We start from the raw sequence: 228,654 nt of genomic DNA on the forward strand, positions 1-228,654 counted from the left end.
CCACCACGGTCGTTGTCCCGACGGTCACGGTTGAAGCCACCGCGGTCGTCACGACGCTCGAACGAACGACCACCACGGTCGTCCCGACGCTCGTAGTTGCCCCGCTCGTCACGGCGCTGACGCGGCTGCTCGTACGCGGGACGCTCGGCGGGCTGCTCGGCGACGGCGGCCTCGGCGCGGGCCTCCGCCTCCTGGGCCACGACGGCCTCGGCGGCCGCGGCGACCGCGGTCTCCGGGTCCTCACCGCGCTCGCGGGCGGCACGCGCGACGAGGCGGTCGGCCTCCTCGCGCAGCTCGGTCGCGCGGCGCTGGGCCCGCTCCAGCTCCTTGGTGAGCTGGGCGACCTCGCGCTCGGCCTGCTGAGCCGCGTTGGCCGCGGACTCGGACTGGACCTCGGTCATCGAGCGGGCGCCGGTGATCTCGGCGACCTCGGGCTCGAAGGCCGTACCGGAGTTGATGATGTGACGGCCGGCGTCGACGCCCGCGTCCTCCATGAGCCGGAAGATCTGCCGGCGCTGGTGCGGGAGGGAGAGGGAGACGACGGTGCCGGTGCGGCCGGCGCGAGCGGTACGGCCCGCGCGGTGCAGGTAGTCCTTGTGGTCGCCGGCCGGGTCCACGTTCAGGACCAGGTCGATGCCGTCGACGTGGATGCCGCGGGCGGCGACGTCGGTGGCGACGAGCGCGTTGACGTAGCCGTCCTTGAAGTCGGCCAGCGTGCGGGTGCGCGCGCCCTGGGTCATGCCGCCGTGCAGCGCGTCGGCCTTCACGCCCGCCTCGCGCAGCTGCTCGGCGATGCGGTCGGCGCCCAGCTGGGTGCGGACGAAGATGATGGTGCGGCCCTTGCGGGAGGCGATGGCCGCGGTGACCGGCGCCTTGTCCTTGGGCTTCACGATCAGGATGTGGTGGGACATCGTCGTGACGTTGCCCTGGGCGCTGTCGACCTCGTGCGTGACCGGGTTGCTCAGGTAGCGCTTGACCAGGGTGGAGATCTCGTTCTCCATCGTGGCCGAGAACAGCATCCGCTGGCCGCCGGCCGGGATCTGGTCGAGCAGCTCGGTGACCTCGGGCAGGAAGCCCAGGTCGGACATCTGGTCGGCCTCGTCGAGGACGGCGACCTCGACGTTCTCCAGGGAGCAGGCGCCGCGGTTGATGATGTCGCGCAGCCGGCCCGGGGTGGCGACGAGGATGTCGACGCCGCGCTCCAGGGCGTAGATCTGGTTGCCCATCGACGTACCGCCGCAGACGACCTTCATCTTGAGGCCGAGCACGTCGCCGTACGGCTGGAGGGCGTCCGCGACCTGCATCGCGAGCTCACGGGTCGGGGTGAGGATGACGGCGCGGGGCTTGTGCTTCTCGGTGCGGCCGCCGGAGAGGCGGGCCATCGTCGGCAGACCGAAGGAGAGGGTCTTGCCGGAGCCGGTGCGGCCACGGCCGAGGATGTCCTTGCCGGCCAGGGCGTCCGGGATGGTCGCGGCCTGGATCGGGAAGGGGGTGGTCACGCCGTTCTGGGCGAGCTTGCGCACCACGCCCTCGGGGAGACCGAGGTCCGCGAAGGTGACCTCGGGAGCGCCTTCGGTGCCCTCGTTCTCGGGCATGACGGCGTGATCAGTACTGGAAATGGACATGCGTAAGCGAAACCTTCCGGAGTCTCGTCGGCACGCGCCCGTCAACTCCGTGATTCGCAATACGACCGCCTCTATGCGGTCAGCCACGGCAAGGGAGAGAACGCGCCACACGGCGCTCTCTGCAATGGCGCCGGGCAATGGGATCAAACGATCTACCACCATACGCACCCCCCACCCCCCGAGGCAAACCAAAGGCTGCCGGTGTAGTGCAGGTCACGTAGGCGGCCGCCGCGTCACACCGGCGCACCCGCCGTGGGCGCCGGTTCGCGCTGGCTCAGCTGCGGTGCCGTCTCCGGCGGCGCGGACGACGACGGCTCCGCGGGCGGCGGCGACGGGGTGGGCGATGCGGGCGGCTCGCTCGACGCGGGCGGCTCCGGATCGGGCGTGTGCGTGGGGGGCGGGTCGTCGTGCGTCGCCGAGGGCGCCGGCCTGGCCGACTTCCCCGGCCGCGCCCCCGCGGAGGCGGACGCGCTCGCCGAGGCGGACGCCGACGGGGACGCCGACTCCTCGCCGTGCTTCCCCTTTTTCTTCCCGTGCTTGCCGTCCGCGGCCGCCCTGCCGAGTCCCACGGAACCACCGGAGCCCGCCGAGCCCCCGTCGGGCCCGGCACCGCCCCGCTCACCGGCGGAGTGCGACGGCTTGGCACCGCCGTCTCCGTCGTCCCCGCCCACGCTCATGCAGCCCGCTGCGGCGGCGACGGCCATGACCGTGGCGGCCAGACGGACGGGTACGTACAAGGGGCGCACGAGCAGCCACCTCCGAGGGCGGTCGTCAGAGAGTCAACCTGTCCAACTCCCGCCGCCCACAAGAGGACACGCGAACCGCTTATCCGTACCCGAGTGCGTGCAGCCGCGCGTCGTCGATCCCGAAGTGGTGGGCGATCTCGTGCACCACCGTCACCTCGGTCTCCGCGACCACCTCGTCCCGCGTCGCGCACATCCTGAGCGTCGGCCCCCGGTAGATCGTGATGCGGTCCGGCAGCACCCCCGCGTACCACTCGCCGCGGTCCGTCAGCGGAGTGCCCTCGTACAGGCCGAGCAGCTCGGGATCGTCCGCCGGCGGTTCGTCCTCGACGAACACCGCGACGTTGTCCATCAGCCGCGTCAACTCCGGCGGAATCCGGTCCAGCGCCTCGGCGACCAGTTCCTCGAACTCCTCGCGCGTCATCTCCAGCACATGCCCATTCTCCGGTACGACCCCGCCGTACGAGAGTGCGGAGCGCGCCCGCATATCCGCGCGCGGACTTGGGCATACGGGACCAATGGCCCGCGTCCCCGCCGCCGCCCGGAAGATCCTGTCCGCCGTAAGGAAGGCACCGCACGCCCTCACCCGGCACTACGCCGGTCGCCGCTCCCACCCGTCCGTCGAACTCGTCCATCCGGCTCATCCCTGGACCCGAGCCCTCGGTCTCGTCGCCGTGGTCCTTCTGGGTGCCTGGCTCGGCCTGCTGATCGTCGGCAACGTGCGGGTGCCGGTCGGGCCCATGAACACGACGATGACCCTGCGCCCCTCCCTGACCGGCGGCACGAAGATCAACGTGTCCCCGCTGGGCGCCCTCGAGCTGGACAGCCACCACGCGCCGGTCCGCCTGGACGTCAACGTCGACCAGCTCGACCCGGAACGCTCCCAGGCCCTCGTGGACCACCCCGAGCGACTCTCCGGCCTCCAGGACGAGGTCGCGTCGGACGTCGAGCACGGCACCCTCGATCTCGCGGTCCGCTCCTGCGTCGCCGTGGTCGCGGGCGCCACCGCCCTCGGCCTCGCCGTCTACCGGCGCCCGCGCCGCGCCCTCGCCGCCGGCGGCCTCGCCCTCACCCTCCTGGCGGCCTCCGGCGGCACCGCGTACGCCACCTGGAACCCCGAATCGGTCCTGGAGCCGAAGTTCTCGGGCCTGCTCTCCTCGGCCCCGTCCCTGGTCGGCAACGCGCGCAACATCGTCACCGAATTCGACGTCTACCAGAAGGAGTTGGCCCGCCTGGTCACCAACGTGACGAAGCTCTACGACGTCACGTCCACCCTCCCCGCCTACCAGCCGGACCCCACCACCATCCGGGTCCTGCACGTCTCCGACATCCATCTGAACCCGGCGAGCTGGAAGATCATCGCCTCGCTGGTGGAGCAGTACAAGGTCAATGTGATCGTCGACTCCGGCGACACCATGGATCACGGTACGGCGGCGGAGAACGGCTTCCTCGACCCGATCCCGGACCTCGGGGCGCCGTACGTCTGGGTCCGCGGCAACCACGACTCCCTGACCACCCAGCGCTACATGGAGGGCCTCAAGCGGGTCCACGTCCTCGACAACGGCAAGGCCGAGACCGTCGCCGGGCTGCGGTTCGCCGGCATGGGCGACCCCCAGTTCACCCCCGACCGCTCCACGAACCCGGGCGCCGACGAGTCCGAGGAGGCGGCGGGCGCCCGCCTGGCCGCGGCCCTGCGCGCACAGCGGGCCGCCGGGACCCCGGTCGACCTCGCGATCGCCCATGAGCCCTCGGCCGCCCGCGAGGTCGACGGCGAGGTGCCGATGATCCTGTCCGGCCACCTCCACCACCAGGAGATGGAGGTCCTGAAGAAGGGCACCCGGCTGCGCGTCGAGGGCTCCACGGGCGGCAGCGGCCTGCGGGCCGTCGAGGGCAAGTACCCCGACCCCATCGAGGCCTCGATCCTCTACCTGGACCGCGACACCCGCCGCCTCCAGGCCTGGGACGAGATCAGACTCGGCGGCCTGGGCCTCACGACGGCGGAGGTCAGCCGGCACCTCCCGCAGGACAACCAGCCGGGAGCGAAGCCGTCACCGACCACGTCGTCCACCGGTTCGCCGTCGGCCTCGCCCTCGGTCTCGCCCACGGGCAGCCCGTAAACCGTTTTGGCGATACCTCCCGGCATCCCATATGCTTCTCACGTCCCCGACGCGCTGAGAAGCGCCCAGGCGGGCCGATAGCCCTCATCGTCTAGCGGCCTAGGACGCCGCCCTTTCAAGGCGGTAGCACGGGTTCGAATCCCGTTGGGGGCACGCAAAACCGTGTGCGACACTGTTCGTGCACAACGCTTGGTCCTGTGGAGCAGTTTGGAGTGCTCGCCACCCTGTCAAGGTGGAGGCCGCGGGTTCAAATCCCGTCAGGACCGCTGAGGTTTCCCCGGAAGCCTCTCGGCTGGGTAGCTCAGTTGGTACGAGCGACCGCCTGAAAAGCGGTAGGTCGCCGGTTCGACCCCGGCCCCAGCCACAGCACAGACCCCGATCTCCGGATCGGGGTCTTGTTGTATCTGTCGTGGACAGGGGTGGGGACGATGAGTCAGGACGACGGTCTGGAGCTGGCCCGGGCGAGATACGGGCTGTTCGCGGTGCTGGCGAGCAATCTGGCGATCGCCGGGGTGGCGGTCGTCGGGGTCTGGCGACTGGACGGCGACAAGGCGGTGATCGTCGGCGTCCTCACCGCCGCGTTCACCGCGGTCAGCAGCATGACCACCGCCTACCTGGGCATCAAGGCGATCTCCAACACCGCGCGCTCCATCGCCCTCGGCGACGGCCGGGACCGCACCCCGGTGGCCGCGCCTCCGGTGGCCGCACCCCCCGTGACCGCACCCCCGGTGGCCGCGCCCCCGGCCGCGCGCACTCCCTGATCGCGGGGCTCCGCCGCCCCGGGACAAAACCGTTCGCCAGTAATTTCCCGGGGATGAGATCCTGGATCGCGTATGTCTACGCATCCTGCCCCCGCCCCCGGCGCCCCCACCTTCGGGGATCTCGCCGCCCGCCTGACCGAGCTGACCCTGCGTGACGCGCAACGGCTCGGGCGCAGGCTCGAAGGCGCGCGCCGGATCCGCAAGCCGGAGGCGCGCACCGCCGTGCTGGCCGAGATCGAGGCGGAGGTCGGCAAGGGCGAGGAGCGGATGGGCGCACGACGCGCCCGCGTGCCCTCGGTGTCGTATCCCGAGCAGCTCCCGGTCAGCCAGAAGAAGGACGAGATCGCGGCCGCCATCCGTGATCACCAGGTCGTGATCGTGGCCGGTGAGACCGGCTCCGGCAAGACGACCCAGATCCCGAAGATCTGCCTGGAGCTCGGCCGGGGCGTCAAGGGCATGATCGGACACACCCAGCCCCGCCGGATCGCCGCCCGCACGGTCGCCGAGCGGGTCGCCGAGGAGCTGGACACCCCGCTCGGCGAGGCCGTCGGCTGGAAGGTGCGGTTCACCGACCAGGTGAACCAGGACGCGACCTTCGTGAAGCTGATGACGGACGGCATCCTGCTCGCCGAGATCCAGACCGACCGCGAGCTGCGCGCCTACGACACGATCATCATCGACGAGGCCCACGAGCGGTCCCTCAACATCGACTTCCTGCTCGGCTACCTGGCCCAGCTGCTGCCGAAGCGCCCCGACCTCAAGGTCGTCATCACCTCCGCGACCATCGACCCCGAGCGCTTCTCCCGGCACTTCGGGGACGCCCCGATCGTCGAGGTCAGCGGCCGTACCTATCCCGTGGAGGTCCGCTACCGGCCCCTGCTGGAGGAGGACTCGGAGGACTCCGACCGCGACCAGATCACCGCGATCTGCGATGCGGTCGAGGAGCTCCAGGGCGAGGGCAAGGGCGACATCCTCGTCTTCCTCTCGGGCGAGCGGGAGATCCGGGACACCGCGGACGCGCTGGTGAAGAAGAACTACCGCTTCACAGAAGTGCTCCCCCTCTACGCCCGTCTCTCGCACGCCGAGCAGCACCGCGTGTTCCAACAGCACACCGGGCGCAGGATCGTTCTGGCGACCAACGTGGCCGAGACCTCCCTCACCGTCCCGGGCATCAAGTACGTCATCGACCCCGGCTTCGCCCGTATCTCCCGCTACAGCCACCGCACCAAGGTCCAGCGGCTGCCCATCGAAGCGATCTCGCAGGCCAGCGCCAACCAGCGCAAGGGCCGCTGCGGCCGTACCTCCGACGGCATCTGCATCCGCCTCTACAGCGAGGAGGACTTCGAGGCCCGCCCGGAGTTCACGGACGCGGAGATCCTGCGGACCAACCTCGCCTCCGTCATCCTCCAGATGACCGCGGCCGGCCTCGGCGACATCGAGAAGTTCCCCTTCATCGACCCGCCGGACCACCGCAACATCCGCGACGGCGTCCAACTCCTCCAGGAACTGGGCGCGTTGGACCCCTCCGAGAAGGACGTACGCAAGCGGCTGACCCAGACCGGCCGCAAGCTCGCCCAGCTGCCCGTCGACCCGCGCCTGGCGCGCATGGTCCTGGAGGCCGACAAGAACGGCTGTGTCCGCGAGGTCATGGTCATAGCCGCCGCGCTGTCCATCCAGGACCCGCGCGAGCGCCCGGCCGACAAGCAGACCCAGGCCGACCAGCAGCACGCCCGCTTCAAGGACGAGACCAGCGACTTCCTGGCGTACCTGAACCTGTGGCGGTACGTCCGCGAGCAGCAGAAGGAGCGGGGCTCGTCGTCCTTCCGCCGGATGTGCAAGCAGGAGTACCTGAACTTCCTGCGCATCCGCGAATGGCAGGACATCTACACCCAACTGCGCACGGTCGCCAAGCAGATGGGCATCCACCTCAACGAGGAGGACGCGGCCGACCAGTCCGTCCATGTCTCCCTCCTCGCCGGCCTTCTCTCCCACATCGGGATGAAGGACGTGAAGGACGGCAACAAGAACGAGTACCTGGGCGCCCGCAACGCCAAGTTCGCGATCTTCCCCGGCTCGTCCCTCTTCAAGAAGCAGCCGCGGTTCGTCATGTCGGCGGAGCTGGTGGAGACCTCGCGCCTGTGGGCCCGGGTCAACGCGAAGATCGAGCCCGAGTGGGTCGAGCCGCTCGCCGAGCACCTGCTCAAGCGGACGTACTCCGAACCGCACTGGGAGAAGGACCAGGCCGCGGTGATGGCGTACGAGAAGGTCACGCTGTACGGCGTGCCGATCGTCGCCCAGCGGAAGGTGAACTACGGCCGGATCGACCCGGAGTCGTCCCGCGAGCTTTTCATCCGCAACGCCCTGGTCGAGGGTGACTGGCGCACGCACCACAAGTTCTTCGCCGACAACCGCAAGCTGCTGAGCGAGGTCGAGGAGCTCGAACACCGGGCCCGGCGCCGGGACATCGTGGTCGACGACGACACCCTCTTCGACTTCTACGACCAGCGGGTGCCCGAACACGTCGTCTCCGGCGCCCACTTCGACTCCTGGTGGAAGCGCAAGCGGCACGAGGAACCCGAATTCCTCGACTTCGAGCGGGAGATGCTCATCCGGGAGTCGGCGGAGGCGGTCACCAAGGCCGACTATCCCGACTCGTGGCGGCAGGGCCCGCTGAAGTTCCGGGTGACGTACCAGTTCGAGCCGGGCGCGGACGCGGACGGTGTGACGGTCCACATCCCGCTCCAGGTCCTCAACCAGGTCAAGGACGAGGGCTTCGACTGGCAGATCCCGGGCCTGCGGGAGGAGTTGGTGACGGAGCTGATCCGTTCCCTCCCCAAGCCGATCCGCCGCAACTACGTGCCGGCGCCGAACTTCGCCAAACGGTTCCTGGACACGGCGGTGCCGTTGCAGGAGCCCCTCACGGTCACCATGGCCCGCGAGCTGAAGCGCATGGTCGGCGTGCCCTTCGACGCGGAGGACTTCGACCAGTCCCGGATCCCCGACCACCTCCGCATCACCTTCCGGATCGTGGACGAGCGGCGGCGGAAACTGGCGGAGGCCAAGGACCTGGAGGCACTGCGGCTCCAGCTGAGGCCGAAGGCGCGCCAGGCGCTCTCCCAGGCGGCCGCCGCGACCGCGTCCCGCGAGGGCGGCGAGTCCCTGGAGCGCAAGGGCCTGACGGACTGGACGATCGGCTCCCTCACCCGGGTCTTCGAGACCCGTCGGGCGGGCCAGCCGGTGAAGGCGTACCCGGCGCTGGTGGACGACGGCGACACCGTCTCCGTACGCCTCTTCGACACCGAGGCCGAGCAGGCCGAGGCGATGTGGAAGGGCACCCGGCGGCTCATCGTGCGCAACATCCCGGTGAACCCGGCGAAGTTCGCGTCCGAGAAGCTGACGAACCCCCAGAAGCTGGCCCTGTCGGCGAACCCGCACGGCTCCATCCAGGCCCTGTTCGACGACTGCGCGACCGCGGCGGCGGACAAGCTGATCGGGGACTTCGGGGGGCCTGCGTGGGACGAGGAGTCGTACCGGAAGCTGTACGACAAGGTGCGTTCGGAGATCGTCGACACCACGGTCCGCACGGTCGGCCAGGTGCAGCAGGTGCTCGCCGCCTGGCAGGCCTGTGAGCGCCGTCTGAAGGCCGTACGGAGCCCGGCGCTGCTGGCGAACCTGGCGGACGTGCGGAAGCAGTTGGACGCCCTCGTGAAGCCCGGCTTCGTCACGGAGACGGGGTTGCGGCGCCTGCCCGACCTCATGCGCTACCTGGTGGCGGCGGACCGGCGGCTCCAGCAGATGCCGGCGAACGCCCAGCGGGACACGACCCGTATGGAGAAGGTCCACGAGATGCAGGACGAGTACGCCTGGCTCCTGGAGCAGCTCCCGCAGGGGCGGCCCGTGCCGCAGCAGGTCCTGGACGTCCGCTGGATGATCGAGGAGCTCCGGGTCAGCTATTTCGCCCACGCGTTGGGCACGGCGTACCCGATCTCGGACAAGCGGATCGTGAAGACGATCGACACGCTGGCTCCGTGACGACACCTTCACACAGGGTGAGTTCGACCAGGACGTCCCTGCTCCTGTACAGTCCTTCTCGCAGCGCAACGCACCAGTAAGCGCCGCGAAACCTGGTCCTGTGGAGCAGTTTGGAGTGCTCGCCACCCTGTCAAGGTGGAGGCCGCGGGTTCAAATCCCGTCAGGACCGCAGTAGGAAGTGAGGCCCGCATCCCGGCAACGGGAGGCGGGCCTTCTTCGTCATGTACGCGGGCCCAGGCATCCCAGCCCGTCCGGCGTTTGAGGACGAGGCCCCTTCAGGGCCGAAACGGGGGGCTGGGGGCGGCAGCCCCCAGGGCGGTCACGGCAGCGCCGGGTGAGGCAGGACGGGCGTTCAGCGATGCCACGGCGCCCCCGCGGAGCCCCACGCCATCTTGACGGCGCCTCAAAGCCCCGGTACCCAGAAACCAGGCCCCCGTTCCCGACGGAGCCCGGAGGTGGCATATGGCGGCATCGGTCAGGCACGAGACGCGGGCCCTGCTCCGCGCACACCTGTCGGCCGCGTCGTCGTATCGGCATCTGACCCGGCACTGCCCGATCTGCCACCGCCTCCTGCGCCTGGCGATGGATTCCGCGCCCCGAGCGACCGACCCCCCGGAGGAACCGGTGGAGCAGCCGACGGAGGACGGGACCGCGTCGCCCCTCTAGCGCACAAGTCCCAAGGGCAACAAGGACTCTGGCATGTGACGGGAGTCACCGCATGAGTTTTCAAAACGGTGGAACTTACCCCTCCCCTACAACAGGTCAATTTAATATGTGCAATTGCACTACTGATCCGACCTGTCCCAGGGCCCGCTCCGCAGGAGATCCGACACCCCTCCCCAGACTCCGACAAGCCCACTCACAGCGGCTCCGCCCCACCCCTGCGCACGCACAAAAAAGATCGCGCTGGACTCGGCGGAGTCCAGCGCGATCGACGACGGGGTTGAGAATGGGCCCTGTTGGGGCAGGACCCGCGTCGCTTGGAGCCAGGGTTCGGACGCCGCGACCAGTTGGGGGACCAGCCGGTTTGTCCGGTTATTGAGTTGTTCAGGCCTCGCTGCGCTGCTGCGGAATACCCGCGAGCAGAGCGCGGACCTCAGCCTCGCGGTAACGGCGGTGTCCGCCGAGCGTACGGATCGACGTGAGCTTGCCGGCCTTCGCCCACCGCGTGACCGTCTTCGGGTCCACGCGGAACATCGTGGCGACCTCAGCCGGGGTCAGCAGCGGCTCGGCATCAGGGGTGCGAGCGGTCATGAGCGGCCTCCTCGGGAGAACCGAACCTTCTCGGTTCTTTCCTCTAAATTCTGCACCTTGACCCGCGTTGCCCGAAATGGCGGATGCGGGTCGAGTCGGTTATAGGACGAACGGCTTGTCCTCGGCACTACAACTACACCATCCGTCCAGCCTCGTCGGCCAAACCGATGGAATTGCCCCCCAGGTGTTCATCGGCGACGGAAGCCGATGGACCATGCCATAGCGGACAGTCACGCCTCTGTGACGATCAGTCACAGAGGCGCTCAGGAGTCACCAGACCCCCCAAAGCGGAACCTCCCCCGGGCCCCTTGTCCTATTTTGGCATGAGGAGGGGTAAGAGACGCAAGAGCCGGATACGTGCGGTCCGTCACGCTTGCCCCTAGTTGATGGGACATCAGCGAAACCTCGTGACACCTTGAGCGAGGACGAAACCCCAAAAAGGGCGTCACGTCAAACGTCAGTTCGCCGAGCGCCGGTCCCTGACCGCCCGCCAGCGCTCCACGAGCCGCCCGTAGGCCTCGCCCGCGGCCACCCCGTCACCGAGCCTCAGCGCCTCGATGCCCTCGGCCACGTCGGCCGCCGAGTGGTCGTCCTCCAGCTCGCCCGGCGGCAGGACGTGCACCAGCCCGCCGTAGTCCAGCTCGACCAGCGAGCGCGGGTGGAACTCCTCCAGCCAGCGCCCCACGTCGATCAGGCCGTCGATGAGCGGCCCCTCGTCGACGCCGTCCTTCAGGGCCCGCAGCGCCCGCGCCACCCGCCGCCGGGCCTGCACCATGGGCGTGCGGTAGCGCAGCATCGGCGGGACCTCCCCGGACCCCTTGTCGAAACGCCGCTCCTCGTCGCCCACCAGCACGAACCAGTGCAGCGGCACCTGCCAGGTCGCCGTACGGATCCAGGGCCTGGCGTCCGGGTTCCGGGCCAGCCAGCGCTCGTAGTCCTGGGACGTCTGCCGGCGTACGACCTCGGGCAGCACGGCGTCCAGGACCGGGCCCGGCAGCTCCTCGCCGAGCTCCTCCATCGCCAGCCAGCCGCGCAGCCGGGTGCGCCAGGGGCACACGCACACCACGCCGTCCACATCCAGCACGAACGCGTCGCTGCTCTCGTGCACCGGTACCGGGACCGGCGGGGTGGGCAGCAGGTCGGCCAGCGAGCGACGCAGTTCGTCCTGGTACGACGGGCGCTCCCGGCGGCGGGCGTAGCGGGCCCAGTGGGTGCGCTCCGGTTCGGGGAAGGCGGCCAGCGGTTCGTACACGCGCAGATAGGTCGCGTACGGGACGATCACCGAGGACACCTTGGGCACGCCTGCTCTCTCCCCCGCCGCCTGCCGGGAAAACCTGCGAAACCCGCACACAAACGCGCGGGAAAACTATGCAAATCGTCGCACGCCCGCACGTCACGGGAAGGTGATCCTGAGCACTGCACGGTCTCGGGGCGTCACACGCTCTAATCTCGTGCTCACAGGCCCCCGCCACCCGTACGGGAAGCCTGCACCGATCGCCGCGACTTACCCAGGAGTCACCACAGTGACCGACGTAAACGGCGCCGCTGCCGATGTGCTGCACACCCTGTTCCACTCGGACCAGGGCGGCCACGAGCAGGTCGTGCTCTGCCAGGACCGCAGGAGCGGCCTCAAGGCCGTCATCGCCCTCCACTCCACCGCGCTGGGCCCCGCACTCGGCGGGACCCGCTTCTACCCGTACGCCACCGAGGCGGAGGCCGTCGCCGACGCCCTGAACCTCGCGCGCGGGATGTCGTACAAGAACGCCATGGCCGGACTCGACCACGGCGGTGGCAAGGCCGTGATCATCGGGGACCCGGAGCGCGACAAGAGCGAGGAACTGCTCCTCGCCTACGGCCGCTTCGTCGCCTCCCTCGGCGGCCGGTACGTCACCGCCTGCGACGTCGGCACCTACGTCGCCGACATGGACGTCGTCGCGCGGGAGTGCCGCTGGACGACCGGCCGCTCCCCCGAGAACGGCGGCGCCGGCGACTCCTCCGTCCTGACCGCCTTCGGCGTCTACCAGGGCATGCGGGCCAGCGCCGCGCACCTGTGGGGCGACCCGTCCCTGCGCGGGCGCAAGGTCGGCGTCGCGGGCGTCGGCAAGGTCGGGCACCACCTGGTCGCGCACCTGCGCGACGAGGGCGCCGAGGTCGTGATCACGGACGTCCGCGAGGAGGCCGTGGGGCGGGTCCTCGCCGCCCACCCGACGGGTGTGACGGCCGTCGCCGACACCGCGACCCTGATCCGCGCCGAGGGCCTCGACATCTACGCCCCCTGCGCGCTCGGCGGTGCCCTGAACGACGCCACCGTGCCGGCGCTGACCGCACGGATCGTCTGCGGCGCCGCCAACAACCAGCTCGAGCACCCGGGCGTCGAGAAGGACCTCGCGGACCGCGGGATCCTCTACGCGCCGGACTACGTCGTGAACGCCGGCGGGGTCATCCAGGTCGCCGACGAACTGCACGGGTTCGACTTCGAGCGGTGCAAGGCCAAGGCGGCGAAGATCTACGACACCACGCTCGCCATCTTCGCACGTGCGAAGGAAGACGGGATTCCGCCGGCCGCCGCGGCCGACCGGATCGCCGAGCAGCGGATGCACGAGGCGGCCCTGACGCGTTCCTGAACGCGGTCATGAACGGGGCCCGCTGACGTTTGACCGGTACCCGTCGGCGCACACTTAGAGAGAACTCTCACGTTCGTCGGCGGGTCGGCCGCGAAGAAGTGGTTAAAATCGCGGTTGACCAGCGGGGACGGGGCTCCCCGCGGGTGCCGGTGCCGGGCCCGTGCTGCGGGCGACGTACCGTATGGGCGTGGGCTCAGGTACCGTGGAAGCCCTACGGACCGGACTCTCTGTGGAGAGTCCGTTCCAGATCATGAACGCGTGTCAAGACTCTGGGGCCACCGAGCCCCGTATCCGAGGGGGTCGAGCCATGGGGCGCGGCCGGGCAAAGGCCAAGCAGACGAAGGTCGCCCGCCAGCTGAAGTACAGCAGCGGCGGGACTGATCTGTCGCGTCTGGCCAATGAGCTGGGCGCTTCGACTTCGAGCCAGCCGCCGAATGGCGAGCCGTTCGAGGACGACGACGACGAAGACGACCCGTACGCCCAGTACGCGGATCTCTACAACGACGACGAGGACGAGGACGACGAGTCCGGTCCGTCGTCCCAACACCGCCGCGGCGCTTGACGCTCTAGCTGTGCTTGACCCGGTCCGAGTGGTCCACACCACCGGACCGGGTTTTGCGCTGCCTGTCAGGCGCTGTAGTCGCCCACCAGCTCGGCGCCGGTCTCCTTGTCGTCCCGGTCGGTGATCTCGCCCGCGATCCAGGACTCGACCCCGCGGTCGGCCAGGGTCGCCAGCGCCACGTCCGCCGACTCCTCGGGGACGATCGCGATCATGCCGACGCCCATGTTCAGGGTCTTCTCCAGCTCCAGGCGCTCGACCTGACCCGTCCTGCCGACGAGGTCGAAGATCGGGTCCGGGGTCCAGGTGGTGCGGTCGACGATCGCGTGCAGGTCGTCGGGGATCACACGGGCCAGGTTGGCGGCCAGGCCGCCTCCGGTGACGTGCGAGAAGGCATGCACCTCGGCCGTGCTGATCAGGGCCAGGCAGTCCAGCGAGTAGATCTTGGTCGGCTCCAGGAGCTCTTCGCCGAGGGTGCGGCCCAGCTCGTCGATCCGGGCGTCCAGGGAGAGCCCCGCCTCGTTCAGGAGCACATGCCGGACAAGCGAGTACCCGTTCGAGTGAAGACCCGAGGCGGCCATGGCGATCACCGCGTCACCCTTACGGATGCGATCCGCGCCCAGCAGCCGGTCGGCCTCCACGACGCCCGTACCGGCGCCCGCGACGTCGAAGTCGTCCGGGCCCAGCAGACCGGGGTGTTCGGCCGTCTCGCCGCCCACCAGGGCGCAGCCGGCGAGCACACAGCCCTCGGCGATGCCCTTGACGATCGCGGCGACCCGCTCGGGGTGGACCTTGCCGACACAGATGTAGTCGGTCATGAACAGCGGCTCGGCCCCGCACACCACGATGTCGTCCATGACCATCGCGACCAGGTCGTGGCCGATGGTGTCGTAGACGCCCAACTGGCGCGCGATGTCGACCTTGGTGCCCACCCCGTCGGTGGCGGAGGCGAGCAGGGGGCGCTCGTAGCGCTTGAGGGCGGAGGCGTCGAAGAGTCCGGCGAAACCGCCGAGGCCGCCGAGGACCTCGGGGCGCTGGGTCTTCTTCACCCACTCCTTCATGAGTTCTACGGCGCGGTCGCCCGCCTCGATGTCGACGCCCGCGGCTGCGTAGCTGGCACCAGTTGTCTCAGACATGGGTGGTGAGAACCTTCGTGTCGTACTGCAGGTGGGACGGGCCGGCTACGGGCGACGGATCGCGTCGGCGGCGGCCGTGGCGGCGGGCCCGGCGGCCAGCTCTGTCTCCAGGAGCTGCTTGCCGAGCAGCTCGGGGTCCGGGAGCTCCATCGGGTACTCGCCGTCGAAGCAGGCGCGGCAGAGGTTCGGCTTGGCGATGGTGGTCGCCTCGATCATGCCGTCGATGGAGATGTAGGCCAGCGAGTCGGCGCCCAGGCTGGTGCCGATCTCGTCGATCGTCATGCCGTTGGCGATGAGCTCCGCGCGGGTAGCGAAGTCGATGCCGAAGAAGCAGGGCCACTTCACGGGCGGCGAGGAGATCCGGATGTGGACCTCGGCGGCGCCCGCCTCGCGGAGCATGCGGACCAGGGCGCGCTGGGTGTTGCCGCGCACGATCGAGTCGTCGACGACGACCAGCCGCTTGCCCTTGATGACTTCCTTGAGCGGGTTCAGCTTCAGGCGGATGCCGAGCTGGCGAATGGTCTGCGAGGGCTGGATGAACGTACGGCCGACATAGGCGTTCTTCACCAGACCGGCACCGAAGGGGATGCCGGACGCCTCCGCGTAGCCGATCGCGGCCGGGGTGCCCGACTCCGGGGTCGCTATGACCAGATCGGCGTCGACCGGCGCTTCCTTGGCGAGCTTGCGGCCCATCTCCACGCGGGAGAGGTAGACGTTCCGGCCGGCGATGTCGGTGTCGGGGCGCGCCAGATAGACGTACTCGAAGACACAGCCCTTGGGCTTCGCTTCCGCGAATCGGGAGGTGCGCAGACCGTTCTCGTCGATGGCGACGAACTCGCCCGGCTCGATCTCGCGGACGTAGCTGGCACCGCAGATGTCGAGGGCCGCGGACTCGGAGGCGACGACCCAGCCGCGCTCCAGGCGGCCGAGGACCAGCGGGCGGATGCCCTGCGGGTCGCGGGCCGCGTAGAGGGTGTGCTCGTCCATGAAGACGAGCGAGAACGCGCCCCGCACCTTCGGGAGGACGGAGTGGGCCGCCTCCTCGATGGTCAGCGGCTTGCCGTCCTCGTCCTCCTGCGCTGCGAGCAGGGCCGTCAGGAGGTCGGTGTCGTTGGTGGCCGCGACGCGCGGGGTGCGGCCGCCCTCCTTCTTCGGGAGGTCGGCGACCATCTCGGCGAGCTGCGCCGTGTTGACCAGGTTGCCGTTGTGGCCGAGCGCGATCGAACCGTGCGCGGTGGCGCGGAACGTCGGCTGGGCGTTCTCCCACACGGAGGCGCCGGTGGTCGAGTAGCGGGCGTGACCGACCGCGATGTGACCCTGGAGCGAACCGAGCGAGGTCTCGTCGAAGACCTGGGAGACAAGGCCCATGTCCTTGAAGACGAGGATCTGGGAGCCGTTGCTGACCGCGATACCCGCGGATTCCTGGCCCCGATGCTGGAGGGCGTAGAGCCCGAAGTAAGTGAGCTTGGCGACCTCTTCACCGGGAGCCCAGACTCCGAAGACGCCGCAGGCGTCCTGGGGGCCCTTCTCACCGGGGAGCAGATCATGATTGAGTCGACCGTCACCACGTGGCACGGCTCCGAGTGTAGGCGAGATCGACCACTGGTCCGAATTCGTGGAGAGTGGGCTTTCTTACTCCGCTCGGGCCGTAACGCTCCCGCCGGACGGGTTCGTGATCTTCAGAGAATCCCGTTCCTGCTGGTAGGACACCTTGCCGGAGAGGATTCCGGCGAGTTCCCGCTCGGTCTTCATCACCGGGCCCGCACACATCATGCGTGTGGTCGCCAGGGGCCCGAAGTCGATGGTGCCGTCCTTGACGACGGCTGTGCCGCGGAAGGTGTTGCAGCCGAGACTGCCGGTGACGGTGTTGTTCGCGGTGAGGGTGAGATGTGCCCGCGGGCCGATCGCCCAGCGGGTGCCTTTGAGCGGCGGGGCCGTCTTCTCCCGGAAGGTGATGCTGTCGCCGTCGGCGCGGGTCAGGGTGAGGGTCCTGGTGCCGTCGCGTTCGGAGATCCTGGCCTTGTGGGTGCCCTCGAAGACGCTGGTGAACCGGGTCTCGAAATCCCCGATCGGGTCGGGGCAGCCGATCAGCGTCTGGACCAGGTCGGTGATCCGCACGGTGTCGCCGTCGATCTCGGCGTCGGCACCGATGCTGTTGCAGCCGACCGAGCCGCCGGAATCGCCGCCCCCGACGTCCGGGTCGCTGGTGCCGGACTCGAAGGTGATGTGGGCGTCCTCGGCGTTCTTCGGCAGCACGTACTCCTTGCCGTTGACGGTCACCTTCTGCGGCAGCCACTCGACGTCCGTGAGGGCACCGGCCCCGGTGACCTTCGCGCCGTCGGTGACCGAGTCGCTCCCGGTGCCGGCTTCCGAGCCGCAGGCGGCCAGCAGCGTGGTGCCCGCGGCGGCCAGGGCGGCGCATTTCACACGTGTCGTCCGCTTCATGCACCTTGGACGCACGGGACCCGTGAAGGGTTCACTCCATCAACGGAAGCAGCCCGCCCAGATCCGCCCGCTCCCCGCTCGCACTGACCTTGGCCTCGCCGAGCGCGTCCGTCCAGGTCAGTCGACCGGTGGCGAGCCGGAGCCAGGTCAGCGGGTCGGTCTCGACGACGTTCGGCGGGATGCCGCGGGTGTGCCTGGGCCCCTCGACGCACTGCACCACGGCGTACGGCGGCACCCGCACCTCGGTCGACCCGCCGGGCGCCTTCACGGCGAGGGCGTCGGCGAGGAGCCGGGTGCAGGCGGCCAGGGCCTGACGGTCGTACGGGATGTCCAGGCCGGGGACGGCGGCGTTCAGGTCGTCGGTGTGGACGACGAGTTCGACGGTCCGGGTGACCAGGTAGTCGGCCAGGGGCATCGCGCCGGCGTTCGTCTCCAGGAGGCGCGTACCGGGGTGTGCGTCCAGCAGCTCGGCCAGGGTCCGCTCGATCTCGCCGAGGTAGGCGTCGAGGTCCGGGTGCCGCTCGGCGAGGTCCCGGGTGAACTCGGCGATGGCCGCGGAGCTCGCGGCGGTGGCGAAGGGCCAGTCCAGGACCGTGGCGTCCTGCCGGGCCGGGGCGGGCCGGTCCAGGCTCCGGTGGACGGCCGTGACCGCCATCCCGATGTGCGCGACCAGCTCGCGTACGGTCCACTCCCCCAGCCGCGTGGGCAGCGCCAACTGCTCCGGGGTCAGCGCGCGTACGGCCTCTCGTACGTTTCCGAACTGGGCCTGCACGGCCTTGCGGATCTTGACGGGGTCGTACGTACGGGCGCGCTTCCTGGCCGTGGGCATGACGGTGAGCCTAGTCCCGCGTCCCCGTGACGAAGGCCCCGCCCGTCAGGACGACGGGCGGGGCCTTCACGGTCGTACGACTGCCGGCTACTTGAGCAGCGCCGGGATCGTCTCCTCGTGAGCCGTCCGCAGTTCCTCCAGCGACAACTCGAACTCGCCCTGGAGCTCGACCGAGTCGCCGTCCACGACACCGATGCGGGTGACGGGCAGGCCCCGGGCGCCGCACATGTCGTTGAAGCGGAGCTCCTCGGAGCGCGGGACCGCCACCACGGCACGGCCCGCCGACTCGGAGAACAGGAACGTGAACGCGTCGAGCCCGTCCGGTACGACCAGACGCGCGCCCTTGCCGCCGAGCAGCGCCGACTCCACGACCGCCTGGATCAGGCCGCCGTCGGAGAGGTCGTGCGCGGAGTCGATCATGCCGTCGCGGGAGGCGGAGATCAGGATCTCGGCCAGCAGGCGCTCGCGCTCCAGGTCGACCTTGGGCGGCAGGCCGCCGAGGTGGTCGTGGACGACCTGGGACCAGGCCGAGCCGCCGAACTCCTCGCGGGTGTCACCGAGGAGGTACAGCAGCTGGCCCTCCTCCTGGAAGGCGACCGGGGTGCGGCGGGCCACGTCGTCGATGACGCCGAGCACGGCCACGACCGGGGTCGGGTGGATGGCCGCCTCGCCCGTCTGGTTGTAGAGCGAGACGTTGCCGCCGGTCACCGGGGTGCCGAGCTGCTGGCAGGCGTCGGCGAGACCGCGGATGGCCTCCGCGAACTGCCACATGACGGCCGGGTCCTCGGGCGAGCCGAAGTTCAGGCAGTCCGACACCGCGAGCGGCTTGGCACCCGTGGTGGCGACATTGCGGTACGCCTCCGAGAGGGCCAGCTGGGCGCCCGCGTACGGGTCCAGCTTGGCGTACCGGCCGTTGCCGTCGGTCGCGATGGCGACGCCGAGGCCGGTCTCCTCGTCGATGCGGATCATGCCGGAGTCCTCGGGCTGGGCGAGGACCGTGTTGCCCTGCACGAAGTGGTCGTACTGCGAGGTGATCCACTTCTTGGAGGCCTGGTTGGGAGAGCTGACCAGCTGGAGGACCTGCTGCCTGAGCTCTTCCGAAGTCCCGGGCCGGGGCAGCTTGTTGGCGTCGTCGGCCTGGAGCTCGTCCTGCCAGGACGGGCGCGCGTAGGGGCGCTCGTAGACCGGGCCGTCGTGCGCGACCGTGCGCGGGTCGACGTCGACGATCTTGCCGCCGTGCCAGTAGATCTCCAGGCGGTCGCCGTCGGTGACCTCACCGATGACGGTGGCGATGACGTCCCACTTGTCGCAGATCTCCAGGAACCGGTCGACCTTCTCCGGCTCCACGACCGCGCACATGCGTTCCTGCGACTCGCTCATGAGGATTTCCTCGGGCGAGAGCGTCGAGTCGCGCAGCGGTACGTCGTCAAGGGTGACGCGCATGCCGCCGGAGCCGTTGGAGGCGAGCTCGGAGGTGGCGCAGGACAGACCGGCCGCGCCGAGGTCCTGGATGCCGACGACCAGCTTCTCCTTGAAGGCCTCCAGGGTGCACTCGATGAGGAGCTTCTCCTGGAAGGGGTCGCCGACCTGGACGGCCGGACGCTTCGACGGCTTGGCGTCGTCGAAGGTCTCGGAGGCGAGGATCGAGGCGCCGCCGATGCCGTCGCCGCCCGTGCGAGCCCCGTAGAGGATGACCTTGTTGCCCGCGCCGGACGCCTTCGCGAGGTGGATGTCCTCGTGCCGCATGACACCGATGGCACCGGCGTTGACCAGCGGGTTGCCCTGGTAGCAGGCGTCGAAGACGACCTCGCCGCCGATGTTCGGCAGGCCCAGGCAGTTGCCGTAGCCGCCGATGCCGGCGACGACACCCGGCAGCACGCGCTTGGTGTCGGGGTGGTCAGCGGCGCCGAAACGCAGCGGGTCCACGACGGCTACCGGCCTGGCACCCATCGCGATGATGTCGCGCACGATGCCGCCCACTCCGGTGGCCGCACCCTGGTAGGGCTCGACATAGGAGGGGTGGTTGTGCGACTCGACCTTGAAGGTGACCGCGTAGCCCTGGCCGACGTCCACGACGCCGGCGTTCTCACCGATGCCGACGAGAAGCGCGTCCGACTGGGGCGCCTTCTCGCCGAACTGGCGCAGGTGCACCTTCGACGACTTGTACGAGCAGTGCTCGGACCACATGACCGAGTACATGGCGAGCTCGGCACCGGTGGGCCGGCGGCCGAGGATCTCCACGACCCGCTCGTACTCGTCCTTCTTCAGGCCCAGTTCGGCCCAGGGCAGCTCGACGTCGGGGGTCGCGGCCGCGTGCTCGACCGTGTCCAGAGGCGTCCGGCTCATGCGTTGACCAGCTTCTTGAGGATCGAGGTGAAGAAGGGGAGACCGTCGGTGCGGCCCGTCCCGATCAGCGGCTCGGTGGCGTGCTCGGGGTGCGGCATGAGGCCTACGACGTTGCCGGCCTCGTTGGTGATGCCGGCGATGTCACGGAGCGAGCCGTTGGGGTTGAAGTCGACGTAGCGGAACGCGACCCGGCCCTCCGCCTCCAGCTTGTCCAGCGTGTACTCGTCGGCGACGTACCGGCCGTCCATGTTCTTCAGCGGGATGTGGATCTCCTGGCCGGACTCGTAGTCGACGGTCCAGGCGGTGTCCGCGTTCTCCACCCGCAGCTTCTGGTCGCGGCAGATGAAGTGGAGGTGGTCGTTGCCGAGCATCCCGCCGGGAAGCAGGTGGGCCTCGGTGAGGATCTGGAAGCCGTTGCAGATGCCGAGGACCGGGAGACCCGCCTTGGCCTGCTCGATGACCGTCTCCATCACGGGCGAGAAGCGGGAGATGGCGCCGGCCCGCAGATAGTCGCCGTAGGAGAAACCACCGGGGAGCACGACCGCGTCGACCTGGTGGAGGTCCTTGTCCTTGTGCCACAGGGCGACCGGTTCGGCACCCGCGAGGCGGATCGCGCGCTGGGTGTCCCGGTCGTCGAGGCTGCCGGGGAAAGTGACGACGCCAATACGAGCGGTCACTTCACGGCCTCCGCGACTTCCTCGATCTTCACGGTGAAGTCCTCGATCACGGTGTTGGCGAGGAAGGATTCCGCAAGATCGTGGATGCGGGCCAGCGCGGCCTCGTCGACCGGACCCTCAACTTCCAGTTCGAATCGCTTTCCCTGACGTACGTCGGAGATGCCTTCGAAACCCAGTCGCGGCAGTGCGCGCTGGACCGCCTGGCCCTGGGGGTCGAGGATCTCCGGCTTGAGCATGACGTCGACTACGACGCGTGCCACTGGCACTCCCGGTGGTGTGGTGCTGAGCAGGTTCCTTCAGACTACCCGCACAAAATTTCTACGCGCGTTGAGTTGTAGGAATCTACGTGACGGCCATCACGGGCAGCCGGCCGCTCGGGTGTTCGCGAAAATTTCAGGGAAAGATCTCAGATCGACACCCGATACCTATTGCGCTCGGACACGCGGAAGGATTTAGTCGAGCTTCACAATGCATTGTCTGGCACGGTACAAATGAATTGTTGACGTGCCGTACGAAGGGACCGATATTCGTGGCGCAGAAGGTCGTGGTCACTCTCTTTGACGACATCGACGGCTCGGAAGCGGCGGAAACGATCGCCTTCGGACTCGACGGCAAGTCGTACGAGATCGACCTGAATCAAGCCAATGCCAAGAAACTGCGTACGGCCCTCGAGCCCTACGTGGAGGCCGGCCGCAAGCGGTCGAGGTCGGGCAAGGCGTACAAGCAGACCGAGGTCGCCCCCGATCCGGCGGCGGTCCGGGCCTGGGCCCAGGCCAACAAGATGGACGTCCCCGCGCGCGGACGTATCCCCAAGAAGGTCTACGAGGCGTTCGCCGAGGCGCAGTAGCTCCCGGTCGACGCCGGGTCACCCGCCCCTCGGGACAACCGACTTGCGTTGCACCCCACCCGGTCAGCTAGAGTCTGGAGCACGCCGAGGGGCGAGGCCGAAAGGCCCAGCTCACGGAGTACATGCGGGTGTAGTTCAGTAGTAGAACATCCTCCTTCCAGGAGGAAGGCGCAGTGTGCAATTCCTGTCACCCGCTCTGCACCACCGGTCCTGCTCCCTTGTGGATCAGGTAGGATGGTGCTCGCGCCGATCGGTGAGAGCCGGTCGGAGGCAATGCGAACGTAGCTCAGTTGGTAGAGCGCAACCTTGCCAAGGTTGAGGTCGCGAGTTCGAACCTCGTCGTTCGCTCTTGAGTGAAGACCCCGGTCCCCTGGACCGGGGTTTTTTCTTGCCCACTGCACCCTCTGACATTTGTCACACGGAGTGGTGACAGCGCGCACTGCTGTCGCCCCCCGTCCGCCGGGACGCTGGGTTCATGAACACCGACGAACACGTGATTGAGGTCACCGACCTGCGGCGTGTGTACGGGGGCGGGTTCGAGGCCGTGCGCGGAATCAGTTTCTCCGTGGCACGGGGAGAGATCTTCGCCCTGCTCGGCACCAACGGCGCCGGCAAGACGTCCACGGTCGAGCTCCTGGAAGGGCTCGCCCGGCCGACCGAGGGGCGCATCCGCGTCCTCGGCCACGATCCGTACACCGAGCGGGCCGTCGTACGCCCGCGTACCGGCGTGATGCTCCAGGAGGGCGGCTTCCCCTCCGAGCTGACCGTCGGCGAGACCGCGCGGATGTGGGCGGGCTGCGTGAGCGGGGCCCGGCCGCCGCTGGAGGCCCTGGAACTGGTCGGGCTCGACCGGCGGGCCGGCGTACGCGTCAAGCAGCTGTCCGGAGGGGAGCGGCGACGCCTCGACCTGGCGCTCGCACTGCTCGGCGACCCCGAGGTGCTGTTCCTCGACGAGCCGACGACCGGGCTCGACGCCGAAGGGCGCCGGGACACCTGGCAGTTGGTGCGGGACCTGCGGGAGCGCGGCACGACCGTGCTGCTCACCACGCACTACCTGGAGGAGGCCGAGGGTCTCGCCGACCGGCTGGCGATCCTGCACGAGGGGCAAGTCGCGGCCGAGGGGACACCGGACGAGGTGACCGCCGCACAGCCGTCGCGGATCTCGTTCGAACTGCCGGAGGGCTGGTTCGTGGGGGACCTGCCGCCGCTCGGGGGCCTCGGCGTGTCCGGGCACGAGGTCGACGGACGGGTCGTACGGCTGCGGACGCACGAACTCCAGCGGGCCGCCACCGGGCTGCTGACCTGGGCCGAACGGGCCGGGGTCGAGCTGCGGCGGCTCGATGTGCGGTCGGCGTCGCTGGAGGAGGCGTTCCTGGGGATCGCGGCGCGTGAGGGGGTGGCGGCATGAGCACGGATCGCAGTATGGGCGCGGATCGCGGCACGGGCACGGATCGCAGCGTGGGCGCGGATCGCCGCACAAGCCCGGATCGGGGCGCAGGCACCGATCGCGGCATGAGGGCCCCCGTCGCGCGAGGCGGGCGCCGCGTGAGCGCCGTCCTCACTACTCCCGCCGAGCGGCTCGGCGCCCTCGCCCGCGCCGAGTTCACGCTGCTCGGGCGCAGCAGGGCCACGCTCCTGACGGCCGTGCTGGTGCCGCTCGCACTGCCGTTCACGCTGCGGTCCGTGGTGGACGGCATGGACGTCCAGAAGGAGGGCCTGAGCGTCGGGCTGGTGCTGCTGCCGGCCGCGATCGGCTTCTCCCTGCTGTTCGGGGTCTACACCGCCCTCGTCGGGATCTACACCGCCCGCCGCGAGGAGCTGGTGCTCAAGCGGCTGCGCACCGGGGAGCCGCGGGACGTCGAGATCCTGTGCGGGACCGCGCTGCCGATCGGCGCGACCGCGGTGGTGCAGTCCCTGGTGGTCGCGGCGGGAAGCGCGGTGCTGCTCGACCTGCCCGCGCCGCGGGCACCCCAGTTCGCCGTCCTGGGACTGCTGCTGGGCCTGGTGATGTGCGCGGCCCTCGCGGCCGTGACGGCGACGGTGACCCGGACCGTGGAGAGCGCGCAGGTCACCACCCTGCCGTTCGTCCTGGTCTCGATGACCGTCTCGGGCGTCACCGTCCCCCTGGAGATGCTGCCCGACCGGCTCGCGTCGGTGTGCGAGCTGCTGCCGCTCTCCCCCGTGATCACCCTGATCCGCGGTGGCTGGTCGGGCACGCTCTCGGTGTACGAGGCCTTCGGCGCCCTCGGGACGGCACTGGCCTGGACCGTGCTCGCGGTGTTTGCTGTGGGACGGTGGTTCCGGTGGGAACCGAGGCGCTGAGGTACGGGGTGAGCATGCGCAAGGCGGGGGGCTGGTGGCGGCGGAAGAGCACGCCGGCCAAGGTCGAGACGTACACGCGGTGGTCGTTCCACTTCTTCGCGCTGGCCGAGGTCGCCTCGGTCGGGCTGCCGCTGTTCGGTGCGATGCCGGGCTGGCTGACCGCCCTCATGCTGGTGATGGTGGTCGGACACGCGGGGACCTGTGCCGTGACCGCGTCCCGGGCACTGGACTGGACGCGCGGCCGCCGCGAGCAGCCCGTCCACATGCTGTGGATACTCGGCACGCTCACCTTCGCGGTCGCCGTGACGGCCGTAGCGATCACCGAACACGGACCAGGCGGGAAGGACGTCGACACCGCGGCGGGCGGGATCTTCGCGGTCGTGCTGATCTTCGGTGCGGGAGTGACCGCGCTCGGGGTGCGGGCCCGGAAACGGGTCCTCGCCATCGTCTCGGGGTTCGCGGCGGGCGCGGGGGTCATCGCCTTCCCGCTCGGGATGCCCGCGCCGGCGACCCTCGCGGCGATGGTGGGCGTACTGCTCGGCTCCGGGTTCCTCGCCTTCACCTCCATCTTCTCGGTGTGGCTGCTCACCGCCGTCTACGAACTCGACGAAGCCCGCGAGACCCGTGCCCGGCTCGCCGTCGCCGAGGAACGGCTGCGGTTCGGGCGGGACCTGCACGACGTGATGGGGCGCAACCTCGCCGTCATCGCACTGAAGAGCGAGCTGGCCGTGCAGCTCGCCCGGCGCGGACGGGAGGAGGCCGTGGACCAGATGACCGAGGTGCAGCGGATCGCCCAGGAGACCCAGCGCGAGGTGCGGGATGTCGTACGGGGCTACCGGGAGGCCGACCTGGGCGCCGAACTGGCGGGAGCGCGAGGGGTGTTGACCGCGGCGGGGATCGACTGCGAGATCACCGGGGAACCGGCCGGGCTGCCCGCCGAGGTGCAGTCGGCGCTCGGCTGGGTGGTGCGGGAGGCCACCACCAACGTCCTGCGGCACGGGGACGCCAAGCGGTGCGAGGTGGTCGTACGGAAGGAAGAGGGGCGCGTGGTGCTGACCGTGGAGAACGACGGGGCGCTGACGGCGTCGGGCAGCGGCGGGTCCGGGCTCGCCGGCCTGCGGGAGCGGCTCGCCGCGGTGGCCGGGACGCTGGAGGCGGGACCGGTAGGCAAGGGCGTGTTCCGGCTGGTGGCGCGGGTGCCGGTGGCGGCGGCCGTCGTCGGCCGCGGGGTGGTTGGCAGCGGCGGCATGGTCAGCGACGGGGTGGTCGCGTGACCGTGCGTCTGCTGCTCGCCGACGACGAGCATCTGATCCGGGGCGCGCTCGCCGCGCTGCTGTCCCTGGAGGACGACCTGGCGGTCGTCGCGGAGGCGGCCACCGGTCCCGAGGCGCTGGCGATGGCCCGGGCGCACGGGCCCGACGTCGCCGTGCTCGACTTGCAGATGCCCGGGGCGGACGGTGTGAAGGTCGCCACATCGCTGCGCTCCGAGCTGCCGTCGTGCAAGGTGCTGATCGTCACCAGTCACGGGCGGCCCGGACATCTCAAGCGGGCTCTCGCGGCGGGTGTGCGCGGGTTCGTCCCCAAGACCGTCAGCGCGCAGCAACTCGCCGAGATCATCCGCACGGTGCACGCCGGAAACCGTTACGTCGACCCGGAGTTGGCCGCCGACGCGATCTCCGCCGGGGACTCGCCGCTGACCGCGCGGGAGGCCGAGGTGCTGGAGCTCGCCGCCGACGGGGCGCCCGTCGCGGAGATCGCCGAACGGGCCGCGCTGTCGCAGGGCACCGTACGGAACTACCTGTCGTCGGCCGTGTCCAAGCTCGGGGCCGAGAACCGTCATGCGGCCGTGCGGCTCGCACGCGAGCGAGGTTGGGTATAGTGGTTCCCGCGCCACGGCGCATGCGAACGTAGCTCAGTTGGTAGAGCGCAACCTTGCCAAGGTTGAGGTCGCGAGTTCGAACCTCGTCGTTCGCTCTGTATCGGCAAAGGCCCCCGGTTCTCACCGGGGGCCTTTCGCATTACGACCAGCTCGTGCCCGTCAGTCGCTCGAACGCCTCGATGTACTTGGCGCGGGTGCGGTCCACGACCTCCTGCGGCAGTGCCGGCGGAGGCTGCTCGCTCTTCCTGTCCCAGCCGGACTCCGGCGAGGTCAGCCAGTCGCGCACGAACTGCTTGTCGTACGACGGCTGCGCGTGCCCCGGCTCCCACTGGTCGGCCGGCCAGAAGCGGGAGGAGTCCGGGGTGAGGACCTCGTCCGCGATGACGAGGGTGTCCCCGTCGAAGCCGAACTCGAACTTGGTGTCCGCGAGGATGATCCCCCGGTCCCGGGCGATGTCCCGGCCCCGGCTGTAGACGGCGAGGGTCGCCTGGCGCAGCTGGGCCGCGGTGTCCGCGCCGACCTGGCGGGCGACCTCCTCGTAGGAGACGTTCTCGTCGTGCTCGCCGACGGCGGCCTTGGTGGCCGGGGTGAAGATCGGGGCGGGCAGCTCGCTGCCGTCGGTGAGGCCTTCGGGGAGGGCGAGACCGCAGACCGTACGGGAGTCGTTGTACTCGACGAGCCCGGAGCCGGTGAGATAGCCGCGGGCGACGGCCTCCACGGGGACCATCCGGAGCGACTTGCAGACCAGGGTGCGGCCGGCCCATTCGGCGGGGGCGCCTTCCGGCACGTCCGTGCTGAGGACGTGGTTCGGCAGCAGGTCGGCGATCTGGTCGAACCACCAGAGGGACAGCTGGGTGAGGACGCGGCCCTTGTCGGGGATCTCCGTCGGCAGCACCCAGTCGAAGGCGGACATGCGGTCACTGGCGACCATCACGAGGTCGCCCGCCTCGTTCTGGTACAGCTCGCGCACCTTGCCGGTGTGGAGGTGCACCAGGCCCGGAACCTCGAGCGGCTCGGGCTTTTCTACGAATCCGGACACGGTTCCTCCCCGTGGGTATGTCCAACGGGTCGATTGTCCCGTATGAGGCGCTGACCTTGGACCGGGGGTCAGGGCTCGGTCCTGTACGTGAGCTCAGTCACGCTTGCAGATGCGGTCCAGGAGGTTGGCGGTGGCGCGCTGGACCCGGGGGTCGACATGGCCCGGGCGGTCCAGCGCCGGGGACCAGGCGAAGGTGCCGGCGGCGAAGACCAGGGCGCCGGAGGGAGCGCGGTAGAGGGACGTCTCCTGGTGGCGCAGGGCGCCCTCGCTGTCGGCGTACGGCGAGTGGGCGAGCAGGATGCGGTCGTCGTGCTCGGGGAGCGGGGTGCGCGGGAAGTAGCGGTCGGCCTCGCCCGCGACCAGGCCGGCGATCTCGTCGCCCTCGTGGGCGCCGGTGGCGTCCCACAGCCAGTGGCCGGCGTTGCGGACGATCAGGGGGTGCGGCTCGGGCACCCGTCCCGCGTACTGGATACCGACCAACTGCTGCTCGGGGCGGTCGACTTCACGCCAGAGCACCGGCCTGCCCGGGCCCTTGCGTTTGCGGCAGGTGAGCAGGCGGTCGGGGACGCCCGAGGGCGAGGGGCCCAACTCGACCTGCCAGTACATGGTGTTGGCGGACAGGAAGACGAGGGAGGTGCCGCTGTCCCGGGCCCGCTCGACCGTGCGGCGCATGGCCGTCGACCAGTACTCGTCGTGGCCGGGGAAGACCAGGCCCCGGTAGCGGGTGAGGTCGAGGTGTCCCGCGTGCAGGTCGCGGGCGTCGGCGTAGGCGAGGTCGTAGCCGTAGCGCTCGGCGAAGCGGATGAAGTCGTAGGCGTGGCCGACATGCAGGGGCAGGCCCGCGCCCGCGTAGGGCCGGTCGAAGGAGACCGTGGTCGCGGCGTCGGCCTCGCCGAGGAGCCGGCCGTTCTCGTCCCAGGCGTGGTAGAGGCTGGCGCCGGTGCGGCCGTCCTCCGGGTAGAGGTTGTACGCCTGCCACGTCACGTCGGGCAGCAGGAGCAGCAGGTCCGCCGGGTGGTTGTCGCGGACCGTGAAGGGGATGTGGGAGCGGTAGCCGTCGGCGGTGGTGAGGACCGCCACATACGCCCCGATGCTCCAGTACGACGGGATCTGGAGGCGCCAGCTGAGCCACCAGTGGTGGCAGGAGACCGTCCGGTCCGCGGCCAGCGGCGGGGGCTGGACGATGCCGGAGAGCCGGGGGCTGGTGGTGATCTTCGCCGCGCCGTCACCGCCGTAGTGGCCGATGCGGTAGATGTCGACGGCGAACTCCTGGGGCGGGTCGACGGTGATGTGGAAGTCGACGGCCTCGCCGGGGGCGACCGCGCCGGTGGAGGTGAAGCCCTTGATCTGGCGGCGGACGTCGTCCGCGGAACGGGGGGCGCCGCCGGTGGGGGCGGTGCGGGGGGAGGGGACTCGGGCGCCCTTCCTGGGGGTGTGGGCCGGGTCCGACTCGACGTACCAGGGGACCACCTGGCCGGTGTCGTCGAAGTAGGTCTCGGTGCCGCGGAGCCAGGGGACGGGGCCCTGGCCGAAAGGATCCGTCACGGCGTGCGCGAGTGCTCCTGACTCCCAACGGCGGATGTGCTCCGGTCCTGGGCCCATGGTGGCTCCCCCTCCCTGTGCCCCCGTTGATCGTCTTGGCCGGTGCTTGTGCCTGTGCCTTGGTCGTGTGGTGTGGTGCTGGTGCTGTGCCGGTGCTTTGTGCGTCTGTCCTATGGCGTGTGCCCATGCCATGTGCGCGATCGGTCCCAGCACATCACATACCGCACGCGGACTATCACTATTCGTTGCGAATTGACCGAAAGTGGAAGCAGGGTTTCCGGATCGGTCAGACGAGGCGGACCGGCTTCTCGGGGCGTATCCCCGACCTGACCAGCCAGGCGCGCAGGGGTGCGGGGTCGCCGTCCTCGACGAGGCTGAGGACGCGGGGGGTGAGGTCCGCCGCGCGTTCGCCGTTGATGAGGAGGGACGGGCCGTCGAGCCAGTCCAGGCCGGGGGTGGCGCCCGCGGTGTCGATCGCGGCGCAGCAGACCATCGCGGTGACGTGGTCGGTGAGGAGTTCCCGGGCCGTGCGGGGTGGCTGGAGGGGGAAGAGGGGCAGCGCGGTGTCGTCCCAGGGGGTGGTCTCGGGGGTGCCGCTTGGCCGCGAGGTGGTGGCTTCCTCACGGGCGAGCTCGGCGGTGAGTGCGGCGGCGAGCGTCTCGGCTTCGCCTTCGGCCGTTGCGTGCCTGCCCGTACCCGTCGTGAGGCTTTCGTCGTCGGGTGCGGGTGGACCCTGCGGGGCGGTTTCGCCGTCGGCTGCGGGTGGCCCCTGCGGGGCGGTTTCGCCGTCGGTGGCTGCGGGGGTGTTCGAGGGGGCTGCGTAGGTGTTTGAGGGTGCTGCGGCAGGCGGGGAGGTATCGGGGGCCGGGTCCGCCGGTCGGGCCGGGGGTGGTTCCGGGACCGTGTGGGGGGAGGCCGAGAGGTGGGTCAGGACCCGGGCGAGGGTGGGGGCGTGGGAGTCCGGCGCGGTGGCGCCCCGGGTGTGGGTCACGCCCTGGGCGTCCAGGACTCGGTGGAGGCGGGCCGCGTCCAGCCGCCACTTACGGTCCACGACCTCCTCCGGGTACTCCTGCCAGTCCACCGGGGCCCAGTCCGGACCGGTCTCCGCGGGGCCGCCGTGGAAGAGGCGGGCGGCAAGGAGGGAGGCGGCCTCGTCGATCGTGCCGGGCTCCTCCAGCAGGTCGCACGCCGGGCGCTCGCCCAGGCGGGAGGCGAACCCCTCGGCCAGGCGGTCACGCCGGGACAGCTCGGTGAGAGCGGCCACCACGCCCGCGTCCAGACGGGACGGCCAGCGCCCCATCCGCCAGGCGGGCAGCGCGACCCGGGTGAGAAGGCGGTCCCAGCCCGCGTACGCCAGACCCACCTGCTCCTGCGCGACGATCCTCAGTCCGTAGTCCACAGCCTGTGCACGCTCCGAGGCCGCCGCGGCGACCCCGCGCTCCATGAGGGCCGCGTGCTCCCGGCAGCCGCGCAGCATGAGGCGGGCCACCGAGGCGACGCCCGCGCACAGCACCCGGGTGAGCGGGCAGCGCCCGGGGGTGGAGCCGACGGCCACCGCTGCGTCCAGACCCCGTACGAAACGGCGGGCCGCCGCTATGTCCGGGTGCGCCGAGGGTCCCGTACCGGCGACGACGGGAGCGAGCACCGCGCGCAGCTCTCCGACGCGCATCCACCACAGGAACGGCGACCCGATGACCAGGACCGGCGCCGCCGGTACCCGCCGGTGGGAGCCGCCGGCGCCCGCGATCTCGTCGTCCCGGCCCTCCTGCGGGGGCGGGCCGTGGGCAGAGTGGGTGCGGTCCTCCAGCCAGCTGTCGCAGTCCGGGGTGAGCGCTATCGCGGAGGGTGCGGGGACGTCCAGCCGGTCGGCGAGGTCGCGGACCATGCGGTACAGGTCGGGCGCGGCCTCCTCGGCGATCGCGACCGTCGGGCTGACGGCCGGCCGGGCCCGGGCGACGACCAGGGCGACGACCCCGGCCGCGAGCAGCACGAGCACGCCGAGCACGCTCATGACCAGCCGGGCGACGTCCCAGACCCCGCCCACGAGATGCCCGGTGGAACCTCCGGCGAGCAGCACCACGGCGACCGCCGCGGGCAGCAGCGCCACGGCCAGCGCGCGGCTGCGGATGCGCAGCACGGCGAGAGCCCGGGAGCGCGCGGCCTGCGCGCCTGCCTCCACACCGATTCCGGTCACGACCGGACCTCACCCCCTCCCTGCGGTCCTGAATGCCCAGCTGTCCTGGCGTTGCTCACTCCCCCACTGTGGCAGCCGCCACTGACATCGCAATGCCGGTGGGCCAAGTGCCGGACCGCTTGCGCCGCACCCTAGTTGGGCCCCGCGCCCCCGTCAGCCGTATGGCGCCCCGGTCACTCGATGGAATGGCTTTGGGGAAAGGTGGATGACGTACAGCAAAGATCAGGCCCCGAATCCTTAGACGGATCCGGGGCCGATCGGGTTGTTCGGGGGCGGGCGGTTCGCCCCGATTTTCGAGGCCGTACGACTTGATGTTCGGGGCCGCGCAACTTGCTGTTCGGGGCTGTACGACTTATCGGGCTCGACTTCTCGGGCTCGACTTATCGGGCTTCGGAGGCCGCCTTCGCCGCGATGTCCGTCCGGTGCTGGGAACCGTCGAGGCCGATGCGGGTCACCGCGCGGTACGCGCGCTCGCGGGCCTCGGTGAGGTCCTTGCCCGACGCCGTGACCGACAGGACGCGGCCGCCGGCGCTGACGACGGCGTCGCCGTCCCGCTTGGTGCCGGCGTGCAGGACGTAGGCGTGCGGGGCGTCCTGGGCAGCCACCTCGTCGAGGCCGGTGATCGGGTCACCGGTGCGCGGGGTGCCGGGGTAGTTGTGCGAGGCGATGACCACGGTGACCGCGGCGTCCTCGCTCCAGCGCAACGGGGGCAGGTCCTCGAGGTTGCCGCTCGCGGCAGCGAGCAGGACACCGGCCAGCGGGGTCTTGAGACGGGCCAGCACGACCTGGGTCTCGGGGTCGCCGAAGCGGGCGTTGAACTCGATCACCCTGACGCCCCGGGAGGTGATCGCGAGACCGGCGTAGAGCAGGCCCGAGAAGGGGGTGCCGCGGCGCCGCATCTCGTCGACGGTCGGCTGGAGAACGGTCTGGAGGACCTCGTCGACCAGCTTGGGGTCGGCCCAGGGCAGCGGGGAGTACGCGCCCATGCCGCCGGTGTTCGGGCCTTCGTCGCCGTCGAGCGCGCGCTTGAAGTCCTGGGCGGGCTGGAGGGGCAGAACGGTGTCGCCGTCCGTGATGGCGAACAGGGAGACCTCGGGGCCGTCGAGGAACTCCTCGATGACGACCCGCTCGCAGGCGGCCGCGTGCGCCTTGGCCTCGTCGAGGTCACTGGTCACGACCACGCCCTTGCCCGCGGCGAGACCGTCGTCCTTGACGACGTACGGGGCACCGAAGGCGTCGAGGGCCTCGGCGACCTCCTCGGGGGTCGTGCAGACGTAGGAGCGGGCGGTGGGGACTTCGGCCGCGGCCATGACGTCCTTGGCGAAGGCCTTGGAGCCCTCGAGCTGCGCGGCCTCCCCGGACGGGCCGAAGACCGGGATGCCCGCGTCGCGCACGGCGTCGGCGACGCCCGCGACGAGCGGGGCCTCCGGGCCTACGACGACGAGGTCGACGCCGAGTCGCTGCGCGAGCGCGGTCACGGCGGCACCGTCGAGGGCGTCGACCGGGTGCAGCTCGGCGACCTCGGCGATGCCGGCGTTGCCGGGGGCGCAGTGCAGAGCGCTGACGTCGGGGTCGAGGGACAGGGAGCGGCACAGGGCGTGTTCGCGGGCGCCGGTACCGATGACGAGGACCTTCACGGGGGTCAGCCTAACGGGGTTTTTGTGGGGGGTTCCTAAGGGGTGAGGACTCGGGACTCGTAGGTTCGTCCAAGGAGGGGGGTGCTGTCCGGGGCTGTGTTGTGCCGGGGGTGGGGGTGAACTGGCTTGGGGTGTCTCTGAGTTCGGCCGGGCCTGGCGCGGGGTTGCTGAGGGCTGACGAGGCCTGGTGTGGGGTTTGCCGAGGTCCGACGAGACCTGGTGCGGGGTTTGCCGAGGCTGAGGCCTGACGAGGTCTACCGGGGCTGCCGACTCCGCGCCCTGCGTCGATCGGGCGCGGCTGTTGCCTCTACTCGTTGGTGAATTCCTCGACGACCGTCGCTCCGAGTTCGCGCACGATCAGGTCGTAGCCGGACAGGGCCGACTCGTTGAGGTCGGGGTCGTCGTCCTCCGGGATGTCGTCCTCGATGGAGACAGGTGGGGGTTCCGGGGCGGAGGGGCGGGGCGCGGGGGCCGGGGTCGGAGTGGGGGGTGGGGTGGGCCGGGCCGTGGACGTGGGTGACGGCGAGGTCTGGGGGGCGGGGGCGGCGTAGCCTCCCGGGCTGCTGGGGCCCTGGGCGGTGCCGGAGTTGTATCCGCCGGGGGCGCTGGGGGTTCCTGTGGGGCCGGGGTTTGCGCCTCCGCCGTAGCTGCTGGGGCTGCCGTAGCTGCCGGGGCTGCTGAAGCCGCCGGATGCCGGGCCGGCGGCTCCGCCGCCCGACGGGTCGACCAGCGCCTCGACCTTCCACTGGACGCCGAACTGCTCGGTGAGGGCCTGGCGCAGCACCTCTTCGCTGCCGCTGCTCGCGAAGTTGTCACGGGCGCCGGCGTTGACGAAACCGAGCTGGAGGGTGGTGCCGTCGAAACCGGTGACCTGGGCGTTCTGGCTGAGCAGGATCCAGGTGAAACGGCGGCGGTTCTTGACCGCTTCGAGGATGTTGGGCCAGAGCTGGCGGGGGTCGAGTCCTCCGGCTGGAGGCGCGTAGGCGGTGGAGGCGGGAGCCGCGGGGGCGGGCTGAGCCGGTGCCGCCGGGGTGGCCGCGGGGCGCTGCACAGCGGGCGCCTGGGCCTGACCGGTGCCGGCCTGAGCGGCGGTGGGCCAGCCTCCGGGACGTCGGCCACCACCGGCGGGGGCGGCGGTGGGCCAGGCGCCGAGGGCTGGGGCGGAGGTGGATGTGGGCGGCTGCTGGTGGGGGTCGCCCTGGGTGGGCGGGCTGGGCTGGTTGGGCTGCGGGGCTTGGGGGGCGAGGCCTTGATCCGCGGGAGAGCTCTGCGCCGGGGCGGTGGGCGCCCCCGAGGGCGTGCCGGTGGCCGTGGGCTGAACGGTGGGCGAGCCGGTGGCTGCGGGCGGCGCCGAGTCGACCGTAGCGCCGGGGTGTCCGCCAGTGGTGCCCGCTCCGGCGGGGAGGCCGCCGGGGGCTCCCGAAGCCGCCCCCGTCGCCCCCGCGGCCCGCACCGCGGCGCGGGCCGCGGCCGGGCCTCCGCCGGGCGGGACAGGAGCCGTCGGAGCACCGGCGGGACCGTGGGCACTGTGGGCACCGGGAGCCGCTCCCCCATGTGCTTCGGGTCCCGGCACGTACCCCGCTGCCATTCCCACTCCCGCTCCCGGGCCCATGCCCATGCCCATCGCGGGGGTGCCGGCGCCGGTGGAGAAGTTCACGCCGCGCTCGATGCGGTCGAGGCGGGCCATCACGGAGCGCTCGTCGCCGTAGGCGGCGGGGAGCAGCACGCGCGCGCAGATGAGCTCGAGCTGGAGGCGGGGCGAGGTGGCGCCGCGCATCTCGGTCAGACCCTCGTTGACGAGGTCGGCGGCGCGGCTGAGCTCGGCGGCGCCGAAGATGCCGGCCTGGGCCTGCATCCGCTCGATGACGTCGGCGGGGGCGTCGATGAGCCCCTTTTCGGCGGCGTCGGGAACGGCGGCGAGGATGACGAGGTCCCGCAGCCGCTCCAGCAGGTCGGCGACGAACCGGCGCGGGTCGTTGCCTCCCTCGATGACACGGTCGACGACCTCGAAGGCGGCGGCGCCGTCCCCGGTGGCGAAGGCTTCGACGACGGAGTCGAGGAGGGAGCCGTCGGTGTAGCCGAGGAGGGAGGTGGCCATGGCATACGTCACACCCTCCTCACGCGCACCGGCGAGGAGCTGGTCCATGACGGACATGGAGTCACGCACGGACCCCTGACCGGCGCGCACGACGAGCGGCAGGACACCGTCCTCGACGGGGATGTTCTCCTTGCCGCACACCTCACCGAGGTACTCGCGCAGGGTGCCGGGCGGCACGAGCCGGAAGGGGTAGTGATGGGTCCGCGAACGGATCGTGCCGATGACCTTCTCGGGCTCGGTGGTGGCGAAGATGAACTTGAGGTGCTCCGGGGGCTCCTCGACGACCTTGAGCAGCGCGTTGAAACCGGCCGACGTGACCATGTGGGCCTCGTCGATGATGTAGATCTTGTAGCGGCTGCTGGCGGGCCCGAAGAAGGCCTTCTCGCGCAGCTCACGGGCGTCGTCCACGCCACCGTGGGACGCGGCGTCGATCTCGATGACGTCGATGGAACCCGGGCCGTTCCTGGCCAGGTCCTGACAGGACTGGCACTCGCCGCACGGGGTCGGCGTGGGGCCCTGCTCGCAGTTCAGGCAGCGGGCCAGGATGCGCGCACTGGTCGTCTTGCCACACCCGCGCGGACCGCTGAACAGGTACGCGTGATTGACCCGGTTGTTCCGCAGCGCCTGCTGCAACGGGTCGGTGACATGCTCCTGCCCGATGACCTCGGCGAACGACTCCGGGCGATAACGGCGGTACAGCGCGAGAGACGACACGCATACGAGGTTATAGGCGCCCACTGACAACGAGACCCTCGCGAGCCCTCCGCCGGGACCCACCCCGCTCGGCCCGCACCCGGGCCCGGCCCAGGAAACGCAGACGCCCCCCACGCACCCGCCAGAGCCAACCTACCCTTGCTGCCTTCCGGCCCTGGGGGAGTTCAGTCAGATAGCGCCGCGTGAGGGGCTGCCCAAACAGTACCCGATGGCGGGGGGTGGGAACGAGTTCGCGAGCACTCCTCAACGTCTTGTATTGTTTGCCGCGGAGGATTCGCCTAGAGGCCTAGGGCGCACGCTTGGAAAGCGTGTTGGGGGCAACCCCTCACGAGTTCGAATCTCGTATCCTCCGCCAGTGCCTCACCGGGCACGATGTCGAAGGGCCCCACCGCAAGGTGGGGCCCTTCGTCGTTGTCCTCAGCCCTCGTTGTCCTGGTTTTTGTCCACAGCGGGTGTTCCGGGGGCTCCCCAGATGGCTTCGGCGATCTTCCGGGCGACGTCCTTGAGCATGGCGTCCGGCACATGCAGGTACCTCGCCCGCATGCTCGCGGACGTACCCGGCTCCCACCCCATGATCTGATCGATGACCCGGGCCGGGACACCGAGCAGCATGAGCACGGTGGCGGCCGTGTGCCGGGCATCGTGCAGCCGGCCGGTCCGGACCCCCGCGTCTTCCAGCAGGCGCTTCCAGTCGTGATAGTCCGTGTTCGGGCTCAGCGGGCCACCGAGCGGCTTGGTGAACACGTAATCCGACTCGGTCCACAGGTCGCCGGCCGCCTTGCGCTCGCGCGCTTGCGTCTCGCGGTGCGCACGGAGCATGGCGACCAGCGGGCCTGGCAGGGGCACGGCACGGCGGCCGGCGCGCGACTTGGTGTTCTTGGTCTCACGCCGTGCCTGCACCTTGGACGGGCAGTACCCAGCCTTCCGGCCGCACGGCGAGGCTTCCGGGCACCCGTGCTCATATCGGGGGCGCAAACGGTTCCGGCGCAGTTTCAGGTACTCGTTGTCCAGGTCAACGTCAGACCATCGCAGTCCGAGTGTTTCGCCCTGTCGCAGTCCGAGCGCAAGCGCGAGCATCCAGCGGGCGCTGTTCCGGCGCTTGTTGGCTTCGAGCAACAGGCACTGGACCTCTTCAACGGAGTAGGGCTCAACCTCGGATTCGTCCTCTTCCATACGTGGCGGCTTGGCCAGTGCAGCGGCATTCTTCGCCGCGTAGCCACGCCGGACCGCCTCCCCCAGCGCGGTGCGGGCGGTGCGGTGGGCCTGGTGAGCCGTACCCGCCTTGCGTTCCCCGTTCGCCTGCATGCGGCGGTACAGGCTCTCCAGGTGCTCGGGCTGCAAGCGGTCAAGCCGGTGCTTGCCGATACCGGGCACGAGGTGGACGCGGACGGCGACCTCGTAGCCGTCGTAGGTGTTCTCGCTGACGGTCGGCTTGGCGATGTTCTCAACCCAGTGCTGAAGCCACTTCTCAACCGTCCACGCCTTGCCCGGCTGTTGAGCCGAACCCGTGTCGCGCTGCTTCTCCAGCTTCTTGACCTCTGCAACCAGGTCATCGCGCGTCTTTCGGGTGATGTGACGGCGGTAGGGCTCCCCGTTGTCCTTGTAGCCCATCGGCACGCGGGCGTGCCAACGACCGTCCGCCCCGAAGTAGATCGCGGATTCGCCGTTGGCACGGCGGGTGCCCTTCTTCTCTGCCACAGGCAGGCTCCTGTTTCTGGTGTCGGGATGGGGGCCGGGGCGGCGGGTTGTCCTGTCCGGGAGCACCGCCGCCCCGGATTTCGTCAGGAGGCGCGTTGGGTTGCCCGGAGACGGGCGACGTACGCGGCCGGGGCGTCAGCGGGGACGCGGCGGAGGCGCCCGACGGGTACGGACTCCAGCTCTCCGGAGCGGATCAGCGCGTAGCACGTGGTTCGGCCGATGCGGAGTCGGCGGGCAGCCTCTTCGACCTTGAGGAGTACGAGGGTCGGGTCGTCGTCGGTGGGGGTGGCGAGGGTGTCGTGTTCGTCCAAGGCTCACTCCGGTGGGGATGAGTGCGTGGGTAGGTGCCGCCACAGAAACCACGAAATACACAGAAACCCGGGACCACGGGGCTGACCTGCACTGATGCGGGGCGGTGGCCGCTGCCACAGAAATCGACGAAGGTTCCACAGAAATAAGGGGGCCGGTCGGGCGGGGCGGGTCGGGCTTATTTCTGTGGCTTCTCTGCGAGATTCTGTGGCGGAGTGCCGCGAGCCCCCCGATCGGTCTGTCTGTGCAGGTCAGGCGGCTTGCGGCGGGTATTTCTGTGATTCTGTGGTTTCTGTGGGCGGTTTCAGGTGGTGGGGTCGGTCAGCCGGGGGTGGACCCAGTAGCGGGGCGAGGGCGGTCGTCCGCGTCCGCCGGTACGGACGACGGGTTGGGCTCGCACGTATCCGTGGTCTTCCAGCAGGTTCAGCGTCGGATCCAGGTCCGCGGCGGTGGGGCACTCCGAGCGAGAGAGCTTGACCATCAGGTCGCGCTTGCTGAACTCGGCCCACCGGTGCGTGCGCAGTGTCTCGAGGACGCTGTGAGCGCGAGCGGTGGCGTTGTCGGCTCCCATGACGTCGAACGCGGCGAGGGCATGGGCGGTGTAGTACTCCCCCAGTTCGATCGCCGCGTGCATGGTGTCGGCGGTGACGGGGTGGGCGTAACCGCCTCCGCCCTGGCCGGCGAGGTGCAGCAGCGCGGCCATGCGGGCGGTCGCCCCGGCAAGTTTTCCGGCCCAGTTGGAGATGTGGCCCAGCGTGCCGCCGCGTGCCTTGAGCTTTGGTTCGATGCGCTTCTGATAAGCGATCAGGGCCGCGTCCGCCTGGGGAGAGAGTTGGATGACAGCCGGGTCGGTCCACTCCGCCAACGACAGCGTCAAGTCGATGACCTTGGCGGTGTAGGCGGCGGCCGTCTCTTCCGGGACGGGGTCGGTGATGATCTCGCGGTCACCGACCGTGGACACCGGCAGGGAGTACAGGAAGCGGGCCAGCAGTCCGCGTCCCTCGAACCCCTTCACCTTGCCGATGTCCCTCAGTACGTCCGGCTGCACGGCCAGGCCGATGGTCAGGGCGGGGGCGTCGATGTACTCGCGGCGGGTCTGCCGGTTGACCCTCAGCCGGTCCCCGGCATGTCCCTTGAGGAAGACCTCCATGTTCGGGGCCCCGGAGTACCGTCCGGCGATGATGTCGAAGATGCCGCCCTCAGCGCTCATCACCGACAGCCGGCCGCCCTGTTCGGACATGAGTGAGGTGACCGTCTCGGGTGTCGAGTCGTCCGCCAACAGGACCGGTTCGGCCGGCACGGTGAGCGTGTCGGCGGTCTGCGCGAGGCCCACGGCGGTTCGCACCATGTCGTCGCGCTTGTCACCGTCGGCGGACGCGGCCTTGGCGGCGGCCTTGTCGGCCGCTTCCTTGGCCAACCTCGCGGTCAGTTCCGCTTCCACGATCACGGGCTTCATTGCGGTCTTGAGCTGCTTCTCCGCCTCATAGAGCGGGTTGGTCAGCAGCGCGAACACGGCGGACTTGCGGTTCGCGGGCGGAAGCGCCACCACGGTGTAGAGGTTCGTCGGTTCCCGCCAGTTGCCGCGCACGTGGACCACGGACCGGCCGCCGGCCGCCGTGGCGAGCACGGCCAGGGCGATCGATCCGGCGAGGTCCACCGGGGTCTGCGTCTCCTGCGCCACGGCCGTCACGAACTCCCCCAGCCAGGCGGGGAGGACGTGGGCGGGGAACGGGGGACGCTCGCGGCGGCCGGTGAGGGGAATGGGGTCCTCCCACACATCCGGTGCCGTGTCGTCCTCACCGGGCGGGTCTTGCAGGGTGGGCAGTCCGGCCCACAGGTCGGGGCTGTCCACAGGCTGTGGAGTCATGAGGCGGCCCTCCCTTCGGCGGTGGTGGTGTGGGGGCAGATGCCGACGATGACGCGGGCGGTCAGCCTGATGACGGCGGCACGGCCCCGGGCGCGTTCGTGCTCCCCGCAGGCACAGAGCCAGTCCGCGACGGGAATGCCCTCCAACTGGATCTGGAGTCCCGGGGTGATGCCGGTGGCGGTGACCGTGTGCGGGTCAGAGCCAACGGCAGAAAGGACGCCCTTGCGGGCGGCGCCCTTCGGTTCGCCCACGGTTGGCCGTGGCAGACCCTGTGCGGCGCCCTGAGGGTCGTTCGCGGGGTTTCGGGATGGTTTGTTCATGCCGCCCGCTCCACAGCCGTCTCAAGGCCGTTGGCGACCGCGCGGCGCGCGTACCCCTCGGGGACGCCGACGGAGACGGCGGCGGTGACGATCTCCTCGCCGATCGCGGCGAGGCCGCACGGCCCGGGGCAGTCGGTGTGTTGGGCGGCGAGGAACCGGGCGACGCCGAACGCCTGTGATCCGGCGCCGGATTCGGTGCGGGCGCGTACGAGGGCGAGGCCGCGTTCCAGTCCGGTGCGGACGTAGCGCTCGGTGTGGCGGCACCCGGTGGCCACCGACCGGTTCCACGGGGCGCGGGTGGGGAGAGAAGAGGCCACCCCGCGCGGGGCGGGGGTGGTGTCTTCCTTCACCACCAGGGCGCGCACGGCCGCCGGGAGAACGGCCATGCGGCCGGTTCCGGGACCGAGCCAACGGGCGTACTGAGCAAGGGACTTGACGTCGACACCCGGCCGGACCGCGTTCGCCGACGGCATGGCGCCCAGGTAGAGCCAGTGTTCGCCGCGCGTGGTCGGCACGATCCGCGTGGCGGGCAGGGTCGCGTGGGCCCAGTCGACGGCCCCCGCGTTGTCCAGGTCGACGACCGTCAGCCCGGCCCCGCCGGGGTGGTAGGCGATCGCCACCGCCTCGCGCCACGCCGGCGCCCACGCGGGCGAGGTGAGGACGTGCGGGTCGGTGGTCGCGGCGGCCCACGCGTGACACGGCGCCGGGCACCGGCAGGGACCGGCCGCCTTCATGTGGGGCCGTCCGCCGCACGCATTGTCCTTGCAGGTGCGGCAGTTGCCGAACGGGACCTTGCCTGCCCGCAGGGGCAGGACCGGGACGCCAGCTGTCGCGAGGGTGAGCGCGGCATTCAGGGAGTTGGGTGTGGTGTTCACGCAGCCACCCCCAGCGCGGGCGCTCCCAGGTGAGCGAGGGCGGCGCGGCCGATGAACTCGGTGTAGGCGGGCGGGATGGCCTCGGTCAGTTCCTCGCGGACGTCGGTCCACGTGATGCCCATGGCTGTCTGGAGTTCGGGGACGGTGGGCTTGCCGCCGCCGTTGCCGTACGCGGCGACATAGGGGCCGTCGTAGAAGCGGCCGTGTCGGTAGCCACGTACCCGGCCCCGGTGCGGGACGTGCGCCGGCCGATCGGTGGTCCAGCCGCCCAACTCGAAGTTGCGGTGCCGGATCACCCCGAGACCGAACATCTCGCCGCACAGCGTCAAGTCCTTACGGATCTTCGCGCGGCCGTTGGGCTGTTCCATCACGTACGGCAGTCCGGTCGCGTCCAAGAGGTCGCGGGTTGGCGCCACGAGGTCGACGTGGGTCCGGCCCCAGCCTTGCGAGGCGTTGGTGCCCACGGTCAGCGCGCATCCGTGCTGGCACGGCGGGGAGGCGTGGATGAACGCGTACCGGCGGATCTCGCCGGAAGCGATCAGGAGCGCGAGGTAGGTGAGCGCGTCGCCCCGGTGGTACGGGAAGGGGTAGTTGGGGCGGTCGGCGATGTCGCAGCCGTCCACCGCGAACCCGGCCCGGTGGTAGCCGACGGCGGCACCGCCGGCGCACGAGAAGAGATCCAGCAGACGCGGCCGGGACTCTCGCCCCGACCGGGTGACAAGGGCCATGCGGCCCTCGCCGAATGCGCGCGGTTGGGTCATGCTGTAGGTCTCCTGATTCTGTTTCGTCGGGATGGGAGACCGAGGGCGGCGTGTTGTCCTTGTCCGGGAGCCGCCGCCCTCGGGCAGAGCTAGAAGGGCGGTTCGTTGCTGTAGCCGCCGGGCCCCCACGGGTCAGGAGCGGCCTTGCGGCGGCGCAGCCACCGGGGCCGGTGCGGCAGGGGAAGCAGGAACCAGCGCTGGTTCTCGTTCCAGCACCCGCAGGGCTCCCACTCGGAGCCGGCGTACTCGCCGGTGTGGTCGCCGTAGTCGTACTCGAACCCGCCCTCGCCGCCGCAGTCACGGCAGTTCGGGCGCGGGGTGTCGGTCAGGACCAGGACCCGGCGAGGCCAGTGGGCGACCTGAATGCGCAGTCGGATCACGGGGGTTGCTCTCCCTCGGTCAGCGGCGGTGGTCGTTGCGGGTGCGCGCGAAGATGCCGCGCGTGTGGGTGGTGGTGTGCTCCTGATGGACCGGCCCGGTGTAGTGGTGGTGGTGCTCGTCCGGGGCGGCCTCGCCGATCCGCCGGAACAGGCGGGCGAGGGCGAGCACGGGAACGGCGACGGCGGCAGGCGCGGCGCAGATCATCCCGATGACCGTCGGGTCGGCCTCCCGGGAGGCGACCAGTACCCCGATCGCGATCAGGCCGGGCGGGACGGTGGCCAGTCCGGCGGTGAGCATGAGGCGGGAGGCGTCCACGGCCCGCTGGGACATCGGCGGCACCCCCGGCTGTGCGACCGGCGGCATGTCGCCGTGCGCGGGCAGCGGGTTCGTGTCCCGGTAGGAGGTGGGGATGACGGGGGCGGGACGGTAGGCGTCGGCGATGATGCGCGCGGCCTCGGTGGCGGCCTGGTCGTCCGTGAGCGGGACGCCGGTCCGGTCCGGGACGGGGCTGGACTCGTGCACGGGAGCCTCTTTCAGTTGCCGAGGGCGGACAGGGCGTCGGCGGTCGCCTTGACGACGCTGACGATGGGGTCGTATGCGCCGGTCCCGGCGGTGAAGAACCCGAACAGAAACAGCACGATCGCGGCGCCGCCGCCGGCGGACTTGGTCTTGACGGCAAGGGCGGACGCGGCGCCGAACAGCAGCACGGCGGAGATGTCGAAGATCACGGGGTGCCTTCCGGGCGGGCGGTCAGGGGGTGTCGGTGCCGGCGCGGTAGATGCGGGCCCAGCGGTTGTAGAGCCAGCGGCCGACGCGGATGCGCTTGCCGGTGGCCTTGCAGCGGCGGCAGTCCTTGCCGCGCTTGGGCCGTCCCTTGCGGTCGGTCTTCAGCGCGTGGCCCATGCCGTGGCACTTGCGGCAGTTGCCGAACGGCGAGGCCGCACACAGACAGCTGTAACCGAGCGTGACTATGAGCAGGCATGCGATAGCAGCGAGGATGGGGGTCATCGGGGGCCCTCCGGGCGGGTTTTCGCGGGTTTCCGCAGGTGGGGTGCTATCCGCTAGATCGCAGATGGGGTGCGGTTTGAGGTGCTAGCGGGGGTGCTACCGGTAGCAGGTGCCCCTGCTACCGGTAGCACCGTGTCGGGGCTATGCGGCGCCCGGCTTTTCGTTACGCTCCGCAATCGCCTTGAGGAGGTCGGCGCGGACGATGCCGCGCCGGGTGGTGCGGGCGCCGTCCTCGGTCGTGCCGGCCACGTCGCGGGTCTTGATGCCGTGCGGCTTGAGCGCGGAGGTGACGTTCTCGCCCTTCCACCCGCCGTAGACGTCGGGGCGCAGTTCGGCCAGGCGGGCGGCGATCCGCTCGTTCCACACCCGCTCCTCCGCCTCCGGCACCACCGCGACGACGTCGGCGAGCAGGTCATAGGCCGGGCCGGTGACCGCCTCCGGGGCCTCCCCGAGGGCGTAGCCGGACAGGAGTCCGGCCTTCTCGCGCACGGTGCGGGCGCGGGCGGCGACGCGTTCGGCCATCGGCGCGTCCAGGAACGTGCTGGAGACGATCCGGGCGTCCGAGCCCTCACCCACGAAGTAGTGCAGGCCCTTGTCACCCCAGGCGAACATGGTCGCCCGCACCCCGCGCTTGTAGGAGGACGTACCGAGGACCATGTCGTTCTCGGTCTGGCCCATGACCTTCAGGCAGAACCGGGTGCTGGCATTCGCAGAGATGCCGGTGGGCAGCGACTTGGCGTCGGGCCGCTGGGTGGCCAGCAGCAGCACGATCCCGGTGGCGGGGCCGCGCTTGACCAGGTCGGTGGCGATCTCCTCGAACTCCTTGCCGTGCTCGGCGTGCTCGAACAGCACCTGGCACTCATCCACCCCGATCACGATCGGGTGCAACCCCAGCGACCGCTTGTCCGCAAGAGCGCTGGTCACCTTGGACTCGGGGCAGATGTCCCTAGGCAGCGAGCGGATCACCTTGGTACGGCGCCGCAACTCCTCACGCAGAGCGCGGAAGTCGTTCAGCACGTACAGGATCGTCTCGATTTCCTCGCCGACGCCGTGCCGGTGGGAGACCGCCTCGCCGACCGTGTCGAGGTCGCCGGTGCCCTTCATGTCGTAGGTGTGCAGCTCTGCCCGCGGATCCAGTGCCGCGATCAGCATGAGCAGGCGGAGGAGGAAGGTTTTGCCCATGCGGGGGATTGCGCCGATGACGCCGGCGATGAACATGAGCGTGACGTCAACCCAGCGTCCGCGCTGGTCAGTGCCGTACGGGATGGCCTTGAACAGGTCCACCGTTCCGGACTTGAGCAGCGGCCATGCGGGCTTGGGAGCGGCCTTGAGAGTCTGGTCGCCCACCCACAGCACGAGGTGTCCGGGGTGTTCCTCGGACTCGGCTTCCGGCCAGACGCAGCCCAGCGGCCGGCGCAGACCGGACGCGAGGCGTTCGCGCTTTTCGATGACGTCGGTGACGGTCACGCCGTAGGGCAGGTTGCCTTCCGCGCGCCAGCCGGGGCCGTCGCGGGTGATCGGGGCGGTGAACTCGAACCCGTCCCGCCCCTTGGCCTGCGCCTGGTTGATCGCGGGAATGCCGATCGCCCCCAGCGCCCGCAGCACAATGTCCGAGGTGAGCTTGGACGCCTTGGGCACCTCAACCGCCCGGTGAATGACCGGCTGGTCGGCCTTACGGCCGTTCACGCCCAGCGCCAGCACCAGGGCGCCCACCGACAGGGCCTGCAACCAGTCGGGCGCCATGACATAAATCGCCAGCGCCAGACCCAGGCCGATGAACATGCCCAACACCGTGACCAGGGTGCGCAGTCGGACCCGGCCGTCGCGCTGCCGGGACAGCTTCAAGTACTCGGCAGCGTCCTCGCGCCGTACGGCGGCGAGGCGGACGGGTTCGCCCTCGCGGTCGGCCATCCAGCGCATGGTGCCGCCCACGAACCGGGCCAGCCCGGACGGGGCTTGCATGGTCAGCCGGGCGGCATACACCGGGGTGCGCAGGGCGTGGTACCCGGCGGTGTGGGCGTAGTGGCGGGCCACCCACGCGGTCGCGGTCTTGAGTTCGGCGACCGAGCGCAGCCACAGCGGGACCACGTCGCGGCGTTTGGCAGCGGCCAGTCGACCGAGGTAGCCGGGACCGGCCGCTTTCACGGCCGGGTCGTCGACCAACCGTCGGGCGGTCGGGTCGGCCGACTCGGGGTCGGGGGTGGTCGACTCGCGTGCGGCGCGGGCCTTGTCGAGGTCGACCACGTCCGCCCCCTCGCTGGGGGTGGTGTCGGAGGCCATTTCGGCTTCCAGTCGGTTGAAGAGTTCGTTGTCGTCGTCGGGGTGCTTCACTGAGATTCCTTCCACTTTCGGGTGTGAGGGAGAGCGGGCCCGGCCGACGCTGTAGGAGGTGGGCGGCCGGGCCCGTGAGAAGAGAGTCAGCCCAGACAGGGCCATGCAGGGCACGCAAAGTGCGTGCCCTGTGTGATTCAGGCAGCGCGCTGTTCCTCGGGAAAGGCGCAGGTCACGCAGGCTCCGAGGGTGGGCGGGATGACGTATCCGGCATCCGCGCCGCACTCGGGGCAGCGGCGGCGGGCGCGCATCATCGCTTCGTGCGCACGCCACCGGCCCGGCGTCATCGGACGCACCGGCCGGGCGAGATCGATGCGGTACAGGTACGCGGTCAGCGCCTCCCGACGGCGACGCGGCCTCAGGACCTGAGCCGCGATCTCCTGACCGCCGGGCCGCAGTCCACGGATGCGGAGTTGGCGGCGGGTGGCCATGCCGTCGGGCGCGTAGCGCCACGGGTAGGTGGGGATTCCGAAGCGCTCGCCGTCCGGGTCGAAGCAGTCGGCCAGCGTCAGCCGCTTCACGGGCCGGTGGCCACGGCAACACGCTCGGACAGGAGCGTGTCCCGCAGCATCCGGGCGTTGGCCGGCGAGGTGTGCACCTCGCGGCGGATGCCCTCCGCCGTGATCCTGCTGTCCGGCCAGGTGGCCGTGACCGTGCGGGCCTCAGCCAGCAACTCATCCGCCGTGCGCTTGTGCCGGACCGGCCGCGCCGCCTGAGGTACCCGACCGGTGGCCCGACGGGGTCGACTCGATGCCGCCGGGACCGACCGCACGACCGGCGCCGCAGGCGGCGCAATCGGGGCCGGGGCGGGGGCGACCGGTTTGAGCGGGAGAGTCGACTTGCCCAGGTCGACCGCGACCGGATCGGGGACCGGAAGTCGGGTCAGTACGACCGACGGCGCCGGGGTCGATTCCCGCAGGTCAGCCATAGACCGATTCCTCATGGTATCGGTAGATTCCTCCGCATTCGCATCCACGTCGGGAAGCGGGGCGAGAGCGGGGGCAGTCCCGCCGAACATCGAGCCGAGCGCGGCATCCGCACCGGCCGTGATCCGGTCGCGCTGGACGTCCAACAGCCTCGATCCGAGCCCCGCGTCCCCGACTCCGACCTTGCGGGCCAGACGCCACGACTTACGCTCCGAGAACTTCCTGACCCAAGCGGTCGGGTGCTGCGCGGCGCGGGCGCGGTGGTAGGCGAGGGCTTGGACGATGTCGGCGGTGCGCCGCTCATGCTCCGCGTCGCGGCCGTCGGTGTGCACGACGATCCGGCGGGCGAGGAACGCCATGCCCTCAGCCGACACTGACATGCCTATCGGGGTCAGGGCGTAGATCACGGTCCGGCCGGCATCCGGCGCGGCCATGGCGCCCATGACGGCGGCGGCGGCCGGAAGCGCCCACAGCCCCGCCCGGACGATGCGCGGGGAGGACTGGCCCAGCATGGTCAGTCCCAGCAGGACCAGGGCGAGCACGGCCGTGGCACCCTCACCGGCGGCGAGCGCCCCCAGCGCGGTGCCCTTGCCGTAGGCGTGCCCGATGTTGCTGTACGTGCCGATCCCGCCGAACACGCCGGTGGCGAGCATGGGCACGAACGCGGCGGTCAGGACACCGATCTGCGTGTTCGTCAGCGATGTGCGGGCGTTCATCACGCCACCTCCTTGCCGGTGGTGCCCGGCCGGCCGTAGCGGCGGCCGTGAACGGTGGGCAGCGCGGGAGTCCTCTCGAAGTACGGGGCGATGCTGGCTCCCCCGCCCTCGCGCTTGGCCCGGTACATGTGCTCATCCGCCTGCCGCAGCAACGCGGACAGGTCGGCGGTGCCGCGCCAGTAGCGGGCGGCCCCGACCGAGACGAACACGTCGATGTCCCGGCCCTCGAACGGCACCGGCCGCTCAAGGCTGCCAATCAGTTCCAGCACCTTGGCGCTCACGTTGCCGGTGACGGTGTCGGCCTCGCCGCACACGTCGACAACGGCGGCGAACTCATCCCCGCCCAGCCGTCCGGCCACGCCGTGGTGCCCGGCCGCCCACACTCCCAGCCGCATGCCGGTCGCGCGGATCACCGCATCCCCGGCCGCGTGGCCGTGGGTGTCGTTGATCTCCTTGAACCAGTTCAGGTCCAGTACGAGCACGGCGCGCTGCTGTCCCTTGGACAGGCTCTGTGCGGCGCGGGCCTCGAACGCGTCCCGCGTCCACAGACCGGTCAGCGGGTCGCGGCGGGCGGCTTCGATCCGACGCGCGAGCCGCAACGCGTGGACCGACCATCCGGCCGCCAGCGGCAGACCGGCAGCGGCGGCGAACATCAGCCCGCTCATGCCGCTTCCCCCGTCCCCGACCGGTGGCCGCGAACCGAGCGCAGGAACGGCACGGTGCGGGTCAGCGCGTCGGCGTACAGGGCGTCCCAACCGGCGATCTCGTCACCGGCCGCCGCCTCCGCCCGCAGGTCGGCGAGGACGTCGCGGGCCGCGTCCTCGCGGGCCGTGCGGTCGTCGTCCGTCTCGAACTCCAGCGGGCCCCGGAACAGTTCGACGTCGATGCCGAGCGCTAGTTCCGCGAACTCCAGGTCGCCATACGCCTCTTGGCCGGCGACGTAAGTGCGCATACGCATGATGGGGTCTCTCCTTGAAGCGTCGGGAAGGGCGCGGGGCGGTCGGTTGTCCTGTCCGGGAGCGACCGCCCCGCGAAGAACGGGGGTCAGACGGTGGCGATGATGAGCGCGGCGACCAGAAGCCACAGGTGGTGGAAGGACTGGTCAAGCGCGTAGGCGCCGGTGCCGATGTGCGGGTTGTCGTCGCGGCCGGCGCGCGGGGCACCGAGTCGGTAGAACTCGCCCTTGCCGGTCACGCGGGCCAGCCACGCGAGCGTGGTGCGTCGGTCGGCCCACCAGTGCGTGACCGCGTCGACCGCGAGGCCGACGACGACACCGGGTACCGACAGGGGCAACCCCAACAGCGCGGCGGCCGGGATGAGCACGGCGAGCTTGGTGAGCGTGAGGGTGGCGACGTGCCGGGCGTCCGCGAGACGGCCGACCCAGCCCGGGCGGCCCTTGTGCGCAGACTGGTGTGAGGTCTGCACCCAGTGATCCCCCACGCTGTGGGCGACGTACAGGACGATGAACACGGCGGCGAAGACGGCAGGCATCGGGCGACTCCTAGTCAGAGGTGGCAGGGCCGGGCGATGGTTCAGCCGTTGCGGACGCGGCCGGAGACGGTGTTGGCGGACACGCTCAGGTGCCGGGCACCGGCCAGGCGGACGTCACCGGAGACGCTGTGGGCGCTGACGTGCCCGGACGCGCCGTTGGTGGCCCGCACCTCGATGTCCCCGGAGGTGGTGCCCAGGGTGGCGGCCTGTCCGTCGTACAGATCGATGTCGATGTCACCGGAGACGGACTGTGCGGTGATCTGCTCGGTGACGCGGCCGGCGTGGATGTCGCCGGAGGTGGTGTTGGCCCGCAGCTCGCGCACCCCGTCGGCGTCCAGGTCGCCGGAGACGGAGCGGAACTCGATCCGGTCGACGTAGCCGAACACTTCGGCGTCGGCGGACTGCGAGACGACCGCGAGGGAGGAGTGCGGGGGCAGGCATACCGTGGCTTCGATCGGGCTCACGGTCTGCATGCTGTTCATGCCGCCGGAGACAACGCGGCCGTTGACGATGGTCACGCCGGTCACCGAGCCGTAGACCGTGCTGACGTTCTGCACGATGCGGTTGCCGCGGTGGCTCTGCACCATCACGTTGCCGGGCATCTCCGGCACCTCGATGCCGAACGCCTGCCCGTTCTGTGTGGCGCGGGCGCGGCTCACGGCGTCGGCCGCCGGGCCGGTGGGGTCGTCGGTGCGAAGGACCACGCGGGCGGTGGTCAGGCTGTCGAGCACCTGGACTCGGACGCTGCCGACCGGCAGCGACAGGCCCAGCACGATGGGGCCGGAGGTCTCGGAGACGAAAACGCGCTCGGTCATGGGCTACTGCTCCTGACTGCGTCGGGAAAGGAAGACCGAGCACGGCGAGTTGTCCTTGTCCGGGAGCCGCCGCGCTCGGTAAGCAGGCCAACGCCGCACGAAGCGACGGGCCAAGTGCCCCGGGCCCGATCCGATCGGGCGCCCTCACGGCGTGATGCCGGGGCGGTGACGATGTCTCCTTCGGGGGTGCCGCGCCCGTATCAGGTAGCTCGGCATGACCCCGTTGTAGGCGTATGGAGACGTGACCTTTCGGTCTAAGCCCTCCCGAATGACCAGGGTCGGGTGCGCCCTCGGCCCGCTCTGTCCCGGGCCCCTTGAGACCGCGTCCGGTGGACATGGCCCCCATTGGTCGTGCTGCGGTGCCACACACCCGCAATGCGTGGTGTGTATTACCTACCACTCACGTTGGCAGAAGGATTCCGCGCCGTCAACCCGTGGCTTTCGACTCGGAACCGCCGGCCTGCCCCGTGCGGTGGTGATTCAACTGTCGCCATCCGGGGCCCAGTTCGGGAGCGAGTACTTGGGGGTGCACTCGTGCACTCCTAGGTGCGAACCCTCTGCACCCCGGGCCTGACCTGCGTAGAGTGACGATGAGTCAAGCTGCTACTACGGCCGCACTCTGGGGGTCCCATGGCAGACCGGAACGCCAGGCTGGCCGCGCTCATGCAGGAAGGCGACTTCTCGCACAAGTCCCTTGCTCGCGCGGTGGTCGCCGCGGCCGCTCGGTCAGGTGAAGACATCACCTGCGATCACACGTACGTCGCGCGATGGCTCAAGGGGGCGATCCCGCGCGGCAACATGCCGCAGTTCCTCGCGGATGCCGTCGGGCAGAAGGTGGGGCGCCGGCTCACCCTGGACGACATCGGCATGGGTGACGCGGCCGTGTCCTCAGTACAGCCTGACCTGGGACTTGAGTTCGCAGACAGACCCGATACAACGGCCAAGACCGTCAGGGACCTCTGGCGGGCCGACCTCGCTGAGGCTGAGGTTCTGGTCAGAGCGCAGCCGGATTCAGCCGCCTGGAACACGGCTTCCCTACGTTGGATCGTCGCCCCGCCGGACGGGGAGCTGACGCGCGCGGGTAACCGTGCGATCGGCACGGTAGACGTTGAAATGATCCGTTCCACCGCTGACGCCTTCAGCATGCTCGATGGCAAGTTCGGCGGTGGTCACGCCCGACGCGCGCTGATCCAGTACCTGCACACCGACGTCCGGCCGATGCTGGACGGGAAGTACTCCGACTCTGTGGGCAAACAGCTCTACTCGGCCGTGGCGGAAGCGCTTTTGCTTGCCGGGTGGATGTCGTACGACAGCGGCCTTCACGGCATCGCTCAGCGGTACTTCATCCAGGCACTGCGCATGACGCAAGCAGCAGGAGACCGGCTCCTTGGCGGCAGCATCCTTTCCGCGATGAGCCACCAGGCCACGTTCCTCGGGCGCTATCAGGACGCGGCCACCCTTGCTAGGGCGGCCTACACAGGACCGGCCAGCGTGCTGGGCCCTACGATGTCCGCGCAGTTCCGCGCCATGGAGGCGCGAGCCCTGGCCCGTCTCGGCGACGAACGAGGGTGCGACCTCGCTTTGGTGGAGGCAGAACGCAAGCTCAGCCAACGGACCCCGGACAGCGATCCGCCGTACATCGCCTATTTCGATGAAATAGAACTTGCAGCCGAGATCGGCCACTGTTTCCGCGATCTGGGTCGGTCCGCAGAAGCGGCAGAACGTGGCGCGGGGTCAATCTTCGGTGACGGCCTGAACAATCGAAGCGATTTTTTCGCCACGATGGTGCAGGCCGAAGCTTTTATCAATCAAGGTGAAGTCGGGCGCGGCTGTGAAATCGCCAAGACTGCGCTGCAACTCGGCGAGGGGCTGAAGTCAGCGCGCTGCGTTCAATACGTTCGAGAATTTCGCGAACGCGTTGGACCAATGATGCGGGGCGCTGTAGAATTCCGCACCTTCGTGGAAGAAGCACGCACCTTCCGCCTGTGGCAGCAATGCACCTTGACGTCCTAGAAGGGCGCCCAGTCTCGGCGTGATCCTCCCGACCGGAGAGTCGCCACCCGCTTCTCGACTTCCTCCGCTGCACGCGGATTGGCGCCGGCATTCTGCGAGAGCCACGTAACCATTAGCAGTTCACGGATGCTCCTGAGAACGGTATACCCGGACCATTCCCGCACGTCGAAACCGTACCCGGCAACGAAATCGGCATACTCGGATTCTGTGTGCCAACCGAAGCTGTCGTAGTACATGGCAGTCTGCATGAGGTCCCACTCTCGGGGGCCCGTGACGAACCCGTCCAGATCAATGACCTTCGGACGGCCGTCCGCGTCACGCAGGACGTTGCCGACATTGAAGTCACCGTGCAGATGTCCTACCGGAAGCGCGAACTGGAGACGGCCGTAGTCAGCCGTCAAATCGTCGGCCATGGATCGGAGGAACGCGCGCGTTGCATCCGGGATGGCGGCATGATTCAAGCGCTGTGCAACCTTGTCAAAAGGCTGGAGAGGCGGGAGCAAAAAAGGCGGCGGCTCCAATTTGTGGAGCCAACGCAGCAGTGCACCCATTTCCCCCGTACTCGCGTACGTGTCGCCGTCGGAGAGACCCTCCCAGAACGTCACCGGGTGCCCCTGAACGACGACCGGCTGTTCGGCAGCCGTGACGAGTCGCGCCGCCGGGTATCCCTCGGTCGCGAGCCATTCCGCTACGGCCACTTCCCTCCGTACGGAGGGCAGCCTGTCAGGGCTGCGGCCAACCCGGGAGACGATACGGCCGCCGTCTATACGGAACACCGCATGGTCCCCGAACCGCAGCATCTCGATGCCATCCGGGTCCACGCGCGCGACCTCGCACGCCTTGCGCAGGATGGCGCCCGCGGCGTCAGCGTCGAACTCAGTTCGTTTGGTCGTCGTCATGCCGTCTGTGTCCCCCGACCGACAGGCAACGCACGTACTTGCCGACCTCGCGCGGCGCCTTTGCCGATGAGCCCTTGCCCCTCCATCTGTGCGAGGGCGGATCGGACGGCCGTCCGCGAGGCTCCGAACCGGTCGCACAGTTCCTTCTCTGTGGGGAAGCGGTCACCGACGTTGACCCCGTCGGCCCTCAACAGGTCGGTCACCTTCTCGACCAACGGCCGGCGGTCGCCACTGCCCGCGACGTACCAACCGGCTCCCTGGACTGACTCGATGACCCCTTCGGCCTTGAGCACGGCAAGCGCCCTCTCGATGGTGCTGCGGCTCACGTTGTACGCACTCATAAGTTCGGCCTGTGAGGGCAGAGCCTGAGTGATCTCACTTGCCTCGATCTTTCGGCGCAGTGAGTCAGAGACCTGCAAGTACGTACCTCGCGGACTGGCCTGCGGCACGTGGCCTCCCCTTCGCAACTTCACTGGGCGTCTGCCCTTCACCTCTACCCCAGCTTCCCATGGTGGGACCATCCTCAGCCCTCTGGGTCGAGAACCTCAGTGCTGGTTGGCCTTACGAATCGAATTAGCGAGGTTCACTACACGTTCCTTCAGGTCCAGCACATCCCAAATCTCCTGCGACCCACGCACCGCAACGCGAGCAATCTCGACCTTGTCCGGAGTTACGACACCAGGCTCACCTTCTTTCTTGCGCTTAACGCCAGAAAAAACGTCACCATATTTCCCCCGCGGTTTGACGGGGCTTGCGGATGAATGAACCTCCTTGGCCGCCGACTCGAAAATTTCCGCTGGCACATAATTCTCAATTTCTCGTCCGGCAGTAACCCATGCGAAGCCACCACTGGAAGAGAACTCATCCAGAATCCTCACCTTGGTCGCCCTCAGAGAATCTTTATCGGACTTCAGATCGGAATCGATCACGATCGCCATATTCCTATTAATCTTCAGCAAAAGAATAAAATCCTCCACGGCGCTCTGAGGGGCAAGCCACTCTGCGCCACTTAGGTGGGATAGCAGCTTTCCGCCATAAAACATGACACTGTAATGGATGCCTTCAACGAGTGAAGGAGCGAAAAGGCGGATCCAGTGGTTCAAGTAGATCCGATCCGAAGGCCCTTCAACCCAAATTACGTAATTAGATTGCAGGATGTCGGATGCTCGATATCCTAGGCTCTGGGAGATTCGCGCCCTGTTGTGCTCCGTGACCGCAGTGCGAATCTCCGTTCCACGTTCATATGTGTGAGAAATATCGACTACCATCACTTGAGGATTGTCCATCAGGCTTGTCGAATGGGTGCTCAACAGATAGCGATTATCCGTCTCATCCATCAAATATCGAGCGAGCTTACGAAGCAGAATGGGATGGAGATGGACCTCAGGTTCCTCGATACAGACAAGGGCGCCCGAATACCAGGTAGCCGCTGCTGCGAGCATAACCACCTGCGAGACTCCGGCCCCTAGACTCTCAATGGGGAGAACTCGACCTCCTACGCTTACATGCACTGTGGTGCTGTTGTAGGGAATAGCGATCTGGGCATCCCCTTCCTCAAGTACGGTTTGAAGAAACGTATTGATTCTTTGAAATTTCTTCGAGTCTTCGCGATATCGTTCCGCCGACGGAGAGTGGAGAGCGTGCAGAAAGCCCGGGAGACCTCGCCCATCCAGGCGAGCCAAATTGGGCTCCGGAGATCCACCCGAAACAATCTCCCTAAAGGCCGGAATGACAATTACTTTTGGATAAACCAAAGGTCCGACGAGTCGATACATGATATTCAGGATATTTCCCTCGATCCCTCCAGCACTACCCGTCAACGAGCCAGCAGCAGAGGCGATTTCCCGTTCCATTCCTTGCAATTCCTCAATGACCTGCTGGAGTGCACCACTACTAAGGACAGGCGTTCCACTTTGGGTATCACGCTTGAACCGAAACCAAAATGCCTTATCTTCGGCACTATAAACCCCAGGGTGACTAACGATAGCTCGCAAAGCATTCTTGGAACGCTGCTCGATGTGCGGAACCTGCTGAAATACCTCTTCCAGAAGGCTGGTGGGTTCATCGCTTTGCATCGCAACCCCGAATCCGAAAGGCGGGATTGCACTCCCCTCGGGGAGGATTGGAACATCCAGGGGATCCAAATCCGCGATCGATGTTCCACCCCCAGACAATGGAGAAAGGAATTTTTCGGCAAACCTGAAGATGTTGCTCTTTCCGCTATTGTTCGGACCAGCAACAACCGTCATCTTGCCGAGAGGGAATAGCCGCTGCGGGTCTGAGTAGAAGCTTCGGAATCCAGCGATCTCAAAGCCTGAAATCTCACTCATTCTTAAGCCTCCGATGGAGAAGCGACGAATCTGCCTATCTATATAGCCATTGTGGTACATGTGCATGCCTGAGGTCAGGAGGATCGAGAACTTCAGTTGGAGCTGCTGGGCGGCGGAGACCCCAAAACGGGCGATCGCCAGATGGAGCCGCCCGCTATCCGGTGTGATGGAACACGGCCTACTCATCTTGGAGGACGCGCAATGCCCATGTCTCACGCAGAGATCTTGATACCAGCGGAAAGTGCCGGGGGGTCTTGGAATCTCAAGTGGCAGCTCAAGTGCCCCGCATGCGGTAACGACGCAGTTGACCGAGCCGACGAGACCGGCGACCACGAGGCAGTGACCGTGCAGCCCGACAGAGACGACTACGAGAGCCCGCTAGGGACGCGTGGCGGGTACGTTCGCATCGACCTCACGTGCAGCGATGGACATGGATTCGCATTTGTCATGGGCAACCACAAGGGGGCAGAGTTCGTCGGCGTCATCCCCCGAGTCTGAGCCGCTCGTTGTCCTGGTCTTTGTCCAGTGCGCCCAAGACCGCCCCCGTTCAGTGACGTACACACACTCCCTCTGACCTGCCCCTTGAACTCCTATGAACGAACCGGGACAGCCGCGCGGATAGTTGGAAAGCGTGTTGGGGGCAACCCCTCACGAGTTCGAATCTCGTATCCTCCGCCAGTGCCTCACCGGGCACGATGTCGAAGGGCCCCACCGTTCGCGGTGGGGCCCTTCGACGTGTCTGGTTGCAGTTGCTGTGATCGGGCCCGAGTGGACCTCGGCGAACAGGTGCCAGCAGTCACGCGCAGACCGTCTCGCAGTGCTCGGCAGCCCACCTCGATGTCAGTGGCCGTCGTTACCGTTGGGACTACGGAGCATTTCTGGCACGACAGAGCAGGTGAGGGGACGGTGATGAGCATTCTGCGGGCAGCGTGGGTGCCGGATGACGATCCCGAGCGGGACTGGGAGGTCGGCGCGGAGCTCGCCGTGCGTTGGGTGGAGCGCGAGGCTGCCGAGCAGGGTGCGACCGCGGTGCTCGTGCTCAATGCCTTCGGCGCGGAGCAGTCGATCCCGACACTGCGCCAATTTGCCGAGCGACACCTTGTCGCAACCCCGCGATCAGGCAGGCAGCGTGTGGGGAGCGGTGTCGGCCCTGTCCTGGCCTACGTACCGGATGCGAAGACTATGGACTTCGCCACTGGACTGGCACGGGGCTCTTCGCTTGTGGCGGTAGAAGGCGCCAATCTGTTCCCTCTGCGCGGATGGGCCGCGCAGGTTCAGGCCATCGATCTCACCCGCCCGGAGGACGAGGTCGAGGAGGTGGACGAGCGGCTCACGTCGGCGCTGGAGAGCCTGAAGTTCTACGGCAACAATGGCTACGGGCCGCCGTTCGACCGTCAGCAGGCAGCCCACGTACTCGACGACCTCCGGTCGGCTGGCCTGCTGGACCATGACGTGATCGTCGGTGCCATGGCCGCCAAAGGCATCAGCCCCGACGGGCTGAAGCGCCTTGGTCAGCTCATCAAAGCGGCTGGTGGCCGGTAACCGTCGTCCCGCCCATCAGGTCAACCGACCCCCATCAGCTCCTGGTGTCGACCGCCGAGGTCACGCCCCCTACTTGGCGTCGATCTCCGCGATCAGCGCCTCGATGCGGGACTTGATCTCGTCGCGGATTGGACGGACGGCCTCCACACCCTTGCCCGCCGGGTCCTCCAGGGCCCAGTCGAGGTACTTCTTGCCGGGGAAGATCGGGCAGGCGTCGCCGCAGCCCATGGTGATGACGTAGTCGGACGCCTGGACGGCCTCGGTGGTGAGGATCTTGGGCTTCTGGCCGGCGATGTCGACACCGACCTCCTTCATGGCCTCGACCGCGGCCGGGTTGACCTGGTCGCCCGGAATGGAGCCGGCGGATCGGACCTCGATCCGGTCGCCCGCGAGGTGGTTGAGGAATCCGGCGGCCATCTGCGAGCGCCCGGCGTTGTGGACGCAGACGAACAGGACGGAGGCGAGCGGGCTGGAGGACATCGGTTCTTCCTTCTCAAGTAGATCAAGAGGGTCGCGCGGGAGTCGGAGTGAAGCGCTCGGCAGCGAGGCCGGCGGATCGGGAGATCAGCCCATGCTGGTATCAGCCTGGAATGATGTGAAAGTATCAGCCCATGCTGACGTCAGTCGACACTGATCTGATGCGGGTTCTCTCCGACCCGCTCCGCCTCCAGATCGTCACCTTGCTGGCCAAGGAGACCCTCTGCACCACGCACCTGATCGAGGAGACGGGGGCCAAGCAGACCAACCTCTCCAACCATCTGAAGGTGCTGCGCGAGGCGGGGGTCGTGGAGACGGAGCCCTGCGGCCGGTTCACCTACTACCGGCTCAAGCCCGACGTCATCGCCTCGCTCGCCAGTCAGTTCACCGATCTCGCGGAGACCGCGCGCACCACCGCCGAGAACAACGTCAAGCGGTCCTGCCCCTGATCACCCCCGCCTGCCGGCATCCCGCACCGAGGAGTCCACTTGACCGCCACCGAGGCCACCGAGCACGACGGAGCCGGGCAGCCCTCCATAGCCCCAGCCGCTGGGCCTCAGCCTGCCCCAGGAGCCACCCCTCCCCAGGCGCCTCCGCTGCTCGCCAAGGCCGCCGCCGAACTGATCGGCACCGCGGCGCTCGTCGCGGTCGTGGTCGGCTCCGGCATCCAGGCCACCGAGCTGACGAAGGACGTCGGCCTCCAGCTCCTGGCCAACTCCACGGCCACCGTCTTCGGCCTCGGCATCCTGATCCTTCTACTCGGCCCGGTCTCCGGCGCGCACTTCAATCCCGCTGTCACGCTCGCCGAGTGGTGGACCGCTCGCCGAGGCGGCGCCGGCGTCACCGTGCGGGACGCGGCCGTCTACGTCCCCGCACAGATCGTCGGTGCGATTCTGGGGGCCATCCTGGCCGACGGGATGTTCGGCGAGCCGCTGGTCAAGTGGTCGACCCACGACCGGTCGGCTGGGCACCTGTTGCTCGGCGAGGTCGTCGCGACGGCCGGGCTGATCCTGCTGATCTTCGGCCTGGCCCGCACGGACCGCCTCCGTTTCGCCCCGGTGGCTGTGGCTTCGTACATCGGCGCCGCGTACTGGTTCACCTCGTCGACGTCCTTCGCGAACCCGGCGGTGACCATCGGCCGCGCCTTCACCGACACCTTCGCGGGCATCGCGCCGGGGTCGGTGGCGGGGTTCATCGGCATGCAGCTCGTCGGCGCGGTGGTCGGGCTGGCGCTGGTGGCCCTCATCTTCATGCCCGGGCGGGAGAATGCCGAGTGACACGTACCGTCAGAAAACGGCGGGCACTGGTGGCCGTGCGGTGCGTCTAATAGGGGACGTAACTGGCGCATACGTCCGGCGCTGCCCCTGCCGTCCGGCGTGGAGCACGGCCCGGGCGCCGAGGCGGCGGTTCACACCGCCGCCTCCACCTGGGGGCTGTCCGACTTCGTGTTCCAGTCCGCCTACGCCAGTAAGGGCTCCGGGCGGCGCGAGCTCGGCGACCGGCTGCTGCTGGCAGGCGGACGCGGTGCGGTGATCCAGGTCAAGGCACGCACGATCCAGCCCAAGGACACGGACAGCGAGGTGGCCTGGATACGGAAGGTGGCGACCAAGGCCGTACGCCAGGCCAAGGGCACCGTGCGCCAGTTGCGCATGCTGCCCGCCGACATGACCAACGGCCGCGATCGCACGCTGTCTGTCGACGGCAATGCCTACGAGTGGATCGGGGTGTTCCTGCTGGACCACGAGCAAGTACCCGAGGGCACGATCTGCTCGCTGGAGCCGATCGGTATCCCCACGATCGCCCTGACACGGCGGGACTGGGACTTCCTCTTCGACCAGCTGCGCTCCACCACCGCTGTCCTCGACTACCTCTTCCGCGCCGCCGTCGAGCCTCCCGTAGCCCTGGGAGACGAGCCCGTGCGGTACTACGAGTTCGCCGCGGCCGACGCCGAGGCACCCCCCGGCCCCCTCAACCCAGATGTCGCCGCACTCGGCGGTACCCACTTCTCCACCCCGCTGCTCCCGCACGCCCCGGTGGGATCGGACCACGCCCACCGGGTGATGCGCCTCATCATGGAGGACGTCGCCACCAGCGCCATCCGCTCGCAGGTCAGAGAAGCCAACCGGCAGCTCCTCCTCTCCGACCTGGACAAGCTGCCGGTCGGAGCGCGCGCTGAGTGGGGGCAACTGCTGCTGGACATGCTGGCCGACGTGCGCGGGATGCCTGACCACGAATCCAGGTGGCGCTGGCGCCGTTCCATCGATCCTTCCGGCACCCGCCAGCTCATCTTCGGATGCGCCACGCGCTTCGGTCCCGAGGTGGAAGCCGCCTTCCAGTCGTACGTACTGCTGCGCCACCACCAGTTGCACCAGCAGACCGGCCTGGCCGAACAGAGCTCCACCCTCGGCGTGCTGCTCACCCCGCGCACCGACGGCCGCCGACCGTGGGACACCACCCTGCTGCGCACCGAGGGCGACAACGGCCTGAGCTCCGAGGAGGTGGAGCGGTACACCCAGCTCTGGAACCCTCAGCCCGCCGAAGCCGCCTGAACGCGGTCGTGGGCGTTCAGCGGGTGGAGGGACTGCGGCACTCGATGAGCCTGGCCATGCGCTCATCGAGCCGACCCCGACGGTGGGTTCCCTCGACTGCCGGTCGCCTTCAGGCTGCGGCCGGCGCGATCGTCAGCAACTTGCCCATCGAGGCCAGCACCGAGGGCTCGACCCGGTAGTACACCCAGGTCCCGCGCCGCTCGGAGGTGAGCAGGCCGGCCTCCTTGAGCTTCTTCAGATGGTGGGAGACGGTCGGCTGGGAGACGCCGACGTCGGAGATGTCGCACACGCACGCCTCGCCACCCTCGTGTGAGGCGACCGCCGTGAACAGCCGCAGCCGCACCGGGTCACCGAGCGCCTTGAACATCCGCGCGGCCGTCTCGGCCTCCTCCGCGGAGAACGGCCGCTCGGTGAGCGACGGGCAGCACGGCGCCACTGCGTCGGACTCGGGCTCAATCAGCGGCAGCACCTTGGTGTTCGACATGCATCTATGTTGACACATGTCGAATCAGGAAGCCGAAGGGCTGCGGATTCGATGAATGTCTATGTTGACGCTTATCGATACAGGTGCCATGCTGGCGGCGCAGGACATCGACAAACGTCGAAGCAAAGGGGAACCTCGTGAACGCGCCCACCACCGACCAGCTGCCCGTCGTAGTCATCGGTGCCGGTCCCATCGGCCTGGCTGCCGCTGCCCACCTGGTCGAGCGTGGCCTCGACCCGCTGATCCTGGAAGCCGGCCTGTCCGCCGGCGCAGCGGTCCGCGGCTGGGCGCACGTCCGCCTGTTCTCCCCGTGGGCCGAGGTCACCGACCCGGCCACCGAGAAGCTCCTCGCCCCTACCGGCTGGGTGCGCCCTGACGGCACCACCTACCCCACCGGCGGCGACTGGGCCGAGCAGTACCTCCAGCCACTTGCCGACGTCCTCGGCGACAAGGTCCGATACGGCACCACGGTCACTGGCGTCGCCCGCGCGGGACGGGACCGGATCGTCGACGCCGAACGTGACGAGCAGCCCTTCACCGTGCACATCGAGCTCGCCGACGGACGCGAGGAACGGATCAGCGCCCGCGCCGTCATCGACGCCTCCGGCACCTGGTCGCTCCCCAGCCCGATCGGCGCCGACGGCCTGCCCGCCCTGGGCGAGAAGTCGGCGGCCGACCGTATCTCCTACCGCGTCCCCGACCTCAAGGACCCGGCCGTCCGCGCCCGTTACGCGGGCAAGCGCACCGCCGTCATCGGCTCCGGTGCCTCCGCCTTCACCGCCCTCGCCTACCTCGCCGACCTGGCCAAGGAAGAGCCGGGCACGCAGGCGGCATGGGTTCTGCGCCGCGGGATCGGGGCGAGCACCTTCGGCGGCGGCGAGGCTGACCAGCTCCCCGCCCGCGGCGCCCTGGGTCTGCGTGCCAAGGCCGCCGTCGAGGACGGACACGCCAGCGCGGTCACCGGCTTCCGTACACAGGCTGTGGAGCGCGACGGCGACCGGCTCGTCCTGGTCGCCGAGGACAGCCGCCGTCTGGACCCGGTCGACGAGGTGATCGTGCTGACCGGCTTCCGCCCCGACCTGTCCTTCCTCTCCGAGGTCAGGCTCGGCCTCGACGAACGCCTCCAGGCGCCGGCCGCGCTCGCTCCGCTCATCGACCCCAACGTCCACTCCTGCGGCACCGTCTACCCGCACGGCGTGGGCGAGCTGTCCCATCCGGAGCAGGACGTCTACCTGGTCGGCATGAAGTCATACGGCCGCGCTCCGACGTTCCTGGCGATAACCGGCTACGAGCAGGTCCGTTCCATCACCGCCGCCCTCGCGGGCGATCAGGAGGCCGCCGAGCGTGTCGAACTGACCCTGCCCGAGACCGGTGTGTGCGGTGGCGCGGGTCTGTACGACGACCCCGACGCCTCCCAGGGCGGCGACGGCGGCGGTTGCTGCGCCGCCCCGGCCACTCTTCAGATCGGCGTCGGCGCCCCCGCAGCCACGTCCGGCGGCTGCTGATCCCCGCGCCCACACAAGGAGGTTCACGATGTCCCGCGTACAACTCGCGCTCCGCGTCCCCGACCTGAACGCCTCCATCGCCTTCTACAGCAAGCTGTTCGGCACCGAGCCCGCCAAACTCCGCGACGGCTACGCCAACTTCGCCGTAGCCGAGCCCCCGCTCAAGCTCGTCCTGATCGAAGGCGCGACGGAAGAGACAACCCGCCTGGACCACCTCGGAGTTGAGGTCGAATCGACGGAAGCCGTCCACGTCGCCACCAGCCGCCTGAGCGAGGCGGGCCTGGCCACCACCGAGGAGAACGACACCACCTGTTGCTACGCCCTCCAGGACAAGGTCTGGGTCCACGGTCCAGGCCAGGAACCCTGGGAGGTGTACGTCGTCAAAGCCGACGCCGACACCCTCGCCAAGCAATCGGGCAGTACCTGTTGCGCCGACATGGCCGCCGACGAAACCAAGGACACCGTCCCCGCAGGCGGCAGCTGCTGCTGATCCGCCGATGACCAATGTTCACACCAGCGGGGCCGCGACCGGCGCGGGGGACCGGTCGCGGCCTCGCGCCACCCTGCCCGCCCTGTGCGCCACCCAGATCACCAGGTCGGTGACCGCCACCACCGCAGCCTTCTCCGGGGCCCTGCTGGTCCCCGCCGCCATCGGCATCGCCGTAGGCCGCATCCTCGACCGCCGAGGCCCACGCGCCGTGATGACCACCGGCTCCGTTCTGGGCGTCGCCGCGCTGCTCGTCGTCGCGTACTCGCCCAGCCTCGGGGCCTTCATTTTCAGCACCGGACCGGTGACATGGATGTACCGGGCCCGCATCCGGCCCGCGTAGGTCTTGGCGCTGGCTGGCGGGCCGGGTGTTCGGTACGTGATCCGGCTGGTACGCGCACCCGCTCTGACCTGCACCGCGAGGGGCGCTCTCCTCGGTGACAACCGGCTCCGCCCAGGTTGCGACCGCGAGAACAAGCGCACGGACCCTGTCGAGATCATCGCGCGGGTGGGTGGCGTGACGCCCTGCTCGGATCGCGAGCTGGCATGGGCCGTATTGCGGGACGGTTCGTCCGGGTGGTTGCGCGGCAGGAACGGCCGTCTCCATGACGCTCGCCACACCGCCGCGACCGTCCTCCTACCCCATGATCGAGTCGATCACGACGTCCGGGACGCCGTCCTGAACGCTACGACACCCTACTGTGGCGGATCCGCGGACAGACCTCTTTACGCAGGGGCCGTCCAGGAAGCTACGGAGAATAATGTTGGTCCAGAATTTCTGGTGCCGGCCTGTACGGTGTGGGGGGCGTATATGACGGCTTCGGCACGGCCATATGAACCGCAGTAGCTGCGATTGCAGCAAGTGCGCCAAGAATTAGTGCCGCAACCGGATTTCTTGCTTTTTGCGCCGAATCATGCAACGCCCAAACAATACCGCCACCGAAAATGATCAGGATGGCCAGGATCAAAAAAGCTTCCATGAAGACCCCCGTGCTCCGACTTATACCCTGCCAGTACCCGCGGTCGGAGATGGGGGGATTGTTCCACCGAGCAGCCCGAGCGTCAAATGGATCTAATAGACGTGGCGTAGACAGGTCCTGGCCAGGTCTTGAATGAGCCAGCTGATCTGATCCCAACAGTCACTGTATTTCACTCTTCCCATCTTGCGAGGCACGCCGCTTTCGCTACATCAATTCCCTCGCGAGGCATCGCTGCCAACCCGGTCCTCCAGGTGCCCGCGAAGTCACGTCAGCTGTGATGGGCACCGGGCTGTCCCATGAGCTGATTCGATCCTTGCCGAGCGGTGACGAGATCCGGCTCTCGGTCCGCCGGATTCGTGCATGGAAATCAGCGAGAATGGTTCTGCACCGTCTCAGTGATCCACTTGTGCAGGACACCTTGCCCGACATCACTGTAGCTTCCGCTTGTTGCGCAGTCTTGACTTTTCATGACGCCTACTTGGTACAGCTGGCCGTCGATGGTGACCATGAGAGGGCCGCCGCTGTCGCCGCCACACGGGCCGCCGCTCACAGGAATCAGCGGCCAGTTGTCCCGGTCGTACTGCACCGGGTATATCGAAACGCCCTTGAATTGCAGATGACTCGGCCATCCGGTGCTGTTCTTTCCCCATCCGGCGATCACGCCGTCGTCATACTTGGTGAAGGGTCCACCTTGGTGGCCGTCCCACCGCCAACTCTGTTCCGGCCACGCCAGCCGGATAGGCTGGACCCCGTAGACAGGGTTCTCCAGTTTCAGCAGTGCCACATCATTGTGGGCTCCCACATAGCCCGGATACTCGAAGATTTCCCCGCCTCGGTAGACCTGCCCACCGCCGCGTACACTGGCGCCGAGGCGGATCGTGAAGTTGCGGGCATCGTTTTCGCCGCCGACACAGTGCGCAGCACTGAGTACCCACTGCTGAGAAATCAGCGTGCCCGTACAGAAGCCACCGAGGGAATGCGAGATCTGGGCGACATACCCCATCGATGTGTCGGTGACGTCGTTGCCGCCCGTGATGGAGTGCGCGGATTGCGGAGCCACTACTGCAGTTCCAGCTGCAAGTAACCCAGCAGCGACGTACATGTGAAGCCTCTTGCCGCTCCCGTAATGCCTGCGCGACATGGCATCACCCCTTCTCGGCATACCGCCCCGTGCTTATGTCCAGCCGCTGCTTCTGTCCAGCCGCCCGTGTCCGACCGGCTCCGGATCCGGATCGCGGCGAGAGGGGGCTGACGGGAGGCCGCCCCCGAGGCCGGCGGTCACCGGGGCATGTCGTGGTCGAGGAGTGAGTGCGGGCAGCCGCCTCGTTTGCAGTTGCCCAGGGCACCGCCGGGCAGGAAGTCGGGGCACGGGCAGGACAGGCAGGGCTTGGTGTCGTCGGAATCGGTGTCCCAGCCGTGGGCTCTCAGACGTGCTCGTGCGGTTTCCCGGATGCCGCGCAGTTCGTCGTCGAATCTGCGGAAGTCGGCCTCGTTGTCCTCGAAGGCCTTCTTCTGGCTCACTGTCAGATCCTGCTGCTGCATGGTGCACTCCTGAGGTGAGGGTCAGGTCCGATCAACCCGGGGTCTCCCGCCCCTACGCCGCTCACCGGCGCCCACTGCCCCAAAGGCCGCCCTACACCCACGATGACCCCGCGAACGCCCGTCTGCATGTCGAACGACCCGGTGCCCGCCCGCCCCCCAGCCCCCCAGCCCCTGCACGCGGCCTGGGGCACAACCTCAATGCACCGACAACCCCCCATCCACAAAGATCGACTGCCCCGTCACATACCCCGCCGCCCCGCTCGCCAGGAACACCGCCGCGCCTGCGAAGTCCTCCGGGAGGCCGTTGCGGCCTGTCATGGTGCGGGTGGCCAGGTGGGTCACTTGTTTCGGGTCGGCTGCCAGGCGGGCGTTCAGGGGGGTCAGGACGAAGCCGGGGACCAGGGTGTTGCAGGTGACTCCGTGGGGGGACCAGGCCTCGGCCTGGGAGCGGGACAGGGATTCCAGGGCGCCCTTGGAGACGCCGTACGCGCCGCTCTGGACGAAGGCGCGGTGGGCCTGCTGGGAGGTGATGTGGATCATGCGGCCGAAGCCGCGCTCCGCCATGCCGGGGCCGAAGCGTTGGCCCAGGAGGTAGGGGGCCTCCAGGTTGACGGCCATCGTGGTGTCCCACACCTCGTCCGTGAGCTCGTTCATCGGTGGACGCAGGTTCACCCCCGCCGAGTTGACCAGGATGTCCGGCTCGCCGAACACGGCCGCGGCCGCCTCCGCCGCCGTACGCACCCCGTCCCTCGTGCTCAAGTCGCCGCTCACCCACGCCGATCGGCAGCCCGCCGCGTCCAGTTCGGCCACCACCGCTGCCAGTTCGGGTTCTCTGCGGGCCATGATCACCACGCTCGCCCCCGCCCGCGCCAACGCCCCCGCGATCGCCCTGCCGATGCCCGAGCTTCCGCCGGTCACCAGGGCCACGCGGCCGTCCAGCGAGAACAGTTGGGAGAGGTACGCCTGGGAAGTCATGGCCGCACCCTAAGTCGGTACCCGAGGTCCATGACCAACATCCTTGTCGGCACGTGCTCCTGGACCGACCCCGCGCTCGTCCGCAGTGGCTGGTACCCGCCGGGGTGGCGGGACGCGGAGAAGCGGTTGCGGTTCTACGCCGGGCGGTTTCCCGTCGTCGAGGTGGACGGCACCTTCTACGCCCTGCCCAGTGAACGCAACAGCCGGCTCTGGGTGGAGCGGACGCCCGCCGAGTTCGTGTTCGACGTGAAGGCCTACGCCGTGCTCACCGGGCACCCCGCCCGGCAGGCCGCGCTCGCCGACGTCCCGCCGGGCGAGGTGTGGGCACGGTTCGCCGCCGGGATCGAGCCGTTGCGGGAGGCCGGGCGGCTCGGCGGGGTGCTGTTCCAGTTCCCGCCGTGGTTCCGGCCGGGGGCGCGGGCCGAGCGGTTCCTGGAGGAGACCGCCGAACGGACCGCCGGGTGGCCCGTCCAGGTCGAGTTCCGGCATCCGTCCTGGTGGCAGGAGCGGCAGCAGGACCTCACCTGCGCGCTGCTGGCCAAGTACGGCTTCGCCGCCGTCGCCGTCGACATGCGCCAGGGACTGCCCGCCTCCCTGCCGCCCGTCACCCCCGTCACCTCCGACCGGCCGGCCGTCGTCCGCTTCCACGGGCGCAGCTCCTCCTGGGGCCGCGGCAGCAAGGAGGAGCGTTTCCGCTACGACTACTCGCGCGCCGAACTCGCCGAGTGGGTACCGCGGGTGCGCGCACTGGCCGAGCGGGTGGACCAGGTGCACGTCCTGTTCAACAACTGCTGCGCGACAGCCGCCGTACACGCCGCCGAGACCATGGACGACCTGCTCAGCCCACGATCCGCACCGTCTTCGTCACACTGATCTGGTCGATGTCGGACACCCTGACCGTGGCCTTCATCTGCCAGTCGCCGGCCAGCGGCAGGGTGAGGTCGTTCGTGCCCCAGTAGCCGCCCTTGTCCTTGAGCCCGGCGTCGATCGGGCCGATCTGCTTGGCCGGCAGCGTGAAGGACAACCGGAGTTCAGGGACCGTGGCGAGGCCGCCGTCGACCGCGTAGACGAGGGCCTGCACGGAGTTCTGGCCGGTGCGGCCCGGGTCGAGGGTGATCTGCACCTTCCCCGAGGCGCCGGCCACGGTGAACGGGATGTTGGTCACGGATGCGGTGGGCAGTCCGCCCGTGGCCGGACCGGCCTCGGCCGCCTCGGCCTGCGCCCGGCCGGGCAGGGTGCCGCTCAGCACGGTGCTCAGCACCAGCACCACGACACCGACGGTCACTTCGGCGAGGACGGAACGGCGCAGACCGTGCCGGTATGCCGCGTCGGCCCGCGCGTCACGGTGGGGGGTGGTGGGCATCGGCTCGACCACCACCGGCTCGGCGACCGCGGGCGCTTCGCCGTCGGCGTCCGGGGCGGCGGGCGCCGCGCCCTCGAGGTCCGCGACAGCCGACGCGCCCGTACCGGCCGAGGCCGTCGGGACACCCGCCACTGCTCCGACCCGCTCCCGCACGCTCTCCTCGACGGCCGACTTCTCCTGCGCGCCCGTGGTCGTCAGTCGTCCGGTCCACCGCCGTGACAGCCGCGCCGCCGTCAGCAGCAGGGCCACCGCGATCAGTTTGAGGACCAGGAGATGGCCGTACGTCGTGCCGGTGATCTCCTTCCAGGAGCCCAGGCCGCGCCAGGACTGGTAGACGCCCGTGACGACGAGGACGGTCACGCAGCCGAAGGCCAGCCGGGAGAAGCGGGCGACCACGGCGGGCGGGAGCTGGGCGGAGGTCCGGTGCAGGAGCGAGAGGAGGGCCGCGAGGCCGCCCAGCCAGACCGCCATCGACAGCACATGCAGCACCGCGGAGGTCATCGCCACCGGCACCTGGATCCCGGCCGAGGCGTGCTCCGCGGCGGCCCAGGTCAGCGCGAGGCCCACGGCGAGCACGGCCCCGGCCGCCTGCCACGGGCGGGACAGCCTCGACTCGCCGAGCCGCAGCAGTCGTACGACGAAGAAGTACGCGACCAGCAGCAGTGCCAGGCGGACCAGGAGGGCCTCGCCGGGGCGGGTGCTGAGCGTGCGTTCGAAGGCCTTCAGGGAGAACGCGGACGCCGGGCCCGTTCCCGCCTCGTAGGGGGCGCGCAGCACCAGCAGGAACAGGGTCGAGCCGAGCAGGGTGCCCCAGCCCGCCCACAGCAGCCTGCCCAGGCGGGCCGGCTCGGGGGGACGGCAGGCGGCGAGGAAGACCGCGGTGCCGATGAGCAGGGCCGCGGCGAGGTAGGCCAGGTAACGGCCCATGTTGAAGAGGCTCTCGGTGGCCGGGTTCTCGGTCGGGCCGGTGTCCACGAGCACGGTGGCCGGGGAGGGCTTGCCGACCGAGAAGGTGAAGGCGCCGGAGACCGGGTGACTGTCGGCCGAGACCACCCGCCAGGCCACCGTGTAGGTGCCCTGGGCGAGTTTGGGCGGCAGGGTGACGCTCGCCGTGTCCGAGCCGCCCGCCCCGTGCTCGGCCTCGCCGGTCGCGAGGCGTTTGCCCTCGGGGGTCAGGACCCGGAAGGAGTCGTCGAGCAGACCGACGGACTCGGTGAAGGTCAGGGTGATGGAGCGGGGGGCGGACTTGAGGACGGTCCCGTCCTCGGGGTCGGTGGCACGCAGGGCCGCGTGAGCCGACGCCGTTCCGCCCCCGAGGAGGAGCAGGACCAGCGCGGTGCCCAGCAGCACCAGCCCCTGAAGTCCTCGCCTTCGCCGGCCTGTGCTGCTGCGCGTACGCTCACACCTCACGTCACTACTCCGTACCTGGGCTCACGGTCTTCCCGATAGGTACGGACGCGGAGGCCGCGGCGCTCACCGGCGGCGCCGTGCGGCTCACCACACCATCCCCGCCGTCACCTTGTCGGCCCCACCAGCACCCCACCGTCCGTCACCACGCCGGCCCCACCGACACCCCGCCGTCCACCACCAGGTCGTGCCCGGTGATCCAGGACGCCAGCGGTGAGGCCAGGAACACGCACGCGTCGGCCACGTCCTCGGCGCGTCCGAGCCGGCCCAGGGGCGCCTGTCGCGTCCAGCGCTCCACGCCCTCCGGCCAGTCCCGCGCCAGTCCCTCGCGGTCGATCAGGCCGGGCGAGACGGTGTTGACGCGGATGCCGTGCGAGCCGTACTCGAGGGCCGCGGACCGTGCGTGCATCACGACCGCGGCCTTGGAGGCGGAGTAGTGGGCGTGTTCCGGCGCGGGACGGCTCGCCTCGATCGACGCGATGTGGGTCACCGACCCGCCCGGCCCCATGACCTCCGCCGCGGCCTGCGTGCACGCGAAGACGCTGGTGAGGTTGGTGTCCACGACCTCCCGCCACTGCGCCGCCGTCATCCCGGGCAGCGGCCGCGTCGGCTGCACACCCGCGTTGTTGACCAGGGCGGTCAGAGACCCGCCCCCCGCCGCGGCCGCTCCCGCCTCGGCCGCTCCCTCGGCGGCCGCCCACTCCGCCGCCACCCGCACCAGCCGCCGGCACTCCGCCTCGTCCCGCAGGTCCGCCTCCAGTACGACGGCCCGGGCGCCCATGTCCTCGATCCTGGACGCCACTTCACGGGCCGCCGCCACCGCCGTACGGCAATGGAGCGCGACCGCGGCGCCCTGCTCGGCGAAGCGCAGCGCGATGCCGCGTCCGATGCCGCCGCTCGCGCCCGTGACCAGGGCGACCTGGCCCTCCAGGAGTCTCATGGACGGCACAGTCCCGTGATCCGGGCGGCCTCGGCGGGATAACGCACCGTCAGCTCGGCCGCGTCGCCGTGCTCGTAGTCCTGGTAGGTGAAACCCGGGGCCATGGTGCAGCCGAAGAAGGTCCACGCGCCGCGGGTCCTGGCGCCCATCCAGGTGCCCGCGGGCACGGTCAGCTGGGGGCGCTGGCCGGTCCGTATGTCGGGGCCCAGGACGGGGGTCGTCGTGGTGCCGTCCGGGGCGAGGAGCAGGAGGTCCAGGGGGTCGCCGAGGTAGTGGTGCCAGATCTCGTCGCTGGGCAGGCGGTGCAGGGCGGAGTAGTCGTCCGCGGTCAGGAGCGCGACGATCGCGGTGCCGTGCGGTCGTCCGTCGGCGCGCTCCGGTCCCGCCCAGGTCTGCCGGAACAGTCCGCCCTCACGGGGGATCGGTTCCAGGCCGTAGTGGGCGACGAGGTCGTCAGGCGTCACCCGGGAAGGCTACCTCCCTTGCCAGGAAGGCCAGTTGGGCGTGCTTCTCGGGCAGGTGGACGTCGGGGAGGTCGATCTCCGGGAGGACGACCGCCTCGCCCGCCACGAATCCCTGCTTCAGGAAACGGGCGACGGCCTTCTCGTTGCGCACGTCCGGATCGACGACGACCCGCCGCCGGTCGAGGCCGAGCAGCACGTACGAGGCCACGGCGCTCAGCAGCGCCGACGACCACCCCGAGGCGGGGGCCCCGGCGGCCGCGGGCGCGAGCAGCAGGTGGACGCCGATGTCTCCGGGTCGGACCTCGTAGCAGTCGCCCACCCGGTCGGCCTCCGGCTCGTAGGTCTGGAGGAGCCCGACCGGTTCGCCGTCCTTCTGGAGGAGGTAGGCGTGGTGGGTGTCGAGGGTCTCCATGTGGGCGTAGATCTCGGCCACTTGCTCCTCGGTGAGGCCGTTCATGCCCCAGAACGCGGCCCGTTCCTCGCGCACCCAGGCGTGCACGGTGGGGGCGTCGGCGTGCGGGTCGAGACGCAGGACGCGGACGGTGCCGAAGCCGGGGACCGTCTGGGTGTGGACCGCTTCACGGGCGGGGGCGGGGGCCGCTGCGCGGGTCGGGGCGGAGGCCGCTGCGCGGGTCGGGGCGTCGGACATCGGTTTCCTCAGTCTTCCTTCGTCAGGTGCTGCCAGTCGGTGACGACCGGGACGAGATCTCCCTCGATCCACAAGGGGAGTTGGTCGCGGTGATGGGGTGAGCCGGGGACGCCGGAGGCGCCCAGCGGAACCACCCAGAGGCTGTCCTCGCGGCGGGCCAGGTCCCAGACGTAACGGGCGGCCGGGCCGCGCGCGGCGAGGTCGGTGAGCCCGGGGACCGCCGAGGTGCACAGGACGCAGTCGTGGTCCCCGGAGAGGGCGGGGGCGACCGGGTCCGGGTCCGGCAGTGCCCGCCAGGGGGCGAGGCGGTGGGTGTCGCCCCAGGTGCCCCGCGGCGGCGCGGCGGCCACCTCCTCCAGGGCCCCGCGCACGGTGCCGTCCCGGTCGACGCCGTACAACTCCGCTGCGCGCAGGAGGTGTTCGAGGGCGAAGGCGATCCGGGGGAGGAGGCCGAGCCAGGGGAGGAGGACGTCGGGGTAGGCGGGCGGGGCGGTGAGGGCGGCGAAGGCGGGGTGGGCCGCCAGTCGTCGTACGACCGCGCTGCGGACGGCGGCGTAGAGGGCGGCCTCATGGCTGTCCGCGGCCATACGGCGGTCCCACCGGAGGATCGTGTCCCTCAACGTCACGGCTTCGGGGCTCAGCCCTTCCAGCTGCTCCATGCGGTCCAACAGGGGCTGCGCGGAGGCGAGATGGGTGTCCGTGTGGATCGCCGGCATGTCGGCGGGGGACCAGCGGTCCTTCTCCGCCAGCAGGGCCGTGATGCGGTGTACGCGGTGCGGTGGGGCGAACTCGACGCCGAGGGGGGCGGCGGGGCCGCGCTGGTTGGCCATCACCGCGATGCCGTCGGTGAGTCCGGCGCGAGGGGTCTCGTGCCAGCCCCGCCATTCGTGGCCGGGCTCCCAGGCGTGCACGGGCCGCAGACGGTTGGCGTCCGCGCGCACCGGGACCCGGCCCGCGACCCGGTGCAGCAGCCCGCCCTCGGTGTCGGCGGCCTGCACCACGTTCACCGGCTCGACCCAGTGGTCGAAGGCACGGTCCACGTCGGCGGTGCGGCGCGCACGGAGAAGGGGGAGGAGCGCGCTGAAGCCGAGGTCCTCGGTGACCCGGGGCGGATGCCGGAGCGACAGGGCCACCGGAGGGTCGGGGAGGACGGGAGGGTCGGGGAAGGCCAGCGGGTCAGGGAGGACCGCCGGATCCGGTACGGCCAGCGGGTCGGGGTCGACCGCGGCGGCTTCGGCAGCGAAGGCGGCGACGGCGCCGACGGTGGTGGCACCGGTGACCGGAGGATCCGGGAGAGCCGGAGGATCCGGGAGGACCAGAGGGTCGGGGAGGACCGGAGGGTCGGGGAGGACCGGAGTATCCGGAAGAACCGACGGATCCGGGAAGGCCGAGTGGCCTGAGAAGGCCGACTGGTCCGAGAAGGCCGACTGGTCTGCGAAGGCCGGCGAATCCGGGAGGGTCGACGGGTTCGAGAAGGCCCGAACCCCCTCCACCACTCCCCCGTCCAGCCCCTCCGGGCCGCCCGCGATCACCGGGCCCCGGTCGGTCTCGATGACCTCGATCTCCACGGGGGCCTCGCCCGCCACCTCCACGGTCTCGGTGTGCCGGGAGGCCCGGTGCCAGACGCCGTCCGGGCCGAGGGCCTCGATGCCCGCGCCCGTGCGGCGCAGGCGTTCGCGGTAGAGGTCCTGGTAGTCGGCCATCGCGTTGGTGATGGACCAGGCGACCGGGCCGGCGTGCCCGAAGTGGGCGATGCCGGGGACGCCGGGCACGGCCAGGCCGAGGACGTCGAACTCGGGGCAGGACAGCCGGATCTGCTGGTAGACGCCGGGGTCCTCGATGTAGCGGTGCGGGTCGCCCGCGAGGACGGCGTGACCGGTGACGGTACGACTGCCCGCGACCAGCCACCCGTTGCTGCCGGCGGTGCCGGGGCCGTCGGTGGCGAAGAGGCCGACCGCGTCCGGGCCAAGGTGCCGGATCGCCTCGTCCCGCCAGAGCTTGGCGGGGAAACCCGCGAACAGGATGTGCGTGCCGAGCCAGACGCCGAGCGGGGTCCAGGGCTCCCAGCGCCCGGGGGCGAGGCCGGCCCGCGCGAACTCGGGGGCCTCGGTGCCCGGCAGTTCCTCGTTGACGCCGTCGACGTACGCCCGTACCCAGTCGGCGGTCTCCGGGTCCCGTCTCTCCAGCGCGGCGAAGCAGCGTCTCGCCGTGTCGGCCAGGCGGGCCCGTCGCGCGAGGGTGTCCCAGGACAGGGCCCCGGCGCCGAGGAAGGCGGCGGAGGTGCCCTGCGCGCGGTGCCGTTCGACCTCCAGCTGCCAGGCACGGTCGCGGGCGGTGACCCGGCCCTGGGCGCGGGCGAGTTCCCGCGCACTGTCCGCGCGGAGGTGGGGGATCCCCCAGGCGTCGCGGAAGATCTCGATGCTCACCCTCACACCCGGCTCTCTTTAAGTTAGGCTTACCTAAGTTTCCCGATGTGGGGATCGTACGCGAAGGGTGAGAAGACCATGGGGCAGGGGCACGGCTGGGAGGGGGCGGTCCTGCGGCTGCTGCGCGCGAAGGACTTCGAGTTCACCGTGACCGGCTCGGAGGACGTCACCGACGCCTACCGGCGGGTGCACCTCACCGACGGCGGGATGCTCGCCGCCACCGGCGTCCACCCGACGATGTGGGTACGGCTGTGGTTCTCCGCCGCGGGCAAACCGCACCAGCGCGCCTTCACCCTGGTCGACCCGGACCCCGAGGCCGGCACCTTCAGCCTGGAGTTCGCCCTGCACGAGGGCGTGGCCAGCGACTGGGCCCGCACGGCGAAGCCCGGCGACACCATCGAGGCCACGGTCCACGGCACCGGGTTCGACCGTCCCGACCCCGAGCCCTCCCACGTCTTCGCCTTCGGCGACCCGGCCTCGCTGCCCGCCCTCAACTCCCTCCTCGGCGCTCTGGACTCCTCCCCCGCGACGGTCTGGTTCGAGGGCGGCGACGAGGGCCTCCCCTTCCGCACCGACCCCGCACGCCACGAGGTCCGCCGGGTGCCGCGCCTCGACTCCGGCGCCCACCTGGTCTCCCGGGCCCGCGCGGACCTGCCCGGCCTGCTGCGGACCCACCCGGACGCGTACGTCTGGATCGCCTGCGACACGGCGACGACCAGAACCCTGTCGTCGTACGTCCGCAAGGAACTGGGCGTGTCGAAGGAGCGGGTGGAGGCGCTGGGGTACTGGAGGCCCTGACAGGGGAGCCGTGCCGGGGGTACGCCCTCACGTGGAGGGATGACCCGGGCGGGGGCATGATCGGGGGCATGGACGTCACCCTTCACCTCGCCCAGGACGCCGAGGCCGACGAGCTCCTCGGCCGCTCCCCGCTCGCCGCGCTGGTCGGGATGCTGCTGGACCAGCAGGTTCCGATGGAGTGGGCGTTCAAGGGGCCCCGCACCATCGCGGACCGGCTCGGCGCGAACGACCTCGACGCGCACGAGATCGCCGCCCAGGACCCGGAGGCCTTCGCCGCGCTGCTCTCCGAGAAGCCGGCCGTGCACCGCTACCCCGGCTCGATGGCCAAGCGGATCCAGCAGCTGTGCCAGTACCTCGTCGAGCACTACGACGGTGAGGCCGAGCTGGTCTGGAAGGGCGTCCAGGACGGGCGCGAGCTGCTGCGCCGCCTCCAGGAGCTGCCGGGGTTCGGGAAGCAGAAGGCACAGATCTTCCTGGCCCTGCTGGGCAAGCAGCTCGGCGTCCGGCCCGAGGGGTGGCGGGAGGCGGCCGGCACGTACGGCGAACCGAAGTCCTTCCGGTCCGTCGCCGACATCACGGGCCCCGAGTCGCTGACGAAGGTCCGGGCGCACAAGCAGGAGATGAAGGCGGCGGCGAAGGCGGCGAAGAAGGCCTGACCGGGCGGCCGTCCCCGGACACGCGCGCGGCCACCCGCCCAACCCGTCTCCGCCGCACCCGTCTCCGCCGCGCACACCCCGTCAGGGCACCAGCTGACGTCCTCCCCCCTTGGTACGACCGGGTGAACCCCGTCGCCGAAGTGATGAACCGGGCGCGTCGGAGGGGGAGACGACTTGGGTGAGCACCGTACGACGCCCTCAGCACCGGTTCGGCCTGCTGCGTGCGCTCGTGCTGCTCCTCGTGCTGCTCGTGCCGGGCGCCCCCGCGCAGACGCACGCGGCCCATGTGGTGGCCGGTGAGACCGCCGAGTACGACGTCCTGGACACGGCCCTGCGGCCACCGCCCCGCACCGCCCACCGCACGGCAGCCGCCGTACCCCTGCGACCGGCCCCGCGCCCCCGAACGGCACCCGCCGTCTCGGAGGGCCGTCGGTGCCCGGCGCCCCCGAGGCCGCCGTACGCGCTGCCCGCCCTGCGTTCCGTGGTCCTGCGCTGCTGACAGAGCCCGCTTCCCCCGAGCCGGTTCAGCACTCACGCAAGGAACACAGCCATGCCCACCGACCCGTACGCGGTCCTGCGCGCCCTGTTGCGCGCGGAAGCCGCACGCAGCGCGCCGAAGGCGCAGCACCAGGACCGTAAGCCGCCGGTGAAGGAACCGAAGCGCGGCTGACCCACCGAGGACCGGCGGAGGCGGGGCCGTTCGGCTACCGCCTCCGCCGGGCCGTCCCGAAGAGCGAGCGGGTGATCTCCCGCCCGATCTGCGTGCCCAGCGACCGCGCGAGGGACTTGAACACCCCGCTGCCGACGACCTGTTCGACGACGGAGGGGTCGTCCTCGGGCTTCCCGGCCGGTGCGCCCTTCGGCTTCCTGGCCGGTGCCTTCACCTCGTCGGCCACCTCGTCGGCCATCTCGTCCGGGCCCTTGGCACCCCGCGAACTCAGCTTCTCGTAGGCCGACTCCCTGTCCACAGCCTGTGCGTAACGGCCGTACAGCGGCGAGGACCTGACCGCGGAGTCGAGGGTGCCGGGTTCGACCGGTCCCATCAGGGACTCCGGGGCGCGCAGCCGGGTCGCCGCGACGGGTGTGGGGGCGCCCTTCTCGCTGAGGACCGTGACGACGGCCTCGCCGGTCCCCAGCCCGGTGAGGAGTTCCTCCAGGCCGTACGCCGACTCGGGGAAGGTCTTCACGGTCGCCTTGAGCGCCTTCTGGTCGTCGGGGGTGAAGGCGCGGAGCGCGTGCTGGATCCGGTTGCCGAGCTGGCCGAGGACATCGGCCGGTACGTCCTTCGGGGTCTGCGTGACGAAGAAGACGCCGACCCCTTTCGAGCGAATCAGCCGGACGGTCTGCGTGATGGAGTCGAGGAACGCCTTCGAGGCCCCGTTGAAGAGCAGATGCGCCTCGTCGAAGAAGAAGACGAGCTTGGGCTTGTCGGCGTCCCCGACCTCGGGCAGGTCGTGGAAGAGGTCGGCGAGCAGCCACATCAGGAAGGTCGAGAACAGCTGCGGCCGGTCCTGTACGGCGGCCAGCTCCAGGACGGACACCATGCCCCGTCCGTCGCTCGCCGTCCGCAGCAGCTCGGCGGTGTCGAACTCGGGCTCCCCGAAGAAGTCGGCCATGCCCTGCGCCTCGAAGGCGGTGAGCGACCGCAGGATGACCCCGGCCGTGGCGGTGGACAGGCCGCCGATATTCTTCAGCTCGGCCTTGCCCTCGTCGGAGGTCAGGAAGGCGACGACGGCCCTGAGGTCCTTCAGGTCGAGGAGTTCGAGCCCCTTCTGGTCGGCGTAGTGGAAGATCAGGCCGAGGGACTGCTCCTGGGTCTGGTTGAGCTGGAGCACCTTGGACAGCAGCACCGGCCCGAAGCTGGTGACGGTGGCCCGCACGGGGATGCCGTGCCCGATGCCGCCGAGGGCGTAGAACTCGGCGGGAAACCCGGTGGCGGCCCACTCCTGATGCACCTCCGCCGCCCTGGCCTGCACCTTCTCGTTCCGCGTCCCGGGCGCCGAAATGCCCGACACATCCCCCTTGATGTCGGCGAGGAAGACCGGCACGCCCTGCGCGGAGAGCTGCTCGGCGACGAGCTGGAGCGTCTTGGTCTTGCCGGTGCCGGTGGCCCCGGCGACGAGACCGTGCCGGTTGAGCATCGGCAGGGGGATCCTGACCTGCGCGTCCGGCAGACAGACGCCGTCCCACAGCAGCGCGCCCAGATCGAGGGCGGGCCCGCCGAACGCATAGCCGGAGGCGATCTCCAGGGCCGGCTGCGGAAGGGCGGCGGAAGCGGCTCTTGCCTCCGGCATGGAACGGTCGGCAGTTCCCGCCGGGCCCCCCGTGACACCCCCGGGCGCGGTCTTTCGCTCGCTCATACCTGACCTCTGTTCCCGCTTTGCCCAGTTTTCTGGCATTTTTTCAAGCGTCGCACTCGCCCGCCATGGCTGCGCCCGGAAGGTCTTGACCGGTAGGCTTTCCGTGTGATCTTCAAGCGCATCGGAAACGGCCGGCCGTACCCCGACCACGGCCGGGAAAGCACCCGGCAGTGGGCGGACGTCGCACCGCGCCCGGTCCGCCTCGATCAGCTCGTGACGACCAAGGGCCAGCTCGACCTGGAGACCCTGCTCGCCGAGGACTCGACGTTCTACGGCGACCTGTTCGCGCACGTCGTGAAGTGGCAGGGCGACCTCTACCTCGAGGACGGCCTCCACCGCGCGGTGCGGGCGGCGCTCCAGCAGCGACAGGTGCTGCACGCGCGTGTGCTCGAGCTGGACTGAGTGACCGCGCTGTAAAGGTTTGGCCCTTTCGGGTTCTCCTGCGCCGCGGTCAATGATCATCTAGTAGGAATCACCGCCCGAGCGCACTACGCTGCGCCCATGAGCATGCTGACGCCCCCCGGCATGGGCGGTAAGTACCGGATCACGGGAGACAAGTACCCCCGGATGCGTCGGCCCCGGCGGCGCGGCAGGCTCGTGTTCGGCGTGGTGGCCTCCGTCGCCGCGCTGAGCCTGGTCGGCTGGGGCACGCTCCAGCTCATCGACGTCTTCACGGGCGGCGACAAGGCGTCCGCGGCGGGGCCCAAGGCCGACTGCGCGAGCAAGGTCAGCCCCTCGCCCTCCGCACCCACGGCGACGCTGCCCAAGCCGGGCCAGATCACCGTCAACGTCTTCAACGCCACCAAGCGGGGTGGCCTTGCCAAGAAGACGGCGGACGAGCTGAAGAAGCGGGGCTTCCGGATCGGCGACGTGGGCAACGCGACGGCCGCCTACGACAAGAAGGTCAAGGGCACGGGGCTGCTGCTCGGTCCGGCGTCGGCGCTGAAGACGTCCTTGCCGGTACTCGGCACGCAGGTCGCTGCGGCGGAGACGCGGACGGATACGCGTAAGGGGACGGAGGTCGACCTGATCATCGGCTCGGCGTTCAAGACCCTGAACAGCAAGGCGGCGGCGGACAAGGCGTTGGCTGCGCTGGCACATCCAGAGCCGACGGCAACGTCCTCGAAGAAGAGCTGCTGAGGGCGCCTGCGGGGGTACCGGGTGCGGTTGTCAGGCGGCCGCGGCCGGGTGGGGGCTGGTCGCGCAGTTCCCCGCGCCCCTGGGTGGGTGCAGTGGACGTGCGCCACGACGCACTGTTGGCCGCGTACGGCGTGAAGGGGACGGGGTGGGGGGTGTCCGCCCGCAGCGGCCGGCGTCCGGAACCGGGCCCCTGCTCGAGAGACCGAGCCGCCGGACCGAGGACGGATACCCCCCACCCCGGCACCGACCCACCCACCGGACGGAACGCGCTACACACGCCCCCACCGGACAGAAACGGGCCGCCGCAGGCATTCAGGGGCGCGGGGAACTGCGCAAAACGCCCGCCCCCACCCCGCCGCACCCGACCGACGACCAGACCGCTACTCCGCCGCCCCGTACAGCCGATCCCCCGCATCCCCCAGCCCCGGCACGATGTACCCCTGCTCGTTCAGATGGTCGTCGACCGCCGCCGTCACGACCGTCACCGGCGTCCCCGCCAGCTCGCGTTCCATGATCTCCACGCCCTCCGGCGCGGCCAGCAGCACCACCGCGGTCACATCGTCCGCACCCCGCTTGATCAGCTCACGGATCGCCGCCACCAGCGTGCCGCCCGTGGCCAGCATCGGGTCGAGGACATAGACCTGCCGGCCCGAGAGGTCCTCCGGCATCCGCGCCGCGTACGTCGTGGCCTGGAGCGTCTCCTCGTTGCGGATCATGCCGAGGAAACCGACCTCCGCGGTCGGCAGCAGCCGGACCATGCCGTCCAGCATGCCGAGCCCGGCCCGCAGGATCGGCACCACCAGCGGTCGCGGATACGACAGCTTCACACCGGTCGTCGCGGCGACCGGCGTCTTGATGTCGACCGCCTCGGTGCGCACGTCACGCGTGGCCTCGTAGGCGAGCAGGGTGACCAGCTCGTCGGCGAGACGGCGGAAGGTCGCGGAGTCGGTGCGCTGGTCGCGCAGGGTGGTGAGCTTGTGGGCGACCAGGGGGTGGTCGACGACGTGGAGGCGCATGTCCACAACAGTAACCGGCACCACCGCCGCACTCGCGCTGGCGTCAAACCCCCCGTCCGAGGGAAGGTGGGAGGGACGGACAACAGGGTGGTGAGCCTATGCCTGACCTGCCGGAGCGCGAATCCGGACGGAAACCGTCACGACAGAAGCCGTCACGGCAGAAACCGCGACGGACGCGAAACGCGGGAACCTCCGCAGACCCCCGAAACGCGGGAGCTTCCGGGGAACCCCGAGACGCGCCCCCACCCGACGTCCAGGACATCCGCGGCACCCGAGAGCCCACCGGCGCCCAAGAGTCCACCGGCACCCAGGACCTCCCCGGCACCCAGATCCTCCGCACCCCCCGCAACCCCCACGAGACCGACGCCGAGCGCCGCCGCCGCCGCGCCCAGTTCCTGCGCGACCTCGCCGAGGCCCGCGAACTGCGCGACCGGGTCCAGCCACGCCGCGCGAAGGTCGCCCGACTGCGGCACGCGATGCGCATGCGGACCTTCCGCTGGTAAGAACCCGCACACGCCCAGGAACGCCGACGCAGGCTCCGGAACCCCGCCCTCGACGCCCTCCCGGTGCCCTGAACAGGTGCCCGTGCGAAGGCGCTTGGAAAACCCGCGTACGATCCCGCTCGTGGCGGCGACGAGTGCGCTGGTGAGTCCAACACCGACGTGCCGACGCGCGTGCGATCAAAACCACCGGACACAGGGTGCCGAAGACGTCCCCTGAACGCCTTGTTTCTGCCACGATTCCGAGTGGGTGGGGCTCGGAGCCCGAGCTCTCCCCGCCCGTAACCTCCGCCGGGGGGACCCCCAACCGGCACGCCTATGACCAGTGGGAGAGTCACGGTGTACTTCGCCGCACTGCTCGCGCGCACCGAAGACGGGTGGGAAGCGAGCGACACAGAGCTGGACGATGTGGAGACCCTGTCGGATCTGGCCGACCTCGCCCGGGAAGCCTCGGCCGAGGACGACACGGTGCTCGTCCTCATCGAGCAGGAGGACGCCTGGTTCGGCGTCGTCCGTATCGACGGTGAGGAAGACCCCCGTATCTACGTCTCGGACGCGGCAGCCGCCGCCCGCAGCTCGTACGGCGAGATCCTGCTCACCGACGAACTGCTCGGAAGGGAGCCCGGCGACGACGACCCCGACCTGGACGCCCTCGACCTCGACGGCACCGAGGACGGTGAGGACGACGAGGACGAGGGCGACGACACCACGAGCGGCGGCGGCTCCGCCGAGGCCGTGCCGCACGGTCCGGTCGGTGACCCCACGGTCCTCGACGACCTGGGCGTCAGCGAGAAGGAGCTGAAGTCCCTGTCGGAGGACGCGGTCACCGAGATCGCCGAGGCCCTGGGCGCCTCGGAGGTCCTGGAGACCGTCCGCTGACCGGAGCCACCGCGCCGGACCCGGTGCGCGACCGCTGGCGGGCGGCGATGCGGCTCGCCCTGGACGAGGCTCGCAAGGCGGGCCCGGACGTGCCGGTGGGTGCCGTCGTACTGTCCCCGGACGGTACGACGGTGCTCGCCGCCGGCCACAACGAACGCGAGGCGGGCGGTGATCCGACCGCGCACGCGGAGATCCTCGCGATCAGGCGGGCTGCGGCGGAGCTCGGCGAGTGGCGGCTGACCGGCTGCACGCTCGTCGTCACGCTGGAGCCCTGCACGATGTGCGCGGGCGCGATCGTGCAGTCCCGGGTGGACCGGGTGGTCTACGGCGCCCGGGACGAGAAGGCGGGCGCGGCCGGCTCCCTCTGGGACGTGGTCCGCGACCGGCGCCTCAACCACCGCCCCGAGGTCGTCGAGGGAGTCCTCGCCGACGAATGCGCCCGCCTCCTCACGGACTTCTTCCGGAACCGCTGACGGCACGACGCCGGGAACGCCACCGGGGCGCCGGATACCGATTTCAAACCACGCCCCGCCTTGCTGTAAGGTCTCCCTCGGTAGCGTGTCCGAGCGGCCGAAGGAGCTCGCCTCGAAAGCGAGTGTGGCGCAAGTCACCGAGGGTTCAAATCCCTCCGCTACCGCTTGAGAAGGGCCCCGTCGCAAGACGGGGCCCTTCATGCGTACTGATCACCCCGGTTACACTCGCGCCCCATAGGCAACAGCAGAAGCGGGGGAGGCCGCGATGGCGGTGAACGGTAAGAAGATCGCCGTCTATCTGGTCGTGGTCTTCGTCCTGTACGTGATCATCACGGACCCGGCCAAGGCCGCCGACTACGTGCAGATAGGGTTCGAGGGCATATCGGACGCCGCCAAGGCCGTGGGCGACTTCTTCACCTGGCTGGCCGACGGGGCGCACTGACGAAACCGAGGGAGCGCCCATGATCCGCCATCTCGTCCTGTTCAAGCTCAACGAGGGTGTCGAGCGCGACGATCCCCGGGTCGTGGCGGGCGAGGAGGCGTTCCGCGCCCTCGACGGCAAGATCCCCGAGATCCGCTTCTGGGAGCTGGGCTGGAACTTCAGCGACCGCCCCATCGCCTACGACTTCGCGATCAACTCCGGCTTCGAGGACGCGGCGGCGCTGCGGACCTACGCCGAGCACCCGGAGCACCAGGCGGGCGTGGCACTGTGGAAGGAGTTCGCGACCTGGGTGGTCGCGGACTACACCTACTGAGCCGGAGCCGAGCCCCAGCCGATCAAGAGCGTTCAGAAGCCTCCCGCCGGGAACGACGGGAGGCTTTTCCGCGTCCTGCGCCCCAACTCGCTCTTACCTTCCTCTCAACACGGCGTAACCCAACGTTATGCGGTGCTTGCACACAGTGCACATGTCTTGTGATGCTATGACCGCTTTTGACGGATGAGTTGACCAACGAAGAGGTGGCGTTGACCGTGTCGGCCAGTACCGCGCCTCCCCAGGAGGCGGCCCCTCCCCAGGAGGCGGCCCCCCGCAGCCGCGGCGCCGACACACGGGCGCTCACCCAGGTGCTCTTCGGCCAGTTGAAGGGGCTCCAGCCGGGCACGCCGGAGCACACCCGGGTGCGGGCGGCGCTCATCGAGGCCAACCTCCCGCTCGTGCGCTACGCGGCCGCCCGCTTCCGCTCCCGCAACGAGCCGATGGAGGACGTGATCCAGGTCGGCACCATCGGGCTGATCAACGCCATCGACCGCTTCGACCCGGAGCGGGGCGTGCAGTTCCCCACCTTCGCGATGCCGACCGTCGTAGGCGAGATCAAGCGGTACTTCCGCGACAACGTCCGCACGGTCCACGTCCCGCGCCGGCTGCACGAGCTGTGGGTGCAGGTCAACAGCGCCACCGAGGACCTGACGACCGCCTTCGGGCGCATCCCGACGACCGCCGAGATCGCCGAGCGGCTGCGCATCGGCGAGGACGAGGTGCTGTCCTGCATCGAGGCCGGCCGGTCGTACCACGCCACCTCCCTGGAGGCGGCCCAGGAGGGCGACGGGCTGCCGGGTCTGCTGGACCGGCTCGGCTACGAGGATCCGGCGCTGGACGGCGTGGAGCACCGCGACCTGGTCCGGCATCTGCTGGTGCAACTCCCCGAGCGCGAACAGAGAATCCTTCTGCTGCGCTACTACAGCAACCTCACCCAGTCGCAAATCAGCGCGGAACTCGGCGTCTCGCAGATGCACGTTTCGAGGCTACTCGCGCGTAGCTTTCAACGGCTGCGGTCCGCCAATCGCATCGACGCGTAGAGGATCGCCGCATAGAGGCGTGGGCGCACAGCCGTCGAAACACAGCCGCGGACACATAGCTGTGGGCGCATGGCGGATGCATAAGGGGCGCACGGTCGCACATCCCGTAACACCGCAGTTCGCAAGCACTGTCGAGGCGTAACCGGGGCGAGCGAATCGCTCACCGGCGCCGTTCCCGACCCTTCTGTGCCGAAAAACCGTCAGACCCCCTTTATCCAGGGCGGATTCGCGTCTCACGTGTCGACATGTCACTACAGCGTGTTGCCGACATGTGACATTCTGCCGGAAGCGCGTTTGCCGGGGCTTCGGCTCCGGTATTCAGGTGAAGGCTGACGTTCCTCGACGAAGCGTTCGCCGTACCGTCCCGCGACCCAAAGGGGGTGGCATGTCCGCAGACCAGGGCAGCTCGAAGGTGCTCACGCTCACGAAGAGCGAGGCTGCGCCCGCGCTCATCGACGTCCCGGCTGTCGAGGCCGCCCCGACCCCGGCCCTCCCGGCCGCGTCCGGAGCCATCGACACCCGCACCCTGTCCCGCTCCCTCTTCCTGCGGCTCGCCGCACTCGACGAGAACAGCCCCGAGCGCGCGTACGTCCGGGACACCCTCATCGAGCTCAACCTCCCGCTGGTGCGCTACGCGGCGGCCCGCTTCCGCTCGCGCAACGAGCCGATGGAGGACATCGTCCAGGTCGGCACCATCGGCCTGATCAAGGCGATCGACCGCTTCGACTGCGAACGGGGCGTGGAGTTCCCGACGTTCGCGATGCCGACGGTCGTGGGCGAGATCAAGCGGTTCTTCCGCGACACCTCGTGGTCGGTCCGCGTCCCGCGCCGCCTCCAGGAGCTGCGGCTGGCCCTCACCAAGGCCAGCGACGAGCTCTCCCAGAAGCTGGACCGCTCCCCGACGGTCGCCGAACTCGCCTCGGTGCTCGGCGTGTCCGAGGAGGACGTCGTCGACGGCCTCGCGGTGGGCAACGCCTATACCGCCTCCTCGCTGGACTCCCCCGCCCCGGAGGACGACGGCGGCGAGGGCTCCCTCGCGGACCGCCTCGGCTACGAGGACACCGCGCTGGAGGGCGTGGAGTACCGCGAATCCCTCAAGCCCCTGCTGGCGAAGCTGCCGCCCCGTGAGCGGCAGATCATCATGCTCCGCTTCTTCGCCAACATGACCCAGTCGCAGATCGGCGAGGAGGTCGGCATCTCGCAGATGCACGTCTCCCGGCTGCTCACCCGCACGCTGGCCCAGCTGCGCGAGGGTCTCATCTCCGACTGATCCGTCCCTGCGCGAGGGTTCCCATCCGACGGGGCGTCAGCCACCATGGCGCGATGCCTCGTTCACCCCGGACGACCTGGACACATGGCCGTCGGTGCGCCCTGCTCGGCGCGTCGGCGGCCGTCGTCTGTCTCGGCGCGGTCCTGGCCTCGTGCGGCGCGGGCGACGGCGAGGGTTACGTCGCCACGGGCGCGGCGGGTGGCCCCACACCTTCATCCGATACGGCCGTCGGGCCGACCGGCGATGTGACCCTGGTGCCGCTCCAGGCAACCCCGTCCGGTCCGGGCAGCAGCCCGGCGTCGGCGAACCCGGCCGCCCGGCACGGCACTTCGCCAGGATCGACGGCGGCCGGCACCCCGCGGACCGGTACGCCGACCGGCGTCGGCAGTTCCACGGCCGCACCCGCTGGGCCCACCGAGGGCGCCGGGGACGGCCGTAGCCCCTCGGCTTCCCCTTCCGCGGAGGGGAGCCCGAAACCCGCGGCCCTGGTCTGGTCGGAGCCGGTCCGGGAGGCCACCGACCGGCGCTGGTGCGAGGACGTCACCCTGGAGTTCCGCAACACCGGTGGCTCGCCGGTGACTTCGGGGACCGTCGTCTTCGGGACACACGTCATCGGCGCGCTCGGCATCGACTGGGCGACCGTGGAGTCCACGGTGGGACTCCCGGTGCCGATCGATGCCGGCGCGCGGCCGGCGGAGACCTGGACGGTGTGCGTCGACGCGTGGCGCGTGCCGCTGGGCATGCGGGTGGAGACGCGGGACGTCACCGTCCGGTGGGGTTAGTTCCTCTTACTTCAGCGCCAGCCAGGCCACCGCGGCCACGACCGCGACGGCGACGATCACGCCGATGATCAGACCCACGCGGGGTCCTGCGGAGGCGGCGGGCGCGGCCTGCTGCCGTCCGCCCTGGGGAGCCTCGTCGACGAAGGCACGGAACATCTGAGTGCTGCCGGCGGGGTCGTAGTTGCCCTGGGGGCCCTGGTTGTCAGCCATGCCCAGAGACCCTAGCGAATCCGGCGATGGGGCCCAAGTGCGGGGCCGACGGGGGCCTTAGGGGGTCTCACGTGCTGGTTTACGTTCGCAATACTTGCCTTTGCCAAGTTTTTATGCCGCACTCACGCCGTTTTATTTGCCTGTAGCAACCAAGCAAGCCTATGGTTGCCCAAAGCAACGAATACGGGAGGTGTGATGGCCGAGCAGGCGCGATACGAGGAGCTGATCCGCCAGTTCAGCGCCTTCGGAGCCGTGAAGCGGGAGATGGGGCGGATGATGCCGTCCGACTGCCCCGCCGGTTCCGCCGCCGTGCTGACCCTGCTCGGGCGCTACGGAGACATGCGCATGAGCAGGCTCTCCGAGCTGCTCGCCGTGGACATGTCCGTGACCAGCCGCCATGTGGCGCACGTCGTCGAGCGCGGCTGGATCGAGCGCTCCCCCGACCCGGCGGACCGGCGCTCGCGCATCCTCAGGCTGACCCCGGCCGGCCGGGCACTCCTGGACCAGCTGTCGCGGCGGACCTGCCTGATGCTCTCCGAGCGGCTCGGCGACTGGAGCGACGACGAAGTGGCCCAGCTGACGGCCCTGATGGCCCGGCTGCGAGCGAGCTTCGACGACACCCGCGCGCACGGCCCCGAACCCCGGCCGCCCGCACCCCCCGTACTCGAACAGACCACCCGTACACCCGCGATCACCACGTAAGAGAAGGAAGCCCATGGCAACGACCACACCAGCCGGTGTGCGGGCACACGCCAAGCACGGAGGAGGCTCCGGCGAGCACGGCCCCATGACGCACCGCCAGATCATGGAAGCCATCTCCGGCCTGCTGCTCGGCATGTTCGTGGCGATCCTGTCGTCCACGATCGTCACCAACGCGCTCCCGCACATCATCAGCGACCTCGGCGGCGGCCAGTCCGCCTACACCTGGGTCGTCACCGCCGCCCTGCTGTCGATGACCGCGGCCACCCCCCTGTGGGGCAAGCTCGCCGACCTGTACAGCAAGAAGGCCCTCGTCCAGATAGCGCTCGTCATCTACGTCCTGGGCTCGGCGGCCGCGGGTCTCTCCCAGAACTCCGGCATGCTGATCGCCTGCCGCGTCGTCCAGGGCATCGGCGTCGGCGGTCTGTCCGCCCTCGCGCAGATCGTCATGGCCGCGATGATCTCCCCGCGTGAGCGCGGCCGTTACTCCGGCTACCTCGGCGCGACCTTCGCCGTCGCCACCGTCGGCGGCCCGCTGCTCGGCGGTGTCATCACCGACACCTCGTGGCTGGGCTGGCGCTGGTGCTTCTACGTCGGCGTCCCCTTCGCCGTCGTCGCCCTGATCGTGCTCCAGAAGACCCTGCACCTGCCCGTGGTCAAGCGGGAGGTCAAGGTCGACTGGGGCGGCGCCACCGCCATCGCCGCCGCCGTCTCCCTGCTGCTGGTCTGGGTCACCTTCGCCGGTGACAAGTACGACTGGCTGTCCTGGCAGACGTACACGATGGTCGGCGGCTCGATCGTCCTCGGTCTGCTGTTCGTGCTGATCGAGTCCAAGGCGAGCGAACCGATCATTCCGCTGCGGCTGTTCAGGAACCGCACGATCACCCTGGCCTCGCTGGCCTCGCTGTTCGTCGGTGTCGCGATGTTCACCGGCACGGTCTTCTTCAGCCAGTACTTCCAGCTGGCCCGCGACAAGTCCCCGACGATGTCCGGCGTCATGACCATCCCGATGATCGGCGGACTGTTCATCTCCTCCACCGTGTCCGGGCAGTTCATCACCCGCACCGGCCGCTGGAAGGCATGGCTGGTCAGCGGTGGCGTCCTCGTGACGGCCGGGCTCGGCCTGCTGGGCACCATCCGGTACGACACGGCCTACTGGAAGATGTCGATCTTCATGGCCCTGCTGGGTCTCGGCATCGGCATGATGATGCAGAACCTGGTGCTCTGCACCCAGAACCAGGTCGACCCGTCCGACCTCGGCTCGGCCAGCTCCACGGTCACCTTCTTCCGGTCCCTCGGCGGAGCGGTCGGCGTCTCGGCGCTGGGCGCGGTCATGTCCCACCGGATCACCCACTACGTCTCGGACGGCGCCGCCGCTCTCGACCCGAAGTACCGGGCCGCCCTGGCCGGTTCCAGCTCCTCCACCGACAGCATCCCGGACCTGGCCAAGCTGCCCGCTCCGCTGCGCACGCTCATGGAGAGCTCCTACGGCCACGGCATCGCCGACGTGTTCCTGATCGCCGGCGCCCTCGCGGCCGTCGCGTTCCTGATCACCCTGTTCATCAAGGAGGTCCCGCTGCGGACGAAGGGCGCGCTGGCGCAGGCCGCCGCGGCGGAGGCTCCCGCTTCGGCGCCCTCCGAGGCTCCGGTGGAGACCGCCGGCGCCGGGCACACCCCGAGCTGGGCGGCCACCGAGTCCGTCACCTCGGATACCGGGACCGCCCCCGAGGGCACCCAGCGGCTGTCCGCCGTGGCCACCCTGGCCCGTGCGGAGGCCTCCGGTGAGGGCCCCGGCTCCATCCCGGTCCGCGGCTTCGTGCGCGGCAACGAGGGCGTCCCGGTCCCGCAGGCCGCGGTCACGCTGATCTCCCTTGCGGGACAGCAGCTGGGCCGCTCGGTCGCCCAGGCCGACGGGTCCTACGCGGTCGACGCGCCCGCCGTCGGGTCGTACGTCCTGATCGCCTCCGCGGACGGCTTCCAGCCGCAGGCGTCCACCGTCCTGGTGGGCGGCGAGCCGGTCGCCTACGACATCCTCCTCAGCGGCACCAGCGGGCTGAACGGGCTCGTGCGGGCCGCGCAGAGCGGGGAGCCGGTCAAGGACGCCATGGTGATCGTCACCGATGTGCGCGGCGACCTGCTGGCCACCGGGACCACCGGTGAGCAGGGCGAGTTCGCCTTCGGCGAGCTGGTCCCGGGTGCCGTGACCGTCGCGGTCAACGCCGCCGGGTTCCGGCCGCGCGCGCTGCCCGTCGAGGTCGGCGGCACCGGAGTCACCCGCATCGAGGTGGACCTGGACTCGGGCGCCCGCCTCCAGGGTGTCGTCCGGGCGCCGCAGGGCCCGCTGGCCGACGCCCGGGTCACCCTCGTGGACGCCGCCGGCAACGTGGTCGGCACCGCCACCACCGGGACGGACGGGGCGTACGCCTTCACCGACCTGGACGGCGGCGAGTACACGGTCATCGCCGCGGGCTACCCGCCGCAGGCCACGGCCCTGACGGTGAACGGCCCCGCGGTCGACGGACACGACATCGAACTCGCCCACCCCGGCGAGTAGTTCCACCCACTCCGGCCTGTGGCGGGGGACGCGCGCTCCGAGCGGAGGCGCGCGCCCGCCACGGGCCGGTCCGCTTCGAGGAGTTCTGAGACATGCCACTGACCGCGAGGATCCGAACCCGTGACGGATGGGCCGTGTCGCACGCGGTCGTCACGGTGACCGACATGACCGGCACGCAGGTGCTGCGCGCGGAGGCGGACGCGGAGGGGGCCGTACGGGACGGTACCCCGCTGGAGCCGGGGCCGTACACCGTCATCGTCACGGCCGTCGGGTACGCGCCCACCGCCGCCGGCGCGATCGTCACCGCGAGCGGCCGGGCCGAGGTCGGCACGGTCACGCTGGCCCGGGTCGGCGGCGCGGAACTGCCGCCGCCCGGTCCCTGGACCGTCGACCCGGCCCACTCCGGCGTGGGCGCGGTCGCCCAGCACCTGGGCATCTCCAGCGTCCACGGCCGCTTCACCGACTTCACCGCGGCGATCGAGGTCGCCCCGGACGACGTGACCAAGTCCCGGGTGGAGGCGGTCATCCGGGCGGCCTCCATCGACACCGGGAACGCGATGCGGGACGAACACCTGCGCTCGGCGGACTTCCTGGACGTGGCGCGGTACCCGGAAATCACCTACCGGTCGACGGGTCTCGTCGTGGCCGGGACGGACCGCTGGACCGTACGGGGCGAGCTGGCGATGCGCGGTGTCGTACGGCCGGTCGACCTGGACCTCGCCTACCTGGGCACGGGCGCGGACCCCTGGGGCGGGACACGGGCCGCCTTCAAGGCGACCACGCAGCTGCGGCGGGAGGACTTCGCCATGAACTACAACCAGGTCGTACAGGCGGGGATCGCGGCGATCGGCACCACGCTGAAGGTCGAGCTGGATGTGCAGGCGGTGCAGGGGGAGTCGGTGCCGGAGGGGTGAGGCGGGGTGGTGAGGCGGGGGCGACCGGGGGGCGTTGGGCGGGGGGGGTAGTCGGTCGGGGGTCGCTGGGCGGGGGTCGCTGGCTGCGGGTCGGAGGATCGCTGGTCGGGGTCGACGGCCGGGGGCGGCGGTCGGAGGGGCGCCGGCCGCGGGACGCCGGCAGGCGGATCGCCGGTCCGGGGTCAGGCCGCGGGACGCCGGTTGGCGGGTCGCCGGTCGGGGGCGACGGCCGCTGGTCGCCGGTCGGGGGCGTTGTCAGTGGTGGGTCGTACGGTTCGGGTATGGAGCAGAGCACGGGGGTGCAGGCGTACTACGCCGAGTCGGCGGAGCGGCTGGGCGAGGTCTACGAGAGCGTCTCGTTCGAGGACGTGCACGGGGCGCTGCTGGACCTGTTGCCGGAGGCGCCCGCGCGGGTGCTGGACGTCGGCGCGGGAACGGGGCGGGACGCGACGGCGCTGGCCGGGCGCGGGTACACGGTCGACGCGGTGGAGCCGGTGGCGGAGCTGCGCCGGGTGGCGGAGCGGCTGCACCCCGGCAGCGGGGTGACCTGGCGGACGGGCGCGCTGCCGGAGATACCGGGTGTGCGGGGGCCGTACGACGTCGTGCTGCTGTCCGCGGTGTGGATGCATCTGCCGCCGGAGGAACGGCCCGTCGCGATGCGGCGGCTGGCCGGGCTGCTCGCGCCCGGCGGGCTCCTGCTGATCACCCTGCGGCGCGGGCAGCCGCCCGTGAACAGGCGGATGTTCGACATCCCGCCCGAGGAGGTCGCCGAGCAGGGGACCCAGGCGGGGCTGAGGCTGCTGCGGACCGTGGCCGAGGGCGCCGACCGGCTCGGCCGTGACGCCGTGCGCTGGCACGCCGTGGCGCTCCAACTAGGCTGATCCCATGGCACCGAACATTGCGACCAACACGTCCGTCTCCCTGGACGAGCTGCTGGACTTCGTGCGGCCCCGGCACCGGGCGCTCCTGCTGACGCGGCGGGCGGACGGCTCGCCGCAGGCCTCGCCGCTGACCTGTGGGGTCGACGACTCGGGGCGGATCGTCGTGTCGACGTATCCCGAGCGGGCGAAGACGCGGAACGCGAAGCGGGATCCCCGGGTGAGCGTGGTCGTGCTGAGCGACGACTGGGACGGGCCGTGGGTGCAGGTCGACGGGACCGCGGAGGTCATCGACTCGCCGGAGTCCGTGGAGCCGTTGGTGGAGTACTTCCGGAACATCTCCGGGGAGCACCCGGACTGGGACGAGTACCGTTCGGCGATGGTGCGGCAGGGGAAGTCGATCATTCGGGTCACGCCGGAGCGGTGGGGGCCGGTTGCCACCGGCGGGTTCCCGGCGCGGTTGGCTTCGCCGGACGCGTGAGGGGTGGGGACTTCGGTTCGTCGGCGGCCGCCGGTCCGTCGGGGTTCTCGCGCAGTTCCCCGCGCCCCTAAGGGCGCTCCACCATGGCCTCGATGCCTTTGACCAGTAGGTCCAGGGCGAACGTGAAGTCCCTGTCTCTCATCTCCTCGACCGTGTCGCCGCCCCTCGCCGTCATGATCTCCTCGTTCTCCTTGAGGATCTCGGCGGCGTCGGGGGACCGGGTCGCCGAGGCCATCGCGTGGCGGAAGTAGGCGTCCTGGGTCATGCCGGCCTGGCCGGCGCGGGCGATGAAGTGGCCCTCGATGGTGCCGAAGCCGTAGACGAACTGGAAGACGGCCGAGATCGCGCCCGTGATGCCATGCGCGGGCAGGCCGGACTTGCGGACGACCCGGTGCACGATCCGGGACAGGGCAAGGGAGTTGGGGCCGATGTTGAGGAAGGTGCCGGCCAGCGGGGAGACCCAGGGGTGGCGGACCAGCAGGCCCCGGTACTCCCTCGCGATCGTGCGCAGCTGCTCCCGCCAGTCCTCGTCGGCCTCCGGGTCCGGCAGACCGAGACCGCCGAAGGCCGCGTCCAGGGCGAGTTCGAGCAGGTCGTCCTTGGTGTCGACGTACCAGTAGACGGACATCGCGGTCACGTTCAGCTCGGTGGCCAGCCGGCGCATGGAGAACTTCGCCAGGCCGTCCGTGTCGAGCAGCCGAACGGTGGCCTCGATGATCCGCTCCCGGTCCAGCCCCGAGGGCTGCCCCTTCCGGCGCGCCTTGCCTTCCAGCCAGACACTGGTCCGAGCCGAGGCATTGGGGCCTGCGTTAGCCATGGCGCACCTTCCCGAAACATCCGTTCACTGGCAAAGATGCCAGGTGCCTTCCAACTTAAGGGGCGCGGGGCTGTATCAATCCGCCGCTCCTCCGCATGGGCGCGACCAGCCCCCGCGGACCCGCGGCCGCCGACGCACCATCGCCCCCACCCCCTTAGGCGACTGTCTCCCTCTCCGCCCGCCGCAACAACACCCCCGCCACCACCCCACCGAGCAACACAGCCACCGCCCCCACCAGCTGGCTGCTCTCCAGGCCGGAGGCGAACGCCTCCGTGATCCGCGCCCTCTCCGAGCCCGACCCCGCCTCCGCCAACGCCCCCGGCAGGGACACCGCGGCCACCGAAATCCCCGCCGCGAACCGGGAGTTCAGCACCGCGCCCAGTACCGCGACGCCCAGCCCCTGCCCGAACTCCGCCACCGTGCCGTTGATCCCCGCGCCCACGCCGGCCTTTTCCGGCGGAATCGCGCTCATGATGGCGTGGGCCATCGCGGGGCTCGCGACCGCCGCCCCCGCACCGATCAGGACGAGCCCCAGCAGCGTGCCCGGGTACCCGTGGCCGGTGAGCGTGGCGATCGAGGCCAGGCCCGCCGCCATCACCGCCATGCCGAGCCCGATGGAGAGCGGGGTGCCGAGGCGGGCCGACCACTTCGCCGACAGGCCCGTGAAGTTGAGGGCCACGATCATCAGCGCGAGCGGTGCCGTGCGCAGGCCCGCCTCCAGGGGGCCGTAACCGAGCACGAACTGCATGTGCTGGGTGAGCAGGAAGAGCGAGCCGCCCATGCCGAAGGTGATCAGTACCGCGCCAGCCACCGCGCCGGTGAAGCGGCGGTCGCGGAAGAAGTGCATGTCGAGCATGGGGTGCGGGATCCGGTTCTCCCACCACGCGAACGCGGAGAGGACCACGACCGCCACGGCAGCCGGTGCCAGCACCCGGCCCGACGTCCAGCCGTGCTCGGGGCCGGAGATGATCGCGAACACCAGGGAGGCCATGCCGATCGTGGAGAGCAGGGCACCCAGCAGGTCGGGACGGTCGCCCCGCCCCGCGGACCCGGGGGTGGTCCCCCGGGAAGACACCGCCTTGGACTCGGGGACCAGGACAACCACCGCGACCAGCGCGAGCGCGGCGACCGGCAGGTTGATCAGGAAGATCGCGCCCCACCAGAAGTGGTTCAGCATGAAGCCGCCCAGAAGGGGGCCGGTCGCGAAGCCCAGGGAGTTCACCGCCGCCCAGATGCCGATCGCCCTCGGCTGCTCCTCGGGCGCGAAGATCTGCATCGCCACGGCGAGTGTGGTGGTCATCAGCAGTGCCCCGCCGACGCCCATCCCGGCCCGTGCCGCGATGAGTTGGGCGGTGGAGTCCGCGAGGCCCGCGGCCAGTGAGCCGAGACCGAACAGGACCAGGCCGGCGGCCAGCATCTTCTTGCGGCCGTAGCGGTCGGCGGCACTGCCGGCGGTGAGCAGGAGCCCCGACTGGACCAGCGAGTACGCGTTGATCATCCACTGGATGTCGGAGGTCGCGGCGCCCAGTTCACGGGTGAGCGAGGGGATCGCCACGTTCAGGATCGTGTTGTCGAGGAGCACGGTCAGCTGGGCGAGACAGATGACGCCGAGGATCAGCCAGCGCTGGGGGTGGCCCTGGGTGACGGGGACGGGGACGGGTGCAGTGGCGGGGGCGGTCATGTTGTACACCGTAGAACAATTCCTATACGGCGTACAACACACTTTCCCCCGTACGCCGAAGGGGGCGGCGACCGATGTCACCGCCCCCTCCTGGCAGAACCGTCAGCTGCTCGCCTTCTGGGTGAGGTCGTAGAAGGTGGCCGAACCGACCGTCACCTTCTTGAAGTTGGCCTCGACCCAGCTCGTGATCTGCGAGGACGTACCGCTGCTGCTGCGGCCCATGCCGCCGCCGGTGCCGCTGGAGATGAAGTAGTGGATCTTTCCTTCCTCCACGTACTGCTTGAACTGGGCCAGCGTCGGGGACGGGTCGGTGCCGTTGAAGCCGCCGATCGCCATCACGGACTCGTCGGAGGCCAGCTGGTAGCTCGCCGCGTTCTGGGCGCCGATCGCGGCCGCCGCCCAGGTGTAGTCGTCCGCGTCGGCCTGGAGCAGCTTCTTGGCCTCGGAGGAGACGGTCGCGCCGTTGAGCAGGCCGCCGGCGCCGCCGCCGCGCATGCCGCCCAGCTGGTTCCGGGTGGTGCCGTTGCCCTGTGGGGTGCCGTTCTGCCCCGGCATGCCGCCGCCCGGGAAGCCCTGACCCTGCTGGCTCTGGCCCTGGCCCTGCGTATTGCCGTTCGCATTCCCGTTCGCGTTCCCGTTTCCGTTCCCGTTCTGCTGGTTCTGGCCGCCGAAGCCGCCGAAGCCGCCCATGCCGCCACCGCCGCCGGGACCTCCGCCCCGGCCGCCGCCACCGAAGCCCATCGTGCTCGCACCCGCCGGTCCCGCCGTCGGGATGGAGCCGGTGTGCGCGGAGTTCACCGTGCTCAGGGTGTACGCCGTCGGACCGGCCAGCGCGGCCACGATGCCCAGGGCCGCAACCCCGAGCGCCAGTTGCCGGCCGAGTCGGGCCACGAAGATCAGGCCGAGCGCTGCGACCAGACCGCCGACCAGGACCAGCCACTTCAGCCAGGGAAGGTAGTCGGGGGTGCGGTTGAGGAGGACGTACCCCCAGGCCGCACCGGCCACCACCGCGGCCGCGAGAATGAGCGAGGCCCATGTCCCGGCGCGCCTCTCCCACAGGATTCCGGCGCCCATGCCGACCACGGCGGCGATGTAGGGGGCGAGGGCGATCGTGTAGTACTGGTGGAAGATGCCCGCCATGAAGCTGAAGACCACCAGGGTGATCAGCAGCGAGCCGCCCCAGACGAGGAAGGCACCGCGGGTGGCGGAGGTCCGCTTGAGCTTGCGGGTGGCCACCAGGCCCGCGACCAGCAGGATCAGTGCGGCCGGCAGCAGCCAGGAGATCTGGCTGCCGATCTCGGAGTTGAACATCCGGTTCCAGCCGGTCTCGCCCCACTGGCCGGTGCCGCCACCGCCACCCCCGCCGACGCTGCCGGTCTCCTCGCCGTTGAGGCGGCCGAGTCCGTTGTAGCCGAAGGTCAGTTCAAGGAACGAGTTGTTCTGGGAGCCGCCGATGTAGGGGCGCGAGGAGGCGGGCCACAGCTCGACGATCGCGACCCACCAGCCGCCGGAGACGACCAACGCGACCGTCGCGAGCGCCAGTTGTCCGATCCGCTTCTTCAGCCGGTGCGGGCCGACCGCCGCGTACACGAACGCCAGCGCCGGAAGGATCAGGAAGGCCTGCAAGGTCTTCGCGAGGAACGCGAACCCGATCGCGACCCCCGCCCACACCAGCCACCTCGTCCGGCCGTCCTCGACGGCCCGTACGACGAAGTAGCAGGCCAGCGCCATCAGCAGGGCCAGCATCGCGTCCGGGTTGTTGAACCGGAACATCAGCGCGGCGACGGGGGTGAGCGCGAGCACCGCGCCCGCGATCAGACCGGCCCCGGGACTGAACCGGCGCCTCACGGAGGCGTAGACGACGGCGACCGTGCCGACGCCCATGAGGACCTCGGGGCCGAGGATCGTCCAGGAGTTCAGACCGAAGATCCTGGCCGCGATCTCCATCGGCCACAGGAACGCCGAGGGCTTGTCGACGGTGATGGCGTTGCCCGCGTCCAGCGAGCCGAAGAACATCGCCTTCCAGCTCTTGGTGCCGGCCTGGACGGCCGCCGAGTAGAAGGAGTTGGCGTAGCCGGAGGCACTCAGGTTGTAGAAGTAGAGGGCGGCGGTGGCGAGCAGCAGGCCCCAGAACGCGGGGCGTGCCCAGCGGGGGTCCTCGGGGCGGCCGCGCCACAGTCTGCGGGCGAAGGGCTGTTGGGGTTCACCGGACTCGGGGGCCGGGGGAGCGACGTCCGGTACGTCCGTCACGGTCACCGCCGGGCCCCATCCGGAACCCTGCCGGGTCGAATGGTCGGTCTGCGTGGTCATCAGGAGTTCCTCGGGTCGGTATCGGTGTCGGTGTCGGTGTCGGTGGGGCGCAACGGCTGCGACGGGACGGTGGCGTCGTAGAGAGACTGCGGGTTGTACGTGGTCTGAGGGGTGTACGGCGTGGGCGGGCTGTACGGCGCGGTGGCGTAATGGTGCGCCGTCGGGCGCGTGGGCAGCGGGGCGTACGGCTGCCGCGTGCCGTAGGCCGGTGCGGCGGACGGCGTGTACGTGGTCACCACCGTGGACCGTGACGGGCTCTCGTCCCGCTCGGGGAACACCCAGGCCCGGAAGAGCAGGAACCGCAGCACGGTCGCCGCGAGGTTGGCGGCGATCAGCACCGCCAGCTCGGTGGAGTGCGCCGGGTCGCTGGTGGCCGCGCCGAGCGCGGCGAGGGAGCCGCTGGTCAGCGCGAGGCCGATACCGAAGACGACCAGCCCCTGCGCCTGGTGCCGGACGGCGCCGCCCCGCCCGCGCACCCCGAAGGTCAGCCGCCGGTTGGCGGCGGTGTTGGCGACCGCCGAGACCAGCAGGGCCAGCGCGTTGGCGATCTGGGAGCCGCAGAACTGCCGGAAGACGCTGTACAGCAGCAGGTAGAAGAGGGTGGACAGCCCGCCGACGACACAGAACCCGACGAGCTGGCGGGCCAGCCCCTTCGGCACGTCCTGGACGTCACGGTCGCGCGGGTCGTCGCCGAACGGGCGGGTGATCCGGTCCAGCGGCAGCGCGCCGGTGGCGAGCGCCTTGCCCACCCGCCACACGCCCTTGAGGTCCTCGGTCGCCGTCCTGACGATGTGCACGGTGGAGTCCGGGTCGTCGACCCAGTCGACGGGCACTTCGTGGATACGCAGGCCCGCGCGCTCGGCGATGACCAGCATCTCGGTGTCGAAGAACCAGCCGGTGTCCTCGACCAGCGGCAGCAGGACCTGGGCCACGTCCCGCCGGATGGCCTTGAAGCCGCACTGCGCGTCGGAGAAGCGGGCGTGCAGCGAGCCGCGCAGGATCAGGTTGTAGGCGCGGGAGATGAACTCGCGCTTGGGGCCGCGCACGACCCGGGAACTGCGGGCGAGCCGGGAGCCGATCGCCAGGTCGGAGTGGCCCGAGATCAGCGGGGCCACCAGCGGCAGCAGCGCGTTGAGGTCGGTGGACAGGTCGACGTCCATGTAGGCGAGGACGGGGGCGTCCGAGGCGGACCAGACGGTCCTGAGGGCCCGGCCGCGGCCCTTCTGCTCCAGCCGGAAGGCCCTGACCTCGGGGATCTCCGCCGCCAGCCGCTGCGACACCAGGGGAGTGGTGTCCGTCGACGCGTTGTCCGCGATGGTGATGCGGAACGCGTACGGGAACGTGCGCCTGAGGTGCTCGTGCAGTCTCCGCACACACGGCTGGAGGTCCTTCTCCTCGTTGTAGACGGGGATCACTACGTCCAGGACAGGCGTACCGGCGTCGCCGGCCGGGAGGTGCTCCCGCGCCGGCAGGGTGCCGGGAGAAGAGTCGGTTCGCATGCGAACGACTCTGGTCAAGCCCCCTGTTGCACCCATATGGCGGCGCTGTGCTGTGCCTGTGAGTGCGATTGCCAGTTCGTTTCGGGCGCCGGACGCGGGGTCGCGGGACCGACAGCGGGCAGGTGCAGGGTGAAGACCGTGCGCCCGGGCACGCTGTCGACGGTCACGGCACCGCCGTGCGCGGTCGCCACGGCCTGCACGATGGCGAGCCCGAGCCCGGTGGAGCCCGAGGCACGGGAGCGCGAGGAGTCACCGCGCGCGAACCGTTCGAAGACGTGCGGCAGCAGCTCGGGCGGGATGCCCTGGCCGTTGTCCTCGACCTCCACGCACATCCAGGGTCCGCGTCGCTGCACGCGTGCGGTGACGGTGGTCCCCTCCGGTGTGTGCTTGCGGGCGTTGCCGAGCAGGTTGATGAGGACCTGCTGGAGACGGGCCGCGTCGCCGGAGACCAGGGCGGGTTCGTCGGGCAGGTCCAGGCGCCAGTTGTGGTCCATGCCGGCCGCGCGGGCGTCGCTGATGGTGTCCACGACCAGCGGGATCAGGTCGGTCTGCTCGAACTGGAGCGGCCGTCCGGCGTCCAGGCGCGCGAGCAGCAGCAGGTCCTCCACGAGCAGGGTCATCCGGCCCGCCTCGGACTCGATGCGGCCGAGCGCGTGCCGGGTGTCGGGGCCGACCTGCTCCCTGCCGCGTCTGGTCAGCTCGGCGTAGCCGCGGATGGAGGCGAGCGGGGTCCTCAGCTCATGACTGGCGTCCGCGACGAACTGCCGTACCCGCATCTCGCTCTGCTGCCGGGCGTGCAGGGCGCCGTGGACGTGGTCCAGCATCCTGTTCAGCGCGGAGCCGACCTGGCCGACCTCGGTGTGCGGATCGCACTCCGACTCCGGCACCCGCTCGCTGAGGTTCACCTCGCCGGTGTGCAGCCGGAGTTCGGAGACCCGGGTGGCGGTGTTGGCGACCTTGCGCAGGGGGCGGGTGGCGAGCCCGACCAGCACGTATCCGGCGATGACGGCGGCACCGAGACCGGCGGCGGTGACGCTGACCTCGACGAGGATCAGCGTGTCGACGGTGGCGTCGATGTCCTTGGTGGAGACGGCGACGTAGTAGGCGGAGGTGTCGTTGGAGGAGTACCGGACGAGGTAGTCGCCGATGCCGGGGAGCTCGACCTTGTGCTGGCTGTTGTCCTTGGGGACCGCGCTGAGCACCTTGATCTGAGCGGCCGTGAGGTTCTCGGCGGTCATCCCGAAGTTCTGGTCCGAGCCGGACTTCACTCCGCGCTTGGCGTCGGTGATCGTGCCCTTCTCGACCTTGGCCGCGATGGTGCCGTCCGGCCCCGGGCCCGTGACGAACCTGGCGGGGGTGTTCTGCCGGTTCCCCTGACCGAGGGGGTCCTTCCCGTCCTTGTCGCCGTCGTCGAACTGCCCGGGCGGGAGGTGGCGCGGCGCCGCCCGTGACGCGGCCTCGTTCAGCTTGCCGCTCAGCTGGTCGTACAGATGGGACCGCAGCGCCAGCGTGGTCACGGTGCCGATCACCGCGCAGACCACGGCGATCAGCACCACGGAAGCGACGACGAGCCGCGTCCGCAGCGTGCGCGGCTTTCCTGCTCGCCCTGCCCGCTTCTGCGCCCGCGGCCGTCGTCGTCCGCTCATGAGGCGGCGGGCTTGATCAGATAACCGGCGCCGCGCCGGGTGTGGATCATCGGCTCCCGCCCCGCGTCGATCTTCCGGCGCAGATACGAGATGTACAGCTCGACGACGTTGGCCTGGCCGCCGAAGTCGTACGACCACACCCGGTCGAGGATCTGCGCCTTGCTGAGCACCCGCCGGGGGTTGCGCATCAGGAACCGCAGGAGTTCGAACTCGGTCGCGGTGAGGTGGATGTTGTCCCCGGCCCGCGAGACCTCGTGGCTGTCCTCGTCGAGGGTGAGGTCGCCGACGACCAGCACGGACTCGGACCGCCGGTCGGCCGCACCGGACCGCCGGATCAGCCCCCGCAGCCGGGCCACGACCTCTTCGAGGCTGAACGGCTTGGTGACGTAGTCGTCCCCACCCGCGGTGAGCCCGGCGATACGGTCCTCGACGGCGTCCTTGGCCGTCAGGAACAGCACGGGCACGTCCGGCAGCTCACGGCGCAGCCGGCCGAGCACGGCCAGGCCGTCCATGTCCGGCAGCATCATGTCGAGGACGACGGCGTCGGGCCGGAAGTCCCGCGCGGTCTGCACGGCACCCGTGCCGTCTCCCGCGCTGCGGATCTGCCAGCCCTCGTAGCGCAGGGCCATGGACAGCAGTTCGGTGATCGACAGCTCGTCGTCCACCACAAGCACTCGGACGGGGCTCCCGTCCGGCCTCAGCAGTTCGGTGCGCCCCTGGGGCGAGGTCGTGGTCATGGTGACCACGATGTCGGGGCCCCCTGAGAACACCCTTGCGGAAATCTGTGATTTCCCTGAGAAACGCACAGGCGCCTCTCAGGGAACCCCTGGGAATCCCTTGTTCCGCCGGTCAGAACAGCCCGTCCTGCATACCCTGCGCCTGCTTGAACTCCCTTAGGGGAACGGCGATTTCCTCACCCTCTGCCGGGACCAGGTCCCAGCCCGTCATCAGCCGGGTGTCCAGTACGACGACCCCCTTGCCCGCCGTCTCCAGATGCAGGTCGGGCCCCGCGGCCGCGAGGAGCCGGCCCCCCACCGACCCGCCGGCCACGAGCCCGCTCACCTCGCCCACAGCGGTGGGCAGACCCGCGAGACCGAAGATCTCGACATGGTCGACCGGTTCGTACGGCGCCCGCTCCAGGGACTCCGGCCAGCCGCCCAGTGTCCGGGCCCGCGCGTGCAACTCCGCGATCTCGGCGGCCCGTTCGGCGGCCGAGGCCGGCAGGGACGACCGTACGGCCCGCTTGTCGCCGTACGGAACACGGTCGGGCACCGCCAGCGCGGCCCGCAGCAGTTCCTCGGTGCGCCGGGCCGCCATGAGCGGGCCGGTGCCGAGCCAGCTGAAACAGACGGCTCCCTGTTCCAGCAGCCGCGCGGAGCCCCGTTCGTATGCCGTGATGCCGACCTTGACCATGCCGGGCCCGAACCACGCGAGGTATACCCGGTAGGGCCGTGGATCGTCCGCGAGGGTGTCGGCGGCCACCGAGTGCGCCCGGTCCAGCCGCGCGCACTCCTCGCACCGGGCCCCGGTGCTCCGCCCCGACACCGCGACCCGCGCCGCACACGCGTGCCCCCGCGCTCCCACGCATGTCCGCACACCCCCCTCCACGACCCCGAAGGCCACCCGCTTCCCCCAGGTCAGCGCACTGCGCCGCCCACCGTCCCACCGCAGCACGGGACCCTCGACCGACCATCGCAGCCCCGTGCACTTCCATGCCTGTGCCATCTCTGACGAGGGTAGGGGGGACCACTGACAACGGGGGGTGGGTGGGGGTGACGGGGGGTTCGGGGTGACGGGGGGGTCGGGGTGACGGGGGGGGTCAGCCGGAGGACTCCGCTGCGATCGGCTCCGCCGCGACCCTCGCTCCCGCTCCTGCCTCCATTCCGGCTCCGGCTTCCGCTCCCGCCGTCGCCCCCGCTCCCGCCTCCGCTCCGACCGCCGTAGCGCTCGGCCGCTCTCTCCTCCGCCCGGCGATCCGGCACCCGACACACTCTTCGTGCCCCTCCCGCGCGCCGGAGTCCCGGACCCGCATCTCCCACTCCTCGCGCGGCCGACGCCCCGGCGGCTTGCCCCAGCCGGACAGGTGCAGGGCCCAGGTGACCAGGACGCTCACCCCGACGACGGCGAGACCGCCGACGATCAGCACGCCGGAGACCAGGCACACACCCAGCCCCGCCACGGCCGTCCCCACCGTCGCGATGCCGAAGCCGGTCCAGCCCGCGACCGTATGCCCCTCGTCATACTGATGTGCGCTCACAGATCCTCTCCTCCTCGACCATTTCTCTCACGTCCTAAGAAATTTAACTCAGAAACCTCTCACGCGCTAAGAGAATCAGGATTCCGATGTCGGCCGAGCCCCACCCCGCCGAGCCCCGTCCCGCCGCCACCGCGGCCCAGGCGCTGGAGGCGATGGACTTCTTCATCGCCACCGCCCACCTCGGCCAGCAGGAGATGGCCCAACGGCTGGGTGTGAACGTCACCGACCTGCTGTCCTTCGCCTACGTCCTGAGGGCCGGCGAGGACCTCCTCACGGCGGGCGACATCGCCGAACAGGCCCACGTCACGACCGGCGCGGTCACCGGCATCCTCAACCGCCTCGAACGCGGCGGTTACGTCACCCGCGTCCCCGACCCCACCGACCGCCGCCGCGTCCGGGTCGCCGCACGCCCCGAGGCCGTGGCCAAGGTCGTCGCCCTCTACCAGCCGTACTACGACCGCCTCGACGCCGTCTTCGCCGAGTACTCCGCCGACGAAATCGCCGTACTCCACGACTGGTTCAGCCGTACGACGAACCTGGCGCTCGCGTACATCGAGGAGCTGCGGGCGAAGGACGCCGGGGGCGAGTAGCGGGGAACCGACCGGGAACTCGCAGGGATCGCGAGGGGTGTTGGGGGCTGAATCGCCCGGGGCGGCGGGGACCCCCCACCACCGGGGTGGAGCCAGCCCTACCTTCGATCGGGGAGGGCACTCCATCGATCCGGCGCTCGCGCGACGGCATCGTTGATCTCAGCCGATCCACCGGGGGTCGGCAGATCGCGAAGCCGGTGAAGCCGATGCGGCTGATGCGGCCGATGCAGCCGATGCGGCTGACGAAGCCGACGAAGCCGACGGACTCGCGACGAACCGGAGGGACCCCCACGATGGAGCCGCAGACGGCCGACAGCACAAAGTCCCCGTCCCTGTCCCCCTCTCCGGCGGCTCCCGGCCCCCTCGCTTCCTTCGTGCGCTTCGTCGTCTGCGGCGGCGGGGTCGGCGTGCTGTCCAGCTTCGCCGTACCGATGGTGGCCATGACGATGCCGTGGGCGGTCGCGAACGCGGTGATCACGGTGGTCTCCACGCTGCTGTGCACCGAGCTGCACGCCCTGTTCACCTTCGGCACGGGCCGCCGCGCGGGCCTGCGCAGGCACTTCCAGTCCTCCGGCTCGGCGGTCGCCGCGTACGCGATGACCAGCGCCGCGATGGTCCTCCTGCACACGGCTCAGTCGACCCCGACCCTGCTCACGGAGCAGACGGTCTACCTCACCGCCTCCGCGATGGCCGGCATCGGTCGCTTCCTGGTCCTGCGGCTGTATGTCTTCACCACCACCCGCAGCCCCCACCCGGAGATCCGCCCCACCGCCGCCCGGCGACCGCGGCTGTCCCGCCTCGCGGTGAGCACGGCCTGCTGAAACGCTGAAAGGGCGATGTCCGGGCCCTCAGCGCTCCAGCTCCAGATACCGCCGCAACGCCTCCACCCCGTCGGAAACGAACGCGAACTCCCCCCGCCCGACCGCCTCCAGCAGCTCGTCCTCCCCGAACCAGCCGTACCACGCGATCTCCTCCGGATCCGGCACGACCACCCCGTCCACGACGGCCTCATGCACGCCGAGCCAGTAGGGGCTGATCTCCCCCTCGCACAGGAACCGGAGAACAGGCCGCACGGACACCCCGAACACCCCCAGCTCCTCACCGAGTTCACGGGCAGCGGCCTGCTCGTACGACTCCCCGACCCCGGCGGCCCCGCCGATCAGCCAGTTGTACTGCCCAGGGAACCGGGACATCTCGTCCGACCGCCGATGGACGAGTATCCGACCGAGCGGATCACGGCAGACGGTGGTCGCGACCCGGTGCAGCCACCCCTTCTCGATGGCCTCCGCCCGGTCCACCACCCCGATGACGAGGTCGTTCTCATCCACCCGGTCCACCAGCTCGCCCATGGACTCAACGATCGCAGAGGGGTACGACAATGCCGTCGCGGAGCTTGGTCGGGAGGGAACCGAAGTGAGGCCGGGAGGGGTGGCAGCATCGGGCGGGTCCAGCTGTCCCCACCCCGGATCGGGCGGCGGGCCACATGTCGTCGCGCCGGAACCGGCGGCATCGTAGAAGCACCGCACCGGACCACACCGCACTCCTCCGGAAGGGACCTCCCATGAACCCCCTGATGTCCACCGCGTCTGCCGCCCCCACCGCATCCGCTCCCGAGGCCGCGTCCGAGAGCGAACTGACCCCGCTCCTCACCGCCTGGGACCTGGCCCACCCGTCCGCGGCCGACCCCGACTGGCGCCACCTGCTGGACGAGATCGCCCACCCGCACACCACGAAGGCGTTCCACGGCCTGGCGGCAACTGCCGTATGGGATCAGCGGGGTTGACGTCGACTCACTCGGAGTCGAGCTGGTGGTCGGCCCAGACGTAGGTCTCGGGCAGCAGCGCGGTGACGGGGACGGTCCGGATCCGGTCGCCCTCGCCGAGGATGACCCCGATGCCGGGGAAGTAGTCGAGCAGGGCCTGCCGGCACCGGCCGCACGGCGGGATGACCCCGCGGTCGCGGTCACCGACGGCAACGATGGTGTCCAGCTCGTAGACACCCTGCGCGGCCGCCGCCCCGATGAGGACCAGTTCGGCGCAGGGCCCTCCGGTGAAGTGATAGGCGTTCACCGCGGTGACGATCCGCCCGTCCGGAGCGCGCCCCGCGGCGGCCACGGTGTGGTTGTCGCCCCGGCAGCGCGTACGGGCGACTTCGGCGGCGGCCTGAACGAGTTCGTGATCGACGGAGTGGCTCATCGGATCAGCTCCCGGATCGCGACAACGAGGTTGAACAGGGCGGGCAGGAGAGTGCGAGCTGCTCCCCAGACGTCCCGGCCCCGGCGGGGGGCGTCACGACCACGTACGACACATCAACTCCCCCAGCAGGCCAGTCCCGTGGATCACCTCACAACCCCACGACCGTGTCAAACGAGTTGACCATCACCCGTGAGCACGAGCCGTGTCCAGGACCGCAGAAGCCCCGCCCACCTCCCCCCCTGTGACATCGCCCAGCTCACCCCCTCCGCCAGGCGGTGAGCAGTTCGTCGGGGCCGTAGGCCGCCTGGAGACCGGAACACCTGGTCCCGCTGCGAGAGACCGCCACGAGCGGAACCGGCTCGTCGGTCATCGCAGCCCGGTGTTTCTGCAGCGCTGCCAGGTCGTGGCTGTCGAACGCGGAGTTCTCCAACCACTTGACCGAGCCGAGGAAGAGCAGCTCTTTGGCCACCGGCTGCCGGTCGGCGCCCACCAAGTCGATTTCCACGTCATTGCTGCGGGTCCAGTACCCGCCGACCGCCGGGGCGGCGGGCAGGAGCTCGTCCGGCAACAGGCGGGCGAGGGATTCCCGGACCAGCGGCTCGATCGCGCGGCCCCGCCAGCTCGTCCACTGCTCCTTGATCCGACTCAGAGTGAGATCCCCGCGCATCCGCTCGATCTCCGCCATGTGCGGATCGAGAAACGCAAGCCAGAAGCGCAGGTAGGGGTCGGCCACCCGGTAACGACGTTCCTTCGACGGCCTGAGCGAGAGCGGCAGCTCTGCGGCCACGACCCTCTTCTCGGTCAGGACGTCCGTGGCTCGGGTGAGAGTGGTGTGGGCGATACCGCCCGCCGCGCGAGCGATGTTGGTGAAGGTTCGCTCCCCTGATCCGATGGCCCGCAGGACTTCCCTGCTCATCGCCTGCGGTGGGAACTCCGCCGCCAGTGACCGTTCGGCGGAGACCAGCAGCGCCGAGATGGGGTTGTCCAGCGAGTCGCGAAGGAATTCCCAGACATCCGCTCCGGCCCGCCACTCGGCACAGATCAGGGGGAGCCCTCCCGTGATCAGAGTGGCGTCGAACGCGGCTGCGGGGGAGACGCCGAGCATTTCGCCGATGTCGGCAGGGTTCAGAGGCCCTAGGACCATCTCCCGACCCCGCTGGTGAAAGGGCCGGTCGTAGCTGTTCAGCGCCTCCATCATCGACAGATCGGACCCGACCAGGAGGAGAAGCACCGGCTTGCGGCTGAGCAGCCGGTCCCATGCCCGCTGGAGCATGCCTTCGAAGGCGTCGATGCGGTCCATCAGATACGGGACCTCGTCGATGACGACGACGCTGGGAGTGTCGTCGGGCAGGATCTCCGCCAGCAGCCTGAACGCCGCGTTCCACTGCTGCGGGGTCTCCTCCGAGAACAGTTCGCGCTCCGGCAGGGTGGATCTGGCGACAGCGTCGAGCAGCTCCGTCAGCTCGTCCTCCGCCGTGCCGCCCGCCGCGGTGAAGAAGAGGTACGGCGTCCCGGTCCGCCGGATGAATTCCTCGACCAGGCTGGACTTGCCGACCCGCCTCCGTCCGCGCATGAGGATGCACTGACCGGGCCTCGCCGACCCGTCGGCGTCGCGAACCGCCTGCAAGGCGTTGCCGAGCACGGTCAGCTCGCGTTCCCGCCCGATGAAACGACGCATGGGGACTCCCGCCGACAATAGTATCTCTATCGATACTATCTCCAGCGCTAGCATACGACCCACCTCGGTATGCCGTCCGCTGTGGCAGAAACCTGGACGCAGTAAATGTTTGATCAAGGAACACCGAGGTCGTCGGAGTCGGTGTTAGCGTCCGGCTGCTCTGCGGTTCCCCTACCGCAGCAGCGGGGGTGGAAGGCCGCGTGCGTGGGGAGACGCATGCGGTCCTGGCAATCGCCGTGCGCGCAACCGAACGCAACCGAGTTCCCGGACGCTGCCCCCCGGCAAGAGTGCAGGCACTCGACACTGACGTACGGGCATGGCCCGGGAGGAAGACACCTGTGAATCGAACCGCGCACCGGCGCGGCCGGCTCGCGCTTCTGCTGGCCGGCGCGATCGTGGCAGCCCTTCCGGCGGCAGCGACAGCAGCGACAGCAGCGGCGGCCGACGAGACCCCGATCGACCCGGCACTGCCGGCGCCCGCACTGCCGTCCGGAGCGGACTGCGGCAGCGACGGCAGCCCGACCTGGCGGTCCGTGTCCAGTCCGCCTCCCGCGGGGATGACCCTCTCCATCGGCGTACCGCGGCCCACGGTCGACGGGGTGACGTACCAGGGGGTCGTCCACGCGTGGGACGTGGACGGTTCGCAGGCGGCCGACGGGTCCGTCGCCGGACTGCCCGGGCCTGCCCAGTCCGTGTACGTCCCGCTGCCCCTGGCGGACGGGCACACTTACGGCTGGCACGCGTCGACGTACGACGGGACGGCGTACTCGAACCCGACCGAGCCCTGCTACTTCAGGGTGGACGCGAGCGCGCCCCTCACCCCGGTCGTCACCAACCCGGACTTCCCCCCGGTGGGCAGCCCGGGAACGCCCACGAAGGCTGCCGGGCAGCCCACCACGTTCAGTTTCAGCTCTTCCGGCGATCCCCTGCCCAGCGGGTGCGCCGAGGCGGGGGCCCCGGACTGTCAGGCCAGCGGCCTGGACCACTTCGAGGTCGGCCTGGACCAGCAACCGGGCATCGGTGCCGCCCGGGTTCCCGCCGACGCGAGGGGCAACGGCAGTCTGACGACCGCCCTGCCCTGGGGCGTGCACACTCTCTACGTCGTCGGAGTCGACGTGGCAGGGAACCAGTCACAGGCGCCGGCCGCTTACACGTTCGGGGTGCCGTGGCAGCTCCCGCCCCCGAGCCGGCCCACCCTCGACCTCACCACACCGGAGACAGCCGGCCGGGGTGCCCAACTGACCGTCTCCGGGCAGTTGTCGGCGGCTCCGTACTCATCCGGTGAAGTCGTCCACGTACTCAGGAGCGACCTGGCGCATCCCACCGGTGTTGCGCTGCCCGACGCGCCGCTGTCCGCCGACGGCACCTTCCGCATCGCCGACGTCCCGCAGGTCGGGGGAGCCAATACGTACACCGTGACCTACCCGGGTGACCCCACCCACCAGTCCGTCAACGCGTCCGCGACCGTCCAGGTCTCCCGCAGCGCCACCGCGGTGTCCCTCACCACCAACGCTGCGTCGTACGCCTACGGAGCGACCGCGAAGATCACCGCCCACCTCGGCACGACCTACAACAGCCGCACCCTCGCGGTCTACGCCCAGCCCTATGGCGGCAAGAAGGCGCTGATCAAGACCGGCACGGTGGACAGCCACGGCAACCTGGCCACGACCTACGAACTCACCCGCAAAACCACCTTCACCGCAGCGTTCGCCGGTGACTACCGCTACACCCCGGCCACGGCCACCACGACCGCGTCGGCCCACGCCAAGGTGTCCGAGTCGCTCAGCGGCTACTACGGGAGCACCCACTACGGCGGCCTCCTCTACCGGGTCTACCACCACACCGCCAAGGCCAAGCTGAACGTCACGGTCACGCCCAACAAGGCCGGCCAGTGCGTGAAATTCCAGACCCAGCGGTACTACAGCCATGCCTGGCACACACAGAGCACCTCCTCCTGCCACCCGCTCAGCACCACGAGCACCAACTACGCGACGCTGAGCCTGACCAACGCGGTCAACAGCAAGTTCCGTATGCGGGCCGAATACATCCACAGCAGCAACGACACCGGCAACCTCAGCACATGGGGCGCATGGCAGTACTTCACCGTCAGGCAGTGACACACGAGGCGCCGGGGCCCTACCGCTGAGCCGGTGCCCGGCGCGTGGGAAAGCTGTACCAGCACGAAAACGCCCCTCGGGAGTGATCCTGAGGGGCCTTTGACCTGTGTGCACTCGGCAGGATTCGAACCGCGATGGGCGGCACCGGCACGTACGCCGACACCGACTGATCTCGACCCATTGCTGTACTTCACTGCTGTACGGCACGACAAAGCCCCCTCCGGGATGATCCCGAGGGGGCTTTGACTTGCTGTGCACTCGGCAGGATTCGAACCTGCAACCTTCTGATCCGTAGGCGGGTGCACCACCCCTTTTGACTCCCCGCCCAGTTGGATCCGGCCACGTTTCATGGCCCCTTGGTCGAGTGGCAAGTGTGCGACTGTACGCGCTTGTATGCCGCTGTTGATGTCACCTACTGATGTCAGCAGGGTCCCCGGGCCTGCCCTCTTACCTGCAAGCCCTAGCCAGGGTCGGGCTGGAGATCCGGCCGCACCGCCTAGTCCAGCACGCCCAGGGCCGCATCGGACTGACATTGCGGGCACGCCTTCACCCCTTCGGCGAGTGCCCGCCCGCCTGGTCCCGGCCGATGCTCCGACTGGGTCTGCCCACGCTCCAGCAGTCGCCGACGTGGACGTACTCCGGAGAACCATGCCGGTTGCAGGTAGGACAGCTCTTAGCCCGCTTCAACGGGCCTTTGCATCCCGAAGCAACTTGTAACCCGGACAGACCGACTACCCGCAACGATCCTGGCAGGCCTGGGCGGTTGCGCGCGGACCTTCTGGAGATGCGAAGGCGAGGGTCTCGGACCAATAATGGGATAAGCGATGCGCCGCCGCATGCGTACACATCGCCCATGAGCACTAGCGTGCAACCAGGCGTTGCACTCAACTCGTGACGCCACAGCGGTTTACATGGAGCGGTTGGCGACTTTACCCACGCTCCCATTCTGGCGAGGCATGCCGACAGGATCCCTTTGGCACTGAGGGTCGGCGACATCGCCGCGAATGAGGCCTAAATCAAGCGAGGGAACTATGGGCACGCATATCCGCCGAGCAATCACCGTCATTTCGGCTGTCATTCTCTCCGGAGGGGTGACCCTCCCGCAATCGGTCGGATTTGCCTCTACGGCCACAGAGCAGAAAAAGGCTGAATGCAGCATCCAGCCGTACGGCCTGATTGGTGAGACATGGAAAAAGATTTCTGGTCGAATTGGGTGCGCACTCAACGAAGAGCACAACGTTCCGAACCGAAACGGACGCATACAGGACTTCCAGTACGGACAGATCGCCTGGTCTCCCGACCAGGCACCAAACATGACGGTATGGACATACAAGATGAATAATCAATCCCATATTCAATGGAACACCAACACCGACTACAGCTATGACTTCTACATCATCCGGGTATACAAGGATGGTCAATTTATTAACCAAAAGGATATCTCCGGAAACCGTGAGGGCTGGTGGACTTATACCCATCAACAGCCTGGGTGGTATTCCTACATCGTAGAAGGCTGCGACCGGCGTACTTTTGGGTCGAAATGCAGGCACGGCTGGACGATACCCGTAGGTGAAAGAATCGAGGCAAAAGACATCCCCAGCAATCCCCCGCCGCTACCTCCGCCGCCTGCCCAGACTCAACCCAGGATTAGTGGCGTCACAACCACCGGAAACGGGGAAAGCACCGTCTTCCACATCAGGGGATCTGGTTTCGATCGGAATGCAAAGGAGGTGACAATCAGGGGTGCCAGGATTGACGCTGACGGAGTGCACGACTTCTACTGGACGACCAAGGTACGAAATGACGGCACCCTAGCCGTCGGGATTCCACTCCCTTGCGTCCCTGGAATTGAAATCAGTTTCGCAGCCACCGATGGGCGTGAAAATCGGCAGGATTGGACACACAAACTGTGGAGCAATAACGTTTCAGCCAAATGCCCATAGCCAGCAGGTAGCTGTGTGTGCGGTGGTCAACCGCAGCAGGCCCACCGGGATGGGGCTCCTGGGTGTCACACCGCCCGGTGGGGAAGGGCGGTGGCGCCCGGTCGGCGGCATTCGACGCCGGGACGACGCATAGGGTTTCCCGCCTCATGCCCGCAACTCGCCAGCGCGCCGCCGGGATCGGCCAGCCTGAGCGAAGACAGTGGCAGCCAGCGCCGTCGAGGCCGCGCGCTACATCACACGCCAGGCCGGGCAGCAACATCAGCCGGCAGGAGTCGGCTTGTGAACCCCTCGACGCACAACCGCTCGTAGGCGGCTACGACGGCGTCCGGCACGTCCTGCTCGATGGCCAGGCCCCACGCCGGGAAGACAAGCACTCGCTGCAGGGCGCCCACGATCATGTCGATCACCATTCGAGCGTCTCCGATGGAGTCGGCATACTCCTCCAAGCTCATCGACGTGGACGCGCACACCACTTCGACCTCAGGCCAGAGTTTCCGCATCATGGCGTACGAGCGCCGCTCCTCGTACGGCTTGCTCACGAGCAGGACGGACGAGACCTTGACGCCGGCCTCTGCCAACACCACTTTCGTGAACTCGATGTTCTCCCCCGTGTTTGAGGCACGTGGTTCCAGGATTACAGCCGAGTCAGGCACGCCGAGCTGCAACGCTCGCTCCCGGTAGTGGACAGCTTCACCGCGCGGCATGCGCGCCCGGGTCGTTGGGCTGGTGGCCCCTGTGAAGACGATGACCGGCGCCATGCCCTGGTGGTACAGCTCCGCTGTCACGTCAGCCACACCAAGGTCGTGACTGCCTAGTCCCACAGCCACCGAACACGGACGCGGCTCATGGTGCATAAAGTGGTAGTCCCACAGGAGTCGAGTATCCGCCCATGCCTGTGCCGAGATCATTCCTGTTCCTTCCTATCCTGTGCCGAGTCGGGAACCTTGAAGTCGTACTCCCACGCGAAGCGAGAAGCTGAGTGAACGCCACCGCAAACTCCACCACCGTGCCATCCGCGGTGTACGTGGTGCGGTGCAGCTCAACTACCGGCTCACCGACAGGGAGCTGTAAGAGCTGCATTTCGTCAGCCGTCGGGATGCGGGCGAACAGGGCCTCCCTCATGTGGTCGATCTCGTATCCGGCGTCGTAGAGCACCCGGTATCCACCGCCACGGCCGACAGGACCCGGTGTGGGGTCGACGATGCGCGTCCCCTCGACGTGCTCCGGCCTGTAGTAGCTGGTCAGGGTATGGGTCGGCTGCGTCCCTTCCTTCACAACTCGGGCGCGTGCATACACCTCGGAGCCGACTGGGACGCCAAGCCCCTCCGCCACGAGGCTGTTCGCCTGCACTCGGCTCACGGTCTGCGTCTGCTCGTTGCGCTTGTACGCACGCCCTGGTTGGCCACCATCGCGCCGGAACGGCTCAAGCCCTCAACACTCAACAGTCACGAGGGGCTGACCCGCCTGTACATCCGTCCCGCACTCGGCAGTAAGAAGCTCAACCGCCTGACGCCGGCGGACGTGCGCCGATTCCTGGCGGAGTTCAAGAACGCCTGCCTGTGCTGCCTCCGGGGAGCAGACAAGGCGCGCCCCGAGGGGAAGCGTTCCTGCTGCGCCATCGGCAAGTGCTGCGAGCGTCGTCCGTCGGCCCGCACCGTGCAGTACATCCACGCCGTACTCCGGTCTGCCCTACAGCAGGCGATGCGAGAGGAACTGATCGCCCGCAACGTCGCGCGGATCGTGGAGACACCCACCGTGACCCGCAAGGAGGTGCGCCCTCTGAAGGCCGCCGAAGCCCGCTTGCTGCTCAAGACCGCGCGGTCCCACCGCCTCTACGCCCTGTGGCTGCTGCTCGTATCGACTGGCCTGCGCCGTGGCGAGGCTCTCGCGCTCACCTGGTCGGACGTTGACCTCACGAACGGTCAGCTCCGTGTCCGCCGGAATGTGCAGCGCATCCGACGAGAGCTGATCTTCGGCACCCCCAAGACCCTGCGGTCAATCCGAACGGTCCCTCTGCCGAAGCACTGCGTCCGGGCCCTCACTCAACACCGCGCCCAACAGGAGCAGGAACGGAAGGTCGCGGGGAAGAAGTGGCAGCCGACCCCGGGACAGCCGGACGGGCTGATCTTCACGACGTCGTCCGGCCGCGTCACGGACCCCCGGAGCCTCAACCGCATGCTGACCATCCTGTGCAGGGACGCCCACGTGCATCGCGTCCGCGTGCACGACCTCTGGCACACCTGCGCCTCGCTCCTGCTCGCCCAAGGTGTCGACGCTCGCACGATCATGGAGACGCTGGGGCACAGCACGATCACGATGACGCTGGACACCTACGCGCACGTGATGGACACGACGCTGAGGGCCGCAGCCGATCAGATGGACGACGCCCTGAACATCGACGAGCCCGACGAGAATTCGGAGGGCGAGAAGGAGCCGGAGTCCGAAGGCTGAGCGCCCGATCCAACCGCGTTGATGTCAGCCGTTGATGTCAAAGGCCCCTTGGGATGATCCCAAGGGGCCTTTGACCTGTGTGCACTCGGCAGGATTCGAACCTGCAACCTTCTGATCCGTAGTCAGATGCTCTATCCGTTAAGCTACGAGTGCTTGTTCTGTTTTTTCGCCGCTCCCCGCCCTTTCGGGCCGCTCGCGGCGACAGGAAGAACATTACATGACTGCCGCTCGCATGTGAAATCCGTTTGCCGTACCCCTTGTGAGCTGCGGAAACACCCGTCTGGGGTAGGGACCACGACGAAGCCCCGGTCCACTGGACCGGGGCTTCGGTGATCTTGCGCGGAGGCGGAGGGATTTGAACCCTCGATGGGATGTAAGTCCCAAACCGCATTAGCAGTGCGGCGCCATAGACCGGACTAGGCGACGCCTCCCGCACAGCCGCCCGCGCGAGCGCGAGTGGTGCGTGCAGATGATGACACAGCCGAAGGTCGCGCCACCAATCGGCACCCACGGTACTAGGCGGGCGGCGCCCAGGGCAAAGTGCTTCCGCGCAACGTACGGCGCCGCCCGGCGTTAGTCAGGGCATGTCACACGTCAGTCAGCGCACCTCGCACGTCACCCCGTTCCGCCGGCTCGCCCGGCTGGGACCGCTCCCCCTCTTCCTCGCCGCCCTCGCCCCCGCAACCGCCTCGGCGGCCACCGGCGGCGACCACCTCGTCGTCACCGTCCGGGACGCGGGCGAAAAAAGCGCCACCTATGAAGTGAGCTGTCCCCCGGACCGGGACTCCCAGGGCGTCCGGCACAGCACCCACCCCGACCTCCCCGGCGCCTGCGCCGCCCTCGAGCGCAACACCCGGTGGGGGCGCGACACCTTCGCGCCCGTCCCCGAGGGCAGCGTCTGCACCATGCTCTACGGCGGCCCCGCGACCGCCCACGTCACGGGCACCTGGGCCGGGCGGCCCGTGGACGCGCGGTTCGACCGGAGCAACGGGTGCGAGACAGCGCGCTGGGACCGCTTCGTGCCGCTGCTCCCCGACATGGGCCCCCACTCCGACGCCTAGCCTCCGATACGGCTTCCGGTACGACTTCCAGTACGGCCTCCAATACAGCCTCCGAGACGGCCCCCCAAGATGCGGTCACACGTTCTACTTCACTTCGTCGTGCGACCTCCCTCTCATCCGGCTCCCCCGCACAACCGCTGCGCTTAGACTCCCTCGCGTGACACGTCGCGGGCCCCTTGGCAAGATGGCCCGAGCGGTCGGCAAGGTGCGGTAACAGGGAGGAAGCGTCTCGTGAGCAGCAGGCCATCCCGAGGCGCTGCTCGCCTCGCAGCCATACTCGACGCGCTTCCCGACGCGTTGGTGCTGGTCAACGCCAATGGGACCGTCGTCAACGCCAACACCATCGCCCTGGAGGCGTTCGAGGCGCCCGGGACGGCTCTGGTGGGGCGGGGGCTGCTCGACCTGCTCCCCGAGTTCGACTCGCGGCTCATCCCGGGCTCCATGCGCCGCCCCGACCACATGGACCCCCGCGGCCGCACCAAGCCGACCCGGATGGTCGCGCGCAGGACCGACGGCACCGAGTTCCCCGTCGAGGTCACCAGCGCCAACCTGGAGAACGGCCAGCAGGCCTACGACGGTTACGGCTACAGCGGCGACGAACTGCTCATGCTCGTCGTACGCGACCTGACCGGGACCGTCGACACCGAGGCCGAGCTGGCGCGGTCGCAGCGGCAGACCGAGATGATCCTGCGGGCCGCGGCCGAGGGAGTCGTCGGGACCGACACCGACGGGCGGATCGTCCTCGTCAACCCGGCCGCCGCCCAGATACTGGGTTACCGGGCCAGCGACCTCGGCGGCCGCGAGCTCCACGACCTCATCCTGCACTCCCGCGCCGACGGCACGCCGTTCTCGTACGAGGAGTCCCCGCTCGCCGACACCCTGCGCTCCGGGCGCAAGCACCGGGTGCGCGGACAGGTGCTGTGGTCCAAGAAGGGCGAGAAGGTCCCCGTCGACCTGACGACCGCGCCCGTGCGCGACGGCGACCAGCTCGTCGGCGCCGTGCTCACCTTCACCGACCGGCGGCCCTACGACGCCCTCGCCGACGAGAAGTCCGCCGCCGAGCGGGCCCACGCCGAGGAGCTGGACCGGCTCGAGGAGGAGCACGCCTCCGAGCTGACCGCCCTGCGCCAGAAGCACATCACCGAGCTGGAGGAGCTCCAGGAGCGGCACGACGAGGAGATCGCCGCCGGCGAGGAGCGGTACGCCGCCCTCGGGGAGCGCGAGAAGGACCGCTACGAGGCCCTCGCCGGCCGGCACGACCAGCTGCTGACCCTGCTCGGGCGCTCCCTGCGCGGGCCCCTCGACGAACTGCGCCGCGAACTGTCCGCGCTCGCCGCCGACGACGCCGGACAGCTGTGGCCCGAGGCCAACCAGGTCCTGCACCACCTCTCGGCCGGCTACTCCCGCATCACCCACCTCATCGACAACGTCCTCGGCTACCAGCGCCTCGACGCGGGCGCCGACGCCGTCGTCCGGACGAACGTCATGCTGGACGCCGTCGTCGCCGCCGGTGTGGACGGCGCGGTCGAGCTGATCGGGCCGGGGCGGGTCCAGTTCGCCGTCCACGCGCCGCCCATCGAGGCCGAGGTCGACGCCCAGCGCCTCGCGACCGCCCTCGCGCACCTCATCGCGGACGTCGCCGGGGTCGACGCGACCGGGAACGCTCCCGTGTCCGCGGGCGGTTACATGGACAACACGGTCGTCGTCGCGGCCGCGCTGCGCGGTGAGAGCGTGCGTATCGAGGTGCGCGGGCCGTACGCCGGGGGCGACCCGGTGCACGAGCCGATCGTGCGCGGGATCGTGCGCGCCCACGGCGGGGTGCTCCAGACGCACGAGGTGCCGGGCATGAGCGGCAGCGCGTACGTCCTCGAAGTGCCCATCGGCGGTGGGGCGGGGGCCGTCGCGGTGCCCGGCCCGGCCGCCCTGGAGGCCGCGCCCGCCCAGGCCACGCCCATGGAGGCCGGGTCCCCGGAGGTCGCTCCGGGAACCGATCCGGGGGAGAGCTCCCCCGCCGAGGGAGGCGGGCGGCGGCGGGCCCGGCGGGCCTCCACCGACTCCTTCCTCGACGGTGACGTCCCGGCCGACGTCGACGAGTCCTCCGCGCCCACCGGGCGGCGCAGGCGGCGTGCGGCGGCCGAACAGGAACAGGCGGCCCTGGCGCTGCCCGCACAGGCCTCCGGCGAGGACGCGGACGGCGGCTCCGGCGGTACCGGCCGGCGCCGCGGACGGCCCGCCGAGGGCGCCGACGGTGCTGACGCGGGCGACCCGGGCGACGCCGGGGTGTCCGAGGGTGCCGTGGTGATGGCCGCCGAGCATGCCGCGGGGTCCGCGGCGGTCGGGAGCGGTCTCGGCGGGACCGTGCCTCCGCAGGGCGTACCCGCTCCGGCCGGACGCCGGGCCCGACGCGACGGTGGCGAGCAGCACGCGCTGCCGGCGGCACTGCCCGCGGGCGGCTCCGCCGGGCCGGGTCAGCAGCCCCAGGGGCAGCTCCAGATCGCCGGGCAGCCCGCGCCGGGTGACGGCACTCCGCAGCAGGACGGGCGCCGTCGGCGTGCGCTCGCCGCCGCGTCGGAGCGAGCGGCCGCACAGGAGGCGGCCCCCCGCTCGGTGTTCGCCCTCCCGCCTGCCGACGCGGACCGCCCGGCCGGTGCCGACGTCAACGCCAACGCCGACACCAACGCCAACACTGGTGCGGCGGGACCGGTTCCGGCGCAGGGACAGCCGCTGGTGGCGGGTCAGCTTCCGGGTCAGGCTCAGGTGCTGGGGCAGGTCCCCGCTCAAGGAATGGTCCCCGGGCAGGTCCAGACTCCGGCGCAGGTTCCGCAGGCACCGGCTCCGGTCCCCGGCCCCGCCGACGGACACGGTGACGACGGTCGGCACGACGCCGTGCCGCACGACCAGGCCGACGACCACACGCCCCCGCAGCCGCACCCGACCACCGCGCCGACGGGCCGACGCCGACGGGCCGTCGCCCAGCCCCCCGAGCCGGCCGGCACGCCCGCACAGGGAATGCCCGCACAGGCAGCCGCGCCCGGTCAGGCCGTGCCCGCGGGTGTTCCTACGACCCCTGCCCAGCAGGTCCCCGCCGCGGTGCCGCCGGTGCAGTACCCGGGTGTACCCGTGCAGAACGCCACCGGACAGGCCGGTCTGGTCCCGCAGCCCGTCGCCGCCCCGGCCTCGCCCGTACAAGCAGCCTCTCCTCAAGCAGCCTCTCCGCAAGCAGTCTCTCCGCAGGCAGCTGCTCCACAGGCCGCTCCTGCACAGGCGGCCCCGGCCCAGCCCGTCCTCCCGCAGGGTGTCCCCGGGCAGCCTGGTCTCGCGCAGCCGGGTCAGCCGCAGCCGCTCCCCGGGCAGCCCCTCCCCGCGGAGGCGCCCCAGCAGCAGACCCCGGCGCAGGCCACGCCCGGCGCCCAGCCCTGGCTCGCCGCCCAGGACACGCCCGGCGCCGGCGTCGCCGTACCCCCGAACCAGCAGACCCCCCAGCCCGTACAGACGCCCGAGGCCGGGCCGGCCACTCCGCCGCCCGGCGTCGCGCTGCCCGCGGACGCGGCACAGGCACAGCAGGCTCAAGCACAAGCGCTGCAAGCCCAGGCACAGGCCCAGGCGCTGCAAGCACAGGCTCAGGCACAGGCCCGAGCGGCACAGGCACAGGCACAACCGCTGCCCGCCGCGGCGGCAGCCGCCGCGGCCGCCGCCGCCCCCGTGGACCCCAACTCCACCCAGGGCCGGGCGATCAGTGTGCGGACGCTCGGGCAGGGTGTGCCGTTCACCCGGCAGGCGGCGCAGGTGCAGCAGCAGGGGGCGGCCACGCCTCCGCCGCACCAGCCGGGCGCTTCGGGGCGGCGGCGCAAGCTCGGCACCCGGCCCGACCCCGCGGTCGCCACCGCCCCGGAGCAGGCGGCCCGTCCGCACCCGGCGGCCGAGCAGACCCCGGCGTCGGCACAGGCGGCACAGGCCGCCCAAGCCCCCCAGCCGCAGCCCTCGTTGGCCGGCCAGTCGAGGCTCGCGCACGCCACCGAGGCGGCCGGGCGGTCGTACGCCATAGGGGCGCCGGACGAGAACGCCGCCGAGGGGCCCGAGCCGCTGGACGGTCCCGGCGGGGCCGTCGAGATCCCCGACACTCCCCGGCCGCAGCCGATGGACGACGAACTGCCCCCGGAGCCGCTGGACAACCCGCGGCGGCTGCTGGTGTGGCCCGCTCCGGACGTGACGACCCAGCAGGCGCTCAGCGACCGTGGCTACCGGCCCGTCATCGTGCAGTCGCGCGAGGAGGTCGACGCGCAGATCGCGGCCTTCCCCGCCGCGCTGTTCGTGGACCCGCTGACCGGGCCGATCACCCGGACCGCGCTTCAGTCGCTCAGGCAGGCGGCGGTGGCGTCCGAGGTGCCGATCATGGTGACCGCCGGGCTCGGGCAGGCGTCACGGGAGGCGGCGTACGGCGCCGATCCCGCCGTTCTGCTGAAGGCGCTGGCGCCCCGGGACAGCGAGCAGCATCCGCCGCGGGTGCTGCTGATCGAGGAGCACGCGGAGATCGCGCTGGCGCTGACGGCGACGCTGGAGCGGCGCGGGATGCAGGTCGCTCGCGCGGCGAGTGACGCGGATGCCGTGACCCTGGCCGGTCAGCTCAGGCCGAACCTTGTCGTGATGGACCTCATGCAGGTGCACCGGCGGCGGGCCGGGATCGTGGACTGGCTGCGGGCGAACGGGCAGCTCAACAGGACACCGCTGGTCGTCTACACGGCGGCGGTGGATCAGGCGGATCTGCCACGGCTGGCTTCCGGGGAGACGGTGCTGTTCCTCGCCGAGCGGTCCACGAGTGCGGAGGTCCAGGCGCGGATCGTGGATCTGCTGGCCAGGATCGGGACGAACTAGGGTCCTGTCGTAGTCGAGCTGCGGCGCCGTCGTGGCTGGTCGCGCCCACGCGGCGGAGCCGCACGTCACCACGGGCCCGCGCCCCTGAAGCCCTCCACTTCACTTGGCCACCAGCCTGCGGGCCGCCTCCCGCACCGAAGCCCGCAGCCGCTCCCGGTCCCCGGCCTCCCCGCCCACCAGGATCCGCCTCATCTGCGGCACCACCGCCGTCCAGTTCGCCACCGCGATCAGCAGGAACAGCAGGTCGCGCGGGGGGATCGCGTCGGTGACGACTCCGCGGGCCTGGCCGTCCTCCAGGGTGGCGACCTTCGCGCGGTAGTGCTCCTGGCGTTCGGCCTCGTCGGGGAGTTCGGCCGTGGCGCCGTACTCCAGGCCCTCCCAGAACAGCAGGCGCAGGACCTCGGGGTGGGCCTCGTGGTAGTCCATGAGGCGGTCGATCCAGTTCTCGATGTCGTCCGGGTCGACCGGGACGGCGACGGCGAGGTCGAGCATGACCTTGCCGAGGACCTTGGTGAACAGCTCCGCCTTGTTGCCGAAGTAGGCGTAGATCAACTGCTTGTTGGCCTTGGCCTCGGTCGCGATGCGGTCGATGCGGGCGCCCGCGATGCCGTGCCGGGCGAACTCCGCGACCGCCGCCTCGAAGATCCGGGCCTTGGTCGCCTCGGGGTCCCTTGCTGCTGCCATGGGGTCAGGGTACGGGCGGGCGAGGGAAGTAACCAACTATTTGGTTGACAGGGAATCGAGGGGCCTCCCACACTGTTGCACTGTTCCAACCAACCAGTTAGTTGTTAGAGCGGACGCGAAGGAGTCCCCCGGTCATGCCGACAACGACCGTCACCACCGGACGGCCAGCCCAAGCCCCCGCCGAGCGGGCGGGCACGCTGCTCCTCGTCCTCATCGCCGTCTGCACCGCCGTCACGGCGGGCAACATCTACCTCGCGGCCCCGCTGCTCCCCCTCATCGCCCACGACTTCGGCTCGACCGCCTCCGCGGTGGCCTGGGTCGCGTCGGTCGCGCAGTTCGGCTACGCCTTCGGGCTGCTGGTCTTCGCCCCGCTCGGCGACAGCGTGAACCGGCGCCGGCTGGTCGCCGTCCTCTCCCTCGTCACCACCGCGGCCCTGACCGGCGCCGCCCTCGCGACCGGCACCACCGCCCTCGCGGCCGCCGTCCTGGTCGCCTCCGCGGCCACCGTCGTCCCGCAGCTGCTGGTCCCCCTGGTCGCCCAGCGCGCCCCCGTCGACCGCCGGGCCCGGCACGTGGCCGCCGTCATCGCCGGCCTGTTCACCGGGATCGTGGCGGCCCGGGTGCTCGGCGGGCTGATCGGGCAGGCGTTCGGCTGGCGGGTGGTGTTCGTGGGAGCGGCCGTGCTGACGGCCGTCCTCGGACTCGCCACGGCCTACGCCCTGCCCGCCGAACGGCCCCGCCGCTCCGGCCCGCTCTTCTCCGGCCTCACCACCCTGCCGTCCGTCGTCCGCCGTTCGCCCGACCTGTGGCGCGCGTGCGTACGGCAGGCGGGGATGTACGGCGCCTGGAGCGCCCTGTGGACCTCGCTGGCCCTGCTGCTGACCGGCCCGTCCTACGGCCTGTCGACCGCCACCGCCGGGCTGTTCGGTCTCTTCGGGCTGGCCGCGAGCGTGGTGGCGCCGCTGGCCGGCGGGTTCGTGGACCGCTTCGGCGCCGCGACGGTCGTACGGTCGGCGTATCTGCTGGCCGCGGTGTCCGTGCCGCTGTTCTGGCTCGGCGGGCACGCGCTGTGGGCGCTGTTCGTCGCGGCGGTGGCCGTCCACGCGGCCCTGGTCGCCTCCCACGTCGCCAACCAGACCCTCGCCCTGACCACCACCTCCACCCCGGCCACCGCCAACACGGCCTACGTCGTCGCCGGTTTCGCGGGCGGCGCGACGGCCTCCGCACTCGCGGGCTCGGCGTTCGGCTGGTGGGGTTGGGGCGGCGTGTGCGCGGTGGCGGGGGTGTGGCTGGGGCTGGGGTGGCTGACGACTTCGGTACGGCGGTGAGGGGACCGTACGGCGGTCAGGGCCCCCGGTTCTCGTCCGGGCGCCCTGACCGCCGTGTCGTGCAGCTCTCCGAGAGCTGCGCTCAGAGCTTGGTGACGTCCAGCTCGCCCTCCGCGTACTGCCTGCGCAGGACCTTCTTGTCGAACTTTCCGACGCTCGTCTTCGGCACCGCCGCGATGATCGACCAGCGCTCCGGGAGCTGCCACTTGGCGATCCTGCCCTCGGCGGCCAGGAAGGCGCGCAGGGACTCGAAGTCGGCGGTGGAGCCCTCCTTGAGGACGACCGTGGCCAGCGGGCGCTCGCCCCACTTGTCGTCGGGGACGGCGACCACCGCGGCCTCGGTGACGTCCGGGTGGGACATCAGCGCGTTCTCCAGGTCCACCGAGGAGATCCACTCGCCGCCGGACTTGATGACGTCCTTGGCGCGGTCGGTGAGGGTGAGGAAGCCGTCGGGGGAGATGGTGCCGACGTCACCGGTCTTCAGCCAGCCGTCCTCGCTGAACTTGTCGGCGGGGCGCAGGGGTTCGGCCTCGGGGCCGTTGTAGTAGGCGCCCGCGATCCAGGGGCCGCGGACCTCCAGCTCGCCGGCGGACTCGCCGTCCCACGGCAGGCGCTCGCCGCCGGGGCCGGTGAGGCGGGCCTCGACGGAGGCCGGGAAGCGGCCCTGAGTGAGGCGGTAGGCGAACTCCTCGGGGGTGCCGACGACATGGGCCGGCGGGCGGGCGATGGTGCCGAGCGGCGAGGTCTCCGTCATGCCCCAGGCGTGGCAGACCCGCATGCCCAGCGCGTCGAAGGCCTCCATCAGGGAGGGCGGACAGGCCGAGCCGCCGATGGTGACCTGGGTGAGGGAGGAGACGTCACGGGGCTTGGCGGTGAGCTCGGCGAGCAGGCCCTGCCAGATGGTGGGGACGGCCGCCGCGTGGGTCGGCTTCTCGCGCTCGATCATGTCGGCGAGGGGCGCGGGCTGGAGGAAGCGGTCCGGCATCAGCATGTTGACGCCGGTCATGAAGGTGGCGTGCGGCAGGCCCCAGGCGTTGACGTGGAACTGGGGCACGACGACGAGCGAGGTGTCCTGGTCGGTCAGGCCCATCGACTGGGCCATGTTGACCTGCATGGAGTGCAGGTAGATCGAACGGTGGCTGTAGACCACGCCCTTGGGGTCGCCCGTGGTGCCGGAGGTGTAGCACATGGCGGCGGCCTGGCGTTCGTCCAGCTCGGGCCAGTCGTAGGCGGTGGGCTTGCCCGCGATGAGGTCCTCGTACTCGTGCACGCGCGCGTGGGTGCCCTCGAGGGCGGTGCGGTCGCCGGGGCCCGCGACCACCACGTGCTCGACAGTCTTGAGATGCGGGAGCAGCGGGGCGAGCAGGGGGAGCAGCGAGCCGTTGGCGATGACGACCCGGTCGGCCGCGTGGCCCACGATCCACGCCAGCTGCTCGGCGGGGAGACGGAGGTTCAGGGTGTGCAGGACCGCGCCCATGGAGGGGATCGCGAAGTAGGCCTCGACATGCTCGGCGTTGTTCCACATGAGGGTCGCCACCCGCTCGTCGGCGGTGACGCCGAGGTCCTCGCGCAGGGCGTGCGCCAGCTGGGCGGCGCGGGCGCCGATCTCGGCGAAGGAGCGGCGGTGCGGCTCCGGCTCGCCGGTCCAGGTGGTCACCTGTGAGGTGCCGTGGATCGACGACCCGTGGGTCAGGATCCTGGAGATCAGCAGCGGTACGTCCTGCATGGTGCTCAGCACGGCGTCCTCCCGGGGCGACATTGCCTGCGCGGTCGTAAGGGTGTGCGCCGATTCTGCGCACATACCGCGCGGTATGTCACTAGAGCCGGGCGATCGATCACGTCACGTTGTGTTCACAACGGACGGTCCGCGCCCTCGGTTCCCGGGCCGGTTCTAGCGGGCGAGCACCAGCTCGGGGTCCTCGCGGAGCTTGCCCAGCGCGCGGGAGACCGCGGACTTCACCGTGCCGACGGAGACGCCGAGCACCTCGGCCGTCTGCACCTCGCTGAGGTCCTCGTAGTACCTGAGGACGACCATCGCGCGCTGCCGGGCGGGCAGCTTCATGATCGCCCGCCACATGGCGTCGTGCAGGGCCTGCTGCTCGGCGGGGTCGTCCTCGCCGGGCACGGGCTCGGGCTCGGGGATCTCGTCGGTCGCGAACTCGTCGACCTTGCGCTTGCGCCACTGCGAGGTCCGCGTGTTCAGCAGGGCCCGGCGCACATAGCCGTCGAGGGCCCGGTGGTCCTCGATGCGCTCCCAGGCGACATAGGTCTTGGTCAGGGCGGTCTGCAGCAGGTCCTCCGCGTCGCTCGGGTTCGCGGTCAGCGACCGGGCGGTACGCAGCAGCACCGGCTGGCGGGCCTTCACGTACGAGGCGAACGAGGGGTACGCGAGGGTCTGCGTCGCCGGGACGGCGGCCTTCGAAGCGCTGGTGCAGACGGGTGTGGTCATGGCTCCACGCTAGGTTCGGGACGCCTGTCCCTCATCGGCCACAGGTCCCGAAGACGACTCCGCCTCAGGTTGTAGAGGTGGGGCTGACTGCACCTCCTGTAGGTGGAGGGCGGGGGGCGGGGTACTGCGGGTTCACCCCTGGGGGGTCACCCGTCCGAGGTGAGCACGAGACCGGACGTCGGCACCCCGGTCCCCGCCGTCACCAGGACGCGTCCCGCCTGCGCCACCTGGTTCACCGCCGTCCCCCGCAGCTGGCGTACGCCTTCCGCGATGCCGTTCATCCCGTGGAGGTACGCCTCGCCGAGCTGGCCGCCGTGGGTGTTGAGCGGGACCCGGTCCTCGCGGACGAAGTCCGGCGCCTCCCCCTTCCCGCAGAAGCCGAACTCCTCCAACTGCATGAGCACGAACGGGGTGAAGTGGTCGTAGAGGATCGCCACGTCGACGTCCTGCGGGGTGAGGCCGGAGGTGCGCCAGAGGTGGCGGGCGACGACGTTCATCTCGGGCAGGCCGGTGAGGTCGTCGCGGTAGAAGCTGGTCATCTGTTCCTGGGCCCGGCCCGCGCCCTGGGCGGCCGCCGCGATCACGGCAGGCCGCTGCGTGAGGTCACGCGCGCGTGCGAGGGAGGTGACGACGACCGCCTGGCCGCCGTCGGTCTCCTGGCAGCAGTCGAGCAGTCGCAGCGGCTCGACGATCCAGCGGGAGGCCGCGTGGTCGGCGAGGGTGATGGGGCGGCCGTGGAACCAGGCCGCCGGGTTGGTGGCCGCGTACCGGCGGTCCGTCACGGCGACATGGCCGAAGGCCTCCGGGGTGAGGCCGTAGGTGTGCAGATAGCGCTGGGCCGCCATCGCCACCCAGGAGGCCGGGGTGAGCAGTCCGAAGGGGAGGGACCAGCCGAGGGCGACTCCCTCGGCGGAGGGTTCGCGGTGCTGGACCCCGGAGCCGAAGCGCCGGCCCGAGCGCTCGTTGAAGGCGCGGTAGCAGACGACCACCTCGGCCACGCCGGAGGCGATCGCCAGCGCCGCCTGCTGGACGGTCGCGCAGGCCGCGCCGCCGCCGTAGTGGACCCGGGAGAAGAAGGACAGCTCACCGATCCCGCAGGCCTGGGCGACGGTGATCTCCGGGCTGGTGTCCATCGTGAAGGTGACCATGCCGTCCACGTCGGCGGGGGTGAGCCCGGCGTCGTCGAGTGCCGCGCGGACCGCCTCTGCGGCCAGCCGCAGCTCGCTGCGGCCGGAGTCCTTGGAGAACTCGGTGGCGCCGATGCCGACGATCGCGGCCTGTCCGCCGAGCCGGTCCCGCGCGCGTGTGCTCATCCGGCGCTCCCCAGGGCGAGTATGACCGTGCCCGTCACGTGGTGGCCGAGGCCGTTGGCGCCCACGACACGGACGGTCGCGAGGTCGCCCTCCAGGGCTTCTACGGTCCCGGTCAACACCATCGTGTCCCCGGGGTAGTTGGGCGCGCCCAGTCTGATCGCCACCTTCCTGAGCACCGCGCGGGGGCCGAAGTGGTCGGTGAGGTAGCGGCCCACCAGGCCGTTCGTCGTCAGGATGTTCATGAAGACGTCCGGGGAGCCCTTCGCGCGGGCCGCCTCCGGGTCGTGGTGCACGTCCTGGTAGTCCCGGGAGGCGATGGCTCCGGCGACGATCAGGGTGCGGGTGATCGGGATCTCCAGCGGGGGCAGTTCGTCACCGGCCTTCATGCGTCCTCCTCGGCGGCCCTGAAGACGGGCAGCACCAACTCGTCGTCGTAGGAACGGAATGCGAGGCGCACCGGCATCCCAATCCGCACCTTGTCGTACGGCGTCCCGACCACGTTGCTGATCATCCTTACGCCCTCGGCGAGTTGGACGAGGACGACGGCGTACGGCCCCGCAGCGTCAGCGGCGTGATCGACGTCCGTGAACGCCGGGAAGGGCGGGTGGTGCATGACGACGTACGAGTACACCGTGCCCTCGCCGCTCGCCTCGACGGTGTCCCAGTCGGGGTGGCCGCAGTGGGCGCAGCCGGGGAGCCAGGGGAAGCGGAGGGTGGCGCAGGCGGTGCAGCGCTGGACGAGGAGCCGGTGCCGGGCGACGCCTTCCCAGAAGCCGGCGTTGTCGCGGTTGACGACGGGGCGGGGGCGCAGGGGGCGGGGGCGCTCGGAGGGGGATCGCTCCGGGCGAGGGCTCTCGGAGCGGGGCGGGGGCTGTTTCTGCCGTGCGGGGGCGTACTTGAGGATGCGGAAGCGGTGGGTGCCGACGAGGGTGTCGCCCACCCGGACGTCGGTGCGGGTGGTGACGAAGTGGCCGGTGCCCAGCTTGGTGGTCTTCCTGGCCGAGACCGACTCGATGACGGTGTCGAAGGTGATCTCGTCGCCTGGGCGCAGGGGGCGGAGGTACTCCTGCTCGCAGTCGGTGGCGACGACCGAGGTGCAGCCGGACTCGTCGAGGAGGGCGAGGAGTTCGTCGTACGCCCGCGCGCGGCCGGTGTGTCCGGTGAGACCGCCCATCGTCCAGGCCTGGAGCATGGTGGGCGGGGCGACGGCGTCGGGGCCGGCGTAGGCGGGGTGGGTGTCGCCCAGGGCCTCGCACCAGTGGCGGATCATCGGGACGTTGACGGGGTCCTTGCCGGTGGCGGCCACGGCGGCGGGGTGCCCTTCGTAGGACTTGAGCCGGGCCGTCAGGTCGTCGTCGTCCACGGGCGCACGCCTCCCTCGCTCACGGGTTTCTGACTGTCCGTCAGATGTGAGGGGTTGTCAAGGTCGTTGCCGCATGCGCGAACACGCCTGCGCGGCGGCGCCGAAGCACCGCCGCGCGGACGTGTCACCTCCCCGAAGAGTCCCCTTGTCCCGTTGATGCACCCCCTCGTTCCGATCCCCCCGGCGGGCCCCCCGGACCTCCCGCTCCCCCCTGCCGATCCCCCTGACCGTCCCCCTGGCCGATCTCCTCTTGCCACTCTCCCCCGGGAGCGGCCCGCCAGGGCTCGTCAGCCCTCGCGGATCACCGTCACCACCACAGCGGGGTGAAATGCACGGCCGTGTTGTTGTTCCCCTGGTTGACGGCCGTGAAGGCGGAGCCGGTGACCTGTGCGGTGTTGCTCTGGTTCGAGGCGCCCGAGCCGACGGCGTTCTGCTGCGTGGTGGACGCGTTGCCGTTGTTGTCGTGTCCGACACCGCTGCCCACGATGCTCGCGACCCCCGCGTTCGATCCGTCGTCCGCGAAGCCGCCGTTGTCCGCCGCGGCGACGCCGGTGAAGAGCGCGGCGGCGAGCGGGAGGGCGGAGACGGCGGCGATGACGCGGGCGGTACGGATGCTTGCCATGTGTGTTTCCTCCAGAACCCGGCCTGGTGCCGGTAGTACGTCAAGTAAGGCTGTTTCCGGGGCAGTTGGCCGACTTTCCCGGTGCTGTGCACGACGTCGCGAGATCAGAGTTGCCCAGCGGATCACCGGCGAACCAGAGCGGAAGGGGTTATTCCCCCTGAAGCGTGAGGACAAGTCGATAAACCCCTTTCGCTACTTCACCGGGCGATTCGGAGAGATCGGGGCACTCAATGATCAAGCGCCCCAAGAGGCAAAGCGTTCCGGCAGATTTCCAGCCAATCGCGCGGGCCCGGCGAGTCGCGCTCGCTCACCCTTCCTTTTTTCGAACACTCGTACGAACATGGAGGCATGGCCACCACAGACCGGCAGGCCACGACGCTGGCCCTCGCACACGCCCTGTCAGCCGCCGAGCGCGGGCTGGCCGTTATCCCCCTGTCCCGCACCAAGCTTCCGGCCCTGCGCTCCCCCCACCGCGACGACCCCTCGGCCGCGCCCTGCCACGGTGAGTGCGGGGCGTTCGGACACGGGGTGTACGACGCCTCCACCGACCCCGTCCGCATCCGCGAGCTCTTCGCCGCCGCGCCCTGGGCGACCGGCTACGGGATCGCGTGCGGCCTGCCGCCCCACCATCTGATCGGCATCGACCTGGACACCAAGTCGGGCACGGACTCCTCGGCGGCCCTGCGCGAGCTGGCCCTGCGCCATCTGTTCACGATCCCCGACACGGTCGTCGTCCTGACCCCGAGCGGCGGCCGCCACCTCTGGCTCACCGGCCCGCCCGACGCGGCCGTCCCCAACTCGGCGGGCCGACTGGCCCCGGGCATCGACATCAGGGGGGCGGGCGGCTACCTCGTCGGGCCCGGCTCCCGCACCGACCACGGCACCTACGGCACGGCACCGGGCACGGCCCATCTGGCCCCGGCGCCCTGCCCGCCCGCCCTGCTCCGGCTGCTGCTGCCCCCACCGCGCCCCACCCACCCCGCGACCCACCCCTCGGCGGGCGACCAGGGCCAGGGCCTGGTCCAGTTCGTCCTCGCGGCACACGAGGGCCAGCGCAACACCCGCCTGTTCTGGGCGGCCTGCCGCGCCTACGAGAACGGCATCGGCCCGGCCCTGGTCGCCCCCCTGGTCTCCGCCGCCCTCGACACGGGCCTCACAGAACGGGAGGCCAGAGCGACGATCGCTTCGGCGGCTCGGATGACGGGGCGGAGGGGGTGAGGGGGGGCGGGGGCTCGGGCTCCGGGGGGATCGGCCGCTCCGCGGGACCGGGGGCCCCGCGGGGGGCGGGCGGCTCCGCGGAACCGGCGGCTCCGTGGGACCGGGGGGGCTCCACGGGACGGCGGCTCCGCAGGACCGGGGGCCCCGCGGGGGGGGCGGGCGGCTCCGCGAGACCAGCGGCTCCGCAGGACCGGGCGCCCCGCCGGGGGGGGCGGGCGGCTCCGCGAGACCAGCGGCTCCGTGGGACCGGGGGGCTCCACGGGACGGCGGCTCCGCGAGACCGGGGGGGCTCGCGGGGCCCGGGGGACCGCAGGACCAGCGGCTCCACCGGGTCGGGGGCCCCACGGGACCAGCGGCTTCGCGGGACCGGCGGCCTCGCGGGGTCCGGGGGGCCGCGAGACCGGCGGCTCCGCGAGACCGGCGGCTCCGTGGGGCCGGGGGTTCGCGGGGCCGGGGGTTCGCGGGGCCCGGAGGACCGCAGGACCAGCGGCTCCACCGGGTCGGGGGCCCCACGGGACCAGCGGCTTCGCGGGACCGGCGGCCTCACGGGGCCCGGGGGACCGCAGGACCAGCGGCTCCACCGGGTCGGGGGCCCCACGGGACCAGCGGCTTCGCGGGACCGGCGGCCTCACGGGGGCCGGGGGGTCGCGGGACCGGCGGCCTCTCGGGGCCCGGGGGACCGCAGGACCAGCGGCTCCACCGGGTCGGGGGCCCCACGGGACCAGCGGCTTCGCGGGACCGGCGGCCTCACGGGGGCCGGGGGACCGCAGGACCAGCGGCTCCACCGGGTCGGGGGCCCCACGGGACCAGCGGCTTCGCGGGGTCAGGGGCCCCGGAGGGCCAGGGGCACCCGGTGTTCCCCGGCGCTCCGGGGCCGTGGGGGTGGGACCTCGGGGGTGCTCATGCCCTGAGGGGGAGCGAGGTGCCGTTCGCCGCCGCGCCGGCCCCCGCCCCGCGGGACGTACGCCGGCAGCCGAGCCCACCCGCACCACCAGAAGCCGACCGCACCGGTCCGCCCCGCCCCACCCCGGGAGTCACACCCCCGGCGCGGCGAGCCGCCGTCCGCTACCCCCCCTGCTACCCCACCCGCCTCCGCCCCGCCCGATGCTCCGTCAGCCAGCTCTCGGCGTACGCCACCGCCGGGGCCAGGTCGAACAGGCGGGAGTCGGCGGTGCCGACGCGGCCTCGGGTGACCGGGTGTTCGGGGAGGGACTCGTAGGCCTCGCCCAGGGCCGGGAAGTCCGAGGTGTCGAAGTCCACGTCGCGGTAGCGGTGCCAGCGCCTTCCCGAGCCGTCGTCGACCGCACAGCCGTACTCCCGGCTGCCCTGGCCCGGTACGCGGTACTCGGCCAGGTGGAAGGCCGTGCAGACGGAGTAGCCGACGCCCAGCAGCAGGACGCGCGCGTCCAGTTCCTCCAGCCGGGCGAGTGGGGACTCCTCGCCCAGGTGACAGTCCAGGGCGTGTCCGGCGGTGATCCGCGCCGCGGCCGGCCCCAGGGCGGCGAAGGAACTCTGCGGATGGTCGCTGCGCAGCGCTCCGGGCCGGGTGCGGACCTCCTCCGGCAGCACGCCCACCCCGTAGCTCGGCGTCCGGGCGGGATCGAACGCGGGCAGTGTCGCCCGCAGCCCGGCCCACTCCGTCGCCGGCACGGAACGGCCCCGGGTGAGGGGCCAGCGGGACGGGTCGGAGTTGTCGGGGGTCTGGGCGTAGACGACCAGGGTGCCGTCCGCCCCGAGCACGTCCAGGAGCGAGTCGACCACGCCCCGCGCCCCGCCCCGCACGGGTCCGACGGCCCGCAACGACGTGTGCACGAGCAGGGTGTCGCCGGGCCGGATGCCCAGCGCGCGCAACTGTGAGGCCAGTTCGGCCCCGAGAAGAGGGATGGTCTCGGTCAACTCGGTACTCCTTCGAGGACGTCCGCGTGCTCACGCCGCACGTCGGCACGGCTCAGCCCCACCGGCAGCGGCGCGGACCACAGCAGCCGCAGGTCGTGGCGGACCGCGGAGGCCAGCGGCCCGCCCCGTGGGCTCCCGCCCTCGATGAACTCGCGCAGCCCGATGTCCCCGCCCCTGGCCATGGTGTACGGCGGTACCGAGTGCCGGGACAGCACCAGCGCCCCGGGATCCGCCGCACCGGAGGCGCCGGCCGCGAACAGGTGCCGTACGGCGTGGAAGTGGCGTTCCTGGAGGCCGCCGACGTCGATCACCGTGGCGTGGGCCGGGACGGCGGTGCCCCGGCGCAGGGTGAGGGGGACGGCGGCGCGGTCGTGGACCAGGACGTGGGCGGCGGCGTAGCGCAGGGTCTGTTCGTCGGCGGTGGCGCCGCCCTTGCCGCCGAGCCGTTCGAGGACGCGGGCCCGCCGGGCCGGGGTCAGGGTGCGGACCAGGTCGTCCAGGGCGGCGACGACACCGGGCTCCGGGAGGGTGTCGTACAGCCCGAAACGGCCCGGCACCAGGGGCGACAGGAGCAGGTCGAGGCAGCGGGCCAGCAGGGTCGTCTCCTCGGCGACGGCGGCACCGGGCAGGCCGTTGACGCGGCAGCCGAGGGAGCCGGCCAGCACGATCTGGAGGTACGGGGCGGGCAGTCCGGCCCCGGTGAGCCGGGTCGCCATCCGGACGGCGGGCAGGACGTAGCTGAGCGCCCGCAGCGGGACCGTGGTGCTGGCGCCGTACACGATCCGCAGCACCAGCGGGGCCCGGACGGCCTCGCCCGCGGCCCGCAGCAGCGCGGCAGCGCCGTGCCGGGGCAGGCCCTGGACGTAGCCCGAGCGTCTGGCCTCGGCGCCGACGAGCGCGTTCAGCACCCGCGGGCGCAGTCGGTTGACCTCACCGGTCTCCTGCGCGTCGGCGCACGGCGGCAGGGTGTCCAGGAGCCGGCGGACGTCACCGTCGGTGAGGGGCCGCGGCTCCTTGCCGGGCCCCAGGACCGGCACCCCCCGCAGGACGGCCGTGAGCAGATTGGCCTGCTTCTTTCCCAGGGGTGGCACCCCTGCGAAGACGTTGCGCATCGCACCTGACAATTCGCCAAAAAACCCTGAATAGTTACGAGTTGATGGCCTGAATTGTGTCACGACAGGTCACCCGGATCGCCCGAAACGGGAAAGAACGACAAAAACGGATCAGGTCGGCGGCATCTCCAGGTCGAAGTCGATCCGCTTGCGGTCACGCATTGACCGGACCGTGGGATGGTCGGGCCCGAACTCCTCCTCGGCCGCACGCCGTGTGCTCCGCAGGTCCTGCTCGGCGTCGGCGTCACCCGTCAGGCTGCGGTCCAGGGCGACGTTGAACTCCGCGCAGAGCACCCGGGGATGGTAGTCGCGGTAGAGGTGGCGATAGGCGTCGCGCACCTCCTCGTCCTCCGCCAGCGCCGCCTCGTGGCGGCGCAGCACGGACAGCACGCCGGCCCGGTTGGCCCGGCACGCGACGGTGGCGGGATGCCTGGCGCCCAGCAGCCTGATGAGGAGCGGCAGTGTCTCGTCGGCGAGCGTCAGCGCCCGCTCGGTCTCCCCCTGGTTGCGCAGGATGGCCACCAGGTTGGTCGCCGCGGCCAGGCTGAAGGGGTGCTCCGCGCCCAGGCGCTCGCGGTAGCGCTCGTGGTTCCGCTCGCCGAGCCGCACCGCCTCCGCGCCCCGGCTCGGGTCCAGCTGGGACAGGGCCAGCAGGTCGCAGGCGAGGTTGGCGGTGCACGACATGGTGTCGGGGTGCCCCTCGCCGTAGCGCTGCCGGTAGACGTTGAGGGTGGAGCGCGTCTGGGCCTCCGCCTCGGCGTAGTGGCCGAGCCTGCGCTGGGTCACCGCCAGGGAGGTGTCGGTGCGCAGCACGTCGTTGGACTTCTCGCCCTGGAGGTTCACGAACCGCCGGCGGATCTCGAAGAGCAGGTCGAGGGAGCCCTGGTAGTCCCCCATCTCACGGCGGTCCAGGGCGACTCCGTTGGCGAGGATCCAGGTGACCCGGTGCTGGAGTCCGAGCGCCTGGCGGCACCTCTGGTAGGCCTCGGTGGCCCGTTCCAGCGCCTCGGCGGGCCGGCCGACCAGGTTGAGGGAGACGCCGAGGTTGTTCGCCGCGCGGAGGGTCTCCTCGTGGTCGGGGCCGAAGTGCGGGCTGTTCAGGTAGAGCTCGTGGGTGTTGCGGTCCTCGGCGTGCGCCTCCTGGTAACGGCCGAGGCCCCGCAGGTCGGCGGCGTAGTTGCGGGCGGTGACCAGGGTGTAGCCGTCGTCGGGGCCCAGTTGGTCGCGCTGGCGGCGCAGGGTGTCGGAGTCCAGTTCGTGGGCGTCCCGGTAACGGCCCAGGGAGCGCAGCGGGTTGGCCACCTGGGCGGCCAGCCGCAGCCGGAGGTGGTGGTCCGCGCCGAGGGACTCCGTCCAGACCTCGAGCGCCTTCTGGCCGAGCGCGGCGGCGGCGCGGTGGTCGCCGATCCGCCACTGGTTGCGGACCTGGCGGATGACCCACTCGCAGACCCGCGCGTCGGTGTTGTACAGCGCCTCCGAGGGCTCCAGATGGGGCAGCAGTTCCGCGAACCGCTCCCGGGCCGCGGCGCTGTCCTCCTGGAAGGCGGCCGAGGGCAGCGCTCCGGCCAGCACGAGCTGGGCCTGCCGCCGGGTCCGTGCCTGGCGCTCGGGGTTCTCCCCCAGCCACTCCCGCACGGCGGCCTGGACCAGCCGGTGGACCTGGATGGAGCCGCTCTGCTGGTCCACGGTGGCCAGCGCGTACCGGCCGAGGTCGCGGATCAGGTAGCCCATCACCATCGGGTCGAGCACCGACTCGTCGCCGGTCTCCTCGGCGAGGCGGTTGCGCATGGCGTCGCTGTAGAGCAGCGAGTGCGCGATGGGCTCGGGGGAGAGGTAGGCGCACAGCTCCAGCAGGCGGACCGCGGCGGGCCGTTCGTTGCCCAGCCGGTCGACGGTCAGCCGCCAGACCGCGAAGAGGGACTCCTGCTGGCTCTCGCCGGCGCCCGCGGAGCCGTTGAGCACCGAGCTGACCCGGCTGTTGACCTGTTCGAGGTAGGTGTCCAGGGGCATGGCCGTCTGCCGCAGCCAGGCAGCCGCGAGTTCCATCGCCATCGGGAAGTCGCCCAGGGTGTCGGCGATCCGGTCGGCGTCCGCCGCCGAGAGTCCGTCCACCCTGCGACGGAGCAGGGCGATGCTCTCGGACCTGTTGAAGGAGTCCACCTCGATGGCGGTCTCGGTCTCCTGGTGGGGAGAGCGCCGGGCGGTGAGAATGACGTGGCCCGGCCCCTCGGCTGGAAGGTACGGCTCCACCGTCGTGTCTCCCTCGTTCCTGTGCGGCGTTTCGCCGCCCGCGTCCTGGCTGTCGGTGACGTTGTCGAAGACCAACAGCCACCGGCCGTGACGGTCACTGCTCAGCTCCGTCATGGTCGCCTGGACGCGTTCGTCCACTGTGTCGCCCAGGACTCCCAGCTCAACGCCGAGTTCCGCCAGGAGCTGCGGGATCCGGTTGGGCTGTTCCGCCGGAATCCAGTGCACCAGGTCGTACTGGGATCCGTAACGGTGGACATATTCCTGCGCGATCTGAGTCTTACCGATTCCACCCAAACCGTACAGAAATGCTCGACTGACCGGCGTATCCACGCGGAGCGACTCGGCACTCAGCTTGGTCCGCAGCCGTTCCAGCTGGACGTCCCGGCCGGTGAAGGAGTTGTTGCGGCGCGGCACGTTGAAAATCCCGGGAACACGGCCCGGGAAGCCGGTTCCCCCGGTGACGACGGCGGTGGCCGACGCATCGATCTCCAGCATGGCGAAGACCTTGCCGAGAACCTGCTCGGCGGGAGCGTCCACCAGGGTGAATCCGGGCAGTCCGCGCAGCGCCGGCTCGGGCTGGTGCTCCCGGGTGCGCAGACCGATGATGCGGGGTCCCTCGCTCGCCGCCACCAGGGCCCGCACCTCGTCGGCGACCGGAGTCGTGGCGAAGTCCGGCGAAAGGAGGGCGACGACCACGTCGGCGCCTTCCTCGGCCCCACCGGGCAGGGATTCGGACGGGCTGCTGCCCCGCTGGGTCACCGTGACACCGGCCGCCTGGAGCTGGGCCGCGATCCACTCCGCCCAGGCCCCGTCACGCTTGGCGTAGTCGATCCGCACCCGCGGCACCAGGCGCCCCCCGGGCACCGGCACCCGCTGGAACCGCGAGAGCAGCTGCCTGCGCACCGGCTCCTCGACCGGCCGCAGGGCGGTGACCCGGCCGTCCGTGATGACCGAGGTGAGACGTTCGTAGGCACCCAGCAGGGAGGCGGGCTGACGGGGCGTGTCCGCGACGGTGGCGAGGACCTCCTCGTAGGCGAAGAAGGGCTTGTAGGGGATCTCCACCGCACCCCAGTAGCCGTCGGGGTCGGCCGCCCGCGGGGTGTTCTTCAGGAACTCCTGGAAGCGGTGGCGGGCGTGTCCCCGGCTGATCGCCAGCTTCTCCTGCTCGGCGTCCTCCACCCGCATGGGCACGGGGAGGATCTTCACGTGCGGGGCGATCCGCCGTACGTCCGCGGCCACGCTGGCGCTGCCGTCCACCGACTGGGTGTTCAGGGTGAAGCAGTTGACCAGGACGTCCGGCATCAGCACGGTGGTGATGCCGGAGGTGTCGCTCCAGCCCGTACGGCTGTCGATCAGGGCGTAGTCGTAGTTGTGCCGCATGTCGTCGCGCAGGGCCTGGAGGAAGGCGGCTCCGTCGCGCTGTTCGTAGAAGCCCTTCCAGTCGTAGGTGTTGATGGTCTCGGAGTACTCGGGGGTCCTGCGGCCGGGGGAGACGAACAGGACGTAGCCGCCGCTGTCGAAGCTCCAGTTCAGGGCGGAGGCGTAGCGCTCCACCCGGGCCTGCCGGCTGTAGTCGCCCCCGGCCGGCCTGGGCCTTGCCAGGTCGAACCCGCGGATCAGGTCGATGACGCCGGGCGTGGAGCGCAGCTCCGGGTCGCCGAGGAAGGGGGCGAAGTAGCGGTGCAGACCGGGGGCTTCCAGGTCCCAGTCCATGGCCAGGACGCGTTTGCCGTTGCTCGCCAGGATCCAGGCCACGTTCGCGAGGGCCATGGTGCGGCCGGTTCCGCCCTTGAACGAGTAGAACGTGACGATCGTGCCGGAGTCGTGGGTACCGGCGCCACCCGGGTCGAACGTCATGAGGAGTACCTTCCGAGCAGGGGAAACGTATGGAGCCCTTCGGCCGGCGGCGCCGGTGACCGCACGGCCTGCACCGACCTGAGGGCTTCGTTCTGGAGCCGGATGAGCACCTTGCGCAGGGACGAGGTGAAGCTCTCCGCGTCCGGCAGCCCCCAGCGTTCGTACTCGCTGTGGCGGGCGCGCAGCAGCGGGAGCGTGCGGTCCAGGAGTTCGTCGAGGGTGACCGTGAGTTCCGCCGACTCGGTGTCGTCGCGCGCCCTCGGTTCGAGCGCCGTCGTCGCCTCGGGGCTGCGCTCGTCGACGGCGGCCAGGAGGCTGCGCTTGTCCCCGCGCAGGGTCACCCAGGCGTCCACCAGCAGCACCACGAGCTGCTCGGGGTCCTGTTCCCGGCTGATCCGGTCGACGGTCTCCTCGTCCAGGGGCAGCACGGTCGCCGTGAAGTCGAGGGTGGTGGCGGTGTCCACCACCAGTGAGACCAGCGCCCCGTCCTCCCCGGGGGCGTAGGGGGACCAGTTCAGGGGGGTCTTGCCGTAGCTCTGGCGCGAGTGCCGTTCCTCGGGCAGTTCGTCCCGGGCGGGGGCCGCCACCACGAAGCTGACCGTCTGTCCGCTCGCGGGGGCGGGGGCGCCGACCGGCGTCTGGCTCCCGGACATGTCGAACCCGTGCACCTCCGGCAGCCGTTCCGTGGCCGCCACGACGCGGTCGGCGATCGCCTCCAGCACCTCCTCGTACGCGGCCCGGTAGCGCGCCCGCAGCCGCAGCAGGTGCAGCAGCCCGTCCTGCCGGTAGGCCTCCGACTCCACCCGGAGCGGCGGGTAGGGGACGACCTCGTCGAGCTCACCGGTCGGATCGGGTTCCCACATCACCGGTACGACGGCGTCGGCGCGGCGGCCGGTGCGGGACCAGTGCAGATTGAGCCGTCGCTGGAAGTAGGACCACTCGGCCAGGCAGTAGGACTGCGCGAAGTAGGGCGGGGAGTGCAGCACCACCAGGACGGTGGAACGGCCCAGCATGTCCGTCGAGATGTCCGACGAACGGGGCTCACCGCGCGCCCCCACACTGTCCGGTGGGCGTCCGGTGCGGCGCCCGACGACCGCACACAGGTCGTGGAAGAACGCCGCGACCCACTCCTCGTCGACGGTGCGCACGTGACTCAGGTAGAAGTGGCTCACGGTGACTCCAGTCGCTCGGCACGGCCCCGGGACGCGGACTGCCTCGGGCGGTGCCGGACGGAGGCCGGATGCGGGCTGCCGCCCTCCTCGGCATCAGCCCCACCACATCGGCTTGCTGTTCGAATGTGGGAGAAACACGAACACGGGCTTTGCGCGCACCATAAGCGGCGCTCGACACCTCGCCGACCACCTGCCGCGCCTCCGGTCCCGCCCATTCCCCCTCCTCCGCTCGGCCGACCACCCGGCTGATCCCGCCCGTCATGGCGGAACCGCTGCTTACGCACTGCGGGTCGACCGCGGGGGCGGCGGCCGCACCCGGGCGGTGCCCGACGCAGGGGCGTCCTGCGCCGCTGTCCGAACCACCCGGAAAGGTGTCAGCCGCCGAACGCCGGATTGACCGGTCGGGGGAACGGTTTGATCTGTCGAGGGAACGGTCTGACCTGTCGAGGGAACGGTCTGACCGGCCGGGGGAACGGGACGCCGGTCCACCCGGAAGCCGTACGCCTCGGCCTCCTCGGTCATGTGCTCGACGAAGCAGGCGCCCCAGGAGGTCAGGGCAGCCCTGTTCCGCCGCAGGACCCGCAGCGCCCCAGCCGCCTGGGTGCCGCACAGCCGCAGCCGCTGCTCGGCCAGCCGGGCCTGGGCGCCCCCCAGCGTGTGGGCGGCCCGCGACCAGAAGTCCAGCAGGCCGATGTGCGCGTGGGTGCCGGTGAGCACCCCTCCCAGCGGGCGGGGGTCGGGACGCCAGCCCACCCGGTGGAGCGTCCGGTCACGGGGGTCGGTGAGGTCGACCAGATCGGTCAGCGAGCCCAGAGCCAGGTGACCGGTCTCGTGCAGGACGGTCTCGGCCAGCAGCAGGGGGTCCCGCTGGGGAGCGGCCGCCAGCGCGCCGTACGCCTCCCGACTGGACGAGCTGCGTCCGCGTCCTCGGGGTCCGGGGCGCAGCGGCACCAGGGCCGACCACAGGAAGGCGCAGTCGACGGCCCGCTCCGGCATCAGCTCGCCCAGCAGCTCCCAGGTCCGCTCCACCGCCGACTGCCACGCGGCCAGCAGGGCCGGCGACTGCCGCGGCTGGACCGGGAAGCCGTACACGTCCCGGTACGGATCGGCGTCCTCCACCGTGATCGACAACCGGGAGGCGGCGGGCGCGGACGGCTGGACCACCAGGCGGCGGGGCGCGAACGGATGCTCCCGCTGGTCCTCACGTGGGTTCTCACGGGGGTTGCCACGGCTGTCCTCACGGCGGCTCTCCCGAAGGCTCACCGTCCGGTTCGCCCAGGCCACGGTCCAGCCGTCCAGCCGGACGCTGTTCGCTCCGCCGGACAGCCGGACCACACCCAGGGTCGGCAGCCACAGCGTCCCGTCCCGCACCGGAAGGGACAGCGCGGGCCGCAGACCGGCCCGCAGGGCGGCGGCGTGCCCGAACGTCCCGAGCCGGGCGAGGTCGACGGGCAGGTCGGCGCCCGGCCCGGTGCCATGCAGGGCGCGCAGGCACCGTCTGAGCCAGACGCCCGCGTGCGGGTGCAGCAGCACCTCTTCGAAGGCCCGCGGGTCAGCCGCGTACGCCCGCACGCACAGCTCCCAGCCGGCGGCCGCGTCCCGCGTCCACGCCTCGGGCACGGTCCGTCGGGCGGCGTCGGCCAGGCCCTTCAGAAGCAGCAGTCGCCGGCTGACCTGGCCCCGCCGGAGCACCGCCAGGGCGGGGGCGGCGGGACGGGACCGGGCCAGGGCCGCGAGGTCCTCCGCCGTCAGACGCAGCGCCACGGGTTCGCTCACGAGGCCTCCCCGAACCACTCCCTGACATCCGCCGCCACCCGGTCCCGGATGTGCGTGGTGAGCAGGCGGAGATCGGCGCAGAAGACACTGGGGTTGTGGAATCCGTTGCGCGGGTGGAAGCGGTGCGCCCGCAGGCCCCCGCCGCACAGCCGGACCACGGGACAGACGACACAGTCCGCGGCCAGGGGCTCCGGCCCCGCGCCCCGGGCCGCGACCACCTTCGGATGCCGGGCCACCGTGTCGAAGTCGTGGTCGCGCAGGTTCAGCCCGGTCGCGGCGGCCCCGTCGTAGGCCGCCTTGAGGCTGTCGGGCAGTTCCACGGAGAGGTCGCTCTCCACCACGATGTGATCGGAGACGGTGTGCTGCACGGGTGCCGAGGGGGCGAGTTGGGCGCCGAGCGCACGCTCCATGATCTGCTCGAACCGACGGATCCGGGTCTCCCGCACCGGCGCGGAGTACCAGCGCTCGAAGACGGCCAGCAGCCAGTCGGCGTACGGCGTCGCCGAACCGTCGCGGCCGGGGGGCGGGTGTTCCCAGGTGCTGTGCGGGAGCAGGAAGTCGATCATCGGGGGCCGGTGGGCGAGGAGTTGGCCGTAGACGGCGAGCGGGTCGCTGTGGGGGTCGACGGTGCAGAGCAGACCGCTGTACAGCGCTCTGTTCTCCGGTCGCCTCAACAGTTCCAGCCCCTTCAGAACGGCGGTGTAGCTGCTCCGGCCGTTCCTGGAACGCCGATGGCGGTCGTTCGCCGCGCGGTCGCCGTCGAGGCTGACCCCCACCGACACTCCGTACCGCCGGAACAGGTCCAGCCAGTCAGGATCGAGGAGTGTTCCATTGCTCTGTACGGAGATATCACAGCCAGCTACACCCTGTAACCGGTTTGTCAAGACCGACACGATGTACTCCATCCGCTCCTTTCCGGCGAGGAGCGGCTCACCTCCGTGCAGGACGACACGGACCTCCGGCAGGGCATGGGTCCGGGCGTGCTCCGCTATGCGCTCGGCGAGCGGGACCACCGACTCCTCGGGGAGCACCCGGGGTTTGCGTCGCCAGCTGGAGTCCTGGAGTTCGTAGACGTAGCAGTGGTCGCAGGCGAGGTTGCAGTGCTGGGCGACCTTGACCACCCACTCACGAAAAGGCCGCACCTTCCGCATGTGCCACCTCCTGCGGCCCGGAGTGCCTCCGTGCCGGGCGCGACGCAGGGGCAGGCGGCAAGGCCGATTCGAAGGAGGCCGCACTGCCGTTCGGGTCGCCGTGGCCGTACACGACCTGCCACAGGACCTGCCCGAATGGACCAGCGGGCAGGGGTGCGTCGAGGTCCCGCTCCAGTTGTCCGGCCAGGTCTGGCATCCCCAGATCCACATCGGTCGCTGGCTTGTCCACGAACCCCCCGTGCTCACTCGTACCGCCACACCCGGCGGTTGTTCCGGGCACGGTGGTGTGGATGTGGTCGTTGCGGGCGTGCGTCGACCCGCAACTCGGCCGGGAACGCATCGAGTTGCGGACGGAGTCATGCGGTTCTGCCTTCAGGGAAGCACATTGATCGCCCGGCGGCCAGGAACCCGGGACCGTGCTCCCCGGCCAGCGGCCGGTTCTCGCCATGATGCCCACCAAGGCCCCCTCGACAACGCGGTGTTGGCACCCGCACGACTCCAAGTCACCATGAGGCTTTCCCTCTTCATGGCGAGGTGACGCATGGCGGCATTCACACCTGGGCAAAACGTTCCGGGGCCGCGCGCGACGATAGGCAACGACGATCTTCCGCCGTTGTTCCGCTCCAACGACCAGTGGGCGCTGACCCGTCAGAGCGAGGCGTTCCGGGCCACGATGACCCAGCTGACCCTGCTCCTCGTGGCAACCGTCTTCGCCACCCTGGCCGACCACTTCGGCAGCCATGTCCTGACCGCCGTGTCCGCCCTGCTGTACGGCCTCACCGTGGTCACCGGGGTCGTCATCCAGCGCCGCCGGGCCCGCGCCCACTGGCAGGCACATCGCGACGCGGCGGAGACCGTCAAGTCGCTGGCCTGGCAGTACATGGTGCACGGCGGCCCCTTCCACTCGAAGGTGCGCGATCCCGACGGGCTGTTCAACCAGCAACTGGAGGAGCATTTACGGGGGTTACGGCGCATAGGGTGGAAGGAGCCGGCGCCCGAGCGGGTCCCGGGGACGAACTCCGGCCCTGTTCCCGCACCGTCCGGCCACACCCTGTGGGACCCGGCCAGCCGGCACGAGCCGGACGATCCGCGGCACCCCCAGATCACGCGCGCGATGCGGGCGGTACGCGAGAAGCCGTTCGCCGTCCGCAAGGACATCTACCTGCGCGACCGGGTCCTCGACCAGCTCAGCTGGTACGGCGGCCGAGCGGTGCAGGCGCGCCGGTCGGCCGCCCTCTGGTCCGCGCTGACCGCGCTGCTCACCCTGCTGGCCCTGGTCGCGGCCGTGTCCAGAAGCGCGGGCCTGGTCTCCGGCTGGGACCTGAGCGGCCTGCTCGCCGCCGCGGCCGCCACGGGCGTGGCCTGGCTGGAGACCCGCCGCCACCACCCGCTCTCCTTCGCCCACGCCCTGGTACGAGAGGGCCTGGAGACCCAACGCGCCGTCCTGGCCCAGAGCGTGGCCGAGGACCGCTGGCCCCAGGCGGTCACCGACACGGAACATCTGATGCTGCCGCAGCACACGGATTGGCTGGCGCGGTTCGGGGGGTGATGTGCCGGGGGGAATTTACGGGGGGTTATGTGCCGGGGGGAGTTCACGTGGGGTGATGTGCGGGGGTGTTCACGGGGACTGCGGATCACCCGGGTACGGCCGGTCGCCGGTCGCCGGTCGCCGCCCTGTCAGGGCCGCCCGGTGCCGCCCCGTCAGGGCCGCCGCGCTCCCGGTCTCCACAGCACCCGTACCGGTACGCCCACCCGGCTCGCGTACGCCACGATGTCGCCGGTGCCGCCCACGCCCCGGGCCGGCTCGCCGTCCCATACGGCCACCAGCCGGTCGGTGTGGTCGACGATCCAGCGGCCGGCCGCCTCGTACGCCTCCTCCTTGGTCCTTTCCACCGGCAGGTCGACGCGGTCGGCGCAGGCCAGCAGCAGCCGGCGGAAGGCGGACCGGACCTCAGGACCGCCCAGCTGGCCTTCGTAGTCGGTGCCGGTGCCGGGGATGACCGCCGTGAGCGGGATACCGCCGCGGAGCGCGAGCTCGGCGAAGAGCTGGTCGGCCCCGGCGGCGAGGGCACTGAACGCCTCGACGGGTCCGCTCGCGCCCTGGCGGGAGAACTCGTCGAGGATCCCCGCGCTGACGCACTCCAACACCGGCTCGGGGAGGTCCCGGTGCCCGGTGACTCCGATCCGAGTCGTACGCTCCACGCTCGCCGCCACCCTCGGTAGAACCGTCAGGGACGCCCTCCTCCCTACCCAGTACCACCACGGAAGCCACACTTCACGGTCGCTCCTGGGAGCAGTGAGGAGGCGCCCTCCCGACGGGGCGCCTCCCCCTTCACCCCGGACAACCTGCCGTCCCGCCGAGCCGGCCGATCCAGCCGATCATCCGGGGTCCACCGACGTCGTGCCCACGATCACTGCATCGGCTTCGGCTCGAGCGGCAACAGCGGCGAAGTGCCTACGCACCAGAGCCAGGGCGACCCACCCCGGCAGCAGCACGAGCACACCTGCGGCGGTCCACAGGCCGCCCGCCGGCGTGCCGAATGTCGTCAGGGAAGCACCGAGCATGGCCACGGAAGCCGCCGCCGACTCGGCCCGGAGCTGACGAGGGGAGCGCCTGCTGGCCGAAGGCTTGACGAGCTGACGCCCGAGGAAGACCTGCACGGCGTTCACCATGGCCAGAAGAGCAGCGACGGCACCGCAGACACCGAAAGCGAGAACGAGAGCGAAGGGCACGGCGAGAAACCAGCTCCGCGGGTCTTCGGGACCGCTGCGCGAGGGGGCCGGCCACCACGGGATCCATGCGGAAGGGGCGCCGCTCCGGAGAGCGGCACCCCTTCTTCCCTACAACTACTCAGCGGTGGGTGTGGGATTTGAACCCACGGTGACTCGCGCCACGACGGTTTTCAAGACCGTTCCCTTAGGCCGCTCGGGCAACCCACCCCGCGCCGCGGTGATCTCGGCGCGGGGACAAGAGTAACCGTTGGGCCGCGCCCGCGGGTCAGCTGTCGCCCGTGCGGGAGCCCAGGGTCAGGGAGACCGTGTGGGTCTTGCCGTCGCGCTCGTAGGTGATCTTGACCTGGTCGCCGGGCTTGTGGGTCCAGATCTCGCCGATCAGGGTGGGCCCGGAGTCGATGACCGAGTCGTCGAGCTTGGTGATGACGTCACCGGGCTTGAGGCCGGCCTTCGCCGCCGGACCGCCCGCCTCGACCGGGGCGGAGCCGCCCGCACCCTCGGTGGTGATCTTCGCGCCGCCCGAGGAGTCCTCCAGGGAGACGGACGCGCCGATCTTGGCGTACACCGGCTTGCCGGTCTGGATCAGCTGCTGGGCCACGTACTTGGCCTGGTTGATCGGGATGGCGAAACCGAGGCCGATCGAGCCGGACTGGCTGGTGCCGCCGAGGCCGCCGCTGCCGGTGGACTGGATCGCGGAGTTGATGCCGATCACATTGCCCTGCGCGTCGAGGAGGGGCCCGCCGGAGTTGCCCGGGTTGATCGACGCGTCGGTCTGGAGCGCGCTCATGTAGGACGCGTTCGAGCCGCTGCCGTCGCTGGACGCCACCGGGCGGTTCTTCGCGCTGATGATGCCGGTCGTGACCGTGTTCGACAGGCCGAAGGGGGCGCCGATCGCGATCGTGGAGTCGCCGACCGCCACCTGGTCGGAGTTGCCGAGGGTGAGCGGCCTGAGGTCGTTCGGCGCGTTCTTGAGCTTGATCACCGCCACGTCGTAGCCCTGCGCGTGACCGACCACCTCGGCGTCGTACTTCTTGCCGTCGGGGAAGGTCGCCGTGAGCTTGCCGCCGTCGACCGCGTCGGCCACCACGTGGTTGTTGGTGACGATGTGACCCTGCTTGTCGAAGACGAAGCCGGTTCCGGTGCCGCCCTCGCCGTTGGTGGACTCCGCCTCGATGGTGACCGTGCTCGGCAGAGCCCGCTGCGCCACACCCGCCACGGTGCCGGCGTCCCGCTTGACGCTGCCGCCGCTGTCCGAGGCGGAGACGGTCGTCGAGGAGCCGTTGTCGTTGTCCTTGGCCAGGGTGTAGCCGAGCCCGCCGCCGAGGCCTCCGGCGACCAGCGCGGCCACCAGGACCGCGGCGACGAGACCGCCGCGGCCGTTCTTCGGCTTCGGCGCCGGCTGCTGGTAGCCCGCGCCCCAGACACCCGTCGGACCGGCGCCGCCAGCACCGGCGCCACCGGGAGCGTCGTAGCCACCGGTCGCACCGGCGCCACCGGGAGCGTCGTACCCGCCCGCGCCACCGGCGCCTTCCGCGCCACCGCCGTACGGCGGGGTGCCGGGGACCTGCGGCGGCGGCCAGCCGCCTTCCGGAGCGGCCCCCGCACCCTGCTGCGGGGCACCGCCCTCCGCGGAGGCGTACGACGGGCCCGGCCCGGCGTGCACCAGTTCCGGTCCCTGCGCGCCGCCCGGGGTGGTCGGCGGCACCGGCGGAACCGGGGTGGTCGGAGCGCCCGCGTCGGAGGCCTGGGTCGCCGAAGCCGCGGGAGCGTCCACCGGCACGGGGGGTGCGGACGGGGCCGGGGGTACCGCGGTGCCCTCGTTCTCGGTGCTCACAGCTTCTCTCCTCGGTCCACGGCTGTCTTTTGTCGGTCGCACTCGGTCACGCTCGGCCAGTGCCGCTCGATGCCCGGCGTGCGTCAGCTGTGCATGTCCTTTTGTATGCCGTCAGCTTTTCCCACGGGCCGTCAGGGCACCATAAGCGGTGCCTGTGGGTCCGCGGCTGCTCTTTATATAGGCCATGTAAGACAAATGAGGCGCAATACATATGCCTCCGTTCGCACGCGTACCCCCGTGCGGTGGCACCATGACGCGGTGACCCACGCACGGCAGCAGCTGACTCAAGTCGTCGCCCACCGCGGAGCCTCGGAAGACGCTCCCGAGCACACCCTCGCCGCCTACCGGAAGGCGATCGAGGACGGCGCGGACGCCCTCGAATGCGATGTACGTCTCACCGCGGACGGACATCTCGTCTGTGTCCACGACCGACGGGTCAACCGTACGTCCAACGGCCGCGGAGCGGTCTCGGCGCTGGAGCTCGCCGAGCTCGCCACCCTGGACTTCGCCTCCCGCCGGACGCGGGAGTTCTGGCGCACCCGCGACGAGGAGCCGGACTGGGTCTACCGGCCCGAGGACCGGGAGGACACCTCCGTCCTGACCCTGGAGCGGCTGCTCGAACTCGTCGCCGATGCCGGCCGGCGCGTGGAGCTGGCCATCGAGACCAAGCACCCGACGCGCTGGGCCGGCCAGGTGGAGGAGCGACTGCTGGTGCTGCTGAAGCGGTTCGGCCTGGACGCGCCCGCCTCGGCCGCCGAGTCGCCGGTCAGGGTCATGAGCTTCTCGGCGCGTTCGCTGCACCGCGTGCGGGCCGCCTCGCCGACGCTGCCGACCGTCTATCTGCTCCAGTTCGTCTCGCCCCGGCTGCGGGACGGCCGGCTGCCCGCCGGGGTGCGCATCGCCGGGCCCTCGATCCGGATCGTGCGCAACCAGCCCGGTTACATCGAGCGCCTCAAGCGCGCGGGCCACCAGGTGCACGTGTGGACCGTCAACGAACCCGACGACGTGGACCTCTGCGTGGAGCTCGGCGTCGACGCCATCATCACCAACCGCCCGCGCGCGGTGCTCGACCGACTGGGCCGCTGACGTCGCCTCCGTCACAGGGTGTGCCCCGGCGCGTTCGGTACGTGTTCGATCGTTCCGAATGCGTCGGCGGAACGTGATTGGCCGGTTTCCGGTACAGGCCAATGGGGCATCCACACCGTGGCGTGGGGCGAAGGAGGTCTCGGGGGTGGCGTTGGTGGTGGCACAGGAGGTGCCCACGTCGTCGAGCATGGCCGTACCCCATGGCCCTGCGGGCGTGGGGAAAGCGAGACACCGGATGCGCGGGCAGCTGCGCAGTGGTGGCGTGGCGGAATCGGTCATCGACGACGCCGTTTTGATTCTTTCCGAGCTCTTGAGCAATGCGTGCAAGCACGGCCGGCCGCTGGGCGACGCCCTGGCCGGGGACGGTGACGTCCGTGCCGCCTGGCGGGTGGACGGCGCCGGCAGGCTCACGGTCGAGGTCACGGACGGCGGTGGGCCCACCCGCCCGGCTCCGGCGACGCCCTCGGTCACCGCACACGGCGGCCGTGGGCTGAACATCATCACCGCGCTGGCCGACGACTGGGGCGTCCGGGACGACGCCCGGGGCGAGGTCACGGTCTGGGTGATCGTCCACGCGGACGTGCACGATCCGGACGCGGGGCGCAGGCGCGACGACTTCGCCTCCCGGGTCACGGCCCCGTCGGTGTCCGCGATATCCGACCTGGGGTTCGTGGACGTGTTCGACGACATGGACTGAGCGTCCACCGGGTCCGCGCGGCAGGCCGCCGGGCGAGCACGGCCGTGTCGGGGCCGGTTGTCCACAGGGTCCCTTCGTCACCCCTTCAAACAGCTAGGCTCCCGCCGTACGAGACGAGCCGTAACCGGGAGACAGCCACGATGGCCAAGAAGCGACCCCAGACGAAGGCCAAGCGCCCGCAGATCACGGAGGGCGCCCGCGCCGTAGGCGCTGATGGTGAGATTCCGGTCGTCGGCGCCCGCGAACCCTGCCCCTGCGGCAGCGGCCGCCGCTACAAGGCCTGCCACGGCCGGGCCGCCGCGCAGGCCGCCACCGAGCTGGTGCACCGTCCGTTCGAGGGTCTCCCGGGTGAGGGCGACTGGGTGGCCCTGCGCGAGCTGGTCCCCGCCGCCACCGTCGAGCTGACCCTGAAGGACGGCCTCCCCGAGGGCGTCCCCTCGGTCACCCTCGCCACCGTGCTGCCGATGGCCTGGCCCGCCCTGCGCCGCGACGACGGCTCGGTCCTGCTGGGCCTCCAGAACGACACGGCCTCCGGCGACATCAGCCGCGACCTGGCCGACACCCTCCGGCGGGCACTGGAAGCGGCACCCGGCACTCCGGTGGAGGGCCGCCGCGCCCCGGCCGACGGTCCGCGGCTCCAGGAACTGCTCGACCCCGAAGGCGCCTTCGAGCCAGTTGTGCACGAGGGCTTCGAGTTCTGGGTCCCGGACGCGGAGAACGCCACGCCCGAGGTGACCGCCTCCCTGGAGCGCGCCAACGCCGCGGCCATCCCGACCGTCCGGCTGACCGGCGTGGATGCCGCCTACTGGTGCGAGACCCCGGACAAGAACCACCTGCGCTGGGTCATGCCGCACCCCGAGGAGCAGCTTCTGGACGCGCTGGCGCGGCTGCACGCGGCCGGCCGCGCGGGCCTCGGCGAGGGCACTCGGCTCGTCGGTTCCTTCCGTGCTCACGGCCTCACCGTCCCGGTCTGGGACCTGCCGAGCGGGGTCACCGCGGACGACGTGGAGAAGCCGGCGGCCGAGTTCGCCGAGCGGCTCGCGGGCGCCCTGGCCGTGGACGCTCCGCTGACCGCCGACGAGCGCCGGGCCCGCGGCGGCCTCACCAACCGCCAGGTCACGCTGAGTTGACACAACGGGTGCGGCTGACCGGTCGGTCAGCCGCACCCGTTGTCCGCGCGGAGCGGGTCCTCTTCACAACTCCCGCCGGAAGATGGCGAATCCGTGTCCGAATCAGCCACGGAGCGCCGCGGTCGAATTTGCGAACAGCCGATCTCTTGTTACCGTTCCAATAGCCCGGTTGCTGGTGCATCCCCCGTCGCCAGCAACCGGGTCTTTCTGTGTCCGGGCATCTTCACAGAACGACGTCGTGCGTCAACTGCCCGTGATGTCACCGGAGTTGCTGCCGACTCGCAGAAGCAACGGTCCGCTGCCCCGCCGGACGGCGAACTCCGCGACCGCCGTGTAGTCGCCCGGTGCCCCCTCGGTCCGTTCCCTGGGCGTCTCGCAGCTGTCCGGCTCGTCCCCTGCATCGACCACGCAGTGCATCTGCACCGTGCGCGCGCCGGGCCCCATGAGGCTGAGCACGGCGTCCAGGGCCGTGCCGGTCGCGTTGCGGTAGTAGGTCCGCGCCCAGGTCTCCTCGCCCTGCGTGAGCACACAGGTCTGCGCCTCGATGCCCTCGGGGGAGCTCAGTTCGGGACCGCAGCGGGCGGCGGTGGCCAGACCCAGGCCGAGCAGCAGCGGGGAGCGGTCCGCGCCGGCGAGCGGCGCCTTCTGGTCGTCGTCCGCGGAAGGCAGTCCGGCAGTCAGCCCCACATCGGAGGGCCGTGCACCAGAAGGGCGTGCGTCGGAGGGCCGTAGGTCACCAGGCCGTGCGGGAGAGTGCCGTACCGCGGAAGGCGGCGGCGACGAGCGCACGAGATCGCGTACGACCGTGCGACCCCCGTTGCCCACCTGCCCCGCGGAGGCCACGGCCAGCGGCAGCGCGACGGCGCCCAGCACGGCACCTGACAGGGCGAGCAGACGAAGGTTCATGGGCGGACGATAACGACCGGGCACGGGCAGTCCCCCGCGCCCGCGCCCGACATGCCTACAACTCGGGGGCGCTCACACCCGTACGAGTGAGGGCCTCGACCACCGCGTCCACCACGGCCTCGACATCGGGGACCCACGGGGAGGCCGAGCCGGGCAGCGGGGCACGCTCCCAGGTGATGTCGCCGTGACCGGTCTCCGACGGGGGCAGGGCGAGGTAGCCGCCCTCGCCGTGGAAGCGCAGGGAGCCGGGGACGTGGTCCTGGGCGTACAGCAGTTCGCCCAACTGTTCCAGGGAGTACGGCTTCACGAGGATCGCCCAGCGCAGCGGCGAGGCGATCACCGGGCCCAGGCGCATGCCCTGGGCGTCGAGCGCGGCCAGGGCGCGGGAGGCCGGGAGGGCCGGCAGGCTGACCGCGCAGGGCGCGTGGCCGCCGGTGGCCAGGATGATCGGCGCGGCCGGGCGGTTGGTCCACCACCAGCGCACCATGCGCTCGTCGGCGGTGGCCGCGAGGAGGCCGGGGTCGAAGGGGTGGGCGCCGGGGACCGTGCACTCCGGGTCGGGGCAGCCGCAGCGGGCCCGGCCCTGCGGGTCCGGTGCCACGCCCGGGAGTACGGGCCACTGCCATTCCTTCGCGAAGGTCAGGGCCGCGCTGAGCAATTCAGGCCTTCCGTCGCTGCGCTGGGACAGGAGCCTGCGTCGCCTTCCGAGGATCTCGCGCATGAGCGCTCGTTCCTTTCCGTTGCACCGCTGGCAACACCGAGGACCACATCACACCATGTGTCGATCACTTCACTGTGCGTACCTGTTGGCGCATCACACCCTTGTCCGAGACAAGGGGAACCCCATACTGCGTCGTCTATCAAAAGCATGGGCGTGGCGGGGGGTGGCGAAGTATGGCGTTTTGCCGTCGCGCGTATTTCTCTCCGCCTCCACCACGGGAGGATGGGGCTCGGTCGTCGGTGGCTAAGACGCCCGGGTCGGTCACCAGGTTCCGGGTGACCGTCCACCACCCCTGGTCCTTACCGAGTACGTACCCATCACGACCGCTGTGACGCTCTGTGGAGCAAGGCCAGTCGACCTCAATACACCGTAACCCGAGGCATTTTTCAGCCAACTTAACCCTTCGCCCCGCTCTCCACCAGTCACCCGTGGACACCAGGAATCCCAGCAGGACAATGCTGGACATCCCCTTACGAGTGCGTGTACATGTGGAGACACTGCTAGCGGCGCAGAATGACATGGGGGTTTGCGATGCTTTTGAGCAGTACGCACCGGTCGGAAAGCCGGACGCCATGAACGCCCCTCACCCGCCGAAAGTGGCTGGAATCGATTCAACGGTTCCCGCGCCCGCACACACTGTCGCGCCCGCGCCCGCCGCCCCGGCCGCCCCCTCGGGCGGCTCGCCGAACGCCCTCGGCGCCCTGCTCCAGGACCGTCTCGCCGGCTGGGTCTCCGACCTCACCACCCTCCACGAACTGACCGAACGCCTCGTGCGCACGGACACGCTGTCCGACGCGCTCCAGGAACTCCTGCGCGCCGGAGCCGCCCTCGTCGGCGCCCGCCGCGGACTCGTCGTCCTCGAACCCGACGACGGCCTGGGCCCCGACACCACCATCGGCCTCGGCCTCGCCCGCGCCGACCTCGGGCACATCGAGACGGTGCCGCGCAGCGCGATGTCGTACGGCAGGATCCTCGACGGGCTGCCGGGCGGCGACGGCGAGATCGCCCAGCCCGACCTGCTCGCCGAGGACGGCCTGGACCCGCGCCACCGCGAGGTCGCCGCCCGCCTCGGCTACGCCGCCAGCTACGCGCTCCCCCTCGCCACCGACGACGCCGGCCGCCTCGGCGCCGCCGTCTGGCTCTACGACGAGCCCGCCGAACCCGCGGAGCGCCAGCGCCACCTCGTCGGCCTGTACGTCCGCTACGCCACCGAGCACCTGGCCCGGCTCCTGGAGGTCGAGCGCACGCGCGCGTGCATGGCGACGATGGCGGAGGAGCTGCTGCCGTCCCGGCTCCCCCGTGTCTCCGGCGTCAGGCTCGCCGCCCGGCACCGCACCGGCCCGCGCGGCGGCGGCGACTGGTACGACGCGCTGCCGCTTCCGGACGCGGCCCTCGGGCTCGCGGTCGGTTCGGTGACCGGCTCGGGCGCGAGCGCGATCGCCGCGATGGGCCGCCTCAGGGCGTCGCTGCGGGCCTACGCGGTGATGGAGGGCGAGGACCCGGTCGCGGTCCTGTCCGACCTGGAGCTGCTGCTGCGGCTGACCGAGCCGGCCCGCTCGGCCACCGCCCTGTTCGCCTACTGCGAGCCCGGGCTGCGCAAGCTCACGCTGGCCGGCGCCGGGCACTGCCCGCCGCTGCTGATCGGCGAGCGGCGCACCGAGTTCGTGGAGACCTCGGTGTCCGCGCCGCTCGGGATGCTCGCCTGCTGGGAGGCACCGAGCGTGGAGCTGAGCGCCGAGCCGGGAGAGACGGTTCTGCTCTACACCGACGGGCTGCTGCACCGCACCGGCGACCCCACCGACCGCGCGTTCGCCAAGCTGCATGCGGCGGCGGCCGGGGTGCCGAAGGCGCTGCGCCGCGACCCGGAGGCCGTCGCCGACCACGTGCTGCGCACGGTGCTGCCGGACGGGCTGGACGAGGCGGACTCCGAGGAGGACGTCGTACTACTCGCGGCTCACTTCGAGTAGCTCCTGGTAACAGTCGCTACGGCCCTGGGCCCCCTTCCGTACGACCGTACGATGGAGGGGGTCCAGTGCCGTTTCGTAGGAGGATGACCGTGGCCGAAGAGCTCACCCCGGCGACCCCGGAAGATGAGTCCGAAGAGCCGATCAAGAAGCGGAAGAACGGCCTGTACCCGGGCGTCTCCGACGAGCTGGCCGAGAGCATGCGGACCGGCTGGGCCGACACCGAGCTGCACGACCTGGAGCCGATCGCGCAGGCCGCCGAGACCGCGGCCCGCCGCGCGGCGCTCTCCGCGCGCTTCCCCGGCGAGCGGCTGGTGATCCCCGCGGGCAACCTCAAGACCCGGTCCAACGACACGGAGTACCCCTTCCGGGCCTCCGTCGAATACGCCTACCTCACCGGCAACCAGACCGAGGACGGCGTGCTCGTGCTGGAGCCCGTCTCCGGCGGCCACAGGGCCACGCTCTACCTGCTGCCGCGCTCCGACCGCGAGAACGGTGAGTTCTGGCTCTCCGGACAGGGCGAGCTGTGGGTCGGACGCCGGCACTCGCTGACCGAGTCCGAGAAGCTGTACGGCATCCCCGTCTCCGACGTGCGCGAGCTGGCCGACGCCCTGCGCGAGGCGACCGGACCGGTCCGTGTCGTGCGCGGCTACGACGCCGGGATCGAGGCCGCGCTGACCGACAAGGTCACCGCCGAGCGGGACGAGGAGCTGCGGGTCTTCCTGTCCGAGGCGCGCCTGGTCAAGGACGACTTCGAGATCGGCGAGCTCCAGAAGGCGGTCGACTCGACGGTGCGCGGCTTCGAGGACGTGGTGAAGGTCCTCGACAAGGCCGAGGCCACCTCCGAGCGGTACATCGAGGGCACCTTCTTCCTCCGCGCGCGCGTGGAGGGCAACGACGTCGGCTACGGCACGATCGCCGCGGCGGGGCCGCACGCGTGCACGCTGCACTGGGTGCGCAACGACGGGGCCGTGCGGTCGGGTGAGCTGCTGCTCCTGGACGCGGGTGTCGAGACGCACACGTACTACACGGCCGACGTCACGCGGACGCTGCCGATCAACGGCCGCTTCAGCGAGATCCAGAAGAGGATCTACGACGCGGTGTACGACGCCCAGGAGGCCGGGATCGCGGCCGTGAAGCCGGGGGCCAAGTACCGGGACTTCCATGACGCGGCCCAGCGGGTGCTCGCGGAGCGGCTCGTGGAGTGGGGGCTGGTCGAAGGACCCGTCGAGCGGGTGCTGGAGCTGGGGCTTCAGCGGCGGTGGACGCTGCACGGGACCGGGCACATGCTGGGCATGGACGTCCACGACTGCGCTGCCGCGCGGGTGGAGTCGTATGTCGACGGGGTGCTCGAGGCGGGGATGGTGCTGACCGTCGAGCCCGGGCTGTACTTCCAGGCCGACGATCTGACGGTGCCCGAGGAGTACCGGGGGATCGGGGTGCGGATCGAGGACGACATCCTGGTGACGGACTCCGGTAACCGTAATTTGTCGTCCGGACTGCCTCGGCAGTCTGATGAGGTTGAGGCGTGGATGGCTCAGATCAAGGGTTGAGTTTCGGCTGCGGGTGCGTGGGGGCTGGTCGCGCAGTTCCCCGCGCCCCTAAGTAGGTCTCATGGACCTGCACCTGGAAGTGATCGCCGGTGAAGGGCGTCGGGTCGGGCTCGAACGGGCCCTGCGCGACGCCGTTCGCGAGGGGCGGCTTGCTCCCGGTGCCCGGCTGCCCGCCACCCGGCGGCTCGCCGAGGAACTGGGGGTCTCCCGGGGGACCGTGAAGGCGGCCTATGACCAGCTGATCGCCGAGGGGTTTCTCACCGCTCGGCAGGGGGCCGGTACCGAGGTCGCTTCTCTGCTGTCTCTGGACACCGTCCCCCTGAAGCCCGCTGCACGCGGGCGTACGCCGGTGCACGATCTGCGGCCCGGCGCACCCGACGTCGGGGCCTTTCCCGCCGACGCCTGGGTCAAGGCCGTGCGGCGGGCCGTCGCCGTCGCGCCCGTCTCCGCGTACGACTACGGCGATCCCCTGGGGCGGATCGAGCTGCGGACCGCCCTGTCGGAGTACCTGGGGCGGGCCCGCGGGGTCGTCGCTCCCCCCGAACGGATCCTGGTCACCTCCGGGGCCGTGCAGGGGCTCTCGCTGCTCACACGGGTGCTGGGGGGCGGGACCGTGGCGATGGAGGACCCCGGGCTGCCCTTCCACCGGGACGTCGTACGGCACGCGGGCGGGCGTGTGGTGCCGGTGCGGGTCGACGACCTGGGGGTCGACGTCGACGATCTCCGGGATCCCGCGGCCGTGGTCGTGACGCCCGCGCACCAGTACCCGACCGGCGTGACCCTGCACCCCTCGCGGCGGCGGGCCCTCACCGACTGGGCACGCGCGCGGGGGGCGTGGATCGTCGAGGACGACTACGACGGGGAGTTCCGGTACGACCGGCAGCCCGTGGGGGCGCTCCAGGGGATGGCGCCGGGGCAGGTCGTCTGTCTCGGGACGGTGTCCAAGACGCTCGGGCCCGGACTACGGCTCGGCTGGATGGTGCTGCCGCCGGACCTCGTCGGCCCGGTCGCCGACGCAAAGCTGCACAGCGACCACAGCACCGAGACCGTCGGGCAGCTGGCCCTCGCCGAGCTGATCCGCAGCCACGCCTACGACCGTCATGTGCGCGCCGGCCGGCTCCGGTACCGGCGGCGCAGGGATCTGCTCGTGGCCCGGCTGGGGGCGCGACGGGGGGTGCGGGGGATCGCGGCCGGGCTGCACGCGCTGGTGGAGGTCGAGGACGAGGCGGCGGTGCTGGAGCGCGCGGCGGCGGAGGGGCTCGCGGTGGGCGCGCTCGGGGAGCACTGGCACTCCCGGGGGCCGCGCGAGGGGGCGCGCGAGGGCCTGGTCGTGGGGTACGGGACGCCTCGGGAGGGGGCGTATCCGCGGGCGCTGGAGGCGCTGGCCCGGGTACTGGAATTGGGCCATTCCTGAGGGCCTTCATTGGGCCTGTCGAGCGGTCCACCGCGCTTCTAGTGTCGTAGCCATGAGGCACTCACTCGTACCGCCCGCGGGACCGCAGCGCGTGCTGGCCCTGGCCCAGCTGAGCAACTCCGTCGGTGACGGCGCCTACTACGTGACGTCGGCGCTCTACTTCACCCACGTCGTCGGGCTCGCCCCCGCGCGCGTGGGACTCGGGCTGACCGTCGGCTGGGCGGTCGGGTCGCTGGTGGGGGTGCCGCTCGGGCGGCTCGCGGACCGGCGCGGGGCACGCGGCACGGCCGTGCTGCTGGCGCTGGCCACGGGGCTGGCGGTGGCGTCCTTCCTGGTGGTGCGGGGCTTCGTGCCGTTCGTCCTGGCGGCCTGTGCCTACGCCTCCGCGCAGTCGGGGCTCGCCGCGGCCAGGCAGGCGCTGCTCGCCGGGCTGGTGTCCGCCGGGGAGCGGACCGGGCTGCTGGCCCACCTCCAGGCGACGCTGAACGCCGGTCTCGCCGTGGGCGCGGGCCTCGGCGGGCTGGCGCTGCACGCCGGGACACGGGCGGCCTACCTCGGGGTGTTCGCGGTCGACGCGGTGAGCTTCCTGGTGTGCGCGCTGCTGTTGCTGCGGCTGCCGGCGGTGGCGCCCCGGGTGCCCTCGGGGAAGCGGCACGGCGCCGGGGTGCTGCGCGACCGGCCGTACGCCGTGATCACGGTGCTCAACACCGTCCTGCTGCTGCGGATGCCCCTGCTGAGCCTCGGGATCCCGCTGTGGATCGCCGAGCGGACCGCGGCTCCCACCTGGGTGGTGTCCGCGCTGTTCGTGCTCAACACCGGGGCCGTGATGGCCTTCCAGGTGCGGATGGCCCGCGGGGTGTCGGGACTCGCGTCGGCGACCCGCGCGGTGCGCCGGTCGGGGTGGATCATGCTGGCCGCGTGCGCGGTGTTCGCGCTGTCGGCGGGGGCTTCGCCGTGGGTGGCCGTGGGTGCGCTGGTCGTGGGGGCCGTGCTCCAGGTGGTGGCGGAGATGGGTCAGTCGGCGGGGTCCTGGCAGCTCTCCTTCGACCTGGCTCCGGCCGAGCGGGTCGGCGAGTACCAGGGGTTCTTCGGGACCGGGGTGACCGTGGCGCGGACGCTCGGGCCGCTGGTCCTCACCACGCTGCTGGTGGAGTGGGGCACGCCCGGGTGGCTGCTGCTGGGAGCGGTGACGCTGGGGGCGTCGTACGCGATGGGGCCAGCGACCCGGCGGGCCGCCGGCCGGGCGGCGGCCGACGTCACGCAGCCCGCGCTCGTGCACTGACCCCTCGTGCACTGACCCCTCGTGCACCGACGGCTCCTGCACCGACAGCTCTCGCGCTGACCACCACCGGCAGGGCGTCCACGAACAGGGCCCCCGCGAGCAGCCCGGCGCTGCCGCGGGGGCTCCACGCGCGTGCGTGCAGGTCGGTGTCGAGGGCGAGCAGGGCCTCGCGGCCGGCGTCGGTCGTGGCGCCGCCCGCCTCCAGGACGCCCCGGGCACCCGCCTGGACGTGCCGCAGGCCCGCGGGGCCCGCCGTGTGGAGGAGTTCGGTGTCCTGGAGGGTGGACATCACGGTGAGCAGGGCGTCCAGGCGGGCCTCGGACTCAGCGGCGCCCGCGGTGCGGGCCGCGGCCAGCGCGTCCAACGCCCGCCGGACGTGCGGGAATCCGGCGCGGGCCTCCCCGCGGGCGCCCGCGGCGCCGTACTTCGCGGAGACGGAGGAGCCCCGGGAGGCCCGGCGCGGGGCCCGCTTGTCGGGGTGCGCGGCGATCTTCTTGGCGACCGCCGTCACCTGTGCCGAGCGGGCCGCCGGGTCGAGGGCGGCCGCGGCGACCAGCAGACCGAGGGTCCACAGAGCGCCGCGGTGGCCGCCGCCGGCCAGGTCCACGGAGTGCTCGGTGGACCGTCCGATCGCGCCCAGTTCCGCGCGGAGCCGGGGGGTGGGTTCGCCGGTGCGGCGGGCGGCCGCAGCCATCGCCGTGAGACCGGGCGCAAGCGCCCTGGCGGACCAGCGCAGCGCGGCGTGGTCTTTGCGGGTGCGACGGGCGCCGAGGTCACGCGGGTCGGGCAGGCCCGGCTTGGGAGCCAGGGCCAGCTGAACGGTCAGCGCGTCCACGGCGGCCAGCGCCAGGGCCTGGTCCTCGGGGCTGCTCATGTCCGTACCGTAGGAAGGGTGTCCGTCAGGGGCATGGGTGGGGGCTGTGCGGGGGCTGAGAGTGCCCGCTTTCCCTCGTCCGGGTGAAATGCATCCGGGCTTCACCGTTCCTCAAACGCCCGGACGGAGTAAAATCTTCGCAACAGGTTCCGGGGGAGGTTGGGCCGTTCGGGCCACCTCGCCTTCGCCACCGACACTCCCCTGGACGCATCACGGCCGCTCAGACCCCCCTATGGCGGTGCGGCCGAAGACAAGCGGTGACATGCGCAACTCACAACTCTCATACGGGGGAACGCAGTTGGGCTGGCGTGTGGTTTTATATCTGCCCTGCGACACCCGCTCGGGGGTCGTTCACCCAGAGCGTGTTAACGCGCGATGCGCCCCGGTTGTCCGTAATATCCGCCTTACGTGGACCGACCAGCGGGCACACGGAAGATCGAGGTTCGTCCATGAACACGCCCACCACCACGGCCGACGAGCCTGGAAAGCAGTCCACCGCCGGGGAGCGGATCCCCCTGGTGCGACTCGCCGCCCGTGCGGACGGCCTCACCTCCGGTGCCCTCACCCGTGTCGTCTCGCACGGCACCCCCGACCGCGGGCCCGCCAAGGTGTCGGTGGCAGCGTTCCAGTCGGCCGTCTGACCCCTGCCCCCTCGGGCAGGAAACGCGCCGTGCGCTGATGGACCCCTCGCCGCACCCCCTGAGCCAGTTCGTGCTGAAGATGCACAGCCGCTGCGATCTCGCCTGCGACCACTGCTACGTCTTCGAGCACGCGGACCAGAGCTGGCGAGGCAGGCCGGTGGTGATCTCGGACGACCTGCTGGACCTCACCGCCCGGCGCATCGCCGAACACGCCCGCACCCACCGGCTCGACACCGTTCACGTCGTCCTGCACGGCGGGGAGCCCCTCCTCGCCGGCCGGAACAGGCTCCGCCGGGCCGCGCAGAACTTATCCACCGCCCTGTCCGGTGTCTGCGCCCTCGATCTACGCATCCACACCAACGGCGTCACCCTCGACGAGCAGTTCTGCGAACTGTTCGCGGAGTACGACATCAAGGTCGGTGTCTCGCTCGACGGCGACCGCGCCGCCAACGACCTGCACCGCCGCTATCGCAACGGCCGCAGCAGCCACACCCGGGTGCTGCGCGCGATCGAACTGCTGAGCGGCCCCCGCTACCGGCACCTCTTCGCCGGCCTGCTCTGCACGGTCGACCTGCGCAACGACCCCGTCACCGTGTACGACGCCCTCGCCGAACTCGCCCCGCCCCGCATCGACTTCCTGCTTCCCCACGCCACCTGGGACGAGCCCCCGCCCCGCCCCGACGCCGGCACCTCGGGCGCGCCGTACGGCGACTGGCTGCTGCGGGTCCACGACCGCTGGACGGCCGCGGGCCGGCCCATGGGCGTGCGGGTCCTGGACTCCGTGCTGCGCACCCTGCGCGGGGCGAGCAGTCTCACCGAGTCCCTCGGACTGGCCCCGGTGGAACTCGCCGTCATCGAGACCGACGGCGCCCTGGAGCAGGCCGACTCGCTGAAGACCGCGTACGACGGAGCGCCCGGCACCGGTCTGCACGTGGCCGTCAACTCCCTGGACGAGATGGCCGCGCACCCCGGCATCACGGCCCGGCAGCAGGGGCTGGACGGGCTCTGCGAGACCTGCCGGGAATGCCCCGTGGTCCGCTCGTGCGGAGGCGGGCTGTACGCGCACCGCTACCGCTCCGAGGGCGGCACCGGAGGGTTCATGAACCCGTCCGTGTACTGCGCCGACCTGAAACAGCTCATCACCGGGATCCGCGACCGGGAAGACCGGAGGACACCGATGCCCCACCTCCCCCTGGACGACGTGCACCTGGCCGAGATCGCCGCAGGGTTCGGCGGCGCCGACGCGGTGGACCGGCTGGCCCGGCACGAACTCACCGTCAACCGCGAACTCCTCGGCGCCGTCTGGCACGAGAGCCCGCACGACGAGACCGGTACGGCCGCCTGGGAGACCCTCGCGGTCCTCGACGCCGAGGCCCCCGAGTCGGTGGACGCGGTCCTCGCCCACCCCTATCTGCGCCCCTGGGCCCAGCGCGTGCTCCGCGGTGACGGGGAGGCCGGGCCGATCGCGATGCGCGGGGTGGCGGAGCTCGCCGCGGCCGCGCTGCTGCGGTCCGGGCAGGCGGGCGGCGTGACCGTACCGGCCCACCTCGGGGTGCTGCGGCTGCCCACCCTGGGCGCCCTGGTCGTGGGCGAGGCGACGGAGGCCCGGGTCACCAGCGTCTCCGACGAGAGCTTCCACGTCCGGGTCGAAGGACGCGAGCACACCGTGGGCCCCAAGTCCGCCCCGGATCCCGCCTGGTGGGCCCGGCACCGCTTCGAACTGCCGGGCTGGGCCGTCGCCCTGGAGGACACCGACCCCTGGCGGGACGCCCACGGATACGCCGTGCGGGACCGGCTGTCCGCGGAGGAGGCCGGGAACTGGCACCGGGACCTCGCCGCCGCGTGGGAGTGGATCCGTCGTGAACTGCCCGCCTACGCACCCGGACTGGCGGCGGGCCTGAGTGTGGTCGCCCCGCTGCGGGAGTCCACCGCGGGCGCGGACATCAGCTCGGCGGCCCGGGACGCCTTCGGCGCGGTCGCCATCGCGCGCCCGGGATCGCCGGAGACCCTCGCGTGTCTGCTGGTCCACGAGTTCCAGCACGTCAAGCTGGGTGCCGTACTCGATGTCGCGGACCTCTACGACCCCACCTGCCACCGGCTGTTCTACGCCCCCTGGCGCCCCGATCCGCGCCCGCTGGAAGGGCTGCTCCAGGGGACGTACGCGCACATCGCCGTCGTCGACTACTGGCGTGCCCGCCGGCGGACCGCGCCGGGCGCCGAGGCGCGGGACGCCGAGGTCCGGTTCGCGCGGTGGCGGGAGCAGACCGCGGAGGCGGTGGACACACTGATCGGCTCCGGAGCCCTGACCGACCTGGGCATGCGCTTCGCCACCGCCATGGGGGAGACCGTCGCGAACCGGCTGGGCGAACCGGTGGCCGCCGACGCGCTGCTCCGTGCCCGGCGCACCGCGGCGGACCACAAGGTCCGTACCACCGGGCGGGATTGACGCAAATTCACATCCCCTTTCGCACAGTGGTGTTCGACGTACCGTTTCGCCGATGAGGTGTGGTTCCTACACTGAAGCTCGGTCGGACGGCGTATCGGGGGGTATTCGTGCGAGGGGACCCAGACGACCCCAGGAATGGGCGTCCGTATTTTTTTCTGAGTTACGCGCACACGCCGCGGAACGACTCCGAGATCGCCGGCCCCAACGCGTGGGTGAAAAAGCTCTACGACGGCCTGTGCGCGCACATCCTGGAGATGACGTCGTTACCGGTGGGTGCCAGGGCCGGATTCCTCGACCAGGGGATCGCGCTGGGCACCCGGTGGACGGACGAGCTGTCGGAGAACCTGGCCCGCTGCCAGGTGTTCGTGCCGCTGTACTCGCCCCGGTACTTCATCAGTGAACAGTGCGGCCGCGAGTGGTGGGCGTTCTCGCAGCGGGAGATCTACCGCCGCACCCTGCGCGGGGAGTCCCGGGAGAGCGCCATCGTCCCCGCGTTATGGGTTCCGGTGGAACTCGCCCAGCTTCCGCAGGTGGCCAAGGACCTCCAGTTCCAGCACGCGGACTTCGGGGAGGACTACGCGGCGGAGGGTTTCTACGGACTGACCAAGCTCAGCTACCTCAAGGACCAGTACGAACTCGCCGTCTACCGGCTCGCCCAGCGGATCGTGCGCGCCAGCCAGGCCATCGACCTCCAGGAAGGGCAGGTCTACCGGCAGTACGAGACCCTGCCCAGCGCCTTCGGGGACAGTGCCCACCCGCCCGAGTTCGACGTCACCGTGATCGCCCGGTCCCGGTCCGACCTGCCACCGGGCCGGGCGGCCGACTACTACGGGGACACCCCGCTCGAGTGGAACCCCTACCATCCGGTGTCCACCCGCTCCCTCGCGGAGCACGCCGCCGACCTCGTCCGGGCCATGAACTACCGGGTCACCGTCAGCGACTTCGAGAACGAGTCGGACCGCATCCTCACCGTCAGCCCGCCCACCACCCCCGCTCTGCTGCTGCTCGACCGATGGGCCCTGGACTCCCCGCGCGTGAAGGAGCTCATGGCCCAGCTCGCCGAGCGGCAGCGTCCCTGGATCAGCGTGATGATCCCCCAGCACCGGGACGACACCGTCCCCCCGGAACAGGACCGGCAGTTGCAGGAGCTCACCGACCGGGTGCTGGCCGCACGGCAGGTGGTCGGCTCGGGCCACCGCTCGCCCGGCGGCGCCATACGCACCCTGGAGGCCTTCCAGCTCGAACTCCAGAAGGCCGTACGACAGGCGGTCAACTACTACGAGGCCCATGCGAGGACCTATCCGCCGAAGGGGCCACCCATCGATCCCCCGCGGCTGCCCAGGCTGGGATCCCAGATCTGAGCGCGACGCCGGGCCCCGCCCGCGGCACCCGGCGCGTACGGCACGAGGGAAGTGCAAGGCCTACACAGCGGAGGGCTCCATGACCGAGAACCGCAAGGGTTCAGTGATCACCTTCTACTCGTACAAGGGCGGCACCGGCCGGACCATGGCGCTCGCCAACGTGGCCTGGATCCTGGCCGCCAACGGGTATCGCGTGCTCGCCGTCGACTGGGACCTCGAGGCGCCGGGTCTGCACAGGTTCTTCCACCCGTTCCTGAAGCCCTCGTTAATGCAGGCCACCCCAGGCCTGATCAACCTGATAGACGACTACCGGCGTGAGGCGCTGCGCGACCTGCCCGACCGCGAGCCGGACTGGCACCGCCACTACGCCCGGGTCCGCCCGCACGCCCTCTCCCTGGACTGGGCCTTCCCCGAGCCCGGCAGCCTGGACTTCCTGTCGGCGGGCATGCGGCACCGGGACTACCCGATCGTCGGCAACATGGACTGGGACAGCTTCTACAACAGCTACGGCGGCGGACAGTTCTTCGACGCGATGCGCGCGGACATGGAGCGCTACTACGACTTCACCCTGATCGACAGCCGCACCGGGCACAGCGACCTCGCCGACATCTGCACCGTGCAGATGCCCAGCACCCTGGTGGTCTGCTACACGCTCAGCGACCAGAGCATCGAGGGCGCCGCCGCCGTCGCCCAGCACATCGAGGAGCGGTACGGCGACAAGGGCATCCGCATCCTGCCGGTCGCCATGCGCATCGACGACGGCGAGAAGGACAAGGTCGACGCCGGCCGGGCCCTCGCCCGCGAGCGCTTCGACGGCCTGCCCAGCGGCATGGACGCCGACGAACTCACCGCCTACTGGGGCTCGGTGGAGATCCCCTACCGGCCCTACTACGCCTACGAGGAGATCCTCGCCCCGTTCGGTGACCCGCCCAAGGTCGCCAGCTCCATGCTGACCGCGTGCGAACGGCTGACCTCCGTGGTCACCGGGGGCCGGGTCACCTCCCTGCCCCCCCTGAACGAGATCAAGCGCAACCAGTACGTCGCGGCCTACACCCGGCGCCGCCCCCTGCCGCCCTCGAAGCTGCTGCTCCAGTACGTCTCCGAGGACCGCATGTGGGCGGACTGGCTGGAGGCGGTGCTGCGCGAGGCACGCTTCGAGGTGACCTCCCAGGACCTGCGGTCGATGACGACCCTGGAACTCGGCTCGGAGGCGGTCTCCGGCGGCTCGCAGCGGGCGCTCGCCGTGGTCTCCCCCGCCTTCCTCGGCTCCCGCACCGCCCGGGCCGCCTGGGAGGCCACCGTGCACTCCGGCGGCCCGCAGAAGCACCAGCCGATCGCGCTGCGCGTCGGGGACGTCCAGCAGATCCCGTACGCCAGCCGGGGCGGCACCATCGATCTGGCCCGGCTGGACGAGGAGACGGCGACGGCCGCCCTGCTGACCGGTCTGGGCCGGCCCAGCTCGCCGCAGCCCTCCGCCCGGCCGCACGGGGCCCGCTTCCCCAACAGCAGCACCAGCGTGTCCAACGTCCAGCCCCGCTACCCGTTCTTCACCGGCCGCTCCTCGATCCTGGAACAGGTGCGCCGGCAGTTCGTCACGAGCGCTCCCGGCGGCGGGCTGCCCCAGGTGCTGCACGGCCTCGGCGGCGTGGGCAAGACCCAGCTCGCCCGCGAGTACGCCAACCGCTTCAAGCCCGACTACGACCTGGTCTGGTGGGTCGACGCCGAACAGGCCGACCTGGTCGCGCCCAAGCTCGCCGACCTCGGACGGCGACTCGCCCCGGGCATCGGCGACGACGTGTCCGAGGCCGCCGTGGCCGCGCTCCAGGCGCTGCGGGCCGGCCACCCGTACAAGCGCTGGCTGCTGGTCTTCGACAACGTCGAGGACCTGGACGAGGTGCTGAACCGCTTCAGCGACCAGACCGGACCGATCCCCGACGACGTCTACGGGCACCTCCTGGTCACCACCCGCACCAAGCCGACCTCGACCCGGGTGCGGACCGTGGAGGTCGAGGTCTTCACCCGGGAGGAGAGCGTGGAGCACCTGACCGCGCGCGTCCCCGGGCTGCGCGAGGAGGACGCGGCCCTGGTGGCCGAGGCGGTCGGCGACCTGCCCCTGGCGATCGAGGTCGCGGCGGCCTGGCTGGCCACCACGGCCACCCCCGTCGGCGAGTACATAGAGCAGCTGCGCGACCAGAGCACCCAGGTCCTGTCGGTCCAGGCCGCCGTCAACGCCGTGGAGTACCCGTCGTCGGTGGGCGCCACCTGGAACATCTCCGTGGCGCGGCTGCGCCACGAGTCACCTGCGGCGGCCCGGCTCCTTGAACTGTGCAGCTTCCTGTCCGCTGAGCCGATCTCGATGGCCCTGGTCGGCAGCGACGCGATGATCAAGGCCCTGCTTCCGTACGACAAGGACCTGCGCGCCCGGTACATGCTCGGCAAGGTCACCCAGGCCCTGAACCGGTTCGCGCTGGCCAAGGTCGACGCCACCGACAACTCCATCCAGGTGCACCGGCTGGTGCAGGCCGCGGTGCGCGACAGCATGGACCCGCGGACGGCCGAGGACACCGTGCACGAGGTGCACCGCATCCTCGCCGCCATAAGGCCTTCCGAGGACGCGGTGGACGACCCGGCCAAGTGGCCCGAGTTCGAGGTGATCTGGCCGCACCTGGTCCCCTCCAACATCCGTGAGTGCGCCGAGGAGGAGCCCCGGCAGCTGATGGTGGACCGCATGCGCTACCTGTGGAAGCGCGGCGAACTCCATCTCGCCCGCACCCTGGGCACCCAGCTCAACGAGTTCTGGAGCACCGAGTTCGCGGACTCCAACGACGAGCAGATCCTCAACCTGCGGTTCGAGCTGGCCAACATCCTGCGCTCGCAGGGCGAGTACCAGGCCGCCCGGGAGATGGACGAGGACACCCTGGCCCGGCAGCGCCAGCTCCTCGACGACGGCCACCCCTCGCTGCTCATCACCTCCGGCAACGTGGCCGCCGACCTGCGGGCGCTCGGCCGTTTCAAGGAGGCACTGGAGCTGGACCAGCGGAACTACAACGGGTTCCGCGAGATCTTCGGCGAGGACCACTCGCGGACCCTGCGCTCCGCCAACAACCTCGCCATCGACCACCGGCTCACCGGGGACAGCGAGGCCGCCCGGCGGCTCGACGAGGACACCGTGCGCCGCCGTACCGCGATGGACGGACCGCTGCACCCGTACACCCTCACCACCCGCAGCCACTACGCCCGCGACCTGCGGGAACTCGGCGAGTACGACGAGTCGGTGGAGATCCTGCGGCAGGTGCGGGAGCTGTTCGGGCAGGTGCTGAACCCTTATGTGCCGGAGGTGCTGCGGGTCGACAAGAGCCTCGCGGTGTCGCTGCGCAAGGCCGGGCGGCACGCGGAGGCGCTGGAGCTGAGCGAGCAGACGTGGGAGACCCACACGCGCTACCGGGACCGGTACGGCCGCTCCATTCCCGAGGAACTGGCCTGCGGGCTCAATCTCGCCGCCGACTACCTCGCGACCGATCCGGAGCAGGGGGCCCAGCGGGCGGTACGGCAGGTCACCGAGGTGCTCGAGGGGTACCGGAACTCCTTCGGGCCGGGGCATCCGTTCACGATGTTCTGCATCAACAACCTGGCGACCTATCACCGGGCCCTCGGTGAGGCCGGCACCGCCGCGGAACTGGCGGAACAGGCCCACACCGCGCTCGCGCGGGCCCTCGGCAACGAGCACCCGGCCACCCTCAGCGCGGGGGCCAGCCTGGCCAACGCCCTGGCCGACCTCGGCCGTCTCGAGGAGGCCGAGCACTGGGAGCGGCTCGCCGTGACCGGGCTGCGCAAGCGACTCGGGCCCACCCACCCGGACACCCTCGCCGCCATGGCCAACCTCGCGATCACCCTGCGCGCCCTGGGCAACGACAAGGAGGCCGCCAAGCTGCACCAGGAGGTGGAGACGGAACTCGTCCAGCGCCTGGGCGAGATGCACCCGCTGAGCACGGCGACGGCGGAGTGGCGCCGCATCGACCGGGATCTGGAGCCGCAGCAGGTGTGAGCGGGGTGGGTGAGAAGGGGTCCGTGGCGGCCGCGGGCACGTCACGGCCGGCTCGGTCGGCTCCACCGGTGGGGTCAGTCGTCGTCGCGGGCCGCCCAGCCGATGATGCGGGTCATGACGCGGAGGGCTCCGAAGTGGGCCGCGTCGGGTTCGACCTCGACCAGCGCGCCGGGGATGTTGCGGCCGAGCCAGCGGGTGTGTTCGACCGGGGCGAAGATGTCCTCCGCGCCGTGCCACAGCACGACGGGCGCGGTGATGTCCGCGAGGTCGAAGCCCCAGCCCGTGCTGAACGCCATGACGTCGTCCACCCACCCGTCGGCGGAACTGCGCAGCCCCTCCGCGAAGTTGCGCTCCAGCATGGCCTGGATACCCGCGTCCGCGACGATCCGGCGGTCGGACTCCGGCAGCCCGCTGCGCATCTCGGCGACGATGGACGCGGGATCGGCGCGGATCGTCAGCGAGCGCAGGCCCAGCGCGGCGGTGAGCCGGTGCCGGCCCGCGTCCGCGTTGACGTACGCGTGCACGTTGGCCTCGGTCATGCCGTCGAACCAGTCGAGATCGGCGGCGTCCCGAGGGGCGAGCCCGACCAGCGCCCCGGTCCGTGCGGTGCGCTCCGGGATCAGTGCCGCGCAGGCCAGCGCGTGCGGGGCGCCCCCGGACCGGCCCACCACACCGAACCGCCCGATCCCGAGCGCGTCGGCGATCAGACGGACGTCCTCGGCGGCGGCGCTGACCGTACGGCCCACGCTGCGGTCCGAACCGCCGTAGCCGGGACGGTCGAACGTGATCAGCCGGACCCCCATGCGGTAGAGGACCGACGGCCTCGGGGCGGGGCCCAGCCGGCTCCCGGGGGTGCCGTGCAGCAGGAACACCGGACGCCCCTTGGGGTCCCCCCGCTCCTCGACCGACAGCCGCCGGCCGTCCCTCGCGCAAACCGTCCACGCCATCGGCAGTCCCCCCACGGCCCGGCGTTCCCCTGACTCCGGCGACCGAGCAGCCGGCCCCGGTCGGTGCGACCGGCACCGGCCAGTATGCAGACCGGAACCCCAGGAGTCATGACCTCGGATCACACCGCCATCAGCGGGGCGTCCTTCTTCCACTTCAGGATCTTGTCGAAGCTCACCACGGCCCCGCGGCGACCGGGCTTGTTGCCGATGTGGACATGGTCGGCGAGTTCCTGGATGAGACACAGGCCCCGGCCGTTCTCGGCCTCGCCGGAGACGGGACGCAGCGGCTGGACCGGCTGGGGGCGGGCGAATCCGGGCCCGGAGTCGGTGACTTCGATCCGGCACTTCTCGCCGTCGAGGTACGCGGTGACCCGGTACGCCGCCGAGGAGTCCTGCCGCCCGCCGTGCTCCACCGCGTTGGCGCAGGCCTCGCTGAGGGCGAGGGAGAGGTCGTAGGAGACGTCCGGGTCGACACCCGCGGTCTCCATGGTGCCGAGCAGCAGGCGCCGGGCGAGCGGCACGCTCGCAGCCTCGCGCCGCAGATGGAGTGACCACCAGATGCTCATGCTGCTGCCTCCTGGCCGCGGCTCGACATACCGTTACGTATTGCCGCGTGCGCCCGTGTGTAAGCGCATCGTGGACGTGATGCCGCCCATATGGGCGATGTGCGGGCAGCGATGGACGGTGTATGTGGGGCAGGAAGGACCAGAAGCGACCTTCCGGTCGTACGCCCCGTACGTCATCTTGTGGACCTGCCGTATGGCGCCGGTAAGGCCAGTGCGATGATGAGCCCGCCATGACTGCCCCCCACGCGCGTTCCGGAGACGGTCTCCGGGTTCTGCGGGCCGCGGTGTTCGCCGCGGTCTGCGTCGTGCTGGCCGCGGCCGGTCACTCACTCGCCTCCTGCGCCACCGTCCCGTGGTGGACGCTCGGCGCCGGGTTCGCCGGGGCGGTCGTGGTCGTGGCGCCCCTCGCCGGGCGGGAGCGGTCCCTGCCGGGCATCGCGACCCTGCTCGCGCTCGGACAGACCGTGCTGCACGTGCTGTTCGGGCTGGGGCAGCACGGGACGACCGCGATGGCGATGTCGTCGAAGACCGCGATGGCGATGTCGTCGATGCCGCGGACGTCCGACGCCGCCCTTGTCCAGCAGGCCGCGCGGCTGCTGTGCGGCACCACCGCGGCGGCGATCAGCCCGGCGCAGGCGCACCGGCTCCTTGTCGAGGCCCGGCTGTACCCGGCGACCGGGACCGGCGCGGGGGCCGGGGCCGGGGCCGTTACGGGGGCCGGTGGGGCGCACGCCATGACCGAGGCCTCCGGTTCCGCCGGCTCCTCCGCGCTGTCGCTGCTGCCGTCCCTGCCGATGCTCCTCGGCCACGTCCTCGCGGCCGTCGCCGCCGGCTGGCTGCTGCGGCGCGGGGACCTGGCGCTGCTCCGCCTCGCCGAGCTGTCCACGTACTCGGCGCGTTCGATGGCGGATGGGGCGCTCGTACGGTCCCTGCGCGCGGCGCTCACCCTGGTGCGCGCCCTGCGTGCCGGACTGCCGGGGGCGCCCGAGGCCGGACCGCGTGCGCCGCTGACGGCCTCGTTCACGCCGCCCCGACCGCGTGCCAGGGCACTCCAGCACACGGTGATCCGCCGGGGTCCGCCGACCGTGTCCGGGCTCGTTCTCGCCGCCTGACGCGACGCGACCACCACTCCACCTTCCGAGGGACGTGATCCCGGGGGACGTGAAGGAGGGGCCGCCGTCGTGCGGCATGCGCGTGCGCACACGCGTATCTCTCTTCACCGGAACCCCTTTCAACCGGAGTGCCCTTCATGAAGGCTTCTCGCCTCGCCGTCACCGGCGCCGTCGCCGCCACCGCCGTCGTCGTCCTCTCCTCACCCGCCTTCGCGCACGTCAGCGTGCAGGCGGAGGGGACCGCCGCCAAGGGCGGCTACGCGGTCGTGGACTTCAAGGTCCCCAACGAGCGGGACAACGCCTCCACCACCAAGCTCGAGGTGAACTTCCCGGCCGACCACCCCCTGGCCTCGGTCATGCCGGAGCCGATGCCGGGCTGGAAGATCGTCGTCACCAAGTCCAAGCTCGCCAAGCCCCTCGAGATGCACGGCAAGCAGATCACCGAGGCCGTCTCCAAGGTCACCTGGACCGCCACCGGCAAGGACAGCGGCATCCAGCCGGGCTACTTCGAGAAGTTCCCCGTCTCCGTCGGCGCCCTGCCCGAGGACGCCGACGAACTGGTCTTCAAGGCGATCCAGACGTACTCCAACAACGAGGTCGTGCGCTGGATCGAGGTCCAGGAGGAGGGCGCGGAGGAGCCCGAGACGCCGGCCCCCGTGCTCACCCTGTCCGCGGCCTCCGAGGACGGCCACCACGGCGCGGCGGCCGCCGAGGAGACGGACGCCAAGACCGAGAACGCCGCCGCGGCCGACGAGGTCGCCCCCGCCGACAGCAGCGACACCACCGCCCGGGTGCTCGGCGTGGTCGGCATCGTCGTCGGCGCCCTGGGCGTGGCCTACGGCGTGCTCGCCGGCCGTAGGCGCAGCGACGCCTGACCCTGTTCCGCGACCACGCGCCGGGGGTCGTAGCGGCCCCCGGCGCGGACCCGAAACCTTGAATCTGGGACCTTTCGATATGCGCAAGAAGATGTTCGCCGCGGCCGCGCTGATCGCCGCCGCCACCCTGACCCTCTCCGCCTGCGGCAGCGGCGACGACAGCTCCTCCCCGGTCTCCGTGGTCTCCGAGGACTCCGGTGCGAACAAGGCCGGCACCGTCCTGGACCAGCCGTTCGAGAAGCCGGACCTGGTCCTCACCGACACCAAGGGCCAGAAGTACGACCTGCGGACCGCGACCAAGGGCCGGCCCACCCTGGTCTACTTCGGCTACACCCACTGCCCCGACATCTGCCCGCTGACGATGAACAACATCGCCGTCGCGAAGAAGCAGCTGCCCAAGTCCGAGCAGGACAAGCTGTCGGTCGTCTTCGTCACCACGGACCCGGCCCGCGACACCCCCTCCGAGCTCGGCAAGTGGCTCAAGGGCATCGACCCCCAGTTCGTCGGCCTCACCGGCGACTTCGCCACCATCCAGGCGGGCGCGCGCACCCTCGGCATCTCCATCGAGCCGACCCACAAGGACAAGAAGACCGGCAAGACCGTCTCGGTGCACGGCACCCAGGTCGTCGCCTTCTCCCCGAAGACGAACGCGGGATACGTCCTCTACGGCGAGGACGCCACCGTCGACGACTACACCAAGGACCTGCCCAAGATCATCAAGGGGCAGAACCCGTGAGGCGTACGGCGATGTCGGCCACCGCCCTGGCCGGCGCCGGGGCCCTCGCCCTGGTCGGAGCGGTCGTCCTGGTCGGCTGCTCCGGCTCCGACGCCTCCGCGAAGAACCTCACCGTCTCCGGCGCCTACATCCCGCAGCCCGTCTCCGCGGACATGGCCGCCGGGTTCCTGACCATCTCCAACCCCGGCTCGTCCCAGGACGAGCTGACCTCGGTCACCAGTGACGACGGCGACATCACCATGCACGAGACCAACGGCGGCGCGATGGAGGAGGTCTCCCGCCTCACCGTCCCGGCCCACGGTCAACTCGTGTTCAAAAGCGGCGCCAACCATCTGATGTTCGACAAGCTGAAGCGCAAGCCCGAACAGGGCCAGACGATCACCGTCGAACTGCACTTCGCCCAGTCCGACCCCGTCGTCGTGAAGATGCCGGTGAAGTCGGCGACCTACGTCCCCAAGACCGGACACTGAGGGAGGGACCACCTTGACGCAGACCATCGCCCCCCGCGTCCGGACCCTGGTGCTGCTGCTCCTGGCCACGGCCGGCCTGCTGCTGACCACGGCCGGATCCGCCTCCGCGCACGCCGCACTCACCGGCAGCGACCCCCAGCAGGGGGTGGTGGTCGACAAGGCACCCGACCAGGTCTCCCTGACCTTCTCCGAGCAGGTCGCCCTGTCGAACGACTCGCTGCGGGTGCTCGACCCCAAGGGCAAGGCGGTCCAGCAGGGCAAGCCGTTCCAGGTCGAGGGCACCACATACGGCGTGAAGGTGCACAGCGGCCTGCCCGACGGCACCTACACCGTCACCTACCAGGTCGTCTCCGCCGACAGCCACCCTGTCGCCGGCGCCTTCACCTTCTCCGTCGGCGCCCCTTCCGTCACCTCGGTGTCGGTATCCGGGGAGACCGCGGGCGGCGGGGTCGTGGGCTGGCTGTACGGCTTCGGCCGGTACCTGTCGTACGCCGGCTTCATCGTGCTGGTCGGCGGCGCCGCCTTCGTGCTGGCCTGCTGGCAGCGCGGCGCCGGAGTACGGCCCATGCAGCGGTTCGTCGTCGGCGGCTGGCTCACCCTCACCTCGGCCACCCTGCTGCTGCTCCTGCTGCGCGGCTCCTACACGGGCTCCGGGAAGGTCGCGGACATCTTCGACCTCGACCTGCTCGGAAACGTCCTCCAGACCAAGTCGGGTGCGGCCCTCGTCTCCCGGCTGCTGCTGCTCGCGGCGGCGGCCCTGTTCATCTCCGTGCTCTTCGGCGCCTACGACAAGCGCGAGGACGAGGAGAAGCGGGACCTCACCTTCGGGCTCGCGATCGGCGGAACCGTCGTCGCGGCCGGACTCGCGGCCAGCTGGGCGATGGCCGAACACGCCTCGGTCGGCCTCCAGCCGGGCATCGCGATGCCCGTCGACGTCCTCCACCTGCTCGCCGTCGCCACCTGGCTCGGCGGACTGAGCGCACTGCTCGTCGCGCTCTACCGCTCGCAGACGCCGATCGAGTCGGCCGCCGTACGCCGCTTCTCCCAGGTCGCCTTCGGCAGCGTCGTCACACTGGTGGCGACCGGCGTCTACCAGTCCTGGCGGCAGCTCGGCTCCTGGTCGGCGTTCACCGGGACCCGGTACGGGCAGCTGCTGCTGGTCAAGATCGGGCTGGTGGTGGTGCTGGTCGGCATCGCGTACCTCTCACGGCGGTGGACGGCCCAGCTGGCCGACACCGTCGTACGGCAGGGCAAGCGGGCGCCTCAGAAGGAGCGGGTGTCCGCGAACGCCTCCGGCTCCGCCAAGTCCGCGAAGTCCGCCAAGGAGGCGGGCGGTGCGGAGGAGTCCGGCGCCGGCACGGCCGCCAACAAGGCCGGTGGCGGGAAGCAGGCCAGTGGCGCCAAGAAGGCCGGTGGCGCGAAGGGCGACGGCTCCCAGCGGGCCGCTCAGCTCGCCCGGCAGCAGGCCGCGATGGACACCGCCCGGCAGAAGCGGACGCGGGACGCCGATCCGCACCGGTTCGGACTGCGCCGGTCCGTGCTCGCCGAGGCGGGCGTCGCCGTCGTCCTGCTGGCCGTCACGACCGTGCTGACGCAGACCGAGCCCGGCCGCACCGAGGAGGAGGCCAAGGCGGCCAAGGCTGCTGCTTCGTCGTCCTCCTCCTCGTCCTCGGCTCAGGCCGGGTCCGGTGCGGTGACCCTGGACATGTCCTTCGACACCGGCGGCAGCGACGGCAAGGGGGTCGTGACGGTCGACGTCGACCCCGCGCGCGTGGGCGGCAACGAGATGCACGTCTACGTCCAGCGGCCCAACGGCCGTGCCTTCGACATCCCCGAGGTGAAGGTCGCCCTCACCCTGGAGGCCAAGAAGATCGGGCCGCTGGCCATCACCCCGGACCGCATCACCACCGGCCACTGGTCGGCGAGCAACGTCCAGATCCCCATGGCCGGCGACTGGAAGATCGCCGTCACCGTGCGGACCTCGGACATCGACCAGACGACCGTCTCCAAGAACGCGCAGATCGGCTGACCCGCACCATGGCTGAACAGTCCCTCCCCGTAGCCGACCAGGACGCCTCGGCGGAAGAGAAGCCCTCTTCGCGACCGGGCGTCTCACGGCGTGCCCTGCTCGGCACCGCCGGCGCCACCGGGCTGGTGCTCGGCGCGGCCGGCGGAGCCGCGGGCTACGCGGCCGCTCCCGCCGCGGCGACCCCGCTGAGCTCCGTGGGCAGCACCGAGGTGATGTTCCACGTGAAACATCAGCCCGGCATCACCGAGGGCCTCCAGGCGCGCGGCCACCTCGTGGCCTTCGACCTCACGCCGGGCGCGGGCCGCAAGGAGGCCGCGGCACTGCTGCGCCGCTGGTCGGAAACGGCTCGCAGGCTCATGGCCGGGGAGCCTTCCGGATCCGACGACACGGACGTCGCCCGGGACGCCGGGCCGTCCTCCCTGACGGTGACCTTCGGCTTCGGGCACAGCTTCTTCTCCCGGACCGGGCTGGAGAAGCAGCGCCCGGTCGCCCTCGACCCGCTTCCCGACTTCTCCTCCGACCAGCTCGACAAGGCCCGCAGCGACGGCGACCTGTGGGTGCAGATCGGCGCGAACGACGCTCTGGTCGCCTTCCACGCCCTGCGCGCGATCCAGAAGGACGCGGGCAGCGCGGCCAGGGTCCGCTGGCAGATGAACGGCTTCAACCGCACCCCGGGCGCCACGGACCGTCCCATGACGGCCCGCAACCTCATGGGCCAGCTGGACGGCACCCGCAACCCCAAACCGAGCGAGCCCGACTTCGACGAGCGGATCTTCGTCCCGTCCTCCGCCACGCCCGCGTGGATGGCCAACGGCTCCTACGCGGTCGTACGACGGATCCGGATGCTGCTCGACGACTGGGAGAAGCTGTCGCTCGGGGCCCAGGAGGCCGTCATCGGGCGCCGGAAGGCGAACGGGGCCGCCTTGTCCGGGGGCACCGAGACGACCCCGATGGACCTGGAGAAGACGGACGCCAAGGGCGATCTGGTGGTGCCGATCAATGCGCACGCCCGTATCACCCGGCCCGATCAGAACGGGGGCGCGGCCATCCTGCGCCGGCCGTTCTCCTTCCACGACGGCATCGGCGCGGACGGGGTGCCGGACGCCGGGCTCCTGTTCGTGTGCTGGCAGGCCGACCCGCTGCGCGGCTTCGTCCCGGTCCAGCGCAAGCTCGACCGTGGTGACGCGCTCTCCCAGTTCATCCGGCACGAGTCGAGCGGACTGTTCGCGGTGCCGGGCGGCGCGGCGCAGGAAGAGTACGTGGGGCAACGGCTCCTGGAGGGCTGAGGTCACGCGGGTTCACCCGGTCGTGAGACGGGCGGGCCCGGTTCCGCAAGGGCCATTAGGGTGAGGTCATGCCAGCGAGCTACGCCTATCTCGGCCCTGAGGGCACCTTCACGGAAGTCGCGCTGCGGACGCTTCCCGAGGCGGCCACCCGGGAGCTGATCCCGTACGTGTCGGTGCAGTCCGCGCTGGACGCGGTGCGCGCGGGGGAGGCCGAGGCCGCGTTCGTGCCGATCGAGAACTCCGTCGAGGGCGGCATCACCACCACCCTCGACGAACTGGTCGCGGGTGCCCCGCTGATGATCTACCGCGAGGTGCTGCTGTCGATCACCTTCGCGCTGCTGGTCAGGCCGGGCACCGAGCTCACGGACATCAAGACGGTCTCCGCGCACCCGGCAGCCCAGCCGCAGGTGCGCAACTGGCTGAAGAACAACCTCCCGGACGTCCACTGGGAGTCGGCCGCCTCGAACGCGGACGCGGCCCGGCTGGTCCAGGAGGGCCAGTACGACGCGGCCTTCGCCGGTGAGTTCGCGGCCGCCCGGTACGGCCTTCAGGCACTGGAGACCGGGATCCACGACGCCGAGAACGCGCAGACGCGGTTCGTGCTGGTCGGCCGTCCGGCCCGGCCCGCCGCTCCGAGCGGTGCCGACAAGACGTCCGTGGTGCTGTGGCAGCGCGACGACCACCCCGGCGGGCTGCGTGACCTGCTGGGCGAGTTCGCCACCCGCGGCATCAACCTGATGCTGTTGCAGTCCCGGCCCACGGGCGCCGGTATCGGCAACTACTGCTTCTGCATCGACGCGGAGGGCCACATCACCGACCGCCGGGTGGCGGAGGCACTGATGGGGCTGAAACGGATCTGCCGGGAGGTTCGTTTCCTCGGGTCGTACCCGCGTGCGGACAAGGAACGCGCAGACCTGCTGGCGCCCCTGCCCGGCACCTCGGACGAGGAGTTCATGGCGGCCTCGGACTGGGTGGCGCGATGCCAGGACGGGCGATTCTGACCTGTCTTACCTGCAGATTTTAGTTATCCACAGAAGTTGTCCACAGGCTGGCTTCTCGACCTGGGGACAAGTCGACACCAAAGCACGACCCTGTCGACAAATCGGCCTACAGGCCCTGCCGATGTCCACCCGCATGCACATCACCCTTCGTCCATTCTTTTCCCATGCGTAACCCTTTGGAGTGACCGGTTTCCACTCGAAAGTAGGGGTAAAGAGGAGTTTGCGCCGGGAATCCTCGTCATGTCCCCCAGGTTTCGGAGTGATCAATTCCGAAATCCACAGATCCTCCGCACACCCTGTGGATAACTTTCCGAGGGGTGTGGATCCCTGTGGACAACCGTGCGCCAATTCCCGCTCCGCACAAGGGAGTCGAGTCAACCCTGCGCCTCGCGCATGCCTCGTCCCGGGGATCGGGGTGCCCTTTCCTTGACACGTTCCGCAATTCACCCATAACGCAACGTAAGCCACTATTCAGTGCGGCCGGGAATAGTGAGTCGTGGGCCGTATCCCCGCACCGGTAGCCTTGGCCGCGTGATTGACCTTCGCCTGCTCCGTGAGGACCCCGACCGAGTGCGCGCGTCGCAGCGTGCCCGTGGAGAGGACGTCGCCCTCGTCGACTCCCTCCTGTCTGCCGACGAGCGGCGCAGGTCGTCCGGCGTCCGCTTCGACGAGCTGCGCTCCGAGCAGAAGAGCCTCGGCAAGCTCGTCCCCAAGGCCACTCCTGACGAGCGCGTCGAGCTCCTGAAGCGGGCGGAGCAGCTGAAGGCCGAGGTGAAGGAAGCCGAGGCCGCCCAGAACGAGGCCGACGAGGAGACCAAGCGCCTCCTGCTCCAGCTCGGCAACCTCGTCCACCCCGACGTCCCGGTCGGCGGCGAGGAGGACTTCGTCGTCCTGGAGACGCACGGCACCATCCGCGACTTCGGCGCCGAGGGCTTCGAGCCCAAGGACCACCTGGAGCTCGGCGAGGCGCTGGGCGCCATCGACGTCGAGCGCGGCGCCAAGGTCTCCGGCTCGCGTTTCTACTACCTGACCGGTGTCGGCGCCCTGCTCGAGCTGGCGCTCGTCAACGCGGCGATCGCCCAGGCCACCGAGGCCGGCTTCACGCCGATGCTGACCCCCGCGCTGGTCCGCCCGCGCGCCATGGAGGGCACCGGCTTCCTCGGCCAGGCCGCGGAGAACGTCTACCACCTGGAGAAGGACGACTACTACCTGGTCGGCACCTCCGAGGTCCCGCTCGCCGCGTACCACATGGACGAGATCCTGGACGCCGACAAGCTGCCGCTGCGCTACGCCGGCTTCTCGCCGTGCTTCCGCCGCGAGGCCGGCACCTACGGCAAGGACACCCGCGGCATCTTCCGCGTGCACCAGTTCGACAAGGTCGAGATGTTCTCCTACGTCGCCCCCGAGGACGCGGAGAACGAGCACAAGCGGCTCCTGGAGTGGGAGAAGCAGTGGCTGACCGGTCTCGAGCTGCCCTTCCAGGTGATCGACGTGGCCTCGGGCGACCTCGGCGCGTCCGCCTCCCGCAAGTTCGACTGCGAGGCGTGGATCCCGACCCAGGGCAAGTACCGCGAGCTGACCTCGGCCTCCAACTGCGACGGCTTCCAGGCCCGCCGCCTGGCCGTGCGCATGCGCGACGGCAAGAAGGTCCAGCCGCTGGCGACGCTCAACGGCACGCTGTGCGCCGTACCGCGCACCATCGTGGCCATCCTGGAGAACCACCAGCTGGCCGACGGCTCCGTGCGGGTGCCGGAGGTGCTGCGCCCGTACCTCGGCGGGCGGGAGCTGCTGGAACCGGTCGCCAGGTGAGCTTTCCGTACCGGCTGATCGCGACCGACCTCGACGGGACCCTGCTGGGTTCCGGCGAGTCGGTCTCGCAGCGCACCCGGGACGCCCTCGCCGCGGCCACCGCGGCGGGCGCCGCCCACATCGTCGTCACCGGACGCGGGGTCCGGTGGACGCGGCACATCCTCGACGACCTCGGCTACCAGGGCCTCGCGGTGTGCGGACAGGGCTCGCAGGTCTACGACGCCGGCGAGCACCGTCTGCTGACCTCGGTGACGCTGGACCGGCAGCTGGCCGCGGTGGCCCTCGCGAAGATCGAGGCGGAGGTCGGCCCGCTGTTCCTGGCCGCGAGCCGCAGCGGCGTGGACGGGGACGTGCTGGTCGGGCCGGGGTACGCGCTGACGGGTGCACTGCCGGCGACGCCGTTCACGGACGTGTCCGACCTGTGGGCTGAGCCGCTGGGCAAGATCTACATACAGCATCCGGAGCTCACGGACGACCAACTGGCCGACGCCGCCGTACGGGCCGCGGGGGGCTTCGTCTCGGTCGCGATGGCCGGCCAGGGCATCGTGGAGCTGCTCCCGCTGGGTCTGTCGAAGGCGACCGGTCTGTCCCTGGCGGCCCGTCGCCTGGGCCTGAAGGCCGCGGACACGATCGCCTTCGGCGACATGCCCAACGACATCCCGATGTTCGCCTGGGCGTCCTACGGGGTGGCGATGGCGGACGCCCACGAGGAGCTCAAGGCGGTCGCCGACGAGGTGACGTCCTCCAACGAGGAGGACGGGATCGCGGTGGTGCTGGAGCGGTTGCTGGGCTGACGCCCAGGGACAACGTCTTGCGGAGGATGCACGGATCGAACGTGCGCGGGCTTTTCGGGCCCGACCACGGTTTAGCAAACCGGTGCCTTACCACTCGGCCAATCCTCCGGGTGGGCGGCCTCACGCGAGAGCGACATCGCGTGCTCGAAGCGGCCGCCCCGGGCGGGTCCTGCGGTGGACTCGACGGTGGCGTAACTACACCGGAGTCCTCCGCCGGCCGCCCCGACGGGAGCTGGGCGTACTGTCGTGCATGGACATCGCCCGGCTCCCTCCCCGTTCGTGGTGAACACAACCATCGTGCCCGTACGCCGAGTTGGGCGCCACCGAATAAACGGCCAGGTGTTCGACCCGCTGGCTTCCCAGGTGTGTCGGCCTACCGGCGTCCCCACCGCCTGCGGCGCCTGCTGAAGAACCACCCCGCGGGCGGCTCGTCGGAGCGCCAGGGCTGCGGCTCGGGCGACTCCTGACGCCAGCGCGCGGCGAGCATACGGGCCCGGGCGGACGGCTCGGAGGTCTCGGCGGAGCGTATGAAGTCCTCGTCCAGCACGAGGTCGTCCCAGTCGTCTGCCATGCCCGTTCCCTTCAACTCGCAGCCGGACATTCCCCTTTGTCCAGTGTGCCCGGACAAAGGTGAAGTCCCTGTCAATAAGCCCGGCATCAGGGGCCGGGTCCGCTACTCCTCGCCCGCCAGCGTCAGCGACCGCAGCTTCTGTCCCGCGTACCAGGTGGCGAGGACGGTCACCACGACCAGCAGCACCGTGGCCGTCGGCAGTCCGACGTCCGAGGTGACAAGGTCCCCGCCGGCGACCTTGTGGGCGACGGCCAGCGACCACTGCTGGACGCTCAGCGTGCGCGCCCCGGCGACCAGCGAGCCGAACAGGGCCTCCCAGACCAGCGCGTAGACCAGCCCGAAGACCACCGCGTGCCGGGACACCGTGCCCAGGAGCAGGAAGAGCGCCGCGTAGGCGATCGAGGAGACCAGCGCGGCCACCGTGTAGGCGACGGCGATCTGCTGGCCGTTGCCGTTGAGGATGAGGCCGGCGATGAAGGTGGGCAGCGCCGAGAACACCATCGTGACGGCGATCGCCACGATCAGCTTGGTGAAGATGATCGTCGGCCGCTTGATGGGCTTCGACAGCAGATAGACCACCGAGCCGTCGTCGATCTCCGGGCCGATCGCGCCGGTGCCCGCGATGACACCGATGATCGGCACCATGGTGGCCAGCGCGAGGCCGCCCAGCAGGTCGGAGGCGGTCTGGTCGTCGGCGCCGACCAGCGCGCGCACGATCACGGAGATCACGATCAGCAGCAGGGGCAGGGCGCCCAGGATGAGGGCCCGGCGGCGGCCGAGCAGGGCCCGGTAGGTGAGTCGGGCGACTGTGGGGTCGTACATCTTCGGCCTCCTACGCCGCGACGAGATACGAGAAGACGGACTCGAGGGACTCGTCGGACGGCGAGACCGTGAGCAGCCGGATGCCGTGGTCGCGGGCGACCCGGGGCAGCAGCGCGGTGAAACGGCCGAAGTCGACGGCCTGGACGTGCAGCGCGCCCTCGGCCAGGTCGACCTCGATGCCGGACGTCGACGGGTCCGCGATCAGCGCGGCCGCCAGGGCGCGGTCGTCGCTGGAGCGCACCAGGTAGCGGTGCGGGCGGTCCGTCATCAGACGGCGGATCCTGCGGAAGTCACCGCTGGCCGCGTGCCGTCCGGCCACCACGACCTCGATGTGCCAGGCGAGCTGCTCGACCTCTTCCAGGATGTGGGAGGAGAACAGGACCGTGCGGCCCTCGTCGCCCATGCGGCGCAGCAGGTCCATGAGCTGCATGCGCTGGCGCGGGTCCATGCCGTTGAACGGCTCGTCGAGCAGCAGCAGCGACGGGTCGTGGACCAGCGCGGACGCCATCTTCACGCGCTGGCGCATGCCTTTGGAGTAGGTGGAGATCTTGCGGTCCTGCGCGTACTCCATCTCGACCGTGGCCAGCGCCTTCTGGGCCGCCTTCGCGCCCAGGCCGTGCAACTCGGCGTTGGCGACGACGAATTCACGGCCGGTGAGGAAGTCGTACATCGCCTCGCGCTCGGGGACGACGCCGATGTGCTTGTAGATCTCCTCGTTGCGCCACACCTGCTGTCCGTCGAGGGTGACGGTGCCGGTGGAGGGGGCCAGGAAGCCGCCCATCATGTTGATGAGGGTGGACTTCCCGGCGCCGTTGGGCCCGAGCAGGCCGGTGACGCCGGGGCCGATCGTCATGGTGATGTCGTTGACGGCGACCACGTTGCCGAACCAGCGGGAGACATGGTCGATCTGGAGCGTGGTCACAGTCCCACCTTCTTGTAGCGGCGCAGCAGGAGGCCGTAGCACGCGGCGATCAGTCCGAGGACGGCCAGGACGTAGACGACCCCTTCGCCGTTGCCCGGGCCCACCGCGCCGGGGAACGCCGAGCTCGCGCCGAGGAACGCCGACTGGAGTCCGTCGATGAGCGTGACCGGCGAGAACAGGCCGATCCACGGGATGGCCGACGTGCTGCCCTGGGCGTCGGCGATGGCCTGGAGGGTGGAGACCGCGCCGTAGGAGATGGTCATGACGGCGATCACGGCCGCGATGCCGAAGCCGCGGCGCGGGGTGACCGACGCGATGACCAGGCCGATACCGGCGAAGAGCAGCGAGAGCAGCGCCACCGAGACGAGTCCCTGCCCGAAGCCCTTGGTCTGGTCGGCGAAGTCGAGTTTGGCCAGCAGGGCACCGACATAGAGCACGATCAGCGGGGCCGCGGTCAGGATGAACATCGCGGAGGCCAGTGCCGCGTACTTCGCACGGACGTAGTCGGCGGTCTCGATGGGCCGCGAGAAGTAAAGCGGCACCGTCTTGAAGCGCAGGTCGCGCGAGACCGACTGGGGGGCCTGCGAGGCGACGTACAGGCTGATGACGGCCTGCATGATGATCGCGTAGCGGGTGTAGTCGACGGGCAGGTCCTTGGCCTTGGTGGCGACCGCGACGGCCACCATGATGGCCGCGGGCACGCACATCACCACGAACAGCAGCATCGGCAGCACCTTGGACTTCACCGAGCGACCGAGGCCGTAGGCGCCGCGCAGGGACTGCGAGTAGAGCGACCGGGTGGCGTAGGAGCGGCCCAGGCGCGGGCCCTCGTAGCTGCGGTAGCCGATGTTGTGGATACGGGTCTGGTCGCCCGAGGGGGCGGCGCCCGGGTGCTCAACCGCCATGGCCGACGGCCTCCTTCCGCTGCTGTGCGTCGCTCGCGTCCCCGCTGGTGAAGACCTCGGAGATGTGGTGCCTGCGCTGCTCCATGCGCACCAGGCCGAGCCCGAGGTCGGCGACGACGTCCCGGACCACGTCGTAGGTCTCCTCGCCCTGCGCGGTCAGCAGCAGGATGTGGCCGGCGCCCGGCAGGCCGCCGGTGGAGTCGAGGACCTCCACACCGCGCGCGTGCAGCGCCTCGCGCACCGCGCGGGTGCCGTCCGGGTGCTCGTCGGTGTCGGTGACCTCGACCGCGAGGGTCGTCGTGGTCTGGGTGAAGTCGGTGGTGGAGCTGGAACGCAGCAGCTTGCCGCCGTCGATGACGACCACGTGGTCGCAGGTGCGCTCCAGCTCGCCGAGCAGGTGCGAGGTGACCAGGACCGAGATGCCGAAATCGGTGTAGATGCGCCGGATCAGACCCAGCATGTCGTCGCGGCCGACCGGGTCGAGGCCGTTGGTCGGCTCGTCCAGGAAGACCAGCTGCGGGTCGTGGACCAGGGCCTGCGCGAGCTTCACCCGCTGCTTCATGCCGGTGGAGTAGCCGCCGATGGGGCGGTAGCGCTCCTCGTACAGGCCGACATGGCGCAGGGTGTCCGCGGTGCGCTCGCGCGCGGCGGTGGGCGGCAGGCCGGACATGCGGGCCATGTGCACCACGAACTCGGTCGCGGAGACGTCCGGCGGCAGGCAGTCGTGCTCCGGCATGTAGCCGACCCGCTCGCGGATGGCGGCACCCTTGGTCGCCACGTCGAGCCCGAGCACTTCGGCACGGCCCTCGGTGGCGGGGGACAGACCCAGCAGGATCTTGATCATGGTGGACTTGCCGGCTCCGTTGGCTCCGACGAGTCCGGTCACACCGGGTCCGACGTCCAAGGAGAGCCGGTCAAGCGCGGTCACCCGGGGGAACCGCTTGCTCAGGCTTTCGGTCGCGATCACAGTCACGTCATCGACAGTAGTGACGCGGACCACTCCGGTCGTCACCCCGCAGAGCTGCATCGGCATCAGACTCCAGGCGTACGGGCACCTAGGGGTCCCCCTGAGGTCGAACAACGCGGACCGGGTTTTCCACATCGGCAAGGTTTTCCACAGCCCGAACAGGCCCTCTTGACGCAGCCTTCGACGACTGTCACATTCGCCAGTGTCACGTTACGGACGCGTACCGCGTTCGGCAGGACGGGGGTGGCATGGCGACGGCAGTGCACGGCGAGCTCTCCGCACGGCTCCAGGGGTTCAGAAAGGTCCAGCGCCTCGCGTACGAGTGCGCGGAGGCGGTCGCGGCCCGCCTGGAACCCGGCGTCACCGAGCGGCAGGCCGCCCGGATGCAGCGCGGGTGGCTGCGCGAGCGGGGCGTCCGCGACTGGTTCCACCTGCCCTTCGCCTGGTTCGGGGACCGCACGGCGTTCACCGGCTTCCGCGTCCCGCTCCAGTTCTTCCCCACCGACCGCCGGCTCGAGCCGGGGATGCCGTTCATCCTGGACATGGCCCCGGTGTACGAGGGGTTCACCGCCGACATCGGATACTCCGGCGCTCTCGGCGTCAACCCTGTCCAGAAGCGGCTGGCGGCCGACCTCAAGGCCCACCGCGCGCTGATCCTGCGCGAGGTCCGCGAGCGGCGGCCGCTGCGCGAGATCTACGAGGACGTGGACCGCCTCATGGTCCGCCAGGGCTACGCCAACCGGCACCGCGCCTACCCCTTCGGCGTGATCGCCCACAAGGTCGACCAGGTCAAGGAGCGCCGCTGGTCACCGCACCTGTTCGGGTTCGGCACCCAGTCCCTCAAGGGCCTCGCGGCCGACGCCCTGCGCGGCCACCGCGAGGGCTGGTCGCCCCTGTGGTCGCCCCACCGCTTCTCCGACCACCCGCCGCAGCCGGGCCTGTGGGCGGTCGAACCCCACCTCGGATTCCGGGGCACGGGCGCGAAGTTCGAGGAGATCCTGGTCGTCACCGACTCCCAGGACCCCGAGCAGAGCGCCTTCTGGCTGGACGACGACCTGCCGCACGTGCGGCGCTGGGCGGAGGAGGAGTGACCTTGCTCGAAGGTGCGCGTGAACGCCGGGTACGGACCGGCGGAGTCGACCTGTGCGTGGCCGAACTGGGGGACCCGCACCGGCCGACCGTCGTCCTGGTACACGGCTACCCGGACAGCAAGGAAGTCTGGTCCGAGGTCGCCCCCCGCCTCGCCGACCGGTTCCACGTCGTCCTCTACGACGTCCGCGGCCACGGCCGCTCCACGGCCCCGAAGCCACTGCGCGGCGGGTTCACCCTGGAGAAGCTGACCGACGACTTCCTGGCCGTCGCGGACGCCGTCAGCCCGGACCGGCCCGTGCACCTGGTCGGCCACGACTGGGGCTCTGTACAGGCCTGGGAGTTCGTCACCGTCCAGCGCACCGCGGGGCGGATCGCCTCCTTCACCTCGATGTCCGGCCCGTCCCTCGACCACTTCGGGCACTGGATCGCGGGGCGCCTGAAGCGTCCCACCCCGCGCCGGATCGGCCAGCTCCTCGGCCAGGGCGCCAAGTCCTGGTACGTGTACGCCCTGCACACCCCCGCCCTGCCCGAACTGGCCTGGCGCGGCCCCCTCGGCAAGGCCTGGCCCCGCCTCCTGGCACGCACCGAGAAGATCCCCTCCGACGGCTATCCCACCCCCTCGCTGCCCACCGACGCGGCCCACGGCGCCTGGCTGTACCGCGACAACATCCGCTCCCGGCTGCGCCGCCCGCGCACCGACGCCCACGCACACGCGCCCGTACAGCTCATCACGCCCCTGGGCGACGCCTTCCTCTCCGAGCGGCTCTACGACGGCCTGGAGCAGTGGGTGCCCGAGCTGACCCGGCGCACCCTGCCCGCCAAGCACTGGATCCCCCGCTCCCGCCCCGACCAGCTCACCTCGTGGATCACGGAGTTCGTGACCTCCGTCGAAGCGGGCCGTACCGCCGTACAGGCGACCGGGAAGTACGCCGAGCGGTTCGGCGGCCGGCTCGTCCTCGTCACCGGTGCGGGCAGCGGCATCGGACGGGCCACCGCGTTCGCCTTCGCCGAGGCCGGCGCCCGCGTGGTGGCCGTCGACCGGGACGCCGAGACCGCCGCCCGCACCGCCGAACTGTCCCGGCTCCTCGGCGCCCCCGAGGCCTGGGCCGAGACCGTCGACGTCTCCGACGAACAGGCCATGGAGAAACTCGCCGACAAGGTCGCCGCCGAGTACGGCGTGGTCGACGTCCTGGTCAACAACGCCGGGATCGGCCTCGGCGGCCCCTTCCTCGACACCACCGCCGAGGACTGGAAGAAAGTCCTCGACGTCAACCTGTGGGGCGTCATCCACGGCTGCCGGCTCTTCGGCCGGCAGATGGCCGAGCGCGGACAAGGCGGCCACATCGTCAACACCGCCTCCGCGGCCGCCTTCCAGCCCTCCCGCGCACTGTCCGCCTACGGCACCTCCAAGGCGGCCGTCCTCATGCTCAGCGAGAGCCTGCGGGCCGAACTCGCCGGCCGGGGCATCGGCGTGAGCGCCGTCTGCCCCGGCTTCGTCAACACCAACATCACCTCCACCGCGCGGTTCGCGGGCGTCGACGCCGACGAGGAGAAACGCCGCCGGACGCGCGCGACCCGCCTCTACGGACTGCGGAACTACCCGCCGGAGAAGGTCGCCGACGCGATCCTGCGCGCGGTCGTGCGCAACCAGGCCGTCGTCCCGGTCACCCCCGAGGCCCGCGCCGCCCACGTCCTGGCGCGCTGGGCACCGAAGGCCCTCCGCGCGCTGGCCAGACTGGAGCCGCCGCTGTGAGCCACCGGATCGCGCCGCGCCGGGTGTCCTTCGACTGGTCCCGCACACCCCTGCACTGGATCCCCGGCGAACCCACCGCCACCCACGTCATCAACGTCCTCCACCTGCTGCTGCCCGCGGGAGAGCGCTGGTTCGTGAAGGTCTTCAAGGAAGGCCTGCCGCTGATCAGGGACCCTGAACTCCGCGCCGACGTCAAGGGGTTCATGGGCCAGGAAGCCACCCACAGCGTCCAGCACACGCACGTACTGGACCACCTCGCCGCGCAGCGGCTCGACACCGCCGACTTCACCCGGCACGTCGACTTCCTCTTCGAGCGGCTCCTCGGCGAACGCCCACCCCTCGGCGCGCCCGTCCCCGCACGCGAATGGCTGCGCTTCAGGCTCTCCGTCGTCGCCGCCATCGAACAGTTCACGGCCGTGCTCGGCGACTGGGTCCTGGCCGCCGAAGGCCTCGACCGGGCCTGTGCCGACGCGGTCATGCTCGACCTGCTGCGCTGGCACGGCGCCGAGGAGGTCGAACACCGCGCGGTCGCCTTCGACATGTACCAGCACTGCGGCGGCACCGGCACCGCCCGCTACGCCCGCCGGGTCGCCGGCATGGCGGTGACCGCCCCGGCGATGCTGTACCTGTGGGTGTGGGGGACGGCCTATCTGATGCGGCACGACCCCCGACTGGCCGGGCGGGGCCGCTACTCCCTCAAGGAGCACGAGAGGGCCGTGCGCAAAGGCCTGCTGCCGGCCTGGCGGGACCTCGGCGCGGCGATACCGCGCTACCTGCGGCGGTCCTACCACCCCTCCCACGAGGGGTCGTTGAGCCGGGCGGTGGAGTACCTGAAGCGGTCCCCGGCGGCCGAGGGGGCCGCGTGAGCGCCTCAGGCAACGCCGCCGCCCACCGCATCGAGGACCTCGCCCACCTCAGCGGCACCACCGTCCGCACCATCCGTGCCTACCAGGACCGGGGCCTGCTCCCCCGCCCCGAGCGCCGCGGCCGGGCCAACATCTACACCGACGCCCACCTCGCCCGGCTCCGACAGATCGCCGACCTCCTCGACCGCGGCTACAACCTGGCCGCCATCAAGGAGCTCCTGGAGGCCTACGACTCCGGCCGGGGCCTCGGCGGGGTGCTGGGCCTGGTCGCCGAGGTCGACGGCCCCTGGACCGACGAGGAGACCGGCCGGATCTCCCGCGCCGAGCTGGACGCACGCTTCGGGGGCGTCCCCGACGAGGCCGCGGTCGCCGAGGCGGTGCAGCTCGGCGTCCTGCAACCCGTGCCGGGCGACGACGACTCCTTCCTCGTCCCGAGTCCCCAAGAACTCGCTGTGGCAGCCGAGTTGCACGCCGCCGGGGTGCCGCTCTCCGCGATCTCGGGCCACCTGCGGGAGTTGAGGGGCCAGGTCGAGCACATCGCCGCCCGTTTCCTGGAGTTCACCACCGAGCACGTCTTCGCCCGCTACCTGCACGGCCCCGACCGTCCGACCGACGCGGAAGCCGCCGAGGCGGCCGCACTCGTACGACGGCTGCGGCCCCTCGCACAGCAGACGGTGGACGCGGAACTCGCGCGCGCGATGAGGCTGTTGGCGGTACGGCAGCTGCGGCAGCACCTGGGGTCCGAGGAGGAGACCGAAGGGCACCCGGTGTCACGTTCCGTGGCCGTGCCCGAGGAGACGATGCGGGCTGTGGAGAAGCTGGTTGGGACGGAGGGAGCGGCGGAGTTCTTCGTGCTGGCGGCTGAACGGGAGGTGCGGGCAAGGGCGTTGGATGCGCTCACGTCAAATGCGCCGCCCCCAGTTGATCTTGACGAAGAGGGCTGACATGACAGGGAGTTGTCCACAGAAACTCCAAGTAGCCTGTGGATAACTACAGTTGGTTGTGGATCAAACATGCGGGCCAAAATCATTCGCGTGATTCACGTCTCTCCCAGCACCCTGGTGCCATGGATGAAAGACGCACCGTGAAGGTGTCCAAGTACCTCTCGAAGCACCTGCGGCATCAGCCCGAACGGATCGGGCTCACCCTGGACGAGGCCGGCTGGGTCGAGATCGACGTGCTCCTCGCGGCGACGGCCGCGCACAACTTCCGCATCACCCGCGACGAGCTGGACCATGTCGTCGCCGCGAACGACAAGCAGCGCTTCGCCATCGAGGGCTCCCGCATCCGCGCCAGCCAGGGCCACAGCGTCGACGTCGATCTGGGCCTCGCCCCGGCGACCCCACCGCCGTACCTCTTTCACGGCACCGTGGCCCGCAACCTGGACGCGATCCGCGCCGAGGGACTGCGCCCCATGAACCGGCACGACGTCCATCTGTCGCCCGACCGTGAGACCGCGACCCGGGTCGGGGCCCGCCGCGGCCGCCCCGTCGTGCTCTCCGTGGACGCGGCGGCCATGCACCGCGACGGCCACGTCTTCCACATCAGCGCCAACGGGGTCTGGCTGACGCATGCCGTGCCGCCGGGCTATCTGCGGTTCCCCTCGTCGCACTGAGCTCCTTCCCCGGGGTCACAGCGACCTCCCTTTCCGGGGTCACACCGGCCTCCCTTTCCCGGGCCGCCGCGGGCATGATCGGTGGTATGGACCACTTGCCGACCACCGAGGCCGCCGTCACCGCGCTGCGCCACCTCGCCGCCGAGTACCGGCTCGCGATCGACGTCAGCCATGACATCGGAGCCGACCAGACCTCCCGCCGCAGCGCCGCGGGCGTCGGCGTCACCACCGACCCGGACGGCACCCTGCCCCACGAGGCCTACGTCGAACTCGGCGGCCGGCCGCACGTGGAGGTGCGGCTGTTCCCGGACGACGACGCTCTGATCACCGTCGAGGGAGTCGAGTGCCCCGACGTCGCCCGCGACGACGTCCCCGCCTTCCTCCGCGCCCTCTACGAAGGCCACGCCTGGGTGAAGGTGCGCCGCTTTCCGCCGAGCCACTTTCTGATGGTGCCGCTCCCCGGTGACCGCGTGCACAAGGAGTTCATCCCGGTGGGGCTCAGCCCCTGGCTCAGCGGCCGCAGACAGTGACCGTGAGTCACTGTTTCACGTGAAACAGTGCCGGACGCATACGCTCAGTCCTATGAGTCTGCGTCTGAGCACCGTGATCCTCCCGTACCGCCGCTGGAACGAGGGAGGCCGCGAGGCATGGCAACGTGCGGAGCAGCTCGGTTTCCACACCGGATACACCTATGACCACCTCTCGTGGCGCACCTTCCGTGACGGCCCCTGGTTCGGTGCCGTGCCGACGTTGACCGGTGCCGCGGGCGTGACCGACCGGCTGCGGCTGGGCACCCTGGTGACCTCGCCGAACTTCCGGCACCCCGTCACCCTCGCCAAGGAACTGATCACCCTCGACGACATCTCCGGCGGCCGGGTCACCCTGGGAATCGGTGCGGGCGGCACCGGCTTCGACGCCACCGCGCTCGGCCAGGACCCGTGGACCCCGCGCGAGCGCGCCGACCGGCTCGCCGAGTTCGTGCCGCTGCTCGACCGGCTGCTCCGCGAGGACTCGGTGTCCTACGAGGGCGACTACTACTCGGCACACGAGGCCCGCAACATCCCCGGCTGCGTCCAGCGGCCCCGGCTGCCCTTCGCGGTGGCCGCCACCGGACCGCGCGGTCTGAAGCTGGCCGCGCGCCACGGACAGGCCTGGGTGACCACCGGCGACCCCAAGCTGTACGAGAACGGCACCCCCGAGCAGTCCCGCCACGCTCTCCGCGGCCAGATCGAGCGGCTCGGCGACGCCTGCGCGGCGGTGGGCCGGGACCCGAAGGAGCTGGACAAGATCCTGCTCACCGGCTTCACCCCGGACCGCGCCCACCCCCTGGAGTCCCTCGACGCCTTCGTCGACTTCGCGGGCCGCCACCGGGAACTGGGTTTCACGGAGCTGGTGATCCACTGGCCGATCCCCGACTCGGACTTCGCGGCCGACGAGAAGGTCTTCGAGCAGATCGCCATGGAGGCACCGGCACAGCTGGGCTGAGAGGGCGGAATCGGGACGGGTGGGGGCCTCCTACGAGTCGCCCATGTCTCACCTGTGCGGGCGGCCGTCCGGTCGTGCACGCATATGCGGGAGAATGAGCGGGTGACCTCAGCGACCCGACAGCCCGAGACCCCGGCCGCCGACATACCGCCGCGCCTGATCGCCACCGACCTCGACGGCACTCTTCTGCGTGACGACAAGTCGGTGTCCCCGCGCACCGTCGCGGCCCTCGCCGCCGCCGAGAAGGCCGGCATCGAGGTCTTCTTCGTCACCGGCCGCCCGGCCCGCTGGATGGACGTCGTCAGCGATCACGTCCACGGTCACGGCCTGGCCATCTGCGGAAACGGCGCCGCTGTGGTCGACCTGCACGGCGGCCCCGGCGCCCACCGGTTCGTGAAGGTGCGGGAGCTGGCCCGGGAGAACGCCCTGGACGCCGTACGCCTGCTGCGCGAGGCGGCCCCCGGCACGGTCTACGCGGTCGAGCAGACGTACGGCTTCCACCAGGAGCCGGACTATCCCAAGCTGCACATGGAGATCCCGGACCATCTCGCCCCGGCCGAGAACCTGCTGGCCGACGACGGTCCCGGCGCCGAGGAGCCGGTGCTGAAGATCCTCGCGTACCACCCCACCATGGACCCGGACGCCTTCCTCACCCTCTCCCGGCTGGCCATCGGCGACCGCGCCAACGTCACCCGCTCCAGCCCCAGCGCCCTGCTGGAGATCAGCGGGCCCGACGTCTCCAAGGCCAGCACCCTCGCCCTGTGCTGTGCCGAACGCGGTATCTCGCACGAGGAGGTCGTCGCCTTCGGGGACATGCCCAACGACCTGGAGATGCTGACCTGGGCGGGGCAGTCGTACGCGATGGGCAACGCCCACCCGGACGTCATCGCCGCGGCCTCGGGCCGGACCGTCGCCAACAACGACGACGGGGTGGCGGTCGTGATCGAGCGGCTGCTGGAGCGGAAGTAGCCACGGTCGTTCCCCTGGAGGCCGGCACCGCGGGCGGACTCAGCCGAGGGGCACCCCGCGTGCCGCCAGCCACGGCACCGGGTCCACCGCCGAGCCGGTCTCCGGTGTGACGCGTACCTCGAAGTGCAGGTGGGGGCCGGTCGAGTTGCCGGACGTGCCCGACTGGCCGATCCACTGCCCCGGGGCGACGGACTCCCCCTGGTCGACGGTGACGGCGGCGAGATGGGCGTACTGCGTGTAGTAGCCGCTGGGGTGTTCGATCACGATCTCGATGCCGAAGGGGCCTCCGCAGGACACCTTCACCACCCGGCCGGCGCCCACCGCTCGCACCGGCGTCCCGATCGGCACCGCGAAGTCCTGCCCGGTGTGCCCGTTCGCCCAGCGTGACCCGCCGCTGCCGAACCCCGCGGACAGCTCGTACACGGCCACCGGTGTGACCCACGCGGCCGCGGGGGACTGCCCCGGTTGGTCCAGGCGGACGGCACCCCGGCAGGCGCCGGCCGCGACGGACGCGTCGGCCCGGCCCTGGAGCTGCCAACGGGCCTCGTCCAGCGTCTGCTCGATGTCGTGCTTCAGCGCGGCGAGTTCGGCGCTCCGTTGCTCCAGCTTCCGCCGGTCCGCCATGGCCTTGGCCTCGTCCGCCGCGAGCCGGGCCTCGGCCCGACGGCTCTTGTCGACCGCGTTGTTGAGGGCCACCGTCGTGCGGGAGAACACGTGCTGACCGCGCATCAGGTCATTGAGGTCGTCCGCCAGGATGATCTGCGCCGTGAGCGGCAGACCACCGCCGTCGCGGTACTGGGACCGGGCGATACGGCCGAGATCCTCGTGCAGGACGGCGATCTCCCGCCGTTCCCGGGCCAGGAGGTCCTCGAACCGCCGCGCCCGGGCCCGCTGCATCTCCGCCTTCTGCCGTCCCGCCTCGTACCGCTGTGTCGCCAGCGCCGCGTCCTCGTAGAGCCGCGCCACCTGTGCGCTGAGCTCCGAGTCGCCGTCCTCGCGGCGCCCCACGCCGTCGTCCGTGGTCTGTGTGGGCCGGACCGTGGGCACGGCCACGAGCGCGCACAGCAGCACGGGAACGAGTAGTGCGCAAAGGCGAGGTGATCGCATGTCAGCGATCCTGTCCCGGCCTCCGGGGCGCGGTCCTGTTCAAGTCGTACGGCTGGGGGACACGCTGCTGCGGACGGGTCACCACAGCACCGCACGAGCGCCCTACGCGCCGACCAGCAGCTCCGACTCCGCCTCCCGCTCGGCCATCCCCCGCAGCGGGCCCTCGACCGCGGCCAACTCCGCGTAGGAACCCCGCTGCACGACCTGCCCCTCGTCGAGCACGACCACCTCGTCCACCGACTCCAGTCCCGCCAGCCGGTGGGTGATGAGGAGCGTCGTACGGCCCTGCGTGGCGGCCAGCAGGTCGGCGGTCAGGGCGTCCGCGGTCGGCAGGTCCAGATGTTCGGCCGGCTCGTCCAGGACGAGGACGGGGAAGTCGGCGAGCAGCGCCCGGGCCAGCGCGAGCCGCTGGCGCTGACCGCCGGACAGCCGGGCCCCGTGTTCACCGACCAGGGTGTCGAGGCCGTCGGGCAGGCTCTCCGCCCAGTCGAGCAGCCGGGCCCTGCCCAGCGCGTCCCGCAGTTCGTCCTCCGTCGCGTCCTTCTTCGCGAGGAGCAGGTTCTCGCGCACCGAGCTGTCGAAGAGGTGCGCGTCCTGCGCGCACAGTCCCACGAGCCGCCGTACGTCGTCGCCCGGCAGTCCGTAGGCGTCCACACCGGCCAGGGTGTAGGTGCCGGCCTCCGCGTCCAGGAAGCGCAGCAGCACCTGGGCGAGTGTCGTCTTGCCGGAGCCGGACGCGCCGACCACGGCGATCCTCCGGCCCTCGGTCAGGGTGAGGTCGAGTCCGGTGAGGGCGTCCCGGTCCTGGCCCTCGTGCCGGGCGGTGAGTCCCTTGACCACCAGGGGGAACGGCGAGGCGGGGGCCTGCCGTCCCTGCTCCGGCTCCCGCACCGGGTCGGGCGCGTCCAGCACCTCGTACACGCGCTCAGCGCTCCTGCGCACCCGCTGCCGGTACTGCACCGCGAGCGGCAGCCCGAGAACCGCCTCGAAGACCGCCAGCGGAGTGAGCACCACGACGGCCATGACGACCCCGCCGAGCCGACCGGAGGCGACCGCCTGGGCGCCCACGAGTGCGGTCGCGGTGACGGTCAGGCCGCAGATCAGCGCGGTGAGTCCGTCGCCGAGGGCGGTGGCGGTGGCGGTCCGGGAGGCGATCCGGGTGAGGACACCGTCGGCCCGGCGTGCTGCGGCGGTACGGGCGGGCAGGGCGCCGGAGACGGTCAACTCGGCGGTGCCGGTGAGCAGATCGGCCACCCGGGTCGACAGTTCTCCGCGGGCCGGGGCCAGCCTGCGCTCGGCGCGCCGGGCCACGGCACCCGTGAGGAACGGGACACCGACACCGGCGGCCAGCAGACCCACGGCGAGTACGGCACCGGCCTCTGGCAGCAGCCAGGCCGTGAAGCCCACGGAAGCCGCCGACACCAGTGCCGCGGCACCGGCGGGCAGCAGCCAGCGCAGCCAGTAGTCCTGAAGAGCGTCCACGTCGGACACGAGCCGCGAGAGCAGATCGCCCCGGCGGGTGGTCCGCAGACCGGCGGGCGCGAGCCGCTCCAGCCGGCGGTAGACGGCGACCCGGGTGTCGGCGAGCATCCGCAGCACGGCATCGTGCGACACCAGCCGCTCCGCGTACCGGAACACGGCCCGCCCGATGCCGAAGGCCCGGGTGGCCGTCACGGCCACCATCAGATAGAGCACGGGCGGCTGCTGCGAGGCCCGCGAGATCAGCCACCCCGAGGTGGCCATCAGGCCGACGGCGCTGCCGAGGGCGAGGCTGCCGAGGAGCAGCGCGAGGGCGAGCCGGCCGCGCCGGGGACCGGACAGGGCGCGGACCCGGGCCAGCGGGCTGCGTCCCACGGAGGACACCTCCGTCACTGCGACACCGGCCGCGCCGACGCCAGCGGTCTCCACCACCCGGGCTCCGGGCGTCCTGGCCGTCACCTCCGCCGGCACGTGGGCCGTCGGCTCCGCCAGCCGCACCACCCGGTCGGCCACCCCCAGCAACGCCGGCCGGTGCACCACCAGCAGGACCGTTCGTCCCGCCGCGAGCCGCCGTACGGCCGCCACGACCTCCGCCTCGGTGGCCCCGTCGAGCGCCGCCGTCGGCTCGTCGAGGAGGAGGACCGGCCGGTCCGCGAGGAACGCCCGCGCCAGTGCCAGCCTTTGCCGCTGCCCGGCGGAGAGCCCGGCCCCGTCCTCGCCGAGCACGGTGTCGGCCCCCAGCGGCAGCGCGTCGACGAACTCCCGGGCCCCCGCGTCCGCCAATGCCTGTCGTACGGCTGTGTCGTCCGCGTCGGGACGGGCCAGCCGTACGTTCTCGGCGATCGTCCCGGCGAACAGCTGGGGCCGCTGCGGCACCCACGCGATGCGCGACCGCCACTCCGCCAGGTCGACCTCGGCGAGATCCGCTCCCCCGATCCGCACCCGCCCCTCGGCGGGCCGGACGAACCCCAGCAGGACGTTCAGCAGCGTCGACTTGCCCGCGCCGCTCGGCCCGACGAGGGCGACCGTCTCCCCGGGCGCGATCTCGAAGGAGACGTCCGTGACGGCGTCCCCGGACCGCCCGGGGTAGCGGACCGTGACCTGCTCGAAGGCGAGCGCGCCCGCAGGCACGGGAGCGGTCCCGGTCGCCGGCGCCGGTGTCTCCAGGACCTCGAAGATCTCCTCGGCTGCGGCGAGTCCCTCGGCTGCCGCGTGGTACTGCGTGCCGACCTGGCGCAGGGGCAGATACGCCTCGGGGGCCAGGATGAGGATGACGAGGGCGTCGTACAGGTGCATCTCGCCGTGGACGAGCCGCATGCCGATCGTCACGGCGACCAGGGCCACCGACAGCGTCGACAGCAGTTCCAGGGCGAAGGAGGAGATGAAGGCGATCCGCAGGGTCCGCATGGTGGCCTGGCGGTACTCGCCGGTGATGCGGCGGATCGACTCGGCCTGCGCCTTGGCCCGGCCGAACACCTTCAAGGTCGGCAGACCCGCGACCACGTCCAGGAAGTGCCCCGACAGCCGGGACAGCAGTCGCCACTGACGGTCCATCCGGGACTGGGTGGCCCAGCCGATCAGCACCATGAAGACGGGGATCAGAGGCAGGGTTCCGACGATGATGGCCGCCGAGACCCAGTCCTCGGTCACGATCCGCGCCAGCACCGCCACCGGGACGACCACCGCGAGGCCCAGCTGCGGGAGGTAGCGCGAGAAGTAGTCGTCGAGGGCGTCGACGCCCCTGGTGGCGAGGGCGACCAGCGATCCGGTCCGCTGTCCGCTCAGCCATTCGGGGCCGAGCGCCGTGGCACGCTCCAGCAGGCGCCCTCGCAGCTCCGACTTGACCGCCGCGCTCGCCCGGTGAGCGGCGAGTTCGGTGAGCCAGGAGACGAGTCCGCGGCCGACCGCCACGGCCGCCAACAGCAGCAGGGGAGTGCGCAGTCCGGGGACCGACAGCCCGTGCTGGAACGCGCCCACCACGATCTCGGCGATGAGCATCGCCTGGGCGATGACCAGCAGAGCCCCGAGGCCGCCCAGGCCGACCACGGCCACCAGGAAGAGGCGGGTGGCCCGGGCGTACTGCAGCAGACGTGGATCGATTGGTTTCACGTGAAACACACCTCAGTGCGCGATGTCGGCGGCGATGTGCTGTGTACCGATGCGCTTGCGGAAGACCCAGTAGGTCCAGCCCTGGTAGAGCAGAACCACGGGGGTGGCGATCACCGCCAGCCAGGTCATGATCTTCAGGGTGTACGCGCTCGACGAGGCGTTGGTGACCGTCAGGCTCCAGTCCGGGTTGAGCGAGGACGGCATGACGTTCGGGAAGAGCGTCAGGAAGAGCATCGCCACGGCGGCCACGATGGTGACGCCGGACAGCGCGAACGACCATCCCTCACGCCCGGCCTGGTTGGCCAGGAGGGCGGCGACCAGGGCAGCCACGGCGACCACCATGGCGACCAGACTCTTGCCGTCGCCGCTGTCGACCTGGGTCCACAGCAGGAAGAGCACCGCCAGTGCGGCGGTGACGAGACCGACCTTGAGGGCCAGCTTCCGCGCCCGCTCCCGGATCTCACCGACCGTCTTGAGGGCCGTGAACACCGTGCCGTGGAAGGTGAAGAGGGTGAGGGTCACCAGTCCGCCGAGGAGGGCGTACGGGTTGAGCAGGTCCCAGAGGCTGCCGACGTACTCGAAGTTCCGGTCGATCTTCACCCCGTGCACGATGTTGCCGAAGGCGACGCCCCACAGGAACGCGGGGACGAGGGAGGTCCAGAAGATCGCGGTCTCCCAGGTGCGCTGCCAGTTCTCCTCGGGCCGCTTGGCGCGGTACTCGAAGGCGACACCGCGGACGATCAGGCAGACCAGGATGACCAGCAGCGGCAGGTAGAAGCCGGAGAAGAGGGTGGCGTACCAGTCGGGGAAGGCGGCGAAGGTCGCGCCGCCCGCCGTGAGCAGCCACACCTCGTTGCCGTCCCAGACCGGGCCGATGGTGTTGATCAGGACGCGCTTCTCGACCCGGTTGCGGGCGAGGAGCTTGGTGAGGACGCCGACTCCGAAGTCGAAGCCCTCCAGGAAGAAGTAGCCGGTCCACAGGACGGCGATGAGCACGAACCAGACGTCGTGAAGTTCCATGACTCGCTCTCCCTCGGCCTAGTACGAGAAGGCCATCGGCTTGTCGGCGTCACGCGCGTCGCCGCCGATCTTCGTGGGCGGGTTCAGGTCGGCCTCGCTGAGTTCGGGCGGGCCCGCCTTGATGTACTTCACGAGCAGCTTGACCTCGACGACGGCGAGGACCGCGTACAGCGCCGTGAACGTGATCATCGAGATGAGGACCTCGGTCTGCGAGACGCCGGGGGAGACCGCGTGCCGGGTCTGGAGAACGCCGTAGACCACCCATGGCTGACGGCCCATCTCGGTGAAGATCCAGCCCCAGGAGTTGGCGATCAGCGGGAAGCCCAGGGTCCAGATCGCCACCAGCCAGTAGAGCCGGCCGAGCTTCGGGCTGAGGGCCTTGTTCCTGAACAGGACCAGGTTCGGCACCTCGTCCTCGCCGACCCGCAGGTGCTGCGGGAGCAGGAACTTCTTGCGGGTCAGCCAGAGTCCAGCCAGGCCGATCGCGAAAGACGCCATCCCGAAGCCGATCATCCAGCGGAACGCCCAGAAGGTGACCGGGATGATGGGCCGGTAGTCGCCGGGGCCGTACTTCTGCTGCTCGGCCTTGTTGGTGTCGTTGATGCCGGGGACGTACGAGTCGAAGGTGTCGTCGGCGAGGAACGACAGCAGGCCGGGGACGGACAGCTCGACGGTGTTGTGGCCCTTGCTGACATCGCCGTAGGCGAAGATCGAGAAGGGTGCCGAGTTCTGGCCGTCCCACAGCGCCTCGGCGGCGGCCATCTTCATCGGCTGCTGCTTGAACATGACCTTGCCGAGGGTGTCGCCGCTGATCGCGGTCAGCATTCCCGCGATGACCACGGTGATCAGGCCGAGCCGCAGCGAGGTCTTCATCACGGTGATGTGCTTCTTGCGGAACAGGTGGAAGGCCGCGATGCCGACCATGAACGCGCCACCGGTGAGGAAGGACGCGCTGAGCGTGTGGAAGGCCTGGGCCAGCGCGGTGTTCTGGGTCAGCACCAGCCAGAAGTCGGTGAGCTCGGCCCGGCCCCTGGCCTCGTTGATCCGGTAGCCGACCGGGTGCTGCATCCAGGAGTTGGCCGCGAGGATGAAGTACGCCGACAGGATCGTGCCGATCGAGACCATCCAGATGCAGGCCAGGTGGATCTTCTTGGGCAGCCTGTCCCAGCCGAAGATCCACAGGCCGATGAAAGTGGACTCGAAGAAGAAGGCGATCAGGGCCTCGAAGGCGAGCGGGGCGCCGAAGACGTCACCGACGAAGCGGGAGTAGTCGGACCAGTTCATGCCGAACTGGAACTCCTGCACGATGCCGGTGACCACGCCCATCGCGATGTTGATCAGGAACAGCTTGCCCCAGAACTTGGTCGCTTTGAGGTACTTCTCCTTCTCCGTACGCACCCAGGCGGTCTGCAGTCCGGCCGTCAGGGCGGCGAGCGAGATCGTCAGCGGGACGAAGAGGAAGTGGTAGACGGTGGTGATGCCGAACTGCCACCGCGCCAGGGTCTCCGGCGCCAGAGCCAGGTCCACGGCCGCTCCTAACTACGCGCTTGTGAAAGCGTTCACATTCACAAGCAATTATGACGCATGACAGTTCGAGCCGGGATGGGCGGGGGGTCCCTAAGTGGGTCCGATAGGTCACATCACACAGGGACCGGTCGGCACCTAGCGCACGGGGCGCCCCGGTTTCACGTGAAACCGGGGCGCCCCGCTCCTCGCGACAGCTGTCACAGCTCCTTGCGGAAGCCCTCCGCCACCTTCAGGAAGATGTCGTTCGCCTCGTTCTCCCCGACCGTCACGCGCACACCCTCGCCGGGGAACGGCCGGACGACCACACCGTGCTGCTCGCAGGCGGCCGCGAAGTCGACCGTGCGCTCCCCCAGCCTCAGCCACACGAAGTTGGCCTGAGTCTCGGGCACCGTCCAGCCCTGGGCACGCAGCCCCTCCACGACCCGGTTGCGCTCACAGACGAGCGAGCCGACCCGGCCCAGCAGTTCGTCCTCGGCCTGCAGCGAGGCGATCGCCGCCTCCTGCGCGACCTGGCTGACGCCGAAGGGCACCGCCGTCTTGCGCAGTGCCGCCGCCACCGGCTCGTGGGCGATCGCGAAGCCCACCCGCAGGCCGGCGAGGCCGTACGCCTTGGAGAAGGTGCGCAGCACGCAGACGTTCGGACGGGTGCGGTACAGCTCCACGCCGTCCGGCACCTCGGGGTCACGGATGAACTCCCGGTAGGCCTCGTCGAGGACCACCAGCACATCGCTCGGGACCCGGTCGAGGAACCGTTCCAGCTCGGCCCGCTGCACGACCGTGCCCGTCGGGTTGTTGGGGTTGCAGACGAAGATCAGCCGGGTGCGGTCGGTGATCGCGTCGGCCATCGCGTCCAGGTCGTGCACATCGCCCTCGGTCAGCGGCACCTTCACCGAGGTGGCCCCGCTGACCTGCGTGATGATCGGGTACGCCTCGAAGGACCGCCAGGCGTAGATCACCTCGTCCCCCGGTCCCGAGGTCGCCTGGATCAGCTGCTGGGCGACCCCGACCGAGCCGGTGCCGGTGGCGAGGTGGGAGACCGGGACGCCGAAGCGCTCCGACAGCTCGTTCATCAGGGCCGTGCAGGCCATGTCCGGGTAGCGGTTGAACGAGGACACCGCGGCCGCCACCCGCTCCAGGACGCCCGGCAGCGGCGGATAGGGGTTCTCGTTGGAGGACAGTTTGTAGGCCACCGGACCGTCGGCCGCGGCGGGCTTGCCCGGCTTGTAGGTGGGGATACCCTCCAGCTCGGCGCGCAGCTTGGGGCTCGTCTCGCTCACCGCAGTCCTCCTCGTGACCACCGACTCGTTGGCGGCCGGCTCCGTCGGCGGCCTCCAATACTGCTCACCTTATGAGGATTGGGCGCCGCTGCGTACAGGTGCGAGCCGCCGAGTCCGGCTCGGATCCGACCTCACACGCCCCACAGGCATCAGGGGCATCGCCGTACGAAGCCAGACGAATCGGGGGGCGCGGCCACATATATCTATGCGCCGGTGGCTCACGCCCTGGCGCGCGTCACCCGTGAAGGTGAGTTGAGACCTCTTCGAAACATCGGAGACTTGGCAGGCTCATGCGTGCCGACAAGTCACGTAGTGCCATTGGATCGTTTAACTGACTTTGTTTCACAGGTAGTTGATGGTTAATGACCTTGCAGAAACGTGCCTGTCAACGCGTGCATATGCGTCCGCCCTACCCCACCGCATGAGCCCTACTATCGGCTCGCCATGACAGCAGCAGGGAAGCACCAGGTGAGCCGCGCGGAAACCTCACGTCGAGGCAGCCGGCCGGGTCGGGCGGGCATCAGAGACGTGGCCGCCGCCGCCGGAGTCTCCATCACGACCGTGTCCGACGCCCTGAACGGCAAGGGCAGGCTCCCGGACGCCACCCGGCGCCACGTCAGGGAGGTCGCCGACCGGCTGGGGTACCGGCCGTCCGCCGCGGCCAGAACCCTCCGTACCGGCAAGTCGGGGCTCATCGGCCTGACCGTGACGACGTACGGGGATGAACCTTTCACCTTCACGGAGTTCGCGTACTTCGCCGAGATGGCGCGAGCCGCCACCTCCGCCGCGCTCGCCCGCGGCTACGCCCTCGTCGTCCTGCCCGCGACCTCACGTCACGACGTGTGGTCGAACGTCGCCCTGGACGGCACCGTGGTCATCGACCCGTCCGACCAGGACCCGGTCGTCAGCGAGCTGGTCCGGCAGGGTCTGCCGGTGGTCTCCGACGGCCGCCCGGCGGGCGCCCTCCCGGTCACCGCCTGGGTCGACAACGACCACGAGGCCGCCGTCCTCGGCATCCTCGACCACCTGGCCGACGCCGGCGCCCGCCGCATCGGCCTGCTGACCGGGACGACGACCGACACCTACACGCACCTGTCGACCACCGCATACCTGCGCTGGTGCGAGCGGGTGGGCCAGGATCCGGTCTACGAGGCCTACCCGGCGCACGATCCGTGCGCGGGCGCCGTCGCCGCCGACCGGCTGCTCGCCCGGCCCGACCGCCCCGACGCCGTCTACGGCCTGTTCGACCCGAACGGCACCGACCTGCTCGCCGCCGCCCGCCGGTACGGGCTGCGCGTGCCGGACGACCTGCTGATCGTGTGCTGCTCCGAGTCCACGGTGTACGCCAGCACCGAGCCGCCCGTCACCACGCTCTCCCTCAAGCCGCGCCGCATCGGCACGGCCGTGGTCCAGCTCCTCATCGACGCCATCGAGGGGGTCGAGTCGGACCAGCCGGTCGAGCAGGTGATACCGACGGAACTGATCGTGCGCACCTCGTCCCAGCGGCGCGCGCCGCGCACGACGGTGAGTCCGCCGCGGTCGCCGGAGAAGGGGTAGGCCGGACTCGGGAATCCAGTCCGGCGCTGGTTCTGCGCCCGTGCCCGTGCCCGTGGTTGCGCCTGCGCCTGCGCGTTCGTGTGGTGTCCGGCACTCCGCGTCAACGCCATGCGGTGGCCCGCCCCGGTGACCTGTTCCACCGGACATCTCCGGTGCGGGCCGGTGGACGAGGGACGAAGCCCGGCCCAATCGGGGCGAATGCCGCGGTGAACTGGAGTCTTGCTCCGATTCACCACCCCTGGGTCATCACATGGCGCGATCCGCATTCCTATGATGGGCCCACGACACCGCGGGGCCGCTGCGACCAGGCAGTCCGAAGCGGTGCAGATGCGGCGCGATGGTGGAGGGGTCTGATGACTCAGGGGGCCGGTCAGGGACCCGAAGTGGAGCGCACTGCGGTGCTGCGCGACTTCCGGGTGCCCGCGTACGTCAACGAGACCGGTCCGTACGGCCACAGCAGCGACGTCGTTCCGGCCCCCGACGAGGCCTACCCGGACGGGTACACCCCCACCGAGCAGGACCTTCCCGTCATCCACCCCGCCGACGGGCCTCAGGCCGCCGCCGACCACGAGGGGCTCGCCGCGGACGGCCCCGGCCCGCTGTTCGTCGTCGGCGACGTGCACGGCTACCTCGACGAACTGATGGCCGCACTCCACGAGAAGGGCCTCGTCGACGCGGCGGGCAACTGGTGCGCGGGCACCGCCCGGCTGTGGTTCCTCGGCGACTTCACCGACCGCGGCCCCGACGGCATCGGCGTCATCGACCTCGTGATGCGGCTGTCCGCGGAGGCCGCCGCGGCCGGCGGCTACTGCAAGGCCCTGATGGGCAACCACGAGCTGCTGCTCCTCGGCGCCAAGCGGTTCGGCGACACCCCCGTCAACTCCGGCGCGGGCACCGCCACCTTCCAGGCGGCCTGGCTGCTCAACGGCGGCCAGAAGACCGACATGGACCGCCTCCAGGACCACCACCTCCAGTGGATGTCCCGCCTCGACGCGGTCGAGGAGGTCGACGGCCACCTCCTCGTCCACTCCGACACCACCGCCTATCTCGACTACGGCGACTCGATCGAGGCGGTCAACGACACCGTCCGCGAGACGATCACGCGGAACGACGCGGACGAGGTGTGGGACCTGTTCCGCAAGTTCACCAAGCGCTTCTCCTTCCGCGACGAGGGCGGGGCCGACCATGTGCGCTCGCTGCTCGACACCTACGGCGGTGTCCGCATCGTGCACGGCCACAGCCCGATCCCCTATCTGCTCGGTGAAGTGGGCTCCGAGGAGGACGAGGACGATTCCGGTCCGGTGGTCGAGGGACCCCACGTCTACGCCGACGGACTCGCCATCGCGATGGACGGCGGAGTGACCATGGCCGGAAAACTGCTGGTCCAGCAACTTCCCCTGGATATCTGACGGTTCACGGGGCAGACGTTGCCCCCTGGTGGACCGACCGGAGAGCATGCAGGCCAGAGGCCAATTTCTGGAAACCCCCTGTCACCCTGTGCCGTAGCCGCTCTACCATCTGGTTATCCGTAGCAGGCTCCCCTCCGTTTCTGCCCGACGGCTCGTTGGCATGCGAGCCCCAAGCCCTACGGAGCATCGGGGGATGCACATGAACAGCGTTCCGCAGCACCTGCACAGCGAGGACCGCCAGGAGTACGAGCGGATCCTCGATGAGGCGCTGCGCTCCGCACCACACCGTCCCGAACTGGCCGCTGTCGGACAGCGGCTGAATCCCGAACAGCTGCGCACCATGGCGCTGAACGCCACCGCGATCATCACGGCGGCCGCCGCGACCGAGTACCAGCACTACGTGAAGGTCCGCGAGGAACAGCGCCGCCCGGCGCCGTCCACCCTGTCGTCCGTGCACGAACCCGGCCCCGCCGAGTCGGGCAGCGGTGCGATGGGGCTCGCCACCACCATGGGAGAGGTCGCCGAGACCGCCGGTGCGGGCGCCGTCGCCGTCGCCGCCGTTCTGACGCCCGTCCTCGCCGGGATAGCCGCGGCGATCTTCCTGCTCGTGGGCTACATCCTCCAGATGCTCAGCCCGCCGCCGGCGTTCGCCCACGCCATGATCACCATCGGATGGGTGTTCGGCGCCCTGACCGCGGCCGCGATCCTGGTCGCCGCGGGCGGCCTGCTGATCACCGCGCTGCGCAACCGCCCCACGCCCGACACGGCGTACGGCGAACTCACCGGGGAGGTGGCCCGGGCCAGGGACGCCTGGCGGGAGGCCCTGCTGGAACGCGGTCTGCTGCCCTTCCTCAGAGATGCCCTGGCCGACCCCGGCTCCGCCGCGCTGCACCACACGGCACCGCCGGCCCCGACCAGCCGTATGCCCAACCTGGGCTACGACCGCCCCGGGTTCAGCAGCCCCGACGACGGAGCCTCCGGCGCCCGCCCGAGCTTCACCAGCCCGGACTACACGAGCCCGGACTTCGGGGGGCCGGAACACCAGCCGGACTGACACCGCCCGGCAGAGCCCCTCGGCTTGCGTTCCCACGACGTGCTCACAGGGGAGCGCAAGCCGGATGCGGGGTGAGGCGGGGCAGGAGGTGAAGCAGGGGCGACCCTCACTACGCACGTTGACACTGTCCTGCGCTGATTGTCAGACCGGGACGGCACAGTGCGGCCCCATCAACAGACACCGGTTCCGGCCACCATCGAGTCTGGGCGGCGGCGGCTGCTCCGACGACAGCTTCATGGACTTCCGAGCCGGAGTGATCGCGTCCGGGCGGGACTGGTACGAGCGCACCGCCCAGGACCCCGACAGCCTCGCGGAGCACCCCGATGTCGTCGAGGCAGCGAACGCACGGGGTGACGAAGCCCTGTTCCACGAGGACGTGAACTACGCGGCCAGGGACGCCTTCGAACGCCTTGCAGGCAGCGCGGACGCCTTCGACGAGGCCTGGGCGACGTACCGGCCGGCCGACGGGCAGGACAACGAACCCACGGACATGGGAGAGGACTTCGACTTCGACGATCCGGAGGAGATGCATCGCCGTCTGCCCCGGCTCGCACGACTCTTCCTCGCGGAGCGCGACTGACCGGACGACCCGACTGAACCGGACGAGCAGGGCGGCCCGCGACGCCGCACAGTCGCGGGTGCGGGCCGTCCTGCCGGAGCGGGACTAATCCGCCAGCGGCAAGTACACCCGGTTCCCGCTCGCCGCGAACTCCTTCGATTTCTGCAGCATTCCCTCGGCGACCTCCTCGGGTGAGGCTCCTTCGGCCGCCGCCCCGCCGAACCGTTCGTTGATGCTCTGGCTGATCTTCATCGAGCAGAACTTCGGTCCGCACATGGAGCAGAAGTGGGCCGTCTTGGCCGGCTCCGCCGGGAGGGTCTCGTCGTGGAACTCACGGGCCGTGTCCGGGTCCAGAGCGAGGTTGAACTGGTCCTCCCACCGGAACTCGAAGCGGGCGTCGGACAGGGCGTCGTCCCAGTCCTGCGCCCCGGGATGCCCCTTGGCGAGGTCCGCCGCGTGGGCGGCGATCTTGTAGGTGATGACACCGGTCTTGACGTCGTCCCGGTTGGGCAGACCCAGGTGCTCCTTGGGCGTGACGTAGCAGAGCATCGCCGTGCCCCACCAGGCGATCATCGCGGCGCCGATGCCGGAGGTGATGTGGTCGTACGCCGGCGCGACGTCGGTGGTCAGCGGGCCGAGCGTGTAGAACGGCGCCTCCTCGCAGATCTCCTGCTGAAGGTCGATGTTCTCCTTGATCTTGTGCATCGGGACATGTCCCGGGCCCTCGATCATGGTCTGTACGTTGAATCGCTTGGCGATCGTGTTGAGTTCCCCGAGCGTCCTCAACTCCGCGAACTGCGCCTCGTCGTTGGCGTCCGCGATCGAGCCGGGCCGCAGACCGTCGCCCAGCGAGTAGGTGACGTCATAGGCGGCGAGGATCTCGCACAGTTCCTCGAAGTTCTCGTAGAGGAACGACTCCTTGTGGTGCGCGAGGCACCAGGCGGCCATGATCGAACCGCCGCGCGAGACGATCCCGGTCTTGCGGTTCGCCGTCAGCGGTACGTACGGCAGCCGCACGCCCGCGTGGACCGTCATGTAGTCCACGCCCTGCTCGGCCTGCTCGATGACCGTGTCCTTGTAGATCTCCCAGGTCAGCTCCTCGGCCCGGCCGTCGACCTTCTCCAGCGCCTGGTAGAGCGGCACCGTGCCGATCGGGACGGGGGAGTTGCGCAGCACCCACTCACGGGTGGTGTGGATATTGCGGCCGGTGGAGAGGTCCATGACCGTGTCGGCGCCCCAACGGGTCGCCCAGGTCATCTTCTCGACCTCCTCCTCGATGGAGGACGTCACCGCGGAGTTGCCGATGTTGGCGTTGACCTTCACCAGGAACCGCTTGCCGATGATCATCGGCTCGATCTCCGGGTGGTTGACGTTCGCGGGCAGCACCGCACGCCCCGCCGCGATCTCCTCACGGACCACCTCGGGCTCCACGTTCTCCCGGATGGCCACGTACTCCATCTCCGGAGTGATCTCCCCCCGGCGGGCGTACGCGAGCTGGGTGACTGCACTGCCGTCACGACTACGCCGAGGAAGGCGGGGTCGGCCAGGGAACACCGCGTCGAGGTTGCGCAGGTTGCCGCCGCGCGGGGAGGTGTGCTTGATCCCGTCGTCCTCGGGGCAAACGGGACGGCCCGCGTACTCCTCGGTGTCCCCGCGGGCGACGATCCAGTTCTCCCTGAGCGGGTCGAGCCCCCGGCGGACATCGGTCTCGGTGAGCGGATCGGTGTACGGGCCCGAGGTGTCGTACAGCGTGACCGACTGCCCGTTGGTGAGGTGCACCTGGCGGACCGGCACACGCAGGTCGGGGCGCGAGCCCTCGACATACGCCTTGTGCCAGCCGATGGACTTCCCGGCCTCCGTGGGGGGTTGTGCTGGGCTTTCACCCTCGATGGACTGTTCGTCCTGGTTGGAGGCAGGCGTGCGTGCGTCCTTGATGGTCATGAGACCTACTCCCTACGCCGGCATTACCCGGTAACAGGTTCGGCGGTCGACGCAGCGGCTTCCGTCTGCCGACGTTTCGTGGGGAACGTCACTCTCGCGTGAGGACGTTCCACGTGAAACATCGCTGGGACGGAGGTCAGCGCCCTCTCAGCCCGGTGCTCCGAGCTCCCGCGTGTACAAAGGTGCCACCACGCTAGCGTCAATTCGGGCGCGGTGAACAGGGGGCCCCTTTCGTTCTTGCGATGATCGGGCGGTGACCACGACACATCAGCCCCCGTACCCGCCTCCCGAGCCGCAGCGCCGACCGGGCTCCGGAAACGGCCCCGGAGACGGACCGGGAAGCGGCGGCCCCGGAGACGGTCCGGGAGGCGGCCCCGCGGTCGGCAACGGTCGTACGGGCGCGCCGGATTCTGGAGGCTGGGACGCTTTCGGGCACGGGCGGCCACAGGGGCGTGGGCAGGGATCCGGCCAGGGGCTTGGCGGGCCTGGCCAGGGGCCTCGCGGGCGGGACCAAGGGCTTGGCGGGCCTGACCAAAGGCAGAGTCCCGGGCAGGCGGGTCCTGGGCGTGCTCCGGGCTATCCGCAGGGCTACGGGTCGGGAGCCGGTCACGGGCAGGGGCAGCGCCCCGGGTATGGCTCCAACGGCCGCGGCGAAGGTTTCGGTGGCGGCCACGACCGTGGCGAGGGGTTCCAGGACGGGCACGGTCACGGCGAAGGCTTCGGTGACGGCCTCGGTCACAGCGAGGGCTTCGGGGGCAACGGCCACGGCAGCACCCACGCCCCCCATGACGGTCACGGACACCATCCCGGCGCCCCTGGACACGACCACGGCCACGGCCACGGGGACAGGGGCGATGGAGGCAGCGGAGACGGAGGCAACGGCGGTGGCGGCGGCGGTGGTGGTCACTCGCACGGCCACAGTCACAGCCACGGTCCGGCGACTCCCGTCTCCAAGCATCTGCGGAAGGTCATCGCGGCGATCCTGATCCCCTTCGCCGGGGCCGTCGTCGTCGGACTCGCGGTGCTGTGGCCCGGTGGCGCCCCGGCGCACGAACGCACCGGGGTCGGTTTCGACCGGCAGACCCAGCAGGCCACGGTCACCAAGGTCGTGAGTGTCAGCTGCAAGTCGGTGAACGCCGGAGGGCAGACCCCGACCGGGGACACCTCGACCGCTGAGGGCTCCTCCGCCGAGCAGCAGGCGAAGGGCAGCTGCAAGAAGGCGACGATCCGGGTCGACACCGGCGACGACAAGGGCCGCACCTTCACGGAGATCGTCCAGCCGGACCAGTCACGGCAGCTGGACGAGGGCGAGAAGGTCGTGGTCGCGTACGAGCCCTCGGCGCCCAGGGACCTTCAGTACTCGGTCGCCGACGTCAACCGCAGGTTCCCGATGGGGCTGCTCGCCGGCATCTTCGCGCTGGTCGTCGTGATCGTGGGGCGGTTGCGCGGTGTCATGGCGCTGGTCGCCCTGGCCATCAGCTTCCTGCTGCTGAACTTCTTCGTGCTGCCCGCGATCCTCCAGGGCTCGAACCCGCTGGTCGTGGCGGTGGTCGGGGCCAGCGCCATCATGCTGATCGCCCTCTACATGTGCCACGGCCTGTCGGCCCGGACGTCCGTGGCGGTACTGGGCACGCTGATCTCCCTGCTGCTGATCGGCGTCCTCGGCTCGCAGTTCATCGGCTGGGCTGCGCTGACGGGCAACACGGACGACAACACCGGTCTGATCCACGGGCTGTATCCGTCGATCGACATGAGCGGTCTGCTTCTCGCCGGTGTCATCATCGGCTCGCTCGGTGTCCTCGACGACGTGACGGTCACCCAGACGTCGGCGGTGTGGGAACTGCACGAGGCCAACCCGACCATGGGCTGGCGAGGCCTGTACCGCGCCGGTATCCGTATCGGCCGCGATCACATCGCCTCCGTCGTCAACACCCTCGTGCTCGCCTACGCGGGTGCCGCACTGCCGCTGCTGCTGCTCTTCTCGATCGCCCAGTCAAGCGTGGGCACGGTCGCCAACAGCGAGTTGGTGGCGGAGGAGATCGTGCGCACCCTGGTCGGCTCGATCGGGCTGGTCGCCTCGGTTCCGGTCACCACGGCTCTCGCGGCCCTGGTGGTCTCGGCCGACCGGCCGGGGGCGGAGGCAGCGGGAGCAGGGGTAGGAGGGTCCGCGACGGCACCCCCTGCACCGGCACCAGCACCAGCGACAAGTGTGAGCGCGGGGACGGCCGACGCCCGTCCGACTCCGGCCCGTGGCGGGAAGGGTCGCCGCCGGAGGCACTGAGCGGCCGCGACAACCCGGCAGGCCCGCACTCAGGCAGGCGTGCGGCTTCCCGCCGTACCGAAAGGATCACGGCGGGCTCCGACAAGGGGTCACCGCTCAAGGAGTCATCGGCCGCCGCCCCGCCCTCATCGGCAGAAGCGTTCCTTCGCCCTCCCACTCGAAGGTGAAGCGTTCCGCCCAGCTCACGACCGTCCAGCGTCAGCCCGCGCTCTGCTCCTCCGCCAGGATCCGGTCCAGCGCCTCGTCCAGATGCGCGTCGAAGTCGGCCATCGCGGCCTCCTGCCCCAACGGCACCAGCTTGTCGGTGCGGTCGAGGAAGGCGATGACCGGCGCCGTCGACGAACGGAACAACGCCTGGTCGCCACCGACCTGAAGCCTGATCAGCAGATCCCCCAGGGTGTCGGGGCCGGCGGGCGAGACCCGTACGTCGCCCTCCCCGCAGGGTCGCCCCACTCCGTCGATCAGCAGCTCGCGCCCGAAAGCCCAGGTGACCGGGGCATCGCCCGGCAGATGGAAGGTCAGCCGGACAGCGTAGGGATCCTCGGTCTCGTAGCGCAGCTCCACCGGGATGCGGAAGGAGAGCTCCTCCGACACCAGAAAGCTCATCATGACCTCTGCCTGTACGGACTCGCGCATCGACTACCCCGTCATCTGCCTTCGTATGGCCGGGAATGATCCCTCTGACACTGATGGAATCTTGCTGAACGTACACAACAGATCACAAGGAGTGAGTTTTCAGATACTGATAGAGAGCGCGAGCGAACCCATCCGACGCCCGACTTCCTCTTGCAATTGCTGGGTGGCGGCCCACAACCGGTCGGCCTGATGAACGGGCAGGGAGAGAGCCATCGTTGCCGCAGCGTTACCCAACGTGATCGGAATCGCCGCGCACACCGTCCCCAGCGCGTACTCCTGACGCTCGATCACCGGCTGCATCCGGCCGGTCCGTTCGAGCCGTCGAAGCAGGCTGTGGTGGTCGCGCACCGTGTACGGGGTGATGGACCGCACCGGATAGCGGTCCAGGTGGTCGCGCCGGGCCGCCTCGTCGAGCTGGGCCAGCAGGCACTGGCCGATGGCGTGCGCGTGCCCTGTCTCGCGGAAGTCGGCCCACTCCTCCACAGCCGGATTGCCCGGGGTGTCGGAGACACAGAGAACCTCGATCTCGCCGTCCCGGTACTGGGCGTAGTAGACCGGCACCCCGATCAGATCCCGCCAGTGCGCGAGCGCCTCGACCACGGTGCTGCGACGTTTCTGCTGGGCCCCGCTGCTGCTGAGCCGCTCGGCCGCCTCGCCGAGGAAGAACAGGCCCTTGTCGCGGCGCAGATAGCCCTCGTGCACGAGGGTGCGCAGCAGGTGGTACGCCGTGGGGAGCGCCAGCCCGGTCTCGCGGGCGAGCTGTTTGGCGGGGGCTCCGTGTTCGTGTTCCGCGACGGATTCGAGCAGGCGCATCGCTCGTTGGACCGAGCCGATGAGGGTCGCGGAGTGGGGCTGCTCGGCGTGCTCGACGGGCGGCGCGGCGCGTCGCTGCACGGGGGCGGACGGTCGTAGCGGCACCGCCGGACTTGCCGACGCCGAAGCCGACGTCTCACCGTGCGTGGAGGTCTGCCCGCGAGAGCCTGCCTGGCCGTGACCGGAGACCTGATGGTGACGACCGGAGACCGTGCCCCGGACAGAAGCCTCGTCGTGAACGGAGGCCTGCTGGTGAGCCGCTGTCCGGCCGCGGGCGGATGTCTCCTCGCGGGCGGATGACTTCTCGTGAGCGGAGGATGTCAGGCTGCAGGCGGATGTCTCCTCGTGACCCTGCGGCCCGAAGGGAGCTGCCGACCGAGGCGCGGCCGTCGGCCGGGCGGAAACCGTCGACTGCGCGGGAGCCGTCGCCTGAGCTGCGGGAGCCGTCGGCAGCGTGGCCGGTGCGTTCGGCTGTGCGGGAGTCGTCGTCCCGCCGGAGAACCGTGCGGGTGGGCTGGCGACCTGTGCGGGTGCGGTGTCAACCGTGGCCAAGGGGCACTCCCGGAGCGCGTGGAGGGCGGCCCGTGCGGGGGAACACGGGAGGGGGTGTACGCCGCTCGCGGGGTCGTCCCCGCGTCGAGTTCCGGACTTTAACGCTCCGCCACCGCACGTATACGGCCCGTCCGGGAAACTTCCCTCGCCCGAGGGAACAGGCGATTCCTGTTACCGCTCGCCCCGCCCGCCGCGAGCCCTCACCAGTCGCTGCGCGACGAGGAACTCGACGTGAACTTCCGTACGACGTAGACCAGTCCGCCGACCAGGGCCACGAAGACCAGCAGCTTGAAGAGCAGGCCGATGACGAAGCCGACGACCGTGGCTATCAGCCCGCCGAAGACGACCAGGGCGATGACCGGCACCGCGATCCACTTCACCCACCACGGCATCCCCGCGAAGATCTCTCCCATCGCACGCAACCTCTCTGCATTCCGGCACCGTCCGGCCCCTCTGGTACCGGATCCCAATGTCCTGCACTCGATGCTAGGGCCGGCAGGGGTCCCGGCGGGGGCCTCGCATCCCTTGTCGTCCCCTGACTGATCCCCTAGGGAACCCCGAGGTCGCGGGTCAGCTCTCCGGGGGAGAGAACACCACCATCACCCTGAGGTCCTCGCTGATGTGGTGGAACTTGTGGGCGACTCCGGCCGGGACGTACACCACGCTGCCCCGCGCGACCTGGGTGGTCTCCATGCCCACGGTGATCGCGGCCCGGCCGCTGACCACGAAGTAGACCTCGTCCTGCTTGTGCGGCTGCTGCGGATCCTGTGCGCCGGCGTCGAGCGCGTACAGGCCGACCGACATGTTCCGCTCACGCAGAAACTGGAGATAGGCACCGTCGTTGGCGGCGCGCTCCGCCTCCAGCTCGTCCAACCGGAATGCCTTCATCGACTCAGTCCACCCTCGTCAGTGCCGTACTCGATCTCTTCTGCCACGATCAGACACATGAAGAATTTCGTAGTCAAGACGATCGCCAACGCGGGTGCCCTGGCGGTCGCCGTCTGGTTGCTGGACAAGATCACCCTGACCGGTGACAGCACCGGCAAGAAGGTCTGGACGCTGATCCTCGTCGCCCTGGTCTTCGGCCTGGTGAACTTCCTGGTCAAGCCGATCGTGAAGGTGCTCACCTTCCCGCTGTTCCTGCTCACGCTCGGCCTGTTCACGCTGATCGTCAACGCGTTGATGCTGCTGCTGACCTCGTGGCTCGCGGACAAGCTCGACCTGAGCTTCCACGTCGAGGGGTTCTGGACCGCCGTCCTGGGCGGCCTGATCATCTCGATCGTCTCCTGGGCCCTGCACGTCGTCCTGCCCGACGAGGACTGAGGAGGCATGACCTACCGGATCTGTTTCGTCTGCACGGGCAACATCTGCCGTTCCCCCATGGCGGAGTCGGTCTTCCGCGCCCGGATATCCGAGGAAGGCCTCGACGACCTGGTCGAGGTCGACAGTGCCGGAACGGGCGGCTGGCACGAGGGCGACGGCGCCGACCCGCGCACGGTGTCCGTCCTGGAAGCGCACGGGTACGACGGGGCCCATACGGCCCGCCAGTTCCAGTCGTCCTGGTTCTCCCGGCTCGACCTCGTCATCGCCCTCGACGCCGGCCACCTCAAGGCCCTGCGGCTCCTCGCCCCCACGCCTGAGGACGCCTCGAAGGTGCGGCTGCTGCGCTCGTACGACCCCGCCGCGGGCGGCGACCTCGACGTCCCGGACCCGTACTACGGGGGTCTGGACGGCTTCGAGGAGTGCCTTGAGATGGTGGAGGCGGCGAGCGAGGGCCTGCTCGCCGAGGTGCGCGAGCGGACGGAAGGACAGGTGGCATGAGCGACAGGGCGGCCGACGACGGCGAGGGCACGCGCGCGGTGCGGGCCGGACTGCCCGACGCGGCCAAGAACGAACCGACCCTGCCCGGGCCGGCCTTCGCCGCCCACTTCCACCTGCCGGGGGAGGTCGACGGCCCCTACACCTACGGCCGTGACACCAACCCGAGCTGGAGCCTGCTGGAGCGCGCCATCGGCGAACTGGAGGCGCCCGCACGGTCCGACGTGGAAACGCTGGTCTTCGCCTCGGGCATGGCCGCCATCTCCGCCGTGCTCTTCTCGCAGCTGCGCGCCGGGGACACGGTCGTCCTGCCCGGCGACGGCTACCAGGTGCTGCCGATGGTCCGGGCCCAGCTGGAGGCCTACGGCATCGAGGTACGCACCGCGCCGACCGGCGGCGACGCCCAGCTCGACGTCCTCGACGGGGCGCGGCTGCTGTGGATCGAGAGCCCGTCCAATCCCGGGCTCGACGTGTGCGACATCCGGCGGCTCGTGGGAGCGGCACACGCGCGTGGGGCCCTCGTCGCCGTGGACAACACGCTCGCCACACCGCTCGGACAGCGCCCGCTGGAGCTCGGTGCGGACTTCTCCGTCGCCAGCGGCACCAAGCAGCTCACGGGGCACGGAGACGTCCTCCTGGGGTACGTCACCGGCCGCGAGGGCGAGGCCATGGACGCGGTGCGCCGCTGGCGGAAGATCGTCGGGGCGATCGCCGGCCCGATGGAGGCCTGGCTCGCACACCGTTCGATCGCCACGCTCCAGATGCGGGTCGACCGGCAGAACGCGAGCGCGCTGGTGCTCGCCCAGGCGCTGCGGGAGCGGCCCGAGGTGACGGGACTGCGCTACCCGGGACTGCCCGACGATCCCTCGCACAAGATCGCGTCGCAGCAGATGCGCCGCTACGGGTGCGTGGTGTCCTTCACGCTGCCCACGCGTACGCGTGCCGAGCGTTTCCTCGACGCGCTGTGGCTCGTCGACGACGCGACGAGCTTCGGCGGGGTGCGCTCCACCGCCGAGCGGCGCCGACGCTGGGGCGGGGACGACGTCCCGGAGGGCTTCATCCGCTTCTCGGTCGGAGCCGAGGATCCCGAGGACCTGGTGGCGGATGTGCTGCGGGCACTGGAGGAGTCGGCCGACTGACGGTTCCGGTGAGGGCTCTACGGACGTCCGTCCATGTCCGGCTACGTATGACGGACGGTCCGAGCCTCCCCCCTCGTGGCTCGGACCGTCCCGGTTCCGCGCGCGAAGAACCTCGCGAACAAGGCTAATTGACTCTCTGTCAGTGTCCAATCACAGTAGCGACAGAGACCTATCGACATATTTATAGTTGGGCCCTGCCTCGATGCCGGGAGAAGGGCAGGGAAGAGGAGGCGTCGCCATGGATCTGGCCCTGTTGCGCACCTTTGTAACGGTGCACCGGGCCGGTTCCTTCACCCGCGCCGCCGCCCTGCTCGGCCTGTCACAGCCGGCCGTCACCTCGCAGATCCGCACCCTGGAGCGGCAGTTGGGCCGCCCTCTGTTCTTACGACAGGCCCGCGGCGTGACTCCGACGAGCATCGGAGACGAACTCGCCCACAAGGCCGCCCCGCATCTCGACGCCCTGGTGGAGATCACCGAGACCGGGCTCGACGACGAGTCCTCCCTGCGCACCCTGCACCTCGCGGGCCCTCCCGAGTTCACCGCCGAGCGGGCGCTCCCCGTCCTCACCGAGCTGACCGGCGAGGACGGCCAGTCCTTCGCTCTGCGAGCCTCCTTCGGCAACGCCGAGGAGACCCTGGAAGGGCTCGCCGCCGGGCATCATGATCTGGCCATCTGCACAGCCCGTCCGCGCGGCCCGCTGCTCACCGCCAGCACGCTCTGCGACGAGGAGCACGTCCTGGTCGCCGCGCCGGCCTGGGCCGACCAGATCGGATCAGGGGAGGAGACGGGAGGCGCGTCGGCCGCCGGACGAGCGCCCGCCTTCGAGGGCGTCCCCGTGATCGAGGTGCATGAGTCGCTCCCGTTCGTCTCGCGCTACTGGGCCTCCGTCTTCGACTCCCACCCGGCCACCCCGGGCACCGTGGTCGTGCCTGACCTTCGTGCGGCGCTCGCCTGTGCCGTCGCGGGCGCCGGGCTCGCGGTACTGCCCCGCTACCTGTGCGCGACCACCCTGAAACGCGGAGACGTCGTCGCGCTGCACGAGCCCCCCGTACCCCCGCTGCGGACGTACTTCCTGGTGGTCCGTACCGGGACCCTGGCCATGCCGCACATCGCACGGGCACACGACTGGCTGCTCCGGGCAGCTGCCGACTGGGGCTGACCAGGCATTTTGCGCCCCTCACCGAACGAGTCCAGCCGGTGACACCACGCGATGTTTCACGTGGAACCATCCGGGCCACATTCCACCCATGACCGTCCGACCCGTGGTCAAGCGCACCGCACGTGCCGTCCTGCTCGATGGTGACGACCTGATCCTGATCAAGCGCACCAAGCCCGGCATGGATCCCTACTGGCTGACTCCCGGCGGTGGAGTCGAGCCGACAGACACGACCGTCATCGACGCCCTGCACCGCGAGGTGTACGAGGAACTCGGTGCCAAGATCACCGACGTGGTCCCCTGCTTCGTGGACACCGTCGAGCACATCGGCGACAGCGGCAGCGCGACCGGCGTGAAGGTGCAGCACTTCTTCGTCTGCCACCTGGAATCGATGGACCCGTCGCTGCGGCACGGGCCTGAAGTGGACGAGCCGATCGGGGAGTACGAGATCGTGCGTGTGCCGTTCACCCGGGTCGGGATCGCCTCCGTGCACCTCGTCCCGCTCTCCCTGCGGCACTATCTGGACGGCAACATCGAGGGCGTGCGGGCCATGCACGCTCCGGACCTGGGCTGAGGCGCCAACCGGCACCACAGGGCCGCGCACCGGCCGCGGATCACTGCGCCAGGACGAGTTCCTCCACGGCGTCATGGCGTATGCGTTCCGAGGGGATCCCGATGGACCTGAGCGTGTCGACCGCGCTGCGGATCATCCCGGGCGGCCCCGAGAGGTAGGCGTCGTACTCGTGCCAGGGGCCGCCGTACTCACGTACGGCGTCCGGGAGCCGGTGGGGCTGCCGGTCGACGATGGCACGGACCGACAGCCAGGGGTGCGACTGCTGGAGCCGGAGCATCGTGTCGAGCTCGTACAGGTCGTGGTCGGTGCGGGCGCCGTAGAACACGTCGACCGAACGCTGTGCGCCGTGTTCGGCGACGTCCTCGACCAGCGCCTTGATCGGGGCTATGCCGGTGCCGCCGCCCAGGCACAGCAGTCCGCTGTCGGTGGTGTGATCCACGGTCATCGATCCGGTCGGCGGACCGAGCCGGATGATGTCGCCGGGTCGGGCGCGGTGCACCAGGGCGCCGGAGACCCAGCCCGCGGGAAGGGCCTTCACATGAAACGACAGCAGACCGTCGGAGCGGGGGGCCGAGGCGAAGGAGTAGTGCCGCCAGATGCGCGGCCACCAGGGCGTCTCCACGCTCGTGTACTGGCCGGCGACGAAGGGATAGGGCTGGTCGGGCCTGACGGTGACGACGGCGACGTCCCGGGTCCTCAGGTCGTGCGAGACGATCTCCGCGAACCACCAGGCCGGGGCACGCAGTTCGTCCGCGGCGGCCGCGTCGATCATCACCTGCGAGATCTTCGTGTACGTCCGCACCCAGGCCGCTTCCGTCTCTGCGTCCCAGACTCCGGGGGTGTACTTGCTCAGCGCGCCGATGAGGCATTCGCCGACGGCCGGGTAGTGCTCCGGGCGTGTGCCGTACTTGCGGTGGCCCCGGCCCAGGTTCTGAAGGTAGGCGACCAGCACCGGGGTGTTGTCGATGTGCTCGGCGGCGGTCAGCAGCGCCTTGAGCAGGCGGTCCCGCTGGGCGTCCATGGCCGCCGGGAACAGCGGGCGCAGGTAGGGGTGGCGTACGAAGAGCAGCGCGTAGAAGTACGAGGTCACCTGGTCGGCCACGTCGGCGATCCCGGCCATGGTGCGGCGGATGAGAACGGCGTCCGGGGACGGCGGCTGGTCGCTCTGGGGCAGGTGAGCGTAGTGCGAGAGGGAGGGCTTGTGGACCGGCGCCTCGACGGCCCGCTCCGCCTCGCGGGGTGAGGCTGTGGGCCGGGGCGACGGAACAGGCGTGGCCTGCCGGTTCGCCGGATCCGCTTCGGCGTTCGTGCCGGGCGCCGGCTCCCTGGGTGGAGCGAACCAGCCACTCCCGATCTCGGAAGTGCCGTTGCCGCCCTCGGAAGTGCCGTCGCCCGACATGGCGGTCGGAACGTCCATGGTGTGCCTCGCCTCGAACATCGTTCGGTCGGTCTGCGCTCTTCCTCGGTCGGAAGATGCCTGCTTTCCCCCGCAGACGGCTTGGTCCCGCTCGGCATCGCGGCCCACGCAGCCAGATGACACCCGCATTCGCGGTCCTCACGGACAGGGAGGCGAGAGTGTGGCATCGGCCGCAGTGCTCTCACCGCAGCGTCCCACCGCGTGTGGACGCCTGCTCTCATAACCACAAACGCGGGTCTTCGATCTCTCCGTCCCGTTAGGCTGCGTTGCCCCGCTCCAGCCCGCACCGAGAGGTCGTACCCCTGTACGAACGGGAACCGGAGCCGACCCTACCGGTCCTCACGAGTTCCCCACGGGAGAACCGCACATCGCGACAACTACCGGGCGGCGCGCACCAGTTCATAGGCGTCCCACAGATCCGTACCCGTGTAGGAATGGGTTGAGATCTCGGACAGATGATGGTCGGCATTGACCGCCACGGAGACCGGCACCGCGCCGAACAGGTCCTTGTCCGAGGACGAGTCCCCATAGGCAATACAGTCCGCCCGCGTCACGCCGAACTCCGCACACAACCGATCCGCGATGAGGACTTTGGCTGCGGCGCTGAGGACCCCGGTCGGATCGACGGGTTCGACGAAGGGAACGGCCGGAAAGCGGGAGCCGTATGCGGCATGGGCTCCCCAGCCGGTGAGTCGCTCCACGAAGAAGGACGGCGATAGCGAGATCACCGCGCAGTAGTCGCCCTGCGCCCTGATCTCGGCCCAGACCTCCCGGATGCGCGCCAGCCACGGGGCACTCTCGAAGGCCGCGGCCACATGCGCTTCGGTCAGCGCCGCCCACAGCGCGTACACCTGCTGCGCATACTCGGGCGGCCCGATCAGCCCGGCACTGATGGCCTGGTCGAGCGCCACTGCCTCGGCTTCGAGTCCCAGCTGCCGGGAGATCTCCACGGGTGCCGTGGTCCCGTGCAGCAAGGTGCCGTCTAGGTCGAAAAGATGAAGTCTCGCCACAGCCCTGAGGCTAATGGCACCTTCACAGCGACCCCGGGGTGGTGGCACATGAGTACGGTGAGACGTCAGAGCCACTCGCGGTTGATCACCGATTGGTCGCCGTTCTTCGTTGTTTCACGTGAAACACCCGGCATCTGTTCGCGCGATGTGCGCTTGGCTACGACATGGCCAAAAGCTCGTACCTGCCCTCGGAAACAGGTGGACGCCGAGTGTGCCCGTCGGACAGCCTGACCTGCGTGCCGACTCCTTCTCTCGCCGCTCTCCCCATCCGCCGTCTGACGCTCCGCGATCTCACCGCCTGCGCCGACTTGTCTCAGGACCGGGGGTGGCCGCGCGAGGAACACAAATGGGGCTTCCTTCTCGCGGCCGGAAAGGGCTATGGCATCGACGACCCCGAGGGAGGCCTCGTCACCGCGTGCGTGGTCACGGAGTACGGCCCGTACGACCAACCCGACCTGGGGGCGATCGGGATGGTGCTGGTCGCCGAACGGCACGCCCGACAGGGTGTAGGGCGCCGGCTCATGCAACACGTCCTCTCCTTGATGGGCACCACCCCGCTGACCCTGCACGCCACGCCCTATGGCCGTCCGCTCTACGAGGAGTTGGGCTTCAAGGTCATCGGCCGGGCGGAGATGCTCAAGGGGCACTTCACACCGGGCGGCTCCGCACCGACGGTGCCTACTCGCGCGGCCACCGCCGAGGATCTCGCCGCCATCCTCCAGCTCGATGAGGAAGTGCTCGGCACCGACCGCACGCACCTCGTCACCCGGCTGCCCGCCTTCGCGGACCAGTTGCGCGTCGTCGAGGAGAGCGGGCGGATCACCGGATACGCGGCCGCCTGGCCCAACATGGAGACCCATGTCGTGGGGCCGCTGGTCGCCCGTGACACCGAGACGGCCCAGGCACTCCTCGCGTCCCTGGCCACCGGCACCGAGCGTCCCTTGCGCACCGACATCGACGTACGGCACGAAGAGCTGCGGGCGTGGGCCAAGGAGCACGGTCTTGCTCCGGTCGCCTACAACGCGGTCATGACGTACGGGATCTCGGAGCTGCCGGGGGACTGGAATCGACGCTTCGCTCCGCTGACGGTGGCGGCGGTCTGAGCCCCGGCTGTACGACGGCGGCGGTCTGAGCCCCGACTGTACGACGACGCCGGTCCCCGGTCAGGGGATCCGGCGCCGTCGTCGTTGTCCTGCTCGCCGCTCAGTGATGCACGGCAGGACGCTGTCCGGCAGGTGTCGCACCGGCCACCACGGAGCTGGGAGCACTTCCCCTGCGCTCCAGCGCGGCCGAGAGGAACGCGAGCAGCAGGGCTGCCGCGGCCAGGGCGGCACCCACCCAGTTGGGGGCGGTGTAGCCGAAGCCGGCCGCGATGACCAGTCCGCCGAGCCAGGCGGAGAGGGCGTTGCCGAGGTTGAAGGCACCGATGTTGACGGCCGAGGCGAGCGTGGGAGCGTCGTGCGCCTGGTCGAGCACCCTCTTCTGCAACGGGGGCACGGCGGCGAAGCCGAGCGCACCGACAAGAGTGATCGTGATGCCGGCCAGGACCTTGTGGTGCGCGGTCAGCGTGAAGAGCGCGAGCACGACGGCCAGGGCGCCCAGCGAGACGTAGAGCAGGGGCATCAGCGCGCGGTCGGCATACCTGCCGCCGACGAGGTTGCCGCCGACCATGCCGAGTCCGAAGAGGACCAGCAGCCAGGTGACCGAGCCGTCGGCGAAACCGGCCACGTGGGTCATCATCGGTGCGATGTAGGTGATGGCGGCGAAGACTCCGCCGAAGCCGAGGACGGTCATCGCCATGGCGAGCAGGACCTGGGCGTTCTTGAAGGCGGCCAGTTCGTGACGCAGGCGTACCCCTTCGGGCCGGGGCATCTCGGGGACGAGCCGGGCGATGCCCGCGAGGCCTGCGACACCGAGCGCGGCGACGATCGTGAAGGTGAGCCGCCAGCCCGCGGTCTGTCCGATAAGCGTTCCCAGCGGGACGCCGACGACATTGGCGACGGTCAGACCGGTGAACATCATCGAGATGGCTCCGGCCTTCTTGTCCGGGGCGACGAGGTCGGCGGCGACGACCGACCCGATGCCGAAGAAGGCTCCGTGGGCGAGGGAGGCAACGACGCGGCCGATCAGCATGACGCTGAACGCGGGGGCGAGGGCGGAGAGCAGGTTGCCGACGATGAACAGCCCCATCAGCAGCATCAGCATCCGTTTGCGGGAGATCCTGGTGCCCAGTGCGGTCATGAGCGGGGCGCCGAGCATGACGCCCAGCGCGTAGCCGGTGACCAGGAACCCGGCGGTGGGGATGGAGACCCCGAAGTCGTCCGCGACCTCGGGCAGCAGGCCCATGATCACGAACTCGGTCGTGCCGATTCCGAAGGCCCCGATCGCGAGAGCCAGAAGCGCGAGCGGCATGGGGGGTGACACCTTCCCAGACGATTGCAGGAGCATGTTGCGCTCATCTACAATAATTGCAGACGCGCTATATATGCAAACGCTGGCTACTCTCCCGTTCCGGTCCCCCTCCATTTCCGCTCGGAGTCCCCGCGTAGGGTGCCGCCCATGGGAGATCTCGACATCCGGCCCGCCACCGCGGACGACATTCCCGCCATCGTGGCGATGCTCGCCGACGACCCCCTGGGCGCCGAGCGGGAGTCACCGGGCGACCTGACCCCCTATCTGGCCGCGCTGGAGCGCCTCACCTCCGACCCGAACCAGCATCTGGTCGTCGCCGCCCGAGCGGACCGCGTCGTGGGCACCCTGCAGCTCACCGTCGTTCCAGGACTGCCCCGGCGCGGTGCCACCAGGTCGATCATCGAGGGGGTGCGGGTCCACGCCGCCGAGCGCGGCAGCGGGCTCGGGACCCTGCTCATCGAATGGGCGATCGAGGAATCCCGGCGCCACGACTGCCGACTGGTGCAGTTGACGTCCGACAACACCCGCACGGACGCCCACCGCTTCTACGAACGGCTCGGTTTCACGGCCTCGCACGTGGGCTTCAAGCTGGCCCTCTGAGCTTCCGGAGCTCTCCGGCGGCTATCCGATGCCGCGCCACCCCTGCGGGTCCACTCCCCCCGGCACGGAGGCCTCCTGGTCGTACGGCTGCCGGGTGAACACGAACGACCCGAGGTCGAGGTGGTCCACGGACCCGTCGGGCCGTCGTACGGCTGTCAGGAGCTCCCCTTCGAAGTAGCCTTCCAGCCCCGTCCAGGTGCCGTCACCGTTGGCCCGGAACCGCGAGCGACGGCCGGCACCGGACAGGGGCTCCAGCGAAGCGAGCCCGTCCGCCGTCAGCCGCAGGGCGAATCCGTGCGTCCCCCAGTACCACTGCCCCGCCAACTCCAGCGCGGGCCCGTCGGCTTCGCGCAGCGGACGCCAGGGCTCGGGGATCCTGGGCTCCGCCTCGGCGACGATCCGCACGAGGTCGGCACCGACCGTGGCCAGCAGCGGACCGGAAGTGCAGTTGGCGAGCACGACCGCGGCGACATCGTCCTCCACGCTGATCGTCAGGTTCGCCAGGAAGCCGGGCAACGAGCCCGAATGCCCCACCAGCAACCGGCCCGCACGGTGCTGCACCTGCAACCCGAGCCCGTACGAGGCACCTTCGGCGAGGTCCCCGATCCCCGGCGGAGCCGCGGGCGTACGCATCTCCCGCACGGTCTGCGCGCTCAGCACCCGGTCGTCGCCGTTCGTCAGGAAGACCGCGAAGCGCGCCAAGTCGGCCGTGGTGGACCACAGCTGCCCCGCGGGAGCCATTCGCCCGAGGTCCTCGGCGGGTTCCGGCAGCATCACGTCGGCCCACGGATGCACCGCCCACCCGCCGGCGTGCGGCGCCTCGGGGCGAACGCCCGTGCGGTCGAGTCCCAGCGGTACGAGCACCTCGCGCCGCAGGACCTCCTCCCACGGGGCCCCGCGCAGCTTCTCGACCAGCGCGCCCAGCAGGGTGTATCCGGGGTTCGAGTAGTGGAAACGGCGCCCCACCGGATGCAGCAACGGCTGCTCACCCAGCACGTCGGCGAGTTCGGGGCGCAGTGAACCGGACGTACGTTCCCACCAAGGCGCGGGTGACTCGGCCGCCAATCCACCGCTGTGGGCGAGCAGTTCGGCGACGGTGGCCTCCCCCGCCCCCGTGCCGGGAACATGCTTCTCGAGCGGGTCACTGAGGTCGAGCAGCCCCTCGTCCCGCAGTCGCAGGACGAGGACGGCGGTGAAGGTCTTGGTGATCGACCCGATGCGGTACTGCACGGTCTCGTCCGGACCGTGCCCGTCCACCGAGGTACGGGACCCGTGCCACACGGTCCGTCCGCCCCGTACGACCGCCGCCACCAGCGAGGGCGCCCTCCCCTCGGCCTGGGCCACGGCGATCCGGTGCAGCAGCGCCCTGCGCGTGCCGGGAAGCAGCTCTTCCTGAGATGTCGTCATGCCCCCAGTCCATCCCGCGGGGGCCCCGGACGTCGACTTCTTAAGCCCGGCGTCGAGTTCGGACGGCTTGCCCGTGCCGGCCGCCTGGACCACGCTGAGCCACGAGCACGAGGACTGGCGGCGAGCCCGGACCGCGCACCGATGAGTTTCCCGCGCCACCCTGGTCTGCACACCGGACACCCGGGACGGAAGGCTGCGCCATGCGAAAACTGATCTACGGCATGAACCTGACCCTGGACGGCTTCATCGCCGCGCCCGGCGACGACATCAGCTGGGGCGGAGCGCGCAACCATGAGCTGTTCCAGTGGTGGCTCGACTACGAGTCGGCCAGTGGCGTGACGCTGTACGGGCGCAAGCTGTGGCAGACGATGAGCTCCCACTGGCCGACCGGCGATCAGCAGCCGGGCGCCACCCAGGCGGAGATCGAGTTCGCGCGGAACTGGCGGGACACGCCGAAGGTGGTGTTCTCCTCGACGATCGACAAGGTCGACTGGAACGCCCGCCTGGTCACCGGCGACGCGATCGCCGAGATCACCCGGCTCAAGTCCGAGGACGGCGGCCCCATGACCATCGGCGGCGCGACGCTCGCCGGGGCGGCCATGCGCGCCGGGCTGATCGACGAGTACGCGATCGTCGCGCACCCGGTCCTGGTGGGCGGCGGCACACCGTTCTTCGCCGCGCTGGACAACTGGGTGAACCTGAACCTGCTGGAGACCCGGACGTTCCCCGGTGGCGTGGTCCTGAGCAGGTACGAGACGCGCCGCTGAGAGGCGGCCCCCTCGCACCCGTCAGGTCTGAGCCATGTCCACGAAGCGGGAGTAGTGACCCTGGAAGGCGACGGTGATCGTGGCCGTCGGGCCGTTACGGTGCTTGCCGACGATGATGTCCGCCTCGCCCGCGCGCGGTGACTCCTTCTCGTAGGCGTCCTCGCGGTGCAGCAGGATCACCATGTCGGCGTCCTGCTCGATGGAGCCGGACTCACGCAGGTCGGACACCATCGGCTTCTTGTCCGTGCGCTGCTCGGGACCACGGTTGAGCTGCGAGAGCGCGATCACCGGGACCTCCAGCTCCTTGGCCAGGAGCTTGAGGTTACGGGACATGTCCGAGACCTCCTGCTGACGGCTCTCCTGGCGCTTGGAGCCACCGGCCTGCATCAGCTGGAGATAGTCGATGATCACGAGCTTGATGTCGTTGCGCTGCTTCAGCCGCCGGCACTTCGCCCGGATCTCCATCATCGACAGGTTCGGGGAGTCGTCGATGTAGAGCGGCGCGGAGGACACCTCGGGCATCCGACGGGCCAGCCGGGTCCAGTCCTCGTCGGTCATGGTGCCCGAACGCATGTGGTGCAGGGCCACTCTCGCCTCGGCCGACAGCAGACGCATCGCGATCTCGTTGCGTCCCATTTCGAGGGAGAAGATGACGCTGGCCAGGTTGTTCTTGATGGACGCCGCGCGCGCGAAGTCGAGGGCGAGAGTGGACTTTCCCATGGCGGGACGGGCCGCGATGACGATCATCTGGCCCGGGTGCAGGCCGTTGGTGAGCGAGTCGAGGTCCGTGAACCCGGTCGGCACACCGGTCATCTCACCGCTGCGCGAGCCGATCGCCTCGATCTCGTCGAGTGCGCCCTCCATGATGTCGCCGAGCGGCAGATAGTCCTCGCTGGTGCGCTGCTCGGTGACCGCGTAGATCTCGGCCTGCGCCCGGTTGACGATCTCGTCGACGTCGTCGTCCGCCGCGTATCCCATCTGGGTGATACGGGTACCGGCCTCGACCAGGCGGCGCAGGACGGCGCGCTCATGGACGATCTCCGCGTAGTACTCGGCGTTGGCCGCGGTGGGTACGGTCTGGACGAGGGTGTGCAGATACGATGCGCCGCCCACCTTGTTGATCTCACCGCGTTTGGTGAGCTCGGCGGCGATGGTGATGGGGTCGGCCGGCTCGCCCTTGGCATAGACGTCCAGGATCGACTGGAAGATCGTCTCGTGGGCGGGCTTGTAGAAGTCGTGGCCCTTGATGACCTCGACGACGTCGGCGATGGCGTCCTTGGACAGCAGCATGCCGCCGAGGACGGACTGCTCGGCGTCCAGGTCCTGGGGCGGGACCCGCTCGAAGGCGGTGCCTCCGCCGTCCCACTCGCTGTCCCTGCCCCGGTCGTGCTGCTCGTCCCGGCCACGGCCTCCGTCGCCGCGGCGGCGCGAGGACGGCAGACGATCACTGGGCCCGCTGTCGGCCCACGGGTCGTCCAAGGGCTCGGAAATACTCACCGAGCCACCTCCTCCCGTCCGCCGAGCGGACCCTCGCCGTGCTTCTCATTTCTACGGCACGGCACTGACAAATGAGACGCCCAACTCCGGTTCTGGCGCGTCGGGTTTGTGATGATTTCCAGGCCGACGGACGGAGCGGGCGCCGGACCACCGTAGGCCCGCGGGCACCGTCAGCCAATCTGGTTATCCACAGGCCATGTGGACGACGGCCCGGATGCTGTGGAGAACTCCGCAAAACCTGTGCACGACCCGGTGGACAGTCCTGTGAACAAGCTCGTCCCTCTTCCCAAAGAGCCGCTCTGACCTGCACATTCACCGTCCACCGGCTGTGCAGAAGAAAAACTTTCCCAGTCGGCCCAAGATCAGTTCGAGCTGTTCGTCACACCGCACACGACGCGCACACGGGTAAGGGTTGATATTGCGTTGCATCTCTTACCTGTGGACGATTAGATTGGTGCACATGACACAGGCGTCCGCAGCCCCCAAGGCGACTCGGCGACAGCACGACCGCGAGATCGTCGCACTCGCCGTTCCGGCCTTCGGCGCACTCGTCGCCGAACCCCTTTTCGTGATGGCCGACAGCGCGATCGTCGGCCATCTGGGGACCGCACAACTCGCCGGCCTCGGCATCGCCTCGGCTCTTCTCACGACGGCCGTCAGCGTCTTCGTCTTTCTCGCCTACGCCACCACAGCCGCCGTCGCCCGGCGCGTGGGAGCAGGCGACCTCCAAGCCGCCATCCGCCAGGGCATGGACGGCATTTGGCTCGCCCTGCTGCTGGGTGCCGCCGTCATCGCCGTGTTCGTTCCCACCGCACCCTCAATCGTGGAGCTCTTCGGCGCCTCCCACACCGCGGCCCCCTACGCCATCACCTACTTGCGGATCTCAGCACTCGGCATCCCCGCCATGCTCGTGGTGCTCGCCGCGACGGGAGTACTGCGCGGACTCCAGAACACCAGAACTCCCCTGTACGTGGCCGTCGCCGGCTTCGTCGCCAACGGCGTCCTCAACGCGGTCCTCGTCTATGGCGCCGACCTCGGCATCGCCGGCTCTGCCTGGGGGACGGTAATCGCCCAATTCAGCATGGCGGTCGCCTATCTCGTGGTCGTCGTCCGTGGAGCCCGCCGACATGGAGCCTCTCTGCGTCCCGACGCCGCCGGGATCAGGGCCTCCGCTCAGGCCGGCGCTCCCCTTCTGGTCCGCACGCTTTCCCTGAGGGCGATCCTGATGATCGCCACCGCCGTGGCAGCCCGCCTCGGCGACGCCGACATCGCCGCCCACCAGATCATTCTGTCGCTGTGGAGCCTGCTCGCCTTCGCCCTGGACGCGATCGCCATCGCCGGGCAGGCCATCATCGGTCGCTATCTGGGCGCCGGTGATAGAGACGGTGCCCGCCAGGCCTGCCGTCGGATGGTGGAGTGGGGCATCGCGGTCGGGGTCGTCCTGGGCGTGCTGGTCGTGCTCGCCCGGCCCCTGTTCCTGCCCCTGTTCACCGGTGACTCCACGGTCAAGGACGCCGCCCTGCCCGCTCTGGCGATCGTGGCTCTCTCCCAGCCGATCTGTGGTGTGGTCTTCGTTCTGGACGGCGTCCTCATGGGTGCGGGCGACGGGCCATACCTGGCCTGGGCCATGGTCGTCACCCTGGCCGTCTTCACTCCGGTTGCTCTGCTCGTCCCGGTCCTGGGTGGCGGTCTCACGGCCGTGTGGGCGGCGATGACACTGATGATGGCAGTCCGCATGCTGACGCTGTGGCTGCGAACCCGCTCGGGCCGCTGGATCGTCACGGGCGCGACCCGCTGACCGTTTCACGTGAAACATCGTGGGCCGTCACGTTTCACGTGAAACACGAAGCGTTTCCCGTCGGTTCGAGCATGCGAAAGGGGCCGCACCAGTGACGGTGCGACCCCTCTCCCAACTGCTCAAGCGAGACGCAACTGCTCAAGCCAGACGCAGCGATCAGGCCGCGACGACCTCGATGTTGACCTTGGCGGCAACCTCGGGGTGCAGACGCACGGACGTCTCGTGGGCGCCCAGGGTCTTGATGGGCGAGCCCAGCTCGATGCGGCGCTTGTCGACCTCGGGGCCACCGGAAGCCTTGATCGCGGAAGCGATGTCGGCCGGGGTGACGGAACCGAAGAGACGACCTGCGTCGCCGGAGCGGACGGCCAGGCGGACCTTGACGCCCTCGAGCTGGGCCTTCACCTGGTTGGCCTGCTCGATGGTCTGGATCTCGTGGATCTTGCGAGCACGACGGATCTGCTCGACGTCCTTCTCGCCGCCCTTGGTCCAGCGGATCGCGAAGTTCCGCGGGATCAGGTAGTTGCGAGCGTAACCGTCCTTGACGTCGACGACGTCGCCCGCGGCACCGAGGCCGGAGACCTCGTGGGTGAGGATGATCTTCATTAGTCGGTCACCCTTCCCTTATCGCGCGGTGGAGGTGTAGGGCAGCAGCGCCATCTCACGGCTGTTCTTGACGGCCGTGGCGACGTCACGCTGGTGCTGCGTGCAGTTGCCGGTCACGCGGCGGGCACGGATCTTGCCGCGGTCGGAAATGAACTTCCGCAGCATGTTCGTGTCCTTGTAGTCCACGTACGTGACCTTGTCCTTGCAGAAAGCGCAGACCTTCTTCTTAGGCTTGCGCACAGGCGGCTTCGCCATGGTGTTTCTCCTGTGTGATCAAGAAGTGTGGGTACGACCCACCCCTCGGCCCGAGGCCTAGAAGGGGGGCTCGTCCGAGTAGCCGCCGCCACCGCCGCCGGAGTTTCCACCCCAGCCGCCACCGCCGCCGCCCTGGTTGCTACCGGCGGGAGCGCTGGTGGCCCACGGGTCGTCAGCGGGAGCGCCGCCGCCCTGCTGACCGCCACCGGAGTTTCCACCCCAGCCGCCGCCACCCTGGCCGCCACCGCCACCGCCGTTGTAACCGCCCTGGCCACCCCGACCGGCACCGCCGGCCGTCTTGGTGACCTTGGCCGTGGCACTGCGCAGGCTGGCGCCGACTTCCTCGACGTCCAGCTCGTAGACCGTGCGCTTGACGCCCTCACGGTCCTCGTAGGACCGCTGCTTCAGCCGGCCCTGCACGATGACGCGCATGCCTCGCTGGAGCGACTCGGCGACGTTCTCCGCCGCCTGACGCCAGACGGAGCAGGTCAGGAACAGGCTCTCGCCGTCCTTCCACTCGTTCGTCTGACGGTCGAAGGTGCGGGGGGTGGACGCGACACGGAACTTCGCGACCGCCGCACCGGAAGGGGTGAAGCGCAGCTCGGGGTCGTCGACAAGATTGCCGACGACCGTGATGACGGTCTCGCCTGCCATGGGGAACCTCTCGGCGGGTTTGCTGCTCTGGCTGCTTGGTTGCTGCTACTCGAATCCCGGGATCAGCTGAGCGGGAGAGCTCAGTGGGTCTCGGGGCGGAGGACCTTGGTCCGGAGGACCGACTCGTTCAGGTTCAGCTGTCGGTCGAGCTCCTTGACGATCGCGGGCTCAGCCTGCAGATCGATGACCGAGTAGATGCCCTCGGGCTTCTTCTTGATCTCGTACGAGAGACGACGACGGCCCCAGGTGTCGACCTTCTCGACCTTGCCGTTGCCCTCACGGACGACGGAGAGGAAGTTCTCGATCAGGGGGGCGACAGCGCGCTCCTCCAGATCGGGGTCGAGGATGACCATCACCTCGTAGTGACGCATGTGGAACCCACCTCCTTCGGACTCAGCGGCCACGGTCGTTCCGTGGCAGGAGGGTTGTGATGCGTACGCAACGGTATCGGCCGCCACTGACAATCGGGGCTTCCTCGCGGTAGACCCGGTCGTGACATGGGCAGACACCGTGCAGACGGTACAGACTACCCGCACACCGGCTTCCGGTTGAAATCCGGCCCCGGGGACGGTCACTCTGTACACATCGGGTGTGTATGGCGCTACAGTGCGCCGTCTTCCGCAGGAGGTGCCCTATGGCACAGGCAATGCGACCCAACACCGCCGGAGGCCTTTTCGCCACGGACGGAAAGCCTCACCCCCTCCAGGACACGCTGCTCGCGGTGACCCTGGTGCTGGGTGTCACGGCCTTCGTCACGGCGATGTTCCACAACCTGCACCTGCTCAGCTCCTGGACGGGCCTGGTCGGCATCCTCACCGGTGCATACGGCCAGTGGATCTCGGAGACGACCAGGGAGCGCTTCGGACTGATCCTGGGTCTGGGCGCGGCCGCGGTCGGCTTCTTCCTCGGCATGGCGCACGGCGGTCTCTTCGGTGGGGTCATCAGCTGACGCCACGGGCACCCGCCCCACAACACCACTCAAAGCACCGCGGAACGCCTCGGCGGCCCCACAGCCGGGACGCGGGTGCCGTACGCCCAGTCGGGGCGCTCGCCAGGCGCAGTAGGCTTCGGCGCGAGAGCCGGAGCCCCTGTACCCATGGGGACACACCAGCCCGAGGAGCGCCCCGAATGAGCCTGACCCTGAGGACGATCAGCCGCGAGCAGCATCTGGCGTACATCCAGAGCCTGCCCTCGGCGAGCCACATGCAGGTTCCTGCCTGGGCAGACGTCAAGGCGGAGTGGCGCTCCGAGAGCCTCGGCTGGTTCGACGAGAAGACCGGCGAACTGGTGGGCGCGGGTCTCGTCCTCTACCGCCAGCTGCCCAAGATCAAGCGCTACCTCGCCTATCTGCCCGAGGGCCCGGTCATCAACTGGTTCGCGCCGAATCTGACCGAGTGGCTGGAACCGATGCTCGCCCATCTCAAGCACCAGGGCGCCTTCTCCGTGAAGATGGGCCCGCCGGTGATCATCCGGCGCTGGGAGGCCACCTCCATCAAGGCCGGCATCCAGAACCCGGACGTGAAGCGGCTGCGGGACATCGAGGCCGACTTCATCGAGCCGCGCGCCTTCGAGGTCGCCGACAAGCTCCGCCGGATGGGCTGGCAGCAGGGCGAGGACGGGGGAGCCGGCTTCGGTGACGTCCAGCCGCGCTACGTCTACCAGGTGCCGCTCGCGAACCGCTCCCTGGAAGAGGTCCACAAGAACTTCAACCAGCTGTGGCGCCGCAACATCAAGAAGGCCGAGAAGGCCGGCGTCGAGGTCGTCCAGGGCGGCTACCAGGACCTCGAGGAATGGCAGCGGCTGTACGAGATCACCGCGGTCCGCGACCACTTCAGGCCGCGTCCGCTGTCGTACTTCCAGCGCATGTGGACGGCCCTCAACACCGAGGACCCCAACCGGATGCGGCTGTACTTCGCCCGCCACGAGGGCGTGAACCTGTCGGCGGCGACCATGCTCATCGTCGGCGGGCACGTCTGGTACTCCTACGGCGCCTCCGACAACATCGGCCGTGAGGTCCGGCCCTCGAACGCGATGCAGTGGCGGATGCTGCGCGACGCCTACGCGCTCGGCGCGACCGTCTACGACCTGCGGGGCATCTCCGACTCGCTGGACGAGACCGACCACCTCTTCGGTCTGATCCAGTTCAAGGTGGGCACGGGCGGCCAGGCGGCCGAGTACCTCGGCGAGTGGGACTTCCCGCTCAACAAGCTGCTCCACAAGGCGCTCGACATCTACATGTCGCGCCGCTGACGCCGCGCTCTTCGGTTCAATAGCTCGCATCCCTCTGATACACCCCAGCCACCAGAAAGGTTCCGGGTCCGGCCATGGCGCTCACGCTCTACGTCGACACCGCGCGCTGGCGTGCGCACCACAAGCACGTGCAGGAGCAGTTCCCGGGGCTCGTCCCGGTCTGCAAGGGCAACGGCTACGGCTTCGGGCACGAGCGGCTGGCGGAGGAGGCCACCCGGCTGGGTTCGGACGTCCTCGCCGTCGGCACGACCTACGAGGCCGCCCGGATCAAGGACTGGTTCGGCGGCGACCTGCTGGTCCTCACGCCGTACCGGCGGGGTGAGGAGCCCGTGCCGCTGCCCGACCGGGTGATCCGTTCGGTGTCGTCGATAGACGGCGTCTACGGCCTGGTGGGCGCCCGCGTCGTCATCGAGGTGATGTCCTCGATGAAGCGGCACGGCATCACCGAGCAGGAACTGCCGCAGTTGCACGCCGCCATCGAGAACGTCCGCCTCGAGGGCTTCGCGATCCACCTGCCGCTGGACCGCACCGACGGCTCGGACGCCGTCGAGGAGGTCATCGGCTGGATGGACCGGCTGCGCGCGGCCCGGCTGCCGCTGCACACCATGTTCGTCAGCCACCTCAAGGCCGAGGACCTGGCCCGGCTCCAGCAGCAGTTCCCGCAGACCCGCTTCCGCGCCCGCATCGGGACCCGGCTGTGGCTCGGGGACCACGACTCCACCGAGTACCGCGGCGCGGTCCTGGACGTCACCCGTGTCTCCAAGGGGGACCGCTTCGGCTACCGGCAGCAGAAGGCGGCCTCCGACGGCTTCCTGGTCGTCGTGGCGGGCGGCACCTCGCACGGTGTGGGTCTGGAGGCCCCGAAGGCCCTGCACGGCGTCATGCCGCGCGCCAAGGGAGTCGCCCGTGCCGGCCTGGCCACGGTCAACCGGAACCTTTCTCCGTTCGTCTGGGGCGGCAAGCAGCGCTGGTTCGCCGAGCCGCCGCACATGCAGGTCTCCATCCTCTTCGTGCCGTCGGACGCCCCGGAGCCGAAGGTCGGCGAGGAGCTGGTGGCCCATCTGCGGCACACCACCACGCAGTTCGACCGCATCGTCGACCGCTGAGCCGTCTTGGCGACTCCGTAGCGACGCCATAGGCAGCAAGCCGTAGAGGCAGCAGCCGCCGTAGAGACAGCAGAAGGCCGTACAGGGCAGCCCCTGTACGGCCTTTCGTGCTGTGACACCCAGGCGTGTTCGCTCAGAGCGAACGGTCGGTGGTGCCTGGTTCGCTGCCCCACTCCACCTGCGGTCCGTCGAAGTGCGCGGCGTGCCGCGGCGGACGGCTTGCAGCACCGAGCACGAAGACGTCCTCCGCCCGGTCGAGCACACCGCCCGACGGATCGTCGTCGCCGGCCAGTCGCACCACGTCCCGCTCCGGCATGAGGATGTCGCGCAGGACCATCGCGCACAGGTACGCGGTGCCCATCAGATGCAGGCCGATGGCCCAGTGGTAGCCGTCGGTCGGCAGACCCTTGTGGGCGTTGCCGCTGGTCGTGTACGCGAGGTACATCCAGATGCCGAGGAAGTACGCCACCTCGCAGGCCTGCCAGATCAGGAAGTCCCGCCACTTGGGCCGGGCCAGTACGGCCAGCGGCACCAGCCACAGGACGTACTGCGGGGAGTAGACCTTGTTGGTGAGGATGAACGCGGCGACGATCAGGAACGCGAGCTGCGCGAAGCGCGGCCGGCGCGGGGCGGTCAGCGTCAGTGCCGCGATGCCCGCGCAGGCCAGCAGCATCAGCAGCGTGGCGAAGGTGTTGACGGTCTCCGTGCTCCACGGGTCGCTGGAGTTCTGGGCGATGATCAGCCAGAACGAGCCGAAGTCCACGCCCCGCTCCTGACTGAACGTGTAGAACTTCGACCAGCCGTCGAAGGCGAAGAACATCACCGGCAGGTTCACCACGAGCCAGGAGACGACCGCGCCACCCAGGGCCTTGCCGAAGTCCCGCCACTTGCCAGCCCGCCAGCACAGCACGAACAGCGGGCCGAGCAGGAAGACGGGATAGAGCTTGGCGGCCGTGGCGAGGCCCAGGAGGACGCCGAAGGCGAGCGAACGGCCGCGGGCCCACATCAGCATCGCGGAGGCCGTCAGAGCGACCGCCAGCAGGTCCCAGTTGATGGTGGCGGTCAGCGCGAAAGCCGGGGCCAGGGCGACCAGCAGCCCGTCCCAGGGGCGACGGGCGTGCGTACGGCTCACGCAGACGACGATGACGGCCGCGCAGGCCATCAACATCCCCGCGTTGACCATCCAGTACCACTGCTCCTGGTCCTGGATGCTGCCGCTGCCGGGTGTCAGCCAGGCGGCGACCTCCATGAACACGCCGGTCAGCACCGGGTATTCGAGGTACTGCATGTCACCGGGGAGCTTGTCGAAGTACGGGACGAGCCCGTCGGCGAAGCCGCGTCCCTGGTAGAGGTGCGGGATGTCGGAGTAGCACGCGTGCGTGTACTGAGAGCTGGCACCGAAGAACCACGCGCCGTCGTAGCAGGGCGCCTTCTGGACCAGGCCCAGCGCGAACACGCCGATGGCCACGAGAGCGATGACCCGCACGGGGTTCCACCAGGACGTCCCCAGCAGAGCACGGCGCCCCAGAGGGCCACCGATCAACTCGCTGCCACTCCTGGCGACCTCGTCGTCCTTGGTCGGAGGTACGAGGTCCGACTCGTGCACGCTCGCTGGCGTCGATTCAGCACTGGGCATGCCGCACATCCTGCCGTACGAGGCCGGCAGTACGCCGAGGGCCGCCGCACCACCGGTGCGGTGGCCCGGTCGGGCCGACTCTCGTGGGAAAGCAGAAGCTCGTAGCTTTCCTGGCCTCAGATGTTGCGAGAGCCCGCGATGAGGAAGTATTTTCCGGCATTCAAACAAGCAGGGGACGTCAACCACTGGACGCCCCCTCGCGATATGCCCAGACAGTTGCCCAGTTGGCCCATATGGCGACTATTCGTTGAACTCGCCACTGTCGCTGCACGGTTCACCCATAGTGGCATCCATAAATGCGCTAGTCGGATACTTTCCCCAACAGATGACGAACGTATAGGTGCCAGAATTACCTATGTTGTAGCCCTTGCTGTCACATCCACTGTCGCCACCGTCGGAGACCGTCATAACTCTTTCGTAGCCGGAGGTGGTCAGGTACGAATTATAGAAGACCGCACCATACACCCCCTTGCCGTCCGCCTGAGTGTCGCAAATCTTGAAGACGTCCCCGTCGTCGATGAATGTCATGTAGCCATGACCTATATTGACGGTCTTGTTCGCAGCAAAGGCTGGACTCGCCGCTGCGACAATCATCACGGCGGCGCCTGCGGCGCCCGCCGCCATACGGGCGAGCTTAGAATTAAACATATTCCCCCCATTTACTGCCAGGCTCAATTGAAACCGTAATCGTCTTCTCTGTTTAGTACGGTAGGACAAGTTTGCCATGAACTCACCAAGACTGCAATGCAATATACAGATTCAAGCTTGCGTGGCAGAGCAGCCCTCAGCCTTGATTCTCCACAAAGGCCCGTCAGCTTGCTGATGGGGCTTTATGTGGTGAGTTTTGAGGGTTTTCCGAATTATGGGCAGCTTGAGGGCCCGGCTGTCGTGTCGGGAGTGCGCCGCGTTCCACGGCTGGGGTGAGCTGGTGCTGAGCACAGGGATGGGATGGTCCAGGACGAGGACCCCGTAAATGTCCACGCTCAACTGGCCACCCCCGTCCGGCGCCGCGTCATCGGCCAACCGCCACACGTGTTGGCATACTTCAGCATGGTCGGCGCGCAACGCGGCCAGAACCCACGGTCCACCCGCCGCCAGCCGACTAATCAGCCGGAGACAGTCGGGTCGAAGGCAACGGGTCCAAACACAGCCAGCTCGGCCCACATTGGCCAGGCGGGTCCAGCCCAACACCGCCCGCGAGCGCGACATCCCGCAGGATCCTGTCCGGATCGTGCAGTGTCTGCGACTTGCGCCGCGCACCAGCCCCGCCGTACCCAGACCGGACTAACGGACCGTCTCCAGCAGAAGCACCGCCCCGGTCTGCGAAACCAACACGCTCCTTCACCTGGAAAGTGCCTCCAACGGTGGCAGGAACAAGGATCTCAATACTCCTCGTTCTCGCTGGTCAGAGGCACTTTCTGCTTCCTCGATCACCAGGGCGGACAGCCCGCCTAAGCACGAGGACACTAACTACCCAGTCGATCCGCCGAAGAGGCCCCCGTTGCCATTGCCGTTGTTGCCGTTCTCCTCCGTCGACGTGGCCGTCGGTGTGGGGGTCACGCCCCCGTCCGTGCCACCGTTGTCCGTGCCGCCGGTCGAGTCGTCGCACTGCCAGGTGAACCGGCAGGTCTCGGACGCCGTCGGCGACGGAGTGACGAACGACGGGGTGGGCGTCGGAGTGGGTGTCGGAGTGGACGACTCGCTCTCGGTGGGAGTCGGAGTAGGCGTCGGGCTCGGTTCCTCATTGAGGACCTGACCGATGGGCTCGGGCGTCGGGAAGTCGATCGACTTCTGGCCCTTCAGTGCCTGCTCCATGTAGTCGTGCCAGATTTCGGACGGGAACGACGCACCGTGGATCTTCTCCTGGCCACCCGTGCCGTACATCTCCAGGAACGTGCGGTTCTTCTTGGTCTCGTCGTCGTCCAGCCGGAACATGGTGATCGCCGTGGACAGCTGCGGGGTGTACCCGACGAACCAGGCGGACTTGTTGCCGTCCGTGGTACCGGTCTTGCCCGCCACGTCACGGCCGGTCAGCTTGGCGTTGGTACCCGTGCCCTTGTCGACCACGGTCTTGAGAACGTCGGTGACGTTGTCGGCGACCTTCTTCTCGAAGGCCTGCTCGGGCGCCGCCTTGTGCTTGAAGACCTCCCCGTCCTTGCTGGTGACCCTCTCGACAGAGAACGGCTCGTTCTGCTTGCCGCTGGCCGCGAAGGTGGCGTACGCGCCCGCCATGCGGATGGCGCTGGGGTCGGAGATACCGATGGAGAAGGAGGGGAAGTTGGTGCCGGCCAG

General features: G+C 70.4%; 204 protein-coding genes, 13 tRNA genes, 1 other RNA gene, 2 pseudogenes and 1 riboswitch (1 of these 221 only partly in view). Of the genes and pseudogenes, 103 read left to right on the plus strand and 117 right to left on the minus strand.

Features of this window, described 5'->3' with window-relative positions:
- From H295_RS0103385 to H295_RS0103395, 3 genes are all read right to left on the minus strand, one after another.
- Nucleotides 1–1,625: DEAD/DEAH box helicase (locus H295_RS0103385; protein WP_043217084.1), on the minus strand; the 1,625-nt coding region annotated here is incomplete at its 3' end.
- Between the two features lie 233 nt (nt 1,626–1,858).
- Entirely contained in the window at nt 1,859–2,371 is a 513-nt protein-coding gene (locus H295_RS0103390) for a hypothetical protein (RefSeq protein WP_020133940.1), read from the minus strand.
- 79 nt (nt 2,372–2,450) lie between these two features.
- Entirely contained in the window at nt 2,451–2,801 is a 351-nt protein-coding gene (locus H295_RS0103395) for a metallopeptidase family protein (protein ID WP_020133941.1), read from the minus strand.
- Nucleotides 2,802–2,886: 85 nt separating this feature from the next.
- Here H295_RS0103395 and H295_RS0103400 point away from each other — a divergent pair, with 85 nt between their 5' ends.
- The 8 genes from H295_RS0103400 (at nt 2,887) to H295_RS47775 (ending at nt 9,944) form a co-directional block, all read left to right on the plus strand.
- Entirely contained in the window at nt 2,887–4,485 is a 1,599-nt protein-coding gene (locus H295_RS0103400; RefSeq protein ID WP_020133942.1) for a metallophosphoesterase family protein, read from the plus strand.
- Nucleotides 4,486–4,565: 80 nt separating this feature from the next.
- Nucleotides 4,566–4,638: transfer RNA gene (locus H295_RS0103405), tRNA-Glu, on the plus strand.
- A 38-nt stretch (nt 4,639–4,676) separates the two neighbouring features.
- Nucleotides 4,677–4,751 (plus strand) — tRNA-Asp (locus H295_RS0103410).
- Between the two features lie 24 nt (nt 4,752–4,775).
- Nucleotides 4,776–4,849, plus strand: a tRNA-Phe gene (locus H295_RS0103415).
- A gap of 64 nt (nt 4,850–4,913) precedes the next feature.
- Entirely contained in the window at nt 4,914–5,246 is a 333-nt protein-coding gene (locus tag H295_RS0103420; protein ID WP_020133943.1) for a hypothetical protein, read from the plus strand.
- Between the two features lie 72 nt (nt 5,247–5,318).
- Entirely contained in the window at nt 5,319–9,278 is a 3,960-nt protein-coding gene (gene hrpA / locus H295_RS0103425; RefSeq protein ID WP_020133944.1) for an ATP-dependent RNA helicase HrpA, read from the plus strand.
- A gap of 94 nt (nt 9,279–9,372) precedes the next feature.
- Nucleotides 9,373–9,447 (plus strand) — tRNA-Asp (locus H295_RS0103430).
- A gap of 293 nt (nt 9,448–9,740) precedes the next feature.
- Nucleotides 9,741–9,944 carry a DUF6274 family protein gene (locus tag H295_RS47775; protein ID WP_020133945.1) on the plus strand — a complete coding sequence of 68 codons (204 nt, stop codon included), beginning with the start codon at nt 9,741–9,743 and terminating at the stop codon, nt 9,942–9,944.
- Nucleotides 9,945–10,325: 381 nt separating this feature from the next.
- Here the strand turns inward: H295_RS47775 and bldC are convergent, their stop codons facing one another.
- Both bldC and H295_RS0103445 read right to left on the minus strand, forming a co-directional pair.
- The gene (bldC, locus tag H295_RS0103440; protein WP_003949541.1) at nt 10,326–10,532 is read right to left on the minus strand and encodes a developmental transcriptional regulator BldC; all 207 of its coding nucleotides are present in this window, start codon (nt 10,530–10,532) and stop codon (nt 10,326–10,328) included.
- A gap of 457 nt (nt 10,533–10,989) precedes the next feature.
- Nucleotides 10,990–11,832: a hypothetical protein gene (locus H295_RS0103445; protein WP_020133946.1), complete on the minus strand. Its 843-nt coding sequence runs from the start codon at nt 11,830–11,832 to the stop codon at nt 10,990–10,992.
- A 223-nt stretch (nt 11,833–12,055) separates the two neighbouring features.
- Here H295_RS0103445 and H295_RS0103450 point away from each other — a divergent pair, with 223 nt between their 5' ends.
- Together H295_RS0103450 and H295_RS0103455 are read left to right on the plus strand one after the other, a co-directional pair.
- On the plus strand, nt 12,056–13,156 hold the full coding sequence (locus H295_RS0103450) for a Leu/Phe/Val dehydrogenase (RefSeq protein ID WP_020133947.1): 1,101 nt from the start codon (nt 12,056–12,058) through the stop codon (nt 13,154–13,156).
- A gap of 307 nt (nt 13,157–13,463) precedes the next feature.
- Nucleotides 13,464–13,718 (plus strand): DUF3073 domain-containing protein, encoded by a 255-nt coding sequence (locus tag H295_RS0103455; protein ID WP_020133948.1) that lies wholly within the window; start codon nt 13,464–13,466, stop codon nt 13,716–13,718.
- A 65-nt stretch (nt 13,719–13,783) separates the two neighbouring features.
- Here the strand turns inward: H295_RS0103455 and purM are convergent, their stop codons facing one another.
- From purM to purS, 7 genes are all read right to left on the minus strand, one after another.
- Nucleotides 13,784–14,851: a phosphoribosylformylglycinamidine cyclo-ligase gene (purM, locus tag H295_RS0103460; RefSeq protein ID WP_028809006.1), complete on the minus strand. Its 1,068-nt coding sequence runs from the start codon at nt 14,849–14,851 to the stop codon at nt 13,784–13,786.
- 45 nt (nt 14,852–14,896) lie between these two features.
- Nucleotides 14,897–16,426 (minus strand): amidophosphoribosyltransferase, encoded by a 1,530-nt coding sequence (gene purF, locus H295_RS0103465; RefSeq protein WP_020133950.1) that lies wholly within the window; start codon nt 16,424–16,426, stop codon nt 14,897–14,899.
- A 57-nt stretch (nt 16,427–16,483) separates the two neighbouring features.
- Nucleotides 16,484–17,296 carry an META domain-containing protein gene (locus tag H295_RS0103470; protein WP_020133951.1) on the minus strand — a complete coding sequence of 271 codons (813 nt, stop codon included), beginning with the start codon at nt 17,294–17,296 and terminating at the stop codon, nt 16,484–16,486.
- A 31-nt stretch (nt 17,297–17,327) separates the two neighbouring features.
- Nucleotides 17,328–18,125 (minus strand): maleylpyruvate isomerase family mycothiol-dependent enzyme, encoded by a 798-nt coding sequence (locus tag H295_RS0103475; RefSeq protein ID WP_020133952.1) that lies wholly within the window; start codon nt 18,123–18,125, stop codon nt 17,328–17,330.
- 87 nt (nt 18,126–18,212) lie between these two features.
- Nucleotides 18,213–20,471, minus strand: a complete 2,259-nt coding sequence (purL, locus tag H295_RS42720) for a phosphoribosylformylglycinamidine synthase subunit PurL (protein WP_020133953.1) — start codon at nt 20,469–20,471, stop codon at nt 18,213–18,215.
- Entirely contained in the window at nt 20,468–21,148 is a 681-nt protein-coding gene (purQ, locus tag H295_RS0103485; RefSeq protein WP_020133954.1) for a phosphoribosylformylglycinamidine synthase subunit PurQ, read from the minus strand. The genes purL and purQ overlap by 4 nt, the downstream gene beginning before the upstream one ends.
- The gene (purS, locus tag H295_RS0103490) at nt 21,145–21,408 is read right to left on the minus strand and encodes a phosphoribosylformylglycinamidine synthase subunit PurS (protein WP_020133955.1); all 264 of its coding nucleotides are present in this window, start codon (nt 21,406–21,408) and stop codon (nt 21,145–21,147) included. The genes purQ and purS overlap by 4 nt, the downstream gene beginning before the upstream one ends.
- 269 nt (nt 21,409–21,677) lie before the next feature.
- On the opposite strand from purS, the gene H295_RS0103495 reads away from it, so the two are divergent.
- The 8 genes from H295_RS0103495 to H295_RS0103530 all read left to right on the plus strand — a co-directional run bounded on the left by H295_RS0103495 (nt 21,678) and on the right by H295_RS0103530 (nt 26,291).
- Nucleotides 21,678–21,995: a histone-like nucleoid-structuring protein Lsr2 gene (locus H295_RS0103495; protein ID WP_020133956.1), complete on the plus strand. Its 318-nt coding sequence runs from the start codon at nt 21,678–21,680 to the stop codon at nt 21,993–21,995.
- A gap of 124 nt (nt 21,996–22,119) precedes the next feature.
- Nucleotides 22,120–22,191, plus strand: a tRNA-Gly gene (locus tag H295_RS0103500).
- Between the two features lie 79 nt (nt 22,192–22,270).
- A tRNA-Gly gene (locus H295_RS0103505) sits at nt 22,271–22,343 on the plus strand.
- A gap of 127 nt (nt 22,344–22,470) precedes the next feature.
- A complete protein-coding gene (locus H295_RS0103510; protein WP_020133957.1) occupies nt 22,471–23,403 on the plus strand; it encodes an ABC transporter ATP-binding protein in 933 nt (310 codons plus the stop codon).
- Between the two features lie 104 nt (nt 23,404–23,507).
- Nucleotides 23,508–24,317 carry an ABC transporter permease gene (locus H295_RS0103515; RefSeq protein ID WP_051135498.1) on the plus strand — a complete coding sequence of 270 codons (810 nt, stop codon included), beginning with the start codon at nt 23,508–23,510 and terminating at the stop codon, nt 24,315–24,317.
- Between the two features lie 14 nt (nt 24,318–24,331).
- A complete protein-coding gene (locus tag H295_RS0103520; RefSeq protein ID WP_043217085.1) occupies nt 24,332–25,591 on the plus strand; it encodes a sensor histidine kinase in 1,260 nt (419 codons plus the stop codon).
- Nucleotides 25,588–26,196 (plus strand): response regulator transcription factor, encoded by a 609-nt coding sequence (locus H295_RS0103525; protein ID WP_020133960.1) that lies wholly within the window; start codon nt 25,588–25,590, stop codon nt 26,194–26,196. Before H295_RS0103520 ends, H295_RS0103525 begins: the two co-directional genes overlap by 4 nt.
- 22 nt (nt 26,197–26,218) lie before the next feature.
- A tRNA-Gly gene (locus H295_RS0103530) sits at nt 26,219–26,291 on the plus strand.
- A 44-nt stretch (nt 26,292–26,335) separates the two neighbouring features.
- Here H295_RS0103530 and H295_RS0103535 read toward each other — a convergent pair.
- The 6 genes from H295_RS0103535 to ffs form a co-directional block, all read right to left on the minus strand.
- On the minus strand, nt 26,336–27,235 hold the full coding sequence (locus H295_RS0103535; RefSeq protein WP_020133961.1) for a phosphoribosylaminoimidazolesuccinocarboxamide synthase: 900 nt from the start codon (nt 27,233–27,235) through the stop codon (nt 26,336–26,338).
- Nucleotides 27,236–27,328: 93 nt separating this feature from the next.
- Entirely contained in the window at nt 27,329–28,837 is a 1,509-nt protein-coding gene (locus H295_RS0103540; protein ID WP_028809007.1) for a N,N-dimethylformamidase beta subunit family domain-containing protein, read from the minus strand.
- Between the two features lie 226 nt (nt 28,838–29,063).
- Nucleotides 29,064–30,971, minus strand: a complete 1,908-nt coding sequence (locus H295_RS0103545; protein ID WP_020133963.1) for a hypothetical protein — start codon at nt 30,969–30,971, stop codon at nt 29,064–29,066.
- 380 nt (nt 30,972–31,351) lie between these two features.
- Nucleotides 31,352–32,608, minus strand: coding sequence for a phosphoribosylamine--glycine ligase (gene purD, locus H295_RS0103550; RefSeq protein WP_020133964.1), 1,257 nt, complete (start codon nt 32,606–32,608; stop codon nt 31,352–31,354).
- Between the two features lie 307 nt (nt 32,609–32,915).
- Nucleotides 32,916–35,420, minus strand: a complete 2,505-nt coding sequence (locus H295_RS0103555) for a DNA polymerase III subunit gamma and tau (RefSeq protein ID WP_020133965.1) — start codon at nt 35,418–35,420, stop codon at nt 32,916–32,918.
- Nucleotides 35,421–35,518: 98 nt separating this feature from the next.
- Nucleotides 35,519–35,615: signal recognition particle sRNA small type (ffs, locus tag H295_RS44950), an RNA gene on the minus strand.
- A 72-nt stretch (nt 35,616–35,687) separates the two neighbouring features.
- Here ffs and H295_RS0103560 point away from each other — a divergent pair.
- Nucleotides 35,688–35,775: transfer RNA gene (locus H295_RS0103560), tRNA-Ser, on the plus strand.
- A gap of 62 nt (nt 35,776–35,837) precedes the next feature.
- Here H295_RS0103560 and H295_RS0103565 read toward each other — a convergent pair.
- From H295_RS0103565 to H295_RS0103645, 17 genes are all read right to left on the minus strand, one after another.
- Entirely contained in the window at nt 35,838–37,118 is a 1,281-nt protein-coding gene (locus tag H295_RS0103565) for a site-specific integrase (RefSeq protein ID WP_020133966.1), read from the minus strand.
- 83 nt (nt 37,119–37,201) lie between these two features.
- Nucleotides 37,202–37,429: a helix-turn-helix domain-containing protein gene (locus H295_RS0103570; protein WP_020133967.1), complete on the minus strand. Its 228-nt coding sequence runs from the start codon at nt 37,427–37,429 to the stop codon at nt 37,202–37,204.
- A 302-nt stretch (nt 37,430–37,731) separates the two neighbouring features.
- Entirely contained in the window at nt 37,732–39,294 is a 1,563-nt protein-coding gene (locus tag H295_RS0103575) for a YfjI family protein (RefSeq protein ID WP_234021563.1), read from the minus strand.
- Nucleotides 39,291–39,545: a hypothetical protein gene (locus H295_RS0103580; protein WP_020133969.1), complete on the minus strand. Its 255-nt coding sequence runs from the start codon at nt 39,543–39,545 to the stop codon at nt 39,291–39,293. Before H295_RS0103580 ends, H295_RS0103575 begins: the two co-directional genes overlap by 4 nt.
- A gap of 65 nt (nt 39,546–39,610) precedes the next feature.
- Complete coding sequence (locus tag H295_RS0103585; RefSeq protein ID WP_020133970.1) at nt 39,611–40,489, minus strand: DNA primase; 879 nt, start codon at nt 40,487–40,489, stop codon at nt 39,611–39,613.
- A complete protein-coding gene (locus H295_RS0103590) occupies nt 40,486–41,250 on the minus strand; it encodes a hypothetical protein (protein ID WP_020133971.1) in 765 nt (254 codons plus the stop codon). Before H295_RS0103590 ends, H295_RS0103585 begins: the two co-directional genes overlap by 4 nt.
- A gap of 89 nt (nt 41,251–41,339) precedes the next feature.
- Nucleotides 41,340–41,630: a hypothetical protein gene (locus tag H295_RS0103595; RefSeq protein WP_020133972.1), complete on the minus strand. Its 291-nt coding sequence runs from the start codon at nt 41,628–41,630 to the stop codon at nt 41,340–41,342.
- 19 nt (nt 41,631–41,649) lie between these two features.
- Entirely contained in the window at nt 41,650–42,153 is a 504-nt protein-coding gene (locus H295_RS0103600) for a hypothetical protein (protein WP_020133973.1), read from the minus strand.
- An 11-nt stretch (nt 42,154–42,164) separates the two neighbouring features.
- The gene (locus H295_RS0103605) at nt 42,165–42,359 is read right to left on the minus strand and encodes a hypothetical protein (protein WP_020133974.1); all 195 of its coding nucleotides are present in this window, start codon (nt 42,357–42,359) and stop codon (nt 42,165–42,167) included.
- Between the two features lie 22 nt (nt 42,360–42,381).
- Entirely contained in the window at nt 42,382–42,639 is a 258-nt protein-coding gene (locus H295_RS0103610; RefSeq protein WP_020133975.1) for a hypothetical protein, read from the minus strand.
- Between the two features lie 141 nt (nt 42,640–42,780).
- A complete protein-coding gene (locus H295_RS0103615) occupies nt 42,781–44,970 on the minus strand; it encodes a cell division protein FtsK (RefSeq protein WP_020133976.1) in 2,190 nt (729 codons plus the stop codon).
- 137 nt (nt 44,971–45,107) lie between these two features.
- Nucleotides 45,108–45,491, minus strand: a complete 384-nt coding sequence (locus tag H295_RS0103620) for an RRQRL motif-containing zinc-binding protein (RefSeq protein WP_020133977.1) — start codon at nt 45,489–45,491, stop codon at nt 45,108–45,110.
- Nucleotides 45,488–46,612, minus strand: coding sequence for a hypothetical protein (locus tag H295_RS0103625; RefSeq protein WP_020133978.1), 1,125 nt, complete (start codon nt 46,610–46,612; stop codon nt 45,488–45,490). Before H295_RS0103625 ends, H295_RS0103620 begins: the two co-directional genes overlap by 4 nt.
- The gene (locus H295_RS0103630) at nt 46,612–47,277 is read right to left on the minus strand and encodes a GGDEF domain-containing protein (protein WP_028809009.1); all 666 of its coding nucleotides are present in this window, start codon (nt 47,275–47,277) and stop codon (nt 46,612–46,614) included. Before H295_RS0103630 ends, H295_RS0103625 begins: the two co-directional genes overlap by 1 nt.
- Nucleotides 47,274–47,564 carry a hypothetical protein gene (locus H295_RS0103635; protein WP_020133980.1) on the minus strand — a complete coding sequence of 97 codons (291 nt, stop codon included), beginning with the start codon at nt 47,562–47,564 and terminating at the stop codon, nt 47,274–47,276. Before H295_RS0103635 ends, H295_RS0103630 begins: the two co-directional genes overlap by 4 nt.
- A gap of 92 nt (nt 47,565–47,656) precedes the next feature.
- Nucleotides 47,657–48,103 carry a DUF3307 domain-containing protein gene (locus H295_RS0103640; RefSeq protein WP_020133981.1) on the minus strand — a complete coding sequence of 149 codons (447 nt, stop codon included), beginning with the start codon at nt 48,101–48,103 and terminating at the stop codon, nt 47,657–47,659.
- A 41-nt stretch (nt 48,104–48,144) separates the two neighbouring features.
- Nucleotides 48,145–48,918 carry a DUF4097 family beta strand repeat-containing protein gene (locus tag H295_RS0103645; RefSeq protein ID WP_020133982.1) on the minus strand — a complete coding sequence of 258 codons (774 nt, stop codon included), beginning with the start codon at nt 48,916–48,918 and terminating at the stop codon, nt 48,145–48,147.
- Nucleotides 48,919–49,548: 630 nt separating this feature from the next.
- On the opposite strand from H295_RS0103645, the gene H295_RS0103650 reads away from it, so the two are divergent.
- The gene (locus tag H295_RS0103650; RefSeq protein WP_020133983.1) at nt 49,549–50,931 is read left to right on the plus strand and encodes a hypothetical protein; all 1,383 of its coding nucleotides are present in this window, start codon (nt 49,549–49,551) and stop codon (nt 50,929–50,931) included.
- Here H295_RS0103650 and H295_RS0103655 read toward each other — a convergent pair.
- The 3 genes from H295_RS0103655 to H295_RS45195 all read right to left on the minus strand — a co-directional run bounded on the left by H295_RS0103655 (nt 50,928) and on the right by H295_RS45195 (nt 54,376).
- Complete coding sequence (locus H295_RS0103655; protein WP_020133984.1) at nt 50,928–51,830, minus strand: phosphotransferase enzyme family protein; 903 nt, start codon at nt 51,828–51,830, stop codon at nt 50,928–50,930. The genes H295_RS0103650 and H295_RS0103655 overlap by 4 nt on opposite strands.
- Nucleotides 51,827–52,279, minus strand: coding sequence for a GntR family transcriptional regulator (locus H295_RS0103660; protein ID WP_028809010.1), 453 nt, complete (start codon nt 52,277–52,279; stop codon nt 51,827–51,829). Before H295_RS0103660 ends, H295_RS0103655 begins: the two co-directional genes overlap by 4 nt.
- 96 nt (nt 52,280–52,375) lie before the next feature.
- Nucleotides 52,376–54,376 (minus strand): AAA family ATPase, encoded by a 2,001-nt coding sequence (locus tag H295_RS45195; RefSeq protein ID WP_158691012.1) that lies wholly within the window; start codon nt 54,374–54,376, stop codon nt 52,376–52,378.
- Nucleotides 54,377–55,069: 693 nt separating this feature from the next.
- Here H295_RS45195 and H295_RS44665 point away from each other — a divergent pair.
- Entirely contained in the window at nt 55,070–55,702 is a 633-nt protein-coding gene (locus H295_RS44665) for a hypothetical protein (RefSeq protein ID WP_020133987.1), read from the plus strand.
- A 69-nt stretch (nt 55,703–55,771) separates the two neighbouring features.
- On the opposite strand, the gene H295_RS0103675 is transcribed toward H295_RS44665, so the two are convergent.
- Nucleotides 55,772–56,182, minus strand: coding sequence for an arsenate reductase ArsC (locus H295_RS0103675; protein ID WP_020133988.1), 411 nt, complete (start codon nt 56,180–56,182; stop codon nt 55,772–55,774).
- 131 nt (nt 56,183–56,313) lie between these two features.
- On the opposite strand from H295_RS0103675, the gene H295_RS0103680 reads away from it, so the two are divergent.
- The 3 genes from H295_RS0103680 to H295_RS42730 all read left to right on the plus strand — a co-directional run bounded on the left by H295_RS0103680 (nt 56,314) and on the right by H295_RS42730 (nt 58,728).
- The gene (locus tag H295_RS0103680; RefSeq protein ID WP_020133989.1) at nt 56,314–56,628 is read left to right on the plus strand and encodes an ArsR/SmtB family transcription factor; all 315 of its coding nucleotides are present in this window, start codon (nt 56,314–56,316) and stop codon (nt 56,626–56,628) included.
- A 39-nt stretch (nt 56,629–56,667) separates the two neighbouring features.
- Complete coding sequence (locus H295_RS0103685) at nt 56,668–57,456, plus strand: aquaporin (RefSeq protein ID WP_020133990.1); 789 nt, start codon at nt 56,668–56,670, stop codon at nt 57,454–57,456.
- A gap of 99 nt (nt 57,457–57,555) precedes the next feature.
- Entirely contained in the window at nt 57,556–58,728 is a 1,173-nt protein-coding gene (locus tag H295_RS42730; protein WP_020133991.1) for a hypothetical protein, read from the plus strand.
- A gap of 109 nt (nt 58,729–58,837) precedes the next feature.
- On the opposite strand, the gene H295_RS0103695 is transcribed toward H295_RS42730, so the two are convergent.
- The gene (locus H295_RS0103695; protein ID WP_020133992.1) at nt 58,838–59,212 is read right to left on the minus strand and encodes an ArsR/SmtB family transcription factor; all 375 of its coding nucleotides are present in this window, start codon (nt 59,210–59,212) and stop codon (nt 58,838–58,840) included.
- A gap of 137 nt (nt 59,213–59,349) precedes the next feature.
- Between H295_RS0103695 and H295_RS0103700 the strand changes: the two genes are divergently transcribed.
- The 3 genes and pseudogenes from H295_RS0103700 to H295_RS0103710 form a co-directional block, all read left to right on the plus strand.
- Nucleotides 59,350–60,717 (plus strand): NAD(P)-binding domain-containing protein, encoded by a 1,368-nt coding sequence (locus tag H295_RS0103700; RefSeq protein ID WP_020133993.1) that lies wholly within the window; start codon nt 59,350–59,352, stop codon nt 60,715–60,717.
- A 28-nt stretch (nt 60,718–60,745) separates the two neighbouring features.
- Nucleotides 60,746–61,207: an ArsI/CadI family heavy metal resistance metalloenzyme gene (locus H295_RS0103705; protein WP_020133994.1), complete on the plus strand. Its 462-nt coding sequence runs from the start codon at nt 60,746–60,748 to the stop codon at nt 61,205–61,207.
- 7 nt (nt 61,208–61,214) lie between these two features.
- Nucleotides 61,215–61,490, plus strand: a pseudogene (locus H295_RS0103710) (MFS transporter); the annotation flags it as partial.
- A 463-nt stretch (nt 61,491–61,953) separates the two neighbouring features.
- On the opposite strand, the gene H295_RS47095 reads toward H295_RS0103710, so the two are convergent.
- From H295_RS47095 to H295_RS0103725, 4 genes are all read right to left on the minus strand, one after another.
- Nucleotides 61,954–62,184 carry a hypothetical protein gene (locus tag H295_RS47095; RefSeq protein ID WP_158691013.1) on the minus strand — a complete coding sequence of 77 codons (231 nt, stop codon included), beginning with the start codon at nt 62,182–62,184 and terminating at the stop codon, nt 61,954–61,956.
- A gap of 367 nt (nt 62,185–62,551) precedes the next feature.
- Nucleotides 62,552–63,286 carry a trypsin-like serine protease gene (locus H295_RS0103715; RefSeq protein ID WP_158691014.1) on the minus strand — a complete coding sequence of 245 codons (735 nt, stop codon included), beginning with the start codon at nt 63,284–63,286 and terminating at the stop codon, nt 62,552–62,554.
- Between the two features lie 176 nt (nt 63,287–63,462).
- Nucleotides 63,463–63,726, minus strand: a complete 264-nt coding sequence (locus tag H295_RS0103720; protein WP_020133997.1) for a hypothetical protein — start codon at nt 63,724–63,726, stop codon at nt 63,463–63,465.
- A gap of 195 nt (nt 63,727–63,921) precedes the next feature.
- The gene (locus H295_RS0103725) at nt 63,922–64,701 is read right to left on the minus strand and encodes an SDR family NAD(P)-dependent oxidoreductase (RefSeq protein WP_020133998.1); all 780 of its coding nucleotides are present in this window, start codon (nt 64,699–64,701) and stop codon (nt 63,922–63,924) included.
- Between the two features lie 30 nt (nt 64,702–64,731).
- Here H295_RS0103725 and H295_RS0103730 point away from each other — a divergent pair, with 30 nt between their 5' ends.
- A complete protein-coding gene (locus H295_RS0103730) occupies nt 64,732–65,574 on the plus strand; it encodes a DUF72 domain-containing protein (protein WP_020133999.1) in 843 nt (280 codons plus the stop codon).
- Here H295_RS0103730 and H295_RS0103735 read toward each other — a convergent pair.
- The 5 genes from H295_RS0103735 to H295_RS47780 all read right to left on the minus strand — a co-directional run bounded on the left by H295_RS0103735 (nt 65,540) and on the right by H295_RS47780 (nt 71,950).
- Entirely contained in the window at nt 65,540–67,414 is a 1,875-nt protein-coding gene (locus H295_RS0103735) for a copper resistance CopC/CopD family protein (protein WP_020134000.1), read from the minus strand. The two genes, H295_RS0103730 and H295_RS0103735, sit on opposite strands and share 35 nt — an antisense overlap.
- A 199-nt stretch (nt 67,415–67,613) precedes the next feature.
- Entirely contained in the window at nt 67,614–68,411 is a 798-nt protein-coding gene (locus H295_RS0103740; protein ID WP_020134001.1) for an SDR family NAD(P)-dependent oxidoreductase, read from the minus strand.
- Nucleotides 68,408–68,875: a cupin domain-containing protein gene (locus H295_RS0103745; protein WP_020134002.1), complete on the minus strand. Its 468-nt coding sequence runs from the start codon at nt 68,873–68,875 to the stop codon at nt 68,408–68,410. Before H295_RS0103745 ends, H295_RS0103740 begins: the two co-directional genes overlap by 4 nt.
- Nucleotides 68,865–69,524: a GNAT family N-acetyltransferase gene (locus H295_RS0103750; RefSeq protein ID WP_020134003.1), complete on the minus strand. Its 660-nt coding sequence runs from the start codon at nt 69,522–69,524 to the stop codon at nt 68,865–68,867. Before H295_RS0103750 ends, H295_RS0103745 begins: the two co-directional genes overlap by 11 nt.
- Before the next feature lie 8 nt (nt 69,525–69,532).
- Nucleotides 69,533–71,950, minus strand: coding sequence for a penicillin acylase family protein (locus tag H295_RS47780; RefSeq protein ID WP_020134004.1), 2,418 nt, complete (start codon nt 71,948–71,950; stop codon nt 69,533–69,535).
- A 78-nt stretch (nt 71,951–72,028) separates the two neighbouring features.
- On the opposite strand from H295_RS47780, the gene H295_RS0103760 reads away from it, so the two are divergent.
- The 3 genes from H295_RS0103760 to H295_RS0103770 all read left to right on the plus strand — a co-directional run bounded on the left by H295_RS0103760 (nt 72,029) and on the right by H295_RS0103770 (nt 73,903).
- On the plus strand, nt 72,029–72,748 hold the full coding sequence (locus H295_RS0103760; protein ID WP_020134005.1) for a siderophore-interacting protein: 720 nt from the start codon (nt 72,029–72,031) through the stop codon (nt 72,746–72,748).
- Between the two features lie 68 nt (nt 72,749–72,816).
- Nucleotides 72,817–73,404, plus strand: coding sequence for an HhH-GPD-type base excision DNA repair protein (locus H295_RS0103765; protein WP_028809011.1), 588 nt, complete (start codon nt 72,817–72,819; stop codon nt 73,402–73,404).
- Between the two features lie 178 nt (nt 73,405–73,582).
- Entirely contained in the window at nt 73,583–73,903 is a 321-nt protein-coding gene (locus H295_RS0103770; protein ID WP_020134007.1) for a hypothetical protein, read from the plus strand.
- 205 nt (nt 73,904–74,108) lie between these two features.
- Here the strand turns inward: H295_RS0103770 and H295_RS0103780 are convergent, their stop codons facing one another.
- Entirely contained in the window at nt 74,109–75,698 is a 1,590-nt protein-coding gene (locus H295_RS0103780) for a helicase HerA-like domain-containing protein (RefSeq protein ID WP_020134009.1), read from the minus strand.
- A 171-nt stretch (nt 75,699–75,869) separates the two neighbouring features.
- On the opposite strand from H295_RS0103780, the gene H295_RS0103785 reads away from it, so the two are divergent.
- On the plus strand, nt 75,870–76,166 hold the full coding sequence (locus H295_RS0103785; protein WP_003999914.1) for a type II toxin-antitoxin system VapB family antitoxin: 297 nt from the start codon (nt 75,870–75,872) through the stop codon (nt 76,164–76,166).
- Nucleotides 76,167–76,265: 99 nt separating this feature from the next.
- Nucleotides 76,266–76,904 (plus strand): LytR C-terminal domain-containing protein, encoded by a 639-nt coding sequence (locus H295_RS0103790; RefSeq protein WP_020134010.1) that lies wholly within the window; start codon nt 76,266–76,268, stop codon nt 76,902–76,904.
- Between the two features lie 380 nt (nt 76,905–77,284).
- On the opposite strand, the gene upp is transcribed toward H295_RS0103790, so the two are convergent.
- Nucleotides 77,285–77,920 (minus strand): uracil phosphoribosyltransferase, encoded by a 636-nt coding sequence (gene upp / locus H295_RS0103795; RefSeq protein ID WP_028809015.1) that lies wholly within the window; start codon nt 77,918–77,920, stop codon nt 77,285–77,287.
- A gap of 98 nt (nt 77,921–78,018) precedes the next feature.
- Here upp and H295_RS42735 point away from each other — a divergent pair, with 98 nt between their 5' ends.
- The 9 genes from H295_RS42735 to H295_RS0103840 all read left to right on the plus strand — a co-directional run bounded on the left by H295_RS42735 (nt 78,019) and on the right by H295_RS0103840 (nt 83,619).
- Nucleotides 78,019–78,423 (plus strand): hypothetical protein, encoded by a 405-nt coding sequence (locus tag H295_RS42735; RefSeq protein WP_020134012.1) that lies wholly within the window; start codon nt 78,019–78,021, stop codon nt 78,421–78,423.
- Between the two features lie 336 nt (nt 78,424–78,759).
- Entirely contained in the window at nt 78,760–79,299 is a 540-nt protein-coding gene (locus H295_RS0103805) for a hypothetical protein (RefSeq protein WP_020134013.1), read from the plus strand.
- Between the two features lie 47 nt (nt 79,300–79,346).
- Complete coding sequence (gene tadA, locus H295_RS0103810) at nt 79,347–79,772, plus strand: tRNA adenosine(34) deaminase TadA (RefSeq protein ID WP_028809016.1); 426 nt, start codon at nt 79,347–79,349, stop codon at nt 79,770–79,772.
- A gap of 79 nt (nt 79,773–79,851) precedes the next feature.
- A tRNA-Ser gene (locus H295_RS0103815) sits at nt 79,852–79,936 on the plus strand.
- Nucleotides 79,937–80,037: 101 nt separating this feature from the next.
- Nucleotides 80,038–80,214, plus strand: a complete 177-nt coding sequence (locus H295_RS47450) for a hypothetical protein (RefSeq protein WP_020134015.1) — start codon at nt 80,038–80,040, stop codon at nt 80,212–80,214.
- 19 nt (nt 80,215–80,233) lie between these two features.
- Entirely contained in the window at nt 80,234–80,527 is a 294-nt protein-coding gene (locus tag H295_RS0103825) for a Dabb family protein (protein WP_020134016.1), read from the plus strand.
- A 176-nt stretch (nt 80,528–80,703) separates the two neighbouring features.
- Entirely contained in the window at nt 80,704–81,567 is an 864-nt protein-coding gene (locus tag H295_RS0103830) for an RNA polymerase sigma factor SigF (RefSeq protein ID WP_043217033.1), read from the plus strand.
- 385 nt (nt 81,568–81,952) lie between these two features.
- On the plus strand, nt 81,953–82,837 hold the full coding sequence (locus tag H295_RS0103835) for an RNA polymerase sigma factor SigF (RefSeq protein WP_020134018.1): 885 nt from the start codon (nt 81,953–81,955) through the stop codon (nt 82,835–82,837).
- 53 nt (nt 82,838–82,890) lie between these two features.
- Entirely contained in the window at nt 82,891–83,619 is a 729-nt protein-coding gene (locus H295_RS0103840) for a hypothetical protein (protein ID WP_028809018.1), read from the plus strand.
- A gap of 6 nt (nt 83,620–83,625) precedes the next feature.
- On the opposite strand, the gene H295_RS0103845 is transcribed toward H295_RS0103840, so the two are convergent.
- Nucleotides 83,626–83,829, minus strand: coding sequence for a hypothetical protein (locus tag H295_RS0103845; protein ID WP_020134020.1), 204 nt, complete (start codon nt 83,827–83,829; stop codon nt 83,626–83,628).
- 195 nt (nt 83,830–84,024) lie between these two features.
- Here H295_RS0103845 and H295_RS0103850 point away from each other — a divergent pair, with 195 nt between their 5' ends.
- The 5 genes from H295_RS0103850 (at nt 84,025) to H295_RS0103870 (ending at nt 89,355) form a co-directional block, all read left to right on the plus strand.
- Nucleotides 84,025–84,531: a MarR family winged helix-turn-helix transcriptional regulator gene (locus tag H295_RS0103850; protein ID WP_020134021.1), complete on the plus strand. Its 507-nt coding sequence runs from the start codon at nt 84,025–84,027 to the stop codon at nt 84,529–84,531.
- 13 nt (nt 84,532–84,544) lie between these two features.
- Nucleotides 84,545–87,082, plus strand: coding sequence for an MFS transporter (locus H295_RS0103855; protein ID WP_028809019.1), 2,538 nt, complete (start codon nt 84,545–84,547; stop codon nt 87,080–87,082).
- Nucleotides 87,083–87,174: 92 nt separating this feature from the next.
- Nucleotides 87,175–87,996 carry a YceI family protein gene (locus H295_RS0103860; RefSeq protein ID WP_020134023.1) on the plus strand — a complete coding sequence of 274 codons (822 nt, stop codon included), beginning with the start codon at nt 87,175–87,177 and terminating at the stop codon, nt 87,994–87,996.
- Nucleotides 87,997–88,277: 281 nt separating this feature from the next.
- Nucleotides 88,278–88,877, plus strand: coding sequence for a class I SAM-dependent methyltransferase (locus H295_RS0103865; RefSeq protein ID WP_043217035.1), 600 nt, complete (start codon nt 88,278–88,280; stop codon nt 88,875–88,877).
- A 4-nt stretch (nt 88,878–88,881) separates the two neighbouring features.
- On the plus strand, nt 88,882–89,355 hold the full coding sequence (locus H295_RS0103870) for a PPOX class F420-dependent oxidoreductase (protein WP_020134025.1): 474 nt from the start codon (nt 88,882–88,884) through the stop codon (nt 89,353–89,355).
- Between the two features lie 67 nt (nt 89,356–89,422).
- On the opposite strand, the gene H295_RS0103875 is transcribed toward H295_RS0103870, so the two are convergent.
- From H295_RS0103875 to H295_RS0103910, 8 genes are all read right to left on the minus strand, one after another.
- The gene (locus tag H295_RS0103875) at nt 89,423–90,172 is read right to left on the minus strand and encodes a TetR/AcrR family transcriptional regulator (protein ID WP_020134026.1); all 750 of its coding nucleotides are present in this window, start codon (nt 90,170–90,172) and stop codon (nt 89,423–89,425) included.
- Between the two features lie 154 nt (nt 90,173–90,326).
- Nucleotides 90,327–91,853, minus strand: coding sequence for an MFS transporter (locus H295_RS0103880; protein WP_051135502.1), 1,527 nt, complete (start codon nt 91,851–91,853; stop codon nt 90,327–90,329).
- Between the two features lie 102 nt (nt 91,854–91,955).
- Nucleotides 91,956–94,163: a glycosyltransferase family 39 protein gene (locus tag H295_RS0103885; protein ID WP_020134028.1), complete on the minus strand. Its 2,208-nt coding sequence runs from the start codon at nt 94,161–94,163 to the stop codon at nt 91,956–91,958.
- The gene (locus tag H295_RS0103890; protein WP_020134029.1) at nt 94,163–95,662 is read right to left on the minus strand and encodes a bifunctional glycosyltransferase family 2/GtrA family protein; all 1,500 of its coding nucleotides are present in this window, start codon (nt 95,660–95,662) and stop codon (nt 94,163–94,165) included. The genes H295_RS0103885 and H295_RS0103890 overlap by 1 nt, the downstream gene beginning before the upstream one ends.
- 14 nt (nt 95,663–95,676) lie before the next feature.
- The gene (locus tag H295_RS0103895; protein ID WP_028809020.1) at nt 95,677–97,308 is read right to left on the minus strand and encodes a sensor histidine kinase; all 1,632 of its coding nucleotides are present in this window, start codon (nt 97,306–97,308) and stop codon (nt 95,677–95,679) included.
- On the minus strand, nt 97,305–98,045 hold the full coding sequence (locus H295_RS0103900; RefSeq protein WP_030319293.1) for a response regulator transcription factor: 741 nt from the start codon (nt 98,043–98,045) through the stop codon (nt 97,305–97,307). The genes H295_RS0103895 and H295_RS0103900 overlap by 4 nt, the downstream gene beginning before the upstream one ends.
- Before the next feature lie 112 nt (nt 98,046–98,157).
- Nucleotides 98,158–99,033: a DUF2797 domain-containing protein gene (locus H295_RS0103905; protein ID WP_078616551.1), complete on the minus strand. Its 876-nt coding sequence runs from the start codon at nt 99,031–99,033 to the stop codon at nt 98,158–98,160.
- A gap of 94 nt (nt 99,034–99,127) precedes the next feature.
- Nucleotides 99,128–99,565 (minus strand): HGxxPAAW family protein, encoded by a 438-nt coding sequence (locus H295_RS0103910; protein ID WP_020134033.1) that lies wholly within the window; start codon nt 99,563–99,565, stop codon nt 99,128–99,130.
- 86 nt (nt 99,566–99,651) lie between these two features.
- On the opposite strand from H295_RS0103910, the gene H295_RS0103915 reads away from it, so the two are divergent.
- Both H295_RS0103915 and H295_RS0103920 read left to right on the plus strand, forming a co-directional pair.
- Entirely contained in the window at nt 99,652–100,155 is a 504-nt protein-coding gene (locus H295_RS0103915) for a MarR family winged helix-turn-helix transcriptional regulator (protein WP_020134034.1), read from the plus strand.
- A gap of 293 nt (nt 100,156–100,448) precedes the next feature.
- Nucleotides 100,449–100,976 (plus strand): GtrA family protein, encoded by a 528-nt coding sequence (locus H295_RS0103920; protein ID WP_043217088.1) that lies wholly within the window; start codon nt 100,449–100,451, stop codon nt 100,974–100,976.
- A gap of 27 nt (nt 100,977–101,003) precedes the next feature.
- Here the strand turns inward: H295_RS0103920 and H295_RS0103925 are convergent, their stop codons facing one another.
- Nucleotides 101,004–101,504 carry an NUDIX hydrolase gene (locus tag H295_RS0103925; RefSeq protein ID WP_020134036.1) on the minus strand — a complete coding sequence of 167 codons (501 nt, stop codon included), beginning with the start codon at nt 101,502–101,504 and terminating at the stop codon, nt 101,004–101,006.
- Between the two features lie 212 nt (nt 101,505–101,716).
- On the opposite strand from H295_RS0103925, the gene H295_RS0103930 reads away from it, so the two are divergent.
- Complete coding sequence (locus H295_RS0103930; protein ID WP_020134037.1) at nt 101,717–101,938, plus strand: hypothetical protein; 222 nt, start codon at nt 101,717–101,719, stop codon at nt 101,936–101,938.
- Nucleotides 101,939–101,945: 7 nt separating this feature from the next.
- Here the strand turns inward: H295_RS0103930 and H295_RS0103935 are convergent, their stop codons facing one another.
- A complete protein-coding gene (locus tag H295_RS0103935) occupies nt 101,946–102,350 on the minus strand; it encodes a cytidine deaminase family protein (RefSeq protein WP_020134038.1) in 405 nt (134 codons plus the stop codon).
- Nucleotides 102,351–102,606: 256 nt separating this feature from the next.
- Nucleotides 102,607–104,028, minus strand: coding sequence for an ATP-binding protein (locus H295_RS0103940; RefSeq protein WP_028809021.1), 1,422 nt, complete (start codon nt 104,026–104,028; stop codon nt 102,607–102,609).
- Nucleotides 104,029–104,366: 338 nt separating this feature from the next.
- Here H295_RS0103940 and H295_RS44670 point away from each other — a divergent pair, with 338 nt between their 5' ends.
- Nucleotides 104,367–106,145 carry a hypothetical protein gene (locus tag H295_RS44670; protein WP_020134040.1) on the plus strand — a complete coding sequence of 593 codons (1,779 nt, stop codon included), beginning with the start codon at nt 104,367–104,369 and terminating at the stop codon, nt 106,143–106,145.
- Between the two features lie 1,031 nt (nt 106,146–107,176).
- Nucleotides 107,177–108,088, plus strand: coding sequence for a hypothetical protein (locus tag H295_RS46520; RefSeq protein ID WP_158691015.1), 912 nt, complete (start codon nt 107,177–107,179; stop codon nt 108,086–108,088).
- 233 nt (nt 108,089–108,321) lie between these two features.
- On the opposite strand, the gene H295_RS0103950 is transcribed toward H295_RS46520, so the two are convergent.
- Together H295_RS0103950 and H295_RS42745 are read right to left on the minus strand one after the other, a co-directional pair.
- Complete coding sequence (locus tag H295_RS0103950; RefSeq protein WP_028809022.1) at nt 108,322–108,996, minus strand: YdcF family protein; 675 nt, start codon at nt 108,994–108,996, stop codon at nt 108,322–108,324.
- Nucleotides 108,993–109,483, minus strand: a pseudogene (locus tag H295_RS42745) (UTRA domain-containing protein); the annotation flags it as partial. The pseudogene H295_RS42745 and the gene H295_RS0103950, both read right to left, overlap by 4 nt.
- Before the next feature lie 3 nt (nt 109,484–109,486).
- Here H295_RS42745 and H295_RS44955 point away from each other — a divergent pair.
- On the plus strand, nt 109,487–110,539 hold the full coding sequence (locus tag H295_RS44955) for a tyrosine-type recombinase/integrase (protein ID WP_020134042.1): 1,053 nt from the start codon (nt 109,487–109,489) through the stop codon (nt 110,537–110,539).
- A gap of 80 nt (nt 110,540–110,619) precedes the next feature.
- Here the strand turns inward: H295_RS44955 and H295_RS0103965 are convergent.
- Nucleotides 110,620–110,692 (minus strand) — tRNA-Arg (locus H295_RS0103965).
- Nucleotides 110,693–110,879: 187 nt separating this feature from the next.
- Nucleotides 110,880–110,970 (minus strand) — tRNA-Ser (locus H295_RS0103970).
- Nucleotides 110,971–111,123: 153 nt separating this feature from the next.
- Here H295_RS0103970 and H295_RS0103975 point away from each other — a divergent pair.
- Both H295_RS0103975 and H295_RS0103980 read left to right on the plus strand, forming a co-directional pair.
- Nucleotides 111,124–111,600, plus strand: a complete 477-nt coding sequence (locus H295_RS0103975; RefSeq protein ID WP_020134043.1) for an SSI family serine proteinase inhibitor — start codon at nt 111,124–111,126, stop codon at nt 111,598–111,600.
- Nucleotides 111,601–111,831: 231 nt separating this feature from the next.
- Nucleotides 111,832–116,472: a PAS domain-containing protein gene (locus H295_RS0103980; RefSeq protein ID WP_078616553.1), complete on the plus strand. Its 4,641-nt coding sequence runs from the start codon at nt 111,832–111,834 to the stop codon at nt 116,470–116,472.
- Between the two features lie 99 nt (nt 116,473–116,571).
- Here the strand turns inward: H295_RS0103980 and H295_RS0103985 are convergent, their stop codons facing one another.
- Nucleotides 116,572–117,156 (minus strand): TetR family transcriptional regulator, encoded by a 585-nt coding sequence (locus H295_RS0103985; RefSeq protein WP_020134045.1) that lies wholly within the window; start codon nt 117,154–117,156, stop codon nt 116,572–116,574.
- A 134-nt stretch (nt 117,157–117,290) separates the two neighbouring features.
- Between H295_RS0103985 and H295_RS0103990 the strand changes: the two genes are divergently transcribed.
- A complete protein-coding gene (locus H295_RS0103990) occupies nt 117,291–118,484 on the plus strand; it encodes an MFS transporter (protein WP_020134046.1) in 1,194 nt (397 codons plus the stop codon).
- Between the two features lie 82 nt (nt 118,485–118,566).
- On the opposite strand, the gene H295_RS0103995 is transcribed toward H295_RS0103990, so the two are convergent.
- The 6 genes from H295_RS0103995 to H295_RS0104020 form a co-directional block, all read right to left on the minus strand.
- Nucleotides 118,567–120,243, minus strand: coding sequence for a long-chain fatty acid--CoA ligase (locus H295_RS0103995; RefSeq protein WP_020134047.1), 1,677 nt, complete (start codon nt 120,241–120,243; stop codon nt 118,567–118,569).
- Nucleotides 120,244–120,375: 132 nt separating this feature from the next.
- Nucleotides 120,376–120,933 carry a SigE family RNA polymerase sigma factor gene (locus H295_RS0104000; RefSeq protein WP_020134048.1) on the minus strand — a complete coding sequence of 186 codons (558 nt, stop codon included), beginning with the start codon at nt 120,931–120,933 and terminating at the stop codon, nt 120,376–120,378.
- A gap of 146 nt (nt 120,934–121,079) precedes the next feature.
- Nucleotides 121,080–122,246: a lipid-transfer protein gene (locus H295_RS0104005; RefSeq protein WP_020134049.1), complete on the minus strand. Its 1,167-nt coding sequence runs from the start codon at nt 122,244–122,246 to the stop codon at nt 121,080–121,082.
- The gene (locus H295_RS0104010) at nt 122,243–122,632 is read right to left on the minus strand and encodes a MaoC family dehydratase (RefSeq protein ID WP_020134050.1); all 390 of its coding nucleotides are present in this window, start codon (nt 122,630–122,632) and stop codon (nt 122,243–122,245) included. Before H295_RS0104010 ends, H295_RS0104005 begins: the two co-directional genes overlap by 4 nt.
- A complete protein-coding gene (locus H295_RS0104015; protein WP_020134051.1) occupies nt 122,629–123,609 on the minus strand; it encodes a bifunctional MaoC family dehydratase N-terminal/OB-fold nucleic acid binding domain-containing protein in 981 nt (326 codons plus the stop codon). The genes H295_RS0104010 and H295_RS0104015 overlap by 4 nt, the downstream gene beginning before the upstream one ends.
- Nucleotides 123,610–123,916: 307 nt before the next feature.
- Complete coding sequence (locus H295_RS0104020; protein ID WP_020134052.1) at nt 123,917–124,231, minus strand: hypothetical protein; 315 nt, start codon at nt 124,229–124,231, stop codon at nt 123,917–123,919.
- Between the two features lie 348 nt (nt 124,232–124,579).
- On the opposite strand from H295_RS0104020, the gene H295_RS0104025 reads away from it, so the two are divergent.
- Nucleotides 124,580–125,449, plus strand: coding sequence for a bifunctional DNA primase/polymerase (locus H295_RS0104025; RefSeq protein ID WP_020134053.1), 870 nt, complete (start codon nt 124,580–124,582; stop codon nt 125,447–125,449).
- Nucleotides 125,450–126,526: 1,077 nt separating this feature from the next.
- On the opposite strand, the gene H295_RS0104030 is transcribed toward H295_RS0104025, so the two are convergent.
- From H295_RS0104030 to H295_RS0104055, 6 genes are all read right to left on the minus strand, one after another.
- Complete coding sequence (locus H295_RS0104030; protein ID WP_020134054.1) at nt 126,527–127,345, minus strand: aminoglycoside N(3)-acetyltransferase; 819 nt, start codon at nt 127,343–127,345, stop codon at nt 126,527–126,529.
- On the minus strand, nt 127,342–128,457 hold the full coding sequence (locus H295_RS0104035) for a hypothetical protein (RefSeq protein ID WP_020134055.1): 1,116 nt from the start codon (nt 128,455–128,457) through the stop codon (nt 127,342–127,344). Before H295_RS0104035 ends, H295_RS0104030 begins: the two co-directional genes overlap by 4 nt.
- A gap of 111 nt (nt 128,458–128,568) precedes the next feature.
- Nucleotides 128,569–132,564: an FxSxx-COOH system tetratricopeptide repeat protein gene (fxsT, locus tag H295_RS0104040; protein WP_020134056.1), complete on the minus strand. Its 3,996-nt coding sequence runs from the start codon at nt 132,562–132,564 to the stop codon at nt 128,569–128,571.
- The gene (gene fsxC / locus H295_RS0104045; protein WP_020134057.1) at nt 132,561–133,736 is read right to left on the minus strand and encodes an FxsC protein; all 1,176 of its coding nucleotides are present in this window, start codon (nt 133,734–133,736) and stop codon (nt 132,561–132,563) included. Before fsxC ends, fxsT (H295_RS0104040) begins: the two co-directional genes overlap by 4 nt.
- 276 nt (nt 133,737–134,012) lie before the next feature.
- Nucleotides 134,013–135,512 carry an HEXXH motif domain-containing protein gene (locus tag H295_RS0104050; protein ID WP_020134058.1) on the minus strand — a complete coding sequence of 500 codons (1,500 nt, stop codon included), beginning with the start codon at nt 135,510–135,512 and terminating at the stop codon, nt 134,013–134,015.
- Nucleotides 135,509–136,663 carry an FxsB family cyclophane-forming radical SAM/SPASM peptide maturase gene (locus H295_RS0104055; RefSeq protein WP_020134059.1) on the minus strand — a complete coding sequence of 385 codons (1,155 nt, stop codon included), beginning with the start codon at nt 136,661–136,663 and terminating at the stop codon, nt 135,509–135,511. Before H295_RS0104055 ends, H295_RS0104050 begins: the two co-directional genes overlap by 4 nt.
- Nucleotides 136,664–137,276: 613 nt before the next feature.
- On the opposite strand from H295_RS0104055, the gene H295_RS0104060 reads away from it, so the two are divergent.
- Nucleotides 137,277–138,212: a DUF4231 domain-containing protein gene (locus H295_RS0104060; RefSeq protein ID WP_020134060.1), complete on the plus strand. Its 936-nt coding sequence runs from the start codon at nt 137,277–137,279 to the stop codon at nt 138,210–138,212.
- A gap of 152 nt (nt 138,213–138,364) precedes the next feature.
- Here H295_RS0104060 and H295_RS0104065 read toward each other — a convergent pair whose 3' ends face one another.
- The 4 genes from H295_RS0104065 to H295_RS0104080 all read right to left on the minus strand — a co-directional run bounded on the left by H295_RS0104065 (nt 138,365) and on the right by H295_RS0104080 (nt 141,230).
- A complete protein-coding gene (locus H295_RS0104065; RefSeq protein WP_043217095.1) occupies nt 138,365–138,865 on the minus strand; it encodes a hypothetical protein in 501 nt (166 codons plus the stop codon).
- A 177-nt stretch (nt 138,866–139,042) separates the two neighbouring features.
- Nucleotides 139,043–139,336, minus strand: a complete 294-nt coding sequence (locus tag H295_RS0104070; RefSeq protein ID WP_158691016.1) for a hypothetical protein — start codon at nt 139,334–139,336, stop codon at nt 139,043–139,045.
- A gap of 182 nt (nt 139,337–139,518) precedes the next feature.
- Nucleotides 139,519–139,603 (minus strand) — tRNA-Ser (locus tag H295_RS0104075).
- Between the two features lie 58 nt (nt 139,604–139,661).
- Nucleotides 139,662–141,230, minus strand: coding sequence for a S1C family serine protease (locus H295_RS0104080; protein ID WP_020134063.1), 1,569 nt, complete (start codon nt 141,228–141,230; stop codon nt 139,662–139,664).
- Nucleotides 141,231–141,488: 258 nt separating this feature from the next.
- Between H295_RS0104080 and H295_RS0104085 the strand changes: the two genes are divergently transcribed.
- From H295_RS0104085 to H295_RS0104095, 3 genes are all read left to right on the plus strand, one after another.
- On the plus strand, nt 141,489–142,316 hold the full coding sequence (locus tag H295_RS0104085; RefSeq protein ID WP_020134064.1) for a glycerophosphodiester phosphodiesterase: 828 nt from the start codon (nt 141,489–141,491) through the stop codon (nt 142,314–142,316).
- Nucleotides 142,317–142,374: 58 nt separating this feature from the next.
- Nucleotides 142,375–143,013, plus strand: a complete 639-nt coding sequence (locus tag H295_RS42750; protein WP_043217039.1) for an ATP-binding protein — start codon at nt 142,375–142,377, stop codon at nt 143,011–143,013.
- Nucleotides 143,014–143,153: 140 nt separating this feature from the next.
- Nucleotides 143,154–144,143 (plus strand): DUF5926 family protein, encoded by a 990-nt coding sequence (locus H295_RS0104095; RefSeq protein ID WP_020134066.1) that lies wholly within the window; start codon nt 143,154–143,156, stop codon nt 144,141–144,143.
- Nucleotides 144,144–144,386: 243 nt separating this feature from the next.
- On the opposite strand, the gene H295_RS0104100 is transcribed toward H295_RS0104095, so the two are convergent.
- Together H295_RS0104100 and H295_RS0104105 are read right to left on the minus strand one after the other, a co-directional pair.
- Nucleotides 144,387–145,049: a hypothetical protein gene (locus H295_RS0104100; RefSeq protein ID WP_028809024.1), complete on the minus strand. Its 663-nt coding sequence runs from the start codon at nt 145,047–145,049 to the stop codon at nt 144,387–144,389.
- 55 nt (nt 145,050–145,104) lie between these two features.
- On the minus strand, nt 145,105–145,770 hold the full coding sequence (locus H295_RS0104105) for a bifunctional DNA primase/polymerase (RefSeq protein ID WP_028809025.1): 666 nt from the start codon (nt 145,768–145,770) through the stop codon (nt 145,105–145,107).
- A 455-nt stretch (nt 145,771–146,225) separates the two neighbouring features.
- Between H295_RS0104105 and H295_RS0104110 the strand changes: the two genes are divergently transcribed.
- The 4 genes from H295_RS0104110 (at nt 146,226) to H295_RS0104125 (ending at nt 151,983) form a co-directional block, all read left to right on the plus strand.
- Nucleotides 146,226–147,737 carry a PP2C family protein-serine/threonine phosphatase gene (locus tag H295_RS0104110; protein ID WP_199788553.1) on the plus strand — a complete coding sequence of 504 codons (1,512 nt, stop codon included), beginning with the start codon at nt 146,226–146,228 and terminating at the stop codon, nt 147,735–147,737.
- Nucleotides 147,738–147,820: 83 nt separating this feature from the next.
- Nucleotides 147,821–149,287, plus strand: coding sequence for an aminopeptidase P family protein (locus tag H295_RS0104115; RefSeq protein ID WP_020134070.1), 1,467 nt, complete (start codon nt 147,821–147,823; stop codon nt 149,285–149,287).
- 61 nt (nt 149,288–149,348) lie between these two features.
- Complete coding sequence (locus H295_RS0104120) at nt 149,349–150,701, plus strand: PLP-dependent aminotransferase family protein (RefSeq protein ID WP_020134071.1); 1,353 nt, start codon at nt 149,349–149,351, stop codon at nt 150,699–150,701.
- A 52-nt stretch (nt 150,702–150,753) separates the two neighbouring features.
- Complete coding sequence (locus tag H295_RS0104125; RefSeq protein WP_028809026.1) at nt 150,754–151,983, plus strand: MFS transporter; 1,230 nt, start codon at nt 150,754–150,756, stop codon at nt 151,981–151,983.
- Here the strand turns inward: H295_RS0104125 and H295_RS0104130 are convergent.
- Nucleotides 151,958–152,857, minus strand: coding sequence for a triphosphoribosyl-dephospho-CoA synthase (locus tag H295_RS0104130; RefSeq protein WP_020134073.1), 900 nt, complete (start codon nt 152,855–152,857; stop codon nt 151,958–151,960). The two genes, H295_RS0104125 and H295_RS0104130, sit on opposite strands and share 26 nt — an antisense overlap.
- A gap of 449 nt (nt 152,858–153,306) precedes the next feature.
- Between H295_RS0104130 and H295_RS0104135 the strand changes: the two genes are divergently transcribed.
- From H295_RS0104135 to fxsT (H295_RS0104150), 4 genes are all read left to right on the plus strand, one after another.
- Nucleotides 153,307–153,498, plus strand: a complete 192-nt coding sequence (locus tag H295_RS0104135) for a hypothetical protein (protein ID WP_020134074.1) — start codon at nt 153,307–153,309, stop codon at nt 153,496–153,498.
- Between the two features lie 37 nt (nt 153,499–153,535).
- Nucleotides 153,536–155,944, plus strand: a complete 2,409-nt coding sequence (locus H295_RS0104140; RefSeq protein ID WP_020134075.1) for an FxsB family cyclophane-forming radical SAM/SPASM peptide maturase — start codon at nt 153,536–153,538, stop codon at nt 155,942–155,944.
- 107 nt (nt 155,945–156,051) lie between these two features.
- Nucleotides 156,052–157,305, plus strand: coding sequence for a TIR-like protein FxsC (locus H295_RS0104145; RefSeq protein WP_028809027.1), 1,254 nt, complete (start codon nt 156,052–156,054; stop codon nt 157,303–157,305).
- A gap of 79 nt (nt 157,306–157,384) precedes the next feature.
- Nucleotides 157,385–161,350 carry an FxSxx-COOH system tetratricopeptide repeat protein gene (fxsT, locus tag H295_RS0104150; protein WP_020134077.1) on the plus strand — a complete coding sequence of 1,322 codons (3,966 nt, stop codon included), beginning with the start codon at nt 157,385–157,387 and terminating at the stop codon, nt 161,348–161,350.
- 74 nt (nt 161,351–161,424) lie between these two features.
- Here fxsT (H295_RS0104150) and H295_RS0104155 read toward each other — a convergent pair whose 3' ends face one another.
- On the minus strand, nt 161,425–162,297 hold the full coding sequence (locus H295_RS0104155) for an alpha/beta fold hydrolase (RefSeq protein ID WP_028809028.1): 873 nt from the start codon (nt 162,295–162,297) through the stop codon (nt 161,425–161,427).
- Nucleotides 162,298–162,416: 119 nt separating this feature from the next.
- The gene (locus H295_RS0104160; protein ID WP_020134079.1) at nt 162,417–162,863 is read right to left on the minus strand and encodes an ATP-binding protein; all 447 of its coding nucleotides are present in this window, start codon (nt 162,861–162,863) and stop codon (nt 162,417–162,419) included.
- 230 nt (nt 162,864–163,093) lie between these two features.
- Here H295_RS0104160 and H295_RS0104165 point away from each other — a divergent pair, with 230 nt between their 5' ends.
- The 9 genes from H295_RS0104165 to H295_RS0104205 all read left to right on the plus strand — a co-directional run bounded on the left by H295_RS0104165 (nt 163,094) and on the right by H295_RS0104205 (nt 172,975).
- Nucleotides 163,094–163,975 carry a hypothetical protein gene (locus H295_RS0104165; protein ID WP_020134080.1) on the plus strand — a complete coding sequence of 294 codons (882 nt, stop codon included), beginning with the start codon at nt 163,094–163,096 and terminating at the stop codon, nt 163,973–163,975.
- Between the two features lie 137 nt (nt 163,976–164,112).
- Complete coding sequence (locus H295_RS0104170; protein WP_020134081.1) at nt 164,113–164,850, plus strand: YcnI family protein; 738 nt, start codon at nt 164,113–164,115, stop codon at nt 164,848–164,850.
- 79 nt (nt 164,851–164,929) lie between these two features.
- Nucleotides 164,930–165,586, plus strand: coding sequence for an SCO family protein (locus H295_RS0104175; RefSeq protein WP_020134082.1), 657 nt, complete (start codon nt 164,930–164,932; stop codon nt 165,584–165,586).
- Nucleotides 165,587–165,597: 11 nt separating this feature from the next.
- The gene (locus tag H295_RS0104180) at nt 165,598–166,056 is read left to right on the plus strand and encodes a copper chaperone PCu(A)C (RefSeq protein WP_020134083.1); all 459 of its coding nucleotides are present in this window, start codon (nt 165,598–165,600) and stop codon (nt 166,054–166,056) included.
- 13 nt (nt 166,057–166,069) lie between these two features.
- Entirely contained in the window at nt 166,070–168,085 is a 2,016-nt protein-coding gene (locus H295_RS0104185; protein WP_020134084.1) for a copper resistance CopC/CopD family protein, read from the plus strand.
- A gap of 8 nt (nt 168,086–168,093) precedes the next feature.
- On the plus strand, nt 168,094–169,371 hold the full coding sequence (gene efeB / locus H295_RS0104190; protein ID WP_020134085.1) for an iron uptake transporter deferrochelatase/peroxidase subunit: 1,278 nt from the start codon (nt 168,094–168,096) through the stop codon (nt 169,369–169,371).
- Nucleotides 169,372–169,439: 68 nt separating this feature from the next.
- Nucleotides 169,440–170,372, plus strand: coding sequence for a prephenate dehydratase (pheA, locus tag H295_RS0104195; protein WP_020134086.1), 933 nt, complete (start codon nt 169,440–169,442; stop codon nt 170,370–170,372).
- A gap of 531 nt (nt 170,373–170,903) precedes the next feature.
- On the plus strand, nt 170,904–172,181 hold the full coding sequence (gene serS / locus H295_RS0104200; RefSeq protein ID WP_028809030.1) for a serine--tRNA ligase: 1,278 nt from the start codon (nt 170,904–170,906) through the stop codon (nt 172,179–172,181).
- Entirely contained in the window at nt 172,178–172,975 is a 798-nt protein-coding gene (locus tag H295_RS0104205; protein ID WP_020134088.1) for an HAD family hydrolase, read from the plus strand. Before serS ends, H295_RS0104205 begins: the two co-directional genes overlap by 4 nt.
- Nucleotides 172,976–172,995: 20 nt before the next feature.
- Here the strand turns inward: H295_RS0104205 and H295_RS0104210 are convergent.
- From H295_RS0104210 to H295_RS0104235, 6 genes are all read right to left on the minus strand, one after another.
- Nucleotides 172,996–173,083: transfer RNA gene (locus tag H295_RS0104210), tRNA-Ser, on the minus strand.
- Nucleotides 173,084–173,348: 265 nt separating this feature from the next.
- Nucleotides 173,349–173,546: a hypothetical protein gene (locus H295_RS0104215; protein ID WP_043217101.1), complete on the minus strand. Its 198-nt coding sequence runs from the start codon at nt 173,544–173,546 to the stop codon at nt 173,349–173,351.
- 102 nt (nt 173,547–173,648) lie between these two features.
- Nucleotides 173,649–174,368: an ABC transporter permease subunit gene (locus H295_RS0104220; RefSeq protein WP_020134090.1), complete on the minus strand. Its 720-nt coding sequence runs from the start codon at nt 174,366–174,368 to the stop codon at nt 173,649–173,651.
- Between the two features lie 10 nt (nt 174,369–174,378).
- Entirely contained in the window at nt 174,379–175,290 is a 912-nt protein-coding gene (locus H295_RS0104225) for an ABC transporter ATP-binding protein (RefSeq protein WP_020134091.1), read from the minus strand.
- The gene (locus tag H295_RS0104230) at nt 175,287–176,195 is read right to left on the minus strand and encodes an ABC transporter permease subunit (protein ID WP_020134092.1); all 909 of its coding nucleotides are present in this window, start codon (nt 176,193–176,195) and stop codon (nt 175,287–175,289) included. Before H295_RS0104230 ends, H295_RS0104225 begins: the two co-directional genes overlap by 4 nt.
- Nucleotides 176,185–177,162, minus strand: coding sequence for an ABC transporter ATP-binding protein (locus H295_RS0104235; protein WP_020134093.1), 978 nt, complete (start codon nt 177,160–177,162; stop codon nt 176,185–176,187). Before H295_RS0104235 ends, H295_RS0104230 begins: the two co-directional genes overlap by 11 nt.
- Before the next feature lie 248 nt (nt 177,163–177,410).
- Here H295_RS0104235 and H295_RS0104240 point away from each other — a divergent pair, with 248 nt between their 5' ends.
- The 8 genes from H295_RS0104240 to H295_RS0104275 all read left to right on the plus strand — a co-directional run bounded on the left by H295_RS0104240 (nt 177,411) and on the right by H295_RS0104275 (nt 184,942).
- Nucleotides 177,411–178,253: a M24 family metallopeptidase gene (locus H295_RS0104240; protein WP_020134094.1), complete on the plus strand. Its 843-nt coding sequence runs from the start codon at nt 177,411–177,413 to the stop codon at nt 178,251–178,253.
- A complete protein-coding gene (locus H295_RS0104245) occupies nt 178,250–180,007 on the plus strand; it encodes an SDR family oxidoreductase (RefSeq protein WP_020134095.1) in 1,758 nt (585 codons plus the stop codon). The genes H295_RS0104240 and H295_RS0104245 overlap by 4 nt, the downstream gene beginning before the upstream one ends.
- The gene (locus H295_RS0104250; RefSeq protein ID WP_020134096.1) at nt 180,004–180,873 is read left to right on the plus strand and encodes a metal-dependent hydrolase; all 870 of its coding nucleotides are present in this window, start codon (nt 180,004–180,006) and stop codon (nt 180,871–180,873) included. The genes H295_RS0104245 and H295_RS0104250 overlap by 4 nt, the downstream gene beginning before the upstream one ends.
- Nucleotides 180,870–181,817 (plus strand): MerR family transcriptional regulator, encoded by a 948-nt coding sequence (locus H295_RS0104255; protein ID WP_020134097.1) that lies wholly within the window; start codon nt 180,870–180,872, stop codon nt 181,815–181,817. The genes H295_RS0104250 and H295_RS0104255 overlap by 4 nt, the downstream gene beginning before the upstream one ends.
- Before the next feature lie 122 nt (nt 181,818–181,939).
- Nucleotides 181,940–182,488 (plus strand): RNA 2'-phosphotransferase, encoded by a 549-nt coding sequence (locus H295_RS0104260; RefSeq protein ID WP_028809031.1) that lies wholly within the window; start codon nt 181,940–181,942, stop codon nt 182,486–182,488.
- 86 nt (nt 182,489–182,574) lie between these two features.
- Entirely contained in the window at nt 182,575–183,018 is a 444-nt protein-coding gene (locus tag H295_RS0104265) for a hypothetical protein (RefSeq protein ID WP_020134099.1), read from the plus strand.
- A gap of 52 nt (nt 183,019–183,070) precedes the next feature.
- Entirely contained in the window at nt 183,071–183,973 is a 903-nt protein-coding gene (locus H295_RS0104270) for an LLM class flavin-dependent oxidoreductase (RefSeq protein WP_020134100.1), read from the plus strand.
- Nucleotides 183,974–184,057: 84 nt separating this feature from the next.
- Nucleotides 184,058–184,942 (plus strand): Cof-type HAD-IIB family hydrolase, encoded by an 885-nt coding sequence (locus H295_RS0104275; RefSeq protein ID WP_199788554.1) that lies wholly within the window; start codon nt 184,058–184,060, stop codon nt 184,940–184,942.
- A gap of 39 nt (nt 184,943–184,981) precedes the next feature.
- Here H295_RS0104275 and H295_RS0104280 read toward each other — a convergent pair whose 3' ends face one another.
- The 5 genes from H295_RS0104280 to hisC form a co-directional block, all read right to left on the minus strand.
- Nucleotides 184,982–186,049 (minus strand): M23 family metallopeptidase, encoded by a 1,068-nt coding sequence (locus H295_RS0104280; RefSeq protein ID WP_028809032.1) that lies wholly within the window; start codon nt 186,047–186,049, stop codon nt 184,982–184,984.
- A 102-nt stretch (nt 186,050–186,151) separates the two neighbouring features.
- Nucleotides 186,152–189,637, minus strand: a complete 3,486-nt coding sequence (gene cydD / locus H295_RS0104285) for a thiol reductant ABC exporter subunit CydD (protein WP_020134103.1) — start codon at nt 189,635–189,637, stop codon at nt 186,152–186,154.
- A 12-nt stretch (nt 189,638–189,649) separates the two neighbouring features.
- The gene (gene cydB / locus H295_RS0104290; RefSeq protein ID WP_020134104.1) at nt 189,650–190,657 is read right to left on the minus strand and encodes a cytochrome d ubiquinol oxidase subunit II; all 1,008 of its coding nucleotides are present in this window, start codon (nt 190,655–190,657) and stop codon (nt 189,650–189,652) included.
- An 18-nt stretch (nt 190,658–190,675) separates the two neighbouring features.
- Nucleotides 190,676–192,184 carry a cytochrome ubiquinol oxidase subunit I gene (locus H295_RS0104295; protein WP_020134105.1) on the minus strand — a complete coding sequence of 503 codons (1,509 nt, stop codon included), beginning with the start codon at nt 192,182–192,184 and terminating at the stop codon, nt 190,676–190,678.
- Nucleotides 192,185–192,381: 197 nt separating this feature from the next.
- Entirely contained in the window at nt 192,382–193,461 is a 1,080-nt protein-coding gene (hisC, locus tag H295_RS0104300; RefSeq protein ID WP_020134106.1) for a histidinol-phosphate transaminase, read from the minus strand.
- 444 nt (nt 193,462–193,905) lie between these two features.
- Here hisC and H295_RS0104305 point away from each other — a divergent pair, with 444 nt between their 5' ends.
- From H295_RS0104305 to H295_RS42755, 4 genes are all read left to right on the plus strand, one after another.
- The gene (locus H295_RS0104305; protein WP_078616554.1) at nt 193,906–195,018 is read left to right on the plus strand and encodes a LacI family DNA-binding transcriptional regulator; all 1,113 of its coding nucleotides are present in this window, start codon (nt 193,906–193,908) and stop codon (nt 195,016–195,018) included.
- A 353-nt stretch (nt 195,019–195,371) separates the two neighbouring features.
- Nucleotides 195,372–196,427 carry a metallophosphoesterase gene (locus tag H295_RS0104310; protein ID WP_028809033.1) on the plus strand — a complete coding sequence of 352 codons (1,056 nt, stop codon included), beginning with the start codon at nt 195,372–195,374 and terminating at the stop codon, nt 196,425–196,427.
- A 193-nt stretch (nt 196,428–196,620) separates the two neighbouring features.
- Nucleotides 196,621–197,481, plus strand: a complete 861-nt coding sequence (locus H295_RS0104315) for a membrane protein (protein WP_020134109.1) — start codon at nt 196,621–196,623, stop codon at nt 197,479–197,481.
- Nucleotides 197,482–197,716: 235 nt separating this feature from the next.
- Nucleotides 197,717–198,061, plus strand: a complete 345-nt coding sequence (locus H295_RS42755) for a DUF4240 domain-containing protein (RefSeq protein WP_020134110.1) — start codon at nt 197,717–197,719, stop codon at nt 198,059–198,061.
- Between the two features lie 84 nt (nt 198,062–198,145).
- Here the strand turns inward: H295_RS42755 and thiC are convergent, their stop codons facing one another.
- Nucleotides 198,146–199,981, minus strand: a complete 1,836-nt coding sequence (gene thiC, locus H295_RS0104325) for a phosphomethylpyrimidine synthase ThiC (protein WP_020134111.1) — start codon at nt 199,979–199,981, stop codon at nt 198,146–198,148.
- Nucleotides 199,974–200,163, minus strand: a riboswitch (TPP riboswitch). Its footprint overlaps the gene before it by 8 nt.
- 839 nt (nt 200,164–201,002) lie before the next feature.
- On the opposite strand from thiC, the gene H295_RS42765 reads away from it, so the two are divergent.
- Complete coding sequence (locus H295_RS42765; RefSeq protein WP_020134112.1) at nt 201,003–202,262, plus strand: YibE/F family protein; 1,260 nt, start codon at nt 201,003–201,005, stop codon at nt 202,260–202,262.
- Between the two features lie 198 nt (nt 202,263–202,460).
- Here the strand turns inward: H295_RS42765 and H295_RS0104335 are convergent, their stop codons facing one another.
- From H295_RS0104335 to H295_RS0104350, 4 genes are all read right to left on the minus strand, one after another.
- Entirely contained in the window at nt 202,461–202,898 is a 438-nt protein-coding gene (locus H295_RS0104335; RefSeq protein ID WP_020134113.1) for an SsgA family sporulation/cell division regulator, read from the minus strand.
- Between the two features lie 99 nt (nt 202,899–202,997).
- The gene (locus H295_RS0104340) at nt 202,998–203,792 is read right to left on the minus strand and encodes an IclR family transcriptional regulator (protein WP_020134114.1); all 795 of its coding nucleotides are present in this window, start codon (nt 203,790–203,792) and stop codon (nt 202,998–203,000) included.
- Between the two features lie 671 nt (nt 203,793–204,463).
- Entirely contained in the window at nt 204,464–204,676 is a 213-nt protein-coding gene (locus tag H295_RS0104345) for a DUF5326 family protein (RefSeq protein ID WP_020134115.1), read from the minus strand.
- Nucleotides 204,677–204,833: 157 nt separating this feature from the next.
- Nucleotides 204,834–205,151, minus strand: coding sequence for a cupin domain-containing protein (locus H295_RS0104350; protein ID WP_020134116.1), 318 nt, complete (start codon nt 205,149–205,151; stop codon nt 204,834–204,836).
- 57 nt (nt 205,152–205,208) lie between these two features.
- Here H295_RS0104350 and H295_RS0104355 point away from each other — a divergent pair, with 57 nt between their 5' ends.
- The 5 genes from H295_RS0104355 (at nt 205,209) to H295_RS0104375 (ending at nt 208,950) form a co-directional block, all read left to right on the plus strand.
- Entirely contained in the window at nt 205,209–205,586 is a 378-nt protein-coding gene (locus tag H295_RS0104355) for a phage holin family protein (protein ID WP_020134117.1), read from the plus strand.
- A gap of 6 nt (nt 205,587–205,592) precedes the next feature.
- Nucleotides 205,593–206,084 carry a low molecular weight protein-tyrosine-phosphatase gene (locus H295_RS0104360; protein ID WP_020134118.1) on the plus strand — a complete coding sequence of 164 codons (492 nt, stop codon included), beginning with the start codon at nt 205,593–205,595 and terminating at the stop codon, nt 206,082–206,084.
- Complete coding sequence (locus tag H295_RS0104365; protein ID WP_020134119.1) at nt 206,081–207,220, plus strand: cystathionine gamma-lyase; 1,140 nt, start codon at nt 206,081–206,083, stop codon at nt 207,218–207,220. The genes H295_RS0104360 and H295_RS0104365 overlap by 4 nt, the downstream gene beginning before the upstream one ends.
- Nucleotides 207,221–207,458: 238 nt before the next feature.
- A complete protein-coding gene (locus tag H295_RS0104370) occupies nt 207,459–208,379 on the plus strand; it encodes a LysR family transcriptional regulator (RefSeq protein WP_020134120.1) in 921 nt (306 codons plus the stop codon).
- A gap of 88 nt (nt 208,380–208,467) precedes the next feature.
- Nucleotides 208,468–208,950: an NUDIX domain-containing protein gene (locus tag H295_RS0104375; RefSeq protein ID WP_020134121.1), complete on the plus strand. Its 483-nt coding sequence runs from the start codon at nt 208,468–208,470 to the stop codon at nt 208,948–208,950.
- Nucleotides 208,951–208,990: 40 nt separating this feature from the next.
- On the opposite strand, the gene H295_RS0104380 is transcribed toward H295_RS0104375, so the two are convergent.
- On the minus strand, nt 208,991–210,388 hold the full coding sequence (locus H295_RS0104380; RefSeq protein ID WP_020134122.1) for a globin domain-containing protein: 1,398 nt from the start codon (nt 210,386–210,388) through the stop codon (nt 208,991–208,993).
- 356 nt (nt 210,389–210,744) lie between these two features.
- Complete coding sequence (locus H295_RS0104385) at nt 210,745–211,377, minus strand: HAD family hydrolase (protein WP_020134123.1); 633 nt, start codon at nt 211,375–211,377, stop codon at nt 210,745–210,747.
- A 236-nt stretch (nt 211,378–211,613) separates the two neighbouring features.
- Here H295_RS0104385 and H295_RS0104390 point away from each other — a divergent pair, with 236 nt between their 5' ends.
- Nucleotides 211,614–212,480: a GNAT family N-acetyltransferase gene (locus H295_RS0104390; protein WP_028809035.1), complete on the plus strand. Its 867-nt coding sequence runs from the start codon at nt 211,614–211,616 to the stop codon at nt 212,478–212,480.
- A gap of 100 nt (nt 212,481–212,580) precedes the next feature.
- Here the strand turns inward: H295_RS0104390 and H295_RS0104395 are convergent, their stop codons facing one another.
- Entirely contained in the window at nt 212,581–213,789 is a 1,209-nt protein-coding gene (locus H295_RS0104395) for an MFS transporter (protein ID WP_020134125.1), read from the minus strand.
- Nucleotides 213,790–213,936: 147 nt separating this feature from the next.
- On the opposite strand from H295_RS0104395, the gene H295_RS0104400 reads away from it, so the two are divergent.
- Nucleotides 213,937–214,389 (plus strand): GNAT family N-acetyltransferase, encoded by a 453-nt coding sequence (locus H295_RS0104400; protein WP_020134126.1) that lies wholly within the window; start codon nt 213,937–213,939, stop codon nt 214,387–214,389.
- Nucleotides 214,390–214,410: 21 nt separating this feature from the next.
- Here the strand turns inward: H295_RS0104400 and H295_RS0104405 are convergent, their stop codons facing one another.
- Nucleotides 214,411–215,796: a serine hydrolase domain-containing protein gene (locus tag H295_RS0104405; protein WP_020134127.1), complete on the minus strand. Its 1,386-nt coding sequence runs from the start codon at nt 215,794–215,796 to the stop codon at nt 214,411–214,413.
- 200 nt (nt 215,797–215,996) lie between these two features.
- On the opposite strand from H295_RS0104405, the gene H295_RS0104410 reads away from it, so the two are divergent.
- The gene (locus tag H295_RS0104410; RefSeq protein WP_020134128.1) at nt 215,997–216,563 is read left to right on the plus strand and encodes a dihydrofolate reductase family protein; all 567 of its coding nucleotides are present in this window, start codon (nt 215,997–215,999) and stop codon (nt 216,561–216,563) included.
- Between the two features lie 21 nt (nt 216,564–216,584).
- Here the strand turns inward: H295_RS0104410 and dnaB are convergent, their stop codons facing one another.
- Complete coding sequence (dnaB, locus tag H295_RS0104415; RefSeq protein ID WP_028809036.1) at nt 216,585–218,060, minus strand: replicative DNA helicase; 1,476 nt, start codon at nt 218,058–218,060, stop codon at nt 216,585–216,587.
- A 460-nt stretch (nt 218,061–218,520) separates the two neighbouring features.
- On the opposite strand from dnaB, the gene H295_RS0104420 reads away from it, so the two are divergent.
- Nucleotides 218,521–219,858, plus strand: a complete 1,338-nt coding sequence (locus tag H295_RS0104420; protein WP_020134130.1) for an MATE family efflux transporter — start codon at nt 218,521–218,523, stop codon at nt 219,856–219,858.
- A 156-nt stretch (nt 219,859–220,014) separates the two neighbouring features.
- Here the strand turns inward: H295_RS0104420 and rplI are convergent, their stop codons facing one another.
- From rplI to rpsF, 4 genes are all read right to left on the minus strand, one after another.
- The gene (rplI, locus tag H295_RS0104425) at nt 220,015–220,461 is read right to left on the minus strand and encodes a 50S ribosomal protein L9 (RefSeq protein WP_020134131.1); all 447 of its coding nucleotides are present in this window, start codon (nt 220,459–220,461) and stop codon (nt 220,015–220,017) included.
- 18 nt (nt 220,462–220,479) lie between these two features.
- Nucleotides 220,480–220,716, minus strand: a complete 237-nt coding sequence (gene rpsR / locus H295_RS0104430; protein ID WP_003949403.1) for a 30S ribosomal protein S18 — start codon at nt 220,714–220,716, stop codon at nt 220,480–220,482.
- 57 nt (nt 220,717–220,773) lie between these two features.
- On the minus strand, nt 220,774–221,370 hold the full coding sequence (locus tag H295_RS0104435; protein WP_020134132.1) for a single-stranded DNA-binding protein: 597 nt from the start codon (nt 221,368–221,370) through the stop codon (nt 220,774–220,776).
- 80 nt (nt 221,371–221,450) lie between these two features.
- Nucleotides 221,451–221,741: a 30S ribosomal protein S6 gene (gene rpsF, locus H295_RS0104440; RefSeq protein WP_020134133.1), complete on the minus strand. Its 291-nt coding sequence runs from the start codon at nt 221,739–221,741 to the stop codon at nt 221,451–221,453.
- A 263-nt stretch (nt 221,742–222,004) separates the two neighbouring features.
- Between rpsF and H295_RS0104445 the strand changes: the two genes are divergently transcribed.
- The 3 genes from H295_RS0104445 to H295_RS0104455 all read left to right on the plus strand — a co-directional run bounded on the left by H295_RS0104445 (nt 222,005) and on the right by H295_RS0104455 (nt 224,726).
- Nucleotides 222,005–222,319: a hypothetical protein gene (locus H295_RS0104445; RefSeq protein WP_028809037.1), complete on the plus strand. Its 315-nt coding sequence runs from the start codon at nt 222,005–222,007 to the stop codon at nt 222,317–222,319.
- A 179-nt stretch (nt 222,320–222,498) separates the two neighbouring features.
- Entirely contained in the window at nt 222,499–223,620 is a 1,122-nt protein-coding gene (gene femX / locus H295_RS0104450; RefSeq protein WP_020134135.1) for a peptidoglycan bridge formation glycyltransferase FemX, read from the plus strand.
- Nucleotides 223,621–223,694: 74 nt separating this feature from the next.
- The gene (locus H295_RS0104455) at nt 223,695–224,726 is read left to right on the plus strand and encodes an alanine racemase (protein ID WP_020134136.1); all 1,032 of its coding nucleotides are present in this window, start codon (nt 223,695–223,697) and stop codon (nt 224,724–224,726) included.
- A 133-nt stretch (nt 224,727–224,859) separates the two neighbouring features.
- On the opposite strand, the gene H295_RS0104460 is transcribed toward H295_RS0104455, so the two are convergent.
- The 3 genes from H295_RS0104460 to H295_RS0104470 all read right to left on the minus strand — a co-directional run.
- Nucleotides 224,860–226,362 carry a glycosyltransferase family 87 protein gene (locus H295_RS0104460; protein WP_028809038.1) on the minus strand — a complete coding sequence of 501 codons (1,503 nt, stop codon included), beginning with the start codon at nt 226,360–226,362 and terminating at the stop codon, nt 224,860–224,862.
- A gap of 240 nt (nt 226,363–226,602) precedes the next feature.
- Nucleotides 226,603–226,986: a hypothetical protein gene (locus H295_RS0104465; protein ID WP_020134138.1), complete on the minus strand. Its 384-nt coding sequence runs from the start codon at nt 226,984–226,986 to the stop codon at nt 226,603–226,605.
- Between the two features lie 846 nt (nt 226,987–227,832).
- Nucleotides 227,833–228,654: the 3' portion of a transglycosylase domain-containing protein gene (locus tag H295_RS0104470; RefSeq protein ID WP_078616556.1), read on the minus strand. The gene runs 1,863 nt beyond the window's last position; the window shows 822 of its 2,685 coding nt (coding positions 1,864–2,685); the start codon falls outside the window, past its right edge; it ends in the stop codon at nt 227,833–227,835.

The organism is Streptomyces sp. 351MFTsu5.1 (assembly GCF_000383655.1).
Lineage (GTDB): Bacteria > Actinomycetota > Actinomycetes > Streptomycetales > Streptomycetaceae > Streptomyces > Streptomyces griseorubiginosus.

What these genes read in the sequence shown, in the direction of transcription:
- H295_RS0103840 (WP_028809018.1), top strand. Translation starts at nt 82,891, where the DNA reads ATGCCTCGTTCACCCCGGACGACCTGGACACATGGCCGTCGGTGCGCC.
- H295_RS0104270 (WP_020134100.1), top strand. Translation starts at nt 183,071, where the DNA reads ATGAGTCTGCGTCTGAGCACCGTGATCCTCCCGTACCGCCGCTGGAAC.
- H295_RS0103650 (WP_020133983.1), top strand. Translation starts at nt 49,549, where the DNA reads ATGGCAGACCGGAACGCCAGGCTGGCCGCGCTCATGCAGGAAGGCGAC.
- H295_RS0103630 (WP_028809009.1), bottom strand. Translation starts at nt 47,277, where the DNA reads ATGAGCGGGCTGATGTTCGCCGCCGCTGCCGGTCTGCCGCTGGCGGCC.
- rplI (WP_020134131.1), bottom strand. Translation starts at nt 220,461, where the DNA reads ATGAAGATCATCCTCACCCACGAGGTCTCCGGCCTCGGTGCCGCGGGC.
- cydB (WP_020134104.1), bottom strand. Translation starts at nt 190,657, where the DNA reads ATGGAACTTCACGACGTCTGGTTCGTGCTCATCGCCGTCCTGTGGACC.
- H295_RS0103790 (WP_020134010.1), top strand. Translation starts at nt 76,266, where the DNA reads ATGAGCATGCTGACGCCCCCCGGCATGGGCGGTAAGTACCGGATCACG.
- H295_RS0104215 (WP_043217101.1), bottom strand. Translation starts at nt 173,546, where the DNA reads ATGGCAGACGACTGGGACGACCTCGTGCTGGACGAGGACTTCATACGC.
- H295_RS0103780 (WP_020134009.1), bottom strand. Translation starts at nt 75,698, where the DNA reads ATGCCGGAGGCAAGAGCCGCTTCCGCCGCCCTTCCGCAGCCGGCCCTG.
- H295_RS0103720 (WP_020133997.1), bottom strand. Translation starts at nt 63,726, where the DNA reads ATGCAGCAGCAGGATCTGACAGTGAGCCAGAAGAAGGCCTTCGAGGAC.
- H295_RS0103825 (WP_020134016.1), top strand. Translation starts at nt 80,234, where the DNA reads ATGATCCGCCATCTCGTCCTGTTCAAGCTCAACGAGGGTGTCGAGCGC.
- H295_RS0104465 (WP_020134138.1), bottom strand. Translation starts at nt 226,986, where the DNA reads ATGGCGGCGGGCGCCGCAGGCGCCGCCGTGATGATTGTCGCAGCGGCG.
- H295_RS0103870 (WP_020134025.1), top strand. Translation starts at nt 88,882, where the DNA reads ATGGCACCGAACATTGCGACCAACACGTCCGTCTCCCTGGACGAGCTG.
- purM (WP_028809006.1), bottom strand. Translation starts at nt 14,851, where the DNA reads ATGTCTGAGACAACTGGTGCCAGCTACGCAGCCGCGGGCGTCGACATC.
- H295_RS0104420 (WP_020134130.1), top strand. Translation starts at nt 218,521, where the DNA reads ATGACACAGGCGTCCGCAGCCCCCAAGGCGACTCGGCGACAGCACGAC.
- H295_RS0104120 (WP_020134071.1), top strand. Translation starts at nt 149,349, where the DNA reads ATGGACCTGCACCTGGAAGTGATCGCCGGTGAAGGGCGTCGGGTCGGG.
- H295_RS0103900 (WP_030319293.1), bottom strand. Translation starts at nt 98,045, where the DNA reads ATGACCACGACCTCGCCCCAGGGGCGCACCGAACTGCTGAGGCCGGAC.
- H295_RS0103995 (WP_020134047.1), bottom strand. Translation starts at nt 120,243, where the DNA reads ATGTCGCCCCGGGAGGACGCCGTGCTGAGCACCATGCAGGACGTACCG.
- H295_RS0104335 (WP_020134113.1), bottom strand. Translation starts at nt 202,898, where the DNA reads ATGCGCGAGTCCGTACAGGCAGAGGTCATGATGAGCTTTCTGGTGTCG.
- purL (WP_020133953.1), bottom strand. Translation starts at nt 20,471, where the DNA reads ATGAGCCGGACGCCTCTGGACACGGTCGAGCACGCGGCCGCGACCCCC.
- H295_RS0103835 (WP_020134018.1), top strand. Translation starts at nt 81,953, where the DNA reads ATGTCCGCAGACCAGGGCAGCTCGAAGGTGCTCACGCTCACGAAGAGC.
- H295_RS0103895 (WP_028809020.1), bottom strand. Translation starts at nt 97,308, where the DNA reads ATGAGCGGACGACGACGGCCGCGGGCGCAGAAGCGGGCAGGGCGAGCA.
- H295_RS0104020 (WP_020134052.1), bottom strand. Translation starts at nt 124,231, where the DNA reads ATGGCAAGCATCCGTACCGCCCGCGTCATCGCCGCCGTCTCCGCCCTC.
- tadA (WP_028809016.1), top strand. Translation starts at nt 79,347, where the DNA reads ATGCGGCTCGCCCTGGACGAGGCTCGCAAGGCGGGCCCGGACGTGCCG.
- H295_RS0103860 (WP_020134023.1), top strand. Translation starts at nt 87,175, where the DNA reads ATGCCACTGACCGCGAGGATCCGAACCCGTGACGGATGGGCCGTGTCG.
- H295_RS0103760 (WP_020134005.1), top strand. Translation starts at nt 72,029, where the DNA reads ATGGGGCAGGGGCACGGCTGGGAGGGGGCGGTCCTGCGGCTGCTGCGC.
- H295_RS0103475 (WP_020133952.1), bottom strand. Translation starts at nt 18,125, where the DNA reads ATGCCCACGGCCAGGAAGCGCGCCCGTACGTACGACCCCGTCAAGATC.
- H295_RS0103725 (WP_020133998.1), bottom strand. Translation starts at nt 64,701, where the DNA reads ATGACTTCCCAGGCGTACCTCTCCCAACTGTTCTCGCTGGACGGCCGC.
- H295_RS0104315 (WP_020134109.1), top strand. Translation starts at nt 196,621, where the DNA reads ATGCACATGAACAGCGTTCCGCAGCACCTGCACAGCGAGGACCGCCAG.
- H295_RS0103470 (WP_020133951.1), bottom strand. Translation starts at nt 17,296, where the DNA reads ATGAAGCGGACGACACGTGTGAAATGCGCCGCCCTGGCCGCCGCGGGC.
- H295_RS42755 (WP_020134110.1), top strand. Translation starts at nt 197,717, where the DNA reads ATGGACTTCCGAGCCGGAGTGATCGCGTCCGGGCGGGACTGGTACGAG.
- femX (WP_020134135.1), top strand. Translation starts at nt 222,499, where the DNA reads ATGAGCCTGACCCTGAGGACGATCAGCCGCGAGCAGCATCTGGCGTAC.
- bldC (WP_003949541.1), bottom strand. Translation starts at nt 10,532, where the DNA reads ATGACCGCTCGCACCCCTGATGCCGAGCCGCTGCTGACCCCGGCTGAG.
- H295_RS0103925 (WP_020134036.1), bottom strand. Translation starts at nt 101,504, where the DNA reads ATGGGCGAGCTGGTGGACCGGGTGGATGAGAACGACCTCGTCATCGGG.
- H295_RS0104375 (WP_020134121.1), top strand. Translation starts at nt 208,468, where the DNA reads ATGACCGTCCGACCCGTGGTCAAGCGCACCGCACGTGCCGTCCTGCTC.
- H295_RS0104455 (WP_020134136.1), top strand. Translation starts at nt 223,695, where the DNA reads ATGGCGCTCACGCTCTACGTCGACACCGCGCGCTGGCGTGCGCACCAC.
- H295_RS0104140 (WP_020134075.1), top strand. Translation starts at nt 153,536, where the DNA reads ATGGACCCCTCGCCGCACCCCCTGAGCCAGTTCGTGCTGAAGATGCAC.
- H295_RS0104400 (WP_020134126.1), top strand. Translation starts at nt 213,937, where the DNA reads ATGGGAGATCTCGACATCCGGCCCGCCACCGCGGACGACATTCCCGCC.
- H295_RS0104010 (WP_020134050.1), bottom strand. Translation starts at nt 122,632, where the DNA reads ATGAAGGCCGGTGACGAACTGCCCCCGCTGGAGATCCCGATCACCCGC.
- H295_RS0104280 (WP_028809032.1), bottom strand. Translation starts at nt 186,049, where the DNA reads ATGCGATCACCTCGCCTTTGCGCACTACTCGTTCCCGTGCTGCTGTGC.
- H295_RS0104370 (WP_020134120.1), top strand. Translation starts at nt 207,459, where the DNA reads ATGGATCTGGCCCTGTTGCGCACCTTTGTAACGGTGCACCGGGCCGGT.
- H295_RS0103935 (WP_020134038.1), bottom strand. Translation starts at nt 102,350, where the DNA reads ATGAGCCACTCCGTCGATCACGAACTCGTTCAGGCCGCCGCCGAAGTC.
- H295_RS0104445 (WP_028809037.1), top strand. Translation starts at nt 222,005, where the DNA reads ATGGCACAGGCAATGCGACCCAACACCGCCGGAGGCCTTTTCGCCACG.
- hrpA (WP_020133944.1), top strand. Translation starts at nt 5,319, where the DNA reads ATGTCTACGCATCCTGCCCCCGCCCCCGGCGCCCCCACCTTCGGGGAT.
- H295_RS0104220 (WP_020134090.1), bottom strand. Translation starts at nt 174,368, where the DNA reads ATGTACGACCCCACAGTCGCCCGACTCACCTACCGGGCCCTGCTCGGC.
- H295_RS0104405 (WP_020134127.1), bottom strand. Translation starts at nt 215,796, where the DNA reads ATGACGACATCTCAGGAAGAGCTGCTTCCCGGCACGCGCAGGGCGCTG.
- upp (WP_028809015.1), bottom strand. Translation starts at nt 77,920, where the DNA reads ATGCGCCTCCACGTCGTCGACCACCCCCTGGTCGCCCACAAGCTCACC.
- H295_RS0103930 (WP_020134037.1), top strand. Translation starts at nt 101,717, where the DNA reads ATGAACCCCCTGATGTCCACCGCGTCTGCCGCCCCCACCGCATCCGCT.
- H295_RS0104115 (WP_020134070.1), top strand. Translation starts at nt 147,821, where the DNA reads ATGACCGTGGCCGAAGAGCTCACCCCGGCGACCCCGGAAGATGAGTCC.
- H295_RS0103885 (WP_020134028.1), bottom strand. Translation starts at nt 94,163, where the DNA reads ATGACCACGCAGACCGACCATTCGACCCGGCAGGGTTCCGGATGGGGC.
- H295_RS0104155 (WP_028809028.1), bottom strand. Translation starts at nt 162,297, where the DNA reads ATGGCGTGGACGGTTTGCGCGAGGGACGGCCGGCGGCTGTCGGTCGAG.
- H295_RS0103680 (WP_020133989.1), top strand. Translation starts at nt 56,314, where the DNA reads ATGCTGACGTCAGTCGACACTGATCTGATGCGGGTTCTCTCCGACCCG.
- H295_RS0104435 (WP_020134132.1), bottom strand. Translation starts at nt 221,370, where the DNA reads ATGGCAGGCGAGACCGTCATCACGGTCGTCGGCAATCTTGTCGACGAC.
- H295_RS0104275 (WP_199788554.1), top strand. Translation starts at nt 184,058, where the DNA reads ATGCGGGAGAATGAGCGGGTGACCTCAGCGACCCGACAGCCCGAGACC.
- H295_RS0103940 (WP_028809021.1), bottom strand. Translation starts at nt 104,028, where the DNA reads ATGCGTCGTTTCATCGGGCGGGAACGCGAGCTGACCGTGCTCGGCAAC.
- H295_RS0104110 (WP_199788553.1), top strand. Translation starts at nt 146,226, where the DNA reads ATGCTGGACATCCCCTTACGAGTGCGTGTACATGTGGAGACACTGCTA.
- H295_RS0103915 (WP_020134034.1), top strand. Translation starts at nt 99,652, where the DNA reads ATGTCGGCCGAGCCCCACCCCGCCGAGCCCCGTCCCGCCGCCACCGCG.
- H295_RS0104055 (WP_020134059.1), bottom strand. Translation starts at nt 136,663, where the DNA reads ATGCGGAAGGTGCGGCCTTTTCGTGAGTGGGTGGTCAAGGTCGCCCAG.
- H295_RS0103455 (WP_020133948.1), top strand. Translation starts at nt 13,464, where the DNA reads ATGGGGCGCGGCCGGGCAAAGGCCAAGCAGACGAAGGTCGCCCGCCAG.
- H295_RS0103975 (WP_020134043.1), top strand. Translation starts at nt 111,124, where the DNA reads ATGTCACACGTCAGTCAGCGCACCTCGCACGTCACCCCGTTCCGCCGG.
- H295_RS0104345 (WP_020134115.1), bottom strand. Translation starts at nt 204,676, where the DNA reads ATGGGAGAGATCTTCGCGGGGATGCCGTGGTGGGTGAAGTGGATCGCG.
- H295_RS0103765 (WP_028809011.1), top strand. Translation starts at nt 72,817, where the DNA reads ATGGACGTCACCCTTCACCTCGCCCAGGACGCCGAGGCCGACGAGCTC.
- H295_RS0103865 (WP_043217035.1), top strand. Translation starts at nt 88,278, where the DNA reads ATGGAGCAGAGCACGGGGGTGCAGGCGTACTACGCCGAGTCGGCGGAG.
- H295_RS0103575 (WP_234021563.1), bottom strand. Translation starts at nt 39,294, where the DNA reads ATGACTCCACAGCCTGTGGACAGCCCCGACCTGTGGGCCGGACTGCCC.
- H295_RS0103635 (WP_020133980.1), bottom strand. Translation starts at nt 47,564, where the DNA reads ATGCGCACTTACGTCGCCGGCCAAGAGGCGTATGGCGACCTGGAGTTC.
- H295_RS0103400 (WP_020133942.1), top strand. Translation starts at nt 2,887, where the DNA reads ATGGCCCGCGTCCCCGCCGCCGCCCGGAAGATCCTGTCCGCCGTAAGG.
- H295_RS0103740 (WP_020134001.1), bottom strand. Translation starts at nt 68,411, where the DNA reads ATGAGACTCCTGGAGGGCCAGGTCGCCCTGGTCACGGGCGCGAGCGGC.
- H295_RS0103750 (WP_020134003.1), bottom strand. Translation starts at nt 69,524, where the DNA reads ATGTCCGACGCCCCGACCCGCGCAGCGGCCTCCGCCCCGACCCGCGCA.
- H295_RS47775 (WP_020133945.1), top strand. Translation starts at nt 9,741, where the DNA reads ATGGCGGCATCGGTCAGGCACGAGACGCGGGCCCTGCTCCGCGCACAC.
- H295_RS0104165 (WP_020134080.1), top strand. Translation starts at nt 163,094, where the DNA reads ATGACTGCCCCCCACGCGCGTTCCGGAGACGGTCTCCGGGTTCTGCGG.
- H295_RS0104265 (WP_020134099.1), top strand. Translation starts at nt 182,575, where the DNA reads ATGGACCACTTGCCGACCACCGAGGCCGCCGTCACCGCGCTGCGCCAC.
- H295_RS0103985 (WP_020134045.1), bottom strand. Translation starts at nt 117,156, where the DNA reads ATGGCAGCAGCAAGGGACCCCGAGGCGACCAAGGCCCGGATCTTCGAG.
- H295_RS0104230 (WP_020134092.1), bottom strand. Translation starts at nt 176,195, where the DNA reads ATGGCGGTTGAGCACCCGGGCGCCGCCCCCTCGGGCGACCAGACCCGT.
- fxsT (WP_020134077.1), top strand. Translation starts at nt 157,385, where the DNA reads ATGACCGAGAACCGCAAGGGTTCAGTGATCACCTTCTACTCGTACAAG.
- H295_RS0104260 (WP_028809031.1), top strand. Translation starts at nt 181,940, where the DNA reads ATGGATGAAAGACGCACCGTGAAGGTGTCCAAGTACCTCTCGAAGCAC.
- rpsF (WP_020134133.1), bottom strand. Translation starts at nt 221,741, where the DNA reads ATGCGTCACTACGAGGTGATGGTCATCCTCGACCCCGATCTGGAGGAG.
- H295_RS0103920 (WP_043217088.1), top strand. Translation starts at nt 100,449, where the DNA reads ATGGAGCCGCAGACGGCCGACAGCACAAAGTCCCCGTCCCTGTCCCCC.
- H295_RS0104175 (WP_020134082.1), top strand. Translation starts at nt 164,930, where the DNA reads ATGCGCAAGAAGATGTTCGCCGCGGCCGCGCTGATCGCCGCCGCCACC.
- H295_RS0104160 (WP_020134079.1), bottom strand. Translation starts at nt 162,863, where the DNA reads ATGAGCATCTGGTGGTCACTCCATCTGCGGCGCGAGGCTGCGAGCGTG.
- H295_RS0103510 (WP_020133957.1), top strand. Translation starts at nt 22,471, where the DNA reads ATGAACACCGACGAACACGTGATTGAGGTCACCGACCTGCGGCGTGTG.
- H295_RS0103675 (WP_020133988.1), bottom strand. Translation starts at nt 56,182, where the DNA reads ATGTCCTCCAGCCCGCTCGCCTCCGTCCTGTTCGTCTGCGTCCACAAC.
- H295_RS46520 (WP_158691015.1), top strand. Translation starts at nt 107,177, where the DNA reads ATGGGCACGCATATCCGCCGAGCAATCACCGTCATTTCGGCTGTCATT.
- H295_RS0104395 (WP_020134125.1), bottom strand. Translation starts at nt 213,789, where the DNA reads ATGCCGCTCGCGCTTCTGGCTCTCGCGATCGGGGCCTTCGGAATCGGC.
- H295_RS0104095 (WP_020134066.1), top strand. Translation starts at nt 143,154, where the DNA reads ATGGCCAAGAAGCGACCCCAGACGAAGGCCAAGCGCCCGCAGATCACG.
- H295_RS0103705 (WP_020133994.1), top strand. Translation starts at nt 60,746, where the DNA reads ATGTCCCGCGTACAACTCGCGCTCCGCGTCCCCGACCTGAACGCCTCC.
- H295_RS0104135 (WP_020134074.1), top strand. Translation starts at nt 153,307, where the DNA reads ATGAACACGCCCACCACCACGGCCGACGAGCCTGGAAAGCAGTCCACC.
- H295_RS0104125 (WP_028809026.1), top strand. Translation starts at nt 150,754, where the DNA reads ATGAGGCACTCACTCGTACCGCCCGCGGGACCGCAGCGCGTGCTGGCC.
- H295_RS0104460 (WP_028809038.1), bottom strand. Translation starts at nt 226,362, where the DNA reads ATGCCCAGTGCTGAATCGACGCCAGCGAGCGTGCACGAGTCGGACCTC.
- H295_RS0103695 (WP_020133992.1), bottom strand. Translation starts at nt 59,212, where the DNA reads ATGTCGAACACCAAGGTGCTGCCGCTGATTGAGCCCGAGTCCGACGCA.
- H295_RS0104130 (WP_020134073.1), bottom strand. Translation starts at nt 152,857, where the DNA reads ATGAGCAGCCCCGAGGACCAGGCCCTGGCGCTGGCCGCCGTGGACGCG.
- H295_RS0104000 (WP_020134048.1), bottom strand. Translation starts at nt 120,933, where the DNA reads ATGACCACACCCGTCTGCACCAGCGCTTCGAAGGCCGCCGTCCCGGCG.
- H295_RS42750 (WP_043217039.1), top strand. Translation starts at nt 142,375, where the DNA reads ATGCGTCGGCGGAACGTGATTGGCCGGTTTCCGGTACAGGCCAATGGG.
- H295_RS0103625 (WP_020133978.1), bottom strand. Translation starts at nt 46,612, where the DNA reads ATGAACGCCCGCACATCGCTGACGAACACGCAGATCGGTGTCCTGACC.
- H295_RS0104025 (WP_020134053.1), top strand. Translation starts at nt 124,580, where the DNA reads ATGGCCACCACAGACCGGCAGGCCACGACGCTGGCCCTCGCACACGCC.
- H295_RS0104360 (WP_020134118.1), top strand. Translation starts at nt 205,593, where the DNA reads ATGACCTACCGGATCTGTTTCGTCTGCACGGGCAACATCTGCCGTTCC.
- H295_RS42735 (WP_020134012.1), top strand. Translation starts at nt 78,019, where the DNA reads ATGCCTGACCTGCCGGAGCGCGAATCCGGACGGAAACCGTCACGACAG.
- H295_RS0104410 (WP_020134128.1), top strand. Translation starts at nt 215,997, where the DNA reads ATGCGAAAACTGATCTACGGCATGAACCTGACCCTGGACGGCTTCATC.
- H295_RS0103990 (WP_020134046.1), top strand. Translation starts at nt 117,291, where the DNA reads ATGCCGACAACGACCGTCACCACCGGACGGCCAGCCCAAGCCCCCGCC.
- H295_RS0103875 (WP_020134026.1), bottom strand. Translation starts at nt 90,172, where the DNA reads ATGGCTAACGCAGGCCCCAATGCCTCGGCTCGGACCAGTGTCTGGCTG.
- H295_RS0104350 (WP_020134116.1), bottom strand. Translation starts at nt 205,151, where the DNA reads ATGAAGGCATTCCGGTTGGACGAGCTGGAGGCGGAGCGCGCCGCCAAC.
- H295_RS0103610 (WP_020133975.1), bottom strand. Translation starts at nt 42,639, where the DNA reads ATGACCCCCATCCTCGCTGCTATCGCATGCCTGCTCATAGTCACGCTC.
- H295_RS0104180 (WP_020134083.1), top strand. Translation starts at nt 165,598, where the DNA reads ATGTCGGCCACCGCCCTGGCCGGCGCCGGGGCCCTCGCCCTGGTCGGA.
- H295_RS0103845 (WP_020134020.1), bottom strand. Translation starts at nt 83,829, where the DNA reads ATGGCTGACAACCAGGGCCCCCAGGGCAACTACGACCCCGCCGGCAGC.
- H295_RS0104005 (WP_020134049.1), bottom strand. Translation starts at nt 122,246, where the DNA reads ATGAGCACACGCGCGCGGGACCGGCTCGGCGGACAGGCCGCGATCGTC.
- H295_RS47095 (WP_158691013.1), bottom strand. Translation starts at nt 62,184, where the DNA reads ATGGAAGCTTTTTTGATCCTGGCCATCCTGATCATTTTCGGTGGCGGT.
- H295_RS0103950 (WP_028809022.1), bottom strand. Translation starts at nt 108,996, where the DNA reads ATGATCTCGGCACAGGCATGGGCGGATACTCGACTCCTGTGGGACTAC.
- H295_RS0103890 (WP_020134029.1), bottom strand. Translation starts at nt 95,662, where the DNA reads ATGCGAACCGACTCTTCTCCCGGCACCCTGCCGGCGCGGGAGCACCTC.
- H295_RS0104105 (WP_028809025.1), bottom strand. Translation starts at nt 145,770, where the DNA reads ATGCGCGAGATCCTCGGAAGGCGACGCAGGCTCCTGTCCCAGCGCAGC.
- H295_RS0103645 (WP_020133982.1), bottom strand. Translation starts at nt 48,918, where the DNA reads ATGACCGAGCGCGTTTTCGTCTCCGAGACCTCCGGCCCCATCGTGCTG.
- H295_RS47450 (WP_020134015.1), top strand. Translation starts at nt 80,038, where the DNA reads ATGGCGGTGAACGGTAAGAAGATCGCCGTCTATCTGGTCGTGGTCTTC.
- H295_RS0104355 (WP_020134117.1), top strand. Translation starts at nt 205,209, where the DNA reads ATGAAGAATTTCGTAGTCAAGACGATCGCCAACGCGGGTGCCCTGGCG.
- H295_RS0103540 (WP_028809007.1), bottom strand. Translation starts at nt 28,837, where the DNA reads ATGGGCCCAGGACCGGAGCACATCCGCCGTTGGGAGTCAGGAGCACTC.
- H295_RS0103655 (WP_020133984.1), bottom strand. Translation starts at nt 51,830, where the DNA reads ATGACGACGACCAAACGAACTGAGTTCGACGCTGACGCCGCGGGCGCC.
- thiC (WP_020134111.1), bottom strand. Translation starts at nt 199,981, where the DNA reads ATGACCATCAAGGACGCACGCACGCCTGCCTCCAACCAGGACGAACAG.
- H295_RS0103855 (WP_028809019.1), top strand. Translation starts at nt 84,545, where the DNA reads ATGGCAACGACCACACCAGCCGGTGTGCGGGCACACGCCAAGCACGGA.
- efeB (WP_020134085.1), top strand. Translation starts at nt 168,094, where the DNA reads ATGGCTGAACAGTCCCTCCCCGTAGCCGACCAGGACGCCTCGGCGGAA.
- H295_RS0103850 (WP_020134021.1), top strand. Translation starts at nt 84,025, where the DNA reads ATGGCCGAGCAGGCGCGATACGAGGAGCTGATCCGCCAGTTCAGCGCC.
- H295_RS0103640 (WP_020133981.1), bottom strand. Translation starts at nt 48,103, where the DNA reads ATGCCTGCCGTCTTCGCCGCCGTGTTCATCGTCCTGTACGTCGCCCAC.
- H295_RS0104365 (WP_020134119.1), top strand. Translation starts at nt 206,081, where the DNA reads ATGAGCGACAGGGCGGCCGACGACGGCGAGGGCACGCGCGCGGTGCGG.
- H295_RS0103520 (WP_043217085.1), top strand. Translation starts at nt 24,332, where the DNA reads ATGCGCAAGGCGGGGGGCTGGTGGCGGCGGAAGAGCACGCCGGCCAAG.
- H295_RS0104100 (WP_028809024.1), bottom strand. Translation starts at nt 145,049, where the DNA reads ATGAACCTTCGTCTGCTCGCCCTGTCAGGTGCCGTGCTGGGCGCCGTC.
- pheA (WP_020134086.1), top strand. Translation starts at nt 169,440, where the DNA reads ATGCCAGCGAGCTACGCCTATCTCGGCCCTGAGGGCACCTTCACGGAA.
- H295_RS0104070 (WP_158691016.1), bottom strand. Translation starts at nt 139,336, where the DNA reads ATGGTGAACGCCGTGCAGGTCTTCCTCGGGCGTCAGCTCGTCAAGCCT.
- H295_RS0103730 (WP_020133999.1), top strand. Translation starts at nt 64,732, where the DNA reads ATGACCAACATCCTTGTCGGCACGTGCTCCTGGACCGACCCCGCGCTC.
- H295_RS0103420 (WP_020133943.1), top strand. Translation starts at nt 4,914, where the DNA reads ATGAGTCAGGACGACGGTCTGGAGCTGGCCCGGGCGAGATACGGGCTG.
- H295_RS0103880 (WP_051135502.1), bottom strand. Translation starts at nt 91,853, where the DNA reads ATGACCGCCCCCGCCACTGCACCCGTCCCCGTCCCCGTCACCCAGGGC.
- H295_RS0103515 (WP_051135498.1), top strand. Translation starts at nt 23,508, where the DNA reads ATGAGGGCCCCCGTCGCGCGAGGCGGGCGCCGCGTGAGCGCCGTCCTC.
- H295_RS44665 (WP_020133987.1), top strand. Translation starts at nt 55,070, where the DNA reads ATGAGCATTCTGCGGGCAGCGTGGGTGCCGGATGACGATCCCGAGCGG.
- rpsR (WP_003949403.1), bottom strand. Translation starts at nt 220,716, where the DNA reads ATGGCGAAGCCGCCTGTGCGCAAGCCTAAGAAGAAGGTCTGCGCTTTC.
- H295_RS0103590 (WP_020133971.1), bottom strand. Translation starts at nt 41,250, where the DNA reads ATGACCCAACCGCGCGCATTCGGCGAGGGCCGCATGGCCCTTGTCACC.
- fxsT (WP_020134056.1), bottom strand. Translation starts at nt 132,564, where the DNA reads ATGACGTTCGACCCGGGTGGCGCCGGTACCCACGACTCCGGCACGATC.
- H295_RS0104170 (WP_020134081.1), top strand. Translation starts at nt 164,113, where the DNA reads ATGAAGGCTTCTCGCCTCGCCGTCACCGGCGCCGTCGCCGCCACCGCC.
- H295_RS0104305 (WP_078616554.1), top strand. Translation starts at nt 193,906, where the DNA reads ATGACAGCAGCAGGGAAGCACCAGGTGAGCCGCGCGGAAACCTCACGT.
- H295_RS0103905 (WP_078616551.1), bottom strand. Translation starts at nt 99,033, where the DNA reads ATGGCACAGGCATGGAAGTGCACGGGGCTGCGATGGTCGGTCGAGGGT.
- H295_RS0104310 (WP_028809033.1), top strand. Translation starts at nt 195,372, where the DNA reads ATGACTCAGGGGGCCGGTCAGGGACCCGAAGTGGAGCGCACTGCGGTG.
- H295_RS0104035 (WP_020134055.1), bottom strand. Translation starts at nt 128,457, where the DNA reads ATGCGCAACGTCTTCGCAGGGGTGCCACCCCTGGGAAAGAAGCAGGCC.
- H295_RS0103715 (WP_158691014.1), bottom strand. Translation starts at nt 63,286, where the DNA reads ATGTACGTCGCTGCTGGGTTACTTGCAGCTGGAACTGCAGTAGTGGCT.
- H295_RS0104240 (WP_020134094.1), top strand. Translation starts at nt 177,411, where the DNA reads ATGGCGACGGCAGTGCACGGCGAGCTCTCCGCACGGCTCCAGGGGTTC.
- H295_RS0104380 (WP_020134122.1), bottom strand. Translation starts at nt 210,388, where the DNA reads ATGTTCGAGGCGAGGCACACCATGGACGTTCCGACCGCCATGTCGGGC.